The 230,686-nt window shown below is 45.5% G+C and carries 180 protein-coding genes, 4 tRNA genes, 1 rRNA gene, 1 other RNA gene and 1 riboswitch; of the genes, 127 read left to right on the top strand and 59 right to left on the bottom strand.

Annotated elements, in window-relative coordinates; genetic code table 11:
- Positions 1 to 67: 67 nt before the first annotated feature.
- Both TBC1_RS12830 and TBC1_RS12825 read right to left on the bottom strand, forming a co-directional pair.
- A complete protein-coding gene (locus TBC1_RS12830; RefSeq protein ID WP_062043586.1) occupies positions 68 to 547 on the bottom strand; it encodes a hypothetical protein in 480 nt (159 codons plus the stop codon).
- A 389-nt stretch (positions 548 to 936) separates the two neighbouring features.
- Positions 937 to 3,873, bottom strand: coding sequence for a PAS domain-containing hybrid sensor histidine kinase/response regulator (locus TBC1_RS12825; protein ID WP_062043583.1), 2,937 nt, complete (start codon positions 3,871 to 3,873; stop codon positions 937 to 939).
- A gap of 487 nt (positions 3,874 to 4,360) precedes the next feature.
- Positions 4,361 to 4,490, top strand: a riboswitch (FMN riboswitch).
- Positions 4,491 to 4,614: 124 nt separating this feature from the next.
- Here TBC1_RS12825 and TBC1_RS12820 point away from each other — a divergent pair.
- Entirely contained in the window at positions 4,615 to 7,185 is a 2,571-nt protein-coding gene (locus TBC1_RS12820) for a TonB-dependent receptor (RefSeq protein ID WP_062043580.1), read from the top strand.
- Between the two features lie 37 nt (positions 7,186 to 7,222).
- Positions 7,223 to 8,638 carry a hypothetical protein gene (locus TBC1_RS12815; protein WP_062043577.1) on the top strand — a complete coding sequence of 472 codons (1,416 nt, stop codon included), beginning with the start codon at positions 7,223 to 7,225 and terminating at the stop codon, positions 8,636 to 8,638.
- Between the two features lie 2 nt (positions 8,639 to 8,640).
- Here the strand turns inward: TBC1_RS12815 and TBC1_RS12810 are convergent, their stop codons facing one another.
- Positions 8,641 to 9,027 (bottom strand): DUF302 domain-containing protein, encoded by a 387-nt coding sequence (locus TBC1_RS12810; RefSeq protein WP_062043573.1) that lies wholly within the window; start codon positions 9,025 to 9,027, stop codon positions 8,641 to 8,643.
- Positions 9,028 to 9,187: 160 nt separating this feature from the next.
- On the opposite strand from TBC1_RS12810, the gene TBC1_RS12805 reads away from it, so the two are divergent.
- From TBC1_RS12805 to TBC1_RS12790, 4 genes are read left to right on the top strand one after another with little or no spacing between them, the layout of a single operon-like run.
- A complete protein-coding gene (locus TBC1_RS12805) occupies positions 9,188 to 10,552 on the top strand; it encodes an MFS transporter (RefSeq protein WP_062043569.1) in 1,365 nt (454 codons plus the stop codon).
- 39 nt (positions 10,553 to 10,591) lie between these two features.
- On the top strand, positions 10,592 to 11,260 hold the full coding sequence (locus TBC1_RS12800; protein ID WP_082189627.1) for an NAD(P)H-binding protein: 669 nt from the start codon (positions 10,592 to 10,594) through the stop codon (positions 11,258 to 11,260).
- Between the two features lie 19 nt (positions 11,261 to 11,279).
- Positions 11,280 to 11,597 (top strand): rhodanese-like domain-containing protein, encoded by a 318-nt coding sequence (locus TBC1_RS12795; RefSeq protein WP_062043566.1) that lies wholly within the window; start codon positions 11,280 to 11,282, stop codon positions 11,595 to 11,597.
- Entirely contained in the window at positions 11,594 to 12,085 is a 492-nt protein-coding gene (locus tag TBC1_RS12790) for a DUF2062 domain-containing protein (RefSeq protein ID WP_062043563.1), read from the top strand. The genes TBC1_RS12795 and TBC1_RS12790 overlap by 4 nt, the downstream gene beginning before the upstream one ends.
- Positions 12,086 to 12,151: 66 nt before the next feature.
- On the opposite strand, the gene TBC1_RS12785 is transcribed toward TBC1_RS12790, so the two are convergent.
- Positions 12,152 to 13,396: a DEAD/DEAH box helicase gene (locus TBC1_RS12785; RefSeq protein WP_062043560.1), complete on the bottom strand. Its 1,245-nt coding sequence runs from the start codon at positions 13,394 to 13,396 to the stop codon at positions 12,152 to 12,154.
- A gap of 240 nt (positions 13,397 to 13,636) precedes the next feature.
- Here TBC1_RS12785 and TBC1_RS12780 point away from each other — a divergent pair, with 240 nt between their 5' ends.
- Positions 13,637 to 14,044, top strand: coding sequence for a hypothetical protein (locus TBC1_RS12780; protein WP_062043557.1), 408 nt, complete (start codon positions 13,637 to 13,639; stop codon positions 14,042 to 14,044).
- A 263-nt stretch (positions 14,045 to 14,307) separates the two neighbouring features.
- Here TBC1_RS12780 and TBC1_RS12770 read toward each other — a convergent pair whose 3' ends face one another.
- Positions 14,308 to 14,526: a hypothetical protein gene (locus TBC1_RS12770; RefSeq protein ID WP_062043550.1), complete on the bottom strand. Its 219-nt coding sequence runs from the start codon at positions 14,524 to 14,526 to the stop codon at positions 14,308 to 14,310.
- A gap of 312 nt (positions 14,527 to 14,838) precedes the next feature.
- Between TBC1_RS12770 and TBC1_RS12765 the strand changes: the two genes are divergently transcribed.
- Together TBC1_RS12765 and kdsA are read left to right on the top strand one after the other, a co-directional pair.
- Positions 14,839 to 16,113 (top strand): replication-associated recombination protein A, encoded by a 1,275-nt coding sequence (locus tag TBC1_RS12765; RefSeq protein ID WP_062043547.1) that lies wholly within the window; start codon positions 14,839 to 14,841, stop codon positions 16,111 to 16,113.
- Between the two features lie 13 nt (positions 16,114 to 16,126).
- A complete protein-coding gene (gene kdsA / locus TBC1_RS12760) occupies positions 16,127 to 16,960 on the top strand; it encodes a 3-deoxy-8-phosphooctulonate synthase (protein WP_062043545.1) in 834 nt (277 codons plus the stop codon).
- A 7-nt stretch (positions 16,961 to 16,967) separates the two neighbouring features.
- Here the strand turns inward: kdsA and TBC1_RS12755 are convergent, their stop codons facing one another.
- Both TBC1_RS12755 and TBC1_RS12750 read right to left on the bottom strand, forming a co-directional pair.
- Positions 16,968 to 17,567, bottom strand: a complete 600-nt coding sequence (locus TBC1_RS12755; RefSeq protein WP_062043542.1) for a YIP1 family protein — start codon at positions 17,565 to 17,567, stop codon at positions 16,968 to 16,970.
- A 17-nt stretch (positions 17,568 to 17,584) separates the two neighbouring features.
- Complete coding sequence (locus TBC1_RS12750; RefSeq protein ID WP_082189626.1) at positions 17,585 to 18,763, bottom strand: DUF4831 family protein; 1,179 nt, start codon at positions 18,761 to 18,763, stop codon at positions 17,585 to 17,587.
- Positions 18,764 to 19,003: 240 nt separating this feature from the next.
- Here TBC1_RS12750 and TBC1_RS12740 point away from each other — a divergent pair, with 240 nt between their 5' ends.
- Positions 19,004 to 19,354: a DUF2061 domain-containing protein gene (locus TBC1_RS12740; RefSeq protein WP_062043533.1), complete on the top strand. Its 351-nt coding sequence runs from the start codon at positions 19,004 to 19,006 to the stop codon at positions 19,352 to 19,354.
- A gap of 150 nt (positions 19,355 to 19,504) precedes the next feature.
- Here TBC1_RS12740 and TBC1_RS12735 read toward each other — a convergent pair whose 3' ends face one another.
- The 11 genes from TBC1_RS12735 to TBC1_RS12685 all read right to left on the bottom strand — a co-directional run bounded on the left by TBC1_RS12735 (position 19,505) and on the right by TBC1_RS12685 (position 32,040).
- Entirely contained in the window at positions 19,505 to 21,694 is a 2,190-nt protein-coding gene (locus tag TBC1_RS12735) for a glutamine synthetase III family protein (RefSeq protein WP_062043530.1), read from the bottom strand.
- A gap of 103 nt (positions 21,695 to 21,797) precedes the next feature.
- The gene (locus tag TBC1_RS12730) at positions 21,798 to 23,339 is read right to left on the bottom strand and encodes an IS1182 family transposase (RefSeq protein WP_062040331.1); all 1,542 of its coding nucleotides are present in this window, start codon (positions 23,337 to 23,339) and stop codon (positions 21,798 to 21,800) included.
- A 135-nt stretch (positions 23,340 to 23,474) separates the two neighbouring features.
- A complete protein-coding gene (locus tag TBC1_RS12725; protein WP_062043527.1) occupies positions 23,475 to 24,959 on the bottom strand; it encodes a sodium:solute symporter in 1,485 nt (494 codons plus the stop codon).
- Positions 24,960 to 24,961: 2 nt separating this feature from the next.
- Positions 24,962 to 25,528 (bottom strand): D-glycero-alpha-D-manno-heptose-1,7-bisphosphate 7-phosphatase, encoded by a 567-nt coding sequence (locus TBC1_RS12720; protein WP_062043524.1) that lies wholly within the window; start codon positions 25,526 to 25,528, stop codon positions 24,962 to 24,964.
- Entirely contained in the window at positions 25,512 to 26,222 is a 711-nt protein-coding gene (locus TBC1_RS12715) for a nucleotidyltransferase family protein (protein ID WP_172668898.1), read from the bottom strand. The genes TBC1_RS12720 and TBC1_RS12715 overlap by 17 nt, the downstream gene beginning before the upstream one ends.
- Before the next feature lie 5 nt (positions 26,223 to 26,227).
- Positions 26,228 to 26,809, bottom strand: coding sequence for a D-sedoheptulose-7-phosphate isomerase (locus TBC1_RS12710; protein WP_062043518.1), 582 nt, complete (start codon positions 26,807 to 26,809; stop codon positions 26,228 to 26,230).
- A 58-nt stretch (positions 26,810 to 26,867) separates the two neighbouring features.
- Positions 26,868 to 27,890, bottom strand: coding sequence for a GHMP family kinase ATP-binding protein (locus tag TBC1_RS12705; RefSeq protein WP_062043515.1), 1,023 nt, complete (start codon positions 27,888 to 27,890; stop codon positions 26,868 to 26,870).
- A 9-nt stretch (positions 27,891 to 27,899) separates the two neighbouring features.
- Positions 27,900 to 29,249 carry a DNRLRE domain-containing protein gene (locus TBC1_RS12700; RefSeq protein ID WP_082189624.1) on the bottom strand — a complete coding sequence of 450 codons (1,350 nt, stop codon included), beginning with the start codon at positions 29,247 to 29,249 and terminating at the stop codon, positions 27,900 to 27,902.
- Between the two features lie 97 nt (positions 29,250 to 29,346).
- Positions 29,347 to 30,489: a glycosyltransferase gene (locus TBC1_RS12695; RefSeq protein ID WP_062043510.1), complete on the bottom strand. Its 1,143-nt coding sequence runs from the start codon at positions 30,487 to 30,489 to the stop codon at positions 29,347 to 29,349.
- 24 nt (positions 30,490 to 30,513) lie between these two features.
- Positions 30,514 to 31,449 (bottom strand): glycosyltransferase family 2 protein, encoded by a 936-nt coding sequence (locus TBC1_RS12690; protein ID WP_062043507.1) that lies wholly within the window; start codon positions 31,447 to 31,449, stop codon positions 30,514 to 30,516.
- Positions 31,450 to 31,464: 15 nt separating this feature from the next.
- Positions 31,465 to 32,040, bottom strand: a complete 576-nt coding sequence (locus TBC1_RS12685; RefSeq protein WP_062043505.1) for a DUF4199 domain-containing protein — start codon at positions 32,038 to 32,040, stop codon at positions 31,465 to 31,467.
- 104 nt (positions 32,041 to 32,144) lie between these two features.
- Between TBC1_RS12685 and ffs the strand changes: the two genes are divergently transcribed.
- From ffs to TBC1_RS12630, 11 genes are all read left to right on the top strand, one after another.
- An RNA gene (gene ffs / locus TBC1_RS12680) (signal recognition particle sRNA small type) lies at positions 32,145 to 32,244 on the top strand.
- 50 nt (positions 32,245 to 32,294) lie between these two features.
- Positions 32,295 to 32,906, top strand: coding sequence for an L-threonylcarbamoyladenylate synthase (locus TBC1_RS12675; protein ID WP_062043502.1), 612 nt, complete (start codon positions 32,295 to 32,297; stop codon positions 32,904 to 32,906).
- Entirely contained in the window at positions 32,903 to 33,247 is a 345-nt protein-coding gene (locus tag TBC1_RS12670; RefSeq protein WP_062043499.1) for a cupin domain-containing protein, read from the top strand. The genes TBC1_RS12675 and TBC1_RS12670 overlap by 4 nt, the downstream gene beginning before the upstream one ends.
- A gap of 103 nt (positions 33,248 to 33,350) precedes the next feature.
- Positions 33,351 to 33,423, top strand: a tRNA-Lys gene (locus tag TBC1_RS12665).
- A gap of 117 nt (positions 33,424 to 33,540) precedes the next feature.
- On the top strand, positions 33,541 to 34,266 hold the full coding sequence (locus tag TBC1_RS12660; protein WP_062043495.1) for a hemerythrin domain-containing protein: 726 nt from the start codon (positions 33,541 to 33,543) through the stop codon (positions 34,264 to 34,266).
- A gap of 10 nt (positions 34,267 to 34,276) precedes the next feature.
- Complete coding sequence (locus TBC1_RS12655; RefSeq protein ID WP_062043492.1) at positions 34,277 to 34,855, top strand: response regulator transcription factor; 579 nt, start codon at positions 34,277 to 34,279, stop codon at positions 34,853 to 34,855.
- Positions 34,856 to 34,941: 86 nt separating this feature from the next.
- Complete coding sequence (locus tag TBC1_RS12650) at positions 34,942 to 36,270, top strand: UDP-glucose dehydrogenase family protein (protein WP_062043489.1); 1,329 nt, start codon at positions 34,942 to 34,944, stop codon at positions 36,268 to 36,270.
- 42 nt (positions 36,271 to 36,312) lie between these two features.
- Complete coding sequence (locus TBC1_RS12645; protein WP_062043486.1) at positions 36,313 to 37,251, top strand: UDP-glucuronic acid decarboxylase family protein; 939 nt, start codon at positions 36,313 to 36,315, stop codon at positions 37,249 to 37,251.
- A gap of 7 nt (positions 37,252 to 37,258) precedes the next feature.
- The gene (gene rfbD / locus TBC1_RS12640) at positions 37,259 to 38,116 is read left to right on the top strand and encodes a dTDP-4-dehydrorhamnose reductase (protein ID WP_062043483.1); all 858 of its coding nucleotides are present in this window, start codon (positions 37,259 to 37,261) and stop codon (positions 38,114 to 38,116) included.
- Positions 38,103 to 38,489, top strand: coding sequence for a GxxExxY protein (locus tag TBC1_RS12635; RefSeq protein WP_062043480.1), 387 nt, complete (start codon positions 38,103 to 38,105; stop codon positions 38,487 to 38,489). Before rfbD ends, TBC1_RS12635 begins: the two co-directional genes overlap by 14 nt.
- A gap of 51 nt (positions 38,490 to 38,540) precedes the next feature.
- Positions 38,541 to 40,286: a phospho-sugar mutase gene (locus TBC1_RS12630; RefSeq protein WP_062043477.1), complete on the top strand. Its 1,746-nt coding sequence runs from the start codon at positions 38,541 to 38,543 to the stop codon at positions 40,284 to 40,286.
- 73 nt (positions 40,287 to 40,359) lie between these two features.
- Here TBC1_RS12630 and TBC1_RS12625 read toward each other — a convergent pair whose 3' ends face one another.
- Both TBC1_RS12625 and arcC read right to left on the bottom strand, forming a co-directional pair.
- Entirely contained in the window at positions 40,360 to 41,361 is a 1,002-nt protein-coding gene (locus tag TBC1_RS12625) for an ornithine carbamoyltransferase (protein ID WP_062043474.1), read from the bottom strand.
- Between the two features lie 32 nt (positions 41,362 to 41,393).
- The gene (gene arcC / locus TBC1_RS12620) at positions 41,394 to 42,338 is read right to left on the bottom strand and encodes a carbamate kinase (RefSeq protein ID WP_062043471.1); all 945 of its coding nucleotides are present in this window, start codon (positions 42,336 to 42,338) and stop codon (positions 41,394 to 41,396) included.
- A 215-nt stretch (positions 42,339 to 42,553) separates the two neighbouring features.
- Between arcC and TBC1_RS12615 the strand changes: the two genes are divergently transcribed.
- Entirely contained in the window at positions 42,554 to 43,447 is an 894-nt protein-coding gene (locus TBC1_RS12615) for a DMT family transporter (protein ID WP_062043468.1), read from the top strand.
- Here TBC1_RS12615 and TBC1_RS12610 read toward each other — a convergent pair.
- Positions 43,444 to 43,851 carry a response regulator gene (locus tag TBC1_RS12610; protein WP_062045553.1) on the bottom strand — a complete coding sequence of 136 codons (408 nt, stop codon included), beginning with the start codon at positions 43,849 to 43,851 and terminating at the stop codon, positions 43,444 to 43,446. The genes TBC1_RS12615 and TBC1_RS12610 overlap by 4 nt on opposite strands.
- Before the next feature lie 270 nt (positions 43,852 to 44,121).
- Between TBC1_RS12610 and mtaB the strand changes: the two genes are divergently transcribed.
- From mtaB to TBC1_RS12590, 4 genes are all read left to right on the top strand, one after another.
- Positions 44,122 to 45,414 carry a tRNA (N(6)-L-threonylcarbamoyladenosine(37)-C(2))-methylthiotransferase MtaB gene (mtaB, locus tag TBC1_RS12605; RefSeq protein WP_062045551.1) on the top strand — a complete coding sequence of 431 codons (1,293 nt, stop codon included), beginning with the start codon at positions 44,122 to 44,124 and terminating at the stop codon, positions 45,412 to 45,414.
- Between the two features lie 2 nt (positions 45,415 to 45,416).
- Complete coding sequence (locus TBC1_RS12600; protein ID WP_062043464.1) at positions 45,417 to 46,223, top strand: inositol monophosphatase family protein; 807 nt, start codon at positions 45,417 to 45,419, stop codon at positions 46,221 to 46,223.
- A gap of 85 nt (positions 46,224 to 46,308) precedes the next feature.
- The gene (locus TBC1_RS12595) at positions 46,309 to 47,673 is read left to right on the top strand and encodes an NfeD family protein (RefSeq protein ID WP_082189694.1); all 1,365 of its coding nucleotides are present in this window, start codon (positions 46,309 to 46,311) and stop codon (positions 47,671 to 47,673) included.
- A gap of 42 nt (positions 47,674 to 47,715) precedes the next feature.
- On the top strand, positions 47,716 to 48,228 hold the full coding sequence (locus TBC1_RS12590; protein WP_062043461.1) for an O-acetyl-ADP-ribose deacetylase: 513 nt from the start codon (positions 47,716 to 47,718) through the stop codon (positions 48,226 to 48,228).
- A gap of 265 nt (positions 48,229 to 48,493) precedes the next feature.
- Here TBC1_RS12590 and TBC1_RS12585 read toward each other — a convergent pair whose 3' ends face one another.
- From TBC1_RS12585 to TBC1_RS12575, 3 genes are all read right to left on the bottom strand, one after another.
- A complete protein-coding gene (locus TBC1_RS12585; RefSeq protein ID WP_137305708.1) occupies positions 48,494 to 49,987 on the bottom strand; it encodes a DUF4153 domain-containing protein in 1,494 nt (497 codons plus the stop codon).
- 153 nt (positions 49,988 to 50,140) lie between these two features.
- The gene (locus TBC1_RS12580) at positions 50,141 to 51,592 is read right to left on the bottom strand and encodes an ArnT family glycosyltransferase (RefSeq protein ID WP_062043456.1); all 1,452 of its coding nucleotides are present in this window, start codon (positions 51,590 to 51,592) and stop codon (positions 50,141 to 50,143) included.
- 192 nt (positions 51,593 to 51,784) lie between these two features.
- Positions 51,785 to 51,857 (bottom strand) — tRNA-Gly (locus TBC1_RS12575).
- A 354-nt stretch (positions 51,858 to 52,211) separates the two neighbouring features.
- Between TBC1_RS12575 and TBC1_RS12570 the strand changes: the two genes are divergently transcribed.
- Positions 52,212 to 53,720, top strand: a complete 1,509-nt coding sequence (locus TBC1_RS12570) for an MFS transporter (RefSeq protein WP_062045547.1) — start codon at positions 52,212 to 52,214, stop codon at positions 53,718 to 53,720.
- Between the two features lie 5 nt (positions 53,721 to 53,725).
- Entirely contained in the window at positions 53,726 to 55,264 is a 1,539-nt protein-coding gene (gene malQ / locus TBC1_RS12565; RefSeq protein WP_201781688.1) for a 4-alpha-glucanotransferase, read from the top strand.
- 68 nt (positions 55,265 to 55,332) lie between these two features.
- Here the strand turns inward: malQ and TBC1_RS12560 are convergent, their stop codons facing one another.
- From TBC1_RS12560 to TBC1_RS12550, 3 genes are read right to left on the bottom strand one after another with little or no spacing between them, the layout of a single operon-like run.
- A complete protein-coding gene (locus tag TBC1_RS12560; RefSeq protein WP_062043453.1) occupies positions 55,333 to 55,971 on the bottom strand; it encodes a uridine kinase family protein in 639 nt (212 codons plus the stop codon).
- A 22-nt stretch (positions 55,972 to 55,993) separates the two neighbouring features.
- Positions 55,994 to 56,632: a nucleoside/nucleotide kinase family protein gene (locus TBC1_RS12555; protein WP_062043450.1), complete on the bottom strand. Its 639-nt coding sequence runs from the start codon at positions 56,630 to 56,632 to the stop codon at positions 55,994 to 55,996.
- Between the two features lie 35 nt (positions 56,633 to 56,667).
- On the bottom strand, positions 56,668 to 59,823 hold the full coding sequence (locus TBC1_RS12550; RefSeq protein ID WP_082189693.1) for an HAD-IA family hydrolase: 3,156 nt from the start codon (positions 59,821 to 59,823) through the stop codon (positions 56,668 to 56,670).
- 428 nt (positions 59,824 to 60,251) lie between these two features.
- Here TBC1_RS12550 and TBC1_RS12545 point away from each other — a divergent pair, with 428 nt between their 5' ends.
- Positions 60,252 to 61,010: a GDSL-type esterase/lipase family protein gene (locus TBC1_RS12545; RefSeq protein WP_062043444.1), complete on the top strand. Its 759-nt coding sequence runs from the start codon at positions 60,252 to 60,254 to the stop codon at positions 61,008 to 61,010.
- A gap of 217 nt (positions 61,011 to 61,227) precedes the next feature.
- On the opposite strand, the gene TBC1_RS12540 is transcribed toward TBC1_RS12545, so the two are convergent.
- Positions 61,228 to 62,166: a fasciclin domain-containing protein gene (locus TBC1_RS12540; RefSeq protein ID WP_062043441.1), complete on the bottom strand. Its 939-nt coding sequence runs from the start codon at positions 62,164 to 62,166 to the stop codon at positions 61,228 to 61,230.
- Between the two features lie 356 nt (positions 62,167 to 62,522).
- Between TBC1_RS12540 and TBC1_RS12535 the strand changes: the two genes are divergently transcribed.
- Positions 62,523 to 64,772 carry a CotH kinase family protein gene (locus tag TBC1_RS12535; RefSeq protein WP_082189623.1) on the top strand — a complete coding sequence of 750 codons (2,250 nt, stop codon included), beginning with the start codon at positions 62,523 to 62,525 and terminating at the stop codon, positions 64,770 to 64,772.
- A gap of 100 nt (positions 64,773 to 64,872) precedes the next feature.
- Here the strand turns inward: TBC1_RS12535 and TBC1_RS12530 are convergent, their stop codons facing one another.
- Positions 64,873 to 65,967 carry a 6-phosphofructokinase gene (locus TBC1_RS12530; protein ID WP_172668897.1) on the bottom strand — a complete coding sequence of 365 codons (1,095 nt, stop codon included), beginning with the start codon at positions 65,965 to 65,967 and terminating at the stop codon, positions 64,873 to 64,875.
- A 175-nt stretch (positions 65,968 to 66,142) separates the two neighbouring features.
- Here TBC1_RS12530 and TBC1_RS12525 point away from each other — a divergent pair, with 175 nt between their 5' ends.
- From TBC1_RS12525 to TBC1_RS12500, 6 genes are all read left to right on the top strand, one after another.
- Positions 66,143 to 66,613, top strand: coding sequence for a methylglyoxal synthase (locus tag TBC1_RS12525; RefSeq protein WP_062043431.1), 471 nt, complete (start codon positions 66,143 to 66,145; stop codon positions 66,611 to 66,613).
- Positions 66,613 to 67,272, top strand: a complete 660-nt coding sequence (locus tag TBC1_RS12520; protein ID WP_062043428.1) for an HAD family hydrolase — start codon at positions 66,613 to 66,615, stop codon at positions 67,270 to 67,272. The genes TBC1_RS12525 and TBC1_RS12520 overlap by 1 nt, the downstream gene beginning before the upstream one ends.
- Before the next feature lie 23 nt (positions 67,273 to 67,295).
- Positions 67,296 to 68,621, top strand: coding sequence for a M16 family metallopeptidase (locus TBC1_RS12515; protein WP_062043425.1), 1,326 nt, complete (start codon positions 67,296 to 67,298; stop codon positions 68,619 to 68,621).
- A 19-nt stretch (positions 68,622 to 68,640) separates the two neighbouring features.
- Entirely contained in the window at positions 68,641 to 70,746 is a 2,106-nt protein-coding gene (locus tag TBC1_RS12510) for an insulinase family protein (RefSeq protein WP_062043422.1), read from the top strand.
- 385 nt (positions 70,747 to 71,131) lie between these two features.
- Positions 71,132 to 72,505, top strand: coding sequence for an alpha-amylase family glycosyl hydrolase (locus TBC1_RS12505; protein ID WP_082189692.1), 1,374 nt, complete (start codon positions 71,132 to 71,134; stop codon positions 72,503 to 72,505).
- A gap of 64 nt (positions 72,506 to 72,569) precedes the next feature.
- The gene (locus TBC1_RS12500; RefSeq protein WP_082189622.1) at positions 72,570 to 75,032 is read left to right on the top strand and encodes a glycoside hydrolase family 31 protein; all 2,463 of its coding nucleotides are present in this window, start codon (positions 72,570 to 72,572) and stop codon (positions 75,030 to 75,032) included.
- Positions 75,033 to 75,119: 87 nt separating this feature from the next.
- On the opposite strand, the gene TBC1_RS12495 is transcribed toward TBC1_RS12500, so the two are convergent.
- Positions 75,120 to 77,453: a PAS domain-containing hybrid sensor histidine kinase/response regulator gene (locus tag TBC1_RS12495; RefSeq protein WP_062043416.1), complete on the bottom strand. Its 2,334-nt coding sequence runs from the start codon at positions 77,451 to 77,453 to the stop codon at positions 75,120 to 75,122.
- A gap of 321 nt (positions 77,454 to 77,774) precedes the next feature.
- Here TBC1_RS12495 and TBC1_RS12490 point away from each other — a divergent pair, with 321 nt between their 5' ends.
- The 6 genes from TBC1_RS12490 to TBC1_RS12465 all read left to right on the top strand — a co-directional run bounded on the left by TBC1_RS12490 (position 77,775) and on the right by TBC1_RS12465 (position 84,252).
- Positions 77,775 to 79,868 (top strand): S9 family peptidase, encoded by a 2,094-nt coding sequence (locus TBC1_RS12490; RefSeq protein WP_062043412.1) that lies wholly within the window; start codon positions 77,775 to 77,777, stop codon positions 79,866 to 79,868.
- A gap of 243 nt (positions 79,869 to 80,111) precedes the next feature.
- Entirely contained in the window at positions 80,112 to 80,945 is an 834-nt protein-coding gene (locus TBC1_RS12485; protein ID WP_062043410.1) for a 2-oxo acid dehydrogenase subunit E2, read from the top strand.
- Between the two features lie 105 nt (positions 80,946 to 81,050).
- Positions 81,051 to 81,935, top strand: a complete 885-nt coding sequence (locus TBC1_RS12480; RefSeq protein ID WP_062043407.1) for an alpha/beta fold hydrolase — start codon at positions 81,051 to 81,053, stop codon at positions 81,933 to 81,935.
- Positions 81,936 to 82,265: 330 nt separating this feature from the next.
- Positions 82,266 to 83,129, top strand: coding sequence for an MBL fold metallo-hydrolase (locus TBC1_RS12475; protein WP_062043404.1), 864 nt, complete (start codon positions 82,266 to 82,268; stop codon positions 83,127 to 83,129).
- A gap of 421 nt (positions 83,130 to 83,550) precedes the next feature.
- Positions 83,551 to 83,763 carry a LapA family protein gene (locus tag TBC1_RS12470; protein WP_062043401.1) on the top strand — a complete coding sequence of 71 codons (213 nt, stop codon included), beginning with the start codon at positions 83,551 to 83,553 and terminating at the stop codon, positions 83,761 to 83,763.
- 99 nt (positions 83,764 to 83,862) lie between these two features.
- Entirely contained in the window at positions 83,863 to 84,252 is a 390-nt protein-coding gene (locus TBC1_RS12465; protein ID WP_062043398.1) for a DUF6146 family protein, read from the top strand.
- 5 nt (positions 84,253 to 84,257) lie between these two features.
- Here the strand turns inward: TBC1_RS12465 and miaA are convergent, their stop codons facing one another.
- The 3 genes from miaA to TBC1_RS12450 form a co-directional block, all read right to left on the bottom strand.
- A complete protein-coding gene (miaA, locus tag TBC1_RS12460) occupies positions 84,258 to 85,181 on the bottom strand; it encodes a tRNA (adenosine(37)-N6)-dimethylallyltransferase MiaA (protein ID WP_062043396.1) in 924 nt (307 codons plus the stop codon).
- A complete protein-coding gene (locus TBC1_RS12455) occupies positions 85,181 to 85,774 on the bottom strand; it encodes an IS1096 element passenger TnpR family protein (protein ID WP_082189620.1) in 594 nt (197 codons plus the stop codon). The genes miaA and TBC1_RS12455 overlap by 1 nt, the downstream gene beginning before the upstream one ends.
- Before the next feature lie 71 nt (positions 85,775 to 85,845).
- Positions 85,846 to 87,270: a CCA tRNA nucleotidyltransferase gene (locus tag TBC1_RS12450; protein WP_062043391.1), complete on the bottom strand. Its 1,425-nt coding sequence runs from the start codon at positions 87,268 to 87,270 to the stop codon at positions 85,846 to 85,848.
- A gap of 394 nt (positions 87,271 to 87,664) precedes the next feature.
- Between TBC1_RS12450 and TBC1_RS12445 the strand changes: the two genes are divergently transcribed.
- The 5 genes from TBC1_RS12445 (at position 87,665) to TBC1_RS12425 (ending at position 96,614) form a co-directional block, all read left to right on the top strand.
- Entirely contained in the window at positions 87,665 to 88,864 is a 1,200-nt protein-coding gene (locus TBC1_RS12445) for an isocitrate/isopropylmalate dehydrogenase family protein (RefSeq protein ID WP_062043388.1), read from the top strand.
- 83 nt (positions 88,865 to 88,947) lie between these two features.
- Complete coding sequence (locus TBC1_RS12440; protein WP_062043386.1) at positions 88,948 to 89,520, top strand: HDIG domain-containing metalloprotein; 573 nt, start codon at positions 88,948 to 88,950, stop codon at positions 89,518 to 89,520.
- 15 nt (positions 89,521 to 89,535) lie between these two features.
- Positions 89,536 to 91,341, top strand: a complete 1,806-nt coding sequence (locus tag TBC1_RS12435; protein WP_062043383.1) for an aconitase/3-isopropylmalate dehydratase large subunit family protein — start codon at positions 89,536 to 89,538, stop codon at positions 91,339 to 91,341.
- A gap of 316 nt (positions 91,342 to 91,657) precedes the next feature.
- On the top strand, positions 91,658 to 92,317 hold the full coding sequence (locus TBC1_RS12430; protein ID WP_062043380.1) for an HAD hydrolase-like protein: 660 nt from the start codon (positions 91,658 to 91,660) through the stop codon (positions 92,315 to 92,317).
- Positions 92,318 to 92,480: 163 nt separating this feature from the next.
- Entirely contained in the window at positions 92,481 to 96,614 is a 4,134-nt protein-coding gene (locus TBC1_RS12425) for a C10 family peptidase (RefSeq protein WP_062043377.1), read from the top strand.
- A gap of 405 nt (positions 96,615 to 97,019) precedes the next feature.
- Here TBC1_RS12425 and argS read toward each other — a convergent pair whose 3' ends face one another.
- Positions 97,020 to 98,798 (bottom strand): arginine--tRNA ligase, encoded by a 1,779-nt coding sequence (gene argS, locus TBC1_RS12415; RefSeq protein WP_062043371.1) that lies wholly within the window; start codon positions 98,796 to 98,798, stop codon positions 97,020 to 97,022.
- A 317-nt stretch (positions 98,799 to 99,115) separates the two neighbouring features.
- On the opposite strand from argS, the gene TBC1_RS12410 reads away from it, so the two are divergent.
- The 14 genes from TBC1_RS12410 (at position 99,116) to TBC1_RS12340 (ending at position 114,803) form a co-directional block, all read left to right on the top strand.
- Positions 99,116 to 100,459, top strand: a complete 1,344-nt coding sequence (locus tag TBC1_RS12410; protein ID WP_062043368.1) for a cyclic 2,3-diphosphoglycerate synthase — start codon at positions 99,116 to 99,118, stop codon at positions 100,457 to 100,459.
- 111 nt (positions 100,460 to 100,570) lie between these two features.
- Positions 100,571 to 101,479 (top strand): aspartate carbamoyltransferase, encoded by a 909-nt coding sequence (pyrB, locus tag TBC1_RS12405; RefSeq protein WP_062043365.1) that lies wholly within the window; start codon positions 100,571 to 100,573, stop codon positions 101,477 to 101,479.
- A 25-nt stretch (positions 101,480 to 101,504) separates the two neighbouring features.
- Positions 101,505 to 101,972 (top strand): aspartate carbamoyltransferase regulatory subunit, encoded by a 468-nt coding sequence (gene pyrI, locus TBC1_RS12400; RefSeq protein ID WP_062043362.1) that lies wholly within the window; start codon positions 101,505 to 101,507, stop codon positions 101,970 to 101,972.
- Between the two features lie 71 nt (positions 101,973 to 102,043).
- Entirely contained in the window at positions 102,044 to 103,294 is a 1,251-nt protein-coding gene (locus tag TBC1_RS12395) for a C1 family peptidase (protein WP_137305706.1), read from the top strand.
- Positions 103,295 to 103,346: 52 nt separating this feature from the next.
- Positions 103,347 to 103,991, top strand: coding sequence for an AlbA family DNA-binding domain-containing protein (locus TBC1_RS12390; RefSeq protein ID WP_062043359.1), 645 nt, complete (start codon positions 103,347 to 103,349; stop codon positions 103,989 to 103,991).
- A 283-nt stretch (positions 103,992 to 104,274) separates the two neighbouring features.
- The gene (gene rmuC, locus TBC1_RS12385; protein ID WP_449405312.1) at positions 104,275 to 105,687 is read left to right on the top strand and encodes a DNA recombination protein RmuC; all 1,413 of its coding nucleotides are present in this window, start codon (positions 104,275 to 104,277) and stop codon (positions 105,685 to 105,687) included.
- A gap of 450 nt (positions 105,688 to 106,137) precedes the next feature.
- Positions 106,138 to 106,569, top strand: a complete 432-nt coding sequence (locus TBC1_RS12380; RefSeq protein ID WP_062043356.1) for a Fur family transcriptional regulator — start codon at positions 106,138 to 106,140, stop codon at positions 106,567 to 106,569.
- A gap of 20 nt (positions 106,570 to 106,589) precedes the next feature.
- Positions 106,590 to 107,066: a Dps family protein gene (locus TBC1_RS12375; protein ID WP_062043353.1), complete on the top strand. Its 477-nt coding sequence runs from the start codon at positions 106,590 to 106,592 to the stop codon at positions 107,064 to 107,066.
- Between the two features lie 36 nt (positions 107,067 to 107,102).
- Positions 107,103 to 107,750: a peroxiredoxin gene (locus tag TBC1_RS12370; RefSeq protein ID WP_062043351.1), complete on the top strand. Its 648-nt coding sequence runs from the start codon at positions 107,103 to 107,105 to the stop codon at positions 107,748 to 107,750.
- A gap of 284 nt (positions 107,751 to 108,034) precedes the next feature.
- Positions 108,035 to 110,278, top strand: a complete 2,244-nt coding sequence (katG, locus tag TBC1_RS12365; RefSeq protein ID WP_316931814.1) for a catalase/peroxidase HPI — start codon at positions 108,035 to 108,037, stop codon at positions 110,276 to 110,278.
- Positions 110,279 to 110,470: 192 nt separating this feature from the next.
- Positions 110,471 to 111,313, top strand: coding sequence for a deoxyribonuclease IV (gene nfo / locus TBC1_RS12360; protein WP_062043349.1), 843 nt, complete (start codon positions 110,471 to 110,473; stop codon positions 111,311 to 111,313).
- A gap of 183 nt (positions 111,314 to 111,496) precedes the next feature.
- Positions 111,497 to 113,047: a T9SS type A sorting domain-containing protein gene (locus TBC1_RS12355; RefSeq protein WP_062043346.1), complete on the top strand. Its 1,551-nt coding sequence runs from the start codon at positions 111,497 to 111,499 to the stop codon at positions 113,045 to 113,047.
- A 27-nt stretch (positions 113,048 to 113,074) separates the two neighbouring features.
- Positions 113,075 to 113,956: a T9SS type A sorting domain-containing protein gene (locus TBC1_RS12350; protein ID WP_062043343.1), complete on the top strand. Its 882-nt coding sequence runs from the start codon at positions 113,075 to 113,077 to the stop codon at positions 113,954 to 113,956.
- A 442-nt stretch (positions 113,957 to 114,398) separates the two neighbouring features.
- Positions 114,399 to 114,803 carry a response regulator gene (locus TBC1_RS12340; RefSeq protein ID WP_062043336.1) on the top strand — a complete coding sequence of 135 codons (405 nt, stop codon included), beginning with the start codon at positions 114,399 to 114,401 and terminating at the stop codon, positions 114,801 to 114,803.
- Positions 114,804 to 114,873: 70 nt separating this feature from the next.
- Here TBC1_RS12340 and TBC1_RS12335 read toward each other — a convergent pair whose 3' ends face one another.
- Positions 114,874 to 116,049, bottom strand: coding sequence for a PAS domain-containing sensor histidine kinase (locus TBC1_RS12335; protein ID WP_062043333.1), 1,176 nt, complete (start codon positions 116,047 to 116,049; stop codon positions 114,874 to 114,876).
- A 242-nt stretch (positions 116,050 to 116,291) separates the two neighbouring features.
- Between TBC1_RS12335 and TBC1_RS12330 the strand changes: the two genes are divergently transcribed.
- Positions 116,292 to 117,128, top strand: a complete 837-nt coding sequence (locus TBC1_RS12330) for a mechanosensitive ion channel family protein (RefSeq protein ID WP_062043330.1) — start codon at positions 116,292 to 116,294, stop codon at positions 117,126 to 117,128.
- 28 nt (positions 117,129 to 117,156) lie between these two features.
- Positions 117,157 to 117,591, top strand: coding sequence for a YrhA family protein (locus tag TBC1_RS12325; protein WP_137305704.1), 435 nt, complete (start codon positions 117,157 to 117,159; stop codon positions 117,589 to 117,591).
- 298 nt (positions 117,592 to 117,889) lie between these two features.
- Here TBC1_RS12325 and TBC1_RS12320 read toward each other — a convergent pair whose 3' ends face one another.
- Positions 117,890 to 119,389, bottom strand: a complete 1,500-nt coding sequence (locus tag TBC1_RS12320) for a succinate CoA transferase (RefSeq protein WP_062043324.1) — start codon at positions 119,387 to 119,389, stop codon at positions 117,890 to 117,892.
- A gap of 198 nt (positions 119,390 to 119,587) precedes the next feature.
- Here TBC1_RS12320 and TBC1_RS12315 point away from each other — a divergent pair, with 198 nt between their 5' ends.
- Positions 119,588 to 120,604 (top strand): YhdH/YhfP family quinone oxidoreductase, encoded by a 1,017-nt coding sequence (locus tag TBC1_RS12315; protein ID WP_062045531.1) that lies wholly within the window; start codon positions 119,588 to 119,590, stop codon positions 120,602 to 120,604.
- 287 nt (positions 120,605 to 120,891) lie between these two features.
- Positions 120,892 to 121,350 carry a hypothetical protein gene (locus tag TBC1_RS12310; protein ID WP_062043321.1) on the top strand — a complete coding sequence of 153 codons (459 nt, stop codon included), beginning with the start codon at positions 120,892 to 120,894 and terminating at the stop codon, positions 121,348 to 121,350.
- Here the strand turns inward: TBC1_RS12310 and TBC1_RS12305 are convergent.
- The gene (locus TBC1_RS12305) at positions 121,347 to 122,348 is read right to left on the bottom strand and encodes a bile acid:sodium symporter family protein (protein WP_062043318.1); all 1,002 of its coding nucleotides are present in this window, start codon (positions 122,346 to 122,348) and stop codon (positions 121,347 to 121,349) included. The genes TBC1_RS12310 and TBC1_RS12305 overlap by 4 nt on opposite strands.
- 183 nt (positions 122,349 to 122,531) lie before the next feature.
- On the opposite strand from TBC1_RS12305, the gene trmD reads away from it, so the two are divergent.
- The gene (gene trmD / locus TBC1_RS12300; RefSeq protein WP_062043315.1) at positions 122,532 to 123,221 is read left to right on the top strand and encodes a tRNA (guanosine(37)-N1)-methyltransferase TrmD; all 690 of its coding nucleotides are present in this window, start codon (positions 122,532 to 122,534) and stop codon (positions 123,219 to 123,221) included.
- On the opposite strand, the gene TBC1_RS12295 is transcribed toward trmD, so the two are convergent.
- Positions 123,215 to 124,687: a carbon starvation CstA family protein gene (locus TBC1_RS12295; protein WP_062043313.1), complete on the bottom strand. Its 1,473-nt coding sequence runs from the start codon at positions 124,685 to 124,687 to the stop codon at positions 123,215 to 123,217. The two genes, trmD and TBC1_RS12295, sit on opposite strands and share 7 nt — an antisense overlap.
- Before the next feature lie 637 nt (positions 124,688 to 125,324).
- Between TBC1_RS12295 and rplS the strand changes: the two genes are divergently transcribed.
- Together rplS and TBC1_RS12285 are read left to right on the top strand one after the other, a co-directional pair.
- On the top strand, positions 125,325 to 125,681 hold the full coding sequence (gene rplS / locus TBC1_RS12290; protein WP_062043310.1) for a 50S ribosomal protein L19: 357 nt from the start codon (positions 125,325 to 125,327) through the stop codon (positions 125,679 to 125,681).
- A 138-nt stretch (positions 125,682 to 125,819) separates the two neighbouring features.
- Positions 125,820 to 127,799, top strand: a complete 1,980-nt coding sequence (locus TBC1_RS12285) for a BamA/TamA family outer membrane protein (RefSeq protein WP_062043307.1) — start codon at positions 125,820 to 125,822, stop codon at positions 127,797 to 127,799.
- Between the two features lie 63 nt (positions 127,800 to 127,862).
- On the opposite strand, the gene TBC1_RS12280 is transcribed toward TBC1_RS12285, so the two are convergent.
- On the bottom strand, positions 127,863 to 128,318 hold the full coding sequence (locus TBC1_RS12280) for a hypothetical protein (RefSeq protein WP_062043304.1): 456 nt from the start codon (positions 128,316 to 128,318) through the stop codon (positions 127,863 to 127,865).
- A 509-nt stretch (positions 128,319 to 128,827) separates the two neighbouring features.
- Here TBC1_RS12280 and TBC1_RS12275 point away from each other — a divergent pair.
- The 5 genes from TBC1_RS12275 (at position 128,828) to TBC1_RS12255 (ending at position 133,382) form a co-directional block, all read left to right on the top strand.
- On the top strand, positions 128,828 to 129,343 hold the full coding sequence (locus TBC1_RS12275; RefSeq protein ID WP_062043301.1) for a DUF5063 domain-containing protein: 516 nt from the start codon (positions 128,828 to 128,830) through the stop codon (positions 129,341 to 129,343).
- 117 nt (positions 129,344 to 129,460) lie between these two features.
- Positions 129,461 to 131,977 carry a ferrous iron transport protein B gene (gene feoB / locus TBC1_RS12270; protein ID WP_062043298.1) on the top strand — a complete coding sequence of 839 codons (2,517 nt, stop codon included), beginning with the start codon at positions 129,461 to 129,463 and terminating at the stop codon, positions 131,975 to 131,977.
- Positions 131,978 to 131,981: 4 nt separating this feature from the next.
- Positions 131,982 to 132,680, top strand: a complete 699-nt coding sequence (locus tag TBC1_RS12265; protein WP_062043295.1) for a M50 family metallopeptidase — start codon at positions 131,982 to 131,984, stop codon at positions 132,678 to 132,680.
- 31 nt (positions 132,681 to 132,711) lie between these two features.
- Positions 132,712 to 132,930, top strand: a complete 219-nt coding sequence (locus TBC1_RS12260; RefSeq protein ID WP_062043292.1) for a FeoB-associated Cys-rich membrane protein — start codon at positions 132,712 to 132,714, stop codon at positions 132,928 to 132,930.
- A 77-nt stretch (positions 132,931 to 133,007) separates the two neighbouring features.
- A complete protein-coding gene (locus TBC1_RS12255) occupies positions 133,008 to 133,382 on the top strand; it encodes an Hpt domain-containing protein (protein WP_062043289.1) in 375 nt (124 codons plus the stop codon).
- 18 nt (positions 133,383 to 133,400) lie between these two features.
- Here the strand turns inward: TBC1_RS12255 and TBC1_RS12250 are convergent, their stop codons facing one another.
- The 4 genes from TBC1_RS12250 to TBC1_RS12235 all read right to left on the bottom strand — a co-directional run bounded on the left by TBC1_RS12250 (position 133,401) and on the right by TBC1_RS12235 (position 137,547).
- Positions 133,401 to 134,447 (bottom strand): tetratricopeptide repeat protein, encoded by a 1,047-nt coding sequence (locus TBC1_RS12250; RefSeq protein WP_172668896.1) that lies wholly within the window; start codon positions 134,445 to 134,447, stop codon positions 133,401 to 133,403.
- 99 nt (positions 134,448 to 134,546) lie between these two features.
- Complete coding sequence (gene recA, locus TBC1_RS12245) at positions 134,547 to 135,563, bottom strand: recombinase RecA (protein WP_062043283.1); 1,017 nt, start codon at positions 135,561 to 135,563, stop codon at positions 134,547 to 134,549.
- 240 nt (positions 135,564 to 135,803) lie between these two features.
- Positions 135,804 to 136,259, bottom strand: coding sequence for a thioredoxin-dependent thiol peroxidase (gene bcp, locus TBC1_RS12240; RefSeq protein ID WP_062043279.1), 456 nt, complete (start codon positions 136,257 to 136,259; stop codon positions 135,804 to 135,806).
- 238 nt (positions 136,260 to 136,497) lie between these two features.
- On the bottom strand, positions 136,498 to 137,547 hold the full coding sequence (locus TBC1_RS12235) for an AAA family ATPase (protein ID WP_201781687.1): 1,050 nt from the start codon (positions 137,545 to 137,547) through the stop codon (positions 136,498 to 136,500).
- Positions 137,548 to 137,707: 160 nt separating this feature from the next.
- Between TBC1_RS12235 and TBC1_RS12230 the strand changes: the two genes are divergently transcribed.
- Positions 137,708 to 137,902 carry a hypothetical protein gene (locus TBC1_RS12230; RefSeq protein WP_062043271.1) on the top strand — a complete coding sequence of 65 codons (195 nt, stop codon included), beginning with the start codon at positions 137,708 to 137,710 and terminating at the stop codon, positions 137,900 to 137,902.
- On the opposite strand, the gene TBC1_RS18020 is transcribed toward TBC1_RS12230, so the two are convergent.
- Positions 137,897 to 138,127 (bottom strand): hypothetical protein, encoded by a 231-nt coding sequence (locus TBC1_RS18020; protein ID WP_172668895.1) that lies wholly within the window; start codon positions 138,125 to 138,127, stop codon positions 137,897 to 137,899. The genes TBC1_RS12230 and TBC1_RS18020 overlap by 6 nt on opposite strands.
- A gap of 48 nt (positions 138,128 to 138,175) precedes the next feature.
- Between TBC1_RS18020 and TBC1_RS12225 the strand changes: the two genes are divergently transcribed.
- The 35 genes from TBC1_RS12225 to TBC1_RS12045 all read left to right on the top strand — a co-directional run bounded on the left by TBC1_RS12225 (position 138,176) and on the right by TBC1_RS12045 (position 182,584).
- Entirely contained in the window at positions 138,176 to 140,674 is a 2,499-nt protein-coding gene (locus TBC1_RS12225; RefSeq protein WP_062043267.1) for a T9SS type A sorting domain-containing protein, read from the top strand.
- Between the two features lie 114 nt (positions 140,675 to 140,788).
- On the top strand, positions 140,789 to 141,574 hold the full coding sequence (locus TBC1_RS12220) for a LytR/AlgR family response regulator transcription factor (RefSeq protein WP_062043264.1): 786 nt from the start codon (positions 140,789 to 140,791) through the stop codon (positions 141,572 to 141,574).
- An 83-nt stretch (positions 141,575 to 141,657) separates the two neighbouring features.
- The gene (locus TBC1_RS12215; RefSeq protein WP_137305702.1) at positions 141,658 to 142,071 is read left to right on the top strand and encodes a T9SS type A sorting domain-containing protein; all 414 of its coding nucleotides are present in this window, start codon (positions 141,658 to 141,660) and stop codon (positions 142,069 to 142,071) included.
- Positions 142,072 to 142,231: 160 nt separating this feature from the next.
- On the top strand, positions 142,232 to 143,410 hold the full coding sequence (locus tag TBC1_RS12210) for an IS4 family transposase (protein ID WP_062036967.1): 1,179 nt from the start codon (positions 142,232 to 142,234) through the stop codon (positions 143,408 to 143,410).
- Between the two features lie 234 nt (positions 143,411 to 143,644).
- Entirely contained in the window at positions 143,645 to 146,335 is a 2,691-nt protein-coding gene (locus tag TBC1_RS12205) for a T9SS type A sorting domain-containing protein (RefSeq protein ID WP_062043258.1), read from the top strand.
- 71 nt (positions 146,336 to 146,406) lie between these two features.
- On the top strand, positions 146,407 to 148,107 hold the full coding sequence (locus TBC1_RS12200) for a T9SS type A sorting domain-containing protein (protein ID WP_082189618.1): 1,701 nt from the start codon (positions 146,407 to 146,409) through the stop codon (positions 148,105 to 148,107).
- 114 nt (positions 148,108 to 148,221) lie between these two features.
- Entirely contained in the window at positions 148,222 to 149,007 is a 786-nt protein-coding gene (locus TBC1_RS12195; RefSeq protein WP_062043253.1) for a LytR/AlgR family response regulator transcription factor, read from the top strand.
- Complete coding sequence (locus tag TBC1_RS12190) at positions 149,007 to 151,061, top strand: sensor histidine kinase (protein WP_062043250.1); 2,055 nt, start codon at positions 149,007 to 149,009, stop codon at positions 151,059 to 151,061. Before TBC1_RS12195 ends, TBC1_RS12190 begins: the two co-directional genes overlap by 1 nt.
- 41 nt (positions 151,062 to 151,102) lie before the next feature.
- Entirely contained in the window at positions 151,103 to 153,730 is a 2,628-nt protein-coding gene (locus TBC1_RS12185; RefSeq protein WP_137305700.1) for a T9SS type A sorting domain-containing protein, read from the top strand.
- Positions 153,731 to 153,920: 190 nt separating this feature from the next.
- A complete protein-coding gene (locus tag TBC1_RS12180; protein WP_062043244.1) occupies positions 153,921 to 154,673 on the top strand; it encodes a LytR/AlgR family response regulator transcription factor in 753 nt (250 codons plus the stop codon).
- A gap of 7 nt (positions 154,674 to 154,680) precedes the next feature.
- A complete protein-coding gene (locus TBC1_RS12175) occupies positions 154,681 to 156,786 on the top strand; it encodes a histidine kinase (protein ID WP_172668894.1) in 2,106 nt (701 codons plus the stop codon).
- 75 nt (positions 156,787 to 156,861) lie between these two features.
- Positions 156,862 to 158,229: an ATP-binding protein gene (locus tag TBC1_RS12170; RefSeq protein WP_062043240.1), complete on the top strand. Its 1,368-nt coding sequence runs from the start codon at positions 156,862 to 156,864 to the stop codon at positions 158,227 to 158,229.
- Between the two features lie 485 nt (positions 158,230 to 158,714).
- Complete coding sequence (locus tag TBC1_RS12165) at positions 158,715 to 159,590, top strand: pirin family protein (RefSeq protein ID WP_062045529.1); 876 nt, start codon at positions 158,715 to 158,717, stop codon at positions 159,588 to 159,590.
- Between the two features lie 325 nt (positions 159,591 to 159,915).
- A complete protein-coding gene (rsgA, locus tag TBC1_RS12155; RefSeq protein ID WP_062043234.1) occupies positions 159,916 to 160,986 on the top strand; it encodes a ribosome small subunit-dependent GTPase A in 1,071 nt (356 codons plus the stop codon).
- A gap of 125 nt (positions 160,987 to 161,111) precedes the next feature.
- On the top strand, positions 161,112 to 161,534 hold the full coding sequence (locus tag TBC1_RS12150) for a hypothetical protein (RefSeq protein ID WP_062043231.1): 423 nt from the start codon (positions 161,112 to 161,114) through the stop codon (positions 161,532 to 161,534).
- Positions 161,535 to 161,832: 298 nt separating this feature from the next.
- Positions 161,833 to 162,387: a hypothetical protein gene (locus TBC1_RS12145; RefSeq protein ID WP_062043229.1), complete on the top strand. Its 555-nt coding sequence runs from the start codon at positions 161,833 to 161,835 to the stop codon at positions 162,385 to 162,387.
- A gap of 390 nt (positions 162,388 to 162,777) precedes the next feature.
- On the top strand, positions 162,778 to 163,320 hold the full coding sequence (locus TBC1_RS12140) for a TIR domain-containing protein (RefSeq protein WP_062043226.1): 543 nt from the start codon (positions 162,778 to 162,780) through the stop codon (positions 163,318 to 163,320).
- 5 nt (positions 163,321 to 163,325) lie between these two features.
- Positions 163,326 to 163,889 (top strand): toll/interleukin-1 receptor domain-containing protein, encoded by a 564-nt coding sequence (locus TBC1_RS12135; protein ID WP_062043223.1) that lies wholly within the window; start codon positions 163,326 to 163,328, stop codon positions 163,887 to 163,889.
- A gap of 9 nt (positions 163,890 to 163,898) precedes the next feature.
- Positions 163,899 to 164,690 (top strand): TIR domain-containing protein, encoded by a 792-nt coding sequence (locus TBC1_RS12130; RefSeq protein ID WP_062043220.1) that lies wholly within the window; start codon positions 163,899 to 163,901, stop codon positions 164,688 to 164,690.
- The gene (locus TBC1_RS12125; RefSeq protein ID WP_062043217.1) at positions 164,687 to 165,847 is read left to right on the top strand and encodes a TIR domain-containing protein; all 1,161 of its coding nucleotides are present in this window, start codon (positions 164,687 to 164,689) and stop codon (positions 165,845 to 165,847) included. Before TBC1_RS12130 ends, TBC1_RS12125 begins: the two co-directional genes overlap by 4 nt.
- A gap of 2 nt (positions 165,848 to 165,849) precedes the next feature.
- Positions 165,850 to 166,806, top strand: a complete 957-nt coding sequence (locus tag TBC1_RS12120) for a hypothetical protein (RefSeq protein WP_062043214.1) — start codon at positions 165,850 to 165,852, stop codon at positions 166,804 to 166,806.
- Between the two features lie 296 nt (positions 166,807 to 167,102).
- Positions 167,103 to 168,104, top strand: a complete 1,002-nt coding sequence (locus TBC1_RS12115) for a nucleotide kinase domain-containing protein (RefSeq protein WP_062043212.1) — start codon at positions 167,103 to 167,105, stop codon at positions 168,102 to 168,104.
- Entirely contained in the window at positions 168,065 to 169,096 is a 1,032-nt protein-coding gene (locus TBC1_RS12110) for a thymidylate synthase (RefSeq protein WP_062043209.1), read from the top strand. The genes TBC1_RS12115 and TBC1_RS12110 overlap by 40 nt, the downstream gene beginning before the upstream one ends.
- The gene (locus tag TBC1_RS12105) at positions 169,089 to 169,367 is read left to right on the top strand and encodes a nucleotide modification associated domain-containing protein (RefSeq protein ID WP_062043207.1); all 279 of its coding nucleotides are present in this window, start codon (positions 169,089 to 169,091) and stop codon (positions 169,365 to 169,367) included. Before TBC1_RS12110 ends, TBC1_RS12105 begins: the two co-directional genes overlap by 8 nt.
- Complete coding sequence (locus TBC1_RS12100) at positions 169,360 to 169,842, top strand: TIR domain-containing protein (RefSeq protein WP_062043204.1); 483 nt, start codon at positions 169,360 to 169,362, stop codon at positions 169,840 to 169,842. Before TBC1_RS12105 ends, TBC1_RS12100 begins: the two co-directional genes overlap by 8 nt.
- 4 nt (positions 169,843 to 169,846) lie before the next feature.
- Positions 169,847 to 170,470, top strand: a complete 624-nt coding sequence (locus TBC1_RS12095; protein ID WP_262490428.1) for an Nmad2 family putative nucleotide modification protein — start codon at positions 169,847 to 169,849, stop codon at positions 170,468 to 170,470.
- Entirely contained in the window at positions 170,460 to 171,092 is a 633-nt protein-coding gene (locus TBC1_RS12090; RefSeq protein ID WP_137305698.1) for a hypothetical protein, read from the top strand. Before TBC1_RS12095 ends, TBC1_RS12090 begins: the two co-directional genes overlap by 11 nt.
- Positions 171,093 to 171,395: 303 nt before the next feature.
- Positions 171,396 to 171,929, top strand: a complete 534-nt coding sequence (locus TBC1_RS12085) for a hypothetical protein (RefSeq protein ID WP_137305696.1) — start codon at positions 171,396 to 171,398, stop codon at positions 171,927 to 171,929.
- Between the two features lie 415 nt (positions 171,930 to 172,344).
- Positions 172,345 to 173,151 (top strand): hypothetical protein, encoded by an 807-nt coding sequence (locus TBC1_RS12075; protein WP_062043191.1) that lies wholly within the window; start codon positions 172,345 to 172,347, stop codon positions 173,149 to 173,151.
- A gap of 1,821 nt (positions 173,152 to 174,972) precedes the next feature.
- The gene (locus TBC1_RS12070) at positions 174,973 to 175,737 is read left to right on the top strand and encodes an outer membrane lipoprotein-sorting protein (RefSeq protein ID WP_062043188.1); all 765 of its coding nucleotides are present in this window, start codon (positions 174,973 to 174,975) and stop codon (positions 175,735 to 175,737) included.
- 18 nt (positions 175,738 to 175,755) lie between these two features.
- A complete protein-coding gene (locus TBC1_RS12065) occupies positions 175,756 to 177,177 on the top strand; it encodes an ABC transporter permease (protein WP_062043185.1) in 1,422 nt (473 codons plus the stop codon).
- A gap of 10 nt (positions 177,178 to 177,187) precedes the next feature.
- On the top strand, positions 177,188 to 178,615 hold the full coding sequence (locus TBC1_RS12060; protein ID WP_062043181.1) for an ABC transporter permease: 1,428 nt from the start codon (positions 177,188 to 177,190) through the stop codon (positions 178,613 to 178,615).
- Between the two features lie 23 nt (positions 178,616 to 178,638).
- Positions 178,639 to 179,325, top strand: a complete 687-nt coding sequence (locus TBC1_RS12055) for an ABC transporter ATP-binding protein (protein WP_062043176.1) — start codon at positions 178,639 to 178,641, stop codon at positions 179,323 to 179,325.
- Between the two features lies 1 nt (position 179,326).
- Positions 179,327 to 180,502 carry a hypothetical protein gene (locus TBC1_RS12050; RefSeq protein WP_062043173.1) on the top strand — a complete coding sequence of 392 codons (1,176 nt, stop codon included), beginning with the start codon at positions 179,327 to 179,329 and terminating at the stop codon, positions 180,500 to 180,502.
- Positions 180,503 to 181,321: 819 nt separating this feature from the next.
- Positions 181,322 to 182,584 (top strand): MFS transporter, encoded by a 1,263-nt coding sequence (locus TBC1_RS12045; protein WP_062043168.1) that lies wholly within the window; start codon positions 181,322 to 181,324, stop codon positions 182,582 to 182,584.
- Between the two features lie 2,038 nt (positions 182,585 to 184,622).
- Here TBC1_RS12045 and nth read toward each other — a convergent pair.
- The 4 genes from nth to TBC1_RS18175 all read right to left on the bottom strand — a co-directional run bounded on the left by nth (position 184,623) and on the right by TBC1_RS18175 (position 188,021).
- Positions 184,623 to 185,303: an endonuclease III gene (gene nth / locus TBC1_RS12035; protein ID WP_062043162.1), complete on the bottom strand. Its 681-nt coding sequence runs from the start codon at positions 185,301 to 185,303 to the stop codon at positions 184,623 to 184,625.
- A gap of 582 nt (positions 185,304 to 185,885) precedes the next feature.
- Positions 185,886 to 186,947 (bottom strand): VOC family protein, encoded by a 1,062-nt coding sequence (locus tag TBC1_RS12025; RefSeq protein WP_062043156.1) that lies wholly within the window; start codon positions 186,945 to 186,947, stop codon positions 185,886 to 185,888.
- A gap of 21 nt (positions 186,948 to 186,968) precedes the next feature.
- Positions 186,969 to 187,763 (bottom strand): SDR family NAD(P)-dependent oxidoreductase, encoded by a 795-nt coding sequence (locus TBC1_RS12020; RefSeq protein ID WP_062043153.1) that lies wholly within the window; start codon positions 187,761 to 187,763, stop codon positions 186,969 to 186,971.
- 51 nt (positions 187,764 to 187,814) lie between these two features.
- Entirely contained in the window at positions 187,815 to 188,021 is a 207-nt protein-coding gene (locus TBC1_RS18175) for a hypothetical protein (protein WP_137305691.1), read from the bottom strand.
- A gap of 112 nt (positions 188,022 to 188,133) precedes the next feature.
- Here TBC1_RS18175 and TBC1_RS12010 point away from each other — a divergent pair, with 112 nt between their 5' ends.
- Positions 188,134 to 190,821 (top strand): T9SS type A sorting domain-containing protein, encoded by a 2,688-nt coding sequence (locus TBC1_RS12010; RefSeq protein ID WP_137305689.1) that lies wholly within the window; start codon positions 188,134 to 188,136, stop codon positions 190,819 to 190,821.
- 146 nt (positions 190,822 to 190,967) lie between these two features.
- Positions 190,968 to 191,702, top strand: coding sequence for a hypothetical protein (locus TBC1_RS12005; protein ID WP_062043145.1), 735 nt, complete (start codon positions 190,968 to 190,970; stop codon positions 191,700 to 191,702).
- 73 nt (positions 191,703 to 191,775) lie between these two features.
- Here the strand turns inward: TBC1_RS12005 and TBC1_RS12000 are convergent, their stop codons facing one another.
- Together TBC1_RS12000 and TBC1_RS11995 are read right to left on the bottom strand one after the other, a co-directional pair.
- Positions 191,776 to 193,017: a TIGR03862 family flavoprotein gene (locus tag TBC1_RS12000; protein ID WP_062043142.1), complete on the bottom strand. Its 1,242-nt coding sequence runs from the start codon at positions 193,015 to 193,017 to the stop codon at positions 191,776 to 191,778.
- Positions 193,018 to 193,027: 10 nt separating this feature from the next.
- Entirely contained in the window at positions 193,028 to 195,682 is a 2,655-nt protein-coding gene (locus tag TBC1_RS11995; RefSeq protein WP_062043139.1) for a DUF5686 and carboxypeptidase regulatory-like domain-containing protein, read from the bottom strand.
- A 1,251-nt stretch (positions 195,683 to 196,933) separates the two neighbouring features.
- Here TBC1_RS11995 and TBC1_RS11990 point away from each other — a divergent pair.
- The 4 genes from TBC1_RS11990 to TBC1_RS11975 all read left to right on the top strand — a co-directional run bounded on the left by TBC1_RS11990 (position 196,934) and on the right by TBC1_RS11975 (position 203,212).
- Entirely contained in the window at positions 196,934 to 198,319 is a 1,386-nt protein-coding gene (locus tag TBC1_RS11990; protein ID WP_062041913.1) for an IS5 family transposase, read from the top strand.
- Between the two features lie 114 nt (positions 198,320 to 198,433).
- On the top strand, positions 198,434 to 201,001 hold the full coding sequence (locus TBC1_RS11985; RefSeq protein ID WP_062043137.1) for a T9SS type A sorting domain-containing protein: 2,568 nt from the start codon (positions 198,434 to 198,436) through the stop codon (positions 200,999 to 201,001).
- 310 nt (positions 201,002 to 201,311) lie between these two features.
- A complete protein-coding gene (locus TBC1_RS11980) occupies positions 201,312 to 202,022 on the top strand; it encodes a hypothetical protein (RefSeq protein ID WP_062043134.1) in 711 nt (236 codons plus the stop codon).
- Positions 202,007 to 203,212 carry a serine hydrolase domain-containing protein gene (locus tag TBC1_RS11975; RefSeq protein ID WP_062043131.1) on the top strand — a complete coding sequence of 402 codons (1,206 nt, stop codon included), beginning with the start codon at positions 202,007 to 202,009 and terminating at the stop codon, positions 203,210 to 203,212. The genes TBC1_RS11980 and TBC1_RS11975 overlap by 16 nt, the downstream gene beginning before the upstream one ends.
- Before the next feature lie 465 nt (positions 203,213 to 203,677).
- Here TBC1_RS11975 and TBC1_RS11965 read toward each other — a convergent pair whose 3' ends face one another.
- The gene (locus TBC1_RS11965; RefSeq protein WP_062043124.1) at positions 203,678 to 204,265 is read right to left on the bottom strand and encodes an RNA polymerase sigma factor; all 588 of its coding nucleotides are present in this window, start codon (positions 204,263 to 204,265) and stop codon (positions 203,678 to 203,680) included.
- 197 nt (positions 204,266 to 204,462) lie between these two features.
- Between TBC1_RS11965 and uvrA the strand changes: the two genes are divergently transcribed.
- Both uvrA and TBC1_RS11955 read left to right on the top strand, forming a co-directional pair.
- Positions 204,463 to 207,300, top strand: coding sequence for an excinuclease ABC subunit UvrA (gene uvrA, locus TBC1_RS11960; RefSeq protein WP_062043121.1), 2,838 nt, complete (start codon positions 204,463 to 204,465; stop codon positions 207,298 to 207,300).
- Positions 207,301 to 207,514: 214 nt separating this feature from the next.
- Entirely contained in the window at positions 207,515 to 209,215 is a 1,701-nt protein-coding gene (locus TBC1_RS11955; RefSeq protein WP_062043117.1) for a response regulator, read from the top strand.
- 24 nt (positions 209,216 to 209,239) lie between these two features.
- Here TBC1_RS11955 and TBC1_RS11950 read toward each other — a convergent pair whose 3' ends face one another.
- A complete protein-coding gene (locus tag TBC1_RS11950) occupies positions 209,240 to 210,397 on the bottom strand; it encodes a T9SS type A sorting domain-containing protein (RefSeq protein WP_062043114.1) in 1,158 nt (385 codons plus the stop codon).
- Positions 210,398 to 210,672: 275 nt separating this feature from the next.
- On the opposite strand from TBC1_RS11950, the gene TBC1_RS11945 reads away from it, so the two are divergent.
- Positions 210,673 to 211,170, top strand: a complete 498-nt coding sequence (locus TBC1_RS11945; RefSeq protein ID WP_062043111.1) for a GreA/GreB family elongation factor — start codon at positions 210,673 to 210,675, stop codon at positions 211,168 to 211,170.
- Positions 211,171 to 211,571: 401 nt separating this feature from the next.
- Positions 211,572 to 211,648 (top strand) — tRNA-Met (locus TBC1_RS11940).
- 331 nt (positions 211,649 to 211,979) lie between these two features.
- On the opposite strand, the gene TBC1_RS11935 is transcribed toward TBC1_RS11940, so the two are convergent.
- The 4 genes from TBC1_RS11935 to TBC1_RS11920 all read right to left on the bottom strand — a co-directional run bounded on the left by TBC1_RS11935 (position 211,980) and on the right by TBC1_RS11920 (position 216,301).
- On the bottom strand, positions 211,980 to 212,573 hold the full coding sequence (locus TBC1_RS11935) for an outer membrane protein assembly factor BamD (RefSeq protein ID WP_137305687.1): 594 nt from the start codon (positions 212,571 to 212,573) through the stop codon (positions 211,980 to 211,982).
- Positions 212,574 to 212,826: 253 nt separating this feature from the next.
- Positions 212,827 to 213,966: a saccharopine dehydrogenase family protein gene (locus tag TBC1_RS11930; RefSeq protein WP_062043105.1), complete on the bottom strand. Its 1,140-nt coding sequence runs from the start codon at positions 213,964 to 213,966 to the stop codon at positions 212,827 to 212,829.
- Positions 213,963 to 214,898 carry a DMT family transporter gene (locus TBC1_RS11925; protein WP_062043102.1) on the bottom strand — a complete coding sequence of 312 codons (936 nt, stop codon included), beginning with the start codon at positions 214,896 to 214,898 and terminating at the stop codon, positions 213,963 to 213,965. The genes TBC1_RS11930 and TBC1_RS11925 overlap by 4 nt, the downstream gene beginning before the upstream one ends.
- A gap of 143 nt (positions 214,899 to 215,041) precedes the next feature.
- Positions 215,042 to 216,301, bottom strand: a complete 1,260-nt coding sequence (locus TBC1_RS11920; protein WP_062043099.1) for a T9SS type A sorting domain-containing protein — start codon at positions 216,299 to 216,301, stop codon at positions 215,042 to 215,044.
- Positions 216,302 to 216,479: 178 nt separating this feature from the next.
- Between TBC1_RS11920 and TBC1_RS11915 the strand changes: the two genes are divergently transcribed.
- From TBC1_RS11915 to TBC1_RS11900, 4 genes are read left to right on the top strand one after another with little or no spacing between them, the layout of a single operon-like run.
- A complete protein-coding gene (locus TBC1_RS11915) occupies positions 216,480 to 217,040 on the top strand; it encodes an RNA polymerase sigma factor (RefSeq protein ID WP_062043096.1) in 561 nt (186 codons plus the stop codon).
- Between the two features lie 19 nt (positions 217,041 to 217,059).
- Positions 217,060 to 217,656, top strand: coding sequence for a hypothetical protein (locus TBC1_RS11910; protein WP_062043093.1), 597 nt, complete (start codon positions 217,060 to 217,062; stop codon positions 217,654 to 217,656).
- Complete coding sequence (locus tag TBC1_RS11905; protein WP_062043090.1) at positions 217,637 to 218,692, top strand: hypothetical protein; 1,056 nt, start codon at positions 217,637 to 217,639, stop codon at positions 218,690 to 218,692. The genes TBC1_RS11910 and TBC1_RS11905 overlap by 20 nt, the downstream gene beginning before the upstream one ends.
- Before the next feature lie 42 nt (positions 218,693 to 218,734).
- The gene (locus TBC1_RS11900; RefSeq protein ID WP_062043086.1) at positions 218,735 to 219,448 is read left to right on the top strand and encodes a head GIN domain-containing protein; all 714 of its coding nucleotides are present in this window, start codon (positions 218,735 to 218,737) and stop codon (positions 219,446 to 219,448) included.
- Between the two features lie 72 nt (positions 219,449 to 219,520).
- Here the strand turns inward: TBC1_RS11900 and ligA are convergent, their stop codons facing one another.
- The 3 genes from ligA to TBC1_RS11885 form a co-directional block, all read right to left on the bottom strand.
- Complete coding sequence (gene ligA / locus TBC1_RS11895; protein WP_062043083.1) at positions 219,521 to 221,566, bottom strand: NAD-dependent DNA ligase LigA; 2,046 nt, start codon at positions 221,564 to 221,566, stop codon at positions 219,521 to 219,523.
- 52 nt (positions 221,567 to 221,618) lie between these two features.
- A complete protein-coding gene (locus tag TBC1_RS11890; protein ID WP_172668893.1) occupies positions 221,619 to 222,233 on the bottom strand; it encodes an HD domain-containing protein in 615 nt (204 codons plus the stop codon).
- A 108-nt stretch (positions 222,234 to 222,341) separates the two neighbouring features.
- The gene (locus TBC1_RS11885; RefSeq protein ID WP_062043076.1) at positions 222,342 to 223,184 is read right to left on the bottom strand and encodes a universal stress protein; all 843 of its coding nucleotides are present in this window, start codon (positions 223,182 to 223,184) and stop codon (positions 222,342 to 222,344) included.
- 431 nt (positions 223,185 to 223,615) lie between these two features.
- Here TBC1_RS11885 and TBC1_RS11880 point away from each other — a divergent pair, with 431 nt between their 5' ends.
- The 4 genes from TBC1_RS11880 (at position 223,616) to TBC1_RS11860 (ending at position 230,665) form a co-directional block, all read left to right on the top strand.
- Positions 223,616 to 225,424, top strand: coding sequence for a sensor histidine kinase (locus TBC1_RS11880; RefSeq protein WP_062043072.1), 1,809 nt, complete (start codon positions 223,616 to 223,618; stop codon positions 225,422 to 225,424).
- Positions 225,425 to 225,590: 166 nt separating this feature from the next.
- The gene (locus tag TBC1_RS11875; protein ID WP_062043067.1) at positions 225,591 to 228,419 is read left to right on the top strand and encodes an alpha-amylase family glycosyl hydrolase; all 2,829 of its coding nucleotides are present in this window, start codon (positions 225,591 to 225,593) and stop codon (positions 228,417 to 228,419) included.
- 498 nt (positions 228,420 to 228,917) lie between these two features.
- Positions 228,918 to 230,441: ribosomal RNA gene (locus TBC1_RS11865) — 16S ribosomal RNA — on the top strand.
- A gap of 150 nt (positions 230,442 to 230,591) precedes the next feature.
- Positions 230,592 to 230,665: transfer RNA gene (locus TBC1_RS11860), tRNA-Ile, on the top strand.
- The last annotated feature ends 21 nt before the right edge of the window (positions 230,666 to 230,686 follow it).

Here is a 230,686-nt window from a genome sequence, read left to right as displayed (position 1 = left end):
TGTATCCTATCGGATTAACTTAACTGACAGCCGCATAATACACACTTCCAAAACCGATACATGCCTTTTAAGGATTACCAAGCAGCGTTGTAAGCCTTCCGGCATGTTTCTGATTGTATGTCTGCACATGGGCAATGTATGGAGCAAAAAGCAGGATACTGAGCAGCAATCCCGTAGCCAGTGCCTTAAACTGCCTGTGAATGACAAGTACATATAATGCCCAGAACATACTCAGGGTCATTATTATATGTCCGGCATGAGCAAATAAATACGTCCCTGTCCAGGGCAAAACAAACATGGATAGAGTCCCAAGATAATACACGGGCAACGTGGTCAGGACAAGCCAACAAAACTGCCGGCGGATAAAGAACACCAGGAAAAACAATATGAATAAATAGCTAACAGGACTGCAAGAACTAAAAACAATCCAATCAGCAAAGCCCATTTTAAGTTCACCCAGAAAGAATCGGGTACTGAACAGGCTTATCAAAAACAATAATGCTACCAGAACAATGCCGGCAGCCTTTTCATTTTTCGAAAGACTCATTTGATAATAAATTTAAAATCAGACAGATAATTTATTTGACGATAGCAGGTAGATATCCCGTTTTCTATGGTATATGATCAGACAACTGAAGGATCAGTAACTAAATCAGAATCAACGCTATCCAAAAATGACAACGACAGAAGAAACAGGTATAAATACCCTCCCGGAGCAATTCTCCGGACAGACCAATCCGAAATTTGATACAGGATCAGTCCTTAGAACAGGATAAATTTTAAGATAGCTTTCAAAAAAAGACTTTTTTCAATCTGACTGCAAATATATAAAAAGAAATAAAATAAGGTAAGCTAATTATGATCATTGCATTCTATTCATTGAAACAAATAAAATTCATGCTGCTTCACCTGCTGTAAAATGCTTTGCACAGATCTTCATGAGATAAATCTGGAGATGGTTTCAATCAGATCATCCTTGCGTATAGGTTTGGCCAGATACTCGTCACAACCGGCTTCTTCGCTCCGCTCCCGCTCTCCTGCCATTGCAAAAGCCGTCTGGGCAATCACGGGCAGACCTGGTCTGTGTTTCTTGATTTCACGCGTGGCTTCATACCCGTTCAGCACCGGCAACTCAATATCCATCAGCACCAGGTTGATGGATGAATCGGCTTTGCACATCTCGACTGCCCGCCGGCCATTGGCGGCACGAATTACCCTGGCATTCATTTTTTCAAGCAACGAGCTGATGTAAAAATAATTGGTATCTACATCCTCAACAACAAGAATGCACTTATCACTCAAATCCGGCCGGTGAGGTCCGGAGGTTTTCATTGCCTGAGATTTCGTATTTGCCTGAATCTTTTTCAAGGGCAATGTAAACCAAAACGTTGAACCTTCGTCAGGAAAGGAATCCAGCCATATCTTTCCACCCAGCATTTCAACCAGATTCTTCGAAATAGTCAATCCAAGTCCTGTACCGCTGATGTTGCGGGAAACAGTTTCTTTTACCTGTCCGAAGCGTTCAAACACAAGTTTCTGATACTCTTCGGGGATCCCGATACCGGAATCGCGGACATAAAAAAGCAGTTTACCGCTTTCAATCCGGTAACCTGTTTCAATAAAACCTTCATCGGTAAACTTAATTGCATTACCGATAAGATTCGAGAGCACCTGCTTTATTCGGATGGCATCAGTATGCACCTTAAATGAAGTATCCGGAATTCCCTTCTGAATATAAAACATGACATGTGTTTTACCCTGCCGGTCAAGTTCCTGCCTGAAGGTAAGTTCAATTTCATCCATCAAGGCATTGACATCGCAATCAGAAAACACCAGTTGCATCTGTCCGGCTTCTATTTTAGAAATATCAATGATATCATTGACCAGATGAAGCAGACTGTCGCCACTTTTGATGATGGCATCCAGGAACCGGTCTTTTTCATCGCGCCCGAGTTCAGCATCCTGAAGCATTTCTGCAAATCCGACAATGGCATTCATGGGGGTGCGCAGGTCGTGCGACATATTAGAAAGAAAAAGGCTCTTGAGGCGATCCGACTCTTCAGCTTTAAGTTTTGCTTCACGAAGGGCTTCTTCGGCCTGCATCCTGAACGATGCAAGTGCAAAAAGGTTAATGAAACGCTGCACAACAGCTATTGATTCATGACTGTATGCTGTGTCACTGTTTGCAAGAATAATCATTGCGTCCGAGTGCTTGTCAATCACAGCCGGGACGCTGAGCAACCTTGATATGTCAATCGATTGACGGGCAATACATGGGAGCGCTCCCTTATAGTTCATATCGTTCCTGATCTCTGGCTCTGTAATATCCATAAACTGCCCGAAAATGCTTTCTTTAAGCCTTTCAGGCGTAACCAGTAAACCTTCCGAAGAATCATCCCCGCCAGCATGACAGTATATCCTGAACTTTCCACTTTTATCATGAGTTAAAAGATAAGACAATTTGCTTCCGGTAAATCTGGCCAGGTGAGATTGGATCATCCGGGCAAGCTGAGGGAGCCTGGTATGACCCCGCAACAAATCAAGACCAGCGGAAGCAATTACCTGATTAATAGCCAGTTCTCTTTGAAGTTTTTCTTCAGAGGTCTTCAGGTTGGTAATATCCATAATCAGCCCTTCGATGCGGACAGGGATACCGTTTCTGTCGTATATCGCCCGCCCGCTTTCCTGCACCCATTTCACCCGGCCATTACGGGTAACAACATGATAATCTATTCTATAAAAATTATGATGTTTCAAGGCGTTCTGTATCTCAGCCCACACCCTCTCCCTGTCATTGGGAAGGATAAGGCTGTTGAACTCTATCTGTCCTTTCCCGGTAAGTTCATCAGCTCTGTAGCCCAGCAGCCGTTTACAGCCGGGACTGACATATTCCATAGTCCAGCGCCGGTCGTTCAGGCAGCGAAATGCCATGCCAGGAATGTTTTTAAGCAGATTCTCAGTGATAACGCGATATTCATTCAGCGCAGATTCATTTTTTATTCTTTCAGTGATATCAATGGAATATTGAATAACCAACCAGGGATTTCCTTTATCATCCGGCATCGGATAGCCAAAGACTTCATGAATCACTTTTTCCCCGTTCAGTTTTTCGTAGGTATGCTCTACTCTTACCGGGGAGCCAGCTGACCTGACGGCAGCATGGATACAATCTGAAGCATCTCCGGCACAAAATGACGGTTTATGACGCATATTGCATCCTGAACTTTTCACTGAAAGCTCAAAGTCTCTGGCGGCAGAATTGCTGATAACTATCTTCCCTGAAGATATATCAATCAGATAAAAGGGATGTGTAAGCGCTTCAATTATGTTAAACAGAACTCCGCTGTCTATTTTCTTTTGGCCGACGGCCATACTTACTTCATGATCACTGACCTCTGTCTCATTTAAACTATTTCCTGAAGGAGCCCTGTTTTCAGGTTGATCGGTTTGCTGCAGCCTGATTTTAAAAGTATAATAACCTGAATACAAATCCTCCGATGTTGAAATAAGCACTTCTGCATAAGTATTGTTATCAGGTAGTTTAATGATCATAGAAATTTCACGCCCCCCGATATCATTCAGTTTTTCCTTGAGAGCCGGTAAGTCTGAAGCCGGAACCTTCAGTAAAGTATCGAAGACAGGCCGGCCAATAAGTTGAATTTCTGATTTCGATATTATTTCAGAGACTTTTTTACTATGAAAAAGTATATTAAAGTACTGGTCGGTAATTACAATTGCTTCAGGATAACCACTGATAAGCGCTGTGACAAATTCACGTGAAAATCCATGATCTGCTTCATCTGGCTTTACTGATAAAGAAGGCCTGCCTTCCCGTTCTGACGCCGAAGTTATTCCTTTACCAGTTTTTTTCATCAGCTTTAACAATCAAATATTTATATTATATCCGGTTGATCCTGACATAGGATCAGCGCAAATAACTCAAGTAATTACAACAACAACACCGGATTATTGTTTCAGTATATTTCATCATAAAGATAATGAAAATATAGTTAATTTAGTAAAATATCTTACTATTTATCAGCCACTTAATATGTGTAACCAAGATATAATGTATATATCGGGAACAAATTTGTAAATATATTCCGATTCCGGTCAATTCTTCTAAAGCTATTAATTTTGACAATGCTTAAATAATTTGATCCTTTACACCTAATTTAATAACTGTATATCAATAAATTAACAGCATATCCCAAGGTTTAACCCCCATGTCATGGTCACTTATAAATGGCAAGGATAATTTATAGCATAATCAGGGTCACCAGATTATGTTGGGCTTTTACCGTTGAAGCATATTTGATTTTTTGCTTGCATCCGAAAAAAATATCTTTACTTTTGCCGCACAATTCTTCAGGGCAGGGTGAAATTCCCGATCGGCGGTAGAGTCCGCGACTCAAACAGCAAATATGCTGAATGACTGAACCGGTTAAATTCCGGTACCGACAGTAAAGTCTGGATGGAAGAAGAATCTGAGATTGCTGCCGGAGGCATAGATATGCCTGCCGGTAGTATAAAGGTATTCTGCCCTGTAGTATTTGTTATTCGGGTATTGTTATCCGGATTGCGAAAAGAAAACAGGTCAAACAACAGAATACCATGAAACAACTCATCACCTCTCTTATCACGCTTCTCATCAGCTTTTCACAACTGACATCAACCGCCCAGATTGCATTAAAAGGCAGGGTCACCGACTATACCAGCGGGACAGGAATAGAACAGGTCTCAATTCAGACTGGTCGGCAAAACAAAGGCACAGTGACTGATCAAAACGGTTATTTCAGTCTTCTGATCGAAAAAGGCAATCAGATTTTAACATTTACTCACCTTTCTTACCGGCCTTTCAGCATTGGGGTTATGGTCGGGGATAGAAATGAGTTTTTGAATATCCAACTGACTCCCGATATGATCGGACTTGACGAGGTCAGCATAATTTCATCGCATGCCCGGGAACGCAACACGCCCGTTGCCATCAGCACCATAAAAACAGCTTTGATACAACGGGAAATCGGCGGGCAGGAATACCCTGAAATCATGAAAATGACACCGGGTGTATATGCCACCAAACTTGGTGGCGGAAATGGCGATGCACGTATCAGTATCAGGGGTTTTCAGCAGGAGAATCTCGGATTGCTGTTAAACGGCGTACCCGTCAGTAGCGTTGAAAACGGACTGGTTTACTGGTCGAACTGGGCAGGACTGGGCGATGCGACACAAAGCATCCAGGTTCAGCGCGGTCTTGGAGCCTCACGGGTTGCATTAAACTCGGTGGGTGGCACCATTAACATCATCACAAAAACCACAGAAGCATCAAAAGGCGGATCGGTAAGCCATGCCATTTCCGATTTTGGCAACAGAAAAACTATTCTGAGTTTTTCGACCGGAAAAACAGAAAAAGGTTATGCACTTACATTTCTCGGATCCCGCACAACCGGGCCCGGATATGTTGATGCTACCCATGTTGATGCCTGGGCCTGGTTTCTCTCCATCAGCAAGCAAATAAATCCGGAGCATCTGCTGGTTTTTACGGGAATGGGTGCTCCCGAAAGGCATGGACAACGGACTTACGGACTTACCAAACAACAGTACGATCAATTCGGTAATCGCTATAATCCAAACTGGGGAATCTTAAACGGAAAAATTGAAAGCCTGTCCGAAAACTTTTATCATAAACCTCAGCTCGCGCTGAATCATTATTGGAATATCAATGAGAAGAGCCTGCTGGCAAGTTCTGCATATCTTTCATTCGGCGATGGAGGCGGAAAGTTTTCTGAATCTTTTATGAGCGAAGGGGCATCTGGCTTCCGTAAAAACAATCAGATTGACTGGGAAGCCGTTTACCGTCAAAATACCACGCACAGCGATTCGGTTCAGCTGGCAGGAGGTGAATATGTTAAGGGGTTTTCAAAAATTATCCTTACCAATTACAGGGCCAGTCATGTATGGTACGGGCTCCTTTCAACCCTCAACCATGAGGTGAACGGGAATTTTAAAATCATTACCGGTATTCATTCGCGATATTTCAAATCAAACCTCAGGGAAGAGATCAGCAATCTGCTGGGAGGAAATTTCTGGGTTGATCAGTACGCATGGTCTTTGGCCGGGATCGGTGGCAGGAATCAGATCAAAGGTGTAGGCGACATCATCAATGTTGATAACGATGCCCGGGTGGATGTTGTAAGTTACTTCGGGCAGGCAGAATACCGGATCGGCAAAGTGAACGCGTTTGCAGCCGGTACTGTTTCAAATACCTGGTTCAGACGTGCTGACCGGATCAATTACATCGGCAACACTGAAAGCGAACTGGTTTCAAAAGCAGGATATGACCTGAAAGCCGGATTGGATTACAGCATTGACAATCACCACAATTTCTACCTGAACGCAGGCTATTATTCCAAGGCGCCATATTTCAAATTTGTTTTTGCCAACTTCAGCAATGCAGTAGTACAGGACCTTGGCAATGAAGTCATCGAAGCTTTTGAAGCCGGCTATAATTTCGGCAGGGGCAACGTCAACCTGAAATTCAATGCCTATTACACCCTATGGAAAGATAAATCATTGCTGAGCCGCGAAAATATTCAACTTGAAAACAACACCCAGACAAGGGCGCTGATCAGGGGTCTTGACGCCTTGCACAAAGGATTGGAATTTGAAGGAACAGCCAAACTATCGCGCAACCTTATGCTTGGTTCGTTTCTGTCGCTCGGAGACTGGCGCTGGAAAAACGACGTTCAGGCTGAATTATACAATGACAATCAGGTGCTTATCGATTACACAGAGGTTTATGCAAAAGATCTGAAAGTTGGCGACGCGCCGCAATTTCAGGCTGGTATTTATGGAGAGCTGATACTGCTTCCTGATCTAACGCTTAACTTTAACTGGCTCTATCACGGACGATTATATGCGGAATTTGATCCGGCTGGCCGTAACAACCCGGATGACCGGAGGCAGCCCTACCGTATACCCGATTACAGCATTACCGACCTGTTTGTAAACTATGGTTTTAAAATTGCAGGCCTGAAAACCATTGCTTCGGTAAGTTGTTATAATCTGCTGGATAAGGAGGCCATCATGCGAGGTGAAGATGGAATCACCCATGATATTGATTCATTCAGGGGATTCTGGTCTCAGGGCAGAACGTTTAACTTATCGATGAAAATTTCGTTTTAAAACTTTATCTTAGCCTGGTTAACCGCCTGAAGAAATAATGGAAAGACAAGTTCTGAGCACCGGCCTGAAAGCGCTGACCTTAAACCTCGACCAGTCGACTTATGGGGTATTTGCTGAAATCGGAGGCGGCCAGGAAGTTTCAAGGGCATTTTTTCAGGCCGGCGGCGCAAGCGGAACCATAGCGAAAACCATCTCCGCCTACGATAAGCAATACAGCGATGTATTATACAGCAATCAGCAGGTCAGCAAACGCTATGTTTCATGCCAGCGGCTGGAGGAAATGCTCAGGTGCGAGTATGATCAACTGGTCGGAGTGCTGCAGGGAAAAAGAGAAAAGCCTACACGATTTTTTGCCTTTGCGGATACTGTTTCAACGATCAATTACCGGAAAGACAATATCAGCCATGGCTGGATAGGTTGCCGTTTCCAACTGAAGCAGGAGGACGAACCCAATGAAGTGATCATTCATGTGGAGTTGCATGAAAGAGATAACCTGCTGCAGCAGAACACGCTGGGCATAGTTGGCGTAAACCTGATCTACGCCTGTTACTTTCACCATGACAGGCCGAATAGTTTTCTGCAATCGCTTATGGACAACCTTTCCCCTGACCGCCTTGACATTACCATGATAAGGATGAACGGCCCCCAGTTGGCATATGTCGACAACCGCCTGCTTGCCGTTCAATTGGTAAAGAATGGTATGACCAGCGCCATTATGTTCGACAGGTACGGGATGGTGCAGGAACCGGCAGATATGCTCTATAAAAAAAATGTCCTTGCTTTCAGAGGAAGTTTCCGGCCCATCACTTATGCAGGTATTGATATCCTGAAATCAAGTTACGCTATCTTTAAACGCGATGAAGATTACGACAAGAAGACAACCCTCTCCTTCTGCGAAATTACATTGCACAACCTGCTATCGCAGGAAGTTGATAATATAGATGAAAGAGATTTCCTCGACCGCGTCGACCTGCTCAATGGCATGGGACAAAATGTTATGGTCTCCGGATTCAGGGAATTCTATAAACTTGTCGCATATTTCTCCGGATTCAGGATCAATAAACTAAGAATAGTCATAGGTGTTGATACACTGGAAAAAGTTTTTGACAAAACCTATTATACCAATCTGAAAGGGGGAATGCTTGAGGCCTTTGGTAAACTTTTTCCAGATAACATGAAGATGTACGTTTATCCGGCCATTGACGAAGAAAGCGGGAAAATCAGACATTCCGGAGATATAAACCTCCCTGAGGATTCAGCCTACCTATACAGGCATCTGATTTCTGCCCGAAAAATCCTTGACATTGAAGATATCAACGAAAAACATCTTTCCATATTTTCCCCTATGGTACTTGAAAGAATCCAGAACAAAGATTCCTCCTGGGAGAAACTCGTCCCCGTTTATGTGGCAGAGTCCATTAAAAGTAAAAAGCTCTTTGGTTACACCGATTGAACCTACATGGCCTTGATTACTTTTTCCATAATTTCGGTGACTTCACACGAAAAATCAGACAGCTCTTTATTACCAACCTTTTCCATGCTGATTTTAGGGTTTATGGCCGCAACTTCAGTGTTGCCATCTTCCCTTTCATAAACAATTACATTGCATGGCAGCAACAGGCCAATCCTGTTCTCGGCTGATAAAGCGCGGTGGGCATAGGCCGGATTACATGCCCCAAGAATGCGGTATTTCCTGAATTCAACTCCGATCTTTTCTTTAAGGGTTTCCTGAACATTCACCTGCGTGATGATCCCGAAACCATATTCCTTCAGCTTAGCTGTGACCTTCTCAACCGCTTCCTCAACGGAACAATCCATTATTGTCGAAAAATAATAACTCATAGCTTTTAATCTTTATTTACAACCTCAGAATTAAACCATTCATGCAAAGATTTGTTCTGTAATGCTGCTAATTACATTGCTCACGTCATTCGACCCTCTTATCTTGACAACTTGCAGGGTTTGAAAATCAATTTAGAATACATTTGCAAAAAAACTGCTGATGAGCGCCCGCCGTTCCATATTGTTTGTTACAACCCTGGCTTCATTTCTGACGCCATTCATGGGCTCCGCCATTAACATCGCGTTGCCTGCAATGGGGAAAGACCTGGGGATGGACACTATCGGACTTGGCTGGGTTACCACATCCTACCTGCTTTCAGCAGCTGTCTTTCTTCTCCCCTTTGGCCGGCTTTCTGACAAATTTGGCAGAAAAAAAATATTTATGCTTGGAATTGTTTTTTTCGCAATTACCGCTTTTGCATCGGCCCTGGCCGGCTCTGAGTTATTGCTGATAATTTCGCGTTTTTTTAACGGCGCCGGGGGCGCAATGATTTATGCCACAGCCATTGCCATTCTCACTTCCTCCTTTCCCAGGGAGGAAAGAGGTAAAGTACTGGGCATCAATGTTGCTTCGGTATACTTAGGACTAAGCCTTGGTCCTACGCTTGGCGGACTGATGACCTCCCTGCTGGGATGGAGAAGCATTTTTGCACTGATCGGATTGCTGGCGACCATCGTAATTCCGATCGCAGCAACAAAACTTGAGAATGACCGTAAATTATCTGTATCGGGCACATTTGATCTTTCAGGAAGCATGATCTATGGACTCAGCCTGGCCCTTATCATCTATGGTTTCCCAAAAATGCCCGGATTGCAGGGTCTTATATTTCTTTTATGCGGCATCGCTGGATTATGGCTTTTTGCAGTAATCGAAAAGAAAGCACCCGATCCGCTGCTGCAGATAAGCTCATTCAGTGGTAATCAGGTTTTTATTTTCTCCAACCTCGCCGCTTTTATCAATTACAGTGCGACTTTCGCTCTTGTATTCCTGCTAAGCTTTTACCTGCAGCAAATCAAAGGGCTTTCACCAGAAAAAACAGGATTGATTCTTATGGCCCAACCGGTGATGATGACGCTGCTTTCACCTGTGGCAGGCAAACTCAGCGACCGCCTGGAACCATATGTGCTTGCCTCTTCAGGCATGGGGCTTACAGTAATCGGACTGGGCGCATTTTCATTTCTCAATCCCGGCAGCAGCATCACCTTTATCATTTTGCTTCAGGTAATACTTGGGCTGGGTTTTGCCCTTTTTTCTTCACCCAACACCAATGCTGTAATGAGTTCGGTAAATCCTTCACATTATGGTATTGCTTCTGCTACGCTGGGCACCATGCGCCTGACCGGTCAAACCATGAGCATGGGCATCAGCCTGATGATGTTCGCACTGATCATGGGGAATAAAGGCGCAGGCCTTGAAAACACTGCAGGACTTATGACCAGTATCAGATACGCTTTTGTTGTATTTGCATTGCTCTGTATTCCAGGCACTTTCTTTTCCATGAAAAGGGGTAAGATCAGGAAATAAAGCATATATGAACAGATTAATCATTAACATCCCTTGATAATGTCAGAGGACAATTTGAAAACAGCCCTGGTATTTGGCGCCACCGGACTTATCGGAGGCTTTGTTGCCGAGCTGCTTGAGCAGGATGACAGATATAAGGAGGTCATTCTCTTTACCAGGAAGCCGATATCAACCAAAGCCGGAAAAACCAGGCAGATTACTTTTAACCCGGCCGACATTCAGGCAATCACCCATCATGTAAAAGGTGATCATCTTTTCTGTTGCATAGGTACTACCATCAAAAAAGCCGGATCCAAAGAGATTTTTTTTGAAACAGATCACAACCTGGTTATTGAAATTGCAAAAGCGGCCGCTTCAAACTATGTTCAATCCTTTGGTCTGGTTTCGTCCATCGGAGCCAGTCCAAAATCCGGAAACTTCTATCTGAGGACCAAAGGCCAGGTTGAAGAGTCTCTCAAAAGATTAACTTTCCCTAATCTGAATATCCTCAGGCCCTCTATGTTGCTGGGCATCAGGCATGAATACCGCATGATGGAAGAATGGGGTAAAACAGTGGCAAAACTGATCAGTCCGCTGTTATCCGGCAGGTTAAAAAAGTATCGTCCGGTTCACGCTGCAACAGTTGCAGAGGCCATGATTATATCAGCATTTTCCGGAAACGGAATTCATATTCTTGAATCAGATCAGATTGAAAATATCAGAAAATGAACGCAATGCATAGAAAATCATGAAATTCATTACACCAAAAGAGCTCAAAGTCCTGATCGACAGTAAGACGGACTTTATGCTGATCGACACACGTGAGCCTGAAAAATATGAAACCTGTCATATATCAGGCGCTGTTTCGATGCCTCAGCTACAGTTGCCTTCCATGCTGAATAAAATTGACCCGAAAAAGAAAATCATCATTTACTGTATCTATGGAATGAAAAGCGAACAGGTGTATATTTATCTGAAGGACAAGCTAAAAATAAAAGACCTCAGCATCCTGGAGGGCGGGATATATCAATATGCCATGGAAATCGATCCGGATATGCCAGTATGAAAGCATTTATTAAAAACCTGCTTTCGGAAAGTTATATTAAACCTGTAAAAGCATTTCTGTTGCAGGGGCTGAGTCCGCTGATGATGGCCCGGACAATTGCTGCCGGTTGCTGTATAGGCATCATTCCTGTGCCTGGCAGCTCTACCCTGCTGTGTACCGCTGTTGCGATTCTCTTCAAAATGAATCTCGCCCTGATCCAGGTTATCAATTATGCGGTTTTTCCTTTGCAGATATTACTTGCAATTCCATTTTACAAAGCAGCTGCCCGGATGATAAATTCCGAAATGCTTCAGGATTTTCCTGAAACCCTGATTGCCGCATTCAATGCTGACTGGTGGGGAGCCATCAACAACAGCTTTCAGGTTATTTTTACAGCTTTCCTGATCTGGCTTTTGCTATCAGTGCCTTTTTTCTGGCTGGTCAATAAAATAGCTTCTGTCTTGTTACTCAAACTAAAAGCAGATACTGACAATGCCAGGGATCTTTGACCATTCAAAGCATTGCGGCAAATGCGCCATTCGAATAAATTCAAATAATTAACATTCTCCGGGGATTTATCTGGCGCCCTTCTTTCCCCTGTTTTTGCCGTTACCTTGCCTGCGTCCGGGCCGGGACTGACCGGGTTTCGGATTGTATTCAGGACCTGGCCCCAGCTCAGGCGGCGGCATTTGTTTCCTGATCACCGTATCAATCAGTTTTTCTATACGGGAAAACTGGTACTGTTCATCTTCACTGATAAAGGTGATGGCGATCCCCGTCTGTTCAGCCCTGGCCGTTCGGCCAACCCTGTGAACATAATCTTCTGCATCGTGAGGCACATCATAATTGATGACCACACTGATATTTTCAACATCTATACCGCGTGAAAGCACATCCGTGGCTACCAGCATCTGAAGTTGCCTGTTTCTGAATTTCAGAAGAACTTTTTCACGTTCAGATTGCTCCAGATCCGAATGAATATCTGATACTTCAAAACCTTCTGCTTTCAGTTCCTTTGCAATAGACTTTACTTTTGATTTGGTTGAAGAAAACACCAGAATACTCGGAAGATCCCGGCCCCGTATTAATGAGGCAAGCAGCGGTGTTTTCTGCTTCTCGTAAACCAGATAGGCCACCTGAAGGATTCCCTGCGCCGGTTTAGAAATGGCAATGTTCACTTCTTCTGGATGCTTCAGAATCAGTTTGCTCAATTCCCGGATTCTTGGTGGCATGGTTGCAGAGAAGAGCAGTGTACTCCGGTTTTCGGGAAGGTAACTGATGATTCGCATGATATCATCAAAAAATCCCATATCAAGCATACGGTCGGCTTCATCGAGGATCAGGTGCTGAAGATTACTGACCGGAACAATATCCATATTCAGAAAAGAGATCAACTTTCCTGGTGTAGCAACCACTATATCAACCCCCTGGGTTAGTGCACGCTTTTGCTGCTCCCATTCTATTCCATCCGTTCCACCATAAATAGCCAGGGAGCTGATATTCATAAAATAACTGAATCCCTCGAGTTGCTGCGCAATCTGCAGCGCCAGCTCCCGCGTTGGAGCAATAATCATTGTATTGATTCCTTTTACAGGATTAGTAATAACCCTGTGAAGCACCGGCAAGAGATATGCTGCTGTTTTGCCGGTCCCCGTTTGAGCACAACCGATTACATCCCTGCCCTGCATAATAAGAGGAATTATTTTTTCCTGGATTGGAGTTGGCGTCTCAAACCCAATGGAATCAAGGCCATCTTGAATAGATTGATCAAAACCAAAATGCCGGAATGATAATTCGGAAATTTCAGGAAGTTCTTCCATATCTGTTTTTAAAGAGAGATTTAAATTATAAATTAACATTGTCAAAGGTAAGCAAAAGCAATGCGTGAATATTGGTTATTTTATTCATTCGGAGAAGGAGCGGAACAGCTATTCACATCGCAATATAAAATTAGTTATGCCCAATTATTAAATAATTTATGAAATATTTTTATGGAAAAACTAATGCTAAAGCATCTTCATTATGAAAAACATTATTTTATAACTTAAAATTATTTTAGAATGAAAGCATTAGTTTTTGTATTTCTAATTATTTTCTATTCAGGCATGAATGGAATAGCCCAAAACAGAATTCAGGGGTGGAATACTGAAAAAATAACATCAATCCAGGTTGAACTCACTTCACCTGATAGTGAAACTGAAATTTATATCTTTAATACCAAACAAGATATTGATACAATAATCTCATTTTTAAAAAATATAGATTTTAGAGAGTTAAATGGTAACAGTATAGATGCTGAGGTGCAGAAAAATAACTGGAAATGTAAAATTGTTTTTCAAGGTCAAAGAGATCAGGTCTATCTTTATAAGAAATCTGGTTGTGTTGGTAAAACATCTTTTTTGATAGATGATAATGTTATTGAAAATTTTCGAATCATGGTTGAAGAGCTATTATCTAAAGCACAGTAAAAAAAAGATAAAAGGACATAACAGCACCTATGCCCAATAGCCTAAGGAAAAGCAAATTGAAACAGCAGAACCCCGCAGGAAATTTGTAACGGGCGACAATAAAGAAGTCCGCAAGACGTCTGCCAGGCACAGCTGCAGACCGATGTAATTATCTAAATACCCGGCAATTAATTCCGGATGAATGTCAAAATTATTAAAATCCGGCTTGCTTAAAAACAGCAAAGGAGGCTTTGGGCCTCCTTTGCTGTTAAAATTCATTAAGATTATTCAACAACAACCTCTTCAACAACGGTAGTGTCAGCAGCAAGAGCAGCGTTGATTGAATCCTGAATGCGAGCTGCTTCAGCTTCTACGAGAGCGATTGAATCAGCGATACGGATTGAATCGAGGCGAGCCTGCTCAGCCAACTGTTCTGCACTGGGACCGCAAGCAACTAAAGTTGCAAGACCGGCAACTACTAAAATCTGTGATAAAGTTTTCATGTTCTGTTTTGGGTTTTAAAACGTGACAAAGATAGATAAATACCGTATTAAAAAGCAAGTTTTTTACAAAAAAATTTAATTTATTTTTAATGAATATTAACCGTTGTATATCAGCACTTTATATTGTTAGGGCATTAACAATCGTTAAAATAATATTAAAATGGGCTTAAAACCGGCCAAAATTCTATGCCATTTTTCGCAAAAACTGAAATATTCCTTCAAGGCGAGGTCAATTTGAAGGAACTCATGCCAATTTTTCGCTGACAATTCACAAAGCCCTATCTTTGTGTGCGACAATCTAAATTTTCCCTGATGACTAATCTTCCTCCACTGGCCGAGCAGCTTCGTCCTGTTGATTTTGATGATTTTGTTGGTCAGCAGCATTTGATAGGCAGTGAGGGCATTCTCAGAAAAGCGGTAGAATCGGGGACTCTTCCATCCATAATTTTCTGGGGACCTCCCGGTGTGGGCAAAACTACACTGGCCCATATCATTTCGAGAAAACTGAAGAAGCCCTTTTTCACACTGAGTGCCATCAACTCAGGCGTTAAAGACATCAGGGAAGTAATTGAGAATGCCAGAAGTTCAGGTCAAAATGCGCTATTGTTTATTGATGAGATTCACCGCTTCAGCAAATCGCAGCAGGACTCACTATTGGGTGCTGTTGAAAAAGGTATCGTTACACTGATTGGCGCCACCACTGAAAATCCTTCATTTGAAGTAATCTCTCCGCTTCTTTCGAGATGCCAGATTTATATTCTTAAACCGTTGGATGAAAGCGACCTTCGAATTATTACAACTAAAGCGTTGGCTAAAATTAGAGTCCTGACAGGTCTTGATATCAGAATCAGGGAAGATGAAGCCCTGCTCAGGATATCGGGAGGAGATGCACGTAAATTGCTGAATGCCCTCGAAATAATTGCAGGGGTTCAAAACCCGCAGGATGACATCATTGAAATAGACAACAAAACCACCCTGCAGATCATACAGCAAAATCTTGCTATGTATGACAAAAAAGGTGAAATGCACTACGATATCATTTCTGCATTTATCAAATCGATGCGCGGAAGCGACCCGAATGCAGCGGTCTACTGGCTGGCAAGAATGATAGAATCGGGAGAAGACCCGAAATTCATTGCACGGCGGATGTTGATTCTGGCCTCAGAAGATATCGGAAATGCAAATCCGAATGCCCTCCTGCTTGCCAATGCCTGTTTTGATGCTGTGCATAAAACCGGATATCCCGAGTGCAGGATCATCCTCTCGCAATGTGCTGTTTATCTGGCGTGTTCCCCCAAAAGCAATGCCACCTATATGGCAATTGAGGAGGCACTGTCTGTTGTCAGAAGTAAAGGAGATTTGCCGGTTCCCCTGCCAATAAGAAATGCCCCCACCGGTTTAATGAAAAACCTGGGCTATGGAAACGATTATCGCTACGCCCACAGCTATGAAGGTAACTTCGCAGAAATGGAATTCCTTCCTTCAAAGATATCCGGAACCAGATTCTATGACCCGGGCAAAAATCCCAGAGAGGAAGAAATCAGAAAATACCTGAAGAATCTCTGGAAAAACAAATACCAGTATTAAACAAAATTAAACCATGACTATAAAAACAACTCCCGACATACCTGGCATCAGGCAATATAATAACGGCAACTTTTTTCTGATTGCCGGTCCTTGCGTGGTTGAAAACCATGATATGCCACTTGAAATCGCTTTGGTAATCAAGGAAATTACTGATAGACTTGAAATACCGTTTATTTTTAAAGCTTCCTACAGAAAAGCCAACCGGTCGAGGCAGGATTCCTTCAGCGGGATCGGCGATATTGCAGCCCTTGAAAGCATTGCCAGGGTGAAAAGTCAGTTGGATTTGCCGGTAATCACAGATATTCATTCAGCGCAGGAAGCAGAAGTTGCATCCCGTTATGTTGATATCCTGCAAATCCCGGCATTTTTATGCCGGCAGACTGACCTGCTGGAAGCGGCTGCAAAAACCGGCAAGTGGGTAAACATTAAAAAGGGACAGTTCCTGGCACCGGAATCAATGAAATTTGCTGTAGAAAAGGTCACCGGAACCGGGAACAATAATGTAATGATTACTGATCGGGGAAGCATGTTCGGATACCAGGACCTGGTAATTGACATGCGTGGAATTCCGGCAATGCAGGAATTCGGACACCCTGTTATACTGGATATCACCCATTCACTTCAACAGCCGAACCAGCCGGGTGGTATTAGCGGAGGCAAGCCGGCAATGATATCCACAATTGCCAGAGCAGGCATAGCGGCAGGCGTGGATGGCATTTTTCTTGAAACACATCCGGACCCGTCCAATGCCAAATCCGATGGTGCAAACATGCTGAATATCAACTTACTGGAAAAACTATTAAGCGATCTGGTTATGATACGCCAGGCATATCTTCGCACCCAATAAAAGTAAATTAAACTCCGTCAAAGCCTGTGAATATCAATGATGACAGATACCCGAACATTCTGGTAAAAATAAATAGCAATCCCAGGGTAACAATCATATAAATCATTGAAAATGAAAGCCTCCTGGTTTTAGGAGTTGAAAGCATTTCCTGACAACCGGTCCAGAAGAGGTATATCGCATAAACTCCGGGCAAAAGGGCAATTAACAAAACCTGGTGCAGGTTTGCAATTATAAAAACAATCAGAACAGGAGTGTAAGAAAAAGCAAACAGTTTGACTGCTTTAATCAGACTCTTTTCAGATTTGAACCTGAAAACAATCCCCCTGATGAAAAGTGAACCAACTATGATTACCAGAAACTGGACTGCAACATAGATTAAGGCCTGTACCAACGGAAATGAGAATCTGTAGGCATCAATATCTAGTACATTTCTTACATAGAAAAAACTCCCTATAAACTGGGCAAAGCCGCCTGCAAGGATTAAACGCCAGACATAAGTTGTAAATACATCACTGAGCGCCCTCTTTTCAAGGCTTATCACCTTCCATTCGTAAACAGGAAAAAGCAGCAGGTTCTTTAACCTCTCAAAAAATGCACTCCGGTTCATCTGCCAGATCAATGGTATTACTCAGAGGAGATAAGTTCGATGCCCCCTGACAACGGGTTCAGTTTAACATTGGAAAATATCCCTGCAGGAAGGAATGTGACCACACCCAACTGACTGATCATTGCTTCTTTCTGCTCTAAAACCCGGTTACCGGACTTCAGGCTGATCCGGGCTTTCTCCGGTATCCTGTAATACAGCCCCCGTTTCCCTTTAGAAGGCACTTCCCTTTGAGTGATAAATTCTCTTATTGAAGATATCTGATTCATCGATTCAATCAACAGGCTAACTGACTCAGCACCGGGAGTATTACGCGCAGTAATTCCTTCTGATCCTGAAAAACCGCAAATGGTTTCAAGCATTCCTTCCGGGTTATTACCAGGGGTGACATAAAAAACATGCTTTGTGACAGAAGTGTGGCTCACTCCCCTGAACAGCGCCAGATATTCCTGCTTTGTCTTTTCAAGTTGCGAAATCATGAATTCCAAAGCATCCTTTGAATAATTCACCTCCTGATATCCTGTAATCAGGTTGAATTTGTTATCGTCGATTTTTCTGATCAGTTCAGCAGTTTCCTTTGCCAGCTGTTCGGTCGATCTTTCGGAGATACTCCGTTTTATAAAGATATCCTCAAAAGTACTTGTATCCACACTGATCCGGCGGATAATGGTATCAACCTTCTCAAGTATTTTAGGCTGAAGCAGGTCGATAAACGGAGAAACGGCACCTGATGCCAGTGGTTTACCGTCCGCAGTCTGTTTTCTCCGGCCAGGCACTTTTGATGCATCAGCATATCCGCTGATAAAACCCTGCTCATTCATCGCAAAAAGAAGAGATCTTCCCGACTTTGCCTTCTCATCCAACTCTATAAAATAATATTGCCCGGGGTCTGTTTCAGCAAGCACCTCCAGACTTACTTCAGCGATGGAATATTCAACAGAATTCTTTGAAATAAAAGAAGAAAGGCCTAAATACTTAACAGCGAAATCAGCATAAGGTCCCTTAAACGTTTCTGTTTTCGAAACTGCAAGTTGCACTTTGATAACATTTCTTGGGAGGGCATAGATAATTCCATTTTGCTCAACAGGAGGCATTCCTTTGCCAAAAGGAACCACGTGAACCTGTCCTGATGTCGCCCCTGGCAGGAGAGCCAGAAAGATAACGGGAATAATCAATGAAGATAAACCTCTATTTTTCATGCTTTCAGAATATTTTGCTCAAAATTAGTCTATTTTCACAAATCAGAATGTATTTATTACCCCTGATTGCGAACTTCCGGCTTGTATTTCAAGGATCAGATATTTCCTTTACCGGATATTTCCTTTACCGGAATATAACTAAAAACTTGACTGAGCCCTTGAACATCAAAAACAGCCAACCGGTTTATTTCAATCGTGAAAGAGGTAATTTTGTAAATTTGGCACAAAATTTTTGCACTTATGAGCGCAGTTACCGGCCGGAAACGAAATAAAACACAAAATATTGAAGATGAAACACTATTCCGCGACAGCCCGCAACGGAGTTTTATCAAGGCATTGACTTACCGTTTGCTCGCTTCCGGGGTAATGTTTTTTGTTTTCTTTATTATTTTCCGCAGCACAACCAAACGTACGCTGAATGAAAGCCTTGGCGACGCTTCCCTGATCAGTATTATCGATTTTACGGTAAAACTGACTATTTATTATTTTCATGAAAGGATATGGTCAGGAATTAACTGGGGCAAATACTGGAGACGAAATTACTGGGCCAGGAGAGCCTGGAAACGGGCCTACCGCAAGGCTCACAAATAATCAGCAGATTCTTCCGGGATTGTCACCAATGCACATCTGACAATCAAATGCTCCTGCACGTTCTGTATTCCGATAATAAAAAAACCAACCCTGCACTCAAGGATGCAGGGTATGGCTATTATCAGACTTATTGAGATAAATGGGTTAACCTTATCGGATAAAGAGCAACTCACGATATTTGGGTAATGGCCAGATTTCATTATCCACCATCAGCTCAAGCTTATCGGCATGGTATCTGATTTCATCAAAGAACACCAGCACCTTTTCTTTATATGCAACAGCTTGCTTCTCAATATCAGTAATACGGTTAACCAGCCTCCGGGCCTCAGTCATTTTAATAACACGGTCGCGGATTATGGAAATATGCTCGCTGATTTCCCTTATTGTATCCAACTGATTCTTTGAGAGGGCAACATAAGTTTTGTTATCCAGCACCTCCTTAAGACCCTTAACATTATCAATCAATTGATTCTGATAACGTATTGAAATCGGAATAATATGATTTATAGCCAGGTCTCCCATTACACGTGATTCGATCTGGATTTTTCTCACATAATTCTCCAGCTTGATTTCATATCGGGCCCTTATTTCGCGCTCCGTCAGAACATTGTGTTCTTCAAATATCCGGATTGCCTCTTTCCGGAGCAGAGATTTCATGGCATGAGGGGTATCAGGAATGTTTGACAGGCCACGTTTGGCAGCCTCCTTAATCCACTCTTCACTGTAGCTGTTACCTTCAAACCTTATCCTTCTCGATTCTGCAATGTAACGGCTGATGACCTGAAGAATTGCTTCCTCCTTCCTGACTTTTTCAGCAATCAATTTATCAACATCATTTCTGAATTTCTTCAGCTGGTCTGCAACAATAAGGTTCAGCACAATCATTGGTTTTGCACAGCTTGACGATGAACCAACGGCCCTGAATTCAAATTTATTACCGGTAAACGCGAAAGGAGAAGTACGGTTGCGATCGGTATTATCCATCAATATCTCTGGGATGCGAGGGATATTGATGTTATTTCCATTGCTTTCACCGGTTTTTGAAAGCGCCTTTTTACCGAGTTTTTCAATCAGGTCAAGTGTCTCGGTAAGTTGTGTACCAATAAAGGCAGAAATAATGGCAGGAGGTGCTTCATGAGCTCCCAGCCTGAGGTCGTTCCCTGCCGAGGCAATATAAGCACGAAGGATATCGGCATTGGTATCAAGTGCTTTCAGGATATTAACAAGGAAAGTTAAAAATCTCAGGTTAGATTTCGGCGTTTTTCCCGGAGAAAGCAGGTTTTCACCAAGGTCAGTGCTCATTGACCAATTGTTGTGTTTTCCAGATCCGTTCACTCCGGCATAAGGTTTTTCGTGCAACAAAACAGTATAACCATGCCGCTTACTGACTTTCTCCAGCAAATGCATAAGCAATTGGTTATGGTCAACCGCTACATTTACCTCTTCGTAAACCGGTGCACATTCAAACTGATTAGGAGCCACCTCGTTGTGCCGGGTTCTGACAGGAATACCCAACCTGTGAGCTTCATATTCGAACTCCCGCATGAAATCAATTACCTTTTCAGGAATAATTCCAAAATAATGATCAGACAGTTGCTGATCCTTTGCACTTGAATGGCCGAAAAGTGTCCTTCCTGTCAGAACCAGGTCAGGCCTGGCATTGTATAGAGCAGTGTCTACTAGGAAATATTCCTGCTCCCAGCCTAATGTCGCATAAACCCTGTTAATGTTTTTATCGAAATAGTTACACACTGCAACAGCTTCCTTATCTAATGCCAGAGAGGCTTTCAACAGCGGAGTTTTATAATCAAGCGCTTCTCCGGTATAGGAAACAAAAATAGTTGGGATACAGAGCGTACGGTCGAGAATGAATGCAGGCGAGGTCGGGTCCCATGCAGTGTAACCTCTTGCTTCAAAGGTATTGCGAATACCACCGCTGGGAAAGCTCGAAGCGTCAGGTTCCTGCTGAATCAACTCATTGGCATTGAACATTTCTATAGCTTTTCCGTCGCCGGAAGGCTGAATAAAGGCGTCGTGCTTTTCTGCAGTTGCTCCGGTAAGCGGATGAAACCAATGTGTAAAGTGTGTCGCCTTTTTGCTCAGTGCCCATGCTTTCATGGCGGATGCGACCTGGTCGGCAACACCACGATCAATTCTTTCTCCGGTTTCAGCAGCGCGCATCACAGAGTGGTAGGCTTCACGCGACATGTAATCACGCATTACCGCCTTACTGAAGGCCAATTCTCCGAAATAATCGGATACTTTATCAGGAAATATATCCATCTGCCTGCGAGACCTTGTCATGGCAAGTTCAAGGGCTTTAAATCTGATGTTGCTCATATGTCAGAATTAGAATAAATATGTCTCAAACAATTCAATTTAAAAAAAGTTCAGTCCGTCTAAAAACCTCCTTTAATTCTCATTTTACTTCAATTTTACACTGCTAAATTAACAAATACTTAGGTTCTAAACAACTTGATTTTTCAAGCGAAACTTGAAGCTGATTTTTTTGCATGCGCCAAAAATGCTCTAATAAAGCCCAAAAGACGACAATATACATCAAAAAATCAACAAGAAAACACCTAAGTGCTTCTTTTCCAATGATATTCAAAATTCTGCGCAAATTGTAGGCCGTGAATACCAATCCTACATCGGCCGAGGCACGTTTGATGCTTTTTTTGGTCATGATGTAATTGAAGCCCCATTGCCTTTTTATTGTGCCATAGGGATGTTCCACAATGGCCTGTCGTCGGCGGTAATAGTTCTGGTTATGTTGGATGCGAATCTTGTTGGCTTCTATGTATTCAACATATTTATTGCGCTGGACGATCTTTCCGTTCTTGATGGATGTAGTGCATAACTCCCTCACCGGACATGTTTTACAGTCAGGTGTTTTGTATTGTTTAAAAGGTGCTGCTTTGCTTTGATACCAGGTGCCATTGGTGTGTAATTCCGATCCCTGTGGACAAACATAATAGTCTCCTGCTGCTTCATAACGAAAATGCTCCACATTGTAGGCTTCATCGGGTGCATTGGCGGCCACAGCAGGAATAGCTACCAACACCTCAACGCCTAGCTCTGCTGCTTTCTCAAATTCACTGCCTGTGTGGTAACCTTTGTCGTAAAGGGCTGTAAATGTATTGTTTCCAACAATGACTTTTGCCCGGCGCAACATATCGCCCATGGCTTTTGAATCATTCTCATTGGTTACTTTGTAATCAATCGGAATGTTGTGCTGATCGTCCACTGTGGTTTGCACATTGTAGGCTACTTCGGTGATGTTGTTGCGGGTAATCATCTGACGGCTCTCAGGGTCTGAGGTTGAAACCTGAACTTCACCGCTTTCTACCAGCTGCTTCTGGATGTTTTCGTAGGATTGCTTGCGTTGCTGCTGTGTTTCAATTTGTTGCTTTAGTTCTTGCTCTTTTTCTTTATCGCCATCATTTTCAGCTAATTGCTTCTCATATTCTCCCAGTTTATTCTCGATATAATCTAAATGGCGCTGGATTTTCTTTTCGTTGAAATTGTTTTTCTTGGAGTTCTGTGCCCTGAGTTTGGTGCTGTCGCCGGCCAGCAGTTTGCCGCCAATCAGGTTGAAGTGCTTTGCCAGGGCAACTGTTGCTCTGAACACTTTTTTAATGGCGTTGGGGTTATCTCTGCGGAAGTTACTGATGGTGTTGTGGTCGGGGTTCAGGCCTTTGAGCAGCCACATCACTTCGATGTTGCGTCTGGTTTCCTTCTCCAGCTCACGTGACGAGCGGATCCTGTTCATATAGCCATACAGAAAGAGCTTGAGCAAGTCCTTGGGGTGATAGGCCGGGCGACCGTTCTCCATGTGATCAACCTTGAATCCAAGTGACTTAATATCAAGGCTTTCCACAAACAGTTCGATCATCCGCACCTCATTGTCGGAACTGATGGCAGCTTCCATACTCATTGGAAAGATATGCAGCTGTTCCCTGTCCTGTCCTTGTTGGTACTTCATTTAAGTTGTGTTGTTTACGCATTAAATGTACAACTTATTATTGGATTATTACGACATTCATTATTGAAAATTTATGCTGTTTTTTTCGGGAGATGATACGGGGTTTTTAGACAGTCTGAGTTCTTGCACCATTCCCTAGTTTATGTTCAATTCAGAGTTCCCGGATTGGCTATTGTGGTTTTCTGAAATAAACAATAAACCGAGGAATGTTATCAATCCGTTAAATATCAATAACTCAAAACCGAATTTATAACCATTGAACCAATGCATAGAATTTACGCTGAGCAAGTAGCTCAAAACCGGTGAAAACAATGCAATTACCGGCACATAGCGGTCAACAACCCTACGTTTTGTAAAAAGACCGAAAGCATATAATCCGAGTAAGGGCCCATATGTATAACCGGCAATCGTAAATAACTTGGTGATTACAGACTGATCGCTGATTGAGCGAAACAGGACGACCAAACCTGTCAGGAAAACCGCAAAACATAAATGAACGGTCATTCTTATATTGACTTTTCCCCTGTCAGACAGTTTTTGATTTTTCCCAAGTCCTAGAATATCGATGCTAAATGATGTTGTCAATGCGGTAAGTGACCCGTCGGCACTTGAATATGCCGCTGCAACCAATCCGATCAGAAAAACCACACCGGCAAAGGCTCCGTGATGCTTTAATGCAATCAGAGGGAACAGGTCATCAGAGCGCTGAGGCAGAGTTATTCCCATTTTTTGAACATACAGGTATAGCAATGCACCAAGGAAAAGAAAAAGCAGATTGACCGGAACTAGGGACCAACTCATCAGATAAATATTCTTCTTTGCATCCTTAAGATTACGGCAAGTGAGGTTTTTCTGCATCATGTCCTGGTCAAGACCTGTCATAACCACTGCAATAAATGCACCGCTGAAAAACTGTTTAAGGTAGAAACGTTTGTCATTAATTTCAGAGAAAAACATCCGGGAAAAATCACTTTTATGGACCTGATTGATCAGCGCACCAAGGCTCATCTCCATATCCCTTGAAATTATCGTAACCGAGACAATAACTGCTGCAAGCATAAAGGTTGTTTGCAGCGTATCTGTCCAGACAACTGTTTTGATTCCTCCTCTGAATGTATATAGCAAAATCAGCCCCATAAACAATGCTACATTCACAGCAAATGGAATTCCCCAATTATCAAATACAAAAATCTGAAGTACGTTAACCACAAGAAAAACCCGGAACGACGAGCCGATGCTGCGCGAAAGAATGAAAAATGAAGCACCGGTTTTATAGGTATATGGCCCGAATCTTTGTTCAAGATAAGTATAGATAGAAGTGAGTTTACGTCCATAATAAACGGGGAGTAAAACCTGGGCAATAAATGCATATCCAAGTAAATAACCCAATACCAGAACCATATATGAAAATCCTGAAGCACCCACTTCCCCTGGTATTGAAATGAAGGTGACCCCACTGAGAGACGCGCCAATCATCCCATAAGCAACAATATACCAGGGAGAATTCCGGTTACCTGTAAAATACGTATCGTTAGTGGAACGACGGCCGGTAATTCCGGCGATTAGAAAAAGCAATGCTGAATAGGAAATAAAAACCGTAAGAATAATTACAGGATTCACTATCAGCTCTTTAACTTAATATTAGAATCTATCGTGTTTGCAAAGGTAAGCAAATCAGGATAAACGAAATCAACAAGTTCCGGGTGCTGTTTTGCTAAAATGCAATCCCCGATCAATACTGTTTTCATTCCGAGCCGGTTTCCAAAAATCATATCGCTTACAGAATCTCCGGCCATAACACTCTTTTTAAACAAGATATCCTTAAACTGTTTTCTGGCCAATAAACCCATACCAACAGAAGGTTTACGAAGGAAAGAGCCTTGGGAATCAAGAGCCGGTGCATAAAAAATTCCGTCAACCCGGCCACCATTCAAGGTTATCTCATTCATCATCTTATTATGTATCAGGTCAAGCTGGCCTGTGGTCATCAGCCCCTTCCCTATTCCCTGTTGATTGGTTACAACAATAATATGTTTAAACACTGATGAAAAGGTACGGAAAGCTTCCAGTACGCCCTCAATAAATATAAACTGCTCAGGGGCTTTAACGTAATCACCCGGCAGTCGTTTATTGATGACACCGTCACGATCGAGAAACAAGGTCCAGGATTTGTCAATTTTCAAATGCATGAAATTCAGTTTGAGCCCGGTGATAATCGGCCGGAATTCCGATATCCAGAAAATAATCACTAAAAATATGGCCGTAAGTGTTGCCTGAATCCAGTTTGCTTTCAAACAAATCCCTTTCCAGGGAGAATTTTCCGGGCAAAGCCTGCGCTTTGAAAAAACGGGAAGAAATCACATATATTCCTCCGTTGATATACCCTGGCTTTGGCATTTCCGATTTCTCGGTAAACTTCAGAATTCGGTTATTCCGGTCGAATTCAACCGAGCCGTATCGGGATGCATCTTCCACCCACCGGAGGGCCATGGTGACATCGGCCAGTTGCTCAATATGCTTTTGAAACAACAAATCCAGGTTAATCCGGAAAAACGTATCTCCGTTTATAACCATAAAATGAGGTGTCTGAACCTTTTGAAATGCCAGCTGCACAGCGCCTCCTGTCCCCAAAGGTTCATCTTCGACCGAATAAAGCAACTCCAGATCTTTATACTTGTTTTTAAAATAGGATTCAATCTTTTCACTCATATAACCGGTTGAAAGAATTACCCGCCTGAAGCCGGCTGCATTGATATGATTGAGCAGATATTGAAGAAAGGGTTTCCCGTTGACGGGCGCCATGGGTTTGGGGGTATCAGGAACCGCTTGATTCAGACGGGTACCCAGTCCGCCGGCAAGAATAACGATATCGGGATATGCCATGAACATCAGTGGCGCGGAAATAATGCAGATTCAACAAGTTCGCAGATAATATGCCCGATGGTAATGTGAGCTTCCTGTATCCGGGGGGTATCAGCCGAAGGTACATTGATAAGGACATCACATTTATCCTTCATTTTTCCACCGCTTTGCCCCGTCATTCCTATTACGGTCATTCCCACATCACCGGCAGCCTGAATGGCCCTGAGGATATTTTCAGAATTTCCTGAAGTGGAAAGGGCCACCAATACATCGCCTTTTTTTGCTTTTGCCCTCACGATACGGGCATAAACTTCATCAAAAGAGTAGTCGTTTCCAACAGCTGTCAGATAGCTGGTATTCACATGCAGGGCTTCCGAATTCAGGGGAGGCCGGTCATAATAAAAGCGGCCTGAAAATTCGGCAGCCAAATGCTGGGCGTCAGCGGCGCTGCCTCCATTTCCGCAGAAAAGAACACTTCTGCTCATACGAAAGGCTTCTATAATAGTGCGAGTGGCTGCTTCAATTGATTTAAGCAAGTTGTCATCCTGCAAAATCGACTCCTTTACATCGATGGAAGAACGGAAAACCTCACGAATTCTGGTCTGCATAGTATTATTTTTTGCAAATATAGGTAAAAGCAGAAACGGGTATGCTTTGAGTTGCTGATCAGATGGTCCATGTGGTAAGGCCTGCGCCGGTGAATTCATAGCGCTTGGCTTCCACGCCAAACTTTTTGAGGGCACTGATTACTTTAGATCTGGTTTCACCCGGGCAGTAAAAGATCATAAAACCTCCACCACCTGCACCGCTGATCTTCCCTCCTGTTGCCCCGTTCTCACGGGCGGTTTCATAGAGCTGATCAATAAAAGGATTGGAAATTTCATCTGCCATCTGCTTTTTAAATTTCCATCCAAAATCCAGGATTTCACCGATTTTGTCAAGATCGCCGCGCAGCAATGCTTCTTTCATCATCACCGACTGCAGTTTCAACTGATGCATTGCATCTATGGAACTTTGGTTATTGTTGACAACGTTTCTCGATTGCGCTTCAATAATTTTGGATGACAGGCGGCTGGTTTGTGTGTAGAACAATACCAGGTTATGGGCCAGTTCATTAAGATACACATCTTTGATGCGAAGAGGGTTGACAATGACCTTATCATTGGCCGAGAATTCCATAAAATTCACTCCGCCAAAGGTTGCGGCATATTGATCCTGTTTACCACCGGCCATTAGCAAATCAACTCTTTCTATATCGTATGCAAGTTTAGCCAGATCATACTCTCCTAAGGGTAATTTCAGCCATTCAGCAAATGCACCGATGATCGCCACAACAAGAGTGGATGAAGTTCCTAATCCTGATCCCGGAGGAGCATCAACGTATGTGGATAAGGAAAAAGAAAGAGGTTTTCCAATAAAATTCTTTATGATCGAGTTGTAAATTCCTCTGTGTAAATCCAAAGTTCCGGAAATCGAGAGACGTTTCCTGGCATCAAACTCATAAGTTTCAGCCTTATCGATCGAATTCAGAATTATCTTCCCATCAGAACGAGGAATTATTGTTGCATACGCATACATACTTATGGTAGCATTTAATATAGCTCCACCATAAATGTCTGAATATGGGGCAACATCTGTACCTCCTCCGGCAAGCCCAAGCCTGAGCGGCGCTTTGCTTCTGATAATCATGAAAATTTGTTAAAGAACAATAACTCGCTTTGTAAAACAACCATCTTCTGTAACTAACCTTAAAATATATAGCCCAGAAGTTCTGTTCTGCAAAGGTAAAGTATATTTGAAGCCAACAGTTGAAAGGGAATATACATCTTCTAGTATACCAAGGTCATTGTATAATTCAACTCTATGAATTTTTCTTGAACCAGATTGCACAAAAATAACATCTGTAGCAGGGTTTGGATAAACCAGGATATCAGTATTCAATTCAATATTCTCAAAGCCTAATGAAGGACTCAAATTGATCGTGTCGCAAATTAAACTCAAGCCGCATTCATTTATTAAAGAAAGACATACAATATGCTTACCACCCTCTGAAAAAAGAAATTCCGGGTTTTCGAGAAAGGAAAAATATCCATTACCAAAATCCCAATAAAAATCATCAACACCAACGCTTTGATTGAAAAATTTAACATGAAGACTATCCTGCACCAAATAAGTAAAAGAAGGTAGAATAGCCTGACACACAATAACTGAATCGCAAATTAATACCGTATCGCAACTGTTAGCTACCTCGAGGCAGACATAATATGTCCCTTCATCAGCAAATGTATACTCAGGATTTTGCAAATATGATCCGTAACCGTTACCAAAATTCCAATTCCAGGAATTTACCGAATGATCATTATATTGAAAACTACAATGAAGGTCTTCTACCTCAAAATGAAATCTGTCGATCGGCTTTATACAGGTGTCGTAACTAATAACCAAGCATGGCCTTATATTTTCATCAGGATGATCACCCGAAGCTAGAATCAGGCTCCTGTATAAGTTCTCAGCAAGAAGGCTAAGTCTTAATCCGTAACTATTCTGTGCATCCTCATACATATCATCTATTAAATCAGTTACATTAATTCCTATAAGATTTTGATTTTCATATAAAGTAGGACTAGTTATAACTGATGAAACAGTTGTAACTTCTGGCTGGTTAAACCAATCAATTGAATTTTCATCCCAGGGCTGAATGATTCTTTCGATTACGCAGGAATTATCTCCATAATGTCCAACATGGGTCGCAGAATAATCATAGTAAAGGTCTAATCTGGCACTAAAATTAGTAATTGAATCCGGCAATGATGGTAAGCTAAAATCAATGAAGCTCCTGCCTATACCAAATTCACCGTAATATGACCAGGCTGAAGCAATTAAGCTCTGATGATTTGAGTATCCATAAACATATAATGAATTCACATATGCATCCTTATTGTCTTCAATACCTGGCCTGATCCTGATTTCCACCTGTGCGTATATCATTTCTTGAGATAAAATAATCAGAGAGATGAGAAGCATCCTGGTAAAATATTTTGTTTTCATAATAAATAAATATTAAAATACTAAAAAAATATATTGAGTAGCAACAATAAAACCCGTAAATATGATGCTATCTTTTTTCAAAAGTAAGAAATAAATATTACAAGTTAAAAAGCGATCTAATATTGTTTAAAAAATAATTCCATGAATATTTATTTTTTTCAATTCTTATATTTCGCAAAAATAAATCACCAAGATCATTTTTGTAGAATCTGACTATTGCATCCGCAACCTCTTCCGGTAAAGGATTTACAACAAAACCAACTTTGCCATTAGGCACAAACTCCTCGAGCCCACCCACATTTGTGATGACCATAGGTTTATCAAAATGATAGGCAATCTGGGTAACTCCGCTTTGTGTTGCACTCTTATATGGTTGGACAACGAGGTCACATACAGAAAAATATTTAAAAACCTCACTATCAGGGATAAAATCATTTGAAAGTATAATACTATTCTCCACATCATACTCCTGAATTAAATCCAAATATGTCTGTGGTTCGCTGTAAAACTCGCCAGCTACAAGCAACTTAATTCTCAAATTTGCAATTTCCGGATTCGACATTGCTTTGATAAGAATGTCCAAGCCCTTATAATCCCTTATAAATCCAAAAAACAGAATATAATGGTACGAAGGATCTAAATTCAAAAGCTTAACGGCCTCTTCTGTGGAAACTGATTTCCCGAAATTATCATAAATAGGGTGAGGAGTGAATATTCTGGGTTTATAAGTATCAAAAAGTGAAATATCGTTCAGTACTTTCCTTGACATGGCAACAAAACCATCTATACTTCCAGTGAAATATTTTGCAAGCAATCTATCCCCTGGTCTTTTTTCATGAGGGATAATGTTGTCAATGATTGTTACAACTTTCGTAATTCCGTTTTTTCTGACAATTCTGGCTATTGTACCTAAGCATGGTGCCATAAAAGGAATCCAAAACTTAATGACAACGAGATTTGGTTTAAGGTGTTTTAATTCTCTTCCAACCCGGATCCAATTAATCGGATTAATTGAATTAACGGCAACTTTAATATTCAGATTCCCCTTATAAGACTCCGAACTGAGTTGAGTTTTCCCGGGAAACAGAAAAGACGGATATTGCAATGAAAAAGTATAGAGTATAACATCCCAACCCTCTGCGAGAAACTCTTCACCCAAGCGTTCATTAAAATTTGAAAGCCCTCCTCTCAACGGATAAGCCGAACCAATAATCACTACTTTTTTTCGGGCTTGCTCCATCGGGGTATAATCAATTTAAAAGAATTAAAATTCTTCTTCCACCAGGTAATGATTTCTGTCACTTGAGCTGCGGCTAATGAGTTCTCCAAGGAAGCCCGCAACAAAAAGTTGCGTACCCAGCACCATGGCAAGCAGACCCAAATAGAATAGCGGCCGTTCTGTCATTTTATATCCGGCAAGAAACAGTTTGGCATAAGCCAGATATCCTGCAATAATAAAACCGGTAAAAAACAACAGACTTCCCAAAGCGCCGAACAGATGCATAGGCTTTTTACCAAAACGGGAAACAAACATTATGGAAATCAGGTCAAGAAAGCCATTAATAAAACGTTCCCAGCCGAATTTCGTCACACCATATTTACGCTTCTGATGCGATACAACCTTTTCTCCGATTCTCCGGAACCCGGCCCACTTTGCAATTACAGGAATATAACGGTGCATTTCACCGTAAACCTCAATTGACTTGACGACCTCCTTCCGGTAGGCTTTCAGACCGCAATTCATATCATGAAGCTTTACGCCAGACATCCTGCGCGCAGCAGCATTGTATATCTTCGAAGGAATATTCTTGGTAATTTTCGAATCGTACCGCTTTTTCTTCCATCCGGATACCAGATCAAAGCCTTCTGCGGTGATCATCCTGTACAACCCGGGAATTTCATCAGGACTGTCCTGCAAGTCAGCATCCATGGTAATGACCACATTACCCACGGCGACTTCAAAACCTTTATTAAGGGCAGCTGACTTTCCGTAATTCCGCCTGAAACGAATACCGCGAATCCTTTCATTGGAGGCCTTCAACTGCTTAACCACATTCCATGAATTATCATTGCTGCCATCATCAACCAATATAATTTCATAGGAATAATTATTCTCCAACATCACCCGCTCTATCCAGGCAATCAATTCCGGAAGTGACTCCTCTTCGTTATAAAGCGGTACTAAAACTGACAAATCCATCTTGTCTGAAGTTTATTAAGATTCGCGAAACGCACCTTCAAAACTATTATCCTCTTTCTTGATAAAAATGGAGGTGATCAAGGAAAATACAGTTCCATAAAGTACCATGGAAAGCAGTGAAGTGATGCTCAGAAAAACCGGAGACATCATTTTTTCGGTAAAGGGCATAGCCAAATCAATCTCTTCATCTGACATTCCCCGATTTATCATTTCCTGTTCCGAAGCCTCCAATAATTTATCCAGCGCTCCGGGATCAAAATAAGTGAAAAAAACATAGCTGTATATAGCCATTACTATTCCTACAACTAAGCTGATCAGCACACCAATGGACAGACACCGTCCGTATGACAGAAATCCGCTGTTGATTTTGTCCCGGTAAGCAATGGTCGCTATTACAATGCCTATAATCAGGATGACAAAAGACAGGTAATTGACCCACCCGGTTCGGCTTACATCAACACTGTAAAGCAGCAGCGAAAACAAAACAAAAGCTGCGGCGGTATATAGTCCATAGCGCAAGGCATGGTTCACCAGTGAAATTTTCGCTTTGGCAATGGGCTCATCGGCCTGGTTTTCAACAAAGTTTTCCATGATTAATGGTATTAGTGTTTCCTGCAAATGTAGTAAATCTGTGTTGCAGGGAAAAATAGAGCATCATTTTTATATAAAAACGATAAAATTCGTATCTTTGCAGCGGGTAAGTCTTATACGACCAGCTCCCATTGAACTCCCCCAGGTCAGGAATGAAGCAAGGGTAAATGGTTGTAGCGGTGCGATGTAAGTAGCTTACCCTTTTTTTATGCCCTTTTGGTTAAAAAGCGTATTTTTGTATAAAAGCTCGTGCCATGTTGCTTAAAATATACCCTGAAAACCCCAGCCCGCGTCAGATCAGAACAGTGGCTGAATGCCTTATGGACGGAGGGATTATCATTTATCCCACTGATACCGTCTACGGGCTTGGTTGCGACATTTTCAAATCCAGGGCGGTGGAGCGCATTGCACAAATCAAAGGAATCAGAGCCGATAAAGCCAACTTTTCTTTTATCTGTAATGACCTGAGCCAACTGGCCGACTACAGTCGCCCGATCAGCAACGAGATTTTCAAAATGATGCGTAAAAATCTCCCCGGCCCTTTCACGTTTATCCTTAATGCAAGCAATAATGTGCCAAAACTGATCCAAAGCAAAAAGAAAACAGTAGGTATCCGTATCCCAGACAATAATATTCCACTGGAAATCGTGAAAGAACTCGGACACCCCATAATGTCAACTTCTATTCATGATGATGATGAAATCATAGAATATACCACCGATCCTGAATTAATCTATGAGAAGTACAATCAGATGGTTGACATAGTGATCGATGGTGGTTATGGCGACAATGAAGCCTCCACGGTCATTGACTGTACCGGTGAGGAACCGCTGATAGTGCGAGAAGGCAAAGGAATACTGAAATGAAAAATTTATCCCCGGCAAATATTTTCCATCACGGCAATGCCGTTCCGGATGACAAAGAGTTGTTTGAAATCCTTGCCAGCGGTGATGTCGTGATTGAACGCATTGTTTCGAGGGGTCAGATTACACCCGAAGCGGAATGGTATAACCAGGAAAAAGATGAGTGGGTTATACTGCTCACCGGCGAAGCCCGTATCCTGTTTGAGAACAGTGGTGAAATCGCATTAAAACCCGGCGATTACCTGCTGATTCCCGCCCACGAAAGGCACAGGGTAACATACACCAGCAAGTCTCCTGAATGCATCTGGCTGGCCATACATGGCCAAATTCACGATAAAATCTAAAAATTATTTTACACAATTTCAGGCCATTACAATTGCCACTGAAAAAACCGGAAAAAATTATTTGCATCTAAAGATAAAAGCAGTACTTTTGCAGTCCCTTAACGATTCCGTAGCTCAGCAGGTAGAGCACATCCCTTTTAAGGATGGGGTCCTGGGTTCGAGCCCCAGCGGGATCACAAAACAGCCCGGCTTTCGCCGGGTTTTTTGTTTTAGGCTCTTCTTACCTCGTTACCAGCTGCACTTTCTGATTTATCTTTGCAGAACCCGCTTTTTTCAAAAACCATTTTCCGGACATGAAAACCATCGGTACTAATACCAACCTGGCAGAAGCTATTCTACAAAACCACAACCTGCTGAGGGTTATCGGAAGATTTGATATTCAACCCGGTTTTGGGGATGTCACCGTTGGTGAGATCTGCCACAAGAAAGACATTGACCCGGTATTCATGGTTGTAATCCTCAATTCATTTCTTGATGAAAGCTATTTCCCGGCGCATGATCTTACCAGGTTTTCATTGAAGCAACTGGTCAGATACCTTCAGAAAACCCATGACTATTACCTGAACCATCAGATCCCATATATTCAGGAGTTAATCGACCGGTTGTGCTCCGGCCAGCAACCCGAAAACGCCGGACTCAAAGTGGTAAACAAGTTTTTTGCCGCCTACTGCAGGGAATTGAACGACCACATCATGCGTGAGGAGAAGGTCACCTTCCCCTATGTACTTGGTATCGAAAACCGCTTCAACCATCCTGAAGAATCCGAAACAGGGATTCCTGACTATACCATTCACCATTATGAAACCGAGCATGACAATGTTGAAGAGAAACTGAATGACCTCAAAAACATCATGATAAAATACCTTCCGCAGCCTTTCGACTTTGACCTGGTCAACCGGATTATAGCGGAACTATACTGGCTGGAGAAAGACCTGAATGAACATGCCCGTATCGAGGACAAGATCATGATTCCAAAAGTAAGGATGATGGAAGCGGCATTAAAACTGCACCGCCACTAACTCAGGCACCATGAAACGAAAAGGGATTCTGATCCTATCGCAATCGCACATAATCAGGCTTGGTCTGAGACAATGCCTTACCGATCTTAATCTGCCCGTAAAGATATTCCTTGCTGCCGATCTGACAACCGCAACCGACCTCTCTGAGAACAATGATATTCAGTTGATTATTGCAGGAGAAGAATTCAGCGACGATGCTGGTTTTCATCAGCTGGTAACATCAGGTAAACCTGAGGGGATTTTCCTTTTTTCGGAGAACCACCTGCCGGGGAATGAGCAGAATCTTTCACTTTTCATGACTCCTGTTGAACTTGCAGCAAAGATTAAGATGATGCTGCAAACCGGAAAAGAAAACGAAAACATGTCATCTCCGGAAAAAGAGCTCAGCAAACGCGAAAAAGAAGTAGTAAGGCTGCTGGCTCTCGGCGCAAGCAACAAGGATATCGCTGAAAAACTGAACCTGAGCCTGCATACTGCGCTGACGCACAGGAAGAACATCATCAGAAAACTGGGAATCAAAACTGCTGCGGGACTCACTGTATTTGCCATCCTGAACGGCATGATTACACTGGAGGAAGCAAATCTGTGATTTTTAAGCATGCGGCTTTTGCAGCCTGACTTCTATTTGGTACATTTGCTACTTTCAAATAAACAAGCTGGAAAATTCTTTACTCTATGAAAATCACTATAGTTGGAACAGGTTATGTCGGTCTTGTTACCGGAACCTGCTTCTCTGAAGTAGGCATCAATGTTGTGTGTGTAGACATTGATCAGAAAAAAATCGACAATCTGAAAAAAGGCATCTCCCCGATTTACGAACCCGGGCTCGATGAAATGATTGCCAGGAATACCGAGAAAGGCAGGTTACATTTCTCAACCGACCTGCCCAGTTGTGTGAATGATTCTGACGTAATCTTTATCGCTGTGGGAACCCCGCCGGATGAAGATGGCAGTGCAGATCTGAAATATGTGCTGGATGTTGCCAGGACCATTGGCCAGCATATGAATCAACATATCACAGTGGTAACGAAAAGTACCGTACCCGTTGGCACTGCAGCAAAAGTACGGGCAGCAGTTCAGGAAGAGCTTGACAGGCGTGAACTTGGCATCTTTTTCGATGTCGCTTCCAATCCCGAATTTCTCAAAGAAGGCGACGCCATCAATGATTTTATGAAACCCGACCGGATTGTTGTAGGGGTTGAATCTGAAAAAGCGCAGGAAATCATGGCCCGGCTGTATAAACCGTTTACACTTAACGGGCACCCGGTTATTTTTATGGATGTCCCTTCTGCCGAAATGACAAAATATGCGGCAAATGCCATGCTTGCAACCAAGATCAGCTTTATGAATGACATCGCTAACCTTTGCGAAATCATGGGTGCCGATGTAAATATGGTCCGCAAAGGTATTGGTAGTGATACAAGGATCGGCAACAAATTTATATACCCTGGCATTGGCTATGGAGGTTCCTGCTTTCCAAAAGACGTAAAAGCACTGATAAAGACCGCTGACACGGTTGGATACTCCATGCGGATACTGAAAGCGGTGGAAGCCGTGAACGATGATCAGAAGTCATTGTTATTCAACAAATTCATGAGCTTTTTCACAGGTGATGTCAGGGGTAAAACCGTTGCAATCTGGGGTCTGTCATTCAAGCCACAAACTGACGATATGCGTGAAGCCCCCTCGCTGGTAATAATCGACCACCTGCTGAAACAAGGGTGCAGGGTAAAAGCATACGATCCGGTGGCTATGCATGAGTCTAAAAGAAGGATCGGTGAAGTAATCGAATACTGCAAAGACCCTTATGAAGCAACAATAGACTCGGATGCTTTGTTCCTGCTGACAGAATGGACCGAATTCAGATACCCGAACTGGGTAGTGATCAGGAAATTGATGAAAAACCCGGTGATCTTTGACGGACGCAATATTTATGATGCGGTTGAATTGAAGTCACTCGACTTTTCATACTTCTGCGTTGGAGTTAATACAGAAAAGCCGTAATTCCGCTTTAAAGATTCTTAGTCAGGCAAAAAAATCCATCAGATGAGAAAGAAAATCCTGGTAACAGGCGGCGCCGGATTCCTGGGGTCACATTTGTGCGAAAGGTTGCTGAACGAAGGCAACGAAGTAGTTTGTCTCGACAACTATTTTACCGGACAAAAGTCAAATGTTGTCCATTTGCTTAACAATCCATATTTCGAGTTGATAAGGCATGATGTTACCATGCCCTTTTACATTGAAGTGGATGAAATATACAATCTGGCCTGTCCTGCTTCACCCATTCATTACCAGTTCAACCCCATCAAAACAGTCAAAACCTCCGTGATGGGCGCCATCAATATGCTGGGGCTGGCTAAGCGCATTAAGGCCAAAATTCTGCAGGCCTCAACCAGCGAAGTTTATGGGGATCCGCAGATACATCCTCAAACCGAAAGTTACTGGGGACATGTTAATCCCATCGGTGAGCGTGCCTGTTACGACGAAGGAAAAAGGGCCGCAGAGACCCTTTTCGTGAACTATCACAAGCAAAACAATGTCAGGATTAAAATCATGCGGATTTTCAACACTTACGGTCCCCGCATGCACCCCAACGACGGCAGGGTAGTTTCCAATTTCATAGTTCAGGCGCTTAAAGGAGAAGAAATAACCCTTTACGGAGATGGACAACAGTCCCGAAGTTTCTGCTACTATTCAGATCTTATTGACGGCATGATCCGGCTGATGAACACCGGCGATGAATTTACCGGGCCGGTGAATGTCGGGAATCCTAATGAATTTACCATACGGGAGCTGGCAGAGAAAGTAATACATCTCACCGGGTCAAAATCAAAAATTATCACCCGGCCTCTGCCCAGCGACGATCCGCTCCAGCGACAGCCCGACATCACCCTTGCCCGCCAAAAACTGAACTGGGAGCCAAAAATTCAGCTTGACGAAGGGTTAAAGCATACGATAGAATATTTCAAAACCATTATCAAATAAGAATTAAATGAAGATACTGGTTACCGGGAGCAAAGGACAGTTGGGCAATGAGTTGCAGTTGATGGCTGCGAACCTGCCTGAACACGAGTTTATATTTACCGATTACCAGGAGTTAGACATAACCAGCCACGATCAGGTTAATCGCTTTGTTCAGGAGACCCGTCCCGACCGGATCATCAATTGTGCGGCATACACTTCCGTTGACAAAGCAGAAGCGGAGCCTGAGGCTGCGTACCGGCTAAATGCCGACGGGCCGGGTTACCTGGCCGCGGCTGCTGCAAGCCATGGCGCAAGAATGATACATATTTCATCCGATTATGTTTTCAATGGCCGGAATTATAAACCTTACCTGGAGACGGATGCGGTTGAACCTGCAGGCGTATACGCTAAAAGCAAGGCCCTGGGTGAAAACAATGTAATGAAGGCTGCACCCGGTTCCATCATTATAAGAACGTCATGGCTTTATTCAGCTCATGGTCAGAATTTTGTAAAAACCATTCTCCGGGTTGGCAAGGAAAAGGGATTGCTGAAAGTTGTCGCTGACCAGATCGGATCACCTACCTGGGCGCACGATCTGGCAAATGCCATACTTAACCTAATCGACAAAAATGCAGATGGCGGCATTTACCATTTCTCCAATGAAGGGGTCTGCAGTTGGTATGATTTTGCCAGGACCATAATAGAACTCTCCGGAATTCAATGCAAAGTTGTCCCGACCGATACCGCCGGATACCCCCTGCCTGCTCCCCGTCCCTATTATAGTGTGCTTGACAAAAGCAAATATGCCGCAATCACGCACTGCGCTGTCCCCTGGTGGTACGAAAGCCTTAAAAAATGCCTAGCTTTGCTGAATGAACAGGGCTGAACTCAACAAACTGCATACCCGGATATTTGAAGCAGCATCAGAAGTCTACTCCGAACTCGGTCAGGGGCTTGATGTTCAGATTTATCATACCTGTTTCCTTCATGAACTCAGATTGAAAGGCCTGTTGTTCAAACGGGATGTTGCGTTTCCCGTTTACTACAAGGACATCAAAACAAGTAAAGAAATAATTGTTGATATACTTGTTGAAAATCAAGCGATTGTAGAAATCCAGTCGGAACGGGAGATTTCACTGCTGCAACTGCATTCATTGCAATCGAAGCTGAAAATTTCAGGTAAAAGAATGGGAATAATTATTACCTTTAACGCTCCGGGAGTCATTGAGGGTTACCGGAAAGTATTGAACAATTTATAGAGAAATCAGGTTAGAGCAAACTGATTAAAGCACTGAAAAATCTGACATATTATGACAATAAAGGAAGTAGACCCGAAGATTATCGAAAAAGCAAAAGTCTGGCTTAAAGAAAATTACGACCCCGATACCAGAAAAGCGGTAAAGGAGATGATGGACAATGATCCGGCCGAGCTTGTTGAATGTTTTTACCGTGATCTTGAGTTTGGTACCGGCGGTTTACGCGGTATCATGGGCGTAGGAACCAACCGCATGAACAAATACACGGTTGGTGCTGCAACCCAGGGCCTGGCCAATTACCTGAAAACGGCATTGATACATGAAAGTGAAATCAGGGCAGCCATAGCGTATGACTCGCGTAACAACAGCGGACTTTTTGCCGGAATTTCAGCGGAAGTGTTGGCAGCCAATGGTATAAAAGTATTTCTTTTTGATTCACTCCGGCCCACGCCCGAGCTTTCATTTGCCGTCCGTTATCTTAAGTGCCATACAGGCATTGTTGTTACGGCCTCGCACAACCCTAAAGAATATAACGGTTATAAAGTCTACTGGAGTGATGGCGGACAACTGGTACCTCCTCATGATAAGAATGTGATTGCCGAAGTGCAAAAGATTGAGTCAGTCGGGGATATAAAATTTTCAGGCCATCCTGAAAATATTGTTAGCATTGGCGAAGACATTGACAAGGAATACATCAGCACGCTTGTTTCCTTATCAATTTCACCCGACGTAATCAAACGGCAAAGCGATATGAAAATCGTTTACACGCCGATACATGGAACAGGTTATAAGCTTGTTCCGGAAGCATTGAAAGCATTTGGTTTTACAAACATTCAAACGGTAAAGGAACAGCTTACGCCTGACGGAAATTTTCCAACAGTTGTATCCCCGAATCCTGAAGAAAAAGCCGCACTCGAGCTTGCATTGAAACTGGCTAAAAAAGTAAATGCTGACCTGATTCTTGCCACGGATCCTGACGGTGACCGCGTCGGTGTCGGAGTAAAAGATAACAATGACAACTACATACTTCTGAATGGAAATCAATCCGCATCTCTGCTGATTTATTACCTGATCCGCCAGTGGAAGATCAAAGGAAAACTTACCGGAAAAGAGTTTATCGCGAAGACCATCGTAACATCCGAACTGCTAAAAGACATTGCAATCAGCCACGGAGTTGAATCGTACGATGTACTTACCGGTTTCAAATACATCGCTGAAATCATCCGCAGGTTTGAAGGTCAGAAAAAGTTTATCGGAGGCGGAGAGGAAAGTTACGGTTACCTTGTCGGTGATTTTGTTCGTGATAAAGATGCGGTTGCCGCCTGTGCCCTGCTTGCAGAAACAGCTGCATGGGCGAGGAATATGGGTATGTCGATGTATGAAATGCTTATCAATATATATCAGGAGTACGGATTCTACCTCGAAGATCTGATTTCAATCACTAAAAAAGGTAAATCAGGGGCGGAAGAGATTCAGGCAATGATGGATGGATACCGGAATTCGCCACCCCGTGAAATCAACGGCATTCCCGTAGAGATAATCAAAGATTACAAACTTCAGAAAGAGTTCAACCGTATTACCGGAGATGAAAAACCCATTGATCTCCCCAAATCAGATGTTCTTCAGTTTTTCCTGAAGGGAGGCAGCAAAATTACGGTGCGTCCTTCAGGTACTGAGCCAAAAATCAAGTTTTACTTTGGAGTAAAGGGTCTATTACCTGAAAAATCACAATTTGACAAGGTAAATGCCGGCATGCGGGCACAGCTTGAAGAAATGATTGCAGCCATGAAACTCAAATGAAGACATTGGATTTATAAAAAAACTAAAGGCGACCTTTGAGATCGCCTTTAATTTTATCCACAGGGATCAGCTTTTAGCAACCCAGGGTTGCCACCATTACTGCTTTAATGGTATGTAACCTGTTTTCAGCTTCATCAAAAACCACCGACATTGGTGATTCGAACACATCTTCACTTACTTCCATTGCTTCCAGTCCATACTTCTGGAATACATCCTCACCGATAACAGTTTCGCGATTGTGGAATGCAGGCAGACAGTGCAGGAACTTCACCGTGGGATTGCCCGTCTTCTTCACAACATCCATATTCACCTGATAGGGGCTCAACAGTTTGATTCGCTCTGCCCACACTTCAGCAGGTTCACCCATAGATACCCATACATCGGTGTAAAGGAAGTCCACACCTTTTACCCCTTCTTCAACCGATTCGGTGAGCGTGATTTTTGCTCCGGTTTCTTTGGCTATTTCGCGGCAGGTGGCCACCAGTTTCTCGTCTGGCCAGCAGGCTTTGGGCGCTGCAGCCCTGAAATCCATACCCATTTTGGCAGCACCTACCATCAGGGAGTTGCCCATATTATTCCTGGCATCGCCAAGATAGCAAAAAGCAACCTGATGTAATGGTTTATCGGAATGCTCCATCATGGTAAGGAAATCGGCCAGGATCTGGGTAGGATGAAACTCGTTGGTCAATCCGTTCCAAACCGGAACACCGGCATATTTACCCAGTTCCTCAACAATGTGCTGTCCGTAACCGCGATACTCTATTCCGTCATACATGCGTCCAAGTACGCGGGCAGTATCTTTCATAGACTCTTTCTTACCCATTTGTGAACCTGAAGGTCCGAGATAAGTAACGTGCGCTCCCTGGTCAAGGGCGGCAACTTCAAACGCACAACGGGTGCGGGTTGAATCTTTTTCGAAAAGAAGCACAATGTTCTTTCCTTTCAGCTGCTGCTGTTCGGTTCCGGCATATTTTGCCTTTTTAAGATCAACCGAAAGCTGAAGTAAATACTTGATTTCCTGAGGAGTAAAATCCAAAAGTTTCAGGAAGTTTCTGTTTCTGAGATTAAATGCCATAATATGATTGTTTTAATGGTTTCAGAAAATAATTATACGATTACGACTCTGGTTCCACCATTATCGATACCAAGCTTATCGGTGCTTGTAATGATGGCATCCTTGCCACTGCCCTCCACAAAGGCTATTGCGGCCCTGATCTTGGGCGCCATACTACCTTCTGCAAACTGACCCTCTTCAAGATAACGTTTGGCCTCGGCAATCGTCATGCGGTCAAGCGCTTTCTCCTGCGGCGTATTATAATTAATGCAGACCTTGGGTACATCAGTCAGAATAAAAAACTTATCAGCCCTGATCTGGACTGCAAGCAGGGATGAAGCCAGGTCCTTGTCAATAACAGCATCTATCCCCTGCAGCTTGTTTTCTTCAACATAAAATGCAGGAATTCCGCCTCCACCAACAGCAATAACAATCTGGCCGGCGCGTGCAAGCGATTCGATTGACTTTTGATTGCTGATTACCAAGGGTTTAGGGCTGGCTACAACTTTACGATAGCCCCTGCCACGCGGATCTTCTGCAAACTTAGCGCCGGTTTCATCAGTAATCCTTTCAGACTCTTCTTTTGTATAATAAGGCCCAACAGGTTTGGTAGGATTTTTAAATGCAGGGTCGTCTTTATCAACCAACACCTGGGTGATAATAGAAATAATGTCCCTGTCAAGATCATTGGCCATCATTACATTTCGTAACTGCTGTTCGATAATATAACCAATGAATCCCTGGGAATAAGCCACAGCAATATCCAGCGGCATATCCGGCAAACCATACAATTTATGTCCGGCGGTATTGGCAAGCAGGATGTTCCCCACCTGGGGACCGTTACCATGTGTAATCACTAAATTATAATTTGACCGGATAAGCGTTAGCAGACGCTCTGCTGTTTCGTAAACATTTGTTTCCTGATCATCAATTGTTCCTTTCTGGTCACTCCTGAGCAACGCATTGCCTCCCAGGGCCACTACAGCTAATTTCTTCATAAAAGTCTGGTTGGTTAATTTTGGAGCAAAAGTAAATACTTTTTAATGATTGGCAAGCCCCTGACTTTTATCTAAAGTTAACTAAATTAAATCGTTAAATCTAGATATCTTCCAAAAACGATTATGATAACCTACTTCCCATGCTGAGGATAATTTCAATAAAACAGAAATACTGGCAACCTGCTGCGCGTCAAACCAATCCGTAACTTTGCAAAATGAAAACCGGCAATAAATCCATGATGTTCGCACTGATGGCAGTCCTTTTCTGGTCTACCATCGGTTCAGCTTTCAAGCTGACACTGAATTACCTGAACTTTGTCCAGGTATTGCTTTTTGCCAGCTTTATCGCCGTGATTTTCCTTGCGCTGACGCTGACTATAAGCGGGAAAATGAGAGATATTTTCAACCTCAGCAAAAAGAATATCGGAATGTCGGCAATCATGGGATTTCTAAATCCTTTTGCCTATTACCTCGTACTTCTGAAAGCCTACTCCATTCTTCAGGCCCAGGAGGCAGTAGTATTAAACTATATCTGGCCAATGATTTTAGTGTTACTGTCCATTCCATTCCTACGTCAGAAGATTTCGCTAATCAGTTTCTTTGCATTGTTGATAAGCTTTGCCGGAATATTTGTAATTGCTATCGAAGGGAGGATCATGACACTTCGTTTTTCTCATCCGGCCGGGGTGGCACTTGCTTTGGTCAGCGCATTTTTCTGGGCATCTTATTGGCTGCTCAATCTGAAGGATAAGCGGGAAGAGACCGAAAAACTTTTCATGAACTTCGCGTTTGGATTTCTTTATATTCTTGTTTACGCCATTTCAACCAACAACCTCGTTCTGCCTGGTATAAAAGGTGTTATCGGTGTTGTTTATATCGGTTTGTTTGAAATGGGGATCACCTTTGTACTATGGCTTAAAGCCCTGAAATACGCCGAAAACACAGCAAGGGTAAGCAACCTTGTATACCTCTCCCCCTTTCTTTCACTGATTTTTGTTTCAGTATTTGTCGGTGAAAAGATTCTTATCTCCACAATAGCAGGCCTTATCCTGATTATAGGAGGAATATTGATTCAGCACTTCAGTGGAAAAACCGCGAAAGTTATTTAGAGATACCTGCTGATTGTTCTCAGCAATTCAGATGGCCTGATGGGTTTCGAAAGGTAGTCGTCGCAGCCGGCGGCTTTGCTTTTTTCCTTCTCTCCCTTCATTGCATAAGCAGTTTGAGCAATAACGGGCAATTCCGGCCTTATCTTTTTTAATTCAACGGTAACCATGTATCCGTCCATCCCATCAAGCTGGACATCCATCAGGACTATATCTATTATTGCATCTCCTGAAACCAGTTTCAATGCCTCTTCGCCTGATTTTGCCCAAAGAATTTCAGCGCCGGACTTCCGGAGTGTAGCAGCCAGAAACTGATAATTCGATTCAACATCCTCAACTATCAATATCGTCTTATCCTTCCAAAGCCCCTGCGTCGCCGCGATGTTATCAACAATTACTTTTTCCATTACCGGAAATCTCAAATAAAAAATAACGGACAGCAATTCGGTTTCTGTATTCAGATTTGAGGAATCACAAAAGAAATACAGAAATAATCTATATCCATTCGCAAAGTTACAAAATTTATCCGGAATTATTATATATAAAAATGATGGATTAAACATGTCCTCAGATCAGGGATGACAAAACAGAATTCTCACTTTACATTGCGAAATACAATCTGATCTGATGCCGCTGAAACAGATAGTCACACTGTTCAAATGCCTATCTTTGCAGCAATGAAGAATAATAAAATTGCATTTCAGACTTTTGGCTGCAAGCTTAATTTTGCTGAAACTTCGGCCATTGCTGGAAAATTTACAGCATCAGGTTACGAAATCGTGAATTTCAGCGAGGAGGCCGATTATTACGTGATTCATTCCTGCACGGTTACTTCACATGCTGAAAAGAAGACCAGGGCCGCTATCAGGCAGGCTGCAAGAAGAAATCCCGAAGCCTCGGTTGCAGTGATTGGCTGCTATGCCCAGCTCAGGCCGGAAGAAATTCATAAAATCAATGGGGTGGATATCATTTTGGGTAACAGCGACAAATACCGGCTCCCCGAATATATTACCGATCTGAGGAAGTATAAAGAAGAAAAAAATCAGGCTCCTTCCATGCCAACTGACTTTGAACCTGGCTTTTCCATTGGAGACCGCACCCGTTCATTTTTCAAGGTTCAGGATGGCTGCGACTATTTTTGCACCTATTGCGCCATTCCGTTCGCCCGTGGCCGGAGTCGAAGCGCAACCATTGCATCCACGCTTCAGGTAGCTCAGCAGATCGCTTCCTCCGAAGTAAAGGAGATTGTGCTTACCGGGGTCAATATCGGTGATTTCGGCAGACGGAACGGCGAAAATTTCACTGAGCTTCTGAAAGCACTCGGACAACTTGAGGGCATAGAAAGAATCAGAATCTCGTCCGTGGAACCGGAATTACTGAAAGATGAAATCATCACGCTGGTCGCCCAAAACCGACGGTTTATGCCCCACTTCCACATACCGCTGCAATCGGGCACTGACCGTATTCTTGAGCTGATGAAACGGAAATACAAGCGTGAAGTATTTGCAGACAGGGTTAATACTATTATAATGATGATGCCTGATGCCTGTATCGCGGCAGATGTCATCACCGGATTTCCGGGTGAAACGGACGAGGACTTCAGGCAAACCGTGGATTTTATTGAAAGCCTGCCGGTATCGTATCTGCATGTATTCACTTACTCAAAACGACCGGGCACCAAAGCCGCATTACTGGCAGAACAGGTTCCTGACGCCATCAAACAGGAGCGCAGCCGGCTGCTTCATCAACTTTCAGAAAGAAAAAAGGAACTGTTTTACAACGAAAACAGGGGCAGCCATCAGTTGGTCCTGTGGGAATCAAGTATGCATAAGGGATTTATGAACGGTTTTACCGGAAATTACATCCATTGCAAGAAACCATTTGATAAGAATTCAGTTAATCAGATTGAAAGTGTCATCCTGCTCGAACCGGACAAGGATGGCATGTACATGGTAAAACCCAATCATTAATAATGGAAACACCAGATTATCAAATACTTTGCAATGGAGTTTGCAATATTGCCCGGGAAGCCGGGAATTACATTTTGCAACAGCTTAACAATATAACTCATACTGAAATCGAGCAGAAAGGACATCACAATTATGTGACTTATGTAGATAAATCGGCAGAAGAGCTGATTGTAAACCGCCTTAAAGACCTGCTGCCCGGTTCGGGATTTATTACCGAAGAAAACACCGCCGGCCATGATCAGCAGTTGTTCAGATGGGTGATTGATCCGCTCGACGGAACCACCAATTTTATTCATAAAGTCCCCGTCTTCTGCGTCAGCATCGCGCTGATGGAAGGCGATACAGTAGTGGTGGGAGTGGTTTATGAAATCAACCTGGAGGAGTGTTTTTATGCCTGGAAAGGTGGCAAAGCCATGCTCAACGGCAAAGAAATCAGTGTTTCTCCGGTAAAAGACTTCGACAACAGCCTGCTGGCCACAGGATTCCCTTATTATGATTACGGCCGGCTTGATGATTATGTAACGGTCTTCAAGCACTTCATGAAACATACAGCCGGTTTGCGCCGGTTAGGCTCAGCAGCTGCGGATCTGGCTTATGTTGCCTGCGGCAGGTTCGAAGGCTTCTATGAATACGGACTTAATTCGTGGGATGTAGCTGCAGGCAGTTTTATTGTAGAGATGGCCGGGGGCGTGGTTACCGATTTCACCGGTGGCAGCAACCACCTCTTCGGCAGGGAACTGATTGCCGGCAATCCACATGCGCATCCTGAAATGAAAAAGGTAATCGGGAAATATTTCGGTCACATCTGAATTGAAAATCATTTGCTGAAAAAACACCTGATATTCACCAATTTGCTATTATCTTCGCATTAAATAACAACGCCTCACTGAAATGATAAAGAAATCTTTGAATATAATCATGCTGGCATTATTCCTGCTGAATCTGACAGGATTGAGCGCCCAGAACCTGAATGATAACAGCAATCCATCCGGATTGATTTATAAATTCGACATCAAGCAGGAGATTGCCCCGCCGGTGTGGCATAATACAAAAAAAGCATTTCGAGAGGCAAAAGAGCTGAATGCCGATATCATCCTGATACACATGAACACCTACGGGGGGATGGTTGAAACGGCAGACAGCATCAGAACCGCCATTCTTCAGTCGAAAATCCCGGTCTGGGTCTTTATCGACAACAATGCCGCATCGGCTGGGGCCCTGATTTCGATCGCCTGCGACAGCATTTACATGCGCTCAGGCGCCAACATAGGTGCTGCCACCGTTGTAGACCAGACCGGCAAACCTATGCCGGACAAGTATCAGTCATACATGCGTTCAACCATGCGTTCAACTGCCGAGGCGACCGGACGCGACCCAGACATCGCCCAGGGTATGGTTGATCCAAGGGTATACATCGAAGGCGTTACAGATACCGGCCAGGTCATTACCTTTACAACCACTGAAGCCATCCGCTATAAATTCTGTAACGCCCAGGCCGAAAGCATTGAGGAAATTCTGAAAATAACCGGCAAACAGGATTTTAAAGTGGTGGAACAACAATTGTCCGCTACCGACAAAATCATAGGCTTCCTTACAAAACCCATGATCAGCGGGCTACTGATTATGATCATCATCGGAGGAATCTATTTTGAGCTGCAAACACCGGGCATCGGATTCCCGCTGGCAGCTGCAGCCACGGCAGCAATGCTTTACTTCGCACCGCTATATATCGAAGGGCTGGCCGCCCACTGGGAGATCCTTGTTTTCATTATCGGACTGATACTTTTGATGGTAGAGTTGTTTGCCATACCCGGTTTCGGCGTTGCCGGAATTTCGGGTATTATCCTTATGGTAACCGGCCTCACCCTGAGTATGATCGACAACATCGGTTTTGACTTTACCGGAGTGAGGCTGAACGGAGTTATCCAGGCATTTTTCATCGTGATCATCGCGTCATTCTTCTCCCTGATCGGGTCCTTCTTTCTTACCCGGAAGCTTTTCGGCGGGCACACCATGTTCGGCGATCTGGCACTGCTCTCTACCCAGCAGACCACCGAAGGTTACGTTTCGGCAGATGCGCATTATATGGAAATGAAAGGCAAAACAGGCACCGCCTTTACCATGCTCAGACCGGCCGGTAAAATAGACATTGAAGGACAGATATTCGATGCCGTGGCCGAAGCAGGTTTCATTGAGAAAGGCGAAGCGATCCGCGTCGTGAAATACGAAAATGCACAGCTGATCGTGCGAAAAGCCTGATAACGAATTATCGGAATTTTTAAACAATCAAAACAACCTGAAATGGAGAATGAAGCCATCAGCCTGATAACAGGCGATATTACCGCGTTGCAGGTTGACGCCATTGTAAATGCAGCCAACACCAGTCTGCTGGGCGGTGGCGGGGTGGATGGTGCCATTCACCGGGCTGCGGGACCAAAACTGCTCGATGCCTGCCGCGCCATCGGGGGCTGCCCTACCGGAGAAGCCAGGATTACGCCGGGATTTAACCTGCCCGCACGCTGCGTTATCCACACCGTAGGACCTGTGTGGCGGGGTGGTAACCACAACGAAGAAGCCCTGCTGTACGCCTGTTACACTCAAAGCCTGAAACTGGGTTTAGAAAATCAATGCTTCACCATTGCTTTCCCGAATATCAGTACTGGTATTTACGGCTTTCCCAGACAGCGCGCCGCCGAAATTGCCATCGGTGCCGTTCAGGATTTCATCAGTACCAATCCTGCCCGGATAAAAGTAATTTTCGTCTGCTTTGACAATGAAAACTTCAGGATATACCGGCAGTTACTGGGTAATTGATAAAGTCAGGTTAATTAAGGTATTGCTGATATTTAATCTGCAGCGGAAGCATTGACTATGCACTTATAACATGCTGGTTCGGTAAAAATCTGTCGAAGTAACTCAACGCTTTTACGACATGCACCCCCTGCATCCTGCAACTTAATTATTTTTCGGTCCAAATATTACAGCAATATGCCGTTCCGGGAAGAATAAAGGTTTTCGGTATTTTTCATCCGGATCCGGGTTTGCAGACTCCTGAAAAGACCTATGGAAAAAAATAAGGTCATTGCAACCTGCGATAGGTAATGGCATCCGAAACCGTCAGTGATTGCCATTGCAGCTTCGGATAACCCTGCAGGAAATTCCGGGAGCGCTGACCGATGTGCCCGGAATAATAGTCCATAGAAGTATAGTAATGATGATCAGGAAAATTGATGCGGTTTACCGAATCAATCTGACTGAGGGTTTCCGCATCGAGTCTGAGCACCGGCAACGTACTGCTGTCTAGGTGCATCATGAAATCCGTATGGAAAAATGCCTTTCCGGCATGTTTCACATTGTGCCGGGCAATCACCATATCCCAATTGAACAATCCGGTAAAGATAATTACCGCGTAGGCCATCAGGCTGTTTTGCACCAGCAGATACTGCAGCGTTTTTTTATATCTGAGCTTCAACAATACCGTAATAATGCCGAAGACGACGAGAATCAGGAACGCAAACACCCAGATCCGCTTAAAGGCCAGGTTGAAATAATGAATGTACCAGAAATTCCTGACAGCTACCGAAATTGCAAGTATTATATTCTGATACAGCCAGATACGGGAAAGCACGAGCAACAACCGGTTTTTGGAATAGAAGTTCAGGTTGCCCCTGAATAACCATACTACAATGACAATGGAGATCAGTATGGATACGATCAGCAGCCAGGTGCCTTCGTGTACAAATTGCTTCAGGTAACCTCCGTCCCATTCAAAAAACAACCAGACATGCCGGATATCAAGCACGTTCATCAGCGCCAGCGCCAGGTTGAGCAATATCAGAAGGATAATGCCTGAGCGGTATTCATTTTTCAATGCATTGAAACCGCCGGAAAATGGTTTGCGCCTGCGGATAAGCCGGTCGGTTTCTTCTTCCCTGAAAATCCTGAAAATATTATTGAAGGTTCCAAAGAAGTAGAACAGGTATAAAGCAAATCCCACTATCGTTAACCAGAAAAAACCAGGTGAAATCCAGCGAAAGATTTTTTGCATCAGGTCACTGAATCCCTGAAGAAAGTTACCGGTAAACTTGTTGAAAAACGGGCTTGCAGCGGAGTAAATCAGCATAAACAGCGCAAAGACAATCAGGGGTAACAGCCACATGGCCCCTTTCCTGAATACCCGGCCTGTGCCGGATTTACCACCGGGTTCAGCAGTGATGGCCCTGAGCCATTCCCGGGGCCCTGTCAGCATTGCCGAAGGCAGTGCAATCATCGCATTTAGCGGCACCACCATCGCGGGATATGCAGCCACTGCACAAAGCACCATCAATGAAAGAATATTGCCTGCCAGCGCCACCCCATCTCCGTAAACCGCCACCATGATGCTGCTGATGCCTGCGCCGGCCAGGAAAATTAAATGAAACCGGTTACCCGGACTCAGACGCCTGGTCCGGATCAGCAGGCTTATCAGCAATGCATTGAATATCAAAATATTTACCCCGGCTTGCTGCCTGTGAAACAGATAGGCAAATATAAGTGCGAATGCCAGTGGAAACAGTAGAAATGACTTTTTCATCCGGAAACGGAATTGAGTGGCACAGTATGTAAAACAGTCATAGCATCCGGTTACGGAAATGGCTGCAACATATTTACTTTTCCTCAATAACGATGAACAGGTCAGAATATTATTCAGGCATTGCCTGAAGCATAAAAATACTGAACTCTCAATTTAAATATCAGGGCGGATCAACGTTAAGCGGATATCCGGATCCTGCAACAAGGTGTCGGCACCGGAGGGGGTGAGCTCAGGCATTAACCCGCTTAAAGATGAGCCGTTATTGATCAGAAAGACAATATGCCTTCGGTCCTCAATCATTTCGCGGATACGCTGCTGCGGAATCGCTTCAGGGGAGCAGCCCTCCAGCAGGATTAACTGATCACGGCCTTTTCCCGACTGCAGTCCGAGATAAAAAGTATTCTCCCATCCGGCAAAGTCAACCACCAGCAAATCGTCAGGCGAAAGCGCAGGGATTAAATTTCGTGAAAACTGAACGATCCGCTGGTCTTTCAGTCTTGGCAGGGGCTTTACGCCTCCTATGGTGTACAGCATCGACAGGGCAATGGTTATCAGGCCGAACAGAAACATTTTTCTGATTTTGCTGCGGTTCAGCACTGAGAACCAGGGGGCTGCAAACGGTATGGAAAGCAACACGGGGGTCATGGAAAACCGTTGATGAAGCAACAGTTTCCCGCTTACCGAATTGTAGATCATTACCAGCAGAAAAATGGCAAAAGGTAACATCCAACGGGCTTCGTGGCGGTTGAAATTCTCCCTGCCCGGCATCCTGATCATTTGACGCGCCACGATCCAGGCAAGCGGCGGGCCAAATGCAATCAGCCAGGAGAAGGGGAAAAACCAGATTCTGCGTAACATCGCTTCAAAATCAACCTGTTTGTTGGTGCCCATTACATCAAGCGTCCACCGGCTGTTGGCTGAAATGCTGTACATGGCATCGCCGGTTGCAAGGTAATTCTGTATCATCCAGGTTAACGGGAAAACCGAAGCGGCCAATCCAAAAACCAGCGCCTGCTTCCGGCGTCCATGAATCAGTATCAGCAAGCCGAAGAGGGCAATCAGCAGCCAGGCTTCATACCTGAAGCCGGATGCCAGGGTCAGAAAGAAGCCGGCCAATACAAAATCCTTCCACTTCAGGTTCCGGAGCGCCAGCGACAATTGGTTCATTGTCAGCGCGATAAAAAACAGCGCGGGCGTTTCGGCCATCACCAGGAAACTGTAACGGAAAACCACCGGGCTGATGGCAAAAAAGAAGGTGACCGCCACCGCCCCGTTGTGGCTGAATTCCCGCCGGGTAAAATAATAAAGGGGAAAAAGCGTCAGAGCGGACAACAAAATATTGACCAGAACGGGCGCCGCATCCCGGCTCTGGAACAACATTATAACCAGGCCGTTAAGGTAATAATGAAAGGGAGCCCACACACCCGTAACAATCCAATGGGGATCTGCGGCCCAGGCTTCGGAGGTAAGGATGCGGCTGACCGCATCGGCATCAACCTGCTGTGAAAACGGATACAAGGCCAGTTTAACCGCCAGCGCAATGGCTGCAACCAGCCATACAGAGTATCCCGGGAAATCAGTTGATGTTTTCGCTTTCTCTTGCACCAGCGTGAATGCTAAAAATAATTCCGTTTCAGCAGCAAATATAAGCCGTTCTTTAAGTACGACAGAGTATAAACATGAAATTTCAGCAATTGAACGGACTGCCTGCAGTTTATTTTTTCGCAGTGCAACCTGGCATAAGCTTCTGCTTTCTATATTATAAAAAAAAACGAAGCCATCTGACCTCGTTTTTTGAGCGGAAAACGGGATTCGAACCCGCGACCCTCAGCTTGGGAAGCTGATGCTCTACCGACTGAGCTACTTCCGCATTGTTATTATTTATACCCTCAGCTTGAGATCTCGTCATTGGTGACGAGACTACCGACTGAGCTACTTCCGCATTGTTATTATTATACCCTCAGCTTGAGATCTCGTCATTGGTGACGAGACTACCGACTGAGCTACTTCCGCATTGTTATTATTTATACCCTCAGCTTGAGATCTCGTCATAGGTGACGAGACTACCGACTAAGCTACTTCCGCGATTGGAATTTCATTGCAAAAATAATAAAACTTGATGTTTATAAAGACAGCGGCTATGAAAAAATTATCGGGCAGGCCATTTCAGTTTGTACAGCAAGTTTTTTCCGTATTTTTAACGCTAAATTTTAAAACCGTCTTTATGAGTAAAAAGCCGCACCTCAGTTTCTGGCAGATATGGAATATGAGTTTTGGATTTCTGGGGATACAATTCGGATTTGCCCTGCAGAATGCCAATGTAAGCCGGATTTTTGAAACCCTGGGCGCCAAGGTGGATGAAATACCCATCCTCTGGATTGCCGCCCCGGTTACCGGACTCATTATGCAACCCATTATCGGCCATCTGAGCGATAATACATGGAACCGCTGGGGCAGAAGACGGCCGTTCTTTATGGTTGGAGCCATACTGGCATCCATTGCGTTGATCATTATGCCCAACTCCCCCACCCTCTGGGTTGCCGCCGGCATGCTCTGGATTATGGATGCTTCCATCAACATTTCCATGGAGCCTTTCAGGGCCTTTGTTGGTGACATGCTCCCCTCGGAACAGCGTACCAAAGGCTTTGCCATGCAGAGTTTCTTTATCGGTACCGGGGCTGTTGTGGCTTCTGCCCTGCCCTACATCCTGACTAACTGGTTCGGCATTGCCAATACTGCGCCCGAAGGCAAAATACCACCTTCCGTGCAATACTCCTTCTACCTGGGAGCATTTGCCTTTTTTGCCGCCGTTCTATGGACCGTTTTGCGGACAAAGGAATACTCTCCCGAAGAACTGAAAGCGCACGCTGAAGCAGAAGGATTGGTCACCGGAGAAACCCCCGGAGAGGAAATCTCAGAACCGGGTAAGGTCAGCCGCGTATTCCTCAACCGGAGCATCCTCTGGATAAGTGTAGGGCTGGTTCTTTCGTACATTATATACCACTTCGGCTTCCACCCCGAACTTTATATTTTTTCAGCCGGCCTTGGCGTTTATGGCCTGATGATGCTGATCTCGGGATTGATCATCCGCAGCGGAAACCTTAAAAACGGCATTGCCGTGGTGATGCACGACCTCTACCGCATGCCGAAAACAATGGCTCAACTCGCGGTAGTCCAGTTTTTTTCGTGGTTCGCGCTTTTCGCGATGTGGATATACACCACCGCCGCCGTAACCAAGCATATCTATGGCACTACCGATCCCACATCCGAACTTTTCAACAAGGGCGCCGACTGGGTAGGCATCTGCTTCGCCGTATATAACGGATTTGCCGCCGCCGTGGCTTTCCTCCTTCCGGTCATCGCCAAACGCACTTCACGGAAGTTCACACACATGTTGGCACTGGTCGCCGGCGGACTGGGGCTGATCTCAATCTATTTTATCAAAGATCCGAATCTGCTGCTGGTTTCCATGGTGGGCGTCGGATTTGCCTGGGCAAGCATCTTATCCATGCCTTACGCCATCCTTGCGGGCGCACTTCCGGCCAACAAAATGGGAACGTATATGGGCATTTTCAACTTCTTTATCGTTATCCCGCAAATACTGGCGGCCAGTATACTGGGCTTCTTTACCCGGGACCTGTTCGGCGGTGAAGCCGTTTACGCCATTGTACTCGGCGGTATTTCCATGTTTATTGCAGCGGCAACCGTAATGTTTGTTAAAGACGAACACTGAAGACCATGATGACCAACCAACGATCAGGCGGCATATTGCTGCATCCCACCTCGCTCCCGAATGAATATGGCATCGGTACCTTTGGTGAAGAAGCTTATCATTTTGTTGACTTCCTGGAAAGAGCGCATCAGAACCTCTGGCAGGTGTTGCCCCTTGGCCCGACAGGTCCGGGCGACTCCCCCTATCAGAGCTATTCCGCCTATGCATTGAACCCGGTATTGATTGACCTTCAACATTTTGTCAATAAGGGGTTAATCGGCCAAAATGATCTTTCAGCAGCCAAACGAAGAAACAACGGCAGGGTTGATTATGCGTTTGTGAACAGCTCACGCGAGCAGATTTTCACTAAAGCCTACCGGGCGTTTTGCGAGGCGGCGCCGGATGCCGACAGAAATGCTTTCAACGACTTTAAAGAGAAGCACAGTCACTGGCTTGACGACTATGCCCTGTTTATGGCCATCAAAGAAAGCCTGGGGGGAATTCCCTGGTATGAATGGCCCGATGACCTGAGACTCAGAAAGCAGCCGGCACTCGACAAAACCAGACAGGAACTGGAAGAGCGGGCAGGATACCACAGATTTCTGCAGTTTGTTGCCAACTGCCAATGGATGAAGCTCAAATCTTACGCCAACGAAAAAAACATTCAGATTATCGGCGATATTCCGCTTTACGTTTCATTCGACAGCAGTGATGCCTGGGCTAACCCGGAGGTATTTTTGCTGGACGGGGACCTGAATCCGGAAATGGTGGCCGGCGTCCCCCCCGATTTTTTCAGTGAAACCGGTCAGTTGTGGGGCAATGTTCTCTTTAAATGGGATTATCTGAAAGCAACCGGTTTCGACTGGTGGATCAAACGGGTAGCCCATAACCTGGAACTGGCAGATATCATTCGTATCGATCACTTCAGGGGGCTTGTGGCATTCTGGGCCATCCCCTTCGGCGCCGAAACGGCCATCGACGGGCAATGGATCGGAGCTCCGGCGGTTGAGCTATTCGAGGCCCTTGACAAAAAACTGGGAAAACTCCCCATCATTGCCGAAGACCTGGGAGTAATCACGCCCGATGTTGACGAGGTACGGTTACAATTTAACCTTCCGGGGATGAAAATCCTGCAGTTTGCTTTCGATAAAAGCAAGGCCAACCCATACCTGCCGCATTTCTATCCGCAAAACAGCGTGGTATATACCGGTACGCATGACAATGATACGGTGGTTGGCTGGTACGAAAGCCTTGACGCGGAAGACAAACTAAAACTGCATCAATACCTTGGAAGTATTGGTACCGGTATCCACTGGCAGATGATCAGGCTGGCATGGGCTTCGGTATCGGATATTGCGGTGGTTCCGCTTCAGGATGTGCTGGGATTGGGAACAAACGGAAGAATGAATGTACCGGGCACCCTGTCAGGTAACTGGCAATGGCGGTTCCTTGACGGACAACTGCTCAGAGAACATGAGATTACCCTCCGGAATCTGAGCACGCTGTATAACCGCACAAACAGGGTAACTGATGAAGAAATCCCCGTTCCTGACAACCATCAGTAAATTCCATCAATAAGCAGCCTGCCATTCCTGTTCCTTTTAAAAAATGGCAGGCTGTTTTTTTTGCTTTTTTAGCGGGCCGGAACGACCTGATATTCCTTATTGATAAAAATATCTGCTTTTTCGCGTAACGATTGTACAACCTGGTGCTCACGTTCCAGCACCTGCATACGGTATTCGTTCTGAGGCTCCTTTCCCCTTACTACCTGGGCTTTTTTAGTCTCATGATAGGTCAGTTCGATAAAAATCCGGAGATCAACGCCCTCTGTATGAATGGCATACAATCCGTCAACGATGATCATTTCGATACCCTTAAAATCGGTGGTAAGATGATCTACCTGCTCGGTAACGAGATCGATGCAAGGCATGGTTGAAACCCTGTCATTTTTGAAATCATCGATATTCCTGTATATGGTATCCCAGTCGTACTCCCCAAGTCCTACAGCCGTTTCGATGCCGTGCTTTTTACGCCATTCTGTACGCTCAAGGGGATGGATGCGGTAATAGTTATCAATGTGAATGGGTTTGCAAAAGATACCCTCTTTCCTGAGCATTTTGGCAATCACATGTGATAATTCTGTTTTTCCTGATCCCGATTCTCCTGAAACAGCAATGATATACTTATTTTTCCGGTTTTCCAGAATCCGCGGAAGAATAACTTTGGCGGCATTCTCATGCTTTTCTCCGATCAGTAATACATCTCCTAACATAGCAGTGATTTTTTTATGTTTCTTAATAGTGAAAAATTTCGCTGGCCGTATCAAAATCCAGGTAAAAATCGGCCAGGGGTTTAAGTGACTGAACTACCTGATGTTCCCGCTCCAGTATCTGCATTCTGAATTCATCCAGTTCTTCCTTTCCTGAGGCAATCTGTTCCTCAATGGTATCGCGGTAGGTTTGTTCAATAAAGACCTTAAGATTGGCTTCTTCAATTTTCACGGAATACAATCCTTCGATAATCAAAACCTCAATTCCGGCAAAATTGGTGGTTAACTGATCAATCTGTCCGGTAAACAGATCGACGCACGGAAGGGTGGTCAGTTTGCCTTCCTTGAAACCTGCCAGCGTCCGGTTAACCACATCCCAGTCATATTCATCATACCCGACACTCTCCAAACCGTGCCGTTTCCGCCATTCAGTGCGTTCAAGCGGCGGTATTTTGTAATAGTTATCCATGTGAAGTAGTTTCACCCTGATCCCTTCTTTTTTCAACAATTTTCCCAGCATATGGGCTACCTCACACTTTCCGGTTTCCACTTCACCCGAAATGGTAATGATATACTTGTCGGTTTTTTCAGCCATCACTTTTTCAAGGATCGTTCTGGCAGCAAATTCATGCTTTTTGTTCAACTGTAAAATGTCATTCAGCATCTTGATTATTTTTTAATTCAGTTAGTTACGCCCCCTTACTTCAAATCAACTTTAAGAACCTGACCGCCGGTAAGGGAATACACGGATCCATTTATCTCGATTTCAACTTCACCAGATTTGACTTTGTTTGCAACAACCTCTACCGACACTGTATTCATTTTAATTTTCAGCGAGTTACCCTGAAATACAAAACCAAAAGCAATAGATTTCCAGGCTTCCGGCAGGTTTGGATTTATTCTGATCCGGTCTCCCCTCAGGTTCAGACCAGCATAGGCATGCATGGCAATCAGAATGGTACCCGCCATAACACCCAAATGAATACCTTCGGCGGTTGTTCCTCCCTGAATATCGTTAAAGTCGCTGCTGAGCGCATCCTGATACAGCTCCCAGCTAAGCTTGCGGTCGCCACTCATATTGGCCAGCAGGGCATGGACCACCCGGCTCAGGGTCGAGCCATGAGAAGTGCGGGCGAGGTAATAATCAAGATTTTCCTTCAGGTAATCCGGCCTGACATTATATCCCAATTCCTCAAGGATCAGCCTGACTTCCGATTCGTCAAGATTGTAAAAAGCCATCAGGGTATCTGCCTGTTTGGCAACCTTAAATTCATCGGCCGACTTCCCTTCCGCTTTCAATATGCGGTCAAGCCGGTAGATATTACCGTATTTCTGACGGTAATGGTTCCAGTCAAGTTCTTTAAGTCCGAAGTAGCCGTCGTATTGCGAAATAATGCCTTCGGGAGAAATAATAATATTCAGGTTCCGCGAAATCCGTTTCCATTCCGCAAGCTCTTGATCGTCCAGACCGAGTCTGGTTTTTACGGCATCAGCCTGATCTCCGGCAAGCGCGAGGATTTCAAAGGCTTTATCAACGGCCCATACCACCATAATATTGGTGTAGGCATTGTCGCTCAGTCCTCCTTCGGTTGAACCGTGGTATTGCTCATGAAACTCGTCGGGTCCCATCACTCCGGCTATGGAATACCGGCCGGTGACAGGATTCAGCTGTGCCTTATCCATCCAGAACCGGCAGATATCCAGAAACATTTCTGCTCCGTAATTTTTAAGAAACTCCAGATCTCCGGTAGTATGATAGTATTCCCATACATTATAGGCGATAGCCAGTGAAACATGGCGTTGCAGCGAACTGTAATCATCACCCCATTCACCCGACAGCGGATTCAGATGAACCACCTGCGTTTCTTCCCTGCCGTCGCTTCCGCTCTGCCAGGGAAACATGGCCCCTTTATAGCCGTGCTGAACAGCATATTCACGCGCTTTCGGCAAACGATTGTAACGATACATCAATGTGGCCCTGGCTGTTTCAGGCAAATGCATATTGTAGAAGGGCAGAATGAACAACTCATCCCAGAAAATATGTCCGCGATAAGCCTCCCCGTGCAGCCCCCTTGCCGTAAAACTTGCATCAATACGCGCATTGTGAGGGGAGGCTGACACCATCAGATGATACAGGTGAAGCCGTATCAGTTTCTGATCCATACGGCTGCCTTCTATTACAACATCTATCTTCTCCCATAATTCCTGCCAGGCCTTGCTGCTTTTGGCCATAACATGCGAAAAACCGGGATTCACTGCAATGGCAGTCTTAGCTTCAGCCAACGGGTCATTTACATCGTCATGTCTGGAAGTGAAAATGGCTACATATTTGTCGAGCATCACAGGTATTCCCTGATCAACGCTGACCTCATATTCAAGAAATGCGCTGCTCCTGCCTGTAAATTGCCTGCCTGTAACGCTTAACGGCTTCCTGTTAACAAAAACGGTATGATTTGCTGCTTCCGCCACCTTTATGGCTGATTGCACGGTTTCGACGCATACCCAAAGCATATTTCCATCGATACCTTCGGTAACAGGTTTCAGATGTTGCTGGTTCAGTTGTTTGTAACGCTCAACGTTGTTATTGATAATATCGCCGTCAATTCCTGTCCTGATGGTAATCTTACCGCCATAATTCAAAGGAGTTACCTGATACTGCATGGATGCGATGTGAGGATCAGCCATGCTGGCAATGCGCTTTGAAACTATTTCAGAAACCTTTCCATCTGCATCCTTTACCACAATTCGTCTGCTGAAAACACCCGTCCTGAAATCGAGATGCTTGTTAAAATCAAGGAATTCCGCGCTGTTGAAATCAAACCACTCCCCATCATTGATCCGGAATGTAACCGGCAACCAGTTGGGAACATTCACAAAATCTTCATTCTCGATCATCCGGTCGCCAACCTTTGATGAAAGCCGGTTATAGAGACCTGCGATGTAAGTACCCGGATTATTCACCTGATTCGAAGTAGTTTCTTCCATGGCCCCCCTGGTGCCGAAGTAGCCGTTGCCCACCGCAAGCAGGGCTTCGCGTGTGCGCTCTTTACCCGGCTCATAGGCATGGTAGGATACCGACCATTTGTCATCCTCAAGTCCGTGGAGAAACCAGTCATTTATACTGTCAATGGTGACCGCTTCCAGGTCTTCAACCACAACATCCGCCCCGTTACGTCTTAACTCAACAGCATTTTCCTCACGTGCAACACCGATTACCAGGCCAAAATCGCCTTTCTGACCTGCCTGCACACCCGAAACGGCATCTTCGACAATTACCGTCCGGCCATAGGAGACGCCCAGATTATCCGCGGCAGTTGTAAAAATATCCGGTTCAGGCTTGCCTTTCAGCTTCAACTCAGCCGAAACCACACCGTCAACACGGGTTTCAAAGAGATGCAACAACCCGGCTGCTTCAAGTACCGGAGCGCAATTCTTACTTGATGAGGCCACGCCCACCCTGATTCCCGATGATTTCAATTCATTAATAAGCCTGACGGTACTTTCATACACGCCAACGCCGTCGCGTTTCAGAATTTCATTGAATGCATAATCCTTGCGATTACCCAGCCCGCAAATGGTTTCCATCTCATGGGTATCTGCAGGGTCCCCGAAAGGAATGTCTATACCCCTGGAGGCCAGAAAATCCTGAACTCCCTTATATCGTGGCTTACCATCAACAAAAGGCAGATAATCGCCTGCATGGGTAAATTCCCTGAATGGTTCGCCCTTTTTCGCTTCTCTTTCCTTCAGATAATCGTCAAACATTTTTTTCCATGCCGAACTGTGCACAAGCGCTGTTTTGGTTATCACTCCATCCAGGTCAAAAATTACGGCATCAAAAAGTCTCTCTCTCATAGTTTGCTGATTATGTGTACGTTTTATATTTCCAAAACCATTGCAAAGATAAGGATTATCAGTACTGCTATTGATCTGCATTATTTATTATAATGCAGCGTTTTCCTCCTTTCTGCAACAGCCTTCAGATCAATCACAATTTCGCAATTTATCTCCCAGGAAGTCACTATCCGAAAAATGCAGAAAATCATTGCAAAAATCCATAAGATTTGCTATATTTGAGAGAACATCATAAACTCATTTTTCTGAAGACGCTGCATTAAACTGTCCATTTACCCCGGAGCAATATCAAAGCGGTTAATGATTTCTACAATGATCACTTTTACAGAAGTCTGAACTAATTAACCTCTTTACTCATCCTTCACTCACTATCTGAATCTGTAACGTTTTAATTTATAGATAAAAGTTGATCTTAAAATTCCGGCAGCATGAGCACCAAATCCAATATCCGGATAATCAAGTTCCTTCTTTGGGTTTCACTTGCTATGAATGCCCTTATGTTACTGGTGCTTGCAAATCATGTGGAAAAGAAAGGCGGGATAAGCTATCTCAGGAAAAAATTCACCCACCAATCATACAGCGAAAACTCATATGAAGGCTTTTATTACAAAATGAAGACCGGTACATTCAGGGAAATGCCTGCCGATTCAAATGCAATTATCATCCTGGGCAACTGCATTGCTGATTACTGCGATTGGGCCGAAATGCTTTCAAATCCGTTGGTTAAAAACCGGGGTATTGGCGGAGATGATATTATCGGAATTTACAACCGGGTGAATCAGATAACAGAGGCCAGACCCTCAAAAATTATTTTTATGCTTGATCCTAAGGATCTTACCTTTAGAAGGTCTGTTGACACTATTTCATTCTATTATGAACAAATTATCAGATCCATCCGGCATAAATGTCCTGACGCAGGAATTCTCTGCGTAAGTATGATCCCTGTAAACAATGCCTGGATCAGCAACGATTTTATTGCCGGAATAAATGAACGAATCAGGGTTATTGCCCGGGAAAATAATGCTGATTTCATTGATGTTAATCACATACTCTGTACACGGACGAACAGGCTTGACAGCCTATATTCATTTGATGGAGAGCACCTTAATGGCAAAGGATATAAGCTGTTATCCGGAGTCATCAGGCAGTTTATTGACGGCCGGGAAATTACACTCCCGGTAGATTGATCTCTCATTTCAACAGTACGTTAAATTTAAGAATCACGCAAGGAGGCAAAGACGTAACGAATTGATTATAAATGATTTGCTATCCTTAAACAAGTATTTATAATCCGCTGTTAGTCAGTTCATTAATAATTTTTAAAGGACTACTGTCATATAACTTTCAACTAAAAAGCCCGCCGGAATTCCGGCAGGCTTTTACCATAATCCCAAAAACCTAAAATTATGGAACTAACACTGCATCAATCACGTGAATCACACCATTAGCGCCCTGCACATCAGTAGCAATCACATTTACAGATCCATTTATGTTAACACCCATATTGCTGACAGTAATATTAAGATTGCTTCCGTCCTTGAGTGTGGGCACAGTTCCGCTTGAAACCTGGTTAGAGCGTACATTACCGGGAACTACGTGATAGAGAAGAATGGGCGAAAGTTGCTCGGCTGTGAGTGCATCGATTCCGGAGACACCGAGAGCAGAAAACAAGGCATTAAAAGCAGCATTGGTGGGCGCGAATACCGTGAAGGGTCCGGTGCCGCTCAGGGCCTCAACAAGTCCCGCTTTGACAACAGCCTGCACCAAAATGCTGAAATTTGGATTATTAATTGCATGATTAACAACGTTTGCCGGTAGAATCACCTTATCAATGGCGTGAATCACACCGTTGGAGGCCATCACATCGGCGATGATCACCTTGCTGCCGTCAATCTTTACATCACTGCCTTTCTCCACATAAATCTGAACTCCGGCCTGAGCGGGATCGGTTGCATTCAGTGTTGAAACATATCCGGTTGAGATATCCGAAGATTTAATATTACCGGCAACTACGTGATTGAGAAGAATCGGTGTAAGGGTCGCTGCATCCAGATCGGCAATACCGCTTACACCCAACTGGGCAAATAAAGCGTTGAAAGCATCATTGGTAGGAGCAAACACCGTAAAGGGACCATCGCCTTGCAACGCGCTGACAAGGTTGGCTTTGGAGACCGCTTCAACCAGGATGGAAAAGCGGGCATCCGATACAGCCACCTCAACAATATCTTTCGGCATTTCTGCCGGAGGTGCAGGAGTATCCTCATCTTTCGAGCAGGAAGCAAATAATGTGGTGGCCGCTATGGCCAAAAGAGCAAAACGGAATTTCAAAAAGTTTGTTTTCATGGTATCAGGTTTTGTTTAATGTTTCATTTTATTTGTTAGACATTAAATAAACCCGACTCCTCAGAAAATGTTTAATGTTTTAGCTTATTTATTAAACATTTTATTTTAATCTGATTTCTATCGTGCTGTTTTTCTTGCTTTTAACTAAATTATTATCGCATGAAAAACTATAATTTTTAACTAAATCTTAACAAATTACTCTTACAGGCTAATTTAATGAGTAAACACCGGATGCAAAATTGTTCCCATTCCGGCATAAAAGCGGGTAGGGTAATTCTGCCAAATCACCCCATGCAAATATTATTAATCTACCTTTGCATAAAATCAAGGATCACTTCCCTGTAAATCGCTTTAAAATGAAACGATTGTCCGCCATTCTCATTCTGATCACTTCCTGTACCTTCCTTCACGCACAACCATTGTTTCCTGCCGATGGCGAAGTCTATATCAAATCAACGGTTCCGCGCATCGACGTGCTGATTCATCCCGACACCCTGAGCTGGATTTATGCCAATGTGGAGTCGGATCATGAATTCAGGGCGGTATTTGTCTTTGACAACGGAAATGTACACGACACCATCCGCGACATTGGTTTCAGGCTCAGGGGCAACACCTCCAGGTATTCACAAAAAAAATCCTTTAAAGTTTCCTTCAATACATTTATATCCGGCAGAAAATATCATGGGGTTGAAAAACTTAACCTGAATGGTGAGCACAATGACCCTTCGGTGAGCAGGGCGGGTATTTACTGGGATATCCTCAGGCAGTGTTCGCTGGCAGGCCCGCGTTATAACCATGTACGGGTTTACATCAACGGCAACTACCACGGGCTTTATATAAATGTTGAGCATATCGATGAAGAATTTGCAAAAACATGGTTTGGCAATAATGACGGTAACCTATACAAATGCCTTTATCCGGCCGACCTAACCTACCGCGGGGCAAATCCCGACCTGTACAAGTTCGAATCCGGAGGTCGCAGGGCTTATGAGCTTAAAATCAATGAAGAGGCGGATGATTACAGTGATCTGGCCCATTTTATCGATGTACTGAACGACACGCCCCTCCAGCAGCTTCCGTGTGCACTCGAAAAAGTCTTTAACGTGCAGGATTACCTGAAAGTAGCGGCTGTAGATATAATTACCGGTAATTGGGACGGATATATCTACAATAAAAACAATTTTTACCTCTATCACAACACGGCCACCGGGTTGTTTGAATATATCCCCTATGATGTGGACAATACTTTTGGTATTGACTGGTTCGGGATTGAATGGGCTTCAAGGAATATTTACAGCTGGGCGCACCCTTCCGAACCTCGTCCTCTTTTTACGCGCCTGATGCAGGTGCCGGATTACAAAGCACAGTTCACTTATTACCTGAAACAGGCCATTCAGCAGGTTACTTCCCGGCAGGACTTCCTCGACAATCTTTTTGTTATCCGCGACCGGTTGCAGCCTTTTGTGGCAAACGACCCCTACTATCCGCTGGACTACGGTTACACTATTGCATCGTTTAATCAATCATTTGAAGCAGGAACCGGTGCGCATGTGCCGGTGGGGCTGCTGCCATACCTGCAGACAAGAAACACTTCAGCGCTTGTACAGGCGCAGAACCTGAACGCCCCGCCCATGATCAGATATATCCGGCACAATGCCCCCCTCCCCTTTCAGGAAATCAGGATCCTTGCCTTTGCGGAAGACGAAAACCTGAATTCCGTGACGCTTGAGTACCGGATAAACGGTGGCGGCTGGCAGCAAAAGACCATGACCGGAAACAGATTGAACAACAAAACCACATCAGACGGCGGAACTTTCATCGCTACACTCAGCGGGATGGACGCCAATACACTGCTGGAATTCAGAATAAAAGCGACCGACAACAACCAGGTAACCGTTGCAAAGCCCTGCGATGCCGTACAGTACACCATTCCGTCACCCAACCCGATCATGCTCTATATCAATGAGTTTATGGCCAGCAACAGCTCGACCATCGCCGATGAATACGGTGAGTACGATGACTGGATTGAGATTTATAACGCAGGCGGTCAGGCGGTGTGGCTGGGCGACAAATACCTGAGCGATAACCTGAACAATCCCGTAAAATGGGCATTCCCCGATACCACCATCGGTGCCGGCGGATACCTGCTTGTATGGGCCGATGGTCAGCCCACCCAGGGAAGTATGCACACCCCTTATAAACTTGACAAGGACAATGAAGAGATCGGCATTTTCGATAATGAAGCATCGGGATTTGCACTTATCGATGGCATTACATATATAAACCAGTCAACCAACATTTCCATGGGCAGGGTTACCGATGGTGCAGTGGAATGGAAGCTATTTGACAATCCGACGCCAGGAAGCACAAACAGTATGGTGGGCATCCCGGAAATCCCTGCATACCGGCTGAATATTTATCCGAATCCCAGCAATACCGGCTTTATTTACCTGGAGGAGTTCGAGACTATTTCCATTTTTGACCTTTCCGGCAGGGAGATACTGCCGGCTGTGACTAGTCAGAAAATAGATATAGGCAGCCTGAAACCGGGCATCTATCTTGTAAGGAACACCACCGGCGGGGTTGCTAAACTTATGGTGAATTAATCCGGGTGCTACGGAACACCAAAAAATGTAAATGCCTGAACGGCTGCAAAAGGTCATTCAGGCATTTATTTTAATTTTCAGGGATTCTTCTCCCCCTAAATCAATCGCCGAAGCAAATTCCTATGCCACGGGCGGTTTTCATCAGCGCGGTATCAGGATCCACAAGATTGGGCTTCTGAATTGCTTCTTTCAAAGTAACGGAAGTGATGTAGGGATGACGGTATGAAACCATACGTCCGAATTCACCGGCAAGCACAAGCTCAAAAGCTTTTACGCCATACTGGGTTGCCAGCACCCGGTCATAGGCAATGGGAACGCCTCCCCTTTGCAGATGGCCCAGCACCGTAGTACGTATACTGTGTTCACAACCGGCCTCTTTCAGTTCCTCTTCGAACCGGAAACCTACTCCTCCCAGTTTTACGTTGGCATACCCAACCTCCTGGCTTTTCTCGGCGATAAGATCACCCTTGATATTGCGCGCGCCTTCAGCAATCACGATATTTACAAAACCGCGGCCTTTGTCGAATCGTTTCTCAATACGTTCCATAACTTTCTCAATATCGTATGGGAACTCAGGCAGCAGGCAGATTTCAGCGCCCCCGGCCACCGCAGCATTCAACGCAATCCAGCCGGCATTGCGGCCCATTACTTCAAGAATCTGAACCCTGTTGTGACTGGCAGCAGTGGTCACCAGTTTATCAACTGCCTCGGTGGCAATCTGAATTGCTGTCTGAAATCCAAAGGTTGCATCCGTTGCGGAAAGGTCATTGTCGATGGTCTTGGGCACCCCGATTATATTCAGTCCTTTCTCAAACAAAGCCTGCGAAATCCGCTGCGATCCGTCCCCGCCGATATTGATCACCGCGTCAATACCGAGATACTGGATCTTTCTGATCATTTCATCGGAGCGGTCAACGGCGATATAAGAACCGTCTTTTTGCTTAACGGGCCAGGCAAAAGGGCCTCCTTTGTTGGTAGTTTGTATGATGGTGCCACCCTGGTAGTGTATCCCGGAAACAGCTTTCTCGTCCAGTACAACAATTTCGGTGGGCTCACGCAAGATGCCATTAAAAGCTTCAATACTGCCCACCACTTCCCAGTCTTTTTCGCGGGCGGCTCGCTTTACGATGGCGCGGATTACCGCATTTAGTCCCGGACAGTCGCCGCCACCGGTAAGTACCATAACTCTGTTCATGTAGTTTCTTCTTTAAAATGAATAACTTAGGTCTTTAGGGTCTCACTTCTAAAAAACGCTGCAAAGATACAAAAATAAATAAGCTGTGAAGTCCCTGATTCACACAACACAAACCGTATAAAAAAAGCAGACATCATTACTCTTTTTGTTAATTTCGCCGCTCATTCCTTTAAAGATGGAAAAGAAAAAGAGAATTGCCCTGGTAGCACACGATAACCGCAAACAGGATCTTATAGAATGGGTAGAATACAATGCTGTTACGCTTCTTGAACATAAAATTATCTGCACCGGAACTACCGGAAAGCTTATTGAGCAACAGCTAAAGCCGGCCCTCGACAGTGAAAAATTCAGCAGTTTTGAAGTAACCAAGCTGAAATCAGGCCCCCTGGGAGGAGATCAGCAACTTGGCGCAATGATCGTCGATGGTGAGATTGACCTGATGATCTTCTTCTGGGATCCGATGCAGCCTCAGCCGCATGATGTAGATGTGAAAGCATTGCTAAGGATCACTGTGTTATACAATATCCCGACCGCCTGTAACCGTTCAACCGCGGATTTCATCATTTCATCGCACCTTTTCAATGAGGAATACAGGCAAAAGGTAAAAGATTACAGTACATATATCAACCGAGAAGTAAAAATGTAATGACTGGGAATATAGCTGTAATCTTTGATATGGACGGGGTACTGGTTGACAATTTCCGGTATCACCTGATGGCCTGGGAGAAATTTTGTTCACGCCATGGAAAAAGTATTTCTGCTGACGATTTCCTTGAATATGTTTTTGGCGGATCAAATGCAGATCACCTGGCCTTTATTTTTAAAAAAGAATTACCTGCTTCAAAAATTGCCGAATATTCAGCCGAAAAGGAACTTATCTACAGATATCTGTACCACGATAATGTAGTGCTTATCCCGGGATTAAAGGAATTGCTGTTTGACCTTAAAACAGCCGGAATCCCGATGGCCATCGCCACATCAGCAGAAAGGGCCAATGTTGACTTTATTCTGGCTGAAACCGGAATACGGGAGTACTTCACGGCCATAGCCGACGCATCCATGGTCAGGCGGGGCAAACCCGATCCGGAGGTTTTTCTGAAAGCGGCTGCTATGCTAAAAACTGATCCTGCTGATTGCCTGGTTTTTGAAGACACATTAAAAGGCATTGATGCCGCCCTGAAGGCAAAAATGAAAGTCATAGGCGTTGCAACCACCCATCACAGGGTTGAGCTCACTGAAGCACACAGCGTCCTCAGCGATTTTTCAGAAATTAACATTAATAAAATCCGGGAATTATTCAGTTAACCACTATAAATTACAACAATCAGATGAACACATTCAAAAAGGCCTTTCTGTTGGTTATCAGCCTATTGGCTTTTACACTGACAAACGCCCAAAACCGCATCGACTTCACGGAGTATGATCTGGATAACGGTTTGCATGTTATCCTGCACAAGGACAATTCCACTCCCATTGTTGCAGTTACCATTTCCTATCATGTGGGCTCAAAAAATGAAAATCCTGAGCGAACCGGCTTTGCCCATTTTTTCGAACACCTGATGTTTGAAGGAAGCGAGAACATTGGCAGGAGTGAATTCGACAAAATTGCCATGAATGCAGGGGCAAGCCTGAATGCCAATACCAGCTTCGACAGGACTTTTTATTATCTGCTGCTCCCCTCAAATCAACTCGAGCTTGGTCTATGGATGGAATCAGAGCGGCTGCTTCACCTGCGCATCGACAGCATTGGCGTCGAAACCCAGCGCAGCGTTGTGAAGGAAGAACGCAAACAGTCGTACGACAACCGTCCATACGGCACCCTGATGGAAAAAACTTTCAGTGCTGCTTTCAAAGAGCACCCCTACCGCTGGATGCCCATCGGATCGGCCGAATCCATCAACATCGCCACCCTGGAAGAATTTATGGAATTCCATTCTATATTCTATGTTCCCAATAATGCCACGCTCTCCATTGCCGGAGATATTGATGTGGAATCAACTAAAAAGCTTGTTCAGAAATATTTCGGCGACATCCCCCGGGGAACAAAGGAAATTTACCGTCCTGACATCGTAGAACCAGTAAAAACGGCCGAAGTACGTGATACCGTTTACGACAATATCCAGCTGCCTGCTGTTGTTCAGGCTTATCACATTCCCGCCAAAGGCACTCCGGACTACTATGCACTCAGCATGCTGACTACGCTGCTGAGCGACGGCGAAAGCTCCCGAATGACCAAATCGATTGTTGACAAGCAACAGAAAGCCATGTTTGTCGGGGCCTTTCCCTTTGCCCTGGAAGATCCCGGCCTGTTCCTGGTATTTGGTATCGTAAACTCAGGCGTGGCTCCTGATGACTTTGAAAATGCCATCAATGAAGAGATTGCCAAAGCTCAGCAGGAAGAGCTCAGCGACCGGGAATTTGAAAAATTACGCAACAAGGTTGAAAACGATTTTATCAGCCGCAATTCAACTATGGCAGGAATCGCTGAAAGCCTTTCAGACTATCACATGTATTTCGGTGACGCCAACCTGATCAATACAGAGATTGACCGCTATATGGCCGTGACCAAAGCCGATATCAAAAGGGTGGCCAACCAGTACCTTACAAAGGAAAACAGGGTTGTACTGTATTATTTACCAAAACAAACCCTGTAATCAATAAGGAGGAAAGACAATGAAAAAACTGATCATAATTATTATTGCAACAGCATTTGCAGTACTTCCCCAGTTCCTCAATGCACAGGTAAAAACGGGGAAATCCGGCGGAAAAACAGAAAAACTTGACAGAAGTGTCCGTCCGCAGCCGGCCCCGGCTCCGGTGATCAATATCGGAAAATATGAAAGTTTTGAGCTGGAGAACGGCCTGAAGGTCTTTGTTGTTGAAAACCATAAAATTCCCAGGGTTTCTTATTCCCTGATCCTGGACTACAATCCCGTACCCGAAGGCAATATGGCAGGAATGGCCGATTTCGCCGGCCAGATGCTGCGTACCGGCACAACCAACCTGACAAAGGATGAACTGGATGAAGCCATTGACTTTATCGGTGCCGACCTGAGCACTTCTTCAACAGGAATTTATGCTTCCGCGCTCAAAAAGCACAACGGTCAATTGCTGACGCTGATGGCGGATGTCCTGATGAATCCTTCCTTTAAAGAAGAGGAACTTGCCAAACTGAAGACCCAGGCCATTTCGGGACTGAAAGCGCAGGAAAATGATCCGGAAGCAATCAGCGACAGGATCAGCAAGCAATTGGTTTACGGTGCAGCCCACCCTTACGGGGAATCTATGACTGAAAAATCAGTTGAAAACATCAGTGTAGACCACTGCCGGGCTTTTTACCAGGCGTTTTTCAGGCCGAATATCGGGTATATGGCCATTGTCGGTGACATCACCAAGGCCGAGGCAATGGAACTTATGCAGAAATATTTAGGCAATTGGGAAAAAGCGGATGTAATCCAGTATACGCCTGAAACACCGGCATTGCCAGCATCCAATACAGTCGCCATTGTTGACCGCCCCGATGCAGTTCAGACAGCGCTCAGAATCGGCTATCCGGTGGATCTGAAACCCGGATCGGAGGATGCCATCAAAGCACGGGTGATGAATACCATACTCGGAGGCGGCACATTCAGGCTGTTCAATAACCTTCGCGAGGACAAAGCGTATACCTATGGAGCTTATTCACAGCTCAATACGGATAAACTTACCGGCCGCTTCAATGTCAACACGGAAATCAGGAATTCTGTCACCGACAGCGCCATCAATGAAGTGTTCTATGAAATGCGCCGCATCCGCGAAGAATTGGTGCCGGAAGATGAACTGAACCTGGTAAAAAACTTCCTGAACGGTAATTTTGCCCTTTCACTCGAGCGCCCCCAGACCGTCGCGAATTTTGCAATCAGTACAGCCCGTTACGGACTTGACGCTGATTATTACGCCAATTATATGAAAAACCTTGCCGCTGTCAGTGCAGAAGATGTCAAAGCGGTGGCCGGCAAATATATTAAGCCCGAAAACGCATATATACTGGCGGTTGGCAAGGCTGCTGAAATTGCCCCGAGGCTCGGACAATTCACAGGAGGCAAAGCGATTAAGTATTACGATTTCAACGGCAAGGAATACGATCCTAACACCAGGGTAAAACCAGCTCCCGAAGGTATGACCGCCGAAAACGTGCTGAAATCATACATCAATGCAATTGGCGGCGAAAAAGCCCTGAATAAAATCAAGGACATGACCATGATGGCAAGCACCACCATGCAGGGCATGACCATCGGATTTGATTTTTACCGAAAGTCTCCCAATAAGTATATGATGAAGGTTGGAGCCGGTGAAATGGTTTTCCAGAAAATGGTATTTGACGGTACTACCGCTAAACTTATTTCTCCGATGGGAGGAGAAAATAAAGTGCTCGAAGGCAATGAACTTGAAGATATGAAAGTGGAAGCCGAAATGAATCAGGAATTGCATTATGCAAGACTTGGGGTCAACTTAACCCTTGAAGGTATCGAAGAAATTGACGGTGTGGAATGTTATCGCCTTATACTGACCTATCCATCCGGCAAACAATCAACCCAGTTTTTCGATGCCAAATCAGGACTAAAAGTTAAAGAACTGAGTGAACAGGGCACTGCCACGTTTGGCGATTACCGTGAAGTAAACGGCGTCAGGTTCCCCTTTGCCATCAGTCAGCAAATGGGTCCGCAAACAATCGACCTTAAAGTGCTCAGCATCAAAGTCAATTCAAAACTGAAAGACGACCTTTTCAGCACAAATTAAAATTTTCTTACACTCAGATCAGGCCACGTTCAACCAGCGTGGCCTGATTTTTTTTGAATCAAATAAAAATTCATCCACACCGGGATCCGGAATCGGCAAGGCCATTCTATGATCAGTATCTGACAGACCTGCTGAATCCCATCCCTTCCTCAAAATGTACCGGGGCTTAATTGGTCTTGCAGGCAGCCGGAGTCATCAATCCTGATTTTAGAAATAATACCCTGTTCTCTCCCATCCTGTTTACCTGATATTATCGAATAGTATTAATCAGGCTGAATTACAGGGGTAATTCATTTATAAGTCAAGGCATCATCGATCCCGGAAATTACCAGAATGTTTATCTTTGTGTATGAAAGCCAATATTCCGAAACTTAAAAACACATCAATGAAAATCAGAAATTCAGTCCTTTTCACTTTACTGGTTTTAACCCAGATAAGCATCCTGTCATCCTGCAAACAGGCAAAAGATTCCGGGGCAGCCGGCCAGGATCCGGGGCAGGTGAAACATCCGGAATGGAGTAAAAACCTGAGTATTTATGAAGTGAACATCAGACAGTTCTCTCCGGAAGGCACCTTTGCTGCCGTTGAATCCCAGTTGCCGCGGCTTAAGGAACTTGGAACAGATATCCTCTGGCTTATGCCCATCCACCCTATCGGAGAGTTAAACCGCAAAGGAACCCTGGGCAGCTATTACTCCATCAAAGATTATTACGGGATTAATCCTGAATTCGGCACGCCTGAAGACTTTAAGCGACTGGTAAAGAAAGCCCACGAAGCGGGGATGTATGTGATTCTGGATTGGGTTGCCAATCATTCATCCTGGGACAATCCGCTGGTAACTGAAAATCCAGATTATTATAAAAAGGACTCGGTTGGCAATATGATTTCTCCTTACGATTGGACCGATGTTGTAGCTTTCAATTACGAATTCAACGAAACCAACGACTACATGCTAGAAGCCATGAAATACTGGGTAAAGGAGTTTGATATTGACGGATACCGTTGTGATGTTGCAGAGCTTGTTCCTGCAACATTCTGGGACAATGTCAGGAAGGAACTTGACAAAATCAAACCGGTGTTTATGCTGGCCGAAGGTGAAAAACCCTGGCTGCACACTGCTTTCGACATGTCGTACGGATGGGAATTTCATAACATCAAAAACAAAATTGCCAAAGGTGAAGCCAATGCAAACGACATAGAAACCTATCTGAAGAAGAACGACACCCTTTATCCCGAAGGAGCCTACCGTATGTATTTCATTACGAACCATGACGAAAACTCATGGAACGGAACCGAGTCTGAAAGACTGGGTGACGGGGTTGAGGCTTTTTATGTGCTTACCGCCACCGTTCCAGGGATGCCGCTGGTATATACCGGGCAGGAGGCCGGTCTCAACAAGCGGCTGGAATTTTTCGAGAAAGATCCTGTTGAATGGGGCAATTACAGCATGACCGGATTTTACAAAACCATCCTGAACCTGAAAAAGACAAACCCTGCCCTGTACAATGGCCCCTGGGGCGGAAACTGGCTCAGGATCAACACGGATGCAGATGAGAAAGTATTTGCGTTTATCCGCGAGAAGGAAAACCATAAAGTTTTCGTACTGTTGAACCTTAGTCCCGAACCTGTCTCATTCACCCTGAGTGGTAAAGCCTATAAAGGAAAATATACCGAACTGTTTTCCGGTGAAGAAACCAGATTCAGAAAAGGTGATTCAGCAGAACTTCCGGCATGGGGCTATAAGCTTTACTACAGATAACAGTTATACCGGTAAATTTCATCCTGAAACAGCAGAATGCCTGTTTTGGAAAAACATATGATTTATGAAGAAAACAATACTCACACTGGCGTTATCTACATTGCTTATGAGTCAGGCATTTACACAGGGTTCACTCAGCAGGAGTCTTGGCAATCTCACCACCTTCAGCAGGGAAGGGCAAAGGCTGTTGTTGAATACAGATTACGGCAGGGCCGAACTTACCGTTTATGAATCCGGCATTGTGCGGGTCAGAATTGTGAAGGACGATTTCAGGAATGACTTTTCATACGCGGTAGTGGCCGATCCCGGTGAAGCCGGTTATACACTGGAGGAAACACAGGACCGGCTTGTAGTGCGCACGGATGCGCTGCGGCTCGACATCAGCCGCAATCCCGTACGCTTCAGTTTTTACAACCCTGACGGCCGCCTGCTTAACACCGACGATCCGGCCTTCGGAACAGCCTGGATAGGCACTGAAGTCACCACCTACAAACAATTGCTTGATGGGGAACGCTTCATCGGCCTGGGCGAAAAAACCGGCAACCTCGACCGCCGCGGATCGGCTTACGACAACTGGAATACCGACAATCCCAGGTATGGTCCCAACGATGATCCCCTTTATGTTACTATACCTTTTTACATCGGTATGCACGACAGCCTGGTTTACGGGATATTTATGGACAACAGCCACCGCAGCCGCTTTAACTTCGGAGCCAGCAACGACCGTTTCAGTTCTTTCAGCGCCGATGACGGTGAAATGGACTACTACTTCATGCACGCCCCTTCAGTAGCAGGCATCCTGGAACAATATACCCACCTCACCGGCCGGATGACCATGCCGCCACTGTGGGCATTGGGATACCAGCAATGCCGCTGGAGTTACTTCCCTGATACGGAAGTATTGAACACCGCTCAGAACTTCCGCGACCGCAGGATTCCGCTCGATGTGATCTACCTCGACATTCATCACATGGACGCATACAAGATCTTCACCTGGCATCCCGACCGTTTCAGCAATCCGGCAAAGCTTCTTTCAGATCTGAAAGCAATGGGCATCCATACCACATTGATCGTGGATCCCGGCATTAAGGTTGAAAAAGGCTATGAAGCTTATGAAGACGGACTTCAAAAGGATATATTTGCCAAATATCCAGACGGAGCCGTTTACACTGCTCAGGTATGGCCCGGATGGTGCCACTTTCCCGATTTCACCAAGCCTGCGGCCCGCGAATGGTGGGGCGAAAAGTTCAGGGGGCTGGTGAACGACGGCGTCACAGGTTTCTGGAACGATATGAATGAAATTGCTTCCTGGGGCAACGGTTACACCCCACACCTGGTAGAGTTCGACTGGGAAGGCAGGAAGACTTCTTACCGCGAAGCCAAAAATGTATACGGTCTGCTGATGTCGAAAAGCACTTACGAAGGCACCCGAAAGCTGATGAACGACCACCGGCCGCTGATCCTTACCCGTGCCGGTTACTCCGGATTGCAGCGCTACACCGCCCTGTGGACAGGCGACAACCAGGCAACCGACGAGCATATGATGTTGGGATGCCGGCTGGTAAACAGCATCGGTCTCAGTGGGGTAGCTTTTACCGGGGTTGATGTGGGCGGCTTCAGTAAAGATGCCTCCCCCGCCCTTTTTGCCCGCTGGATTGGCATCGGGGCATTCAGTCCCTTCTTCAGAAGCCATACCCATTACGACACCCGCCAGGCAGAACCCTGGGCGTACGGAGAAATGGTTGAAAACATCTCGCGCAATTACATCACACTGCGATACAAGTTGCTGCCATATATATACAGCTGCTTCCGCGAATCATCACTCAACGGTATGCCGGTTGCCCGCAGTCTGGCGATTGATTATACCTTCGATGATAAGATCTACCAGTATGCCTATCAGAATCAATATCTTTTCGGATCATCCATTCTTGTGGCTCCGGTTGAAAGCACCCGAGATCTCGTAAAAGTTTACCTGCCGGCCGGTGAATGGTATGATCTGCACAGCGGGATAAAACTGAACGGGAACAACGAAGTGATCGCAGAATCCCCGTTGCATAAGTTGCCCGTTTATGTGAAAGCAGGCTCCGTAATCCCCATGCAGAAACCGGTGCAAAGCACAGCAGAAAGCCCCGGGGGAACCCTTTTCCTGCATATCTTTTATGGCCACAATAATTCATCTTTTATTTATTACGAAGACGACGGCACTTCATATAATTACGAGCAGGGCAACTTTTACAGTCGCAGGATGTCTTTTGATCCTGATCGCCATGAAGTAGTCCTTGAAAAGGCCACTGGTTCAAAAGCAAGTCAAATCAGGGAAGTCAAACTGATTCTGCATGGCTTTCCGGATGGCACCCGGTTCTGGCTTGACGGGGAAAAACTTACGGCTGCAAAAGGCCTCACCGACCTCTTCAACGCATTAGAGCCGGGCGACCCTCACTATCTGGAGAACTTGCATAAACCCCTTAAAACCCTGAATGCCGGATTTGCCTTGAAGGACGCAAAAATGGTCATCAAATGGGAATAAATTTGACCTGAAAAGCAATAACCTGCCTGGCTGTGATCCGGGCAGGTTATTACTCTGAAGTTTTAATTCCGCAATTGGTAAACAGCATCAACCGATTTTCCGGCTTTCCAGTTTCAAAGCACCCCATTTCTCAAGGGCTGCCTGCAACTCAAAAATTTTAATTGGCTTTGACATATAATCAACCATACCGGCTTCAAGGCATTTTTCCCTGTCGCCCAGCATGGCATTGGCAGTAATGGCGATAATATGGGGCTGCTTTTCCGGAGGATAAATTTCCCTGATCCTGATTGTTGCCTCAATGCCGTTCATTTCAGGCATCTGAAGATCCATCAGGATAATGTCATATTCTTTCTCATTCATAATTTTGAGCACTTCAGCCCCGTTGAGCACGGCATCTACCTTATAACCCATAAGGTTGAGCAAAGAAATGGCAAGTTTCTGATTTACCAGATTATCCTCAGCAACCAGTATACGCAAAGGAAGTCGCTGACTCAGGTTAACATCTATCTGGTTGGTTTGAGGTTCTGCCATTTTTCTTCTTTTTTCAATATCGGTCATGATATGCAATACCTCATCAAACAGGCCTTTGATTCTGACAGGTTTAAGAAGTCTGGCATCAAAGAGGCCGGCTGAATGCTGTTCGTGATCGCCTGACGAAGATAATAAAATCAGGGGAAGTTTTTCATACCTGCCCATTCTTCTTATTTTTCTTGCCAGTTGAATACCATCCATCCCGGGCATCTGGTAATCAAGAACAGCAATATGGAAAGCGCTTTCGTTTTCAAGCATTGACAGCGCCGCCTGACCCGATTCAGCGATTACAGGCTTCATTCCCCAGCTTTCAAAATGTAATTTAAGGATCTGGCAATTCGTCTGATTGTCATCGACAATCAACACCCTGCGATCCTTCAACTGCACAACATTCCCTTTTACCCTCAGCCTGGGCTTGGCCACCAGTGAAGTCTTCGCTTTAATGGTAAAAAAGAATTCCGAGCCTTTACCGGGTTCACTTTGTGCCCAGATTTCGCCACCCATAAGGCTTACCAGGCGTTTCGAAATAGCCAGGCCCAGCCCGGTGCCTCCGTATTTACGGGTCGTTGAACTGTCAGCCTGAACAAATGCCTCGAACAGGTGCGCTATTTTATCAGGATCAATACCGATCCCGGTATCCTTGACCTGAAATTTCAGCTCAACTTCATCCGCTGATTGACCCAGCAGCTGAACAGAAATAAAAATCTCTCCGCTACTGGTGAATTTAATGGCATTGCTCACCAGGTTCAGCAATATCTGCCGCAACCTGAGTACATCTCCCTTTAATACAGTGGGAACATCATGTTCTATAAAATAAAGCAGGTCCAGTTGCTTTTCAATGGCTTTATATGCCAGCAGGTCGAGGGTATCCTCAATACAAACCTGCAATTCAAACGCTTCACTTTCAAGCTCCATTCTGCCTGAATCAATTTTGGTCAGATCGAGAATATCGTTGATAATTGAAATCAGATTCTCTCCGGAAGCCTGTATGTTCTCTGCGTAATCCCGCTGAACTGCTGTCAATCCGGTATTCAGCAACAAATTCGTCATCCCGATCACCCCATTCAACGGAGTTCTGATCTCGTGACTCATCATCGCAAGGAAATCAGACTTTATACGATTCGCCGACTCAGCCTCCTGCTTAGCCTGTGTAAGCTCCGCAAGGGCAAGCGTATAATCAGTTATATCATGAATCACAGCCATGGAGGCTTTAGATCCTCCATAGCGAATTGATTTGATATCAAACTCGCAGATCAGCTTTTTACCTTCAGCCGTAATCAGCTCGGCAATAAAGTTCCACCTTCCGGCCCGCTTATCCTTATTCACGAGTTCGTACTCTTCAACACGTTCACGGTCATTTTCCGAAAACAAAGAAAAATAATCCCTTCTGTAAAGTTCCTCTCTGGGATAACCCAGCATTTTCACCGAAACTTCATTGATATACAATATCTTACGATCCCTGAATATACAAATGATATCTCTTGTATTGTCAATAATGGCCAGAAACTTTTCCTCATTTTCGATAAGGCTGTTAATCTGTGCCATACGCGCAGTCATATCGTAAATTCTCAGGCAATAACCAAGGTGCGTGTGTGTATCGTCAAACACATCGTAAACAAAGGCATCCGCATACATCAGGCTTCCATCACTTCGGCGCACCCTGAATTCACTGCGGTCGGTGCAGTTATCAAACAGGCAGTTAAGTTTGTGCTCATCTTCATCAGGGATAAACTCTCTGAAAACTCTACCCATCAGATAATCAGGTTGATAACCCAAAAGATGAATCACCGGCCCCTCCAGTGAATTGATGATTCCATTATGATCAATACAAATCAGTAATGTATTGCCATTTGCCTGCCGTGGCTGTTTAATTAATTTTCTGATTCCCATACTTCAGGTTCCGACCTTGCTGGTTCAATTTATTTCATCCGGTAATCTGCCTGATACAGTTTTATCTTTCAATGCAAAGCTATAGAGATTTCTGTTCTGAATTTACGCAGACGTTAAATACACATCAAACTCCCCGCCAGTATTTTATACAATTCATTATCATAGATTTATAAACAATGTCTATAAACCTACATCCCATTTCAGGACATATTTTCCATCTTCGGGACAATTTTTTACTATCGGGATGGGAATATTCACCGGCATTGACCGATTGAATGAGGATTTTCCTACTTTAGCATTTCAAACGAATAAATCCAGAAGATGAAAAATTTACGATTGTTCATGTCTGCATTTTTAATGGCGGGCATGACTTTTACAGGCCTTGCACAGGAAAGATTTACAGCCGAAACCATGTGGAAACTGGGCCGCGTGGGTGATGTTCAGCTTGCCCCACAGGGCGGAAGCATTATTTACGGTGTTACCTGGTATAATGCGGAAACCAATAAAGGAAACCGGGATATCTATAAGCTGGATCCCAATGCGGAATCACCGCGCCGGTTAACCGAATTCACCGGCAGTGAATTCAATGCCATATGGAGACCTGATGGAAAAAAGATCGGGTTTCTTTCGGCCGAGTCAGGTTCTGTCCAATTATGGGAAATGGGACCTCACGGGGAGAACAAAGAGCAGATCTCCAATATAGAAGGGGGCATCAATGGCTTTTTGTACTCACCTGATATGCAATATATAGCATATACAAAGGATGTAAAAATCGAGCAGGATGTTCACGACAGGTATCCCGACCTCCCCCTCGCCGATGCATTGATTTACGACGACCTGATGTACCGGCACTGGGACAGCTGGCACGACTATGCATACAGTCATATTTTTATTGCGCCTTACAATAATGGCAAACCCGGAGAAGGGAAAGACATTATGCCGGGCGAGCCCTGGGACAGCCCGATGACTCCTTTCGGAGGAATGGAGCAGATTGTATGGTCGCCCGACAGCAAAGCACTGGCATACACCTGCAAAAAACTCAAAGGCAGGGAATATGCGGTCAGTACAAACAGTGATATTTATCTGTACAACCTTACTTCAGGCACCACGGAAAACCTGAGCGAAAGCAATCCCGGATACGACCAGGATCCGGTGTTTTCACCGGATGGTTCCAGGTTGGTCTGGCGCAGTATGGAGACTCCCGGCTTTGAAGCCGACAAAGACCGCATTATGATGGTTGAATTTAACCCGAAAGCACTTGAGAAACTAAAAAAAGACCTGAAGCCCAAAGCAGGACAGGCAGTAAGCATCAAAAGCCGCGTTTATACGGACCTTTCCGAAGGGTTTGACCAAAGTTCATCCCAGTTCAGTTTCAGTGCCGACGGAAAATACCTCTACTTCATCAGCGGGATTCATGCCACCTATCAGGTTTACAAAATGGAACTCGCTTCAAAAAAGATTACCCGGCTAACCAGCGGAGATCACGACATACAATCTTATGCCATAGATGGCAACGACCTGATTATTACAAAAATGCGTCATGACCTTCCCACTGAGGTCTTCAGGGTCAGGCCCGACGGCAGTGAGGAGCAACTGACCTTCACCAACCGTCACATCCTGAAAAATGTAAAGCTCGGAAAATCGGAGAAACGCTGGATCACTACTACCGACGGCAAGAAAATGCTTGTTTGGGTTATCCTTCCGCCTGATTTTGACCCGGCAAAACAGTACCCTGCCTTGCTCTACTGCCAGGGCGGCCCTCAAAGTGCTGTAAGCCAGTTTTTTTCATACCGCTGGAACTTCCAGATGATGGCTGCCAACGATTATGTGGTGGTAGCGCCTAACCGCAGGGGCCTGCCTACTTTCGGGCAGGAGTGGAACGATCAGATCAGCGGTGATTACGGCGGGCAAAACATGAAGGACTACCTAACGGCCATTGATTCAGTTGCGGCAGAGCCATGGGTGGACGAAAACAGGCTTGGCGCAGTAGGTGCAAGTTACGGCGGCTTCTCCGTGTATTGGCTTGCAGGCAACCACAACAAACGCTTTAAAACCTTTATCTCTCATTGCGGAATCTTCAATTTTGAAAGCATGTACCTTGAAACCGAGGAGATGTTCTTTGTCAATTTTGATTACAAGGGCGCTTTCTATGACAATCCCCGCCCGAAGAGCTATGACTTCTCACCGCACAACTTTGTGGGCAACTGGGACACACCCATGCTGGTAGTGCATGGCGGATATGACTTCCGGATTCCTTATACACAGGGCATGCAGGCATTCAATGCCAATCAGCTGAAGGGCATCCCAAGCCGCTTTCTGTTCTTCCCCAATGAGACGCACTTTGTACTTAAACCGCAAAATTCAATCCTCTGGCAAAGGGAATTCTTCAATTGGCTCGACACCTATCTGAAGTAACGGCCATTGACATTAATAGTTAATCTTCAAACTGCGCATGGCCGGAACCCTGACAGGAACCCGGCCATGTTCAGTTAATCCAGAAATTTTCCTAGGAACTATTGAACTTTCAGGATAAATCAGCAACTTCAATTCACCCCCGGTGATTATATAAAAGCCGGGGCCAATCCGTTGAAAAAACCAGACTTAAGGCGGTTTTCCGCTTTTATCTTATTAAATTTTGGTTCCATTAATTTAACCCGTATGAAGCCCGGTCATACATATCACAGATTTCCGTTATCGCGCATTGCCACTTTCGATGTAATGTCGGCAGGCAAAAAAAAACACCATATCAGCGCCCTGCTTGAGTTTGATGTGAGCGAAGGCCGGAAAAAACTCAGGGAAGTAAAAAGAGCGGGTAAAACAGTTTCTTTTAATGCGTGGATACTCAAATCGATCGGAAACACCCTTGCAAAACACGGCAAAGCGGCTTCATTTCGGGCTGGCAGGCGCAGGATCATCAGTTTTGATGACATCAATATCTCAATGCTTGTAGAAAAAATGATTGACGGTGAGAAAGTTCCCATTCCGTTACTGATTCAGAAAGTAAACGGGAAATCAATACCTGAAATAACCCGGGAGATTGAAAATGCCAGAAATCAGAAAATTTCCGGAAATGACATGTTGCTTCACCGCAGGCAAACCATGGCCGAAACAATCTATTACTGTTTACCCGGATTTATGCGGCGTTTTATATGGCAGTATATCCTGAACCATCCCAAAACCGCGTTCAGCAAAATGGGCAGTGTTTCAGTGACCTCCCTTGGAATGATAAGAAAAATCAACGGATGGTTTATTCCGATTTCGGTTCATCCGGTAACCTTTGGCATTGGTTCGGTAATTCAGAAAGCAGTAGTTGTGAATAATGAGGTGGTTATCCGCGACATTCTTAATGTTACTGTTCTGCTTGATCACGATGTCATTGACGGTGGCCCGATGGTCAGATTCATTAATGACCTGTCAAAATCGATTGAGCAGGCCGATGCATTCTGCAATATTGAAGAGAATGCCGCATTGGCTGCGGATCCCACTGCCTGAACAATTTATTCAAAGCAGAATTTACCAACGCTTTATAACAAGGATTTACCAGTTGTTAAACTTTAATTTGACAATCTTTGTTATATATTTCAATCTGTCATGTTTATGCGTAACAAAACCATCAAATCTCTTTTACTATTTTCACTTTTCATATTCCTGGGTTTTACCGCCTGCATGCAGACCCGTCAGACAGCGGGTTCACACAATTTTCCATTTCAGGAGGAGCGCTTTAAAGAGCTGAAATTTGACGACCGGAACCTGGGATATATGCACCTGCACCGGAACGACTCCTTCCCCACCCTTTTTTTTCTGCACGGATCGCCCAGCGACATGACTGTGTACAATACTTATTATCAGGACACAAGTCTTGCAGGATGGGCTAATATCATCGCAGCTGACAGACCCGGCTATGGATTATCGGATGCCGGAAAATCAGAAGTGTCGGTGCGAAGGCAGGCCAGGGCGATGTGGAAAATTCTCGAAAAAGAAGGTTTTCCATCTCCGCTTTACATTATCGGATCTTCTTACGGCGGAACCGTTGCGGCCAAGATGGCCATGCAAAAGCCCGGAAAGGTCGACGGGGTGGTTCTCGTATCCGCTTCGCTGGCTCCTGGTCTGGAAACCACTTACGACATCAGTTATCTGATCAGGCACAGGTTTTTCCGCAGGATACTTCCGCCCAAAATCATGGTTGCGAATGATGAAAAACTTTCACATTACGAATCGCTTGCCGAAATGTTGCCCCTCTGGCCTGAAATAAAGGCTCCCGTGATCATGTTCCAGGGCACAAGAGACAGACTGATCCTTCCGGAAAATGTGAAATTTGCCAGGGAAAGACTGATCAACTCACCTTACGTAGAATATCATATGCTTGAAAATGAACGTCATTTTCTGCAGATTAAGTACAAAGATCTTATTTTAGAACGACTCCGGTTGCTGGCTGGCAAAAAGCAGCGGTCAAAAGGCAATATGGCTGAGTACAATGAATAACCATCTACTCATAACCCGCTTGCGTCTGGCATACCGATATACACCATACTATTGCGCTTGCAGGGCATGCACGTATTAAAACAAGTGCATAGCCCTGATTTTTTCCGATGGTTATCATTTTCCTTCAATAATCACAGATTCCCCATATTTGAATCCGGTTATCCCTTTGACAATAAAAAGGCCGGCGTCATCAGCCTGTTGTATTTCATACATTCGGAGCTATATCGGAATTAATCAGAATGAACCTAACACGAAAACATTCCCGGTTTCTTTTGGTTATATTCATAAGTTCAACTGATCAGCAAATCCTGAAAGTTTATCCAAGCTGTTATGAAAAACATTGTATTTGCATTATTGCTGTCGCTCCTGACGGGAGCCGTTTTTGCACAATCCGAAACTGTAAAAACAGAAATTACTACAACTGAACTGGCTCCGGGAATTCACCGCTTATTTGTCGACAACCGCGTTTCGGTAGTTGTACAGACAGGGAATGACGGAGTGCTGGTGATCGACGCAGCTTACGAAAGAACCGGAAATGACCTGTTGGCTGCCATCAACTCCATTTCAGATAAGGAAATCAGATTTCTGATCAATACGCATATGCACGGCGACCATACGGGCGGAAACGCCGTTGTTGGCAAGGGAGCCCATGTAATTGCGCATCCAGGGGTGAAAAAATTTCTTTCGGGCGGGGACAAAGCAATGCCGGATAAAACTGCTCACGGATTGCCCGACATCACCACCACGGGAATCATGACCCTCGACTTCAACGGGGAAACCATAGAAATCACCCATTTACCGGGTGGGCATACCGACAACGACCTGGTGGTTTACTTTCCCGCTTCCCGGGTGGTGGTGACCGGCGACCTGCTCTTTGCCGGATATTTCCCTTACGTGGATGTCGGCAACGGTGGCAATCCGCTGACCTATCTCAAAAATGTTGAGTGGATCCTCAACACCTATCCGGACGATGTCACCTTTTCCGGAGGGCATGGACCGGTCTTCAGCAAGAAAGATTACAAAACATGGTTGTCGGCACTCAATGAAACCATCGATATACTCCTAAAAGCCAAGGCACGGGGTATGGATGCAGAACAGATGAAAACAGCCAGACTCCTGAGCGAATGGGCTTCTTTCGGTTCTTTCTTCATTACCGAAGACCGCTGGATTGATACCCTCTTTCCTTTTCTTTAAATCCGGAAGCACTTGCTGCTTTTACAGGACGACGGCCTGTAACAAATTGAAACCATCATCTTTACAGAAAAGTCAATGGCAATAAAATAAATCCGGATTACCTTAAATTCATCAGCAGGAAGCCTGGCTGGACTTCCTGTTGATGAATCCGGGATAAATACATTATCTTTGATACTGACATCGGAGAATAAAAGGCTGTTTCCGAGCTGTACCGGAAATCTGATTACCTATGGAAATAACAAGTCTGGTCCGGTCAAAACACAGAAAATTTTTGAATAAACAAGCATCATTCAATCTAGTAAACGCTTTATGGCGCAAACCAGATGAAGGCCCCGGAACTTATCAGACAAACAGGATTGCCCGATAATCCTGACTCAGATTGAAAGAACTAATTGTTTCCCGGTTCAAAAAAGCATTGCCAATGAAAAACATCACCACCAAACAGATTATCAACATCAGCCTGATCATCATCCTGCTGATCTTCACCTTTCAGAATCTGGCAAATGTCAAAGTAAAACTGCTGTTTTTCGGCTTTGAATTACCGCTGGTTATTCTGATCGCAATTGTGTTCTTCGTGGGCTATTTCACGGCCCGGGTTTTTTATCGCAAAAAGGATAAGACGCCGGAAGCGTAAACTCCGCGATTTCACTCAAAATCATTTGATTCTGGCACAACTTTTGGTGTTTTACTCCTGGCATTCAGTTTATTGCCAGAACATTAAAATTGAAGCACTATGAAAAAGTCAGTGTTTCTCTTTCTGCTCGTATTGGCAGCTTGGGCATGTTCGCAGCAGAAAGAAATTACGGGCCGGCAGCCGGAATCCGGCAAGGTCGCCATCGACAGTTCCGGGTATGATATTATCATAATAGATCCGGATTTTGAGCGATGGTATAATATACGGTTCTCTCCTTCACTTGACCGGAGCAACGATTATTACCGGGCATTGAATAACATCGGTATAAACAACTGGAATGATTATTTCATGCGTGGCCGGTACAACCGGATTATCGGTTCCTATATAAACTGGAACCCCACCATTGATTACGGCATTGAAATTAACCGTAAGTTATACTGGTATTTCAAGTATTACGAAGAAACATTCAGGCTCCGGTTATTGCGTTAACTCTTTTACCCTGAGTAATCCGGGAGGTGCCGGGTTATATTCCTGATTACTTCTTCAGCATCGGGCCGGCACCATACCACCTCTTTATCTTTACGGAACCACGTTAGCTGACGGCGGGCATACCGTCGGGTATTGGTTTTAATTTTCTCAACGGCCTCTTCAAGGGAACAGAGGCCATCGAAATATTGAAAAAGCTCTTTGTAACCAACCGTATTCAGGGCATTTAATGTCCTTTCCGGATAAAAATGCCGGGCCTCCTCCAGAAGCCCGGATGTCATCATTGCATCCACCCGGGCATTGATCCGGTTATGCAACTCATGACGGGGAAGATCCAGGCAGATTTTAACGGTACTGAAAGGACGATCGGCAAGGTCGCGCTTCCTGAATGATGAGAATGGTTTCCCTGTTGTAAGGCTGACCTCCAGCGCCCTCAGGATTCTGTTGGGATTGGCAAGGTCAACCTGCCCATAATAAGCCGGATCAGACTGACGCAGCAGCGCCCTGAGCGAAGCCAATCCTTCCCTTTCCAGTTTGTCGCGCAGATCCGCCCTGATCCGGGGATCACTGTCAGGTAACTCATCAAAGCCATCGCATACAGCCTGAATGTATAAACCTGAGCCACCGGTAAGCACTGCAAACCTGTTCTCCCTGAACAGCCGCTGCAACAATTCCAGCGCTTCTTTTTCATAACGCGAAACATCATAGGCATCTTTTACGGAAAGATGGCCTACAAAATGATGCTTAACCGCCGATAGTTGTTCCGCTGACGGTGCGGCTGTACCTATTTTCAGCCCGCGATAGAATTGGCGGGAATCCGCCGAAATAATCTCACAGCCAAAATAACGTGCGACTGCAATGGCCACATCCGTTTTACCAACTGCTGTGGGGCCGGCAATTACAATCAGACAGGAAGGCGGGAAAACGGACATCAGTTAAAATCGATATCCTGGCCAAAAGTAGGTTCCGGAAGATCTTCATCCTCATTGTCAAGGATATCGTCGAATTCACTCAGAAGCGCAATCTCATCTTCGCCATCGGCTTCAAGCGGTGGAATGGGAGCTACCACAGAAATAAATTTACCTGTACTTTTTACACATACAGGATATTCCGATGATTTGTCCGCATCAAGAATCCGCATAAGTTCTATGTAAAAGGTTTTCGGATTCAGGAAGTCATATTCATATAACAACCGCTGGTGCGGATCATCTATAATATCCTTAATACGTACCTTATCCATTTCGGCAATAGGGATACGTCCGGGCTTAGGCCCCCTGCGTTCGTCTTCATATTCTTCCTCATGCTGAGAGATAGCATCATCATGCATATTTATCAGGGTGATCTCTTTCTTTTTCCTCCAGTTGCGGTCACAAACAAAGAACGATGCCAGTTCGTTACCGCTGAGTTCCACCGATTGCTTGATAATCTGATGAAAGTCAGCAAAAGACTGTGACGCAAGTATATCGAAGTCCCTGAGGAAATCTTCCTGATCTTCGTGAAGCATTCTGAACCTATAGGCGTGCATTATTTCAGAATTTAATGTGTGTGTTGTTTACCGAGGTTAAAATTAATTGATTGAAACAAAAAATCCAAATTTCAGGCGTTATCTTTTGCAGGAAATAAACCAAGTCGTTTGCCCTCCTCCAGCATAAAAGCATAAGCTTTTTCGTGATCATTTTCAAGGGCGCCATCGAGTATTGCTTCCCTTATGGCATTTTTTATCAGGCCAACCTCCTTGCCGGGGCTTAAATTGAAAGCTTTCATGATCATCTCCCCTGAAACCGGAGGTTGCCAGTTGCGCAGGCGGTCCTTTTCTTCAATTTCCCGCAACTTTTCCCTGACTATTGAAAAGTTTCTGAGGTAACGTTGAACCTTTTCCCTGTTTTTAGACGTGATGTCGGCTTCGCAGAGGGTCATCAGATCATCAATATCGTCACCGGCTTCAAAAAGCAGTCTTCTCACAGCCGAGTCGGTAACTTCCTCCTCTGTCAGTCCGATGGGTCTCAGATGCAGCGCAACCAGCTTCTGCACATATTTCATCTTTTCATTCAATGGAAGCCTGAGTTGTCTGAATATCTGGGGAACCATCCGTGCCCCCCTGGCATCGTGACCATGAAATGTCCATCCAAACTCCGGCACAAAACGGCGCGTGGGCGGTTTGCCGATATCGTGAAGCAAAGCGGCCCACCGGAGCCAAAGGTTATCGGTGTTGGGTGCTATGCGGTCGAGCACTTCCAGTGTATGATAAAAATTATCCTTATGGCCCTTACCATCAACGGTTTCAGCGCCTTTCAATGCAACAAACTGCGGAAAAATCAGGGTCAGCAGGCCGCTTTCATCCAGTAAACGAAATCCTTCTGACGGCTTTGCAGTCATGATGATTTTGTTCAGTTCTTCGCTTATGCGCTCACCCGAAATAATGGAAATACGCTCCCTGTTTTCTGATATGGCCTTAAATGTTTCAGGGTGGATGGTAAATTTCAGTTGGGCGGCAAAACGAATGGCCCGCATCATGCGCAGCGGATCATCTGAAAAAGTAATGCCCGGGCCGAGCGGTGTGCGTATAATCCCTGCCTCCAGGTCGGCCACACCGTTAAACGGATCAATCAACTCCCCGTAATTCTCAGGGTTCAGGCTGATCGCCAGGGCATTTATGGTAAAATCGCGCCTTCGCTGATCGTCTTCGAGTGTTCCGGGCAACACATCCGGTTTTCGTGAATCAGGATGATACGATTCCCTGCGGGCTCCCACAAACTCGAGTTGCATCTCATCAAGATGAAACATGGCTGTTCCGAAATTCCGGAAAACACTTACCGGATGATGCCCCCTGAAAGCATGGGCCACTTTGCCGGCCAGCGCTATGCCATCGCCTACCGTAACAAAATCGATGTCTTTTGAAGCTCTTTTAAGAAATATATCCCTGACATACCCGCCGATAATGTAAGCGGACACACCCATTTCAGCGGCAGCACCGGCAACAGCTTTAAAAACAGGATGCTCTAAATGAGACGACAGGTTCATTTACGGAATTTATCTGGCTTCAGTCCGCAAATTTACGAAAGTATCCCAAATTATAAGGTCAGGCAGAGCTTTAGCTCCACCTGTAAAGATGCAATTCACAATAATCAGGGAACTTCATCTTCAGGTCAGCCTATCTCTGAAAATATCAGTTTGCCATATTGAATCTTGAATATAATTGTAAAAGTAACAGACAATAAGTTATAATCCGGGTTAATCCTGAATTAATCAGGCCTTGAAAACAGGTCTTAATAAAGCATCAGACAAATACAGATTGCTGCATATTTAAACAAAAATTCAGGTTAAAATAATTTTTTCGTATTACTTGCCAGTTAAGTTTTGTTCCATATTTTTGACACGTTGATCGGAACCAAATCACAACTAAAAATCATAAGAAATGGCAAAAAGAACTATTGTAACCTTGCCCGGTGATGGCATTGGAAAAGTTGTACTTGAAGAAACCATCAGGGTGCTGGAAGCCGCGGGATTTGACGCTGACTATGTTCATGGTGACATAGGCTGGGAATTCTGGTGCAAAGAAGGCAATCCCCTGCCCGACCGTACCATTGAGCTTCTGAAAAAGCACAAAATTGCCCTCTTCGGAGCCATTACATCAAAGCCTAAGGACAAGGCTGCAGCAGAGCTCGCTCCTGAGCTTCAGGGTAAAGGTTTTACTTATTACAGTCCGATCGTCAGCATGCGCCAGAAGTTCGACCTTGATATCTGCATGCGCCCCTGCCAGACGCTGCCGGGTAACCCGCTCAACTTTATCCGCCGCGGCAAGGATGGCAATCCGGAAGAACCGGTGGTGGATGTGATGATTTTCCGTCAGAATACCGAAGGTCTTTACGGCGGAGTAGAATGGACCAATCCGGGCGACCAGGTATATGACGCATTGATGACCCATCCGAAATTCAAAGATAATTTCGCCTGGTGCCCCCGTCCCGAGTTGGCAGTATCCACCCGCATCTTCACAAAAAAATATACTTCACGTATTGTGAAAGCGGCCTTTGAATATGCCAAAAAACGTGGTTTCGATAAAATTACTGTGTGCGAAAAGCCAAACGTAATCCGCGAAACCTCTGGCATGATGCTTAAGATAGCTCAGGAAATGAGCAAGGCCGAATACCCGGGCATCAGGGTAGAAGATGTGAATATCGATGCCATGATGATGTGGCTGACCAAAAATCCCGAGAATTATAATGTAATTGTGGCCGGTAATATGTTCGGCGATATTGTATCCGATGCCTTTGCCGGTCTGATCGGGGGTCTCGGGTTCGCTACCAGCGCCCAGTTCAATCCTGAAAACGGAATCGGCGTATTTGAGCCAACCCATGGTTCCGCGCCTAAATATGCTGATTATGAAACCAGCATTGTTAACCCGGTTGCCATGATACTTTCGGCCGTGATGATGCTTGAGCACCTGAACGAAGATGAAACTGCCGGCCGCATCCGTAAGGCTGTGATGGAAGTTGTTGCTGAAGGGAAAGTGAGGGCATACGATATGCTCAAGCTCCGCGGAACGCCGGATGTTGTAAATCAGGGAGCTGCTTCAACCCGTCAGATGGCTGACGCTATTATTGCAAAACTGAAGTAAACGACGACTGAAATTAATTCACTGATGCTCCCCTTTGTTTTATAAAGGCAAAGGGGAGTTTATACATAAAAAAAGAAACAGCTATGACCCCTGAGATCAACCCTGAATTCATCAAACAGGCGCAAGAGCTTTGGCCCGAACTGGAATGGATCAAAGATGCCGCGCTGCGTGAAACCACCACCAACACCTGGGCGCTGGCGCTTCAGAAGAGCGTGCTCACCCCGGCCGACCTGAACAGCATTCCGTTCACCCTGCTTGCCGGCCCCGACCTTAAGGTTACCTTTATGGATCACAAGCGTGCAGTGGTTCATATTGCAAAAGACTGCGGTAACCAGATGAACCTTTTCTTCAGAAATGACCTGCCGGTAGATATGGATGTGCTGATCGCAGGCGCCATCCTGGCTGACGTTGGAAAACTGCTTGAGTACGAAATGAAAGACGGAAAATCGGTTCAGGGCAGTTATGGAAAATACCTCCGCCATCCCTTTTCAGGCGTTTCACTTGCCGAGATGTGCGGCGTGCCGGCAGAAGTTTGTCATATCATCGCCACCCATGCCGGCGAAGGAAACATGGTAAAACGTTCCGTGGAAGCCTATGTGGTTCATCATGCCGATTTTATGACCTTCGAACCCTTCCGTGAACGATTAAAAATCTGATAAACAATAAACATCATGACAATTATTGAAAAAATTCTGGCCAGTCATTCGGATCAGGAAACCGTAAAACCGGGAGATATCATTGACGTGTTTATCGATACCCGGGCCGCACGTGACTTCGGCGGCGCCAATGTGGTAAAAAACCTGCTTGACAACGGTCTTTCGGTTGCAGATCCCAAACATACCGTTTTTACTTTCGATTGCAACCCCGGAGGTTCCGATCAGAAATATGCGGCCAATCAGCAGTTCTGCCGAATGTATGCCAGGCAGCACGACATCCCTGTTTATGATGTAGATGCAGGCATCGGAACCCATCTCGCCATTGACAAGGGATTTGTCTTTCCGGGATCAACCTTTGTTTCCACCGACTCCCATGCAAATATTATGGGAGCAATCGGTGCTTTCGGACAAGGAATGGGTGATCAGGACATTGCCGCTGCCTGGGCCAAAGGGGCTGTATGGTTTAAGGTTCCTGAATCGGTGAAACTCAACCTGAATGGGAAGCTCCCTGCCAATGTCACTGCAAAGGATATTGTGCTAAACCTTCTTTCCATCTTCGGGGCAAACAAGCTCCTGGGATACAGTGTGGAAGTCTATGGGGATGCCGTTGAAGCGCTGACCCTCGATGAAAGGATTACTATTTCGTCAATGGCCACGGAGATGGGCGCCATCATCATTCTGTTTACACCCAACGAAAAAGTACTTGACGCGTTGCAGGCATTGACCGGCAAGCGCTATACCCCGGTTGTGGCCGACGGTGATGCTGTTTATACCAAAACTTTTGATATCGACATCAGCAGGTTTGTACCCATGGTGGCCAATCCCGGCCATCCCCACGACAATGCCCCGCTGGAATCGGTAATGAAGAAGAAAATCGATTCCGCTTTTATCGGAAGCTGTACCAACGGACGTATTGAGGACCTCAGGATTACCGCGGAAATCCTGAAAGGCCGTAAAGTTGCACCCGGGGTTGTCCTTAAAATTGTCCCTTCAACCGACGAGATCTGGCAACAGGCACTGAATGAGGGGTTGATTAAAATTTTTAAGGATGCCGGAGCGCTGGTTTCGAACGCCGGTTGTGCAGGCTGCGCAGCCGGGCAGGTAGGGCAGAACGGACCGGATGAGGTGACCATCAGCACGGGAAACCGGAATTTCGCAGGAAAACAGGGCAAAGGATATGTATACCTTGCATCCCCGGCAACGGTGGCTGCATCTGCAGTGGCAGGATACATTACCGACCCGATGAATATCCCGGAGCAGCCGGCCGTATTCACCAAAACCGAGGGCGCCACACAAACGACCGTTAAAGAAAGAAAAGTCCCTGCAGAGGTAAAAACCACTGTTGAAGGCCGTGTCTGGGTTATCCGTAAAGACGATATCGACACAGATATGATCTTCCACAACCGCTACCTGGCCATTACCGATATAAATGAAATGGGTCAGTACACTTTCGACAATCTGAAAGGATATGAGGATTTTGCCAAAAAGGCCCGGCCCGGGGATATCGTGGTTACTACCAAAAATTTCGGAGCGGGGAGTTCACGCCAGCAGGCAGTTGACTGTTTTAAGGCGCTGGGTGTTCAGTGTATCATTGCTGAATCATACGGAGCCATCTATGAAAGAAACGCCATCAATGCCGCCCTTCCGATTCTTACCTATGCAGAAGGGATGCTCGAAGAAACCTCAATGGAAACAGGTGATGTAATCCGTGTTAACTTCACCACCGGCGATCTCTCCAATTTGAGTAAAGGCAAGTCCACCCGCATCAACAAATTTTATGATGCACAGTTGCAGATTTACAAAAACGGCGGCCTGCTTTAGCCAGGGGTTATTAAAACGTCATTGGCCGGTTCCTTGCGGACCGGCCTTATTTTTTTTAGAAAAAGGTGTGGCTTTCGCAGCCAAATATTTAATTTCACCGGCAGAAATCATATGGATTCGTCACCCGGCGGTTTACATGGTCATGACCCGTTTCCAGTCCGGTACTGATTTTAGCCTGAATCAAATAATCTGTTAATCATTCGGGTTGATAAAATGACTAAAATCAAATGGATGGTTATAAGAACATTTCCTGCTTTTTATGTATGACCATCATTCAATAATAATTTTTTCACCACTCAACTGACCAGATAATACTATGTTCACCCACCTGTTTTTCGACCTTGACGGTACTTTGATCGACTCGAAACCCGGCATTTTCAAATCGGTTATACACACACTCAGGGAAATGGGGATTCCCGCTCCCTCTAGCGAAGAGGAGTTGAATCCATTCATCGGTCCGCCCTTGCGGCAGTCTTTCAAAACTTTATTTGGCTTCAGCGACCATAAAGCAGAAGAAGCCACAGCGATTTACCGTGAATTTTACGGGCGCGAAGGAATGAATTTATTTACAGTATACCCGGGCATCCCCGGTGCGCTGGAAACGCTTGTATCTATGGGACTAAGCGTCAGCCTGGTGACCTCAAAAGCCGGGATATATGCATCAAAGATTGTGGAAAAAGCAGGCTTGAGCAGATTCCTTGAAATGGTTTCGGGCTGCGAAATCAACGGCAATCGCAGTGATAAGGCAGAGCTGATTGATTACACCCTGCAGAAACATGGCATTTTACCAGGCAAAGAAATTGTAATGATCGGCGACCGGTATCATGATATCAGAGGTGCAAAACTGACAGGCATCTCCTCCGCCGGGGTTTTATATGGATACGGCTCGCGGGAAGAGATTGAGGCCGAAAAGCCGGACCTGATCATCCCATCTCCCGCTGAACTTGTGGATTTGCTGACAGGCAGTGCAGGATAGTGTTAATAAATGTTTCATGATTTTCCTGCCCGTAAAAGCATATCTTATTGATTAAATCTTATATTTGTCCGTCCAATCTTTGGAATCCTTTATGCATTAGCATGAATTGACTGCTGAAATTTCATTTCAATCAATTTATCATTCACTAAATTTTCATTCAAAAATGAAGAGAATCTTTACCCTTGCGCTGGCATTGTTGACACTGGCAGTTTCTGCCAACCCGGTTGACAAAAAAACAGCTGAGCAGGTAGCAGTGAACTATTATGTTCATTATGCTCCGGCTTCAATTACTGATTATTCGGTAAGCGGAACCATTGAAAATGCCACTGACGGCATCACCACCATCTACACCTTCACATTCACTTCAGGAGGTTTTGTGATGGTAGCAGCCGACGATGCATCTATTCCCGTTCTGGGCTATTCGCATAGCGGAACCCTTGATGCAGAAGTCTACAACCCGGCTGCACAGGCATGGATTGAGAATTACAGCCGTGAAATTGCATCCCTTGCAACTTCACGTATGGACAATTCTGCCACCCGCCCCGTTTGGGACAATATCCTGAATAAAAGCATGGAGCGTGAAATTATGGATGTAACTCCGCTGGTTACCACCACCTGGGATCAGGGATGCTATTATAACGCGCTTTGTCCTGTTGAGCCGGGCGCCGGATTCGGCTCCTGCGGCAGGGCATGGACAGGCTGCGTTGCCACTACCATGTCGGTGTTGATGAAATACCACAATTTCCCGACCTCGGGTATTGGATATCACAGTTATATGCATCCTACCTATGGCGTACAGTCAGCTGACTTTGCTGCTGCCACCTACAATTATGCTGCGATGCCAAACAATGTAACTACGGCCAACGCTGCAGTTGCAACCCTTATGTATCATGCGGGGGTATCGGTAAATATGCAGTATGGTGCCGATGGATCTGGAGCCTTCAGCGAAGACGTTCCTTTCGCATTGGTCAACTATTTTAATTTCGCACCCACTGCCGAGCTAAAAAGCAAAACTGATTATCCGCTGATGGCTGACTGGTATACCCTGCTCCGCACAGAACTTGATGCTGCCCGTCCTGTTTATTATGCAGGATCAAGCACCGCCAGCGGCGGCCACGCGTGGATCTGCGATGGCTATCGCATGAGCGATAACAAATTCCATTTCAACTGGGGATGGTCAGGATCTTACAATGGTTATTTTGCCATCGGATCACTGAATCCCGGAGGCAATAACTTCAATGACGACAACAGGGCTATTATTGGTGTAATGCCGGGCGACAATCCCGTAGGCTGGATTATCCAGAACAGCGGTTTCGTGAGTCCGTCACGTGGAATTAATTATATTCACGCTGTAGATGAGAACGTTGCTTGGGCAGCTGCTTATGACGGATCGGGAACAGGATCGACCATCAATGAATTTACCAGAACCACCGACGGTGGTTCAACCTGGACAACGGGTCAGATACTCGGAGGTACCACTTACGGCATCGGAAACATTTGCGGAATAAGCGAAAACATTGCATATGTTGCGCTTTACAATGGTGTTGGCAACCAGAACAATACCTGCGGCATTTACAAAACCAGCAACGGAGGCACAACCTGGACCCAGTTACCGGGTGCACTGCAGGGATCAACATCCTTTGCCAACAATGTATATTTCTGGAATGAACAGGAAGGGATGTGCCACGGCGACGTAAAAGACGGTTACTTCGAAATCTATACCACCGTTAACGGAGGTTCGACCTGGCAAAGGGTGCCTGCAGCCAATATCACCAACGGCACTCCGCTCTCAGGTGAAGGCGGATGGACATCATGTATTGAAGTTACCGGCAATACTGTGATGTTCGGTACCAACAAGGGAAGAGTTTTCATCTCTGACGACAAAGGACTTACCTGGAGGGTTTCAAATGCAAATATTACTGCGGTAGCCAATGGTGGTATCAATGTGATTGCTTTCAAAGACCCCATGAATGGCATTGTGGCTCAGACTACCGCCCCTGTTCAGGTTCGCCGCACCAGTGATGGCGGTGATACCTGGGAAAACATCACCCCGGCCGGCGCTTTCCTTACCAATGACATTAACTTTGTTCCTGGCACAGAAAATACCTATGTTTCAACCGGAGCAGCTACCGGAGCAACAGGTATTTCCTATAGTCATGATGGCGGATCTACCTGGACCCTTTTCGGCGGAACCGGAAGCAAGCAATTCCTTGCAGCTGACTTCTTCAGCAGCACCGTTGGTTATGCAGGCGGTTTCAACGAAAACCAATACAATGGTGGCATGTACCGTATGATCGGCGATCTTGCCGCCGGAGCCACCGGCCCCCAGATAGCCGTAAGCCCGATGGAAATCAATGCAACCCTGCAACCGGACGCCCAGGCAACCGAAACAATGACCATTACCAACAACGGTGATGAGGACCTCACCTGGAGCATTGCCATTGATCCCGGTACAGCAAGCTGGCTGAGCGTTGCTGAAACCTCAGGTACCACCGCCGCCGGCACAAGCACCGAAGTTATTGTTACCATGGATGCAACCGGGCTTGCTGCTGACACCTACAATGCAACCCTGGTAATCACCAACAACAGTACAACCGCTACGGTAAATGTACCGGTTCATATGATTGTATCTTCCGGAATGCCCCTCGATCCTCCTACCGATCTGCAGGCTGCCGTAAGCGGAAACGATGTTCATCTTACCTGGAATGCTCCGGGTGGCGGAACAGGTACCATCGAAGAACTGATTTATGACAATGATCTTCCAACTGGCGGATACAGTTATAATGGATACACCATGTCGACACATATGACTCCGCAGGGACCATGTCAGGTCTTATCACTTAAATATTTCACCACAATTGGTGGCGTACTCGAACCCACCATCTTCAATGCTGAAGTTTATGGATGGGATGGCACACAGCCTTCTACTACATTGCTTCATAGTGTTGAAAATATAAACGCGGTGAATGAATCATGGGTTGAGGTTGACATCAGTGCTGCAAACCTGATGGTAACCGGAGATTTTGTTGTAGGATTCGGATCAGTTGTAGACTCAACCTATCTGGGTTATGATGAAGGTCTCAACAATGGTCGCTCATGGGATTATGACAATGCAGGAACATGGGCTTCCTGGAATGAGGCATATCTGATCCGTGCCGTTGTTCAGTATACTGATGGAAAAATCCGCGAGCTCAGTGCAACGCCTGCTACATTCAACCCTGCGCTGAAAGGTGCTCTTGAATTGTCAGCGCGTACCAATGGCTACACCATCAATAATCAGTTGCCTATTCCCGCCCGCAACCATGCTTCACGCGAACTGCTGGGTTACAATGTTTACCGCGACGGCGCAATGATCAACACTGCCACCGTTACTGAACTTTTCTATGACGACAATGACCTGGAGCCGGGCACTTATGAATATCATGTCAGGGCACTTTACGCCGAAGGTGAATCGGAAAACTCAAATGCTGCAGTTGCGGTTATTGAAGGCGGAAGCACCACCGGTATAATTCTGGATTTTGAAGATCTGGAAGATTTCTCTCTCACTTTCGGTGAATGGACCGCAGTTGACGGAGACGGAGGCAACACCTACGGATTTGAAGGCATCACCTTCCCCCACACGGGAGAACCCATGTCATACATTGCATTTAATCCTGCTCAAACTACGCCCGCAGTAACAGATATGGAGCCACACGGCGGACTGCGTTTCGGCGCCTGCTTTGCTTCTGTTCCCCCCGCAGTGAATGACGACTGGATGATCTCGCCGAAAATTATGCTTGGCGAAGATCCTGCCCTGGCCTTCTGGGTTAAATCCTATACGGATCAGTATGGACTTGAGACCTATAATATCAAGGTTTCAACCACCGATATGAACCCGGGCAGCTTCACCACCATTGCAGGTCCCATTGATGCACCGGCTGATGCATGGACGTTTGTTAGTTATGACCTCGCCGATTACATAGGCCAGGAAGTTTATGTTGCCATCCAGTGCGTTTCGAACGACCGCTTCGTATTTATGATTGATGATGTGGAAATCACTTATACTACCAACATCAGTAAACCTGAAGCAGCATCATTCACAGTATATCCGAATCCTTCGAACGGACTGCTTAATATTACAGGCGACAGCAGGATCGAAAACATCAGGCTGGTGAATTTTGCCGGTCAGGTGGTTTATGAGTCTGCAGTAAATGCAAACGAATTCCGCTTCGAAACAACAGGTATCGCTCAAGGTCTTTACCTGCTGAACATCACTACTGAGAGGGGCATCGTTACCCGTAAAGTAAGTATCAGGTAAACAGAGTTTTATCAAATACATAAAACTGCACCGGACTTCCGGTGCAGTTTTTTTTTATTCAGAATAGGGGTAAAAGTGTTTTCAGTTGTCTTATAAATGAGTAAATTCCTGTTACTGACACATTTATTGTTGGTTAAGGATAACCCATCCCTCCTCAATCCCTGATTAAATGGCTGTTTTCGTCCCTGAAACAGCCATTTTTACTTACTGAATATCCGTTTGGTTTATTTATAAATGTCCGGCAAATAAATTTGGATAATCCGTATCTGGTTTTACTCCGGAATGGTTTTACGGTTGAATCCATTTCCACGGTAAGAACGCTCACAAAAAAATCCCCCACCAGAAACGATGAGGGATATTAACGCTGAAAGCCTTATGAGTTTTCAAATTGCCTGTAAGCAGTATTTACATTCTGTCGGGGACGTCAATGCCCAGCAGTTTCATCCCGTTACGGATCACTCCTGCGGTCATCTGCGAAAGCGCCAGCCTGAGCTGCCGGCTGCCGGGATCTTCCTCCTTCAGGATGGTAAATTCATGATAAAACTGATTATACTCCTTTGCCACCTCAAACATATAATTGGCCACCACCGAAGGGCTGAGTTCTGTGCCTGCCTGTTGAACCGCCATGGGGAACTGGCTCAGGAGTATGATCAGATCCGCCTCTTTCTGGTTAATGTTGGCATGACCATCAAAAATAACCGGTGCAGCTGCCTTGCGAAGCACAGACCTGATCCTGGCATGGGTATACTGAATAAATGGGCCGGTATTCCCATTGAAGTCAATACTTTCCCTGGGATTGAAAGTTATATTTTTCCGGGGATCCACTTTTAGGATAAAATATTTAAGTGCTCCCAGGCCTACCATACGGTAGAGCGATTCGGCCTCATCGCTTTCAAAATCTTCTATTTTCCCGAGTTCCTCGGTCATAGCCCGCGCAGTGGCAATCATTTCATCCATGAGGTCATCGGCGTCCACAACCGTACCCTCGCGCGATTTCATTTTGCCTTCAGGCAGTTCAACCATGCCATACGACAAATGGTAGATACCATCAGCCCAGGGACGGCCAAGTTTTTTCAAAATAAGTTTCAGCACTTCAAAATGATAATTCTGCTCATTCCCAACCACATAAATCAGCCTATCAGCATTATAATCATCCGCCCTGAGCTGGGCAGTTCCCAGGTCCTGGGTCATATATACCGAAGTACCGTCGCTGCGCAACAGCAGTTTTTCATCAAGCCCCTCTTCATTCAGGTTAATCCATACTGATCCGTCATCTTTCCTGAACAGCACACCTTTCTCCAGCCCTTCATCCACAATCTTTTTACCCAGCAGATAAGTCTGTGATTCATAGTAAATCCTGTCAAAATCAATGCCCAGTCTTTTATAGGTCACATCAAATCCATTGTACACCCAGCCGTTCATCCGGTTCCATAAAGCCATGGTCTCCTCGTCGCGGGCTTCCCATTTTATAAGCATTTCCCTGGCCTGACGCATCAGTTGCGAATTACCTGCTGCCTCCTCTTCGGTAAGCCCGCCGGCCATCAGTTCCAACAGTTCGAGTTTGTATTGCCTGTCAAAAAGCACATAGTAGTCGCCCACCAGTTTATCACCCTTTTTTCCCGATGATTCAGGGGTTTCTCCATTACCGAATAACTTCCAGGCAAGCATTGATTTACAGATATGGATGCCACGATCGTTTACAAGGTTCACTTTATAAACGGTCTGTCCGTTAGCTTTAAGCAATTCCGACACTGAGAAACCAAGCAGGTTATTCCGGATATGTCCGAGGTGAAGCGGCTTATTGGTATTGGGAGATGAGAATTCAACAACTACCGGCTTACCGGAAGCGGGGGGCTGAATTCCAAAAGTTCCGTTATCATAATTATTCTGCAGAAAATCGAGCCAGTAACCAGCGCTGACCCGGATATTGAGATAACCTTTGACCACTCCGAAACTAACTGCCTCAGGCATTGTACGGAGTATTTCGTCACCCAGCATAGCAGCTGTAGCTTCCGGAGATTTCCGGGAAACTCTGAGTAGTGGAAATACCACCAGTGAAAAATCGCCCTGATGGCGGAATGCCGGAGTTGTGCGCTGAACGGCGAGTTGTGAAGGATCAATTTCCACGTTAAACAGGGTAGAAACGGCAGTCAGTGCTTTCGCAGTCAAAATTTTCTCAATCATAAAACCGGAGTAAAAAAGTGCAGCAAAATTAAGTTTTTTTTCAACAACCCCTTTTCAGGATCCAAAGCTCTGTTTATCATTTATTTAAACATGAATTGTCAAATTTCCGAAAGTAAAATATCAGGATTATCAGGATAAAAATATTGTTGCAACTTCTTTGCATTGAATCTTAAACAATTATATTTGCAGCGGTTTTTTTGCGGCAGATTGCCGGTAAAGGTTCTTAAAGCAGGCGCCAGTCTGCCCGGGCCCGTAAAAGAGCTGAAATACGCTACAGAGCTGAATTTCACTCAATCACAATACAAAAACCAATACCCATGAAGAAAAATGTAATCATCATCGGAGCTGCCGGAAGGGACTTCCACAACTTCAACACTTACTTCCGCGGAAACGCGAACTACAACGTTGTAGCATTTACCGCTGCCCAGATTCCCGATATTGACGGCCGCAAGTATCCCAAAGAACTTGCCGGCGAAGATCTTTACCCGGCCGGTATTCCCATTCACGCTGAAGAAGACCTCCCCAGGCTGATCAAAGAGCTGAAAGTGGACGACTGTGTCTTCTCATACAGTGACGTTCCTTACCCCAGAGTTATGAATCTTAGCGCCGTTGTGAATGCAGCAGGCGCTAATTTTTTACTGCTCGGCCCCAGGGATACCATGGTATCAAGCACCAAACCCGTAATTGCAGTGGGCGCTACCCGCACAGGCTGCGGAAAAAGCCAGACCAGCCGCCGCATCATCGAAATCCTGATGGAAAAAGGACTTAAGGTGGTGGCCGTGCGTCATCCAATGCCTTACGGCGACCTGAATGCACAGAAGGTTCAGCGTTTTGCCACCGTGGAAGACCTAAAAAAACATAAATGCACCATCGAGGAGATGGAAGAGTACGAACCGCATGTAGTCCGTGGCAACGTGATTTATGCCGGCGTTGATTATGAAGCCATTCTTCGCGAAGCTGAGAAAGATCCCAATGGTTGCGATGTTATTCTTTGGGATGGCGGAAACAATGACTTTCCGTTTTACAAGCCCGACCTGATGATCGGTGTTGCCGACCCGCTCAGGCCAGGCGCTGAAGTAAGTTATTACCCGGGCGAAGTGGTAGCCCGTATGTCGGATGTTATCGTAATCAATAAAATTGACTCAGCCAGCCTCGAAAACATCAACGCTGTTCGTGCCAACCTTGCAAAAGTTAATCCCGGCGCCATTATTGTTGACGGTGCATCACCCCTTACCGTAGACAAGCCCGAGCTTATCCGCGGCAAGAAGGTCCTGGTTGTTGAAGATGGCCCTACCCTTACCCACGGTGAAATGAAGATCGGAGCCGGTGTGGTTGCCGCCCTGAAACACGGAGCAGGCGAACTGGTTGACCCCCGCCCCTATACTGTTGGCAAGCTGAGTGAAACCTTCCGCATCTATCCTAATATCGGAACCCTTCTTCCGGCAATGGGTTATGGTGATGAACAGGTTCGCGACCTTGAGAAAACCATCGAAAATACTCCCTGCGACACAGTTGTGATTGCCACCCCGATCGATCTGAGCAGAATTGTTAAGATCAACAAGCCTAAAGTCAAAGTCGGCTATGATCTCCAGGAGATCGGCACCCCCAATCTGACCGGCATCCTTGATGAGTTTGTCAAAAAACACAATCTGGTGAAATAATTCTCAGCCCCGTTAATCGGGGCTTTTTTTTTACCGTTTATCAACAAAACACCTGAAGCAAAACAGTCTTAATTATTTTTGTAAACCGAAAACCAAAACCCGATCAGATACATGAAAAACCGGAGTCTCGTATCCATCACAGATTACACCAAAGAAGAATACATAAAGATTCTTAACCTGGCTGAAGAATTTGAAAAAAATCCGACCCAGCGCATCCTTGAGGATTTCGTTGTGGCTACGCTGTTTTTCGAACCTTCCACCAGAACCCGCCTGAGTTTCGAAAGCGCGGCATCCCGTCTCGGAGCCAAAGTAATCGGATTCTCTGATGCATCCAATTCAAGTGTTTCGAAAGGTGAATCACTTAAGGACACCATACTCACTGTCAGCAACTACAGCGACATCATCGTGATGCGGCATCCGCGAGAAGGAAGCGCCCGTTTTGCCAGCGAAGTAGCCACCGTTCCCATTATCAATGCCGGAGACGGCGGCAATCAGCATCCTACCCAGTGTCTGCTTGACCTTTATTCGATCAGAAAAACCCAGGGTAAACTCGACGGACTGAATGTTGCCTTTGTCGGAGACCTGAAATATGGCCGTACCGTGCATTCCAATGTTATGGCACTGTGTAATTTCAACACCACTTTCCATCTGGTATCGCCGCTCGAACTCAAGCTGCCCAGCTATGTGAAGATGCACATCAAGAGCAACAACCTGAATTACCACCAGTACACCGATCTGTCAGAAGTAATGCCTGTCGCCGATATCATTTATATGACCAGGATTCAGAAAGAAAGGTTTTCAGACCCGATTGAGTATGAAAAAGTGAAAAACGCATATATTCTGACGGCCAATATGCTTTCCGGCTGCAAGGAAAATATGCGCGTTCTTCATCCGCTGCCAAGAGTCAACGAAATTACCGAAGATGTGGATGTAACCAAACAGGCCTACTATTTTCAGCAGGCGCTTAACGGGGTATACGTCCGTCAGGCATTGCTGGCCTCCATCCTGGGTGTTAAATAGGTGTATCAAAAGAAAAATCAGAAAAATGGAAAACGAAAATATCAGAAAAGAGCTGGTTGTTTCAGCCATAGAAAACGGGTCGGTCATCGATCACATCCCCGCTAAAAGTGTTTTCAGGGTCGTAAAAATGCTGAACCTTGAAGATACCGATACACAGGTTACAGTGGGGTTTAATCTTGAAAGCCACAAATACGGCAAAAAGGGGATTATCAAGGTCAGCAACAAATACTTCGAAAATGAGGAAGTAAACAAGATTGCCCTGGTAGCGCCAACAGCCACGCTGATTGTTATCAAAGATTACAAAGTGACCGAGAAGCGCAATGTTAAAATTCCTGACGAAATCACGAAAATCGTAAAATGCGTTAACCCGAATTGCATCACCAACCACCAGCAGGTTGCCACCCGTTTCACGGTAATCGACAAAGAAGACCTGAAACTTCAATGTCATTACTGCGAAAAAATCACCGGTAAGAATAACATCGACATTTTATAATTTTCACGTAATAATGAACCCGCTGCTCCGACACCAGGGGCAGCGGATTTCGTTTCCAAAACCAAGAAATTATGAATAAAGCATTGTTTATCAGCAGCATGGTCATTTCATCTCTGGTCATAAGTTCGGTGGCTCAAACGCCCCAGAAAGGGATTTTCAGAATCTATGAACCCGGGTATTTCCAGAACACCATCCTGAAGGGTGTTGAAAACTATGAAAGCAAGAAAGAAGCGACAAAACCAAAACCAACCTTCAGGCTTGACCCGGCGGGGCTTCATATTCCTGCTGACAAATCGCTTTATACCACAGCCTGGCATATTGAGCCGGTTTCGCAGGGAAATACCAATACCTGCTGGAGTTTTTCAGCCATTTCGATGCTGGAGTCAGAAATCTACCGCCTTACACGTCAGGAGATCAAACTATCAGAGATGTTCATCGCTTACCATGAGTATCTGGAAAGGGCAAGGCTTTTTGTTGAGACCCGTGGTGAAATTTATATCGGCGAAGGTTCTGAAATGAATGCGGTAATCAAGATAATGAACAAGGAAGGCATACTTCCGTGGTCGGCTTATTCCGGACTGAAACCGGGTCAGGAATTTCACTCTCATGATAAAATGTTTGAAGAGATCATGGCTTATCTTAACGGAGTAAAAGCCGCGAATGCCTGGGATAAAGAAACAGTAGTTTCGACCGTAAAAAGCATACTGGATCACTACATCGGCACACCGCCCGAAACGGTCACGATAAACGGTAAAGCATATTCACCCCGGCAATACCTGAAAGAAGTGGTGCGTATTAATCCTTCCGAGTACGTTGATGTTCTGTCCATCATGCAACAACCTTACTGGAAGCAGGTTGTATTTGAAGTGCCCGACAACTGGTGGCATGATAAGAGCTATTACAATGTGCCGCTTGACGATTTCATGAAAGTGCTGAAAAAAGCCCTTAAACAAGGCTATACGGTTTCACTGGCAGGAGATGTTTCAGAAGCGGGATTCATGGCCCGGGAAGCCAATGCAGCCATGGTTCCTGAATTTGACATCCCCTCTGCTGCCATTGATGAAAATGCCCGGCAGTTCCGTTTCAGCAACGGCACCACCACCGATGACCACGGAATGCATGTTACCGGCTTTTACGAAAAAGACGGGGTTACCTGGTTTCTTCTGAAGGATTCGGGGGCCGGATCTAGAACCGGCGGGCCGGAAAACAACCGTAATTTCGGATACTACTTCTTTCATGAAGACTATGTAAAACTCAAAATGATGACCTTCCTGGTTCACCGGGATGCCATAAAGGACTTGCTTCCGAAGTTCAGCAGGTAACTGACTTTCAGTATCTTTTTTATATTTCAGGTTTTCAATCAGCGCATCAACCTTGCCCTCTCATATCAGGAAACTCATCAGTGAAGGGGAGCATCAGCAACTCGACTTCAAATTCGGGATTACCGACTCGAAGAAGATTGCGCGCTCCCTGGCGGCCTTCGCCAATACCGACGGTGGCCGGCTTTTGCTGGGGGTTAAGGACAATGGCGCCATTGCCGGCGTGAGGTCGGATGAGGAATTTTATATGGTGGAGGCCGGCGCCAGCCTGTATTGCCGCCCTGAGGTCCACTTCGAGATGAAAGAGTGGGAAGAAAACGGAAAAACCGTGCTTGAAATCATTATTCCCAAAAGCGGCAATGCCCCTCATTCGGCGCCTGACAAAGACGGAGAATACCGGGTTTATGTGCGGGTGGGCGACCAGAACTTTCCGGCAAACGGCGTCCTTAAAAAAGTGTGGAAAAAGCAGAAAGATCCAAAAGGGGTGTATATCGAGTACGGGGTCATCGAACGGACCCTGCTTGCGTACCTCGAAGTGCACCAAAAGATCACCCTTTCGGCTTTCCGCCGCATTTCAGGATATTCCCTGCCCCGTTGCGAACATATCCTCGCGGATTTTATCATATTGAATATCATTAAAATGAATTATTCAGAGTCAGGGGTATTCTACACCCTGAATCCCGATTTCAGGCTTGAATAACCTTGCCGGGCAAACTGTCGTCTGAAAAAAATAACCGCTATCTTTATCCATCAGAAAATTCTTCATCCGTATGAATATCTTATTGATAGTACTCATTATCCTTGCGGCAGCAAATCTGCTGGCAACCATCCTGCTCAGGCAGAATAAATCCGGTATTGCTGAACTGCCCTTTAAAATGGATGCATTAAACACAGGTTTAAGCCGGCTTGAAGGGAACCTGAAAGATGATTTCAGAACCAACCGTGAGGAAAGCGCAGCTTCGGCCCGCGACAACCGAAGCGAGATGAGCAGTTCGCTCAACAGCTTCAAATCTGAAATGACTGAAAACCTGCGGCTCATCACCGAACAGAACCAGAAGGCGCTGGAAATGATCGTACGTACCCTGGATGAAAAGATCGGCAGCCTGATAACAAAAATCGACGACAACAACAAAGCCAACCGCGAAACGCTCGTCAGCAGTCTGAAAGACTTTACCCTGGAGCAACGGGGAAAATTCGACGAATTGAAAGGCGAACAGAAGGAGCTGACCACAAAAACTTTGGAGCAGCTGGAAAAAATCACCGCAAAAGTTGAAGAAAAGCTTAACGTGATCAGTCAGCAGTCGCAGGTGGAAACACGGCAGATGCGCGAAGCGGTAGAGAAGGTGATTAAGGAATTTCAGGCATCATTTGACAAGAACGTTGAGTCATTCAACAACCTGCAGCGCGAGAAATTCGGGCAACTGGAGGAGAAGCAGCAGCGGCTGGTTGAAGGAACCGAAAAGAAACTGGAAGAAATGCGCCTGACCGTTGATGAAAAATTACAGAAGACCCTGAGTGAGCGCCTCGGGCAATCATTTGAACTGGTGGGTAAACAGCTGGAGAGTGTGCAGAAAGGTCTGGGTGAAATGCAAACGCTTGCCCAGGATGTCGGCGGCCTGAAGCGCGTACTAAGCAATGTTAAAATGCGCGGCGGATTCGGCGAAGTGCAACTGGCCATGCTGCTTGAACAGGTACTGGCGCCGGAACAATACGAAGCCAATGTCAGGACAAAAAAAAGCAGCAGCGATGTGGTGGAGTTCGCCATCAAACTGCCGGGCAAAGACGATATTACCGGGCAGGTATGGCTGCCGGTTGACGCCAAGTTCCCGCGCGAAGCCTATGAACAACTGCAGAATGCCTATGACATCGGCGATGTTTTACAGGTGGAAGCCGCTCAGAAAATGCTGGAAGCTACCATTAAAAAAATGGCAAAAGACATCAGCGAGAAGTATATCGACCCGCCTGCAACCACCGATTTCGCAATTATGTTTTTGCCTTTCGAAGGCATCTATGCCGAAGTAGTAAGAAAAGCGAGCCTGCTCGAAGAACTTCAGCGAACCTATAAAGTGATTGTAACCGGGCCTACAACATTGGCAGCCATCCTCAACAGCCTGCAGATGGGCTTCAGGACCCTGGCCATTCAGAAACGCAGTTCCGAGGTCTGGAAGATCCTTGGCGCCGTGAAGAAAGAGTTTGAAAATTTTGGCGGCATGCTCGAAAAAGCCCAGAAAAATATTCAGACAGCCAGCAATCAGATTGATGAGGTTATGGGCAAGCGGACCCGTGCCATTCAACGAAAACTGAAAGGTGTGGAAGTACTGGGCGAAGCTGAAGCACAACTGCTTCTGCCGGATATGCCTGATACCGATAACGGTGATGAGGATACCGAAAACTAGCATTGTTACAATCAGCACTGGTATTGCTCACGATTGTTCTCTTCGGGCTGCCTCAACCATATAAATTTATCCTGTCAAATCCCGGTGCGGCGCATGAATACCCATGCTGCCTGCTATCCGGATTGAATTAATCCGGCGCTCAGCATCCTTATCATCAGCCAAACACAGGTTAAGCCGGTTGGCCGCAAATCAAGGGGGGCTGATCGTTGCCCGGCTTTTCGACAATCTTTACTGTCGTCAAATACTGGCATAGGATCACCACCAACCGGCAATCCGGCTGTTAATCATCAGCTTAAAATCAGTTGTATACCTTACAGCGAAATCAGCCACATCAGAAGTGGATTAACATCATAAAAAATAAAATTTTTCCTTATACTGATTGAACATTTTTCCTTCCAGATTGTATTTATTACAAACAAGTTTTAATTTCAAGATAAAACTGAATCGGAAATGAAAATCATACCGGAAATCATTCAAAAACTTAATGAAGCGGGGCTAAAGATCACGCCGCAGCGGGTTGCCGTGATGCAAACCCTGATGCGACTGAAGAGTCATCCGACAGCGGAAGAGTTGTTTGCAGAGGTTTCCAAAACCATTCCCGGTCTCTCGCCGACAACCATTTACAATACCCTTGACACTTTTGTGGATAAGGGACTGGTAAAGCGGGTGAAGACCGATATGGATGTAATGCGGTACGACGCCATTACCGAACATCACCATCATCTGTACTGTGCTGTTTCAGACCGAATGGAAGACTATTTTGATCCCGAGCTGGATCAGATGCTGAGTGATTATTTCACCAGAAAAAAAATAACCGGTTTCAACGTTACGGACATCCGGCTGCAGTTGATGGGAGACTTTGAAAATAAAGAGAAACAATAATCATAAAAAAACAACGAATTATGAAAAAACTGAACAAGATCGGCCTTGACGAGGCCAAATCAGCTAAACTGATCGAAAAACTCAATGATCTCCTGGCTAATTACCAGGTACTTTATCAGAATGCCCGTGGATTTCACTGGAACATCAAAGGGGAGAAATTCTTTGAGCTGCATGCCAAATTTGAGGAGTTGTACAACGACCTTCAGATTAAAATCGATGAAATTGCCGAGCGTATCCTAACCCTGGGCGGCACCCCCATCCATTCATTTTCAGGATACCTGAAAGTGGCTGAGATCAAGCCCGTTGAAAATGAAACCAATGGCCCGAAATGCGTGGGACATATTCTGGATGCTTTTAAAACCCTGCTTGAGAAGGAACGCGATATTCTTGAAATGTCAGGAGATCTGAACGACGAAGGAACCAATGCCATGGCAAGCGATTACATCCGTGAGAAGGAGAAACTGGTTTGGATGTATTCAGCTTTTATGGCAAAATAATTAACCTAATTATTCATTTAACCAACATTAATCAACATGAGTGAAGTAAAAAGTTTTCCGCTGATCGGTGACAAAATTCCCGATCTTACAGTACAAACCACCCATGGGGTGAAAAATCTCATCAATGATTACAAAGGCAAATGGCTGGTGCTGTTCAGCCATCCGGCCGACTTTACCCCTGTATGCACCACTGAGTTTGTGGCATTTGCAAAGCGTTACGAGCAATTTAAGGCACTCAATGCCGAATTGCTTGGCCTTTCGATCGACCAGATTTTCTCACACATCAAGTGGGATGAATGGATTGAAGAAAAGCTCCACGTTCAGATCCCCTTCCCCATCATTGCCGACTCGACCGGCAACGTTGCCATGGCCATGGGAATGATTCATCCCGGAAAGGCATCGGATACAGTACGTGCCGTATTCATGATCGACCCCAATTCGGTTATCCGCATTATCCTGTTCTATCCCCAGGAAATCGGCCGCAATATGGATGAAATCCTGCGTGCCCTGAAAGCGCTGCAGACCGCTGATGCCAACAAGGTTGCCATTCCTGCCGGCTGGCCGAATAACGAACTGATCGGCGACCGCGTGATCATCCCACCTGCAAAGGACGTTGAAACAGCCAAAAAACGTCTGAAGGAATATGAATGCTACGACTGGTGGTTCTGCCACAAGAGTCTGTAATGAACTTACCCGGGGAAGGTTTTATCCTGTCTAAAAAGGTTAATTGAATTGAACTTTCAGGCCTTCCCCGGGTTATTTACACAAACCTTGAATGGTTTCTCAATCAGCCGCGGAATACAGGTACTCCACGGCTTTTTTTTCACAGCCTCTCATTGACCCGCATATCTGATTTCCGGACTAAGCCCTTATGCAATTTTAAACTCCTGAAATCCGGTACGCTCATAGTGCTGGCCGATTTACTGACTAACTGAACCCCAAGGGCTGTTACCCCGAAGCGTAAATCAATGAATTTCATTAAAAACAAAATCAACAATATGGAAGACAACCCTAAAAATGAAAGCAAATGCCCGGTGACCGGTGCCACGAAGAAGCACAGTGTAGGAGCGGCAGGAACAAAAAACCGCGACTGGTGGCCTAACCAGCTTAAGTTAAATATTCTGCACCAGCATTCAGAGCGGTCAAATCCTATGGGAAAGGATTTTAACTATGCCGAAGAATTCAAAAAGCTTGATTACTTTGCGCTGAAGGAAGATCTCCGCAAGCTGATGACTGAATCACAGGACTGGTGGCCGGCCGATTTCGGTCATTACGGTCCGTTTTTTATCCGCATGGCCTGGCACAGCGCCGGGACCTACCGTGTCGGCGACGGCCGCGGAGGCGGTGGTCGCGGACAGCAACGCTTTGCTCCTTTGAACAGCTGGCCCGACAATGTGAACCTTGACAAAGCGCGCAGGCTGCTTTGGCCCATCAAGCAGAAATACGGCCGGAAGATCTCATGGGCCGATCTGATGATCCTCACCGGTAACGTTGCCCTCGAATCCATGGGATTCAAAACCTTTGGGTTTGCCGGCGGGCGTGAAGATGTATGGGAACCGGATGAAGATATTTACTGGGGTTCAGAAGAGAAGTGGCTCGAAGATAAAGAGCGTTACTCGGGTGAGCGTGATCTGGATAACCCGCTGGCAGCCGTTCAGATGGGACTGATATACGTGAATCCGGAAGGCCCCGGAGGCAATCCCGACCCCCTGGCTGCAGCCAAGGATATCCGTGAGACTTTTGCCCGTATGGCCATGAATGACGAGGAAACCGTGGCCCTGATTGCCGGAGGTCACACCTTTGGTAAGACCCATGGTGCAGGCGATGCCGGACTGATAGGCCCCGAGCCTGAAGCCGCCGGTCTTGAGGAACAGGGATTGGGCTGGAAGAGTAAATTCGGTAAAGGCAAAGCCGGAGACACCATCACCAGCGGAATTGAGGTTACCTGGACAAGCACGCCTACCCGCTGGAGCAACAATTTTTTCTGGAATCTTTTCGGATACGACTGGGAACTGACAAAGAGCCCGGCCGGCGCTCATCAGTGGATACCAAAGCACGGTGCCGGAGCCAATTCGGTGCCCGATGCCCATGACCCGGAAAAGCGCCACGCCCCCTCAATGCTCACCACCGACCTTTCGCTCCGCTTTGACCCCGCCTATGAAAAAATCTCCAGGCGTTTCTACGAAAATCCGGATGAATTTGCCGATGCATTCGCCCGTGCATGGTTCAAACTGACCCACCGCGATATGGGGCCCCGCTCCCGTTACCTGGGCCCTGAAGTCCCCGCCGAAGAACTAATCTGGCAGGATCCGGTCCCCGCTGTTAACCACCCGCTGATTGACGAAAAGGATGCTGAAAACCTGAAATCAATAGTTCTGACCTCGGGTTTAACCGTTGCTGAACTGGTTTCCACCGCCTGGGCTTCCGCCTCTACCTTCCGCGGCTCCGATAAAAGGGGTGGTGCCAATGGCGCCAGGATCAGGCTTGCTCCACAGAAAGACTGGGCGGTAAACAATCCGGCGCAGCTTTCAAAAACGCTGGAGAAGCTGACGCAGATCCGGCAGGAATTCAACAAGGCACAGAAAGACGGGAAAAAAGTCTCCATGGCCGACCTGATCGTGCTGGCAGGCTGCGCCGCAGTGGAAAAAGCTGCCCGGGATGCCGGTACAGAGATTAAGGTGCCATTCATACCGGGCCGCACAGATGCCACCCAGGAACAAACCGACACGGAATCATTCAGTGTGCTTGAACCGGTTGCCGACGGCTTCCGTAACTACCTGAAGCAGAAGTTCAGCATTCCTGCAGAAGAACTGCTGATCGACAAAGCACAGCTCCTTACCCTCACAGCCCCGGAAATGACCGTGCTTATCGGCGGCATGAGGGTACTGGGCGCTAATTATGATAATTCCGACAAAGGTGTATTTACCAAAAACCCCGGTGTGCTCACCAACGACTTCTTTGTGAACCTGCTGGATATGAATACTGCCTGGAAACCTGCATCAGACGACCATGAAACCTACGAAGGCATTGACCGTTCAAGCGGTGCTGCAAAATGGACAGCCTCCCGCGTTGACCTGATCTTTGGCGCCAATTCCGAGCTCAGGTCGCTTGCCGAAGTCTACGGAAGCGCCGATGCACAGGGAAAATTCGTCAGTGATTTTGTGGCCGCCTGGGGCAAAGTGATGAACCTCGACCGTTTTGAACTCGCGTAAGCCGGACTCAAAACGCAAATTGTAATGATGGCAGGAGGTTCATTCGGACCTCCTGTCCTTTTAATAAATTCAGAAAGCCCTCCAGTCCATTACCTTGTTGCTGAATTCAGATTGTGAAACGGGCCTTTTTATCATCTGCCTGTTTGATGGACAACCGGCTCATAATATTTTTGCATAAAAACAACCAGGGACATGAAATATATCGGAGCGCATGTGAGTGCCGCAGGAGGCGTGGAGAACGCACCATTGAACGCGGCAGCCATCGGAGCAAAAGCTTTTGCACTATTCACAAAAAATCAGCGGCAATGGGTTGCTCCTCCCCTGACGGCTGAGAGCATCGAAAAATTCAAAACCAATCTTGCAACACATGGTTATGAACCGTGGCAGGTGCTTCCACACGACAGCTATCTGATAAACCTGGGTCATCCCGGAAAGGCGGAACTGGAGAAATCGCGCGCCGCTTTTCTTGACGAGATGCAGCGCTGCGAACAGCTTGGGCTCGACCGCCTTAATTTTCATCCCGGAAGCCACCTCAATCAGGTGCCCCCCGAAGAAAGCCTTAAAATCATTGCAGAATCCATCAACATCGCCCTTGACAAAACGCGGGGCGTTATTGCCGTGATTGAAAATACCGCAGGTCAGGGCAGCAACCTGGGTCACCTTTTTGAACAGATCCGGCTTATCATAGATCTGGTTGAAGACAAATCCAGGGTCGGCGTGTGCCTGGATACCTGTCACACCTTCACCGCCGGCTATGACCTGATCACCCCTGAGGGGTATTCAGAAACATTCAGACAATTCGATGAGATCATCGGATTCGGTTACCTGCGCGGCCTGCACCTGAACGACAGCATGAAACCGCTGGGCAGCCATGTTGACAGGCACGACAACATTGGTAAAGGTTTTCTCGGAACTGAAGTCTTCCGGAGAATAATGAACGACCCCCGTTTTGATGAAATCCCTATCATCCTCGAAACACCCGATGAAGAAAAATGGGCGGAGGAAATCAGCCTGCTTTACAATATGATAAAATAAAATTATATAGCAGGTTCAAGATATCTGAAGCGCCGGAATATTTTAATATCAGGAAGGATTAGTATAAATAATATTTATATTTGTTACAGGAATTTTATCCAGGGCCTCATGCGCCATCTGCCTGCTTTATCCGTAAGAACAATTAACCGGTATTCATAATTTTATCTTATAAATCATCTTCTCATGCTCAGACACATTCCGCTATTCGTTTCATTTATGGTGATTTTCGCTAACGGTATTTCCGATAGTATTCATGCGCAAACGAAAACAAACAGCCTCGTTTATTACCTGGAAAATGACGGAATACAGGTCAATGCCGCTGACCGTCACGCTGGTGGAGGCTACCTGCTCTCCGGGGGAGGTTATATGAGTGGATTTATCGCGAAAACAGATGAGAACGGGAATCCTGAATTGGTAAAAGGGGTTGCCGATCACGTTATTTCAGATATTATTCACGAGGCAGATTCAGGTTTCACCACAGTTGGCTACAGGCAAACAGGCAACAATATTCTGAATCTGATGCGGTGGAACGCTCAGGCAGATACCCTCTGGACCATGAACCTTGAGCTTAACAGGGTATGGTACCCAAGACTAAGAAGGTTGGCCAATCAGGACTACCTGATCTCAGCGACAACTATGACAGAAGCCTCGGAACTGGCTCCTCTCCTGCTCAGGGTTAGCCCCCAGGGGGCCCTCCTATGGTCAAAAATTTATGAACCAACTTCAAACGAGCCGGCATACGCTTATTCGGCTGCGGAGCTACCCGACGGCAACCTGCTGATTACCGGATACATAGCCTCACCCGGCAATTACAGGGTACTGCTGACTCAGACAGATGCACAGGGTAATCCACTTTTATCTAGGACATTTGCTTTTCAGAATACATACCACAATGCCTGTTATGATGTTGTACAGGGTGAAGAAGGGATTACCCTGCTCTGTGAAACAGATAATGACATTGCACTTATGCGGATCGGATTTGACCTCAATCCGTTATGGGGTAAATCATTCCATTCTTACTTTTATTTATATTTCAACGAATCTAAGGGAAACCTGATCAGAAATACTGACGGTAGTTTACTGCTCTCCGGTTCCAGCGACTGGGGAAATTTTATTAAGACCGATAGTCAGGGGACTCCGGAATATATACTGGATGCCTTTATGTATATGGCTGATGCAGTACCGGCAGATGATGGCGGTACCATGTTGTTCGGAAACGGACCACTTATTGGGGTAAAGAGTTTTCCCGGTTACTATCCGCAAATCGGGGTTTATCGCTGCGACAGCCTCGGCGAAGGCAGCAGTTGCGTGGGGAAAAGCACGCCCTTCTTTGAAGAAGCAGAAATAGACTCCGAAGACATCCAGTTTATAGCCACTCCCGCAGGTATCCTTCAGCAAAATCCGGCAGCAATTTATGAACTGGAATTCCTTTCCGAAGCTGCCTGTGTATCGTTTATCGGCAATGTGCAGAACAATATAACAGAATCCGGGCAGATTCTTGCCTGCCCCAATCCTGCCAACACCTGGTTCTCTGTTGATCTGAGTCAGGAAATGCACAAAAAGTTTTCACGACTCGAGATATTTTCTTCCGGTGGACAAATTGTCTATAAAACCTATGATCCGTCAATCGCCGCCGGTGCCATCCCATGTAACCATCTGCCAGCAGGGATTTATCTGATCAGGGTAATTGCAGGCAACAAAAGCTACTCCGGAAAAATCAGTATCCAACATTAATCTCCTGAATTCCAAATATCCAAAAGTATGCAGGTAAAAAGATTACTTATCACGGTCCTGGCAGCAATCCTGACATTACCGGTATTATGCCAGCAGTTTACCGACCAGCACAATCAATGGAATGTAGCCAACTCAAATGGATGGACAGTAATATCCACCGAAATATACCGCTACTGGGGCGACACCCTTATTCAGGGAAATAATTACCGGAAAATGGTCTATCAGCCGGATTCATCTGTTTCAACAGATTGGTATTATATCGCCGCTGTCAGGGAAGAAAACGGCTATGTTTACGGAGTTTTCAACAGATCTGAGGAGGAGTGCCTGCTTTACAATTTCAACCTTCTGCCGGGCGAATCCGCCTATATTCAAAGTATCTGGTGTACCGGTCCCACCCAGGTTACCTGTATCGATACTGCTTCTGTAGAAATCAACGGAACATCCAGAAGAGTTATTTTCTTAAACGACACCTTTGAGGAGCGCTGGACTGAAGGCATTGGCAGCCATTTCGGACCATTGTACGCCAGCCTTTACATGTGTGTTACGGATATATATCATCATTTGCTGTGCTATTATAATGACAATCAACTGCTTTATATGGACCCCGGAGCCATTTCGTGTTACGAAACCAATGTCGGTGTGCAACAGGAAACGTTGATTCAACGGTTAAAGCTGTGGCCCAATCCGGCTGCATTGCATTTACAGGTTGAATTACCGCGTATGGTTTCCGGTTACGGCGGAGTTTATAAAGTAGTAAATGCAGCCGGGCAGGTCATCCTCAGCGGAACAACCGGAAATACTCCATTTCTTCATTTAAGCCTGACCTCCTTACCCGACGGAATTTACCTGTTTCGCTGGGAGTCGCAAAACGGCGGCATTGCATCAAAGTTTATAATCTCCCGGCTTTGAGACACCATCTGCTGAAGCAGGTTTTGCATTGATCATATGCTGCGCCGGGAATCGGTATAAGTGAAAGCAATGAAAATCCAACGCGTTCACCTGTCTTATAAGCATTTCTGTTCCTTTTTACCCGTTAATGGCGGACTGCGCACCGGATCTGATCAGATAAAATCCTAAAAAACAGTTGATAATAAATTCCCGCTTGAATTTGACATCAGGTGTTTTTTTTCGTACATTCGAAACTTGAAATATCCGGGAAAAAGCACCATTGGGTGATTTTTCGAAAAAATTGCCGGAATCATTCACTTTCAGGGGTTACTTTTGATTTTTTAAACGATACAGCATAACCGGAACGACAATTATTCCGGATATAAAAGCGTTTTCTTAAAGTGGGGATAACCTGATCAAAACGATGACTGCTTATTGACAGCGCAAATTCAAGTTTGAAGCAATGGAAGAAAAGACGGAAGACATGACCCGGCAAGCCTTGCCTGAAGCCAGAATACTGGTTGCCGAAGATGAGGATTCAAACTACCGGTACGTTGAAAAACTGCTGAAAAAAGCCGGTTTCGACCTGTTGCGCGCCAACAATGGATTTGAAGCAGTTGAGTATGCAAAGATTTATGAGGACATTGACCTGATCCTGATGGATATAAAAATGCCTGTCATGAATGGTGTGGAAGCAACCCGCGAAATCAAGCTGATAAAACCATCAATTCCTATTATCGCCACCACTGCTTTCGCCATCCCCGGCGACCGTGAGGTTTTTCTGAAAGCCGGGTGCGACGACTACATTCCCAAGCCTATCAAACCTGCCATACTGATCGACCTGATCCGGAATTACCTGAAATTCTGACTGGTTAAGTATATCAGATATCCGGTTTTATTCAGCCTTTATGTAGCCGGAAAAAAACCGGACAGGGCACTCAATGCTGCGAAAGACTTACAGGAATCTCAATCCAGAAGGTAGTTCCGGTTTCGTGGTCACTTTCGAAATACACCTTCCCTTTCAGATAATTCGTGGTAAGTATCTTGATGGAATAGGTACCTATGCCCCGATTGGCCCCTTTTGTTGAAAATGAACGCTGAAAAATCTGCAGTTTAACCTCCTCCGGTATTTCGCCCGGATTATTTACCCAGAAACGGATGTATTTGTCAATCAGTTTAGCCCCGGTTTTGATCACAGAACCTGCCGGAGAGGCTTCGAGGGCATTTTTCATCAGGTTGATCAGCACACGTTTGATCAGCTGAGGATCGCTTTCAAACCAGGCAGAATGAGAAAAGGGATCAATAAATATCCTTTTATCCAAAGCAATCTGGTGATATGACAGGTAGGTTGCCACATCATTCAGTAGCTGTACAGGTGAACATCTTGTGATATTCAGCTCAAGGTCACCACTTTCGGCCGACATCAGGGCACGCTGCGACATCAATTCTTCCACAAGCTCATTACCTGCTTTCTTCGCCCATATTATCGCGGACTTATACTCTTCCTCATCCTGAGGATTTTCAAGGGCCATCAGCAATCCGTTCAACCCTGCCGCGGTATTGAGGATATCATGAAAAAACATACGCTCCAGCATCAGCCTTCGCTTTTTATCGCTGATATCTTTAATGCCCAGCATAATATATTGCTCATTGTTGTAGCGGAAAGGACTGGCTTTCACCTCAAGGTCGAGCGAATGCTGCTGACCATCCTCCCCGCTAATGGTTGTAATCCTGCATTCACGGGTAACAACTGTACCGGATTGCTGGCAATCCATAATGGCATTTACTGCCCCGCACATCCTGCATGCCTTTGAAGTTCCGCAACCACTGGCTGCAGCGGCAAGATTGATGCAATGAAAAATCTCTCCGGCCCGCAGCCCGATTACATCATGCTCGTCGTTTACACTGATCATATTTACCAGCGCATGATTCGCATAAACCACCTGCCTGTTGCCGTCGAGAATTAAAGCCACATCGGGCATGGCCTCTGTGATCATGCTCAACTGAACATCCGCTGCCAGGGCACGATGGCTTTGCTGAATAGCCTTGTCGTCTGACCTGCCGGCCGGTGCATAAAAAGTATCAGGATTCAACGGAATATCTTCTTCACTCATTTCTCAATTATTTGTCATAAAAAATTAAGGGCAACGGCTGATAAAATTACTTCAGATTATCACGGAATTGTCCGCAAGGAATTACTTCATTCTACAAAGAGATCACCTCAAATTCCCGGTTTGCCGGACAAAAGTAAATATTTGTACTCAATTTCAGGGAAGATGATTAATTTAGGTGTTTCAGACTGGATTCGGGTACATCAGGCATCCGATCCAAATAGTAAAACTATAACATTTTCCTTATGGAACTGAAAGAATTTTTAAACCTTGATATTGTCAATATCGGGAAGTATTCTGTCAATGCCTTCGACCTGATTATCAGCAGCCTGATTGTTATCGTCACCATCATCCTGCTGCAGTTGATCAGGAAATTTTTCAACAGCAGGGTAAAGGCCGGCAAAATTGACAAGGGAAGTGCATTCTCCATATACAGTATCATTAAATACCTGATCTGGATCATTGCTATACTTGCTATCCTGGAATCGCTGGGTGTAAACCTGAACCTTATGCTGGCCGGTTCAGCCGCACTATTGGTAGGTCTGGGGTTTGGTATACAGCAGATATTCAATGATCTGGTATCCGGCATTATTCTTCTTTTCGAAGGCAATCTGAAAGTTGGCGATGTAATTCAACTCGAAAACAATATTGTCGGCAAGGTCAAGGTGATCGGACTTAGGACCTCGAAAATCAAAACGCGCGACGACATCATCATGATCGTTCCAAACTCGAAATTTATCAACGACCGAGTAATCAACTGGAGTCATGAACAGGGTTCTACAAGGTTCCTGGTTGAGGTCGGCGTTGCATATGGATCCGATACGCAGCTGGTAACCCGTTTATTGCTGGACTGCGCCAAAGAGATCCCTGAAATTGACCTGGCTCCGGAGCCCTTTGTCAGATTCAACGATTTCGGGGATTCCGCGTTGATTTTTCAATTGCTCTTCTGGACAAAAGAAGCTTTCCGGAGTGAAAATATCCGGAGCAAAATCAGGTATGCGATTGACCGAAAATTCAGGGAAAACAACATCACCATCCCATTCCCGCAGAGGGACGTGCATATGATTTCCGAAAAAAAATAAAAACGAGCGCTTTTTACATAATATGAATATGAGAGCCAAAAATACCAGAGAAACGATCACCAGGGCATCGGCCCTTCCCTTTGCTGAAACATACAAGCCCTGCGATACAGACCAGCTTGAAAAATTTATTGACCGATTGATTACCTCCGGACATGGATGGAGTGATGAAATCACAGATTTCCTCACGATCTCCAACGGATTCTTCTACAATGGAATTTACGTTTATTCACTTGGTTCGGACGAAACCCCCGATTTCATGGATATGATTACTGCCAACCTGCAATGGGATATCGCAGACAGGCTGCCGGGATGCGTTATGTTCGGACGTTCAGATGAAGAAGTTTATGTTTACAATCAGCCGGAAAACAAATTTCAGATCCTTGATCTTACAGGCTGGGATGAATACTATGCTTTCGATACCATGAATGAACTGCTGGAATTTGTTATTTCGGAAAGGATCTGATCAGGGCAGATTCATGGATTCACACTGATTAAGCAAGGGATTTTTACCTTCAAAAATCGGACACCAGCTGATTTTTGATGCTGTAAACCTTTCAGGGAATATCCGGTATCGGTCGGTTATCGGTCAGATGATAAAGCGCCGGAAAAAATGAACTATTCTTACTGGTCTTAATCAGCAGGGCAGGATTGTGCGAAAAGCTGCAATCCCTTTACTGGTAGAATGTAAAAAGAAGATCCGGCAAAGTCCTGTTCGTTGCCGGATCCTGGAGATTCAGTCAGCCGTTGAACCCGTCAGCAGCTTACCTCCTGAAGCAATCGCCCCAGTTGATGTTCCGCATATCACCCGACCGCTCAAACTCCATATGCATGCCAAATGCAGCCGAAAGCGTACAAGGGGTATGGGTATCCCCGGCAAGGTTGGCATAATCGCGCAGGGCTTCCCGGTAATCCGGATGTACACAGTTTTCGATAATGGCTTCCATCTTGGCTTTGGGCGATTTCGAACGGAGATCGGCAATCCCTTGTTCGGTAATGATTACCTGAACCGAGTGTTCGCTGTGATCCGTGTGGGAAACCATCGGTACAAATGCGCTGATCTTTCCGCCTTTGGCAACGGATGGACAACTGAAAATGGAGATATAGGCATTGCGGGTAAAATCGCCTGAACCGCCGATGCCATTCATCATTTTGCGGCCCATGACATTGGTGCTGTTCACATTGCCAAACAAATCCACCTCCAGGGCCGTATTCATCGACACTATCCCCAGCCTGCGGGCCACCTCCGGGCTGTTCGAAATCTCCTGAGGCCTGAGCACTATGCGTTCATGAAAGAAATCAAGGTTATCATAGACATGAGAAAGCATTTCCTGCGATACCGTAAGAGAGCAGCCGGAGGCAAACTTAATCCTCCCTGTTTCCATAAGCTGGATTACACTGTCCTGAATCACTTCGGTGTACATTTCAAAATCAGGAATTCCTTTGTGCTCGCCCAAAGCGGCGAGAACGGCATTGGCGATATTTCCCACTCCCGACTGCAAGGGAAGAAATGATGAAGGAATACGGCCCTTCCTGAGTTCATTCGAAAGGAAATCGGCCACATTCATACCAATACGGTTGGTAACTTCATCGCTGCCGGCAAAGCCACCAACTTCATCCGCATGGTTGGTTAGCACCACCCCCGCGATCTTCCCGGGATCAACCTTTATCACTTCCGCTCCGGCCCTGTCGGAAGCCCGGTATATGGGAATTTCCCTGCGGTGAGGCGGATCCGCAACTACCAGAAGATCGTGCATGCCGCGCAGGCGTTTGGGATGATATGAGTTCAGCTCAATCAGGAGACGATCGGCATACTGACAAATGGTTGGTGATATTCCCACCCCGGTTGTCAGCACAATCTCGCCCTGCTCAGTAACATCACAGGCTTCAATAATCCCCCAGTTCATCTTACCCAGAAAACCATAACGGATCGTCTGGCCAACCGTGGACAAATGGGAATCAAAATAATCGGCTTTCCCGGCATTGATCAGATTCCTGAGGTCAGCGTTCGACTGATAAGGTGTACGGAATTTTACCGCTTCTGCCCTGGCAAGTGACCCATCCAGAGAGTCACCGGTGGATGCACCGGTAATTACCCCGATTTTGAAAGGTTTCCCCTGCGCATGGGCTGCCTTTGCCTTCTCACCTATGGCCACGGGAATGGATTTAACTGAACCGGCCGGCGTAAATCCACTGAAGCCCACTACATCATCATGACTGATCAAATCCGCGGCTTCCTCAGCCGTCATAAATCTTAATGCCATTGTTATTAATTTTTATCAGTAAAAAAGTTGTTAAAAAAAACACCCGTTTAAAAATTCAGCTGAACGGATGCAGTTTCCGGAATAGTCTCCATCTTTGCAGGACAAATCCGGTACAAAATTATCAATTTAAACAGATCCGGTAATGAAAATTCGATACATGTATTCATGTATTTATCTGAATATGAAACATTTGATCAAATGACAGCACCGCATATTTCCCGGGACACATATTTCATGGCTTTGGTAACGGAACAAAATGAGGACGGCAGTTACAGTTCCTCCGTTAAGATTAAAAACATCTCTGAACTGCCAGGGCATGATCTGCTGATCAGGGTAATCTATTCGGGCCTGAACTACAAGGATGCGCTGTCGGCAACGGGTCACAAAGGCATTACGCGTCGCTACCCGCATACCCCGGGCATTGATGCTGCCGGCATTGTTGTTGAACCGGGCAACAGTGAATTTACAGCCGGACAGGAAGTGATTGTAATGGGATATGATCTCGGCATGAATACCGACGGCGGGTTTGCGGAATACATCAGGGTTCCTGCTTCGTGGGTGGTAAGAAAACCGGACAATCTGAGCCTGAAAGAATGCATGATCATCGGAACTTCAGGGTTTACAGCCGCCAGCGCTGTTTATGAATTTATAAATCACGGGATAGTTCCCGGTGACGGAAAAGTTCTGGTGACCGGAGCCAGCGGTGCGGTCGGGTCTATGGCGGTTGCCATGCTGGCTATAGCAGGTTATGAAGTGGTGGCTTCGTCCGGTAAACCGGAGTTTGCCAGTATGCTGAAGGAAGCAGGAGCAACGGAAATCATCGGAAGAGAAGCCATCAACGATAACTCAGGCAAAGGACTGCTTCCTCCACGCTGGGTTGCCGCACTGGATACTGTAGGGGGAAATACCCTGTCCACCGTGCTGCTCTCTACCGCCGAAAGGGGCATTGTAGCCAACTGTGGCATGATCGCATCCGCAAGGCTGGATGTTCCCATATTCCCGTTCATTCTCAGGGCCGTGCGCCTGATCGGAATTGCATCGGCAGAGACCCCTATGAAGAGAAGACTCGAAATCTGGAACCTGATCAGTCAGAAACTGAAACCTGACAATCCTGGTAAACTCAGCAGATCCATAAGTCTAGAGGAAATCCCGGAAGAACTTAATCTTATGCTGAAAGGCAGGCAATCAGGCAAGATCGTAGTGAAGATCGGCTAAAACAGTGTATATATTTTTTACACAACCAGATTAATAAGCCATCAATCTGACATCCTGTCAGATCACGGATGTGTAAAGGTTTTTAATAGCCAAGCTGTTTTTATACATTTGTTAATGAATTATTTAAATAATTTTTCTTCGTATAAGAATCAAAAAGGACAGACTTCAATAATTTTATATAATTTCAGCCGGAACAGCAAGGCAATAACATTTTTTTACACTATTTTTTGCATATTAGTAAATATATATTACATTTATACTACTTTTGCGCTTCTAAAATCTTACTCATGTCAACTCAAACTGCCCAGGATTCACATTTCGAATACATCAGCAGATTCAAACTGCTGATCAGCAAAGCGCATTCAGAAGCTCAATGCAGTTTCACAGACTATACACTCTTTTTCTTTTCTTTTTTAAGGGAAGCGGAACTTCACCCTGTTGAAAATATCATCATATCCTCACCCGCATTGCCCGAAGAATTCAGCATGAAACTGCACACCTGGTTCAATGATTATATATTACCTCAGCTCAGGCATCTTGGAGTAAACCGTATTGCCATCGTTACCGGATCTCCGAAAGGCAAAAACCAGGAGCGCCCTGTCTATTACGGGATTAATCCTGAAACAGGTTTATTCTCTTCCATGCCCGAAGCCAAAGCCTGGATTACAGGGCTGTTCAATAAATCAGAGAAATCCGGATGCCTGTCCGATACCCGGTTTTTCACCGCATGCAAGATTACCGGTTAACCATGCTTACTTTTTCCGGCTGCAAACCGCTGCGACATCATACCGGTTAATGCCAGCTGCATGGCATGATACATCAGCACCGGCAACAGCAGCAAGCCAGCGGAAGCCACATTGCTGAAAAGCACCTTCGCCATAACGCTGCCATGCATCAGCGATTTAGTGGATCCACAGAATAAGGCGGCTATCAGATCTTCGCGCGGCAGACCTGCCCGCCGCACAAATATGGTGATCAGCAGGTTGACCAGTGCAAAGAGCCCCAGCAGGGCAAGCATCAGTAATAAAATAACCGGCAGGCCTATTCCACTGAACACCCCGCTGCTGAAAGAAGCGCTGAATGAAGAATAGACAATGGCAAGAATGACACTCTGATCAAAATAGCGGGTAAAATCCTTTTTTCTTATAGCGAGATCACCCAGCCATGGATGAAGGGCAACTCCGGCAGCCAGAGGGAACAGAATCTGATAAGCCAGGCGGGTAAATACCGGAAGAATTTCCAACCCTGTGCCGCCTGACCCCTGAATAAACAGGCCCATCCACAAAGGGGTAATCAAAATTCCCGCTATACTCGAAAATGTCGCATTGAAAACAGCCCCCGGAATATTTCCGCCGGCCAGCGAAACCATAACCACCGCCGAAGATACCGTTGATGGCAGGGCTGCCAGAAAAAACACCCCCAGCCAGATCTCCCCGTATTCGCCATCTGCGAAAAACTTTCTGAAAATCAAAATAAGCAGGGGGAAGATGATAAAAGTAACCGATTGTATCACCAGATGCAGTTTCCAGTGAGCCGCACATTTTACCAGCTGGCCGAGGCTTAATCTCAGTCCGTAAAGAAAAAAGATAACTGAAATTCCATACCCGGCCAGTTGTTTGATGGAAAACATACCGGTTTTCAAACCCGGCCCCGGGAATAGCCAGCCAAACAGAATCATCAGCAGCAACGCCGGCGTGAACCAGTCAATGCCGGCCTTGGGAAATTTCACAGAAACCAACCTCATCGGACAAAATTCTTATTCATCGTTCACCAAACCCTAACCAATGCAAACCTACAGGATAATTTCCGAATCACAAAAGTACCGCATAATTTGCTTTAAGGCTGGTTCTGCAATACTCTGCCGGGATAACCCTCCGGACTTCTTTATTATGATACCATGATAAAGTTTAATTTTGCAAAAAAAACAATGCGCATCGACATCCTCACCATATTCCCCGAAATGTTTCAGGGCCCGTTCACTGAATCCATTATCAAGCGGGCTGTTTCAAAGGGGCTGGCTGAAATACACCTGCACAACATCCGCGATTACGCCACCAACAAGCACCGCAATGTTGACGACTATGTTTACGGAGGCAGTGCCGGTATGGTCATGATGGTGCAACCCATCGCGGATTGCATTGACAAACTGAAATCAGAAAGGGATTATGATGAGGTAATCTTTCTGACACCCGATGGAGAGATGCTGAACCAACACCTGGCCAACCGGCTGAGTCTTAAAGGAAACCTGATTTTTCTCTGCGGGCATTACAAGGGCATTGACGAACGGATCAGGGAGCACTACATCACCCTTGAGGTTTCGATCGGTGACTATGTGTTATCGGGTGGAGAACTGGCGGCGGCAGTATTGGCCGACAGCATCATCAGACTGATACCAGGGGTATTGAGCGATGAAACCTCTGCCCTTTCCGACTCATTCCAGGATGGCCTGCTCAGCCCTCCCGTATATACCCGTCCGGCCGACTACAAAGGCTGGAAAGTGCCGGAGGTTCTGCTCTCTGGCAATGAAAAAGAGATTGTTCACTGGAATTATTTAAAGTCACTGGAACGCACCAGGCAAAGAAGGCCCGGTCTGCTCGGGGAATCAGAAGATCATTGATCTTTACGGATGCCCGGCCTGACTATTTCCACCGCCGCCGTCATGCCCGGCACTGAATTTCTGCGAATATACATCAGAAACCAGGCCAGTACCAGGAAGGTAAACAAAAATCCTGTAACGAGCCCTGTATTCAGCGGCAACTGCAGGCCTTCAGGAGCTACAAGAATATAGACAGAAATTACCGCTGTCATAAAAACAGCAGGGATCAGTGTAACTATAAAGGCTTTTTTCTCATTCACAAGGTAAATGGTTATTGCCCATAATACAATGGTTGCCAGTGTCTGATTCGACCAGGCCATGTACCGCCAGATAATGGCAAAGTCAATCTGAGTAATGACAAAGCCTGCAGCAAACAGGGGAATGGTAACCATCAGTCTGTTTTTGACAGGCCCCTGGGCATATTTCAGGAAATCGGCGATGATCAGTCTGGCGCTTCTGAAAGCAGTATCGCCGCTGGTGATGGGCGCAGCCACCACCCCGAGCAGGGCCAGGATACCGCCGGCTTTGCCAAGAAGGGAGTTTGAAATTTCATTCACCACCCAGGCGGCATTGCCTTGATGCGCCGCCATCACGGAATTGAGTTGCTCCGGCCCTCCGAAAAAGGCCATCCCGGCTGCCGCCCATATGAGTGCTACGACACCTTCGGCCACCATGGCGCCATAGAATACCCTGCGGCCGAGTTTCTCATTGGTAATGCACCTGGCCATCAGCGGTGACTGGGTTGAGTGGAAACCGGAAATAGCTCCGCAGGCAATGGTGATAAAAAGCATAGGAAAAACGGGAAACTTCCCCGGCTCGTTGTGCATATTGACAAAGCCAAACGGAATCGCTTCGGGTATTTTAAATCCACCGGCCAGCAGACCGGCGAAAATACCCACAGCCATAAACAGCAGCGACAACCCGAATACCGGATAAATCCTTCCGATAATTTTATCCACAGGCAGCATGGTTGCCAGCACATAATAAAAAAATATCAGGCCGGTCCAGAAAGGAAGTCCGACGGATGCCATGCCATTGAGTATTCCAGCCGGCCCCACCACAAAAACAGCGCCTACCAGCAGCATCAGCAATACCGTGAATATCCGCATAAACTGCCTGAAACCGTTACCCAGATACAAGCCTACAATTTCAGGTATGCTTTTACCGCCATGCCTGACAGATAGCATACCGGAGAAATAGTCATGCACTGCGCCAGCAAAAATGCAGCCAAACACAATCCAGAAAAAAGCAACCGGGCCCCACATGGCACCGGCAACCGCCCCAAAAATCGGCCCCAGACCGGCAATATTCAGAAACTGTATCAGAAAAATCCTCCCCCATTTCATCGGCACATAATCCACGCCATCCTGCATAATTATTGCAGGAGTGGTACGCCCGGCATCAACCCCGAAAATTCTTTCAACCAACCATCCGTAGAGAAAATATCCCGCGATCAATGCGGCAATTGACAATAGAAAGCTAATCATGACTCACCTGAATTTATATCTACCTTAAGGCGATGTAAAAGTATAACCTTTTAAAAAATATCGAAATAATCCGGATACTTTTTTTTGACGCTACAGTGCTTATGGTTGAGTCCCCTGGCCTGGCTTCTTCCGGCTTTTCGGCTAAAGCCGTTAGGTTCGGGCATCTGCTTTTACTCCGGGCTGAAGCCCGGAGTAAAGCAAACAGAAATCTCTTACCATTCATCAGAAATCTGATATCCAAATCCGGACTTCGGGTCAACCAGCGTAAGCATAGGTTATCTTTAGCCTGCAATTTCCGAAGATGCTTAATTCCGGTTTATTACCCCCGGCTTGAGCCGGGGGTAATCAGGCGCTGACAAACACGGGGGCTTTAGCCCAAAAGGCGGCGAAAGTTTATTCGCAGCCCGGCATAAGTAAATACCGGCAAGTCCGGAAATTCCCTGGTTTGGTTTCTCCCGGCTTTTCGGCTGAAGCCGGGAAGTCCGGGGAGGCTGCTTTTTCCCTTTTCAAACAAATTAATAACGAATTACCCAACAGCGAGTCGTGAATAAATTTTAATTGGGCTTGCATATTAAAAATAAATTGCCGTATATTTGCACTCATTTTTGGAAAACGCAACAATTAAATACCTAAGATAATGAGCAAGAACGCATTAGTGAAGTTTGTCGAGGATACCTTCGTTCAGATTAAGGAATTCCCTGGTTTTAAAGCCGGCGATACCGTGACCGTTCACTATAAAATCAAAGAAGGTGATAAGGAAAGGATTCAGCAGTTTCAGGGCGTGGTACTGCAGCGCTCAGGCAGCGGAACCTCGGAAACATTCACCGTTCGCAAGGTTTCAGGCAATACCGGAGTTGAAAGGATTTTCCCCGTTGCATCTCCTTTTATCGAGAAGATCGAGGTAAACAAACGCGGCGTAGTGCGCAGGGCGCGCATCTTCTACCTCCGCGAACTCAAAGGTAAGAAAGCCAGAATCAAAGAAAAAAGGGTTTAGCATTGTTTTCATAAGTGTTGGATTAAGTCTGTCCCCCGCGGCAGACTTTTTTTTTGCATCTGAGCCAGGGGCAATACCGGTAAACCATTCTGTTTTTAAAAGATACAGGTTATCTTTACAGAAGTTTGTCAGGAATAAATGAATCAAACCCGCCGCATATCACCATTTCATCTGCCAAAGGCAACGGAACCGGTTCACAACCGTATGCTTTTGTATCTGGGCCGGGCACTTATCCTGTTGTTCACCGGCTTATTTCTTCCTTCAATGGCACAGGTGCAACCCGACACCCTGAAACCCGGTCAGAAAAACAACTCAGTGAACCGGAAAGGAAGTGCCGGCATTACCGACAGCGCCGCATACCATAGCCGGGCCAGGCAGATTTCCCGTTCCAGGGACTTTTACGGCCGGCTCGATAAGCGATCCGATACCAGTTATTTTCTGAAGAATCTTTATCCGCTGCTTTTCAGAAAACCACCCTCAGGACCTTCGGAAGCCATCATTAACCTGCCGTCCAACCTTCCGTTCGCCGGCGAAAAGGGTAAAATTATCCGCCATATCAGTATCCGGAAATATCCGGCTTTCGGACCTTCCTTATTCGACAGCCTTCAGGACAAACAAACCCGCGTGCAGCAGATACTGAACAAGACTCATTTTTATACCCGCGATGCAGTGATCAGGCGCTACCTGATGGTTGAAGAAGGAGACGCGCTCGACCCGGTGAGGCTTGCCGACAATGAGAGGGTCGTCCGCGATGCCGCCGTTTTCCAGGATGCGCGCTTCCTGGTTTACGCTACACCCGGCAACGACAGTGTGGACATTGTGTTGCTGGTAAAGGATGTTTTCCCTTTCGGCTTTGACCTGAAGGTGAATGAACCTGAACGAAGCCGGCTGCGCTTTTACAACAGGAACTTCCTGGGGCTGGGACACCAGCCGGAGCAATGGCTGGATATCGACCTGAAGGGTAGTCCGGCAGTCATCCTGAGTCAGGGCGCATACAGGGTGAGAAATATACGGAGTTCCTTCACCGATGCATACGCCTACTGGCAAAGCACAGCCAGGCGCAAAGGCATTGGGATTGAACTTTCCAGGCCATTCATCACGCCCGAAACCAGATTCGGCGGCGGACTGAAAACGGAAAAATTCAATACGCCCTACCCGTTAAATAACGAAGAATACATAAAATCAGCAGGATATTCCCTGATTGATGTCTGGAGCGGATATGCATCCATCATCGAAAGGCCGGCGGGCGCCAAAGCAGAACGATTGCAGGCAGCCGTAACCGGAAGGTATTACGACCTCAGATACTCCGGCCTCCCGCCCATGGTTGACTCAGGCACTGTCAGGCTGCATTCCGTTCAGCGCCTGAGCGGTGAAATATGCCTGATCAGGAGCGGTTTTTACCTGAACAACATGATTTACGGCTTTGGCAGAACCGAAGATATCCCGACAGGATATCATGCCGGACTGATCCTGGGATATGAAAACTCCGTCCTCGCGAAGGCGCCATATGCCGCGCTCAGATTTTCATCCGGAACAAAACTCAATGGAGCTGGATACCTGTTCTCATCGTTTTACCTCGGCGGATATCGGGATAAAGACAACTTCAGTGATGGCCTGGCGAATATTTCAATCAATTATATTTCAGGATTGGTAAAAGCCGGCACATACCGGTTCCGGCATTTTGTAACTGCCGATATTCTTTCGGGAATCAGCCGTACTTCTCCCCTGACCCTGAGCCTGAACAGAAACGATATTACGGACACTTACAGGAAATATGAACTTACCGGGCTTCACCGAGCCACCTTCAGATACGAAATTGTCGCGTTCACTCCCTGGTATCTGCTGGGATTCAGGTTTGCCGGATATGCATCCGGAGAGCTGGGCATGATTGCCCCGGATATGAAACACCTCTTGAAACAAGCCGTATATCCAGCCATAGGAGCAGGGATCAGGATACGGAATGAAAACCTGGTATTTTCCACCTTCCAGATAAGCCTGGTTTGGCATCCGCGCCCCATAAACGGATCCCGGGGCTGGATTTTCGAGCTTGAAGAACCTGATCAGGCCGGATTCAACCGCTTTGGCATCAGCCCGCCTGATTTTATGGAATTTCGCTGAGAACCGCAGGCATGCCTTACAATCAAAAGATTTATCCGAAGGTCACTCTCCGGTGCCGGCTTGTCAGAAAACATCCAGTATCTCAAACTTCCGCCCGTTAAACTCAACCTGATCCCCCGCTTTTTTGCCCTGTACCGCTTTGGCAAACGGAACCGCCGGGGAAATTGCAAAATATTCACTGCCGTCGTCAAGCCTGATCTTTCCGATGCCGATCGAAATAAACACCTTCTGCATTCCGGTAATTACTACAGCCCCGAATCCGGCACAGTCGCATACCCGGGAAAGATCAATCTTGTCGAGCAACACGATCTCCTCCCTTATTTTGATCAGTTGCTGGGCCAGCATATCGCGCCTCGACGACAACTGTTCCCTGTAGGAATCATACCTGTCCTTCGGCTGCCCGTATTCATTGGCACTCTGCTGGGCTTCAAGCACGGCAGTCATCAGGTTGGCTTCCGCCTCAATCTTAATCCTTTTGCAGACCGAGGCGATGTTTCGTTTCAGGGAAAGTTTGTCCATTACTTATTTTTAATAATAAAATGTAATTATTTATAAAACAATCCTTTGCAGAAAAACCTTAACACCCCGCATTTCCGGCGATAACCGTTCATCCGGACATTCTCCCGGTAACTCTGAAATAAACCTGCTGCAGATTATGGCTCTATCAGGCTGATAATACAATTGAAGGAGCAACAGAAACATCAATTTCCCGGCAGGATGTTGCCCGTTATGTAAATATATATAAAATTTGGTTCAAAATCCAATCTTAAGCATAACTTTTGTCAGAGGAAAAGTACGAAATTCAACGCTGCACCCAAAAAGAAAATCTTTACCTGAGCCCCGGGAAAGAATTCCGGGACGTATTCATTGCCCGGGAGGACGCCTGAGGCTGCAGAAAAGGGAGCGAATACAGGGTACCAACTAATCTGAACCTTCCTGACCAGCGCTGCATTTCTTGCAATCGCAACGGATATGAACCCGGACCTTTCGCCGGAATAAGTTAATTTTGCACCTTCAAATTATACTTTATGAATGAACATCCCAACAATCCGGTTTACAGCAAACAGGTGATAGAAATGCTCACCGTTGCCAATGAGTATTGCCTGTTTATGGAAAAATGCGATGACTATCCGAAAGAGGATATCCTCAGCTACTGCCGGCATATTCTTCCGTTGATATACCTCAAAGGCTCGCTGGTGAAACCCCTGATCCCGGCCGAACCGGATGATGCCGAACGCTTCGTAACCGAAGAAAGCTGGGAAAGCCTGTTCAACACGCTGCGCAACAAGTTTTATCCCGACGACCATTTCTGGATGTGCCAGGATCCGCGGGATGAAAACACAGAGATCGAAAAGAACAGCCTGGCAGAACACCTGGCCGATATTTATCAGGATATGAAAGACTTCGTGATGTTGTATCAGAAAAACCGCCATTCCGCCCGCGAGAATGCCATTGCCGGAATTGCATCCTACTTTATGGATCATTACGGGCCGGCCATAACAAAATCACTCTACGCCCTGCACCTGCTCGAAACCCGGGCTTAAACCCGGTTTTATAACGAACATTTGCTCATTACAGATTTTTATTTCTCTCTTACGCCCCCATTAACAAAAAAATCCGATATTTTTGCGGTAATTTATAATGTTTCTAAATAAGAAGTCTTGACACTTGCAGATCTCTCACCGGGCGAAAAGGGCGTAATCACCAAAGTTAAGGGTCACGGTGCATTCCGTAAACGTATCCTGGAGATGGGTTTTATTTCCGGAAAGCAGGTCGGGGTAATCCAGCGTGCACCCCTGATGGACCCCGTAGAGTACAATGTGATGGGTTACAATGTGACCCTGCGCAACAGCGAAGCCCGGCTGATTGAAATTCTTACCGAACAGGAAGCTTTCGAAGGTCATAAGCTTCCGTCGAATGGTTCGATGGAAGGCGATCTGATCAACACCGCCAGAAAACAAGGCAAAATTATCAATGTCGCCCTGGTCGGAAATCCGAATTCCGGTAAAACCACCCTGTTTAATTACGCTTCCGGATCGCGGGAGCGGGTCGGTAATTACTCAGGGGTAACCGTGGATGCCAAAGAAGCCAGATTCCGCAAGGGCGATTACACCTTTATTGTTACTGACCTGCCCGGCACTTATTCCATCAGTGCCTACAGTCCTGAAGAACTATATGTGAGAGACCACATCACCGAGTCTTTCCCCGATGTCGTGGTCAACATCATCGACAGCTCCAACCTCGAGCGCAACCTCTACCTCACCACCCAGCTGATTGATATGGACATCCGGATGGTGGGCGTGCTGAATATGTACGATGAGCTGGAGAAGGGAGGCAACAAACTGGATTACAACCAGCTTGGCAGATTACTCGGCATCCCGTTTGTACCTACGGTCGGATCAAAGGGCAAAGGCATTGATGAGCTTTTCCAGAAGATTATTGATGTGTACGAAGACCGCGACAAAACACGCAGGCATATCCACATCAATTACGGAACTGTGATTGAGCCGGGCATCTCACACATACAATCGAAGCTCCGCCAACCGGGAAATTTCCATCTGCTCGACAAGGTATCCTCTCGTTTTATTGCCATCAAGCTGATCGAGAAAGACAGGGCCACCGAAGTGCTCACTGAACAGCTCGGGAATTTCGGAGAGATCATTGAAGCTGTTGACCAGCAGATCACCCGTATCGAAAATGAGCTCAAACAGGATACCGAAAGTCTGATTGCAGATGCCAAATACGGGTTTATTGCCGGGGCGCTGCGCGAAACGTTTTCGGCAAATCCCGTTGTGCAGCGGAAGAAGAGCGAGGTGGTCGACACCATCATCACGCACAAGGTGTGGGGGATTCCCATCTTTATCTTTCTTATGTACCTGACATTTTACGGTACTTTCAAGCTGGGGCAGTATCCCATGGAATGGATTGAAAGCCTGGTGGAGGTGACTTCCTCATGGCTCGAATCCGGGCTTCCCGACGGGATGCTGAAAGACCTTTTTATTCAGGGGATTGTGGGTGGCGTTGGCGGCGTGATTATCTTTCTGCCCAATATACTGCTGCTCTATCTCTTTATTTCGCTGATGGAGGATACCGGTTATATGGCCAGGGCCGTTTTCATCATGGATAAGATCATGCACCGCATCGGCCTGCACGGCAAGTCGTTTATCCCCCTGCTGATGGGATTTGGCTGTAATGTTCCGGCCATCCTCTCCACCCGCATCATCGAGAGCCGCCGCGACCGCCTGATTACCATGCTGATCAATCCTTTTATGTCATGCAGCGCGCGCCTGCCCGTTTACATCCTGTTTATCAGCGCCTTCTTTGTAAGTCACCAGGGAGCCATTCTGTTCTCCATGTATACCATCGGGGTATTGCTGGCGATCGGTTCTGCCCTGCTGTTCAAGAAAGCCATTTTCAAGCAGCCCGACATGCCCTTTGTAATGGAGCTGCCGCCCTACCGCACCCCTACCCTGCGCACCATCCTGAAGCACATGTGGAGCCGTGCCGAGCAATATCTGCGTAAGATCGGCGGGGTAATTCTGGTGGCATCCATCATCATTTGGGCATTGGGGTATTTCCCCCGCGAAACAGCCGAGGACTACAGATACGATAACCGGATATCCACCATCCGCGATCAGTATTCAAAGCAGATTCTTCAGACTCAGCATCCTGAGGAAGTAATTGCCCGGCTGAAGGCGGAAGAAGAAACGGAGGTAAATCAGGTACTGAATGAAAAGGAGAGTCACCGTCAGCTGAACTCTTACATCGGCCGCCTCGGGCACTTCATCGAACCCGTGATGCGCCCGCTGGGATTCGACTGGAAAATGAGCGTTGCCCTGCTTACCGGCGTTGCCGCCAAAGAGATTACCGTCGGCACACTCGGCGTACTTTACCAGGCCGGCGATGATACGGATGAACATTCCGCCTCACTCATCACCAAGATACAGCAACAGACCTATCACGATGGTCCGCGTAAGGGTGAAAAGGTTTTTACACCGCTGGTGGCTTTCAGTTTTATGCTGTTTATCCTGATCTATTTCCCCTGCGTTGCCGTGGTGGCCGCGATCAAAAAAGAATCCGGCAACTGGCGCTGGGCGCTGTTTATCGTTGTTTACACCACCACCCTGGCTTACCTTGCCTCACTGGCGGTTTTCCAGATCGGCAGTCTGCTGCTTTAATTCAATGAAAGCGTTTATATTGCAACTCAATGAAGCGCAGGTGTTTTATGCCACCCTGCTCCTGGCGGTCATCCTGATCCGGGTCCCGCTGATCGGGGTGTATTTCAGGACCGTCAACACCCTGTTCCACGAGAACGGCCATGCTCTGGCGGCCATGCTGCTCAGCGGAGAGGTGAACCGCATCGAATTAAAGAATGACACATCCGGTACCGCACTCACAAAAACACCCTCTGCAATCAGGGCCATGCTGGTTGCCTTTTCGGGATACCCTTTTGCCACCCTCTGCGCAGCCCTCTTTTTCTGGCTATCAGGCAGCGGATACGAAAAAGCCGGCTTGCTGATCCTGATTTCACTGGCATTGATCAACCTTATCCTCTTTGTCAGAAATACCTACGGGATAATATGGCTGCTCACCTTTTCAGGGATAATCCTGCTGGTAAACTGGCTGAACCTGCCATTGCTCACAAAAGTATTCTTCCTGTGCATCAGCCAGATTGTGTTTGCCGAAGCAATCATCTCCACCCTGATAGTCTTTTATCTGGGCGTCACCAGGCCAAAGAAAGCCGGAGATGTTACCATCCTTGCCCGGCTCAGTCATATCCCCGCTGCCATCTGGGCAATCCTGATTACAGGCATAGGGGCAGGCATCTCCTGGTTCGTGATTCTGCGCTTTTTCCCGGCACCGGCTCAACTTTTTTACTGATTTCATGTTGAATATAAACAGACATTGATCTATGGAACAATATCAGGAAATCATCGTACTCATCATCGTTGGCGTTGCGGCTTCCATTGCCGGCTATAAGCTGTACCGCAAATTCACCAACCCGCTCAGCGGATGTTCCGGTTGCGCCAGCGATTGCTCAGGTTGCCAGCTGCAGGACCTGAAAAAGGAAATCGAAGAAAAGAAACGCCTGAAAGAGGCCAGAGAACAGCAATTTCAGGTAACGGAATAGATTATTGTTTGTATTGATTCTTCTGCTAAATTTGCATCAGAAATCTTTTGAGGGTTTCTTTATTCTGAAACGACGATATGGTAAACAAACAAGTCTTCCTCGAAACCTATCATTATTTTGATAAATCGGTGATCATCGAGATCATTGATATTTTTCTGGATGAATATCAGGGAAAACTGGAAAAACTTTACAACGATGTAAAGGCAAGGGATTTTACCGGGCTCCGTTTCACCGCCCATAACCTGAAGGGGGTGGTTGCCAATTTCTCGGCCCCGTCGTTGCTTGAAATGGTTAAAAACTTCGAGAAATCAGCCGCCGAACTGATTGAGACAAACGGTGCCGGCTTCGACGAAGCCACCGTAGTACAGGTGATTGACAACATCAGGGCTTCGTTGCTCGAAATGGCCGGCGATCTTACTCAGATCAGGGCTGAGCTGGTACAGCAAGCTTAAGCCGGTTTTCAATTTTTTTTATTGCTTCAGGGCATCCAGCCTGTTCAGTCCTTCAATGGCTTTATCGTCGTTTACCTTCATCCGGAGCACCCTTTCATAATCCTTGCGGGCACCGGCCAGGTCGCCCATCAGTTCATAGGCAAAACCACGGTTATAATAAGCATCGGTATATTCACCATCGATTTCAATCGCCCGGCTGAACGCGCTCACCGCCTCGGCATACTCTTCTTTGTAAACCAGGTGAACGTAACCCTTGTTATAGTAAGCCAGCTTGTAATTTCCGTCTATGATCAGGATTTCTTCATAAACGCTGAGCGCTTTGTCGGGCTCCCCGTTCTCCTGATAATACATCCCCAGCACATAAAGGGGATCTGGAACGCCGGGCCTCACCCTGGCAGCGTTTCTGAGGTAATCCACCGCCAGTTTGTTTTTGCGCTCTGCCATTAATATGCCCAGCTGTTTCAGGGCATCATAATAATTCTGATTCTTATCTACGGCCATCTGGTAGCTGTCAATGGCTTTCAGGGTATCCCCCATCTCTTCGTTGGCCAGGCCGCTGATAAAAAATGCTTCGGCATTATCCGGGTCTTTGCGCAGACCTTCGCGCAAAGCATTGAAAGTCTGCTTGTAATCACTCATGGTAAGGTAAAGACGGGCCATCTTAACGTCGTAGACGCCGGCGCCCGGGGCCAGTTCCTTTGCTTTCTTCAGGGCATCCAGCGCGCGCTGCATCTTGCCGGAATACATATACACATCCGACAAGGCCGCGTAAACCTCCGGATTGTTTCCGTCAATCGAAAGCGCCCTGTTGATATCCGCCAGGGCCTCGTTTTCCTGTCCTTTGCCAGCAAAATACCGCGCCCTCTCCATATAGGGCTTTGTATCCGAAGGCGAAGCGTTTACCAACTGATTGAGGCGGGTAAGGTCATCGGCAATGGTATCGGCAACCTGCTGCTCCGCAACGGCAGCAACCTTTCCGGACCTTTTACATGATGAACCAAAAAAGAAAAGACACGCGGCAAACGCGGCAATAACAAGGATTGACCTGTAAGAAAAAGCTGGCATAACAGTCATTAAGTTACAATACGCGGCAAAGTTAAACAAAACAGCCCTTCCCTGAAAAGAAAGAGCTGGCTTGAATGCGGTTATCTTATAAGGGCAATGCTAGCTTGCCGGATTCTTCAGCGCATCACGCACCTTCCCTTCCAGTTCTTCGGCAAGTTCGGGATTGTCGAGCAGGAGTTTCTTCACGGCATCGCGGCCCTGGCCAAGCTTGGTATCGCCGTAGCTGAACCATGAACCGCTTTTTTTGATGATGTTGTAATCTACGCCCAGGTCGACGATTTCACCTGTCTTTGAAATACCCTCTCCGAAAATAATGTCAAATTCTGCCTGACGGAAAGGCGGCGCCACCTTGTTTTTGACGACCTTTACCCTTACGCGGTTTCCTACGGCAGCATCATTTTCCTTGATCTGGGAAACCCTGCGGATATCCAGCCTGATGGAAGCGTAGAATTTCAGCGCATTACCGCCCGTGGTGGTTTCGGGATTACCGAACATAATTCCGATTTTTTCGCGCAACTGGTTGATAAAGATGCAGCAGCAACCTGTTTTGCTGATGGTAGAGGTCAGCTTGCGCAGCGCCTGCGACATCAGCCTGGCCTGCAGTCCCACCTTTGAATCGCCCATCTCGCCCTCGATCTCGCTGCGGGGGGTAAGGGCCGCCACGGAGTCAATCACAATGATGTCGATGGCGCCAGAACGGATCAGGTTCTCGGCAATCTCAAGGGCCTGCTCACCATTATCGGGCTGCGAAACCAGCAGGTCGTCAATATTTACGCCCAGCTTCTGTGCATAATACCTGTCGAAAGCGTGCTCGGCGTCGATAAACGCGGCAATGCCTCCCTGCTTCTGTGATTCGGCCACCGCATGCAGGGCAAGGGTGGTTTTACCGGACGACTCCGGTCCGTAAATCTCCACCACCCGGCCTTTGGGAAGTCCGTTCACTCCCAGGGCAGTGTCAAGCGCGATGGAGCCGGTCGAAATGCTCGGCATCTCTTCAACCGGGGCATCCCCCAGTTTCATTATGGTTCCTTTACCGTATGACTTTTCAATCTTATCAAGGGTCAGCTGAAGCGCCTTTAACTTTTCCAGATTGTTTTCTTTCTGATCTTTACTCATGGTATCAATGATTTATAAATATTAGCTGAAGATTCTTATGATCTTCAAAGATAAGGAATCGGAACAAACAGGTGAATGCCCGGCAAAAAAAATATAGACGGGGAATACAGTTATTTGTTATTTATATCAGCGTTCAGATTATAGGGCCTTCAGGAAAATTCGCCATAAAAGCAAAGTTCCGATGGAATACAGATCTATTGTTTAAGAACGCCGGTTTGATCAACAAACAGCCTTGGTTTTTCAGTCCTTCAGCACCTGAGCCGCGTGGTTTTTGGTATCCACCTTTTCGATCACTTCCTCAATCATGCCTTTTTCATCAATGATAAATGTGGTGCGGATCACGCCGTCGTATTCGCGGCCCATAAACTTCTTGCGGCCCCATACGCCGTAATCCTGAAGGATCTTCTTTTCGGTGTCGGAAATCAGCGGGAAAGGCAATTCGTATTTATCGATAAACTTCTGGTGCGATTTTTCGCTGTCGGGGCTTACACCCACCACTTTGTAACCGCGGGCCAGCAATGCCTCATAGTTATCGCGCAGGCTGCACGCTTCGGCCGTACAGCCGGGGGTGTCGTCCTTGGGATAAAAATACAATACCACTTTACTGCCACGGAAGCTTTCAAGACTTACCACATTCCCTGACTGATCCTTTCCACTGAAGGCCGGCGCCTGATCGCCGGGTTTAAATTTGCTCATAATATTCTGTTTAAAGATTTTTCTGACTGTTTAAACATTCCGGACAGGTGAAGGTTTAGCCAAACCTGTAATTTTTCCCGGAAATGATCAGGGAATAAATTTCATTGCATCACATAGGTATTCTTTAAAACCGACATCGCGGGAAGACTTGGCGAAAGAGAAGATCTCACGGGAGATCATTGTCCTCAGGGAGTTAGAAGGGCATGCGAGCGGACTCCGATACTGTCCGTTATAATGCTTACTTCCCCTGCATCCAGCGCCTGAACAACACATCATAAACGCTGTAAAACATCTGTCCTTCTTTGTTATAATCCGAATAAATCATTTCCTTTTGCTGTAAGGCTTGCAATGACCTCAATACAGTTGCCGGGCTTCCCAGGTCATACTTCGAAATAAAATCTTTTGAAGTGGGATAAAAAACCTTACCTTCATGAGCAATGGCTTTGAGCAGTGCCCATTGCTGCTTCGTAAGCAGATCCCGGTATTTGAAGAAAACAATCTCCTGTTCAAGGAGCAGGCGGGCGGCCTGTTGTTTCCATAGTTCATCATCCACATTTTTACCGGCAGATGCAAACACCCGGTTACAAAGCAATTGAACATAATAGGTATGAAGGTCGGCCCACTCCATCATGGCGCGAATGGTTTCATCTTCAATCTTATGGCCTCTGTGCTGAAAGTGATGACGAATAAAAGCAACATATTCATCAGCGTCAATCTTATCAATTTTCAGAAAACCGGTACTTTGGTAAAAAGGCCGCGAAGGATCGGCGAAAAGTTGCATCATCAGATGCTGCTGGCTACCGGAAAAGATAAACCGGACATTGCTGAGAGACTGGATAATGCTTCTCAGAAAAGCATCCGTATTTTTTTCGGGATAATTCATGATTTGCTGAAATTCATCAATGGCAATGATGACTTTCTCCGGATAAGCCTCAAGGCATCCAAGCACGGACCGGATGTGCCGTTCAGCCTCACCAGGCCTTACATCCACGGTGAGCTGAGGAAATCCGGTCAACGGGTCAAAAACAATGACCGGTCTCAGTGATTTTATGAAATCAAGAATCAGTTTACCAGGTTTCGACTGCTCCGGAATGGTGGAAAAAACAGCTGTGGCCAGCGCGTTTAATAATTCCTTCATGCTTTCTGTAGGAAGAATATCCAGGTAGATCCCCGTGTGACCAGCAGGGAGTTGGGCCAGCAAATGCCGGATCAATCCGGTTTTGCCTATCCTGCGAATGGCAACCAGGGTGGTTGATTGTCCGTTGACCAGGTTTCTTTTAAGGGTCATGGTTTCTTCTGTGCGGTCACAGAAGTATTCACTCCCTTGATACCCGGTCGTAATAAAAGGATTTGAGATGGGTGCCAATTTATCTTAAACAATTTATATATTACAAAATGTAAATTACAATTTGCAAATATAACTGAATTCAGCGAAAATATCAAGTGTAATGACCTTAAAAGTGACCATCATGAATATGGTAAAGGAGTTCAGCATCCCATTCAATGACTTTTTCCTGCATAACGAAATGCTTATAAGTCAAAAATCCGGTTCAAAAAAGAAGATAATAGAGGAAAACATTGATCTGAAGGATAACAAGGGGAATGCCAAGGGGACGCTGGTGCGGTTCGTACTGCCCCTATAAATTCCAAATTCCATATTCCAGGCACCAGGCACCAAACAAATCCCAGGCACCATCCGCCAGCTGGAGGACTAAACAAATTCCAAAAACCAAAAACCTAAAACCAAAAACCAGTAACCAGTGACCAGTGACGAATGAATGCCGACAGCCAACCGCCAACCGCTCCCCTTCCTCAATCAGTTCCCTGCATTCATAAATCCAATCCCTGCATTCATGAATCTTTTCCATTTCGACCTATTGGCCAGTGTAAATTCATTTTGTTCAAAGAAAAAAATCATGAAAAAATTTTTACTGCTTATTTCAGGATTTATTTCACTGAGTGTCATCCAGGCCCAGATCATCAACATCCCGGCGGATTACCCGACGATTCAAATGGGAATTAATGCAGCCAATGAGGGAGACACTGTGTTGGTTCAGCCAGGTGTTTATAATGAGTATCTTGATTTCAACGGCAAGGAGATCACCGTGACATCTCTGTTCCTGACCACCCTGGACACCTCTTATATATCGCAAACCGTGATTACAGGCAACAGCAGCGAGGACAAAGTTATTGTTTTTGAAAACGATGAAACGCCCCAGGCACAATTGATCGGATTCAGAATAACGAACGGAATGGCAAACGCCGGCTACGCAATCTATTGTGATTATGCCAGCCCGACCTTAAAATACCTTAAGATCGATGGCACGCTGAATCCCTCAAATTACTTTCAGGGAATTTATTGCAATCATTCAGAATCATTGATAGATGATATTCAAATTGTTTCAGTTAAATGTGTTTGGGCTGTAGACCTGAGAGAATCGAACATGGTCATTAGCAATTTTATAATTTCTAATAATTCACATTTAGATGATGGTTATGGAATTTTTTGCCGATATACAAGTTTGATACTTGAAGACGGTTTGATAACACACAATCCGGGAGGCATCTCTTGTGAATATTCCGATGTCCGGTTTCACGGCATAACAATCACTAACAACAATGGCGCAGGAATAATATGCTATGATTCAAATATAGAATTCGACAGTGTGAACCGCTGCAATATTTATGGCAACATTGATTTTTATGATCCATGCGAAAGACAGATTAATTCAAATTCTCATATCGACCTAATACTCGATACCTTCAGTGTAATCCATCCGACCGGGTATTATCTGTACCCTGTTGAAAATTTCACTTATGATATTTTGCACGGATTGCAGGAACAGCTCGAGGCTGATGTATATATTTCTCCCCAGGGCGATGATAAAAACAGCGGATTGACACCGGGCGAACCTTTCAGAACCATCCGGCATGCTTCCAGGGTGCTTATTTCCGACAGCCTGCATCCGCGCACGATCCACCTGCTGGATGGCACATACAGCAAAGCTACGAACGACGAGATATTTCCAGTTGCCCTGTTTGATCATATAAGCCTTAAAGGTTCTTCCCCTGTAGATGTCATCCTTAATGGAGAAGATTCTTCTGTTTACAAGCATATTATCTCTTTAACCGCGGGAAAGAATAATTCTGTTTCAGGGATCACCGTGACTAATGGACATGGGATATATTGTTCAAAATCAGTCTTTGAGATGGAGAATATTACCGTGACAAATAATTCTCAAACGCTTTTTTTAGGGGGGGCGGGGGTACTTATTGAAAATTCAACGGGGATTTTAAAAAAGATTCTATTTGAAAACAACCGTTCCTGGCTGGGAGGCGCCATCTGTGCAGATTATTCGGACTTGATCATGGACAATCTGATCATAACAGGAAACTATGCAGAAGGTGGAGGTATGGGGGGGGGTATCTATCTTCATGATAGCAAAGCTAAAATAGAAAATTCAACAATTTCCTTAAATATTGCAGATAGAGAGGGAGGGGGAGTTTACCTAGATAATTCCGATGCCAGTTTTTTCGCAACATCCATTGACCATAACAGGTCATCAGATACTGTATATCATTCTTATACCGTGGGGGGCGGTGTAAGTTGTTACGACTCAAACCCGGTGTTTCAAAGCTGCCTATTTACCGGGAATTCGGCTATTACAGGCACGGTATTGTACATCGCAGCGGGTTCACATCCACAGTTCATCAATTGCACCCTCACCGAAAATGAACAAAGCGGCCCGGGTTTTTTTGAGAAATACCTGGTTTGGGGTGATAATTCTCCCGGAAACATAATCACCTTCTACAATTCCATTATTTATGCCAACGACAGCTGTGATAATTCCATGCTCGGTGGTGTTGTTGCCACATATTCCGACATTCAGACGAATGGACATGTGTGGCCTGGAGAAGGAAACATCAACGAGGATCCGCTATTTCTCAATTCAGGCGATCATCCGTACCAGCTTTCCACTGGCTCCCCCTGCATCGATGCCGGCACTCCGGATACTACCGATCTGGCCCTGCCAATGTGGGACCTGATGGGCAATTACCGCCTCTGGGATGGCGACATGGATGGCGACACCATCGTCGACATGGGAGCGTACGAATTCGGATCGGTAGGAGTTGGCACTGAATTCAACCTTCAACCATCAACCTTCAACATTTCCTGCTATCCCAATCCCTTTTCCGAAATAGTACATTTTGAATATGAAATTGTAAATCCCTCTCCGGTCAGCATCCGGGTTTTCAACGTCGTAGGGGAATTGGTGGCTGTTTTGTCAGATGGCATCCTGGCGGAAGGGCAGCACCAGATTATCTGGAATACGGCGAATCTGCCGGCAGGATTGTATTTCTGCAGGGTGCAGTCGGGGCAGAAAATGGAAGCGTTCAAGATAGTCAAACAATGATATAAAACAGATCCTCCAGTCGTTCGCTACGCTCGCTCCTTCAGGAAGACGTCGTCATCCTGAAGCCGATGAAGGAGGCCGAATGATCTGCCGGAATTTGGAATTTTCCCCATTATGCTTAACTTTAGAAAAAATATTTCCGTTAAAGTACTACGGACCCTCATCATCGACGACGAGCAGCCTGTCAGGGAAACCCTGAGGAATTTGCTGCTGAGGACCTGTCCACAGGTAAATGTTGTCGGTGAGGCCGACAGCGTAGCATCGGGTATTAAAGCCATACGCGAAAAAGCACCGGAATTGCTCCTGCTCGGCATCAGAATGGCTGATGGGACCGGTTTCGACTTGCTGGAGCATTATGATAATATTCCATTCAGGGTGATTTTTGTTACCGCATACGAGGAGTATGCGATCCGTGCTTTCAGTTTCAGTGCCATAGATTACCTGCTTAAGCCCGTAAACCCGGAAAAGCTCGTCAATGCAGTGAAAAGAGCCGAGGTAATATCCCGGCAGGCTTTCAACATGCAACTCGAAGCGTTGAGAGATAACCTCGAAAATATTGGGAATCAAAATAAAAAAATCATCCTGAAAAACCAGGAAAGCATATTTCTCCTGAACACCAGTGACATTGTACATTGCATGTCGGAAGGAAGTTATACAGCCTTTGAAACCTCAGACAATCAAAATATCCTGGTATCGAAAAACCTGAAAGAATATGATACGCTGCTTTCCGGGTCAGGCTTCCTGAGGGTGCACAGGTCGCATCTGATCAATCTGAAACATATTAAGCGGTTCGACAAACATGATGGAGGTAACGTGGTAATGAGCAATGGGGCCCAGATACCGGTATCGGCAAGCGGCCGTGAAAGATTGCTTGATTTGTTTGAAGAAATCAGTGGTTGATGAAAAGGTTAACGAAACATCTTTTGGTCCTTTTTCTGTTTGGGGAGCTATACTTCCCCCTGTTTTCACAGGTTAACTTTCCATTGAATCTGCAGCTTGCCGATAGTCTCGGTTTTTATGGTATTGGCTATGATACGAGCTATTTTGAAAGCACTCATGCTTTTCACACACAATCATATATTACCGCTATCCATTGGATGGATTCAATTATTGAACAGTCGCATCAAACCCCGGGAATTCCGGATTATCAGGAAGCCTTTAAAAATTTTAATGTGTTTCCGGTTCCGGCCAAAAATCAGCTAACCCTTTACTGTCAGCTAAATAAAGGAGGAACAGCCCGGGTCTGCATTTTTAATATGATTGGTCAGCTTGTTAAAACAGTCAACCTGGGATATCAGCAGCCCGGAGAACATCATTTTGAACTGAACATTGCTGATTATAAACTAGGAGTGTTCAAAACATCAAACGACATTTCAAAAAGTTCTTTGGCATCATGAAAATCAAAGGTTTTTAACAAAACAAGGGATTGTAATTAACAGTGATGTCTTTGTTTGTCTGAAAATAGCTGGTTATCAACAAAATATGTTTGCCACTGTTGGCAAAAACTCTCTATAATCAAGACAATCAACTTGTTAAGGACTTATATTTGTTCCTGCAATGGGAACAGATTGTAAGCAGGGTATAAAAGTCCAAGACTTACTCAAGCTTATACCTGATGACTTGTTGGCTGATTTGAGTTCAGAAACCAACGTTGATTATCAGGTAAAAAAGCTTTATGGCAGGAATGTCTTTAGCCTTTTACTGTTTGGACTGATAGAAAGCGATCGTCTTGGTCTCAGGTCGCTAGAGGATTTTTATAACTCCACCCATTACAAGGTGCTGTTTAATATTCCAAATAAAAACACAACCAAATATAACTCTCTATCTGCTCGTCTTGCAACTATGAATGTTGACTTTTTTCGAAAGGCCTATGAAGCTATATACGAGCAATGTTCTCAACTCTACGATGAAAACGATCTGGCTTTGAATTACAAATTATCCAGAGTTGATTCAACAATGGTTTGTCAGACAGCTGCTAAACTGGAAAATGGGATCCATGTTGGCTGTAAGAAAGATGGTAAAAAGCAGATTAAATATACTGTTTGTCTGACCGATATGTTTCCTAGTAGTGTTGAGGTTTTTAATCAGCAATGCCATATCAGCGAAAACCTCACCATTCCTAAGGCGATATTCAGGGTGATTGACAAGAACAAAGACAATGTCTTTGTTTTTGATCGGGGAGTATCTGACCGACAAACTTTCTGTAAGTTGGACCAGGAAGAATACACTTTTGTTACAAGACTGAAATCAGATGCAAGATTTATTGCTCTGGAAGATTTTGAGATAAGTCAAGACCAAAAAGTAAGAAATCTTACAATCCTTAAAGATCAACGTGTTTACTTATATAAGAGTGGAACATCAGTAGTTGAGCATTCTTTTAGACTTGTACAGGCAATAAATGATAAGGGATATCCTTACTTCTTTCTTACCAATATGTTCTCTATCCCAGCCAAAGACATAATAACAATTTATAAATCAAGGTGGGATATTGAGGTCTTTTTCAGATTCATTAAGCAGGAATTGAACTTTTCCCACTTCATCAGTGTGAATGAAAACGGAATTAAGATCCTCTTGTACATGACCCTTATTCTCTCCATGCTGATTCTGATCTATAAAAAGATTAATGGATTGGGGTATAAAACAGCTAAAAGAAGGTTCATGATCGAAATGTGGGATATCATCGCCATAATTATGATCAAACATAGTGGAGGTGATCCAAGTCTCGTCTTCAGGTGAAAAGCTATACCTTTGATTTTCAATACGTCAATGAACTCGTGATTCTTTTGTTCTTTTTATTTGTGGTTTTGAACACTCCTAATTATAAACCGGGAATTTATTATTGCTGCCTGCAAATCGGAAATGAGGTGGTGACAAAGAAAATAATCAAAGTCAAATAGCAAAGCGCTGAGGGCATAGGGCTAAGAGAAGAAATGTCATTAGCCTTTTGTTATCAGCATAAATAAAAACATCATGAAAAAACAAATTTTACTCATAGCAGCAGTAGCTGTGAGTTACGTTATGGCAGCAGCCCAGGGCTGCCTGCCCGAAGGTATCATCTTCAATGCTCAAGCACAGATTGACAACTTCCAAACCAACTATCCCGGGTGTACCGAGATTGAAGGGTATGTGACAATTCAGGGAAATGATATCACCAACCTTGATGGGTTGAGTTTATTGACTTCCATCGGGGAAAACCTTTATATTTCTTATAACGCTTCGCTTGCCAACCTTACCGGGCTGGAAGGTTTGACCTTCATTGGGGGTTATTTAGTAATTGGGAATTATGGTAGTGGTAATCCTTTACTGACCAGCCTGACGGGATTGGAGAACCTGGCTTCTATCGGGAAAGGCTTTTATATCAGAGGAAACGATGCCCTGACCAACCTGACAGGATTGGAGAATCTGGCTTCCATCGGGGAAAACCTTGAGATTTCTTATAACGCTTCGCTTGCCAACCTTACCGGGCTGGAAGGTTTGACTTTCATCGGGGAAAACCTTGAGATTTCTTATAACGCTTCGCTTGCCAACCTTACAGGGCTGGAAGGTTTGACTTTCATCGGGGGTTATATAGTAATTGGGAGTTATGGTGGTGGCCATCCTTCACTGACCAGCCTGACGGGACTGGAGAACCTGGCTTCCATCGGGAAAAGCTTTTATATCAGAGGAAACGATACCCTGACCAACCTGACAGGATTGGAGAATCTGGCTTCTATCGGGGAAGACCTTGAGATTTCGCTTAACGCTTCCCTGACCGACCTGACTGGGCCGGAGAACCTGGCTTCCATTGGGGGATTTCTTAAAATTAATTTTAACGATGCCCTGACCAGCCTGACGGGACTGGAGAACCTGGCTTCCATCGGGGGAGACCTTATGATTATGGGAAACGTTACCCTGTCCAGCCTGACGGAACTGGAAAATATTGATACCAGCTCAATTACAGGCATTTATATATATGATAACTTATCTTTATCCACCTGCGAAGCAACGTGGTTGTGTGCCTACCTGGCCAGTCCGAACGGTAGTGTGAATATATACAGTAATGCACCCGGTTGCAATAACCCTTCTGAAGTGGCTGACGGCTGTGGAATAGTATTACCTTGCTTACCCTTTGGGAATTATTACTTTTTATCTCAGGATGACATCAACAATTTCCAAACCAACTATCCCGGTTGTACCGAGATTGAAGGGTATGTTACAATTCAGGGAGATGATATCACCAACCTTGATGGATTGAATGTATTGACTTCCATCGGGGGTATTTTAGAAATTGGAAAAGATTATGGTGGAAATGGAAACCCTGTCCTGACCGACCTGACGGGATTGGAGAACCTGACTTCCATCGGGAGATTCCTAAGTATTGAAGATAACGATGCCCTGACCAACCTGACAGGATTGGAGAACCTGGTTTCTATCGGGGAAGGCTTTAAGATTTATTCTAACAATTTTCTAACCAGTCTGACTGGATTGGAGAGTCTGACTTCCATCGGAGGAGATCTTAATATATATAATAACGCTGATTTGGCCAGCCTGACGGGAGTGGAGAGTCTGACTTCCATCGGGGGAGATCTTAATATATATAACAACGCTGATTTGGCCAGCCTGACGGGATTAGAGAATCTAACTACCATCGGGGAATACCCGAGTAAAAATGGCAAGGCTTCTCTTGCTAGTCTGACGCTCTTTGATAATGTGGCTTCCATCGGGGGAAACTGTAGTATTTATGATAACTATGCCCTGTCCAACCTGACAGGATTAGAGGGACTGACTTCCATCGGGGGAAACTTTAGTATTTGTGATAACTATGCCCTGACCAACCTGACGGGGCTGGAAAACCTGGCTTCCATCGAGGGTGATCTTGATATCTATTATAATAATGCCCTGACTAGCCTCACGGGGTTGGAGGGACTGAATTCCATCGGGGGTGATCTTGATATTTATTATAACGCTGCCTTAACCAGCCTGACAGGGGTAGAAGGACTGGCGTCAATCGGGGGAAGCCTAACAATTTCGAGCGAATGCCTGACCTGCCTTACTGGGTTGGACAATCTGACTTCCATAGGGGAAGATTTGCGTATACTAGGACCTATAATGAATGGATCATCCTCCCTGACCAGCCTTACGGGATTGGAGAACCTGGCCTCCATTGGGGGAACGCTTGAGATTTCAAACCATTATTTCCTGACCAATCTGACCGGACTTGAGAACATTGCTGCCGAATCTATCATCAATCTGAGAATATTTAATAATAGTGATCTTTCTTCCTGCGCAGTGCAAAGCATCTGCGATTACCTGGCGGCGCCCAACGGAACCATTGAAATCGCATACAACGCCCCCGGCTGCAACAGTCAGCAGGAAGTGCAGGAGGCCTGTTGGATTCTCCACATCGAAAATAGACCAACGGGGGAAGAACAACTTAACGTTTATCCCAACCCGGCATATAACAGGATGATTTTAAACCTGAATACGACCTTTTCAGGATCATTCAGGGTTTGCCTTTACAACCTCACCGGAATCTGTCTCAAAAGCTGGCAGTTTGAAACCCAGTCATCCGGAACAAAAGAATTTGTTATGGATATAAGCGAAATTCCCGCAGGCATTTACTTCTTCCGCCTGCAAATCGGGAATGAGGTGGTGACCAGGAAAATAATTAAAGTTAAATAGCCTAGGATTAAGAAAAGAAGTGCCCCAGGCATTTTTGCTTTTTGCCCTCAGCATAGCCAAATAAAAACATCATGAAAAAAATTATTTTACTCATCGCAGCTCTAACAATGAGTTACGCTATGGCAGCAGCCCAGGGCTGCCTGCCCGAAGGCATTACCTTCACCACTCAGGAACAGATTGATAATTTCCAGACCAATTACCCGGAGTGCACGGAGATTGAGGGAGATGTAATAATTGATGATAATTGGACCGGAAACATAAATAATCTTAACGGATTAATTGTTCTGACATCGATTGACAGTAATTTGTTTATTGGGTATAACCCTGCTCTGACGGGATTGGCAGGATTGGATAACCTGATTTCCATCGGGAGTGATCTTATTATCTATGACAATGATGCCCTGGCCAGTCTGACGGGACTGGATAACCTGACTTCCATCGGGGGATTCCTTTGGATTGAAAATAACAATGCCCTGACCAGCCTGACGGGACTGGAGAACCTGACTTCCATCTGGGGACATCTTTGGATTTGTCAAAACAATGCCCTGAGCAGCCTGACTGGACTGGAGAACCTGACTTCCATTGGAGGTGATCTTTATATCTATGGTGATAATGACGCCCTGGCCAGTCTGACGGGACTGGATAACCTGACTTCCATCGGGGGTGACCTAAGTATTTATGGTAACGTTGCCCTGACCAGCCTGACGGGGCTGGAGAACCTGACTTCAGTTGGAGGTGGACTTTATATCGATCTTAATGACGCCCTGGCCAGTCTGACGGGACTGGATAACCTGACCTCCATCTGGAGTGATCTCAGGATTTCTTATAACAGCTCACTGACAAGCCTGACAGGATTAGATAATCTGACTTCCATTGAAGGGGATCTTCATATCTATGATAATTACGTACTGGCTAGTCTGACGGGACTGGATAACCTGACTTCCATCGGGGGATACCTTGAGATTGTAGGTAACAATGCCCTTGCCAGCCTGACGGGGCTGGAAAATGTAACAGACATTTATGGACATCTAAAAATTGAAGTCAATACTGCACTGACTGATCTGACCGGGCTGAATAACCTGACAACCATCTGGTGGGGCGACCTTCTTATTAGTGGGAATGATTCACTTACTACCCTGTCGGGACTTGAAAACCTGGCTTCTATCGGCGGAAGTATAATTATAGGATATGAAGGAGGATTTTTTACCTCTGGTAATCCTTCCCTGACCAGCCTCACTGGGCTGGAGAACCTAACTTCCATCGGGGGCACTTTTAAGATTTCTTACAACAATACCCTGACCAGCCTGACCGGATTGGATAATATTGCCGCCGGATCAATCACAAACCTTCAAATAATGTATAATTCTTCCTTATCCACCTGCGAAGTCCAAAGCATCTGCGATTACCTGGCGGCGCCCAATGGAACGGTCACCATTTACAACAACGCCCCGGGCTGTAATAACGAGGCAGAAATAATAGAAGCATGTGAAACCGTAGGCATTGAAGAAGCAGTTGCCGGCTCAGATTTTTCCATTTACCCCAATCCGTTTACCAGCCAGCTAAGCATTGAATTCACCCTCCCCAAAACCTCCATTGTTTCCATCCAGATTTTCAACGCCATGGGCGCCAAAATAGCCGAACTGCACCACGGCCAGTTGCCTGCCGGGCAGCAGCAGTTTACCTGGCATGCCGGACATTTGCCCAAAGGAATGTATTTCTGCAGGGTGCAGTCTGGGCAGGAAATGGAAGCGTTCAAGATAGTCAAACAATGATAGCAAACAGATCCTTCAGTCGTTCGCTACGCTCGCTCCTTCAGGAAGAAGTCGTCATCCTGAAGCCGACAAAAGAGGCCGAATGATCTGCCGGAATTTGGAATTTCCCCTCTTATGCTTACCTTTAGAAAAAATATCACCGAAAAAATGCTTCGCACCCTCATCATCGATGACGAGCCACCCGTAAGAGATACTCTACGTGGTTTATTGCAGAAAACCTGTCCCCGGGTGAATGTTGTTGGCGAGGCAAGCAGCGTGAAAACCGGCATTCTGGCCATCAGGGAAAAAGCACCTGACCTGGTTTTGCTCGATATTAAAATGGACGACGGCACCGGCTTTGATCTGCTCAATCATTATGAAAACATCAACTTCAAAATCATTTTTGTTACAGCCTACGAGGAATTTGCCATCCAGGCTTTCGGCTTCAGTGCGATCGACTACCTCCTTAAACCTGTTAACCCTGAAAAGCTTGCAGAAGCTGTAAACAGAGCCGAACTGCTTCATCAGAATGAATTCAATATCCAATTGGGGGCGCTTAGGGAGAACCTTCAAAATAAGGGAAAACAAAACAAAAAAATCATCCTCAAAAACCTGGAAAGTATTTTTATCATCAACATGGATGATATTATACACTGCGAATCGGACGGAAGTTATACAGCCTTTGAAACCTCAGACAATCAAAATATCCTGGTATCGAAAAACCTGAAAGAATATGATACGCTGCTTTCCGGTTCAGGCTTCCTGAGGGTGCACAGGTCGCATCTGATCAATCTGAAACATATTAAACGATTTGACAGACATGATGGAGGTAACGTGGTGATGAGCAATGGGGCCCAAATACCGGTATCGGCAAGCGGCCGTGAAAGATTGCTTGATTTGTTTGAAGAAATCAGTGCTTGATGAAAAGGTTAAAGAAGCATCTTTTTGTCCTTATTCTGTTTGGGGGGCTATACTTCCCCCTGTTTTCACAGGTTAATTTTCCATTGAATCTGCAGCTTGCCGATAGCCTTGAGCGCCTGCTTCCTGCTGCCACAGGTAAAGAAAAAGTGGATATCCTTAATGGAATTTCCTACGCGCTGATCCGGCATTATTCCTCCAGATCCGATAGTTTATCTTCCATTTCAGTGCAACTGGCAAAAGAAACCGGATATAAGGAAGGTCTGGCCAAAGCTCTTTTCTGCAAAGGCACCAATGATTACATCAATGGAAACTTCATTGATGCCATGACAATTCTGTACGAAGCCCTGTACCTTTATAAAGAAATCGGGGATACCAATATGATTATCGAAACCTATTATCAAATTGGCGCTGTATCTTATTTTTCCTTTACCGATATAAATGAAGGATTGCATTGTGTTCAGATTTGCCTTGATTATGCCAAAGTATCCGGCCTTAAACATTGGGAATCACAGATGTATTCATCGATGCAATATCTTTATAGCACAGCAGGCAATCATGACAGTTCTTACAAATACCTGAAACAATACACAGCATTTGCAAAAGAGATGTCTGTACCCCGGTTGGAAGAAACGATGGTTATCGCCGCTTATGGCAGGAATTTCTTTCACATGGGCCATTACCGGAAAGCCTTGGATCAATATTTAATTTCCTGGCCCCGGATCAATCCCGGTGATATCGAAGAAAGAGCATACCTTGCACAGCTATCTTATTCAATTGGTGATGCTTACAATGCCTTGAATATTACTGACAGCGCATCTTATTATTTTGATCTTGGTATGTCACTGGCAAGAAAAAATAAACATTACTGGGGCTCAATGATGAATTCCATGGGGCTGGCACGTCAGTACCTCACTTCCGGCGATTTGGAAAAATCAGTGATGTATTGTGATTCTGTCATTTATTTCGGATCACAAATTGACACCTTAAAATCATTTTATGGAATCAGAGAATATTCCAAACTATTGGGTATGAGTGGTGAACTCTATATACCCATAAATAAGGAATTCAAAAGATTTCTGGCCTGGAGGGCCATGTCAGGAGCTTATCAGATCCTGATACAAATCAGAGAAGGACAAAATCGCTATCAGGAGGCATATTATATCAGTAAAGATTTCAACAAAATAAAGGATAATATTGCAAATTTTCAGAAACGGACAGAGATTCTCGACCTGCAATATCAATACCAGGCGAAGCAAAAAGATGATCAGATTTTGTTGCTTTCACAGGAAAATAAAATTCAGGGGTATAAGATCAGCAGAAGTAAATGGAACTTTTTTACGGTAATTGCCGTATCCATACTGCTCCTTTTTATTCTTATCCTGATAGTTCGTCAGAACAGGATCAAATCGGGAAGAAAAGTGGCTGAATTTCAGCAACGGCTGCTTCTTTCACAGATGAATCCTCATTTCATCTTTAATTCTCTTACAAGTATTCAAAATTTTATTGTCAAACATGACGAAATAAAAGCAAGTGTTTATTTATCCCGGTTTTCAGGACTTGTCAGAAGTATCCTGAAAAATTCACATGAAGAGCGCATTACGCTGGAAGAAGAAATCAATACCATCGAAAATTATCTGGAACTGCAGAAGATAAGATTTCCTGATAAGGTTGACTATTCCATTGATGTTGATCCCCTGATCGAGCCTGAATCCCTGAATATTCCGCCCATGCTGGCCCAGCCATTTATTGAGAACGCCATCGAGCACGGCATTAAAAACCTTGAAACAAAAGGCAAGGTTACTGTACGGTTTCACCTTGACCACACCCTGATGATTCTTGAGATTGAGGACAATGGCGTGGGCCGGAAAAAAGCAGGGGAATTGCTGCTGAAGCGTGACAAAGACCACAAATCGCTGGCCACGGTGATCACCCGCGAGCGGATCGCGGCACTGAACCACAGGTCTAAAAAGAAGATCGCCCTGGAAATCATCGACCTGAAGGATGACGAAGGCAATGCGCGGGGAACGCTGGTGCGGTTCGTACTGCCGCTATAAATTCCAGAAGCAAGGATCCAATGACTAATGACGAGTGACCAGTGACTGCCCATCTGTCCAACTGGAAAAGCGTTCGTTCCCCAAAAACCGGCGTTCCGTCCCTGATACCCCGCATTCAGAACTTTGGCGGATATTATCATGCAACGGTGATTAACTTTATGCATTGTATTAACCCTTCCCCCAGCATCCTCATTGGTATCATTGAGGAAGGTGGTGGGGGATCAAATATCATTGCCATGAAAAAAATTGTCTTTCTTTCCACCTGCTTACTGAGCACAATATTATTAATGGCGCAAATTGATTTTGTCAGCCTTACCATAGTTGGTGGCGAACTGGCTGCTTTGGGCGCCCGTTCTGTTTTCGCTGCCGACCTCGACGGGGATGGCGATATGGATATAATTTCTGCTTCTATGGAGGATAATAAGGTTGCCTGGTACGAGCAGGATGAACAGGGGAATTTTACTGTTCATTCTGTTTCAACTGAGGTTGAAGAAGCGCAATGTGTTCATGCTGCTGATCTGGACGGGGATGGCGATGCGGATATAATAGCATCCGGTAAAAACGGCCTTTGGTGTTTTGAAAATGAGGGAAATGGGATCTTCACGCCGATGAATATATTCCTATTTGCCTTTTATAGTGGCATAATTACGACAGCAGATATGGACGGTGATTGCGACCTTGATGTCGTTGTTGCATTCAGCGAAGGTGATGCCAATAATAGCATTGAATGGTACGAGAATTCTGACGAATGGGCTTGGCCCGTTCATGTTGTTGACAGCATATATTATCCTGATTGGATTTCCGTCGATGCCGGGGACATGGACGGAGATGGGGATATTGATATCATTGCTTTAGAGTCTTCAGGTTGGTGGGGGTCTGGTGAAATGTCACTTTTTGAGAATACCGGTGATGATATCTTTAGTAAACATGTTATTAGTAATGGTGGGATAGCTGTTTTTCTGGAGGATATCGATGGGGATGATGACCTTGATATTGTATCTGAAGATCTGAACCATCCTGCCTGGCATGAAAATATTGGAAATAATGAATTCATCACTCACCAGATTTCTTCTGAATTATTTGGCTATGGCGTCATTGCAGTCGATATGGATGACGATGGGGATATTGATATCCTTGCAGACACAGGTCCGGTTAATGATTATCCGCATGATTTATGCTGGTTTGAAAACGATGGATCAAATAATTTCCCTTCTTGCAATATCATCGAAAATGACATAGCCCTGTCTTCAGTTTTTGCTTCCGATATCGATATGGACGGCGATATGGATATCGTTGTTGCAGAGAATGATAATGTCTCGTTGTTTAATAATAATGGTGAACAGGATTTTGAAGAACTTGAATTGACAAAAACCGCTTTCCAGGCAACCAACGCTGTTTACAGTGACATGGACGGGGACGGGGACATGGACGTAGTGTCAAGGTATGCAAATACCATTGCCTGGTATGAAAATGATGGAAACCAGCAATTTACGACACATATTGTGGAAGAATCGGTTTATATTAATAACCATACGCTTTATGCAGAAGATATCGATGGAGATAACGATGTTGATATTATATATGGTTTTGATGATGCGATTTTCTGTTCTAAAAATAATGGGGCAGGTAGCTTTTTAAATTATAAAATTTGTCAGTACTTCAATTCGGTTGAGAGCTTTTTTATAGATGATCTCGACCAGGATGAAGATTTGGATATTTTAGTCTCCTACCAGGACTCCTTTAAATGGTATGAAAATAATGGAACCGGATACTTTTCAGAACATAATATTTCAAATTTCGATCCAGACATCAAAATCCGGGGAATCTGCTCTGCTGACCTTGAAAACGACGGGGATATGGATATTCTCGTAGCTAAAAGTGGTGATCTTTACGCCATCTACTGTAATTATAATGACGGGACCCAGAATTTCAGTGAGTTTCCTGTTTTTCCAGGGGTATACGGGGATGCAGGAGCAATAACTGCCAAAGATTTCGACCTGGACGGGGATATGGATTTTATTTATTCGTCAAATACGACTCAAATACTGTGCAGCCAGATCAGTAATTATAACTTTTTAGCTCAGACTCTTTCGGTGACGGGTGATTTTAGTTCATTTTTTGCACAGGATTTAGATATGGATGGCGATGATGATATTTTGATCACAGATTTTGGGACGGGATATCCTTCATTTACTCCCAGCAGGTTATTTTACATGGAAAACCTGGGTGGGAATATGTTTAATGAATTTACAATAACTGAAGATCTCAAGGGTGCCATGTCAGTTTATGCCGGTGATATTAACGGTGACGACGATATAGATCTCCTGACGGCATCCTATGATGACAGCAGGATTGCCTGGCATGAAAATCTGATCATTGGACTGCAAACTCCCGAGTTCCGGGTTCCGGGTTCCGGGTTCCGGGTTGAGGTGTTCCCAAATCCCACTTATGCAATCGTGTATATCGAATACGAAATAGAAAATCCTTCCCCTGTTCATATCAATGTTTTCAATGCTGCTGGAGAAAAAGTAGCCGGTTTACAGGATGGATATCCTGCCAAAGGGAAACATATGATTTCCTGGGATGCCGGGAGCCTGCCTTCGGGGCTCTATTTCTGCCATGTTATATATTGGAATGAAATCGTTGCTAAGAAAATAATAAAATTCTAATTGCCGGCGATTATTAACCGCAGTGATAACAGAGGTTACACAGAGGTAACAGAGTATTTGGTGTTGATAATCAAATCTCTGAGTCAATTTATATTTGATGCTTTTTGCTTGGAAATTGCCTGGAATTTGGTGCTTGGAATTTGGAATTTCCCCACTTATGTTTATCTTTAGGAAAAATATCGCCCCTAAAATGCTCCGTACGATCATCATCGACGATGAGCCCCCGGTGAGGGAATCGCTGCGGGAGATGCTGAAAGAGCATTGCTGCAACGTGAAGGTTATTGCTGAAGCCGGAAGTGTGATAAGCGGCGTGGAGGCTATCCTGAAGCACCACCCCGACCTGATTCTGCTAGACATCAGGATGGCCGACGGCACTGGTTTCGACCTGCTGGAACAGATCGAACCGCAAGAATGCAAGGTCATCTTTGTGACAGCCTACAACGAATATGCCATCAAGGCCTTCAAGTTCAGCGCCCTGGATTACCTGCTCAAGCCTGTCGACTCCGATGAACTGAAAGTTGCTGTGGAAAAAGCGGAACACCAGGTGGTAAAGGAACTTAAAACCCAGCTGGATACCCTGGTCAAAAACCTGGACACGGAAGATCAGTCTAAAAAGAAGATCATCCTGAAAACTGCAGATAACATATACCTGCTGAGGGTCAATGACATCAGCTGCTGTGAATCCGATGGGAAGTACACCATGATTTACCTTGCGGATGGTAAAAAGGTGATGGTCTCCACGACATTGAAATTTTACCAGGACCTGCTGACTGAATACGGATTTTTTCGTGTGCACAAATCCTACCTGATCAACCTGGAGCATATACAGCGCTTCGAGAAAGCAGAAGGTGGTTACCTTATCCTGGGCAATGAGCTTAAGATTCCCGTAGCATCGAGGAAAAGGGAAGAATTACTTGACCTTTTCGACCACATCAGCGAATAAGATGACCATGAAAAAACTATCGATCCGCCGGCTTTCATTACATCTCATCCGCCCCCTTTCTTCCTTTCTCCTTTTCTCCCTGTCTCCCCTTCTCCCTTTCTCTTCGATCGCCCAGGCCTTTAACGACATCGAATGGTATGATGTGGACAGCCTGTTGTCGGTGCTGCCCGGAAAGGAAGGCGAAGAAAGGGTGCAGACCCTTAATTTCCTGGCGGCCTCCCTGTCATTCGAGGATAAAACAGAATCAGAATATTATGCGTTGAAAGCCCTGGGCCTTGCTGAGGAACTTAACGACCTGGAAGGTGTCGCAAGTGCCTGCCGGAACCTGGGAAGGAAGGAGTTTTACGACGGCAACTACCCTCAAGCCCTGAACCATTATCAGGAATCCCTGAAGATTTTTGAACAAAAGGGGAATCGCCGGCAGATAGCACAATTGCTGGAAGATATAGCTACCACACATTTTTTCGCCGGAAATTATGATGAAACCTTCGAAATCATTAATAAGGCAATTCATGTTTACCGGGAGAAAAAAGAGGATGGCAATACAGTGGGAAGCGTCAGGGATACGATGACCATATTTTCCAGGCTGGGTTTGCCTTACCGAAATATTGGCAGATCGGATATCTCATTGAGGATTTACCTTAATTACCTGGATGTCGGAAAAGTAAATAAATTTGAGATCACCGATATGATGGTGCACCATGGTCTTGTGGCCATGTGCTATTATGAGGTTGGAAAGCCCGACAGCGCATTACATTTTTTCAGGATGTCGAACAATTACCCTGACGCCAATATGAGCATCCGGGCCATGAAACATACGAATTATCTCCGCATGGCTCTCATCTATAATACTCTGGGCGAAACCGACACCGTCATCCGGCTTCTGACGCAATCTTATGCATGGTTCTCTGAGAGAGGATATTTAAGACAATCCCAACTTGCTGCACGACAGCTTGGTGAAGTATATCTGGCACTGAATCGTGCCACTGATGCCGAGAATCATTTTCTACATTCAGAGTCATTATTGAAAGAAATGATCGACAGAAAGTCATATTACAGGTATGATTCCCTGAAATATATTGTGTCATGGGGCAGCGATCTGTATCTTCCATTTCCAAAAAAGCAGGTGAAAGAAGTGATTAACAAAGAGGCCATTGACTTATATGACCAGATGTACCGGTTCTATCTGGGAAAAAACCAGCTTCGAAAGGCTATGAACTATTTGGTTGCCTGTTCGGATGCCAAAGATACTTTGCGGATGCTGGCCAGGAACAGGGAATCGATCGAGATACAGACCAAGTATGAAACGGAAAGAAAAGATACTGAAATCCTCACTCTTTACCAGCAAAATGAACTGAAAGAGATGCAGTTAAGACAAAACCGGTGGTTTTTGCTCGGGCTGGGGGGAATAATAATATTGATCATTTTGCTGGCAGTCATTCTCATCCGGCAAAGCCGGCTGCGCGCCACCCATGAAAAACTGATCATCCAGCAAAAATTGCTGCGATCGCAGATGAACCCGCATTTCCTGTTCAACTCCCTGGCCAGCATACAGAATTTCATGATAAAGGAAAAAGACGGGCTGGCAGCAAATTACCTGTCGAAGTTCTCAAAACTGGTGCGCAATATCCTCGACAGCAGCGTGGAAGAAGTTGTTCCACTAAATGAGGAAATGACAACGATAGAAAATTACCTTGACCTTCAAAAGATCCGCTTCCCCGACAAATTCGACTATGTCATTGACATTGATCCTGATATTGATCCTGAATCGGTCATGGTCCCGCCTATGCTTGCCCAGCCATTCATCGAGAACGCTATCGAACATGGGATAAAGCACAAGGTAGAAAAAGGGAAGATAGATATAAGGATTGCGCGATTGAGCGATTGCACGATATTCGAGGTGGAGGATGATGGAGTTGGAAGGGAGAAGGCCCAGGAGATCATTGAGAAACAAGACAAAGGACATAAGTCCCTGGCAACGAAGCTGACGCAGGAGCGAATTGCGGTATTGAACAGGAAATCAAAAAAGAAAATCACCCTGGAAATCATCGACCTGAAAGATGACGAGGGCAACGCCAAGGGGACGCTGGTTCGGTTCGAAATACCATGCTGAAAACAAATTCAAGATCTGACTTATTATGCTTGAAAAACATTATTTTTGTTATGCATAATAATAATAATTGTACTCATGTTTCTGAACAGACAAAAAGAAATTGAGCGGATTCAGCAATCTTTGCAACGGAAAAAACCGCAGTTTATCGTAATCTACGGGAGGCGCAGATGTGGTAAATCAACTTTACTCCAACAGATATTACCCCATGAAACGATCTACTTTTCGGCTGATCTGAGAGAAGCACCTTTGCAAATTTCAGCTTTTGCCAGGCAGGTTGAAAAGATAGCCCCGGGTTTCTCCAAACCGGTTTACCCCGATTGGGAAACTCTTTTTCTCAGCCTGAACAATACGCTAAAAGAAAGAACGATTGTTTGTATCGATGAATTCCCCTATTTGGTAAAAAACAGCCCCGAATTGCCGTCTGTACTGCAAAAAATCATTGACAACCGGGATCACGGCAACTTTCACCTGATACTTTGCGGTTCTTCCCAGCAAATGATGTACAGCATGGTGCTTGAGAAAACTTCTCCGCTTTATGGCCGTTGCGATGAAATTATTAAGTTAAAACCTATGGCTATCAGATATCTGCAGGAATACCTTTCAGTTTCCTCAGTGGATGCAGTCCGGGAATTTGGAGTTTGGGGCGGAGTTCCCCGATATTGGGAGGTTAGAAAACAGCATGAAAATTTAGCCCAGGCAGTTAAAAATAGTATCCTGGATCAGAATGGTTTGCTTAGCGAAGAGCCGGAGAGGCTTTTTTCGGATGAATTGCGTACCGCTGTTCAAGCCTACTCAATACTCAGCCTGATCGGCGCCGGTGTTCATCGTCCTTCTGAAATCGCAGCCAGGTTGGGTAAACCCGCCACTCAATTATCACGAGTGCTTGGATTTCTTGTTAATCAGGGATATATAAAGCGTGAAACACCTTACGGAGAACCTCCAAAGTCGTCAAAAAAAAGCCTTTATAAAATGGATGATCCGTTTATGAATTTCTATTTCACTTTCCTGGTCCCAAACAAAAGCAGGCTTGAATTTAATATGGTTGAACAGGTTTGGGAAGAAATAGAAAATAAGTATGACCGGTATATCTCGTCAATCTGGGAGGATTTATGCGGAAAAGCAATTCCTTTCATCGAAATTGAAGGTAAAAGGTTCAACCCTGCCTCCCGGTGGTGGGGTGGCGGCTTAAACAAAAAAAAAATGGAAATTGACCTCATTGCCTCATCAACTGACCAGACAGCCTTATTAATCGGAGAAGTAAAGTGGTCGGATAAAAATCAAACAATTGAAGTTTTAGAATCGTTGAAATGGAAGGAAAGCAATATCCCATTCGCAAAACCTGAAAAAATCATCAAAGTTTTATTTCAGAAAACACCCGCATCACATCCGGATATTACAGTATTGACGCCGGATGACATCGTAAGTCTGGCAGATTTACCCTGATTTGAATTGGCATAACTTATTTTTAGCTTGTAAAAAATCATTTTATGATCAGGGCTGTCGTGGTTGCCGGGAGTCTACTTACCACTGACGCTGTCGCGTGAATGATCGACGGTTCCCGGGTGACTGTAGCTTCAGGAAAGCGGAATTTGCTGCTGCTTTTTGGTGAAATCACGTAAGGGCATATCTTTGGTGGGTTTCGGGACCGGCTTAAGCGCAGGTCCGGCATGCAGGCAGCATCAGGATAAATCAAGGCTTCAGTAATGGAGAATGAAACCGGCGTGTTTTTGTGTTTCTGCGCTTCAGTGGCAGATTATTTAAGGTAAGTCGTAAAGTGTGTCCCGGCTAATCCTATAACGAAACCTCCGGTTTAAATCCGGTTAAGCATTTGACCAGGCATAATCCGGGATAAATCAACAAAAAAACAGTAAGTTTGGGTTGGTGTTTGCCAGTGATGCAGGGTAATGTTTTATAAAAACAGCATGCAGATGTCAACCATAGAAATGATTATCCCGGAAAGGGCCGCCGGCATCGGAAACTTTCAGGTAGGCCGGTTGCTGCCTTTTCGTCAGAAACGCGCGGTAGGCCCTTTTGTTTTCCTCGACCACATGGGGCCGGCCACGCTGGCAGCAAACGAAAACCTGGACGTTCTGCCGCACCCCCATATCGGACTTTCCACCCTCACCTACCTGTTTGAAGGCGCCATTATACACCGCGACAGCATCGGCAGCGTGGCGGAGATACAACCCGGGGCCGTTAACTGGATGACAGCCGGCAAAGGCGTGGTACATTCCGAAAGAACGCCGGAGTATCTGCGGAACACGGAGAAAAAACTGCACGGGTTGCAGTTCTGGGTGGGACTGCCAAAGGAATATGAAGAGACGGAGCCCTCGTTTATCCATATCGAAGCGGATAAAATCCCGGCCTGGACGGAAGATCATCTTCAGTTCAGGCTGATCGCCGGCGAGGCCTTCGGAAGAAAATCACCGGTTCCGGTCTTCAGCAGGCTTTACTTTGCCGAAATAAAATGTAACACCGCCCGGCTGGCAGACCTCAGCGGCGCGCTGTATGGCGAAAGCGCCCTGTTTATCCTTGAAGGCGCCGTCCGCATCGAAGGCATCACCTACGGCCCGGACCAGATCCTTGTGACAAAGGAGAGCCAACGGTGCAGCTTTGAAATGGAAGCAGGCAGCACGGTTTATGTTTTCGGGGGCGATCCTTTCGCCGAAGAACGTTACATCGACTGGAACTTTGTATCCTCCGACAAAAACCGCCTGCTGGCGGCCAGGGAAGACTGGATCCATCAGCGCTTCCCCATGCCGCCCGGCGAAACGGAGACCGTCCCCTACCCCGGCCCGGGATAAAAGCACAAAGTATAAAACACCCTACCCCTCAGCATCCTTGGCTTTGTTTGCTGAGCGAGTTGTGGCCGGGCGGCGGTAGTCAAGCGGCGGTGGTCGGGCAAGGGTGGTCGGGCGAGGGTGGTCGAGCGGCGGTGGTCGAGCGAGGGTGGTCGAGCGAGGGTGGTCGAGCGGAGCCGAGACCAGCCGAGACCAGCCGAGACCAACCGAGACCAGCCGAGACCAACCGAGACCAACCGAGACCAACCGAAGCACAACCTAAACCCCAACCTTTGCCTTAGCCCTAGCCTAAACACTTATAGAGATCAACGCATAAAACAGCATTCAAATGGAACTGAAAGACCTCGGTTACAACGAAAAGACAGAAAAATCAAGAGTTCAGCAGAACCTGACCGATTATGAGGCGGGCAGGGTGATTGCCGAACACAGGGAGCGGTACATCGTGCGCACCGCGCAAGGGGAAACGGAGGCCGAAATCACCGGAAACCTCCGGTATTCGGCAAAAAGCCGCGAAGACTTCCCCGCGGTGGGCGACTGGGTCGCGCTCATCATGTACGACAACAACACAGCGCTGATCCATCAGATCATCCCGCGTACCTCCGCCATCACCCGTAAGGCGGCCGGCCATACCGGCGAAGTGCAGATCATCGCCGCCAACGTGGATACCGCCCTGCTGATTCAGGCCGTGGACAGGGACTTCAACATCAACCGCCTGGAACGCTACCTTACCCTCTGCTATGCCGCGCGGGTCAGCCCGGTGATTATACTGACCAAGACCGATCTGATCACGGAAGAAAGGATCAGCGCCATCACCGACGCCATCCGGCAACGCATTCCGGACGTCCCCGTGATTGCCGTCAGCAGCATCACCGGAAACGGTTACGATGCGCTCAACAGCATAATGGAGAAGGGGAAGACCTATTGCATGCTGGGCTCTTCGGGAGCCGGCAAGTCCACCCTGCTGAACTTCCTCTCGGGCAGGGAGGTCATGCACACCGGAGATATCAGCCAGAGCACCGGCAAAGGCAGGCACACCACCAGCCACCGGGAACTGCTGGTGCTTGATAACGGCAGCATACTGATCGACAACCCGGGCATGCGGGAAGTGGGGATTGCCGATACCGCCTCCGGGCTGGAAACCACCTTCGATACCCTGCTCAGCCTGGCGCAGCACTGCAGGTTTAAAAACTGCACCCATACGAACGAGGATGGCTGTGCCGTGCTGGAAGCGGTGGAAAACGGCACGCTCGACGAAAGCCTGCTCGGAAATTATCTTAAACTGGAAAGGGAAAAGGCCTGGTTTGAAACTTCGCAGGCCGAAAAGAAACGGAAAGAAAAAATTTTCGGAAAAATCCTGAAGGATTACCAGAAGAAGGATATTAAGGGGAAAAAGATTTGAGTGCGGCCAACCTGACCATGCCCTTTCCGGTTGCCTGCATAGTGATTGTGCATTACTACGCCGGACAGGGCCCCTGAAAACCAACGGAATAAAGATACGCTGCACGGGCAAACAAAAAACAGGCTGTGGAACAAAAGGATTATTTACTCCGGGAAATTGAAAAGCTGGGCATTGTTATCCGGGCCATTCAGCAGAAAATCTTTGGCGGCAGCGGACCGCCCGCAATCACCCTGGAGCGGCAGGAAGCCGAAGCCCGGGAAATGCTGCTTAACGAAATAAACTTCGACCTTGACCGGTTTTTACAGATGGACCTGACGGAGTCGGAAAAGTATGTGAACGGCTTCAAGGGCTTCAGCATTGAAAATATTGAGGCTCTTGCAGCTTTTATCGCGAAGATTGGGTTCAGCAAGCAGTCAGAACCATCGCGTACCTATCTTGAAAAAGCGCTTCAGCTTTTTGAAATCTGCAATATAAAAAGCAAGACTTTTTCTTTTGAAAGGGAAAACCATATAAGCGCCCTGAGCAGTGCCCTGGCAAAACCGGATTAACGGGGTATATAGCTAATGCAACAAGTACGACTGATCCGATTACAACTTCTACCGGGCTGATTATTCCTGATAACCACAAAGTGCGAAAGTAATACAACTTTTTCCCTGCATTATTGCTGATATGTAAATTTCTTTTGTAATTTTCGGGATGGTTTGCTGCCTGGAATATCGATGAAGATTGAGGAGATAGTAGCGGGAGCAGTTGATTGTAAGTGCTTGTAAGTGATTAGATGGAAAATTTGTTGAGTATATTTACGGGTTGTATCCCATACATTGATTAATTTAAACCATAACTAACATGAGAAAAAAGTTCGTATTAATTCTTCCTTTAATGTTTTTTGCTTTTACCTCTTTATGTCAGAATTTAAATCCTGCACCTGAAGATAAAGCTGTTGTTTATTTTGTAAGAACAAGTTCAACCGGATTCGCCATAAATTTTAGTTATTTCGATAGTACAAAACTTATTGGAGTATTTAATGGTCCAAAGTATATAAGATATGAATGTGAACCTGGTCAACATTTATTTTGGGCAAGATCTGAAAATCGGGATTTTGTAGAAGCAGAATTAGAAGCCGGGAAGATCTATTTTATAGAAGCGATTGTAAAAATGGGAGCAATAAAAGCTGCGGTAGAGTTGCGGCCAGTGAATACAGATGATTCAAAGAAGATGGAAAAGATCTTTAAACTTTTAAATAAAAAGCCTTCAGAATCATTTACAGAAGAAGAACTTAGGAATGAAACAATAAGACTTGAAAGTGCAATAGAAAGGGGTTTAGAAAAGTATAGAGAGGAGAAGGGTTCAGGAGTAATTATTCCAAAATTATCAAAATCGATGTACTATAAAGGGAATTAAATATACAGGGCACCATCGGGTAGACGGCCGGTAAGCGCTAAAGCCCACCGGTGCGTCCTTCGGCAGAAACTCAGGAACCTCCGCTCCCACCGGCCACCCGCAACCAGGCAGTTCCGTTATGCCCGCTTGCTAGATTTAAAAGCATTTCGGTTGCAATAACCTTAAATTGAGAATGAAATGCAAAAATTTTTCCTGCATTATTGCTGATATGTAGTTTTCTTTTGTAATTTTCGGGTGTAATTTGCTCCCTGGAATATAGATAGAGATATAGTAGATGGTATCGGGAGCAAGTGCTTGTGAATAATTAGATGGATAATTTGGTGAGGATATTTTTGAGTTACAAACAAGTCTACCAGACGACACTGTAACCAATGAACGACATTCTATAAAATGGCAATTGAAAAGAAAATCCGAAACTGCTTTGTAAGCTACCATCACGAGCGAGACCAAAAATACATCTCGAAACTGAGAAAGGTAATTACTCAAATGAAAGTAGCTGACTATTCACTGAAAGATGATTTAGGGCATTTAACGGACGAAACTATTTATAAAAAGGTAAGGGAGAAAATGAGACGCAGTTCTGTTACTGTCGTTTTAATTGGCGAAAGAACAGGTCACCGCAAATGGATTGACTGGGAAATATGGGCATCGTTAAGGGGCTACACGCATCCGTATGACCCTTATAAATCATTCAAACCAAACGGTCTGCTTGGTATTTTTTTACCAGTAGAATCACATTCCATTCCAAACAGGTTACAAGACAATATTGACTCAGGCTTTGCGGTAAGTATAAAGTGGGAAAATTTGGAAAGAGATTTTGAAAGCAAAGTGAACTATACTTACTGGAACAGAACCAATGTTCCCCGTAAAATTGATAACAGCCGAGAACGAATGGAAGAAGATTACTGGGATTTTCTAGGTTTTAGAATTTAAATGTTATGGCAGGCATAAATAGATTTTATTATCCAACAAAATATCAATCAAGGACTCAAGTAGTTTCCCTCGGTATAAAGTGTGTATTCATCTCATATCAGAAGAAAGACAGAGATGCAGCTATTAAAGTTGCTGAATACTTACAAGGAGCAGGCATAGATGTTTACATAGACGTTTATGATACGGAATTGAAACTTCAACATCAAAATGACAATCCAAAGGAGGTAACAAATGCCATTTGCAACGGAATTAACAATAGTAGTCATATGCTAGTTTTGGTTTCTCCTGATACTTTGTATTCTACATGGGTTCCATTTGAAATTGGATATGGGTATGATAAAACAGACTTAGGGGTTCTCTGCTTAAAAGGAATTCCAAAGGGAAAACTCCCCGAATATGTAAGAACTGCAACAATTGTAAGAGACATTTACGACTTGAATGAGCTTGTCGAACGATTGAGTGGTAAAAAGAAAGAAATATTATTGGAAACAAAAATGATGAGTGACTATGGTAGCTCCTTGAATCCATTGTCTGGAGTGATGGACAGTTTGATAAGTGACAAATACTAATTTATCAATATGGCAAATAAAGAATACTTAGTAACAAGACTCTCCTTTAGAGAAGATGGGCGACTAATTCGTGACGTAACAGTATATGAATACGATGGCCAAAGCCTTGATAATGGAACAACCCAGAACAGACAGTGGATGGTGAATAAGGTAACGGCTGGTTACCAAATCTCAATTATGACACCAAATCCAGACGTTCAAGATGAATGGAAGAAACACAACCCTTTTTCTTATAATGGTGGTTACTTTAGTTGGGAGTTCAAACTGCCATTAAATGAAACTAAGCGGAAAACTTTTGTTAGCTATTACCATCGAGATAATCAAGGTGATAGAGCAAGATTTGCTAATCTATTTGGAGATTTAATAGTCAGTAAATCCGTTGAAGATGGAGATATTGATTCAGACAACAGTGATGAATACATTAAGCAGTTAATTCAGAAAGAATATTTGTCTGATACAACTGTGTTGGTAGTTTTAATTGGCCCTAAAACCAAATGTAGAATGCATGTGGATTGGGAAATTTCCGGAGCATTGAATTTGAAAGTAGGCGAAAGCAATGCAGGTTTATTGGGCATCCTTCTTCCATCACATCCTGATTATGGTACTGGACAGGCTACCTATGATTTAATGCCTGCACGGTTAGCTGACAACGTAAAATCAGGTTATGCTATAATCAGAGATTGGACCGACGATAGGGTGAAAGTGCAAGAGTACATTGAAGAAGCTTTTGAAAGACGTATTTCGATGGCTGATAAAAGAACTAATTCTCGTTTACAAATGGATAAAGACACTTGCGAATGAAAAACAGACTAAAATACCCACTATCGCTTTTTGTGGTCTGGCATCCTGCTTTTGCTGTGGGGAAACAAATTGCAAATGATTTGTACAGTACATTTTGTAGAAATATTGAAGAGCCACTATCAAGAGGCTTGGGGGTTCAAGTTTATTATCGAAGTGCTTCGCTAATTCCAATTGATAAGAACATAGCAAATAGAAATGCAATTATTCTGCTCGTTGATGAAAATTTCATGACAGATGGAGGCTTTCAAGAATACACGAAGCAACTGGTTGGGCTAATGGACGACAATACCAGAATTTATCCAATTGCATTATGTAAACAAGCCACTGGTATTGGATGTGGACTTGACTCCATTCAATTTATTAGGCATCATGATGGGTTTATCAATATTCAAGACGAATACAAAAAAGAAATCAAAAAAATCAAATCTGAACTTCTACATGATTGTGCTCGATTACTGATGAATTTCCAACCAGTTTGGATGGATAAAAAAGGCAGTAAAATACCTTCTCCAGTAAAACTATTTTTAAGTCACGCTAAAAAGGATGGAGAAAAAACAGCTAAGAAATTTAAAGTATTTGTTGAATCAGAAACAAAACTTGATATATTCTTTGATACAGTGGATATTGCTGATGGATATGAGTTTGAAAAGCAAATAGGGGCCAATATTGAAAATGCTGCACTTGTGGTTTTTCATACTGATGAATATTCTTCCAGAGAATGGTGTAGAATTGAAGTTTTAGTTGCAAAGCGATATAAATGCTCTATTGTGGTAGTCCACGATATTAAAGATGGAGAGAAAAGAGCATTCCCTTATATGGGTAATACACCTACTATAACTTTAAAGCAAGAAGAAAATTCAAGCTTTAATGAGATTTTGACTTTAACACTATATCAAGTAGTAAACAATCTCTATCAACGAGAACTTTTAAAATCATTTGAAGAAAAATTTAAAGATGATAAGGCCGAGTTTGTAACAATCACATCACCACCTGAACTTTTCAACTACATTGACTTATATAAAAAGAAACGTACAGTAAACAAGAAACTGATAGTGCTTTATCCAGAACCGCCCCTAGGTGCAGAAGAACTAAGGATATTGAATGATATAGATAAGGATATAAAGTTCATCACACCTATTTATTTACCAACTTTATAAAGATGGAAACAGAAAAAAACATTTCTGGTATTTCTGAAAATCTTGCGGAATCAATCGCAGAGCAAAAGGAACTGGAAATAATATCTAGAAAAAAAGGAATTCTTAATGGAATACGAATTGCTGTTTCGGTTTCAGATAACGAAGACCTAGAACACTTAGGGCTTTCGATTCAGCATTTAAAGGATACTATGATTGAATTGGCTCGCTATATAATGGCAAATGGTGGAACACTTTTGTATGGCGGCCATTTAAAAAATGAAGGATTTACTAAGATATTTGCAGAATTATCTTATCAATATAAATTTTTAAATGATAAATCATTTCGGTTCATAAACTACTTCCCTTTTCCGAACAGTAATTCCCTGACATTGGAAATAAAAGCGGATTTTGTTAAGCAGCAGGTTGAGCCTGTTATAATAGAGACACCCAAGCATTTAGGGGATATTGATAAGAATCGGAAATATGACCCTTTTAATAATATTGAAGACCGATACATTTTCTCGGAATGCTTCTCAGACATGAGAAGAATAATGGCCGATAAAAGTTATGCAAGATTGTTACTCGGTGGGAAACAAAGTAATTTCTTAGGCTATGTGCCAGGTATTATTGAAGAAGCATACTATTCACTAAAGGCTAATAAACCGATCTATATTATCGGTGGCTTTGGTGGTGCTGCCAAAACGCTGTCAAGGGTTATTCTTGGTGAAGTTCCAAAAGAATTTACGAATGAATTTCAATATAGCAATTCCTTTATTCAAGGATTTAAGAATGTATATTCCGACACGGCAAGTGTCCCCATAGACTACCAAAACCTTTTAGAGTTCTTCAGACAATGCAATCTTGATAAATTGTCTGAAATGAATGGCTTAAGTGTTGATGAAAATCTAGTTCTGTTTGAAAGTCAGAATATACATGAAATAGTTTTTTTAATAATGAAAGGTCTAAAGGAAATAAATTAGAAGCCCAGCTTGTAACAGCGGTTTGACGTAATGGTGGGTGCAGTGCTTCGTATGACAGTTTTGTGGTAGGTTCAAGGCAGTTCTTCGATTGAACTTATGTGCTAAAATTCCGCCATTAAGCCAAGCCGCAAAACGTAACAGGCAAAGCTGAAAAAGAAGATGAATGGAGGAAATGTATGCTAAAATAGAAATAGTGTTAACGCACATTGCATACATTAACAAATCGCTCAAGCTGACACTGAAATCTTAAATTAACAAAAGAGTACAATTTTTCCTAGTTAACAATTTGATTATAGATGATTAAACCTAAAGAAGAAATATTCCAGTACTACTTTTATTTTATCCAGGAAAGAATGAATATTTTCTGGAACAAGTATAATAATATACGGCCATTGACAAGTGACGAAATATTGAGTGTTCATAAGTTTACGAATGTATATCGTGCTATGGACAGAGTGAGTCAATACTTAATTCGAAACGTCATATATACCGTTAATTCTTTTTCTGATGAAGATATTTTATTGAGAATAATTGTATTTAAGATATTTAACAAACCTGACACATGGGAATATTTAGAGGATAGAGTTGGTGTTATTACAATTAATAACTTTGATTTAAATCGTATTAATAAAGCATTATTTGAGTTAAAGCAAGTCCAACCAATATTCAATAATGCTTATATGATGACAGGAACCCATTCACTATATAATCATCTAAATTATAAGCATGAGAAATGGTTAGAGATGGTTAAGAATGAACTAATTAGCAAATCTATTTTTAAAAAAATAATCAACTCAAATTCATTATCAGAAGTTTATGAGCTTCTTCGTAACTGTTCTTTTATTGGTGATTTCCTGGCTTACCAATATTCAATTGACATGAATTATTCTTCTGTTATAGACTTTAGTGAAAATTCTTTTGTTAAAGCAGGCATTGGGTCAATCCGTGGAATAAAAAAATGTTTTGAGCCATTATCTAAAAAATACAGTTTTGAAGATGTAATAAAATACACACAAGATAATTTTGATAAATACCAAAATAAATTTGGCTATACTGATTTTAATCTTCTTTTTGAGAGAGTGCCGACATTAATTGATTTACAAAATTGCTTTTGCGAAACGGATAAATACTTAAGAGCCAAAATCCCAGAACTTCAAGTTGATAATAAACGAATTAAACAAAAATATCAAGGAAGCACAAAGCCACTTGAACTCTTCTTCCCTCCCAAGTGGAATATTAACTCTAACATATTGTCATCATGTATACAGCCGAGTACACAGGAATCAACTCTTTTATAGTGGGTGCTTCGACTCTGCTTTTAAACGATGGAGTCAAAAGAAAAACAAGAGATAAGGTTTGTATTGAACTACCTGAACCATTCATGTTTAAAATTACTAATCCAACAGCAAGGTTAGTAACCATATCTGAAAGAAAATGGAACCCAATTTTACCTTTTGCTGAATCATTGTGGTTAGCAATTGGAAGAAATGATTTAGAATTTATGGGCCATTATTTGAAAAGCATGAAAAATTTCCCCGATGATGGTGAATTTTTACGTGGTGGTTATGGTCCAAGGTTTAGAAAATTCAATGGAATAAATGATGATTACAAAATTGGCAATCCTTATAATATTGATATTGCAAAACTAACTAAATCAGAAGTTGACCAATTTAGTTTCATTTGTAAAAGTTTTGAGAAAGATAAGTTTACAAGACAGGCAATTATCAATATTGGAGACCCGCCCAAAGATTGTTTTGACAAAGAAGGTAATTTAAAAATAACAAAGGATTTTCCTTGTACAAGACTTCTGCATTTTCAGAAACAGCCAAAAGCAAACAAACTTAATTTAACTGTTTACATGAGGTCAAATGACCTTTTATGGGGAGCAAGTGCAGTTAATATTTTCAATTTCACTTTCATGCTTGAATACTTCTCGCAAATATTAGGCTTAGAAATTGGAGAATATTATCACATAGCAAATAATTTCCATTATTATGAAGAATTTGAAGATATGGTTCAATCCATTTCTCAAGTTAAAAATGTAACAGACTCTCAATTTGAGTACTCAAAGTCATTTTACAATTTATCAGAGTTTGACGAGAAAATAAATCTGCTTAAAAGTGAAGAGGATAAACTAAGACAAGGCAATTATGCGGATTTAATTGATTTTGAAGATGACTTTTTTAATGATTGGTATAAAACATTTTATGCTTTCAACACACATAAAGAAGTAACTTTTTCAAATCCAATATTGAATCAATTATTTTTAAAATATATGCCTTATGAATGAAGAAAGTATTAAAAAAATCACAGATGATGTAACAGCAATTTTATTAAAGAAAAATGCTGAGTACGGCGGTGCAAGTTTTGACCTAGGACTGAATGGTAACATGGTTCATCTTTGGGATAAAGTAAAACGTTATAAAAGTCTAATTGGCTGTGACAAAAAAGAACCAAACTTTGAAAGTTTAGAAGATACTCTAAAAGATATTATTGGTTATGCAATAATAGGTTTACACATTTTAGATGATGAAACAATAAAAGACAAAATATATGGATAAGTCACATAATATCTTTATAAGCCATTATGGAAAAGATGACAAACATGTACAAGCCCTAAAAGCGAGGCTAAATGGTAAGGGTTATAATATTCGAAATTTTTCCGTTGATAGCACTAACCATAAAGATGGTAGAATACCATCAAAACCTGTAATTGAACGTCTGCTTCGAATGAGGATTAACTGGTCAAGTACATTTATTTGCTTAGTAGGCCCCAAAACTCACACAAGAGCATGGGTTAATTACGAGATTCAAAAAGCAGTAGAACAAGGTAAAAGGATAATTGGAGTTTATACACATGGCAGTAAAGAAACAGCTGAATTACCAAAGAATTTGGAAAAAGTGGCATCAAATCTTATTGGTTGGAATTCAATCGATAAGATAGGAGAAATCATTTCCGGTAAAAACTATCCAATCGAAAATGCAGACGGTAATGTCGTAACAGACTCATTTGATAGGCCAATAATAAGATGTTAGCATAATGAAAATCTATTCTTACATGATTGACCATGATTTTGGGTTGGCTCCAAATCCATTTGGACAATATTGTACGATTGCTGTTTGTAAACCCAATATCAGAAAAAGTAAAAATCTTAAGATTGGTGATTGGATTATTGGAACCGGTTCAAAATCACTTGAAAAATCTTCAGGCATTAAGTCCGTTTCAAAACTTATCTATGCAATGAAGGTAACTGAAATTATTAAATTAAATGAGTATTTTATAGACCCAAGATTTGAATACAAAAAACCAAATATGAATGGAACCTTGATGACTTTATTTGGTGATAATTTCTATTTCCTTGATGAATCAGATAACTGGGCACAACTTGATTGTGCGCATAGAAATAAAGACGGGATTTATAATGAAGAACATGTAAGAAAAGATATTGGGGGTGAGAATGCTTTGATTTCAGATTTGTTCTATTATTTTGGTCAAAATGCACCTCAGATACCTGATTACTTAAAAAGTGTATGCCATACTACGCAAGGCGTTAAGATTGTGAGACCTGAAGAATTAGCAAACCAATTTATTGAATGGTTGCAATCCAATTTTCAAACAGGCTTGCAAGGACTGCCAATTAGCTGGACTAAATATGAAAAATAAAAACGATATGGATTTGTTTAAACTTTATTTTGACGAAAATTTCAATCTTATTGTGCAAATCTCAATATGGCTTGTTGTTTTTGTGATTGTCATATTACTAGTTTATTTTCTAGTAATAAAAAAAATATACAGGTATAACCTAGTGAAACTTGATATTAAGCTGGGCAATGTTGGGTCTGCAGAATTCAGACCTAATAAAACAGATTTACAAATAGCCCACAAAATCTGGACTGAACTAATAACGAGAAAAGCTGCAATACCAATTGATAAAGAAAATGACATAATTGAAGAAATATATGATTCATGGTATGCACTTTTTCAAAAAGTTCGAGAATTCATTAGCGAAATTCCAGCAGAGTTGATTCGTAAAAATAAAAGTACAAAAGAGATTGTCAGAATAGCAACTCAAACGCTAAATGAAGGATTACGTCCTCACCTTACAATGTGGCAAGCTCGTTTTAGAACATGGAGTAGTTCAAAAAAAGATAAAATGATGGATATGACCCCACAAGAGTTTCAGAAAGACTATCCTCAATATAAAGACCTAATTGATGATTTAATGAAAGTAAACGCGCAGTTAATGCAATACGCACAGGAATTGAAAAAAATAATAGACAAATAAGCCCTCGCTATTGTAGGCACATTTGTAATTCGCACAAGCCGCCCATGCTAAGCCAGAAAACACAAAAGAGCCTACAATGACTATTCCGGTCCAATCGGCGCCACCCATTCCGGAGCATTCGGCGCCGGTATTCCGGTCCATTCAGCGCCACCCCAAAAGTGGCAAAAATTGGGATTAGAAACAGGTGAATAAGAAATAATATCACCTGACATTCCGGCAGAAACGGCGCCACTTGTTCCAGAGTTTCCAGCGCCGTTATTCCAGTCCGATCAGCGCCACCCTGTAAACCCAACCGCGCACACCATGATAAAACAACATCAATCTGCCACCCCAAAACGCCACCCCCACCCCATGAAAAAACTCACCCTTATCCTTACCCTGTTGACAGCAATTTCAACTGGCTCCTTCGGGCAGCATACCACCGATACCATTTTGATGAAGAAAGTTCCGGGCGGCTATCAGTTTTTCCAGGGGGAGAACAGGTTGACCATCAGCGAGCTTATTGTAACGATCAAACCTAATGAGCAGGCTTACCAACAGATTAAATCGGCGCAGGCAAACTACACCATGGGCCAGGTGCTGGGTTACGCGGGAGGTTTTATCATTGGTTATCAGCTTGGAAGGGCGTTGTGGAGCAGCGAAGTTAACTGGAGGATGGCTGGTCTGGGGGCAGGTCTGATAGTTTTAGCCATTCCGGTCGGCCAGGGGTTCAACACCAAAGCCAGGCAGGCAATTGATACGTACAACAGGGGGCTGCCGGCAAGTGCCCGCCGGAACAAAAGTGAAATAAATTTATCGGCAACCGGAAACGGCATCGGATTGGTTCTGAAATTTTAACCGCTGCAGCCCGGGATTTAAAGAACAGTGCGGAACAGATTTAACACTTAACAGATCACCATTGCCCGGATAAAATGAAGAAAGGATTTGCCACCAAGACACGAAGACACTAAGTATCACTAAATGAGAAAAATAAATTTGTGCAACCTGGTGCCTTTGTGCCGCTTCGGCAGGCTCAGTGCATCGCTTGGTGACGAAATATTTAAAAATAAGTTGTATGCTGTTACAATCTTCTGAAACCAACACCTGTAAAGCATTCCGGTCAAATTATAATAATTTCCCCGAACAACAATGATTGATAGATTTGCTAACCGGATAAAAATAAAGGAAAGCAGGCAATTTACCACTCCATCAACAACAAGCACATTTCAGTTTAATTCAAACCAGATCTTACACCCCAAAACTCCAACCCTCTATGAAAAACCTCCTTACCGTTTTGTTTTCCGCTCTGATCCTGGCTTCCTGCCACAAAGATCCGCCTGCACCGCCTGATCCCGGGGATAAATTCTGCGGGATAGCTTCCATCAGCAATGAATCCGGTAAGATGATGCACAGCTATGCGTATGGCCCGGATCAGCAACTCATCAAAGTCATTACCTACGACACCGCCAACGGGAATATTGAATTTTACGCGGAATACAGTTACGGCGCCCTGCAGATATTCAGAAACTACTTCGAAGGCGACGGCTCCCCGGCTTACACCGCCATCTACCACCTGAACGCTCAGGGCCTGCCCGGCATGAAGACCGCCGTGCTCCCCTTCCGGAACGACACCACCTGGTTTGAGTATGATTACGACGGTTACCTGACAAGGTCAATCCGCAAGCTGTGGGACAGCAGCTACGACACCCTTTATTACAGCTACAGCGACGGAAAGCGGACGAGGGTCCTGAAGCCGAACATCTTCCCGGCCGTGGACACCATTAAGTACGAATATTATGATTTTGAACTTCAGCCGAATGCCTACGCGCTGATGAACAGCGAATATGAAAGCGCCTCAGATCCCGCCGAAAATGAACTGTTGCTGGGGAAGAACACCCGTCAGGCGGTAAAAAGCAAGATTGTCAGGTACATGAACGACCCCAATCATATCGTGTATTATCAATACTTCTACGATTTCGACGCCGACAGCAACCTCACGAAGATCAGGGGATCCATCGGATACCTGAACTCCTATACCCTGCATTCGTATGAGTTGAATGTGAAGGTGGAGTGTAAATAAGCGGGCGTTCTTCAACTGCTTGTTTTTCAGACTATAAAGGATCGTTCCAAAACATCAGGTCGTTTTGGGTAAAACATCATGTCGTTTTTGAAAAACATCAGGTCGTTTTGGGGAAAACATCAAGTCGTTTTTGAGAAAACATCAAGTCGTTTTTGAGAAAACATCAGGACGTTTTTGGAAAACGTAAGCACGTTTTCAGTAAAACGTAAGCATGACTTTAGTAAAACGTAAGCACGTTTTCAGTAAAACGTAAGCACGTTTTCAGTAAAACGTAAGCACGTTTCCGGTAGATAATTTTTACAGGAGTGTCAGCGGCTTAAAAGGGACGAGGGATGCCCAATAGGGACGAGGGACGGACGGTTTGATTAAAAGTACAACTCACCCGAATGGGACAGGGAGACAAGGAGACCGGGAGACAAGGGGAAGAATAAAAGTGTCGGGACGAGGGACGGGTGTGATGTGATGATTTGAGAATTTGAGAATGAAAGAATGTGAGAATATGAAAATGTGACAATGTTGCCGATCTGGTGGTTTCTATTGTGCTCTATTCCCGGCAAAGTAGCCGGGACATGTTGTGCCTATTGTGGTTAATTACCTCCGTGGAAACTCCGTGGAACGTGTCGGGAAGACGCAAGCGAGCCGGGTTAGCTATTCCACTCATTACATTCGTGCATTCGTGGCAAACTTCGTGGCATGCTTCCGGAGGAGAAGCACTATTCAAAATCAAGAAGACCTGACAAGCCGGAAGAAGATTTGTCAGGCCAGGTCGTTGTTTGTTGCAGCCAGGCCCTGTGGGGAAGTCAGGAGTTGCGGGGACGCTATATAATCTTTGCGTCGTAGCGTCTTTGCGCGGGGTATGTTATGCAGGCTTAATTCTGCTGAAGTCCGTGGCACGCGTCTTGAGACGCGCGCTAACTGGGTTTGATCTATTGTGCCCTATTGTGGCTAATGTGGTTTAATTTCCTCTGTGAAAAATCCTTGGAACGCATCGGGAAGACGCAAGCGAGCCGGGTTAGCTATTCCACTCATTGCATTCGTGCATTCGTGGCAAACTTCGTGGCATGCTTCCGGAGGAGAAGCACTATTCAAAATCAAGAAGACCTGACAAGTCGGAAGAAGATTTGTCAGGCCAGGTCGTTGTTTGTTGCAGCCAGGCCCTGTGGGGAAGTCAGGAGTTGCGGGGACGCTATATAATCTTTGCGTCGTAGCGTCTTTGCGCGGGGTATGTTATGCAGGCTTAATTCTGCTGAAGTCCGTGGCACGCGTCTTGAGACGCGCGCTAACTGGGTTTGATCTATTGTGATCTATTCCCGGCAAAGTAGCCGGGACAAGTTGTGCCTATTGTGGTTTTTAATTCTCTTTGCAAGGTTCATGGTGCGCGACGGGAAGGAAAGCACTATTTAAAACAAGAAGACCTAACAAGATGAAAGAAAACTTGTCAGGTCAGGTCGTTGATTGTTGTGGCCTGGCCCTGCGGGGAAGCCAGGAATTGCGGGAAACCCAACAAAACCCTTGCGGCTTTGCGTCATTGCGTGGGGAAAGTAATCTAGGCTGGTCACGGTTGGTCTCGGCTACGCTCGACCACCGGTACAGATTCACCTTTGAAAGGCCCGCGGCACGCGCCAGTGCCTGCCGGCTCCGCTTCTGGCCTGGGGCACCGGAATCTTCAGGCGACGGATGAAAAAAAAAATCACTGTAAAACATTGAAATACAAGCAACAGGCAGAAGCACCCGGCAATAAACCGTCGAATTTCACTTAGTAACCGAAAAAAATTGTATATTTCAATCTTCAGGAATGACAAGTAATCAGTTTTATCGTTTATGAAAACCAGATTTGCCTTTTTGCATATTTTCCTCCTGCCATTGTTGGGTTCAACGGCACTTTTGGCGCAGTCACTCACGGCCACCGAGATTGTTAAAAAAGCTGATGAAAAGTTCAACGGGGAGAAAAGCAGTTACAATGTTATGACCATGACCATCATCCGGCCCGGATGGCAACGGACCATCGGATTCAAGAGCTGGGCGCTGGGCAGGGATTTCTCCCTCACACTGATCACAGACCCGCCCAAAGAAGCAGGCCAGACATTCCTCAAAAGAGGCGCTGAGATGTGGAGCTGGAATCCTGTAATCAGCAGGCTGATAAAACTGCCGCCTTCCATGATGTCGCAGGGCTGGATGGGATCGGATTACACAAACGACGATATCCTGAGGGAATCCTCACTGGTAAATGACTATATCCACGAAATTGCCGGAGAAGAGCGCATCGGGGAGCGCCTGTGTTACAAAATCAGGATGACAGCAAGGGAAAATGCCTCCATTGTCTGGGGCAGGCAGGTAAGATGGATTGATAAAAATGATTTTCTGGTATTAAAGGCGGAATTGTACGATGAAGACGGCTACCTGGTGAGAACTGAAACCGGTTCGGATATTAAAGTAATGGGCGGAAGAACCATAACCTCAAAAATCGAACTGGTGCCTGAGGAAGAGCCGGAAAATAAAACCCTGATTGAGATCAGGGAAATTAAATACAATATTCCGATCGCTGAAAGTTATTTTTCTCAGCAGAACATGAAAATTGTGCGTTGAAAACTGAAATTTTAAGGCATGAAGGAGGAGTTTAAAATAGCCTGGCGAAATCTCTGGAGAAACAGACGCCGCACCGTCATTACTTCAGCTTCTGTTTTTTTCGCGGTTTTTTTCGCGGTAATCATGAGATCGTATCAACTAGGTACTTACGATCAGATGATCAACAATCTGATTGAATCGTTTACCGGCTACCTGCAGGTCCAACACAATAAATATCAGGACAATCCACTGATTGACAACTCATTTGACTATGATGAATCCACCGTTGAAGCAATTTCCAGGCTGGATAAAGTTGTTTCGGTAACCCCGCACCTCGAATCTTTTACTTTGGCATCCAATGGCATACAAACCAAGGGGGTGGCTGTGATGGCGATTGACCCGGTAAAAGAAAAAAGCTTTTCTGATCCTGAAAGCAAACTGGTAAAATACAGAATCACAGAGGAGGCAATAAAGGGTTTAACGGATACAGGTTCAGTTTCTGATGATCTAACGGATAAACTGAAAATGATTCCAGGCCGGTCCTATTCATCGGCCGACAGACTTAAGCGCGAACTGGAACTTACGGAAGAAGAAGCTGACCTTTACTTACCGGAGATTCTCAGATTTACGGAAGTGGCAAATGGATATCTTACCGGGGATGACGCAGGGATTCTTGTTTCTGACCGGCTTGCCGGTTATCTGAAAGTATCGGTCGGAGATTCGGTTATTCTTATGGGGCAGGGGTATCATGGTGTTACGGCAACCGGGATATTCCCGGTAAGGGGCATCATTAAAATTCCGTCTCCCGAAATTGACAACAAGTTGATTGTTATGACCATACCGGCTGCACAGGCATTGTTTGATGCGGAAGGTAAAATAACCTCATTGGTGGTTAATCTTACCGATAAATCAAGCCGTACAGTAAAAACAGTCAAAGCCCGGATTAATGCCCTGCTGCCGGACAAAAACACAACAGCCAGGACCTGGTATGAGCTTAACCCGGTCCTGTATCAGCAAATCCAGGGTGACAATCAGAGCGGCATTGCAATGCTGGGGCTTCTTTACTTTATCATTTTCTTCGGCATATTCGGAACAGTGCTGATGATGGTTTCCGAAAGGAAAAGGGAATTCGGCGTTCTGGTGGCCATCGGAATGCAAAAAAGGAAGCTTAAAAGAATTGTTGCAATAGAAATGATGCTGCTTGGCGCTGTGGGCCTGGCAGGCGGATTGCTTGCCGGCACACCGCTGATATTGTACTATTACCATTATCCGTTTGTACTGAAAGGAGAACTGGCCAATATGATGGAGGAATGGGGCTGGGAAGCAGTAATGCCGGCTGCATGGTTTGGCCCATATTTTTACTGGCAGGCCGCCATCGTCGCTTTGATGGTCGCGCTGGCGACACTTTATCCGTTGCGGAAAATTGAAAAAATGAAAGAAACAGAAGCCCTGAAAGGTTAAAATCTGAATTATGATGATTTGGTCGATCGCCTGGAAGAATTTGTGGCGTAACAGGAAACGAAGCCTGGTGGTGATAGTGGCCGTAACCATCGGCATTATATCCGGGGTGCTTCTTGTGGGGATCATGGAGGGCTGGATCAATCAGCGCCTGCATGATGCCATATATAATGAAGTATCTCATGTTCAGATTCACAACAAAGAATACCTTAAAAATGAGGAGATCGATCTCACCATAAAGAATTATGATCAACTTACAAATGGTATAGATTCTTTGAAAGAACTAGCCGGCCGGGTAAACAGGACAAGGATTTTCGCAATGGCAAATACGCCCTGGGCAAACACGGGGGTGATCATCTATGGTGTAGATCCTGAGAAAGAAAGACAGGTTACGGAAATTTATAAAAAGATCGTGCCCGGAGGCGGAAGATATCCTGATAAGCAAAGCCCGGCCGACATACTTATCAGTGATAAAACCGCCGGATTGCTGAAACTGAAACAATATATAATTACGGACGGCGTCATCGCGAAGCTCAAGGAAGAAAGAATCCGGGCAGATATTCTTGCAAAACTCGAAAAGCATAAAGATAAACGGTTCAGGTCGCCCGGCGACTTCAGGGAAATGCTGAAGCAGGAATTCAATAAAAGGGAATTAGACAAAGCTGGCCGGCTTATCACTGAATACGCGCTGGATTACAGGCTCAGGAACAAAATCCAGGTCACCTTTTCCGACTTAAGGGGAACCCCTGTCCAGGGAATATTCAGGGTGTGCGGTATATACAAGACCACCAACACGGGATTTGACCAGACTGCTGTTTTTGTGAATGCAAGGGAGCTGGCAAAACTTTACGGAGGAGGTGAAATCCTCAACCATGAGATTTCCATTTTACTCAAAAATATTGATGATGCCGGGGTAGTCAGGGACAAACTAAGCCGGATTGCAGACGGCAATGCTGTGATGACATGGAAAGAACTGGCTCCCGATGCTGCATTGATGCATGATTTCATGATTATTTACTATTTCATTTTTATCGGGATTATTATGCTTGCCCTTGCCTTTGGCATCATCAACACCATGCTGATGTCAATTCTTGAACGGACAAAGGAACTGGGCATGCTGATGGCCATCGGGATGAACCGTCGCAGGATATTTCAGATGATTATGCTGGAAACTGTTTTTCTGACACTGGTCGGAGCAGTTGCCGGCATGTTTTCCGGGTGGATTATTACGGAAATCCTCGGAAAAACCGGGATCCATTTTTCAGGCTGGGGCGAAGGATTTGAAGCTATGGGGTTTGCGGCAAAAGTATATCCGGTCGTGCCATTCGGCTTTTTCGTATTTGTTACGGCGATGGTAGTAGCCACCGCAATCATTTCTTCTCTCTGGCCTGCACGAAAGGCACTCAGATTAAATCCGCTTGAAGCACTCAGAACAGATTAACCCAAAATATAAACCGGGAGGCTATGAAAATCCTCGAACTGAAAAATGTAAATAAGATATACAATTCCACAGAGGTTAAGGTCCACGCAGTGAATAATGTAAGTCTGGACTTTGAGGAAGCTGAATTTGCGGCAATCGTGGGCCCTTCAGGTTCGGGCAAAACCACCCTGCTGAACCTGATTGGCGGACTTGACATGCCCACTTCGGGTGAAATTATTATAGACGGCACCAACCTTGCGGAACTTAAACCTTCGCAACTGATCGACTTCAGATTGAATAACATCGGATTTGTATTTCAATCCTATAACCTGGTGCCGGTACTCACGGCGAGGGAAAATGTAGAGTTTATCATGACGCTACAGAAATGGCCTAAGCAAAAAAAGGATGAGCGGACCCTTGAGTTGTTAACGGCCGTAGGCCTGGGCGACAGGATCAACAGCCGGCCTGCAAAACTTTCGGGTGGGCAGCAACAGCGCGTAGCGGTGGCCAGAGCGCTTGCATCAAGACCGAAATTTGTGCTGGCCGATGAGCCCACGGCAAATCTTGATTCAAGGGCGGCGACAAATCTTCTTGAAATCATGAAAAAACTCAACCAGGAAGAAAGAATAACCTTTATTTTTTCAACACATGACCCCCGCGTGGTTAAGATGGCTCACCGCATCATCACGCTTGAAGACGGGAAAGTCGTGTCGGATGATAATCGTGAATAAAATGTCTGACTCGGTACATATCATATTTATCAGGGCTGTTTTTGTTTTTCATGCAATATTTCTTTTCCTGTCTTCAGGAAATTGTCAGGAAAAAGAGAAGGTGATCACCCTGGCCGGTTATCTTTCCACTATACAAAGCGCTGCCTTTGATTCCCTTTCCGGCCCTTTCCTTAACGAAAACATTATTCATAACCGGCTGAACTTTAAAGGCTATCTGAACGATAAAATAACTTTCGCCGCTGAGTTCCGGAACCGGCTTTTTACAGGAGACATGGTCAGGTACGGCAAACTTTACGCAGACATGATCGGTTACGACGACGGAGTGGCAGATTTATCATGGAACATCATTGAGGAGCAGTCTTTTCTTCTAAATACAACCATCGACAGATTGTGGCTTGATCTTCATCACAACAAATTTCAGCTTACCATAGGCAGACAGCGGATTAACTGGGGTCAAACATTTGTCTGGAATCCAAACGACATTTTCAATGCCTATTCATTTTTTGATTTTGATTATGCCGAAAGGCCAGGAAGCGATGCCCTCAGGTTGCAGTTTTTCCCCTCCTCCTCTTCGGTTGCAGAGTTTGCAATAAAGGCCGGTGAAGAGAATAAGGTGACTGCGGCTGCCCTTTACCGGTTCAATGCATTGAAATACGATTTTCAGATACTCTCCGGATTTATGAACAGTGAAGAATTTGTCGCCGGAGCAGGCTGGTCCGGTTCAGTCAGGAATATGTCATTCCGGGGTGAGGGCACCTGGTTTGTTCCGATAGAGGATGCTGCAGGTGACGGGAGCACGCTGCTGGTTACCGCTGGCCTGGACAGATTGTTTAAGGACAATTCAATGGCACAGATTCAATTCATGTATTGTAACAATCCATTAGATATCAGCAATATAAGCAATTTATACGCCCGGAATTTCTCATCAAAGGACCTCGCCTTTTCTGAGTTTACCGCATTTGGTCAGTTCACCTGGGTAGTTATGCCATTGTTTAACCTTTCCATGGCTGCGATGTGGTTTCCCGACCTGAATGGCTATTATGCCGGACCAGCGGTTGATTATTCACTTGCGCAGGATATCGGTTTCTCTTTTATCTGGCAGCATTTCGATGCCAATCTGAACGGTGAGCGGTCCAAAATCAACCAGGTATTCCTGAGGTTGAAATACAATTTTTAAACCACTGCTGTCCGGTTAAATTATAAGATTACTTTGGTGAGCCCCCGGTCACAGGCAATCGGTTCTTCGCTAACGCCCGGAATGACATTGACTTACATGGGTTTTAAGGGCAGGAATTGAAGGTCTCGTTACGATGGCTACAGGCAGTTGTACTTTGGCATGGGTCTTTCCGATCGCAATCGCTCACCGCAGGCCGTTAGGGTCAGGGACGAGGGACGCTAAAAAGGGACGAGGGACGCTTAAAAGGGACGAGGGACGCTTAAAAGGGACGAGGGACGCTTAAAAGGGACGAGGGACGCTTAAAAGGGACGAGGGACGGACGGTTTGGTTAAAGGTACAACTCACCTGAATGGGACAAGGAGACAAGGAGACGGGGAGACAAGGGGAAGGAAAAAGTGTCGGGACGAGGAACAAGTGTAATGTGATGATTTGAGAATGAAAGAATGTGATAATGTTGTCGATCTGTTAAGTTATTTTGTGATCTATTCCCGGCAAAGTAGCCGGGACAAGTTGTGCCTATTGTGGTTCAATTATCTCCGAGAGAAATCATTGGCACGCATCGGGAAGACGGATGCGAACCGGGTTGCTAATCCACTCGTTGCATTCGTGTCCCGATAACCATCGGGATCGTGGCTATCTCCGTGGAGCGCGTCCGGAGACTGGCACTTACTTCAGAAGGTTGAGATTGAGCTTGAGGAAAAAAATAAGGATGATCAGCAAAAGGAAGGTCGGATAAATTATTGCTTCACTGTATATGGCAGAAAGAACGGTTAAAAGATCTGAAAAAGAATTGCTAAATTGCACCCATATCCGGCGTCAATGGCACCTGCATTTGAAAAGGACCGGCAGTATTATAAATTCTGCGCTTACGGGTTTTTCAAAAACCTGCGGTTTTTCGAACCTTTTCTGTTGCTATTTTTTCTCGAAAAAGGGCTGAACTTTCTCGAAATCGGCACTCTATATGCCATTCAGGAGATTACCATCAATATTTTTGAAATACCTACCGGAGTGCTTGCCGACAGTTTGGGACGACGACGAAGCATGATCTCGGCTTTTGCTTTTTACATCCTTTCATTTATAATTTTCTTTTTTTCATCATCTTACTGGATGTTTGTTGTGGCCATCCTTTTTTACGCTTATGGCGATGCATTCCGCACCGGCACCCACAAAGCCATGATCTTTGAATATCTTAAAATCAAGGGATGGAAGGATCAGAAAGTACATTATTACGGGCATACGCGCTCATGGTCACAAATGGGATCGGCAGTTTCTGCAATGATGGCAGCGCTCATAGTCTTTCACTCCGGAAGTTACCGTACGGTCTTCCTCTTCTCGGTTTTCCCCTATATTATTGATCTGGTGCTGATGACAACCTATCCAAAGATGCTGGATGGTCAAAGGAAACTGTTACATAAAGGTGACCTGCTCCGGAATTTCAGCAGCACCATCCGGGACTTTATTTATTCATTCCGGAACACCGGGATACTGAAGGCCATCCTAACGCAGGCGGTTTACACGGGCTATTACAAGGCCGTGAAAGATTATATACAGCCGGTACTTAAAACATTCGCCCTCAGCATACCCTTGTTTCTTTACCTGGAAACTAAACAACGCGCTGCGTTGATGGTAGGACTCGTTTATTCGGTAATTTATTTGCTGACTTCTTACTTTTCTCGAAACTCCGGCCGCTTTGCCGGGCGTTTCACCAATTTATCGCGTCCGCTGAATGTCACTATGCTGATTGGTTTACTGATGGGGCTGGTGAGCGGCTTCCTGTTCCATTATACATTTTATCTGGTTGCAGTAATATTTTATACAGGAATATACCTGATTGAAAACCTGCGTAAACCCATAGGGATATCTGTTGTAGCCGAACGTTTGGAAAAAGATGTACTGGCCACGGCACTTTCGGCAGAATCTCAGGCAGAAACACTTTTTGCAGCCTTGATTGCCCCGGTGTTGGGTTTCACCGCCGACCGCCTGGGTGTTGGTGTTGCGCTGATGGTAGTTTCCGCCGGTCTGATCCTGTTGATGCCGCTTTACAGCGCGTCTGTAAAAGGCTACAGGCAAAGAGAGGCTTAAAGGCTTAATGTATTGATGCAGGAACTTTTCTCAACTGCACTATCAATCTAGAGACCGGAGCCTGAACGGGTTCACAACTTGAGTACATATTACACATTGCTAAAGGGATAACCATATTTTTCACTATTGCTTATTACCTGATACTTCGCCAGGTAACTACAAGTAAGCAAGCAGCGCAAATCAAGGGTTCCGGAAGATGGCTGAACACAGTTCCCGTCAAAGGAAATAATTGGTTCATTGGTGCTGTTTCTTTTCTGATGAGACTGCCTGCTTTCTTAACGCCAATTTTGGAAGGCCGGTCCTATCTCAATTAATATTCAATAGTTTTGTTAAACAGCTCCCCCGGACAATATCACCATTAGAAATGGTAACAAGCCAACCGTAATGAAATTCGATTTTAATTTTTCTTAATAATCCCAGTAACGCAATGCAGTGCGAAAAATTTTCAGCTTTCGCAAAAGCGACCTTCTAAAGTTGACCTTCCAAAACTAACATTCAAAGAATTGGATAAACAGCTAAGAAATGAAACAATGGTCAAGTCTAGGCAGCTGTGTTGCGGAAGCGAGGCCCCGCGGCCTGAGCGGATAAAAAGATAGAAGCCAGCTGTTTGTGCTGACATCACTTAGCATTGATTGGACCATCAGTAGAAAGAAGACCTGACAAGTTGAAGCGTATCTGCATGGAAAATCACTCATTCCCAACGGATTACCTTTTCTTTAGTTCCTGTACTTTTGGCTTGATGCTTCGACTTGGTTCGGCTTCGCTCACCACTAGTCGCTCAGCACAAGTCCAAAAGTACCAAAAGAACAAGGCTTCCCAAAAATGGCTGAAAACAGGCGAGCGTTTTGGCTGGAAGAAACGAAGGTTGTTACATTTTCCCTCTGCTTCAGACTGATGTACAAAAATCACCTGTACATCGCCAGCCATCATCGCAGGCGTTTCTTCTCTATTTTTTCGCTGCCTGTTTTCTATACGCCATTTTTGGAAGGCCGGTCCTATCTCAATTAATATTCAATAGTTTTGTTAAACAGCTCCCCCGGACAATATCACCATTAGAAATGGTAACAAGCCAACCGTAATGAAATTCGATTTTTATTTTTCTTAGTAATCCCAGTAACGCAAGGCAGTGTGAAAAATTTTCAGCTTTCGCAAAAGCGACCTTCTAAAGTTGACCTTCCAAAACTAACATTCAAGGAATTGGATAAACAGCTAAGAAATGAAGCAATGGTCAAGTTTAGGCAGTCGCGTTGCGAAAGCGAGGCCCCGCGGCCTGAGCGGATAAAAAGTTGAAAGTCAACAGTATGTGCTGACATACCTCCCCAATATTTGGGTTATCAGGCTGAAAAAGAAGACCTGACAAGTCGGAAGAAGACTTGTTAGGTCAGGTCGTTAAATTTTGTGGTCAGGCCCTGTGGAGAAGCGGGAATTTAGGGAGATACAACATTATCGTTGCGACATTGCGACGTTTCGTGGGGAAAGTTATCTAGGCTGGTCACGGTTGGTCTCGGCTCCGCTCGACCACCGCCGCTCGACCACCGGGACAGATTCACCTTTGAAAGGCTCTTGGCAAGCGTTGAGAGACGCGCGCTAACTGATAAAAAAGAAGGCCTGACAAGTTGGAAGAAACTGGTTATGTCAGGCTCAAATCGGAATGGAAGCACTTAACTAGTAATGAAACTCAATTTCTTTTTCTTTGTAATCCCAGTAAAGTAAGGCAGTGCGAAAAATTTTCAGCTTTCGCAAAAGCGACCTTCTAAAGTTGACCTTCCAAAACTAACATTCAAAGAATTGGATAAACAGCTAAGAAATGAAGCAATGGTCAAGTTTAGGCAGTCGCGTTGCGAAAGCGAGGCCCCGCGGCCTGAGCGGATAAAAAGTTGAAAGTCAACAGTATGTGCTGACATACCTCCCCAATATTTGGGTTATCAGGCTGAAAAAGAAGACCTGACAAGTCGGAAGAAGACTTGTTAGGTCAGGTCGTTGTTTGTTGCAGCCAGGCCCTGTGGGGAGGTCAGGAGTCACGGGAGATACAATAAAATCATTGCGTCATTGCGTCTTTGCGCGGGGCATCCTGCGCTTTAGTCTGATAATACCTGCACCATTCCCTTAATCCGCATTCACTGCATTTGGGTTTGCGGGCGATGCACACATAGCGGCCGTGGAGGATCAGCCAGTGGTGGGCAATGGCCAGCTTTGACTCAGGAATATATTTCACCAGCTGCCTTTCCGTTTCAAGAGGGTTCTTGGCCCTGTAAGTCAGTCCTATACGTGCCGAAACCCGGTGCACATGCGTATCCACAGCCATGGCAGGCATGTTGAAAGCCACGGAAGCAATCACATTGGCGGTCTTTCGGCCCACGCCCGGCAGCCGCTGCAATGTTTCCACATCGTCAGGCACCACTCCGCCAAAGTCATTTACCAGCATCCGGGCCATGCCCGACAAGTGCTTAGCCTTGTTGTTGGGATATGAACACGAACGGATCAGCTCAAAAATATCCTCCACTTCAGCGGCAGCCAGCGCTTCCGCATCCGGGTAACGCCTGAAAAACGGGGGCGTGATCATATTCACCCGCTTGTCGGTACACTGGGCCGAGAGGATTACGGCTACGATCAGTTCGTATGGATTGTCATAATGCAACTCCGTTTCGGCTACCGGCATATTTTGTTCAAACCAGCCGATCACGGCCTTGAAGCGTTCGGGTTTACTGAGTCGGGACATCTTTCCGGGATTATGTTTGTAATTGTCCGCTAAGTTCTGGAATCAGGCAAAGGAAGTAAAAAATATGGAGCGGAACGGCAAAAGATTGATGAAGCCTGCCAGATGTGATGATGTGATGATGTGATGATTTGAGAATGAGAGAATTTGAGAATGTGAAAGTGTGTTCATGTGTTCATGTGTTCATGTGTTCATGTGTTCATGTGTTCATGCGTTCAGGTTACAATGAAATGAGCCAATGTGGAAATATGAAAATGCGATAATTTTGTCGTTCTGGTGGTTTCTATTGTGCTCTATTGTGGCTATTGTGGTTATTTTCTCCTTGCAGGGTTTATGGCACGCGTCTGAAGACGCAAGCCGGGAAAAAGAAGACCTGGCAAGTCGGAAGAAGACTTGTCAGGTCGGTTCGTTGATTGTAGAGGCCGGGCCCTGCGGAGAAGTCTAGAGTTACGGGTTCGCAAAATAATCCTTGCGTCTTTGCGTCTTTGCGTGGGTTGGTTATGCAAGTTTAATTCTGTTGATGCCCGGGACACGCGTCGGAGACGCACGCTTACTTCATATGGATAATATGTTCACGGGCCGGCATTACTTCACCCGCATCAGGCTGAAGAGGCTGAACATCCAGCGTGGCAGGGGGCCGGGTTTGCGTTTGGTAAGGTCGAGGGACCAGCCCAGGCGCTTGACCAGGGGGATCTTGTGGGTTTCCACAAATTCAATCAAAGTGCCTTCGGGCGCCTGAATATAGCTGAAGCTGCCGGCGGCCTCCCCCATATCAAAAGTATCCATATCGCGGGCGCTGTCGACGGTAAACGGGAAACCCCTCTCCTTTACCTCTTCGCGCAGTTCGTCCATGCCGTTGATGTCGTAGCAGAGGTGGATAAATCCGGGATCGCCCCAGAGCCTGCCCTCGTAAATGGAACGGGGTTGCCGGTCGAGTACCTGCAACAACTCAATGCACGAGGGGCCGAACATCGGACTGAAAGCCCCGTCGGGCGTATGCGAATGGCGGAGCAATACCCGGCGAAACCGTCCCTCGCTCCCCGCAAGCCCCTGCAGGTCGTCAAACTGTCCGCTCACATCGTAAGCCACCCGATCGTAGCCCAGGATTTGCTGATAAACCGGCAGACTGGCTTCCATATCCTGCACACCGATCACCGCGCCGTACACGCCCCCGGTGACTGATTTCTGCTTCTTAAATACATAAGGCTCGCTGCAAACCTCCCAGGTATTATTATAAACATCTTTCAGGTAGAAATGCTGCTTCCCTTCCGGATCGGTGGTGATGCCGCTTAGCAGATTGAGGTTCAACGTCCTGAAGTAATTATAGGCCTTCTGTACATCGGCGGTTTTCAGCTTGCCGGCAAAGATGCCCAGGTCGCCCAATTTCAGCTCAAACGCGGGGTATTCGGGCTTTTTCCCGGTGTGCTGCCAGATTTCAAATCCGCCGCCCCCTTCGAGGTTCAGGGCAAGAATGGCATGTCGTTCGCGGGGCTCGCCCTCGGTATGGGGCAGCATCAGCTCTGCCATGGCCGCCTCTTCAAACATCTTGATATCCATCCCGAAATACCGGCGGTACCAGGCGAATGCCTCCTGAATGTCAGTGACGCCCACCCCCAGTTGCTGAATTCCGTTGATTTGTGTTCCCATGCTTTTATATGCTTTAACTGATTACACCGGCCTGATCCTGGTAGACAGCCTGTAATACAATGCAGGCAGAAACCTGCGTATATGAAGCATCATCAGCTCTTTGCCGCCGACATGCACCTCTTTTTTCTCCCTTCGGAGCCCGTTCAGTATTTGCCTGGCGGCCTTTTCAGCGGAAATGCCGTTGGCCTGTCCGGGGTCCATTTTACCGTATTCTTTACCTTCTTTATCCAGCGCAAACCTGGATATATTGGTCTGTATCCTTCCGGGGATCAGTATGCTAACGCGGATGTTGTGTTTGCTATTCTCAGCCCTGAGGCTCTCGAAATAGCCGTGCAGCGCGTGTTTGGATGCGGAATATGCCGAGCGGTAAGGGAAGCCGAATTTGCCCACCAGGCTGGAAGTCACGGCCAGCTGTCCACCTCCGCAGGCGATCATGTGCGGCAGTAAGGCCTTGGCCAGCGCCACCACCCCGAAAAAGTTGACCTCCATAATGCGGCGGTCGTTGGCGTCGGGAGTTTCCACCACCAGCGAGCGCTGACTGATGCCTGCAAACTGGTAGAGGCCGTGGATGCGCCCGGCCAGCCCGGTAACCTCCGCTGCCGCGACAGCGATGGCAGCAGTATCTGACATATCAAGCACCCTGGTGATCACCGTGGCCCCTCTCCTGCCGGCTTCCCCGGCTACTTCCTGCAATCCCTGAGGGTCGCGGTCGGTAAGGATCAGTTTCGGCTGATATCCGGCAAGCAGCAGGGCCAGCGCCCGCCCCATGCCTGAAGCGGCACCGGTAATCCAGAAACATTGCTGATAAAATTCCATCCCGGAAAAATAAAATGCGAATATACAAACTTCACACGCGCAAGCCCTGAATCAAAGACTTTTCTTTGAGGAATCACAGCGGGAAAGTAACTGGTAACCCGGGACAAATTTCCCGTTACCTTTATTACCACCAAAAGCTTTATCAGAAAACAGCAGGTCATTACCTCCGGAGTTATTTATTCCGGGATCCGGCTGCCTATAAAAACTTAATTCAGTCGGTAAAGCTGATAATGTTTTTTGGTATCTTCGCTTTCTCATGATCAGATCAGTCAGGCCGGCAAAAGATTACCTTACCATGACTGCCGGATTCCCTGACACTGCCTGTTCCGTTTTCAACGCTTTATTCGTATTCATTACATCCTGTTTCCAGATGAAAAAGTGTACAATGATTTTCCTGCTGACGGTTATCCTGGGGATAAGCGTCCGGGGTCAGTGGAGCGACAATCCCGCCATCAACAATGCCATTGCTTTGCTTACGGGCGAGCAGGCCATTCCGAAGATCGCCACCTGCCCCAACGGGGACACCTACATCGGTTTCTTCAGCAACGAAACCGGCAATTACAACGTAAAGCTCCAGCGGCTCGACAGCCAGGGCAATGCCCTGTGGGCAGACAACGGGATCCTGATCAGCAACCAGCCCTCCATGACCTGGCTTACCGACTGGGATATGGCCGCCGACATCAACAACCACTGCATCCTTACCTGGCAGGATATCCGCAACGGCAACAACAACACTTACGCCTACCGTATTTCTCCGGAAGGAAACTTTGTATGGGGCGCCGACGGCATCGCGCTCTCGAACAATTCAGCCTTCAACGCGGCACCCAAGGTGGTGACCACCCCGGCGGGCAACGCGGTATTTGCCTGGACTTCCGACAATGTAATTATCATGCAGAAGATCAGTCCGGCGGGGGCCAAACAGTGGGGCGACAACGGAATCACCCTGAGTTCGGCCAACACCCTGAACTGGCCCCAGATGCTGCCGGTGGGCACCGACGACATCATCCTGAAATATTTTGAAGACAGCGGCCCGCCCAATGCCCCGACACGTCATGTTTTTGCACAGCGATACAGCAGCGGCGGCAGCCCTGTTTGGGCAGCTCCGGCGGTGATTTCCAATGCCGGAGGCATTTCGGCCTGGACGCAGATATTCCCGTTTATCAACGACGGCAGCGACGGCTTTTACATCGCCTGGCACGACGACCGGGACAACAATATGATGGCATCGGTGTGGGTGAACCATGTAGATGCGTCCGGTGTGGTACAATTTCCGGCAAACGGGGTGGAAGCCACCACCGCGGCCACGTTCAACCACTTTTACCCCTATCTGGCCTGTCCTCCGGGATCGCAGGATGTTTATGTCTTCTGGAACGAGATGAACGGGTTGCAGAGCATGCGCGGCATATTCGGGCAGAAGTTTACGGCCACCGGCACCCGTCAGTGGGGCAACAACGGCATGACGTTTATCCCGCTTTCAGCCACCACCTTCACCCCGCTGGAGGTGCGCAGCACCCCCACCGATATGATCGTGCTTTACGAAGAAGGCCTCTCAGCCACCACGGGCATGCTGAAAGCCATGCGGATAGGCACGAATGGAAGTTATGTTTGGCCCGGCGAACATGTTACCATCAGTTCCGTGGCATCGTCGAAAGTCCATACGGTGATCAATGAGTTCCAGGACAACCAGTGGATCATCAGCTGGGAAGACGACCGCAACGGCCCTTCCGATATCTATGCGCAAAACCTGTTGCCCGACGGCACCCTGGGCTTCTGGGACCCTCAGTTCGGGAACATCCAGGGTCAGGTAACCCTGAACGGAGGAACAGGAAACGTAACGCAGGTAGTGATCACAGCCGGCAACGAATCCACCCTGCCCGACCCCACAGGATTTTACTTCCTTGAAGTCCCCACGGGCACCTATACCGTTACGGCCACCCTTGCGGGATATTATCCCGGCTCGGTCGGCAACGTGGTGGTATTGCAGGATCAGACCACAACCGGCGTTGATTTTGTGCTCGATCCGGTACCGACCACAGGATATATCCACGGCATCGTTGAACTCGACGGCGGCAGCGGGGAGATCACCGAAGTGACGGTTTCAACCGGAGGTTTCAGCACCAATCCCGACGCCACGGGATTTTACAGTCTTGAGGCCCCGGTGGGCGTTTGGGATGTGGAGGCCAGCCTTGGCGGCTACACCAGCCAGATCAGGGCCGGGATCGTTGTCAATCCCGGGATCATCACTCCGGATGTGGACTTTTTGCTGACCCCGGCGCCAACCACCGGTTATGTGCAGGGATATGTCACCATCGAAGGTGACTTCTATGATGTTACGGAAGCAACGGTAAGTTCCGGAAATCAAACCACCCACCCTTCCGCAAACGGCTTCTGGTTTCTGGAACTGCCGGTCGGCAGCCATAACATCACCGCCTCCCATACCTGGACAGCAAGCGTTACTGCTGAAGATGTAGAGATCCAGCCCGGCATGTCCACCACCGGCATTGATTTCCTGTTACAGCCCTTCAGAACCGATATTATCGTAAAAGCCCTGGATCAGCACGGAAATCCGGTATTCCCTTGCAGCATCCAGCTTACAGGGCCCGGCCCGTCGTATCATACAGCCATGCTCACGGAAGATTCGGTGACCATCGTAAATGCCGTTTACGGAAATTATCACGGCACCTCCATCCACGTGCCCGGCGGTACCATTGAAGCCGATACCCTGATTGACCAGGATAACCATTTAATGATCTTCCGCTATTTTATCACTGCGACCGACCACCACAGCGCGGAATTTTCATTCAGCGTGTCACCCAACCCGGTAACGGGCAACAGCCGGATTTTACTGAAATCCCCGGAACCCGGAGCATACACTTTACGCTTGTTCACCTCAAACGGCGAAGTGCTTTCATCCGTAAACACCGGGCTTACGAATTCCGGAACCCACGAATGGCCGTTCACTTTCATCTCCGGAAACAGGCGGATTGAACCGGGCATTTACTACCTTGAGTTAAATGACGGAAATAGCTCTGCTACGGTAAAAGTGCTGATTCCGTAGCTGGATGTTCAACAATTTTGCCGGAATCCGGTTTATGTTTTAACCGGTACCGTAAAATTTTTATTCGGTTATTGCCGGAAGCAAATTCTGTGCATCAAACTGAGCCGGTATTATTCATCGACAGAACCCATCAAAAATCCTGAAAAGTGAAAAAACTCAACTTCAAACTTCAATTAATCCTGCTTCCATTATTTGCCATGCTCGCCATCACAGCCTGCAACCGCGGAACAAAAACCAATGCGGAAGAAAATCTTCCGGCCGGCACCCATGCTGTTTCGGTGATTGATGTGATACAGACGACCAATTACACTTACCTGGAGGTTCTTGAAAACGATGGAAAATATTGGATTGCGGTAACTTCCCGCGAAGCAAAACCCGGCGATGTGATCTATTTCACCGACTTTCTTGAAATGAAAGATTTCGAAAGCAAGGAGCTTGGCCGGACCTTTCCGCTGGTCTATTTTGTGCAGGATCCCAGCGACAGCCCTGTATCGAAACAGCAGCCGGCCAGCATGGGCAAGCCTGTCAACGAACGGGTGCAAGGCATCGAGATTGAACATGTGGAAGGCAGCCTGACCATTGCCGGAATTTTTGCAGACAAAGCCAATCTGAAAGGTGACATGGTGAAAATCAGAGGACTGGTCGTAAAGGTCAACAACAACATCATGGGAAAAAACTGGGTTCATCTGCAGGATGGAACCGGAGATGAAGGGAACTATGACCTGACCATCACCACCACGGAAGCTCTGGAGGTGGGCAGTATTGCCACTTTCGAGGGCAAAATCGAGGTTGACAAGGACTTTGGCGCCGGTTACAGCTACGATGTGATTATGGAAGATGCCAAAGTGTCTGACATCAAACCCGGCACTCCCCGGTCCTGATAAAAGCCTGCCTTTGTACCCCGGCAACAGGGCTCATCTTTATTTTCGGGATTTTTTTGAGTGGACAGAAATGTCAGGTCATCTGACACCCGCATCTGCTGATAATTTCATTTGCCGCGGAAAATCCGCCTGAAAAGCAGCCCTGCAGCAGGAAACCGCCGGTCGGCGCGTCCCAGTCGGTCATCTCGCCGGCAACAAAAATCCGCGGGAACTTTTTCAGGGAAAAATCCGGATTCAGCGATTCCAGTCCAAGCCCACCTGTGCTCGAAATGGCTTCATCAAGTCCGCGCAGAGAATGCACAGGCAAAAGAAGGTTTTTAAGAGCATCCGCAAATAACGCAGGTTCGAGAAATTCTTCCTGTGAGGTATATGCCTTGATCAGGGCCAGTGAAACGGCGTCAAGTTTCAGGCAACGGGCGTAAGCACGGCTTCCCGGCCTGGTATTTCCCAATCGTTTCAACAGGGAATCCCTGTCACTTGTCGGTTTCAGGTCGAGCCGGAGTGCAGCGCTCTGTCCGGACGCTATAAGCTTCCTGATCTCCGGCACCAGCGGATAAACAGCAAAACCTTCCAGTCCGTACCCGGTAATCAGCGCCTCTCCCTTGCTTTTCACATCCTGAACCTGCATCATTATGTTCTTAAGGGGTTTCCCTTCATGAAACTGCCTGAGTTGCGCCGGCCATTCAATATTCACCCCGCAGTTTGAGGGTTGAAAAGGCAATGTGGTTATCCCGCGCCTGTTCATTATTTCCGTCCATTTGCCATCCGAGCCGGTTCCCGGCCAGGAAGCGCCTCCCAGGGCCAAAACGGCGAAATCAGCCTGAATTTCTATCTGCTTGTTTCCGTTCAGAAAAGCAAACCGCATCTGCCCGTCGAAATCCGTGAGTTTATGGCTGGTATGGATATGAACGCCTCTTTGTTGCATGGAGTTGACAATGGCTTTGAGCACCTGAGCCGGGCTGATCCCTTTTTTGGGAAACACTTTGCCGCTGCTGCCGGTATAAGTGGGAATGCCCAGCTGGCCGAGCCATTCCCTGAGCTGCTGCGGGCCAAAGAGGTTCAGGGCGGTATCCATAAACCCGCGGGGCGAATACTTTTCTGCAAGCTTAACGCCTTCAACGTGGCTGGTGATGTTCAATCCTCCCTTGCCGGCCAGCAGGAACTTCTGACCCACCATTTTTTCCTTCTCAAAAAGGTGTACCTCAAAGTGACCTGCCAGCCGCCATGCTGCCATCAGCCCCGCAGGGCCGCCGCCCACCACTATCGCCACGCCGCCCGAAGCCGGTTTGTTTTCCTGATGATTCAAAAGATTCAAATCTTTACGTTTACATTCCTACCGTAATCTCCCGGGTCGAAAACACGGGAATGGCCAGCCGGAAACCCCACTGCCATTTTCCTTCATCGTTTAAGGCCGTATAGACGCCAAAGTTATACAAACTATTGCCCAGTCCGAAACCGCCCTCAATATGGTAACCCTGATGCTGCACGCCAAGAAATCCCAGGCTGAACTGTTCCTGCCACAACCGGTTGCGCAGCAGTGGCAGGCGCGTAAACAGCAGATAACGGGAGGAATAGTTTGCAAAAGCCCTCAACCAGGCTTCATTGGTGCTGTATTCGTAATAATTGATCAGTTGAAAGGTGTTGAAGAGGTCCTTTCCTCCCACTGTCAGTGGCTGGGCGCTGAAATGGGTAAAATCGCCGGAATAGAGACGATCTGCAGTTACAAACTTTCCGGATTCCGCTTCTATCTTCAGCCGTTCGCCCGGACCGGTGGCAACCTCCTGCCTTAGCCCGGCGTGAAGCACTGTAAAATCAGTTGTAAACGAACCGGAAGGAATGGCTTTCCTGATGCCCGCGAAGAACTCCGGCGCACGGTTCAGGCCACGGCGCGGAACTTTTACCCCGTCTTTGATATAGTAAAAAGGCATGGGTTTATAAGTCAGTTCCATTTCAAAAATCAAATCCCGGTGGCGCTCCATCCGGTATAGCGGGCTCGCCGGAATGTTGGGGCTGAAAGACCTGGAATCCTTATAGAAAAACGAAAAATCGCTTTGGTTTTGCAGTGGAGCGGATTCCGCCAAAGTAAGGGCAGCACTCAGGCTTGCCCCGAAAAAGGGCTGCAGGGAGTGGGCAACCCGGATGAAATCATGTTGATACAGCCGCGACAGGTTTTGCCGGAACAGCAGGGTTGATAACGCGTTCTCAATCGCCATGGCGCCCCCTTCCCGGTTGAAATCAGGGTGTAAAGAACCTCCGCTGATCCTGAATTTGTTTTTCAGGTTTCCCTGGCCTTCCAACCCCACCGAAGTGGTCCACATAAAGTCACGGGATGCAAACCCGAAGGCGGGGGCAAAATCAACCATCGCCTTGTATTTTCCGGTTTTAAACCGGTTGTATGTGAAGCGGGTTCCGTATGTCAGTCCGTCAACCGTGCTGAAGCTCACCCCAAAGGGGTACAACAGCCCGTTCGACGAAATCCGGTTCACGGAATCAATCTCTGATATTCCACCGGTGAGCAGCACGGACAGCAACCGCTGTTTTGCCGGCTTTGGCTGAATTGTGCTGTCAGCGTCCTTTTTCCCACGGGCCAGGAGGGTATCATTCCTGATAACGCTCAGCACTTCGCTGCGGGCCAGCGGAATCGGCCTGATACTGCTCCAGAAGGCGGTATCGGATACCCTGGCATTGGAATCAATACTTAATTTGTAGCGCTCCACATATTGATGATTGTTCCTCAGTGAGTCCCTGGCCTTCAATTCCTCCTGTTTCTGTCTGATCCTTGCCAGCCGGTAAGCTTCAGAATTGGTCGGCTCCGGGCTGGCCGTAAGTTTCTCCGCTTTCTTCTGCAGCCGGTCCCTGCGCATCTGGCTTGCAGACGGGGATGCGGGCAACTGCATGGATACAGGGGGCGCTTCAGCAGCCGGGATATGTGAGGCATTTACCAAAAGTTCGCGGTACCTTACGGATGTGTTGTATAAAAAGCCACCTGCATTGCCCAGCAGGTCCATATCCAGCTTCATGCGGTTGCTTACCGGAAGCCACACCGAGGGCTTCACCTCCCCGTAAGTCTGCGAAAGCCGGATATCCACGCCAAGTTGCTCCTCCACCTGCACGTCAATGCTGTGGATGCACCACAGGTCCTCAATGATATAAACATGCCCCCGCAAAAATTTCGGCCCTTTGCCTTTAGGGATTATCCTGATTTTACTTACCAGCACCTTTCCGTTTACCCGGGTCCCCTCAAGGGCAAAACGGTAATGGTTGAAGGCGCCGGGCGCAAAGGGCGACCAGGCGTTGCCGAAAGCGTCGGGTTTATAAAGATTTCCCGATATATAACCAACGGCCGCCGAGGATTTACTCTCGTCGTCGCGGGGAAAGTTGCTGTGTATCGATTTTACCCGCTGATTTACCTTTGAAGGCGCGGTAAACTCTATTTCATTGACCGATTCTTCCATATACACGTCACCTTCCTTGATCCCGCTCTCTTTCAGGTCTTCCCTGGCCATCCATTTCACCATTCGTGATATGGACCTGATTTCCAGACTGCCTCGGATATACACATCGGCCTTGTAGTATTTTACCATCCCGGCATACTGCGGCGCCATGCGGATTACCTGACGCATAATGCCGTAGGCGGGGTCCTCCCCGCTGCTGCTCACTACCACGCCTGAAAGGTTATAAACCATGGGTTTTAATCGAATATGCAATGGGCTCGCTGTTTTCCCGATGCTGATCTGCCGGGTTTCGGCCTGATAACCCATACTCTGAAACACACAGGTATAATCTCCTGCATCAAGTTTCAGCTCAAAAGCCCCGTCCTGATTGGCCACCGTGCCATACATCAGTTCTTTTACAAACACCGTGGCCCAGGGCACAGGTTTACCCGCTTCATCCGTGATAATCCCGGATAGCACCTGGGCATGTGAGGCAAATGAAGAAAAAAGGGTGACTGAAAGAATAAGAAAAACCCTGAACCACATCTATAAATCAGTTAGGAATAAAATTAAATTTTATACTAAATAAAACGCGTATTACGATGTAAAGATAACCCGGCAATAATAGGAAAACAAATACATTGCAAGCTTTTAACCATATTTAACAGGGTACCGCGACATCCGGCAAGCCGGCAATGATTGCGGGAGTTCCATATTTTCTGAAAACACCTGCGTTTCTGACCAGGAAAAAAAATCAGCAGACATCCTCTTTTCGGGATCAAAACACAAGAGGAATTACCGTTGTCTGTTCCAAAAAATTCTGATGAAATTGGCAGGTTCCCGGCTGATTCCGCTTATACCGTGAATCAGAATCCAGTCGATGGCATAACAAATCAGAATCGTTGAACTGATCAATTATTGGTGCATTTCTGCGTTTCCCGCGTTCCGGCGGTGGAAAAAAGCAGATTATTTAATTGACAAGCCCTGATTTTTTAAAGCGCATCAATCGTGTCCGGTAAATTATCTGTAGCTTCCTCACCTAATCCGGAATAACGGGGTTTTCAGGGTGCAGATGGAGAGTGCAGGCGAATGGTGGAGCAGCCGCTTCGCTCCCTCTCAAGGTGACTAAAACGCAATTTTCTTTATTTCCGGCAGTTTCTGAAGGTGCACAATTCCGGTTTATTACCCCCGGCTTGAGTTGGAGGTAATAAGGAGCTGACCAACGCAGGGGCTTTAGCCCAAAAGGCGGCAAAAGTTTATTCGCATCCTGGCATTAGTAAAATCCGGCAAGCCCGGAAATTCCCCTGGTCACACTTCCCCCGGCCTTTCGGCTAAAGCCGGTTGGTTCGGAGATCTGCATTTTCCCCGGGCTGAAGCCTGGAGTAAAGCAAACAAAATTATCTTACAATTCATCGGAATTCCGACGTCTGAATCAGGACTTCAGGTCAATCAACGCAGGAAAAAGCAGATTGAATTAATCACTATCGGGACTTAGCTTCTTTTACTTTTTAGTACAGATCAAATAGCGAATACCCCGGGAGAGAATATGTTGAAAATAAATTTTTTCCGGACAACCATTCCGGAGAAAATCTTCGTATTTTTATCCATCCGTGAAAATATTGAATGAACCTGCACCACGGGGTACGGGTTTATATTAATTTTAACGTAGCTCAATGTAGTTGCTGCCAACGCTATCAGATATCCGCCTCTGCAAAAACATATTTAATTAGTCGCTCCTTAAATAAGTTATAAACAATTGAATGTCAATAAATAAGCATCATTTTTTAGCGACTATTTATGCAGGATTTTGTATCTTTAATGCATAAAAACCTGCAAATTATGCTTGGAAAATCACCCACAAAGAGCCAGAGGGAATTATTTCGTCCGATGCTTGACGATTTTATCAATTTGGATCATGAGCTTGTTCGTTTAGCCAATAAAATTGATTGGGGATATTTTGAGAAAGAATTCTCGGTCTATTATTCTGATCAGGGAGCACCCAGTGTTCCTATCAGGTTAATGGTTGGCTGCTTGCTCTTAAAACACATTTATAATCTTGGAGATGACCGTATTCCTGAGGTTTGGGTTCGTGATGTTTACTTTCAATATTTCTGCGGGGGAGTCTTTTTCGAACATAAATTTCCTTTTGACCCGAGCGATTTCACTCACTTTCGCAATCGTGTGGGAGAAGAAGGAATAGGCAAAATATTTGCATACAGTGTAAAACTGCACGGGCAATCTGTTCACAAGCAATCGAAGTTTTCCTTGTCAGATACAACCGTTCAGGAAAACAATACTACGTTTCCAACAGATGCCAAATTATGCAAGAAAGTTATAGACCAATGCAACAAAATAGCTGAGAAAGAAGATATTGATCAACGGCAACGATACACCAGGGAGAGTAAGCAACTGCTACGCGACACTTACAATGGCAAGCATCCCCGACGAGCCAAAAAGGCAAAAAAGTCAAAAAGACGTCTAAAGACCATTGCCAATACGTTGTTGAGGGAGCTGGGTCGAAAAATGAGCGAGGAACAGCAAGGGAAGTACGCAAAAGAACTGAAACTCTATCATCGTGCTGTCAACCAGCAGAAAAACGACACCGACAAGGTTTACAGCCTTCACAAGCCCTTTACCCGTTGCATAGCCAAAGGCAAACCACATAAGCAATATGAGTTTGGCAACAAAGTAGGGTTGATTACCACTGGCAAAAAAGGGAAGAGGATTATTTTAGCCATCAGTGCATTTTTGGGTAACCCCTTCGATGGCCACACGATTGAGCCTTTGATTAATCAAATGATTAGCAATGACATAAAGCTACCTCAGGAAGTGGTTTATGACCGGGGAGGAAGAGGAAGGTCAGAGATTGAAGGTGTAAAGATCCTGACACCCCATAAACCCAAGGCCAGCGATACAATTGCTCAGAAACATAAGAAACGTAAAAAGTTCAGATCACGGGCAGCTATCGAGCCAATTATCGGACATCTGAAAACAGATTTTCGAATGGGACAGAACTACCTTTTAGGAGAGAAAGGCATACAAATCAATGCTTTGATGGCTGCAACCGCATGGAATCTGAAGAAAATGATGGAAAAACTCAAACTAGAGTTTTTTCGTTTCATTTTTCAAACGCTGGTTGAGCCTCTTTTTTTATTTTTTCCCGCTCGGAAAAATAGTTTTTAAGGAGCGACTAATTAATAAAAGTATAACCGGCCATTCTCCGGGATCGCTTGCCTTATCACCACAGGAAACCGTGAAAACCCGGGTGGCCGTTTAATAAGCATTAACACTGAAAATATGAAACCTTATTTTTCTTTACTGATTTTACCAGGGATATTTCTTACCTTCATGTTGATTGCCACTGACAGTTTTGCTGACGGAACATCCGTATCGGACTCTCCTGTATCTATAAAACCGGATACCGAAGAAATCTGTGCCGGAACATCAGTCACATTCACGGCTATAACACCGGTTCTCCAAAACCCCGTTTATCAATGGACAAAAAACGGTTTCCCGGCTGGCAGCAATGCCCCCGATTTCACGTATGTTCCTGTCAATGGCGATATACTTCAGGTTAATGTTACCGCAACCGGATTCTCGGCCGTATCCGACCCATTGGTACTGACCGTATATCCGACTTACGCCGCCGTGTATATTTCAACTCCGGAAACACAGGTGACTGAAGGGACAGTGGTCTCTTACCTCGCTGAAACCTACAATGCAGGTTCAGCCCCGCTGATGGAGTGGCTTGTAAACGATATCAGGGTCGCTGTCAATATATATGATTTCACGTATACGCCTCAAAACGGCGATATCGTGCAGGCCAGGCTTACCGTGGGCAGTGATGTACCCTGCATCAGCACGAATCCGGTTACTTCGAATCAACTGGTAATGTCGGTTTGCAATTCAGCGCCGGTAGCTTTTGACATCTGGGGCAGTGGTGAATACTGCGGCGCCGTTGGTTTTGAGTTCGGCATCGAATCCTCCGAGCCCGGGGTCATCTATTATCTCTATAAAAAATTTGGCGATGATTTGTTCCGGTTAAATGGCATGGAACAAACGGGAACCGGCGGGCCGCTGAGTTTTTTCGAAGAAGCGGGGGAATACCTGATCCTCGGCAAAAATGCCTGCGATTCCATGTGGATGAACGGAAGCGCCCTGGTGCTCCCGTTCAACACCAAAACCTATATCTCAGCCGCCGGCAATAACCTGTGCAATGGCACACAGGTAACCTTCACAGCCACTCCGGAACGAAACGACAACGCGGATTATGAGTTTTTATGGATGATCAATAACAGTCAGGCCTTCCCGGGAGGCACATCTTTCAGCTATACTCCAGAAAATGGAGATCAGGTGTCCGCCATCATGATTTCACCCTGCTTCGATTATGAAATGAACAATACCGTGGTGATGATGGTAAGGGACTGCAGTGCTGCACCCGTGACCTGGACCGGCAATGTGGACAACAACTGGGACCGGCATGAAAACTGGGACAGCGGGGTACCGGGCATTTCATCCGTGGTGGTAATTCCGGGAAATATCGAAAACTACCCCACCCTGACCGCACCGGCATCCTGCGAAAGCATCATTATTGAGAGTGGGGGTTCGTTTATAGGATCGGAATTCCTGACGGTGAAATCTGCTATGGTAAAGCGCGATCTGAACAACCAGCAGTTTCATTTCCTGTCGTCACCCATGGGCTACCCGGAACCGGCTTTCGGCGGGGTTTTCACGGATAATCAAAACGGCATCTGGGCAAGAAAATATGATGAATACAGCGGCGACTGGCAAAATCTCCCGGCAAGCGCCCTGCTGATTCCGGGCACGGCTTATTCCATGCAACTGACGCAAAACCAGACTGCCGGATTCATCGGGATCCTGAACAGTGCGGCTGTCACCACCCGGCTTTTATACAACAATCCCGGGAATGACCCCGACCGCGCCGGGTGGAACCTTGTCGGCAACCCCTTCCCAAGCGCCATCGACTGGGATATGGTATCGGTAAACGCCGCGGAGCAGTCGATCTATGCCTGGAACGGAACCCAGTATATTACATGGAACGGTACGATCGGCGCCCTTACAAACGGAATCATCTCCGCCCAGGGCGGCGTTTTTATCAAAGCATCAGAACCGGGTTATATTTTCAACAGGGACGTCACCATCCCCCTGCCGGCAAGGGTCCACAGCAATCGCCCTTTCCTGAAGGAATCCGTGGCAAATACCCTTGAACTTGAAGTGGATGGAAATGGTTTCCGGGATGTTACTTTTATCCGCTTTAACGAAAATGCCACCAAAGGTTTCGATGCCAATGCCGATGCACATAAACTATGGGGCATCGAAGAAGCCCCGCAGCTCTTCTCCTGGTCGGGCACTTACCCGTTAAGCATCAACGAGTTACCCCTGGTTTTCAACGAAACCATTGACCTCGGTTTCAGCTGTGCCGCCAGCGGGGCGTATACCATCACCGCCAACGGATTGTCAGGCTTCGACGCCTCTGTCCGCTTGCTGCTCGAGGATAAAAAAAACAGCGCTATCACAGACCTTTCAATAAATCCCGGATATATTTTTGATTATCAGGCCGGAGAAATTCCTGACCGCTTCCGCCTGCACATTATCGGAGCTTCCGCGATTCCTGAACAAAACAGCATATTTGTCTGGTACCAAAACAATCTCCTGTCCGTATCCAATCCTTCCGGGATTACCGGCGAATTGCACTTATTTGACCTCGCGGGCCGTGTGGTGCTTTCATCCCCCCTGGATAAAGGTGACCTGACGGTACTGCCCATTAGCCTGAAGCCCGGAGTGTACCTGGCCGGCATCTCGGCAGTAAACTTTAAACTGACCAGAAAAATAATTGTCAGGTAACTTGCTGACAACAAGGCGCTTCAGACAATCATACCTGCTATTAACAGTAACTGCTGACATCTTAAGGATGTCCTGCCGGATAATTGGTTCACGTCAGAATTTTTTAGTGCACCCATGCTCCTGCCGGATTCCGTATGCCGGAACCATCACTTCTGTGGTATAGCTTCCTTAATGCTGTCCGGTTTCAATTCAAGGATGAAAATCCTGAATCAGCGGCGACGCCTCCGATCATTTGACATGAACGATACAGTTGTTATCTTTGCTGAACAATTTGCCGGCATCCAGGCGCCAGGCAACCCATACGCTGTTGATGAGAAATAAAATACTGATACTTGCTGCATGCCTGATTCCATTGATTACGGCAGCCCAATCATGGAAATCAAAACCATTCTCCATCAGCCTGCTAAATAATGCAACCCTTTACCCGCCCAAATCGCTTACTGCAATATTCAATCAGCCGATACATCCCGGGTTTTCAGCAAGTTATGAATTCGGATGGCGCGAAACGATCAAAAATCCGATGTTCAGAAATGTCAACACCCATGCGCTTGGCGGGCGTCAGGTCTATACCGGGAAGTGGTTCCAGAACATCGGCCTTTCCTATTATTATCACCGGTATGTCAACCATGCCGTGCTGATCACCACGCAGGCCGGTTACAGGAGATATCTGGGTAAATTTTCAGCCGAAGTCTCCTTACATGCGGGATACATGCATGCCTTTCTGCTTACTGAGCAGTTTTTAAAGCTGTCAGACGGCAGCTGGAAAAGTCAGAAACTGCCTTCAAAGGCTCAGATTGTGGGTGGAGCAGGCATTGGCATCGGGTATGACGCAGGATACCATTACAATACACGGCGGATATTTATCAACTACGACTTCAGGCTGCAGATGCCATTTATCAGTAACTATGTCCCGCTTTTACCCAACGGCATCCTATCGGCGGGAATACAGTTTACCCTTTTCAAAAACCCCGGCAGCCACAGCAAGCCTGCCCCAAAACAACTTGAATGTCCAAAGTCCTGACCGTCATTATACTTGCCCTGACAAGCCTTTTGCTGACAGGCTGCAGCAGCGATGAAATAAAAAAGCCTGTCGTCCTGAATTGTCCGGTTGAGGAAAATCCGTTATTTCAGTCAAATACGAAAAGCATTGCCTATAGGAAAATCCTTGATGATTATGTCAGGCGCGGACTTCCAGGCATCTCGCTGCTGGTGAAGGACAGTACGGGTTTTTTTGTCGGTTCCACCGGCATGGCTGATATTGCCGGCAATATCCCCATGCAGCCCTGTCATATTGCAAAAATTGCCAGTATAACCAAGATGATGTTAGGAACGGCCGTGCTGCGGCTTCAGGAAAAGGGCATCCTCTCGCTCAATGATCCTGTGAGTAAATACATTCCGGAAAAAACACTCAAAAAAATCGGCAATGGGAATGCGCCAATTACCATCCGGAACCTGATGAATCATACGACGGGATTTTATGATGTAATTGATGACGAGGGATTTTACCTTCAGATACTGAATGATCCTGCCCGTAAATGGACTGCCGCGGAATTGCTGGAGTACGTTTACAACAAAGATGCCATGTTCTCCTTCAGACCGGCAGACACCGTCGGCTATTCAAACACAAATTACCTGCTGCTCAGCATGGTAGTTGAATCGGCCACCGGGGTTCCGCATGCGGTTGTCCTTCGCGATGAAGTTATCGACAGGCTGCAGATGAACGACACCCGTTACTACTGGCATGATCCCCTTCCGGAAACGGGTATTGCCCAGGGATATTATGACCTTTACAACAACGGCCGGATCGAAAACATCTCCCACTGGAATACCGGCAGCGGCAATGGCTTTACAGGCGTGTATTCAACGGTTTGGGACATGTACCTGTTTGCCGATGCCTTGTTTGAAAGCAAAACCTTACTTTCCCAGCCTTCACTGGATGAAATGCTGACCTTCCATCCCGATGTAGAAGCGCGCAAACAGATTGGCGTTGCCTGCTTTAAGGACTTTATTGATACAGGCAATCCTGAAAGGGATTATGCCTGGGGCCATCGCGGAAGGGAGCTCGGTTACAGCGCCGATCTTTACTACTTTCCGGAATATCAGACCACCATGGCGCTCATCGTGAATTACGGCACCGATGGGAACAGTCCTTTAAGACCGGTATTCCTTGAGATGCGCGATAAGATCGCGAGGACAATCACACAAAACTGAAAAACCTTCAAAAAAAGGCTGCAGTGCGTTAAGCAAGGCAGCCTTTTGAGCTTTTTCCAGGTTCAGGCTAATTCAGCAGAAAAAGGCTGTAATTACCCGAGATCCTTTCCGGAATTACGGCTAGCGCTTTAGAGTAATTTAAAAGGTTCCGGATAACCGACTCGCTCGGCGATGCATTGACCGGGCTTGTCCTGATGCTTCTAAGGTTATGCCCTGCCGGCTGCATAAAAGGAACCTGAAAAGAATGATGAAGAGTAAAGTTTTTGGCCATAGGCGATGATTGTTCGGTTTTTTATGGTTTCAATAAAGTAACGGACAGGCGAACCGATTATTATCTGAAATGATTTTTTTTCATCCAAATAAGTAATGCGTTGCTGAAATCACGGTAAAATCAGCGGAATGATTCCCAAATAAAAAACAGGAGGCAATTACGCCTCCTGTCTCAAACATGAAAACAAGAAAAAATTATGCAGACAACGAAATTTCTTTCTTTTCAATCATTTTCCTGAGGTTTATCAGGGCATAGCGCATGCGGCCCAGGGCCGTATTGATGCTTACATTGGTCTGTTCGGCAATTTCCTTGAAACTCATATCAGCATAATGGCGCATCATCAGCACATCGCGTTGCTCGGCAGGTAAAAAATCAATCAACGCCCTAACATCCTGGTGAATCTGCTCTGTAATCATCCTGTCCTCCACTGAATCATCATAGATTCTGAGGTTATCAATAATGCTGAATTCCTCACTCTGGCTGTCAACAACGGGGATTCTCCTCGATTTCCTGAAATGGTCAATTACCAGGTTATGCGCGATGCGCATCACCCATTGGATAAATTTACCCTCTTCTTTATAAGTACCGGATTTCAGTGTGTGAATTACCTTGATGAAGGTATCCTGAAAAATATCATCAGCATGTTGTTTATCCTTCACAACCATGATGATGTAAGAAAAAACCTTGTTTTTGTGACGGTAAATCAACTGTTCAAGGCAAGATTCATTACCGGACAAATACCTGTTAATCAGCTCCTGATCGCTAATTGACTGGGCATACATAACGCCTCCTTCTGTTAGTAAGTGAAAGCGTAGATGTTTATCCGATAAGTGCCTCCTATGGTTAAATGAATAATCTGAACAGTCAGGGAATAAGAAAATCACCCCTTTGAGCCACAAATATACGGCAAATGAATTCACAAAATCAAGTGTCTGCCTAAATTTTCTCTAATTTTGTTGCCTGAAGTGCTTACGGAAACATGAATTCTGACTATACGGCGGGCAAAACCCCGGAAACCCATATCCTTATCAAAGGAGCTAAAGTACACAATCTCAAGAATATATCTCTTGCCATTCCCCGCAATCGCTTTGTGGTGATTACCGGGTTGTCAGGTTCAGGAAAATCGTCTCTCGCCTTCGACACTTTGTATGCTGAGGGGCAGCGCCGGTATGTGGAGAGCCTCAGCGCTTACGCGAGGCAGTTTCTGGGCCGGATGAGCAAACCGGAAGTGGAATATATCAAAGGCATTGCTCCTGCCATTGCCATAGAACAAAAGGTGAATACAAGGAATCCAAGGTCGACCGTTGGCACTTCCACCGAAATATACGAATATATAAAACTGTTGTATGCCCGCATCGGGAAGACCTACTCCCCTGTCTCCGGAAAACTTGTAAAACGGGATACAGTTACTGATGTTTGTGATTATCTGATCGCGTTGCCCGTCAATGCCAGGGTCACAGTTATGTGCCGCCTGCTGCTCAAGCACAACCGTTCGCTTCAGACTCAGCTCTCCATCCTGCTGCAGCAGGGATTCAGCAGAATTAAATACAACGGCACCTTTGAGCGGATAGAAGAAGTAATCAAACAGGGCGCCGATGAAAATAAAAACTACTTCCTGGTGGTTGACCGGGTAACCATCAGGCCCGACGATGAAGACCTGATGCAACGCCTGGCCGACTCGGTGCAGACTGCCTTTTATGAAGGTGACGGTGAATGTGTCTGCGAAATCGAGAACGATGACACCATCAGACAGGAGGTATTCTCGAACCGCTTCGAAGCCGACGGCATCAGTTTTGAAGAACCTACCTCCAACCTGTTCAGCTTTAACAACCCTTATGGTGCCTGCAAATCCTGCGAGGGTTTCGGGAGTATCATCGGCATTGACGAAGACCTGGTAATACCAAACAAAAGCCTTTCGGTATACGAGGATGCCATCGCCTGCTGGCGGGGGGAAAAACTGAGCGAATGGAAAGATGAGCTGGTAAACAACGCTTACAGATTCAACTTTCCGGTACACAAGCCCTGGTACGACCTCACCGAAGAACAGCGTCAACTGGTCTGGAGCGGCAATAAATACTTCGGGGGAATCAACGCCTTCTTTAAATTTGTTGAAGAGCAAACCTATAAAATACAGTATCGGGTAATTCAGTCCCGTTACCGCGGCAAAACGGTATGCCCCGAATGTAAAGGAACCCGGCTCAGGAGCGACGCCAACTATGTGAAAGTCGGCGGAAAAAGCATCAGCGAAATTGTACTGATGCCGGTTTCGGAAGCGTTACAGTTTTTCACCTCACTTGAACTGAGTGACTTCGAAAGGACTGTGGTCAAGCGGCTGCTTCAGGAAATTACCAACAGGCTGCGGTTCCTTTGCGATGTGGGCCTGAGTTACCTGACCCTGAACCGGCTTTCATCCACATTGTCCGGCGGAGAATCGCAGCGGATAAATCTTGCCACCTCGCTCGGCAGCAGTCTGGTAGGTTCCATGTATATCCTGGATGAACCCTCGATCGGTCTTCATCCCCGCGACACCCACCGCCTGATCAAAGTGCTGCAGCAGCTCAGGAAACTGGGCAATTCGGTCATTGTGGTGGAACACGATGAAGAGATCATGCATGCCGCCGATCATCTGATTGACATTGGCCCCATGGCGGGGGAAAATGGCGGGCAGATCATGTTTGAGGGGAGATATGAGCAGCTGGTAAACGAACAGGAAAGCCTTACCGCCCTGTATCTGACCCACCGCATGGGCATCCCGGTGCCGAAAATCCGCCGGAAATGGAGGGATTACATCGCCCTGTCGGGGGTGAGGGAAAACAACCTCAGGGGAATAGAGGTGAAATTTCCGCTTAATATCCTGGTAGCCGTTACCGGTGTGAGCGGATCCGGAAAAACTTCACTGGTAAAGCGGGTACTCTACCCTTCGCTGAAAAAGATGTACGGGGGCTATGGCGAGCGGACGGGACGTTTCGATAAAATCAGCGGTGACTTCATTAAGATCAGCGAAGTGGAAATGGTGGACCAGAACCCGATAGGAAGGTCTTCCCGCTCAAATCCTGCCACATACGTCAAGGCATACGACGATATCAGAAGCCTGTTTGCCGATCTGCCGCTGGCCAGGACCAGGGCTTACAAACCCGGGTTTTTCTCCTTTAACATAGAAGGCGGGCGCTGCGAAGAATGCGAAGGCGAAGGGGTGGTTCAGATCGGGATGCAGTTTATGGCCGATATTCACCTTACCTGCGAAAGCTGCAAGGGAAAACGGTTCAAGGAAGAGGTGCTTGAAGTAACCTACCAGGGCCTGAACATCGCCGATATCCTTGACCTGACCATCGATCAGGCCATAGATTTTTTCGGGAAACACGCCCAGAGTAACAGCGTCGAAAGCCGGATTGTATCGAAACTCAAGCCTTTGGCGGAAACCGGGCTCGGCTACCTGCGCATGGGACAATCTTCCGACACCCTCAGCGGCGGTGAAGCACAACGCATCAAGCTTGCCAGTTTCCTGGTGAAAGGAGCCTCCGACAAGCCAACCCTGTTTATTTTCGACGAGCCCACCACCGGCCTTCACTTCCACGACATCAGCAAGTTGCTGGCATCATTCAATGCACTGATCGCCAAAGGGCACAGCATCATCGTCATTGAGCACAACCTCGAGGTGATCAAATGCGCCGATTGGGTCATCGACCTGGGGCCCGAAGGAGGAAATGAGGGCGGAAACATCCTGTTTGAAGGCATTCCCGAAGATCTTGCCAGACAGGAGAACTCTTATACCGGTCAGTTCCTGCGAGAAAAACTCAACCCTTCCGGGGAAAACTGATCTGATTGAATGACCTGCCGCGGGTTCAGGGTGAAATATTACACCTGCATCCTGTTACATTTCACAAATTTGTTCATAAACTGTTAAACACAACTTTTTTTTTGAAAAGGAAGTGTTAACTTTGATTTCTGAAAAGAATTGTTACTATTTTAGTGCATTGCAGCCCAAAAGCATGGCTTTCGGGTTCATGAATGTCATATAATCATACATCTACATGGAAAATAATCCCTTGAAGGACGAATCCGGAATGTCGCTTCAGTTGTTGCGTGACGAGAACAAAAAACTCCTGGAAGCCCTGAAACATCTCGAATACCTGAAAAAACAGGAACAGGAGCTGATCAAAGCGAAAGAAGATGCCGAACGCGAAAACAGGATGAAATCGGACTTTCTTGCCATGATGAGTCACGAGATACGCACCCCGATGAACGGGGTTATCGGGATGACCAGCCTGCTGCTCGACACCAACCTGACCGTTGAACAGAAGAATTTTGTGGAAACCCTCAGGGTGAGCGCCGACAACCTGATGACCATCATCAATGACATTCTTGACTTCTCCAAAATCGAATCAGGGAAAATGACGCTCGAAGAAGCGCCGTTTGAACTGAGAAACTGCATTGAAGACGCCCTTGACCTGTTCGCCCAGAAAGCCATCGAACGCGGAATCGACCTGCTCTATCTGATTCAGCCCGATGTTTCGCCTTTCCTGGTTGGTGACATCACCCGGCTCAGGCAGATACTGATCAACCTGATCAACAACGCCATCAAATTTACCGAAGAGGGCGAAGTATTTATTTCAATAGAAAAAGTAAAGGAAGAAGAAGGTTATCAGGAACTGCAGTTCTCGGTAAGAGACAGCGGCATTGGTATCCCCAAAGAAAAATTAGGGATACTGTTCGATGCATTTACCCAGGCTGACTCAACCACCACCCGGCGTTACGGGGGCACCGGCCTCGGGCTGGCCATCGCCAAACACCTGGTTGAACTTATGGACGGACGCATCTGGGTGGAAAGCGAAGTGGGCAAAGGCTCAACGTTCTTCTTTACCATCAGGCTCAGAACTTCCGGCATCGGCAAAACCAAACTGTATGTCCGCGGACAAATTCCCGAACTGAAAAACAGCCGCGTGCTGATCGTGGATGACAACGAAACCAACCGTCATATTTTCACCCTGCAGTTCGAATCGTGGGGAATGGTTCCGTATACCGCAAAATCAGGTCACGAAGCCCTGGCCATCATCGAAGAGGACGAAGAGCCCTTCGACCTCGCGGTAATTGACATGCAGATGCCGTCTATGGACGGACTTGAGCTTGGACGGGCTATTAAGGCATTACCCTTTAAAGGCGATGTGCCCATGATCATGCTTACCTCGCTGGGCAAAATCAATAAACTGCCCACCGACGTCTTTGATGCCCAGTTGTCGAAACCGATCAAGCTGGCCGAGCTTTTCGAGGAGGTATTGCGCGTGATTGCCGAAGCACGCAACCGCCGGAGCAACCTGGCCGACCACAACATCGACAAAAACCTGGCCGCCAAGCTGCCCATGCGCATCCTGCTGGCCGAAGACAATATTACCAACCAGGATCTCGTCATTACCCTGCTGAGCAAAATGGGTTATAAAATCGATGCGGTGGAAAACGGTCGTAAGGTGCTCGAAATGATGGAGCGCAAGAAATATGACATTATCCTGATGGATATCCAGATGCCCGTGATGAACGGTATGGAGGCCACCAAAGTGATCTGCGAAAAGTATATGGAGCATGAAAGGCCGAAAATCATCGCCATCACGGCCAACGCCATGCCCGGCGACAAAGAGCGCTACCTGAACGCCGGCATGGTGGATTACCTGCCCAAACCCATTAAATTCAAGGACGTACAATCGGTCCTGATCAAATGGGGAAAGAAAAAAGTAAATTAGCGGAAGGCCCGGGAAACCGGGCTTTTATTTTTTACAAAACTTTTTTACAGCATACTGACCATCCCCCTGAATACGAAGCAGATAAATTCCGGAACGTAAGGAAGCCGTGCTGATTGTGTTCGTTTCTTCCTGAAACAGGCGGTGCAATACCCTCCGGCCACGAAGATCATATACATCGCAGGTATATGCTGCTGAATGATTACCGGCCTCAATCACGATAAAATCATCATCCGGATTCTCAATAATGCTGAAAACCTCCGGCAAAGAAGGCTCATCCACTCCAATAGATTCACACTTGTGCACCACCTCATAATAATCGGCACAACCCGGCCCGTTATTTTCAATCTGGTTCAGCCCACCAACCCCGTATGCAAGCCGGTCGCACACACTTTGTACATGGCATTTTGTCAAGAGCGGATTATTAAAGATTCTCAGGTAACTGATACTGGTTCCGGGAATATTCGCAATACCGTCAAGATTCTCCAACGCAGCATTATCATGAATAAAAACACCGCCTCCAAATTCATTCAATCCGGTCAACGCATCAATATTTACAAGTGATTCGTTAATCCCAATCTTAAGAATGCCAATGCATTTTTTAAGATTTTCCAATCCTGTGAAATCAGCAAGGAGATAATTGTTTTCGCAATAAAACCCATTGCGATTAATGTAAGTTAGATTTGAAAGCCCAAGGAAGTTTAGCAAAGAATGATTTCCTGTCACCCATACCCCTCCCTCTATGGTGGTAATTTTTTCAAGACCCGCAAGCAAGGTCAACGAATCATTCATTTCGATTAACAATTGACCAGTCCCCAGGCTTTCAACATTCCCCAATCCTTCAATATTTCTCAGGAATGGGTTATTTTGAAGGGTTATTCCTCCCCCGACATAGGTCAGCCCCTGCAAGCCATTAAGACTTCTCAGGTTGGTCCACCAGAACGGATCACCGATATACAGAGATCCGCCAATGCTTTTTACTCCGCTCAGCCCCCCGAGACTGTAAATATCTTCCCCGAATATATGCACATTGCCTTCAATGTGCGTGCACCATGAATAATTTGCCTGAAACCATTCAATTTCATATTGATGGGCAAAGGAAATGCCTTCAGGGAAGCAGCCGGACTGGGATTTTGCAGCAACCCACGAAAACAGAAACAAAATTGCATAAATCAATGTTTTCATACTATTGTTATTTACAGTTATTTATACATTTTATGTAACTATTTATCAAAGATATAAAATATTTTACAAGGATTTCCAAACATACGATACAAAATATTCCGGAATATTTTTCTCCGGACAGAATCAATGCAGTTAAAATACCAAACAAAGAAAGTTTTGTGTGATTAGCAGGCGGGCATTGGCCGGGGTTGATTAAATTTGCATTAAATCTTCAGCAACAGGTATTGATTATTACCTTCCGGCCTGATTAAAATAGCAATCCTGATTTTCGCCATATGAGCAGAGCATTTGTCAATGAAGACGATCAGCGCGAGGCGCCGTTTGTCCCTCCGCGTGCCGACCTGCCTGACGGGGTGCCCAATTATGTCACCCCCTTTGGGATGGAAGCCCTGCTTCAGGAAAAGGAGTCACTGCTGACGGAACTGAAGCAGTTGGTGGCCGGCGATGACCATGACAAGCAGAATGCCATAGCGGTTGTAAACACCCGGCTGCAGATGCTGGAGAACAGGATTGGTTCCGCCCAGGTCATTGAGCCGGAGGAGGGGAAGCCGGAGACCATACGTTTCGGCTCTTATGTTACATTACAGATAGGAAACACAAAGCAATCCCAGCAGTTTCAGATAGTCGGCGTGGATGAAGCCAATCTGAAAAAAGGAAAAATTGCATTTACCTCTCCCCTTGCCCGCCTGCTGATGAACAGAAAGGCCGGGGAAACCATCACCCTGAACCTTGAGCATGGCAGCAGGGTATTCAGCATTATGGATATCCGGTAAGGGAACTCAGGAGTTATGGTTGGGTTATTCGTTAAACGATGTGCCGGTTTTATGCCATCGCGATGGCTATCAGGACATAAAAAACCAAATATTTGTAAGAAAAAATAATCTGTACGAGTTAAAGGTTTATCCTTCAAAATGTGACTCTTTGTATCTTTGAAAAATAAACAGTTACACATTGATTACCGAGGTATCAGGGAGTAACACAGAGCAGAATATAACCATCTTTGAACCTCTGTGAAATTATTTCATAGTTAACGTTGCAAATTACCTGATGCATCTTTAACGCCGGCGCATCAGATAACGAATTACCCAAGGTTCTTAAGTCAATTTTTTCCGGAAAATTGACCTGCCCCTTGTAATTATTAAATTTATCCCTATTTTTGCACTCCCAAAACGACGGCGGGGTAGCTCAGATGGTTAGAGCGCAGGATTCATAACCCTGAGGTCACGAGTTCAATTCTCGTCCCCGCTACCAGTAGGAAGGTTGTCAGTTCATGGCAACCTTTTTTATTTCTATATGGTCTTCTGCTATCGTAACAACCTGCAATCAGGGAGGTCAGTACTAATACCGGAACAACAATGCAAAAATATTATACAACCCCTGAGGAGCGCATATTGAAGTTCACTCTGCACTGTCTGTGCCCGATTGGTTCTGGCTATACCAGAAATAAATCAGTTTTCATTCCACAGAAAAAAAGCCCCGGACCCGGAGCTTTTCTGCTGCTTTCTTAAAAACCGGTTAATTGCCGGATATCTTACTGATCTCTTACAGATTCTATTAGTCCATTCGTTTGATGCAATAATAATTAACCGCCGATCGTATAATCAACGCCTTCCCCGTTGATGGTGCCGCTTACACGGCCTCCGCTTCCATCGGCATAGATAAGAATTGAAAGCTGAAGATTTACTGTCTGATCATATCCGTTGGGACCGGTTACCCGCACACCCCCTCCGATCGACATGGTGGAGGCCGTAGCATAGGTATTACCGGGCATCAGGGTGAATGTCCCCGCCAGCGACAGATAGGGCGCCCCGTTCATTGTATAGATTTCACCTCCGCTCTCAAACGTGTAATTTACAACCGACTCAGTCACCCCAAGCAGCAATACCCCGCCTGTTACCTGACCGGTGTTGTCGTCAATTGTCATGTTTCCGGTAACGCTGCCCAGCACATGAATGTATCCGCCCTCAATCCCGTATTGATATGTCTCCACATCAATATTCACGGGATAAGTCGATTTCAGGGCCCTGGCTGCATCATCCCAGGCCATGCCGGCTTTAAAAATTTCCTCAATCATGACCTTGTTATCCGGTCCTGCCGGTTGATCATCCTTGTCTTTGTTGCATCCGCCCAGTAAAATCAGGGCAATCATTCCGCTGATTAAAAGTATTTTTTTCATGGGTTCTGTGCCTGAGATTATCGTGCCGGCCCGCACTATAAGTGTTATTAAAACATCGTTCCTGAATTAATATAAACCGGACCGGAAAGTAATACCCCGGCAAATAAATATCTGATGAAAATGAAAAAATAATCAACAGGAGAGGTTCTTCCCTGAAAATAAAACAGTAAAGGAATGAAAATGACCAGCAACCCCTGTCTGAACAAAAGATTAATGAAACTTTATACTAAGCTTAATATATTTATCCGTTGAATCATCCCATCATCTCGTGACTTTCCCGGTAAACCACCCCTCTCCTTCTGAGTCCTTCGAGCAGGTAATTGACAAAAACCGGATTCCGGCCGAGAAACTCGGGTGCCGACACTCCCTTTTCCTGATAGAGGCCACCGGCAATCAGCCTGGCGGCCATGGTCGCGGCATATCCGGTAGTCCTGGCCATCGAGTGAATCCCGCTTGCTATATCATAACGGTCATAAAGGTTCCAGGTGTACCGCTGCCTGACCCCGTCCTTTACACCTTCAGTGATGACCTGCATCACCGTAAGATCTTCTTCTCCGGGTTCCAGTTTCCATTTCGGGAAGAGCAGCCTGGAAGTAAATTCCAGCGGGCTGATCAGTGTTCCGTTGACATTCAGCGGTTCTTTGCTGAAAAAGCCGGTATCCCGCAGCACGGCCATTTTTTCTATGTGCCCCTTATACCTCAGGGTCTTCTCGATCATATAATCTCCCTTCAACGTAGTGGCCAGGGTGCGCAAACCATCGCTGTTAAAGGCTTCCAGGGTGCCGATACCGGGAAAATCAATCAGCTCGGGATCCGACAGGGCTTCGCGTACCACCAACCTGCCACCGTCGATGTAACGTGCAGGCCGGGTATACTCTTCAATCACATCTATGGGCGAAAATACCGCTTTATACTCATAAGGCCAGGTCCTGACCACGGGCAGGCCGCCGACATAAATAATACCTTTTTCAAGATGGTCGAGCATGGAGGCCCCGTATCCCAGCAGCACATTGCTCATGCCGGGGGCCACGCCCATATCGCAGATAACGGTCACCCCCATGGCTCTGGCTTTCTCATCGAGGCCGAACATATCCTCAGGGAAAAAGGCTATATCCACCACATTCTTCCGGCACTCAATCAGGGTTTCGAGCGTGCGGTAGCCCATATGGCCGGGCACTGCGCTTACAACCAGATCAAATCCGTTGGCCAGCGCAACAAGTTCAGGCAGATCGCCCAGATCCGCCTTAATGGTTTGAATTCCGGGAAATTCCCGGAGTTTAAGCAAAGCTTCCGCGCTGATATCTGCCGAAGTGACTTCAAATTCACCATCCCTGGCAAGATCCATTGCCATCGGACCTCCAACGAGTCCGGCGCCGAGCACCAATATTTTCATAACTGTGGTTTTGGGGTTTTCAGTTTAACACGGTCTTTAGTGATCAGCTGGCTGATTTCGCGCGATTGCGAAACAACAATACCCATCACAACAAGTATGATTCCGCTGATTTTCTGAATATTGAACACCTCTGACAATACAAAGTAAGAAAAAACGGCCGTAAAAACCGGGATAAGATTGGTAAAAATATTGGCTTTAACCATTCCGAGTTTCGCCACAGCCATAATAAAAAAGATGTAAGCAAGGCAGGAGCCGAATACGGCAAGCTGCAATATCGCCAACACCAGGCTTTGGGTTGGTTTTACAAGGATAAAGGATTCGAAATCGAAGAAAAGAAACAGCGGAAGAAAATAGAGGGCGCCCAGCAGGTTCTGCCGGGCAATAATGGTCAGTGCGTTGTATTTGCCGGTGAGCTTTTTTACAAATGCCGAATAAATTACAGCTGAGAAAACCGCCAGAAACAAAAAGGCAATTCCTTTGGGGGCTGCGTTAAGACTGAGGTCGGGATTAAGGATCATGACCAGGATTCCGGCAAAGGAAACCACAATGCCAAGCCAGGAGAAAATACCGGTTTTTTCGCGGGTGAACATAAAAGCTGCGAAAGGGCTGAACAATGGAATGGTGGCTATTATCACAGACGAAACCGTTGATGAAACGTACTTAAGCCCGTAGTTTTCGCCCAGGAAATAAAAGAAAGGTTGTGCAAGCGCCAGCATTAAAAACCATTTGTGATCAGCGCGATCAATCTTTTGCTGTTTGCCCCACAGCTTAACGGTCAGCGCCAGTATGGCCGAAGAGATCACCAGCCGGATGAAAATTATGGTTATGGGCTCGTAATAGCCGAGTGCAATTTTTGACCAGACAAAAGTCATCCCCCAGAAGAGCATGGAGAGCACGGCAAAAATATAGTATTTGAAAATATCTGATTTCAAGAGCGGGGATCAGTTAAATGAGTTTCTTTCCAAAGAAGAAGCAAATTTAAGATAATACCTCAATATGCCCGAAAAATGAATTCCGCAGCCAGGAGTTTACAGGAAAGAAAATAATCCCCTGTTTCAGAGATCAGGAAAGTCAATTATCTTATTATCACCAGCTTCCTGGTTACCACAGCATCCCCTGTATCAAATGATACAAAGTAAATTCCGGAATCCAGATCTGAAACATCCAGATGGCCGTGAAAACTGCCGGTAACGGAAAGCACTTCCTGACCGGATGAATTCTGAAGTCTGATCTGTTTTAGAAGGTTCAGATTTGAAAAACTGTAATTAAGCTGATCGCGGCAAGGGTTTGGGTAAACAACTATCGTTTCAGCCACCGGATCATTTCCGGCTTCCAACACTTCGTCGCTGCGGAGTATTGACGTCGGGGTCAGGATATACCCGGTCATGTTGGAGTCCAGCTTAATTTTTAAGTAGTTAAGGGTACCGAAAGAAATATCATTCCATATATCAGAGCCTGATTCACGATTAAGTATAAGTCCGTTGTCACCAACGCAAAAATAGCTTCCATATCGTTCAGTAATATAATTTATTGCATTGACTGTTCCTGATTCCATAGGAGTCCATGAAATGCCGCCATCTGTCGTTTGAAGAATTGTCCCTTCTTTACCGACCAGTACACCTGTATCTTCATTAATGAAAGTAAAGTGGTTTAGGTTATATAAGGTATCCTTATAGATGGTTGTCCAGGTATTTCCGAAATCAGTCGTTTTCAGAAGCATATTGTTCCCGGGAACGGTTGAACCCGGATAATTAAAATCCCGGCATAGAATAAAGGCAGTTGTATCATTCAGCATTTTTACTGAACCATAAGCAAAGTCAACAGAATCTCCCGGAGTCGATGAATATTCTCCATTTTCAACTTTCCCAAGCAGTCCCCAGGGATAATTATTCAGCGCAAAGCCCCTGGAAATATCTATAAAATCGTAACCATTAAAAAATCCGTCAACATTGGACCCAGGTATACCTTCCCAGGTAAGGAAGTCATCAGAAGTAGTCCTGATAGATGAGGTCATCTGATCAGTAACAAAAGTAACCAGTTGAGATGGCGCAACACATTGAATTTTATAAAGTGTAGCTGTTGGTCCAATGCCTGGAAATGTCCAGTTTAAACCGCCATCAGCACTTTTAGCCCTTTTAAAATAGGTGTAATGTATTGAATAACCCGAATATCGGTAAACCACATAAATACTATTATCGGGTGAAACATCAAAGTCAAGATATCCCTCGTAATAATAATCAGGCCCCAGTTGGACGTATCCGGCCAGTGCATTCCATTGAGAAAAGGCTGAATGAAAAGAAAAGATCATCATAGTAATAACCAGCAATTTTTTCATAATAAAATATTTAAATGTCTGTAATGGAATTTTTCTGAAATAATATCCACAAAGATATAATATAGATCAGGAAATTGCAAACAGGATTCTTAAGTATCAGAATCAGAATAAAAAAAAGTCCGTATAAAGTGTAACAAAATTTTGCATCGTTGGTCTTTATATTACCAACAGATTATTAATGGATCAGGTGGAACAATTGGTAGAAGAGTGTAAATCGGGCAACCGCCAGGCCCAGATGGAGATATACCGGCAGTATTACAAGCCGATGTATAACACCTGCCTGCGGATGGTCAGTGTAAGCGCGGACGCCGAGGACATTATGCAGAATTCTTTTATTGACGCATTCAGGTCCATTAAGAGTTACAGGGGCAAATCTCCGTTTTACTACTGGCTCAGGCGGATCGTGATCAATAATGCCATGGATCATCTGAAAAGCCGTAATCCGGATATGTTACTGACCGATACAATGCCCGAGATTCCGGAGACCGGAGATGATGCTGAAGACGGGTCTGTTGAATTACAGGTAAATGCCGTGAAAAATGCCATGGATCAGTTACATGATGATTACCGGGTTATCCTTTCGCTTTACCTGTTCGAAGGGATGGACCAGGAAGAGATCGGGGATATTCTGAAACTGAACCCCGGCAATGTAAGGACAAGGCTTTCAAGGGCCAGACAAGCGCTGATCAGCCGGCTCAGTGATTACTCCCGAAGAACGCCGGCAGGCAGAAACAAGTAACAAAGCAGAAAGCAAGATCATGAAAACCATACAGGACTTTATCCGCAATCACAGGCAGGACTTCGATGAGGGGGAACCCCGGAGCGGGCATGAAGAACGTTTTCTGGCAAAACTGAAGCTTGAAGATCAGGTAAAAAGTTCGGCGCAATATACCACCATCGGAAAATGGTTTAAAATAGCGGCTTCGGTGCTGATTGTCGCAAGTTTCGGCGCGGCCGTTTACACCATCATGCTCAAGCCTGATCAGGCTGTGCTGGCCGGAAAAAAAGCCACACCGGAAGAGATCCGCGAAATAGAATACTATTATTCAAATGTTTCTGAGGAAAAACTCAAAACCATTAACGAAATGGCCGGGTCGGGACCGGAGGCAGAGAAAGTCAGGTCCATGATCTCTGAACAGGTCAGGGAACTGAACAAATCGACAGAAGAACTGAAAACAGAATACATTGAAGGAAAGAGGGACGAACGTGTGCTGAACGCGATCAGAAACAATTACCGGGTGCTTAACGGCCTGCTCGATCATGTAATCAATCAGATTGATCAGCCCCGGCAAAAAATTGAAGAATCATCACAAAACAATTTAAATATCAGGCATTATGAAACCAGGTTTTGCTAAAACGGCATTGCTCATCATTTCCTTTCTGGCTGCATCGTTATTTGGTCTGGCTCAGCAGGAAACAAGAACTAAAAACATCAGTAAACAGTTTAAGGTCAACAGTGATGTTTTACTGAAGGTTGAATCCAGTTTCGGGAAGGTCAGCTGCACCGTGTGGGACAAGAACGAGATCAGCGTGGATGTTGAAATCCGGGTGGATACACGGAATGAGAAAGACGCCCAGCGCATACTTGACCAGATAAGGCCGGTCATTTCAGGATCTGCTTCACTGGTCGAAATTAAAACAGAAACCGGCAGTATCAGTTCCGGCAACAAATCAGTCTCATTCTCGGTTGATTACACCATCATGATGCCGGAATCGACAAGGCTTGACATCGAAAGCCGGTTCGGCAGCCTTTACACGGATGCAACCACGGCACCTGCGCGGCTTGCGGTTGAATACGGCAACCTCACGCTGAAGAAGTTCACAAATCCTGACTATGAAATTATCCTGAAGTTCAGCACAGGAAAGATTGAGTCACTTGGCAAAGGCAGATTGGATCTGCATTACAGCACCATAAATCTGGGCACGGCAGATTTCATTGATATGGATTCAAAGTTTTCCACCATCAATGTAAAAACAATTACAGGAATCAGGATTGATTCACAATATGACAATTTCAGCATTGAGAAGATTTCAGGCATGGAAGGATCTGCAAAGTTTACCGCGATAAAGGTTGACGCGTTGATCAACCGCCTTGAACTTTCATTACAATATGGCGGACTTGATGTGAACAGCGTACACCCGTCGTTCTCAAACATCAGCCTGGATGCTTCATTCAACAGCATTAACCTGGGAATTGACCCGGCTGCTTCCTATCGTTTGAACGCCGATATGAGTTTCGGAGAATGCCATTATCCAAAGAAATCTGCCATTTCGGTCACCGAAAAATCCATGACTTCAAGTCTTTACAGCGGAACCGTCGGAACTGAGAAAAGTCCCTCAGCCAGGGTAAGTATCAAAGGCAGAAACAGCGATGCAAAACTCTTTCAATAAAAATAATCCTCAAACAACTGTATTCTCTAAAATCACAAAACCATGAAAACCATCACTGCAAAGAAAAATCTGGCCTTTCAGGTCATCATGCTCATTGTTCTTGCGATGACCATTACCTTAACAGTTAAGGCTGAAAAACAGGATCGCAAAGTCGGGAATTTCACAAAAATAGAAGTCAGCGGTGCATTTAATGTAATCCTGACCCAGGGAAGTTCAGCATCCCTGTCGCTGGAAGCCAGTGAAGAGCTGCTGGAAAAAGTCATTTCAGAAGTTAAAGGCGACAAGCTGATACTCAGACTGGAAAACAACACGAGGATTACCGGAAAGGATTCCCCGACGGCATACATTTCGTTTATCAATCTTGAAGAGATAGACCTTAGCGGAGCGGTTAAAATTTCGGGAACCAATACGATGAAATTCCAGGACCTTGAGATAGAATGCTCCGGTGCAACCAAAGTAAATCTTACCCTTTCGGCCAACAGGCTAAAATGTGAAGCAAGCGGCGCTTCCGATATCACGTTGGCAGGAGATGTGTCAGCATTTGAGGCCGACCTGAGCGGTGCTTCAAAAATTGATGCTGAAGAATTAAAAACAGTAAACTGCACGCTGGATTGCAGCGGGGCTTCCACTTCGAAGGTTTATGTGACCGGATCATTAAAAGTTGACGGAAGCGGGGCCTGTAATGTAAGTTATTACGGAAACCCCCGGGAGGTCGATACTGACATGAGCGGAGCCAGTAAGATCCGTAAAGGTTAAAATCAACAATCTGTCAGGGCATTATAGGCTTCCCGGCTCCGGGAGGCCTTTATTTTTTCGCAATAGGCAGTATCAGGAACCGATCAGGCCTTTAAATTCATCCTCGGTGATAATTCTCACCCCCAGGCTTTCGGCCTTTCGCCGCTTTTCGGGACCCATGTTTTCACCCGCAACAATATAATCGGTTTTCGATGATACAGAACTGCTAAGCTTCCCGCCATTTGCTTCAATGACAGATTTGAGGCCATCCCGGGTAAAAGAAGTAAAAACACCACTCACGACAAACGTTTTACCGCTGAGCAAATTAGTTTGCAACACAGCTTCATCCGCCGACTGCAGTTGAAGACCCGCATCTTTCAACCTACCGATCAGTTCATGATTATGCCGATCAGCAAAAAAACTCAACACACTGCCGGCAATCTTTTCCCCGATCTCATCTACGGTAATCAGTTCATCAGGGGTTGCACGGGCTAAGTTTTCAATGGATCGATAGTGTCTGGCAAGTTTTTTGGCTACTGTTTCTCCCACAAACCTGATCCCAAGGGCAAAAAGCACCCTTTCGAAAGGAACGGACTTTGAATTTTCAAGACCATTCAGGATATTCAGAACTGTTTTCTCCCTGAAACTGATCTTTTTCTCTTTACCATCTTCTCCGGTGATTACTTTTTCAAGCCCGAATAATTTATCATAAGTCAAATCATATAAATCTGCGATATTCCGCACAAGGCCGCTGTCGAAGAGCATTTCGATCTTTCCTTCGCCAAGACTTTCGATATTCATGGCCTTTCTGGCGATAAAGTGAACCAGTTTCCCTTTGATCTGTGGCGGACATCCGGTCTCATTGGGGCAGTACCAGGCAGCTTCTCCTTCCTTGCGTTGCAGTGCTGTCCCGCATTCGGGACAATGACTTATAAATCCCGCGGGTTCCGATTCAGGCCGACGGGCATGGATGTCCACCGATGTTATCTTGGGAATAATTTCCCCGCCTTTTTCAATAATCACCAGATCGCCAATCCTGACGTCAAGGGCTGCCATCACGTCGGCATTGTGCAATGTGGCGCGTTTTACGGTAGTACCCGAAAGAAACACAGGCTCAAGGTTTGCCACTGGAGTCACAGCCCCGGTCCTTCCAACCTGGTAATCGATAGACAAAAGCTTCGTGCTGGCTTCCTCTGCCTTGTATTTATAGGCAATGGCCCACCTTGGTGATTTGGAAGTAAATCCCAGTTTCTCCTGCTGGGAAATCGAATTTACTTTAATCACAACACCATCTATATCAAAATCAAGTTGATTCCGGCCATCGCCGATCTCTTCAATAAAGCGGATTACCTCTTCAATGTCCTGACACCTGGCTTTGATATCGCAAACCTTGAATCCCCATTTACGCAACATGTTCAGCCTCTCAAAATGGCCATCTCCCGCGATCTTTTCACCCAGCAGATAATAAACAAAAATATCCAGTGGTCTGCGTGCAACCAGCTGAGAATCCTGGGTTTTCAATGTACCGGCCGTTGCGTTGCGGGGATTGGCAAACGGTTGTTCCCCTTCATCCTCCCGCTGACGGTTCATGCGATCAAAACCGGCCCGGGGCATAAAAATCTCCCCCCTAACTTCAAAAGATTCAGGATAATCGCCCGGTTCAAGCGCCAGCGGAACAGATTGTATGGTCTTTACATTGGCAGTTACATCATCTCCCTGAATCCCGTCACCGCGTGTGATGGCCTGCACTAAAGTCCCGTTTTCATAAATAAGGCTGATCGAAACACCGTCGATCTTCAACTCACAAACATACTCATACGGCCCGGCCAGTAACCGGGATACCCTGTTGTCAAAATCGCGCAACTCGCCTTCCGAATAAGTATTTTCCAATGAAAGCATAGGATATTTATGCTTAACACTGATAAATTCGCGGGTAATTTCACCGCCAACCCTTTGGGTCGGACTGTTGGGGCTAAGAAATTCGGGAAACTCTTTTTCAAGGGTTTCAAGCTCTTTCAGCAACTGATCAAATTCAAAATCGCTGATTACAGGAGCGGCAAGCTGGTAATAACGGTAATTGTGGGCCTGTAATTCTTCACATAACTGCCGGATACGCGCCAGGGCTTTCTGCTTGTCCATAAAAATCGGGTTCTTTGGATTCAGGGAAAGTTAGAAATGAAATCCGTAGAAATTATGAATTGACCTTTACACTATTTTGTTTGCACCCTGAAGTGCACAGTTGCTCAATTTCCTTCAGGTTCTGCCATTTCCGCTCGTTCCTGAGATTGGCTGCAGAGGCTGTAAAATAAGTATGATTCCTCAGAAAGTCCATTTGAATGATATACCATTCACAAAGATCTATCTTATTGCCTGACAATTCCCATTCAAGTCTGAGTTTTTGTCCGATAACAAAAAAATCAGGTCTGCCAAGATAATCGAGGTCCGCATCACATAGGATCTTTTCGGCCAGGCTGGTTGCCAGTTGCGGTAACTTAGTAGCCATAATCATTGATTTCACTTCCCTGATCTCATCTTCATTAAACCCGAATGAAGGCAGATACTCCTGGGCAATGGCTGCCGAATAATCCTCATGATCCCTGAAACTTACCGTGATTCCGGCATCGTGGAGCAAGGCTGCGGCCCTGATAAGTTTTGTATGGTGCTCATCGAGACCTTCCATAGCAGCAAGCCTAATGGCGGCATCATGCACATCGAGTGTATGGTCCGGACTGTGGTAAACAATGGTCGGGGGCAATTCCCGCTTCATTTTTTCGATGATGAAGTCGGTGAGGTTTATCAGGTTCATATCAGATCCGGCGGGTTGAGCATTTGGCAGATTCAGACAAGCTGCGGGCATTGTATTTACAAAAAAAGCTCCGGCCGGGGCTGGAGCTTTTTTTGTAAATACCCCCTGCTAAAGTCCGAGTATTTCGTAATTAAATTTTCTTGGATTAATGCACATAACAGGAATCTGTGAAGAGTTGAAAATAATATCTTCATCATAGCTGCCGAGCAAAAATGTACTGAACCCTTTTTCAGGATTGGTCATGATCATGATAAGGTCAGCATTGATAGATGTGGCATAATCTATTACCTGTTTCGAAAAATTCGAACTCTTTTCGGATGTCTTTTCGGTATAAGATACATTGTTCTTTGCAAAATACCCTGATATCTGTTTCGCTGCATTGTAAACCGAATCATCGGCTTCCCCTACCAGATAAATGTGGATTGTAGCATTGAATTTTTTCGCGATGTAGACCGCCCAACGCGTCTTTTCAAGCGGACCGGCTTCGCTGGTTATTGGCAAAACAATGCTCTTAAACCCGCCTTCAAACTGTCTTTTCTGAACGACAATGGTTGGTGCAGCCGAGGATGTCACGACTTTAAGGGCATAACTACCTGTCAGGTGCTGTAAACCTACTTTGCCATGGGTTCCAAGATAAACAAGCCCGATTCCCATATCCTTGACTACTTCACCGATCTCAGTAAAAATACTTCCCTCGCGCGTCATAGTTTCTACTTCTACCTGATACTTTGATTTCAGCAGAGATGCAATCTCCCTGAGCTTGTCATCAATTGATTCCGGAGCCAGATTCTCATTCTTCAGATAAGCCCTGGTTTCGTTATTAATGACATGCAGTAAAACCACCTTGTGGTTCAAAAGCCTGGCAGCATCCGCAGCCTGGTAAGCAGCATTCAGGCAAACCTCTGAAAAATCAGTCGGAACCAGGATAATGTCATTCATCATTGTATCCATTTTCTTCGTCGTTTGTTTTTATAAATTTGGAAAAATCCTCCGGAACTATTACCTAGTGACAAAAATAAATGATTTTTGTTTAAATCCACTGTTCTCAACAAATTATTATTGATCCGGCAAAGAAACCGGGCCATTCCGTTATCGTCAATGTAAATTTTATTTACAGTTACAGACTTACCGGCAATATCTACATATGGAGGTATGGTAAAAACATGCATTGCAATAAATACCCGGCATATTGCAGTCCAACCCGGCTTTCCCTAATCAGCAATTATCGCGTGCACCCATCATTATTCCTGAATTGGCATAAACTTTAACAAATTTTCATTTTGCCGGTTACAATGCCCGGATTTTGAGATAAAACCTGTACGGAAATTTCAATTTTTACGTTTGAAAACAAATAGTAAAAAAAATTACCACCCGGATTAAAAATGGAACTTAATTTTACAATCATCTCCTGGATACTGCTTGGAACGTTCATCAGCTCCGGAGGAATTGCAATTTATAGTCATCTGAAAGGATATTCTAATCATCAGATCTATTTCACCCTGCTGATGCTTATGATTGCTGAATGGTCTCTGATGTCGACGCTTGAATCAGCCTCAATAACCATCCATGCCAAGGTTTTCTGGTCAAAACTTGAGTACATTGGCGCAATGACGTCACCGGTTTTTTTTCTGCGCTATGCCATAGGAATAGCCGAAATAAGAAACCATTGGCTGACTAAAAAGTATTGGTTATTCTGGCTGATCCCTTTTTTTGTCTTAATTCTCACGGCAATCAATGAATTACATTATCTTACGTGGATCAGGTTCACCTGGAGTGAGGCTGGAAACAATATCCTCACTTACCATCATGGTCCGGTGTTCTACGCTGGCATGGCCTACTCGCTGGCACTTGTCCTGTTTGCTCAGATTCTGATTATCAAAGCACTTCCGGATTTGCCCGCAACATTTAAAAGACAGGCATGGTCCATCATCATCGCCTGCATTTTCCCGTTTACTGCCGCCCTGATTTATGCTACCGGTCACACTCCGCTTGAAGGACTGAATATTACCATTTTAAGCTTCAGTATTTCCGGCATGGTCCTTCTTTTCGGCATTACCAGATACCGAATGTTTGACATTGCCCCGTTTGCAAGAAGGAGGCTGACAGAAATTTTAAATGATGCTATACTATTGGTAGATAGTGATCTGAAAATTATTTACCATAATCCGGCCGCTTCAGAATTGCTGCAATTAGGTTCGAAATATTTTTACAGCGACCTCAGAAAGGTTGGATGGCTGCATGATGCTTGCTTTTCTCATCTTGAGAATGACAGAGAGGATAAAGAAATATTAACCAATACCTCAGACAATGAATGGTATAACATCAAGATAATCAGAATATTGGATGACCGGGGCTCCTTTCAGGCTAACCTGTTGATGATCAGAAATATAAGCGCAAAAAAAAGACTTGAAATACAAACATCCAGGCTTAATGAAGAATTAACCATGTCACACAAAAGGCTTTTGGCAATTAATAGTCAAAAGGATAAGATTATGTCGATCATCGGTCACGATCTCAAAACTCCCTTTCACCAGATTATTAGTCTCTCGCATATATTAAAGGAAGGTATTGATGATTTTTCCAAAGAGGATATTCTGTCCCTGCTGGATGATATGTCACATGCTTCTGAAAATGGAATGAAAACGCTGCAGGATCTGTTAAACTGGGCCAACGGACAGAGGGAAAACGTAGTTGTAAATTTCCGGAATTTGCATTTATATCCCTTAATAGACAGTATCATCCAAAGCCTTCGCTTATCAGCCGCTGCAAAGCAACTCGGGTTTATCACCAACATCGCTGAAGACGCCCGGATTTACGCGGATGAGAAAATGGTCACTGTCGCTTTCCGGAACTTATTGTCGAATGCCATAAAATTCTCCCGGCAGGGTGGGAAAATAACCATTACCTATGTAAAACTGGATGAAGGGGCACAAATACTTTTTACCGACGAAGGCATCGGAATTGAAGAAAAAGATTTAAAAAAACTTTTTGCAGGAGGTATAAATGATTCCCGGCCCGGCACTAACGGAGAAACCGGAAGCGGATTGGGGCTGATGCTTTGCAGGGAAATGATTCATAATAACAATGGAAGCATAGAAGTTAACAGCCAGCCCGGGAAGGGCACTACCTTCACGGTTATTTTGCCTGTGCCTTCAAATAATGTCACTCTGGAAAGCATTATTAGCAATTAGCCGGCAAAAATGCCTGGCTATATCAAGATCAGTGCTGCATTTCAACCGATTGTAAACAGACAATCGGGATCCTGTCACTTTTGTTTTTCCTCTGACAATGAAAATAGTGCTATTTTTGTACTATTAATATTTCAGAACCTTTTCTGAATTAATAAATCTTTCAAAAATGGCGCACTTTAAATCCGGCCTTTGGCTGACCTTATGGATAATTGCCTTCACATTTCCGGCAAACGCACAACTGATCGTTACCACCCCTGCCTTTCCGGCCGATGTCGATGAGGTGGAAGTTATATTCAATGCTTCACTTGGCAATGGGGGACTGGCCGGTTATACCGGCGAGGTATATGCCCATACGGGGGTAATCACTGATTTGAGTTCAAGCCCTTCTGACTGGAAATATGTAAAAACCAACTGGGGGCAGAACACACCTGCCACCCTACTCGAAAGAATCGGTGATGATCTTTACAAACTCACAATCGGCCCTTCCATCAGACAGTATTATAATGTACCGGCCTCGGAAACCATCCTCCAGCTGGCATTTGTTTTCAGAAGCGGTGTTAAGGTAAATAACCAGTGGCTCGAGGGGAAAACAGAAACAGGGGGTGACATATTTGCAGAAGTCTATCCGGACGGGCTTTTTACACGGTTCAACTTTCCGGTCGCAAGTGCACTGCTATCGGAACCCGGGGAGGAAATCATCATTGAATCTGTTTCAAATGAAGCCGATTCCATGTTTTTGTTTATCAATGAATCCCTTACAAAATCAGTTGCCGGAAATAATTTGCTTGATACCATAATATCCCCGGAGTCAGGGAAAAACTATGTTAAAATACTGGCAAAAAATCAGTTCGAAACCGCTGTTGATTCATTCTATTTTTATGTCCGGCAACCTGCGATCATACAGGAACTGCCAGGTGGAATTATTGACGGGATAAATTACATCAACGATTCGACGGTCACATTGTGCCTCTACGCCCCATTCAAAGAGCATGTATTCGTAATCGGAGATTTCAACAATTGGGAATTTGAAGACGAAGGATACCTGTTCCGCACACCTGATGAAAAAAGATACTGGATTACCTTAAACAATCTTGAAGCGGGAAAAGAATATATTTTTCAGTATCTGGTCGACGGGAACATCAGGATCGGAGATCCATATGCAGAAAAAGTATCCGATCCCTGGAATGACAAGTATATCAGCCAGACTTCCTATCCGGGCATTCTGAGTTATCCTGCAACCAAAACAACAGGGGTGGCTACGGTGCTGCAAACATCAAAAACACCATATACGTGGGAGGTGGATAACTTCCAGGCACCTCCGAAATCTGAACTTATAGTTTATGAACTACTGGTCAGGGATTTTGTTGCCAAACACGATTACCAAACACTTATTGACACGCTGGATTACCTGAAAAGACTGGGCATCAACGCAATAGAATTAATGCCGTTCAGCGAGTTTGAAGGCAATTCCAGCTGGGGATACAACCCGAATTTCTATTTTGCCCCCGATAAATACTATGGACCGGAAAATGATCTCAGACGCTTTATAGATGAATGTCACAAACAGGGGATTGCCGTGATTATGGATATGGTGCTTAACCATTCATTCGGGACTTCTCCGATGGTAATGCTCTATTGGGATGCAGCAAATAATCGTCCTGCTGAAAATAATCCCTGGTTCAACCCGGTACCAAAGCATGATTTTAATGTCGGATTCGATTTCAATCATGAGAGCCCTGACACTAAAGAACTGGTTAACAGGGTAGTGAAATTCTGGATCGAGAACTATAAAATAGATGGCTACCGGTTTGATCTTTCAAAAGGGTTTACGCAAAAAAACACCCTGAACAATACTACCGCCTGGGGACTTTATGATGCTTCGCGAATAGCTATCTGGAAAGCAATCGCCGACACCATCTGGTCTGTCAACCCAAATGCTTATGTTATTCTGGAACATTTTGCCGAAAATGCCGAGGAGAAGGTGCTGGCCAATTATGGCATGATGATCTGGGGCAAAATGAGCGATGAATATGCCAACGCCGCCAAAGGCAGTTCCACCAGCAACAATTTCAACTGGGCTTCATACAAAGCCAGGGGATGGGATGAGCCTAATCTGATTTCATATATGGAAAGCCATGACGAAGAAAGAATCATGTACCGTATCCTGAAAGAGGGCAGCGTGGCAAATCCGGCATACAGGACACGCGATACAACCATCGCCCTTCAACGTGTTCAACTGGCCAATGTATTTCATTATATGATTCCCGGGCCAAAAATGCTCTGGCAGTTTGGTGAGTTGGGCTATGATATCAGCATCGATTTCAACGGACGTACAGGAGAAAAGCCTATAAAATGGAATTACACACAGGATTACCGGAGAAGGACGCTTAAAAACATTGTCTCATCATTAATTAAACTGCGACAGAGTCACGAGGTGTTCAGCACCACCGATTTCACCCTTGCGCTCAGCGGATATCAGAAAAAAATACAACTGAATCACCCTGATATGAAGGTGTTGGTAATTGGCAATTTTGATGTTTATCCGGGATCAATGGTTCCCGGTTTCCCGGAAACGGGGAAATGGTACGAGTATTTCACAGGGGATTCCCTATCCGTGACCTCCGTATCCGATGCCATTGAGCTCAGGGCAGGCGAATACAGGCTTTATACCAATGTGCGCCTTACCAAACCGGAAACAGGCCTTGGTATCGGAGAAACCGATGAAACAAATGTGGTTATTGCTGACTTCCCGTACCCTAATCCATTGAATGAAGGACAGTTAATAGTTCCGTTTTACCTGTTCGAAGATACAGATATGGAGATCAGTGTTACTGATCTGTCGGGAAGAATCGTCAGCCAAATATACTCAGGAAGGCTCAGCGCCGGGGAACACCGGTTAAAGTGGAATGCCGCTGCAGATATTAAACCGGGGATATATATAGTAACAGCAAGGACGCCATCGTTTTCAAAATCTTTCAGGGTTGTTTTGCAATAAACAGTCTTCATGCAGGACATATTACTATGGCCGGAGATCTTATCTCCGGCCTTTTTATAGCTATCAAACCCTCAAAATACCGGAATCCGGCATTGAAGTTGCCACAAATGGGATACTGTTAAAAAAAAGTTGAGTTGCTATCTTTTTGTCGGTGTGGTGTTTAGGCTGTGTTGTTGATAACTCCGCATTTTTTTTCCTTGCAACCCCTTGCAGGAAATAAAAAAGGCAGTACTTTTGCCATCCCAATTGAGGCTAAAAGCGGTTAATTCTGCGGGAAGAGCGAGGTTGGAAAGTTTTTTGAAAAAAAATTCTAAAAAGAGTTGCAGGATTAAAAATAGTTTGTAATTTTGCAGCCCCAAACGATAATAAAGTTTGTTGTTTGGCAGAAAGAGAGTTCTTTGAACTAATGGAGCAATACGAAAAATAAGCAGCAAAGCGGTTCACTATGTGAATAGATGAACTGAGAGTAGATCTTGAGAACATTTAAATTTTTCATTTACAATGGAGAGTTTGATCCTGGCTCAGGATGAACGCTAGCGGCAGGCTTAATACATGCAAGTCGAACGGGATTCGGGGTAGCAATACTTTGATGAGAGTGGCGCACGGGTGCGTAACGCGTATGCAACCTACCTTTAACAGGGGAATAGCCCCGAGAAATCGGGATTAATACTCCGTAACATTGCGGTGTGGCATCACACTGCAATTAAAGATTTATCGGTTAAAGATGGGCATGCGTGACATTAGCTAGTTGGTGAGGTAACGGCTCACCAAGGCAACGATGTCTAGGGGTCCTGAGAGGGTTATCCCCCACACTGGTACTGAGACACGGACCAGACTCCTACGGGAGGCAGCAGTAAGGAATATTGGTCAATGGGCGCAAGCCTGAACCAGCCATGCCGCGTGCAGGAAGACGGCCCTATGGGTTGTAAACTGCTTTTGTCAGGGAATAAACCCCCGCTCGTGAGCGGGGCTGAAGGTACCTGAAGAATAAGCATCGGCTAACTCCGTGCCAGCAGCCGCGGTAATACGGAGGATGCAAGCGTTATCCGGATTCATTGGGTTTAAAGGGTGCGCAGGCGGATTGGTAAGTCAGGGGTGAAATCCCACAGCTCAACTGTGGAACTGCCTTTGATACTGTCAGTCTAGAGTATAGTTGAAGTGGGCGGAATGTGTCATGTAGCGGTGAAATGCTTAGATATGACACAGAACACCGATCGCGAAGGCAGCTCGCTAAGCTATAACTGACGCTCATGCACGAAAGCGTGGGGATCAAACAGGATTAGATACCCTGGTAGTCCACGCTGTAAACGATGATTACTCGATGTTGGCGATACACAGTCAGCGTCTGAGCGAAAGCAATAAGTAATCCACCTGGGGAGTACGATCGCAAGATTGAAACTCAAAGGAATTGACGGGGGCCCGCACAAGCGGAGGAGCATGTGGTTTAATTCGATGATACGCGAGGAACCTTACCTGGGCTCGAACGTAAGATGACTGTAGGTGAAAGCTTACATCTCTTCGGAGCATTTTACGAGGTGCTGCATGGTTGTCGTCAGCTCGTGCCGTGAGGTGTCGGGTTAAGTCCCATAACGAGCGCAACCCCTACCTTTAGTTGCCATCAGGTAATGCTGGGGACTCTAAAGGAACTGCCTACGCAAGTAGTGAGGAAGGCGGGGATGACGTCAAATCAGCACGGCCCTTACGTCCAGGGCTACACACGTGCTACAATGGCCGGTACAGAGGGCAGCTACCTGGTGACAGGATGCAAATCTCCAAAGCCGGTCTCAGTTCGGATCGGAGTCTGCAACCCGACTCCGTGAAGTTGGATTCGCTAGTAATCGCGCATCAGCCATGGCGCGGTGAATACGTTCCCGGGCCTTGTACACACCGCCCGTCAAGCCATGGAAGCTGGGGGGACCTAAAGTCGATAACCGTAAGGAGTCGCCTAGGGTAAAACCAGTGACTGGGGCTAAGTCGTAACAAGGTAGCCGTACCGGAAGGTGTGGCTGGAATACCTCCTTTCTAGAGAAGGTTTACTCCTTTCTTTAGCAATAAAGAATGTCTTTGCTGCTTATTCGTATGCTTCATTTATTAAATATACACCTTGAAAGATACGGGTGAGGGCTCTATCCCGAAAAAAAAGCTCAGGAATAGGAAACTACTGAAAAACATAGTCCCGTAGCTCAGTTGGTTAGAGCACTACACTGATAATGTAGGGGTCCGCAGTTCAAATCTGCGCGGGACTACATCAAAATCAAACGTTATCA

It is taken from the genome of Lentimicrobium saccharophilum, assembly GCF_001192835.1.
In the GTDB taxonomy this organism is placed as follows: Bacteria; Bacteroidota; Bacteroidia; order Bacteroidales; family Lentimicrobiaceae; genus Lentimicrobium; species Lentimicrobium saccharophilum.
The sequence above is the reverse complement of the archived record's forward strand: the minus strand, read 5'-3'. Positions and strand labels throughout refer to the sequence as shown.

What these genes read in the sequence shown, in the direction of transcription:
- TBC1_RS12830 (WP_062043586.1), bottom strand. Translation starts at nt 547, where the DNA reads ATGAGTCTTTCGAAAAATGAAAAGGCTGCCGGCATTGTTCTGGTAGCA.
- TBC1_RS12825 (WP_062043583.1), bottom strand. Translation starts at nt 3,873, where the DNA reads ATGAAAAAAACTGGTAAAGGAATAACTTCGGCGTCAGAACGGGAAGGC.
- TBC1_RS12820 (WP_062043580.1), top strand. Translation starts at nt 4,615, where the DNA reads ATGAAACAACTCATCACCTCTCTTATCACGCTTCTCATCAGCTTTTCA.
- TBC1_RS12815 (WP_062043577.1), top strand. Translation starts at nt 7,223, where the DNA reads ATGGAAAGACAAGTTCTGAGCACCGGCCTGAAAGCGCTGACCTTAAAC.
- TBC1_RS12810 (WP_062043573.1), bottom strand. Translation starts at nt 9,027, where the DNA reads ATGAGTTATTATTTTTCGACAATAATGGATTGTTCCGTTGAGGAAGCG.
- TBC1_RS12805 (WP_062043569.1), top strand. Translation starts at nt 9,188, where the DNA reads ATGAGCGCCCGCCGTTCCATATTGTTTGTTACAACCCTGGCTTCATTT.
- TBC1_RS12800 (WP_082189627.1), top strand. Translation starts at nt 10,592, where the DNA reads ATGTCAGAGGACAATTTGAAAACAGCCCTGGTATTTGGCGCCACCGGA.
- TBC1_RS12795 (WP_062043566.1), top strand. Translation starts at nt 11,280, where the DNA reads ATGAAATTCATTACACCAAAAGAGCTCAAAGTCCTGATCGACAGTAAG.
- TBC1_RS12790 (WP_062043563.1), top strand. Translation starts at nt 11,594, where the DNA reads ATGAAAGCATTTATTAAAAACCTGCTTTCGGAAAGTTATATTAAACCT.
- TBC1_RS12785 (WP_062043560.1), bottom strand. Translation starts at nt 13,396, where the DNA reads ATGGAAGAACTTCCTGAAATTTCCGAATTATCATTCCGGCATTTTGGT.
- TBC1_RS12780 (WP_062043557.1), top strand. Translation starts at nt 13,637, where the DNA reads ATGAAAGCATTAGTTTTTGTATTTCTAATTATTTTCTATTCAGGCATG.
- TBC1_RS12770 (WP_062043550.1), bottom strand. Translation starts at nt 14,526, where the DNA reads ATGAAAACTTTATCACAGATTTTAGTAGTTGCCGGTCTTGCAACTTTA.
- TBC1_RS12765 (WP_062043547.1), top strand. Translation starts at nt 14,839, where the DNA reads ATGACTAATCTTCCTCCACTGGCCGAGCAGCTTCGTCCTGTTGATTTT.
- kdsA (WP_062043545.1), top strand. Translation starts at nt 16,127, where the DNA reads ATGACTATAAAAACAACTCCCGACATACCTGGCATCAGGCAATATAAT.
- TBC1_RS12755 (WP_062043542.1), bottom strand. Translation starts at nt 17,567, where the DNA reads ATGAACCGGAGTGCATTTTTTGAGAGGTTAAAGAACCTGCTGCTTTTT.
- TBC1_RS12750 (WP_082189626.1), bottom strand. Translation starts at nt 18,763, where the DNA reads ATGAAAAATAGAGGTTTATCTTCATTGATTATTCCCGTTATCTTTCTG.
- TBC1_RS12740 (WP_062043533.1), top strand. Translation starts at nt 19,004, where the DNA reads ATGAGCGCAGTTACCGGCCGGAAACGAAATAAAACACAAAATATTGAA.
- TBC1_RS12735 (WP_062043530.1), bottom strand. Translation starts at nt 21,694, where the DNA reads ATGAGCAACATCAGATTTAAAGCCCTTGAACTTGCCATGACAAGGTCT.
- TBC1_RS12730 (WP_062040331.1), bottom strand. Translation starts at nt 23,339, where the DNA reads ATGAAGTACCAACAAGGACAGGACAGGGAACAGCTGCATATCTTTCCA.
- TBC1_RS12720 (WP_062043524.1), bottom strand. Translation starts at nt 25,528, where the DNA reads ATGCATTTGAAAATTGACAAATCCTGGACCTTGTTTCTCGATCGTGAC.
- TBC1_RS12715 (WP_172668898.1), bottom strand. Translation starts at nt 26,222, where the DNA reads ATGGCATATCCCGATATCGTTATTCTTGCCGGCGGACTGGGTACCCGT.
- TBC1_RS12710 (WP_062043518.1), bottom strand. Translation starts at nt 26,809, where the DNA reads ATGCAGACCAGAATTCGTGAGGTTTTCCGTTCTTCCATCGATGTAAAG.
- TBC1_RS12705 (WP_062043515.1), bottom strand. Translation starts at nt 27,890, where the DNA reads ATGATTATCAGAAGCAAAGCGCCGCTCAGGCTTGGGCTTGCCGGAGGA.
- TBC1_RS12700 (WP_082189624.1), bottom strand. Translation starts at nt 29,249, where the DNA reads ATGAAAACAAAATATTTTACCAGGATGCTTCTCATCTCTCTGATTATT.
- TBC1_RS12695 (WP_062043510.1), bottom strand. Translation starts at nt 30,489, where the DNA reads ATGGAGCAAGCCCGAAAAAAAGTAGTGATTATTGGTTCGGCTTATCCG.
- TBC1_RS12690 (WP_062043507.1), bottom strand. Translation starts at nt 31,449, where the DNA reads ATGGATTTGTCAGTTTTAGTACCGCTTTATAACGAAGAGGAGTCACTT.
- TBC1_RS12685 (WP_062043505.1), bottom strand. Translation starts at nt 32,040, where the DNA reads ATGGAAAACTTTGTTGAAAACCAGGCCGATGAGCCCATTGCCAAAGCG.
- TBC1_RS12675 (WP_062043502.1), top strand. Translation starts at nt 32,295, where the DNA reads ATGTTGCTTAAAATATACCCTGAAAACCCCAGCCCGCGTCAGATCAGA.
- TBC1_RS12670 (WP_062043499.1), top strand. Translation starts at nt 32,903, where the DNA reads ATGAAAAATTTATCCCCGGCAAATATTTTCCATCACGGCAATGCCGTT.
- TBC1_RS12660 (WP_062043495.1), top strand. Translation starts at nt 33,541, where the DNA reads ATGAAAACCATCGGTACTAATACCAACCTGGCAGAAGCTATTCTACAA.
- TBC1_RS12655 (WP_062043492.1), top strand. Translation starts at nt 34,277, where the DNA reads ATGAAACGAAAAGGGATTCTGATCCTATCGCAATCGCACATAATCAGG.
- TBC1_RS12650 (WP_062043489.1), top strand. Translation starts at nt 34,942, where the DNA reads ATGAAAATCACTATAGTTGGAACAGGTTATGTCGGTCTTGTTACCGGA.
- TBC1_RS12645 (WP_062043486.1), top strand. Translation starts at nt 36,313, where the DNA reads ATGAGAAAGAAAATCCTGGTAACAGGCGGCGCCGGATTCCTGGGGTCA.
- rfbD (WP_062043483.1), top strand. Translation starts at nt 37,259, where the DNA reads ATGAAGATACTGGTTACCGGGAGCAAAGGACAGTTGGGCAATGAGTTG.
- TBC1_RS12635 (WP_062043480.1), top strand. Translation starts at nt 38,103, where the DNA reads ATGAACAGGGCTGAACTCAACAAACTGCATACCCGGATATTTGAAGCA.
- TBC1_RS12630 (WP_062043477.1), top strand. Translation starts at nt 38,541, where the DNA reads ATGACAATAAAGGAAGTAGACCCGAAGATTATCGAAAAAGCAAAAGTC.
- TBC1_RS12625 (WP_062043474.1), bottom strand. Translation starts at nt 41,361, where the DNA reads ATGGCATTTAATCTCAGAAACAGAAACTTCCTGAAACTTTTGGATTTT.
- arcC (WP_062043471.1), bottom strand. Translation starts at nt 42,338, where the DNA reads ATGAAGAAATTAGCTGTAGTGGCCCTGGGAGGCAATGCGTTGCTCAGG.
- TBC1_RS12615 (WP_062043468.1), top strand. Translation starts at nt 42,554, where the DNA reads ATGAAAACCGGCAATAAATCCATGATGTTCGCACTGATGGCAGTCCTT.
- TBC1_RS12610 (WP_062045553.1), bottom strand. Translation starts at nt 43,851, where the DNA reads ATGGAAAAAGTAATTGTTGATAACATCGCGGCGACGCAGGGGCTTTGG.
- mtaB (WP_062045551.1), top strand. Translation starts at nt 44,122, where the DNA reads ATGAAGAATAATAAAATTGCATTTCAGACTTTTGGCTGCAAGCTTAAT.
- TBC1_RS12600 (WP_062043464.1), top strand. Translation starts at nt 45,417, where the DNA reads ATGGAAACACCAGATTATCAAATACTTTGCAATGGAGTTTGCAATATT.
- TBC1_RS12590 (WP_062043461.1), top strand. Translation starts at nt 47,716, where the DNA reads ATGGAGAATGAAGCCATCAGCCTGATAACAGGCGATATTACCGCGTTG.
- TBC1_RS12585 (WP_137305708.1), bottom strand. Translation starts at nt 49,987, where the DNA reads ATGAAAAAGTCATTTCTACTGTTTCCACTGGCATTCGCACTTATATTT.
- TBC1_RS12570 (WP_062045547.1), top strand. Translation starts at nt 52,212, where the DNA reads ATGAGTAAAAAGCCGCACCTCAGTTTCTGGCAGATATGGAATATGAGT.
- malQ (WP_201781688.1), top strand. Translation starts at nt 53,726, where the DNA reads ATGATGACCAACCAACGATCAGGCGGCATATTGCTGCATCCCACCTCG.
- TBC1_RS12560 (WP_062043453.1), bottom strand. Translation starts at nt 55,971, where the DNA reads ATGTTAGGAGATGTATTACTGATCGGAGAAAAGCATGAGAATGCCGCC.
- TBC1_RS12555 (WP_062043450.1), bottom strand. Translation starts at nt 56,632, where the DNA reads ATGCTGAATGACATTTTACAGTTGAACAAAAAGCATGAATTTGCTGCC.
- TBC1_RS12550 (WP_082189693.1), bottom strand. Translation starts at nt 59,823, where the DNA reads ATGAGAGAGAGACTTTTTGATGCCGTAATTTTTGACCTGGATGGAGTG.
- TBC1_RS12545 (WP_062043444.1), top strand. Translation starts at nt 60,252, where the DNA reads ATGAGCACCAAATCCAATATCCGGATAATCAAGTTCCTTCTTTGGGTT.
- TBC1_RS12540 (WP_062043441.1), bottom strand. Translation starts at nt 62,166, where the DNA reads ATGAAAACAAACTTTTTGAAATTCCGTTTTGCTCTTTTGGCCATAGCG.
- TBC1_RS12535 (WP_082189623.1), top strand. Translation starts at nt 62,523, where the DNA reads ATGAAACGATTGTCCGCCATTCTCATTCTGATCACTTCCTGTACCTTC.
- TBC1_RS12530 (WP_172668897.1), bottom strand. Translation starts at nt 65,967, where the DNA reads ATGAACAGAGTTATGGTACTTACCGGTGGCGGCGACTGTCCGGGACTA.
- TBC1_RS12525 (WP_062043431.1), top strand. Translation starts at nt 66,143, where the DNA reads ATGGAAAAGAAAAAGAGAATTGCCCTGGTAGCACACGATAACCGCAAA.
- TBC1_RS12520 (WP_062043428.1), top strand. Translation starts at nt 66,613, where the DNA reads ATGACTGGGAATATAGCTGTAATCTTTGATATGGACGGGGTACTGGTT.
- TBC1_RS12515 (WP_062043425.1), top strand. Translation starts at nt 67,296, where the DNA reads ATGAACACATTCAAAAAGGCCTTTCTGTTGGTTATCAGCCTATTGGCT.
- TBC1_RS12510 (WP_062043422.1), top strand. Translation starts at nt 68,641, where the DNA reads ATGAAAAAACTGATCATAATTATTATTGCAACAGCATTTGCAGTACTT.
- TBC1_RS12505 (WP_082189692.1), top strand. Translation starts at nt 71,132, where the DNA reads ATGAAAATCAGAAATTCAGTCCTTTTCACTTTACTGGTTTTAACCCAG.
- TBC1_RS12500 (WP_082189622.1), top strand. Translation starts at nt 72,570, where the DNA reads ATGAAGAAAACAATACTCACACTGGCGTTATCTACATTGCTTATGAGT.
- TBC1_RS12495 (WP_062043416.1), bottom strand. Translation starts at nt 77,453, where the DNA reads ATGGGAATCAGAAAATTAATTAAACAGCCACGGCAGGCAAATGGCAAT.
- TBC1_RS12490 (WP_062043412.1), top strand. Translation starts at nt 77,775, where the DNA reads ATGAAAAATTTACGATTGTTCATGTCTGCATTTTTAATGGCGGGCATG.
- TBC1_RS12485 (WP_062043410.1), top strand. Translation starts at nt 80,112, where the DNA reads ATGAAGCCCGGTCATACATATCACAGATTTCCGTTATCGCGCATTGCC.
- TBC1_RS12480 (WP_062043407.1), top strand. Translation starts at nt 81,051, where the DNA reads ATGCGTAACAAAACCATCAAATCTCTTTTACTATTTTCACTTTTCATA.
- TBC1_RS12475 (WP_062043404.1), top strand. Translation starts at nt 82,266, where the DNA reads ATGAAAAACATTGTATTTGCATTATTGCTGTCGCTCCTGACGGGAGCC.
- TBC1_RS12470 (WP_062043401.1), top strand. Translation starts at nt 83,551, where the DNA reads ATGAAAAACATCACCACCAAACAGATTATCAACATCAGCCTGATCATC.
- TBC1_RS12465 (WP_062043398.1), top strand. Translation starts at nt 83,863, where the DNA reads ATGAAAAAGTCAGTGTTTCTCTTTCTGCTCGTATTGGCAGCTTGGGCA.
- miaA (WP_062043396.1), bottom strand. Translation starts at nt 85,181, where the DNA reads ATGTCCGTTTTCCCGCCTTCCTGTCTGATTGTAATTGCCGGCCCCACA.
- TBC1_RS12455 (WP_082189620.1), bottom strand. Translation starts at nt 85,774, where the DNA reads ATGCACGCCTATAGGTTCAGAATGCTTCACGAAGATCAGGAAGATTTC.
- TBC1_RS12450 (WP_062043391.1), bottom strand. Translation starts at nt 87,270, where the DNA reads ATGAACCTGTCGTCTCATTTAGAGCATCCTGTTTTTAAAGCTGTTGCC.
- TBC1_RS12445 (WP_062043388.1), top strand. Translation starts at nt 87,665, where the DNA reads ATGGCAAAAAGAACTATTGTAACCTTGCCCGGTGATGGCATTGGAAAA.
- TBC1_RS12440 (WP_062043386.1), top strand. Translation starts at nt 88,948, where the DNA reads ATGACCCCTGAGATCAACCCTGAATTCATCAAACAGGCGCAAGAGCTT.
- TBC1_RS12435 (WP_062043383.1), top strand. Translation starts at nt 89,536, where the DNA reads ATGACAATTATTGAAAAAATTCTGGCCAGTCATTCGGATCAGGAAACC.
- TBC1_RS12430 (WP_062043380.1), top strand. Translation starts at nt 91,658, where the DNA reads ATGTTCACCCACCTGTTTTTCGACCTTGACGGTACTTTGATCGACTCG.
- TBC1_RS12425 (WP_062043377.1), top strand. Translation starts at nt 92,481, where the DNA reads ATGAAGAGAATCTTTACCCTTGCGCTGGCATTGTTGACACTGGCAGTT.
- argS (WP_062043371.1), bottom strand. Translation starts at nt 98,798, where the DNA reads ATGATTGAGAAAATTTTGACTGCGAAAGCACTGACTGCCGTTTCTACC.
- TBC1_RS12410 (WP_062043368.1), top strand. Translation starts at nt 99,116, where the DNA reads ATGAAGAAAAATGTAATCATCATCGGAGCTGCCGGAAGGGACTTCCAC.
- pyrB (WP_062043365.1), top strand. Translation starts at nt 100,571, where the DNA reads ATGAAAAACCGGAGTCTCGTATCCATCACAGATTACACCAAAGAAGAA.
- pyrI (WP_062043362.1), top strand. Translation starts at nt 101,505, where the DNA reads ATGGAAAACGAAAATATCAGAAAAGAGCTGGTTGTTTCAGCCATAGAA.
- TBC1_RS12395 (WP_137305706.1), top strand. Translation starts at nt 102,044, where the DNA reads ATGAATAAAGCATTGTTTATCAGCAGCATGGTCATTTCATCTCTGGTC.
- rmuC (WP_449405312.1), top strand. Translation starts at nt 104,275, where the DNA reads ATGAGCAGTTCGCTCAACAGCTTCAAATCTGAAATGACTGAAAACCTG.
- TBC1_RS12380 (WP_062043356.1), top strand. Translation starts at nt 106,138, where the DNA reads ATGAAAATCATACCGGAAATCATTCAAAAACTTAATGAAGCGGGGCTA.
- TBC1_RS12375 (WP_062043353.1), top strand. Translation starts at nt 106,590, where the DNA reads ATGAAAAAACTGAACAAGATCGGCCTTGACGAGGCCAAATCAGCTAAA.
- TBC1_RS12370 (WP_062043351.1), top strand. Translation starts at nt 107,103, where the DNA reads ATGAGTGAAGTAAAAAGTTTTCCGCTGATCGGTGACAAAATTCCCGAT.
- katG (WP_316931814.1), top strand. Translation starts at nt 108,035, where the DNA reads ATGAATTTCATTAAAAACAAAATCAACAATATGGAAGACAACCCTAAA.
- nfo (WP_062043349.1), top strand. Translation starts at nt 110,471, where the DNA reads ATGAAATATATCGGAGCGCATGTGAGTGCCGCAGGAGGCGTGGAGAAC.
- TBC1_RS12355 (WP_062043346.1), top strand. Translation starts at nt 111,497, where the DNA reads ATGCTCAGACACATTCCGCTATTCGTTTCATTTATGGTGATTTTCGCT.
- TBC1_RS12350 (WP_062043343.1), top strand. Translation starts at nt 113,075, where the DNA reads ATGCAGGTAAAAAGATTACTTATCACGGTCCTGGCAGCAATCCTGACA.
- TBC1_RS12340 (WP_062043336.1), top strand. Translation starts at nt 114,399, where the DNA reads ATGGAAGAAAAGACGGAAGACATGACCCGGCAAGCCTTGCCTGAAGCC.
- TBC1_RS12335 (WP_062043333.1), bottom strand. Translation starts at nt 116,049, where the DNA reads ATGAGTGAAGAAGATATTCCGTTGAATCCTGATACTTTTTATGCACCG.
- TBC1_RS12330 (WP_062043330.1), top strand. Translation starts at nt 116,292, where the DNA reads ATGGAACTGAAAGAATTTTTAAACCTTGATATTGTCAATATCGGGAAG.
- TBC1_RS12325 (WP_137305704.1), top strand. Translation starts at nt 117,157, where the DNA reads ATGAGAGCCAAAAATACCAGAGAAACGATCACCAGGGCATCGGCCCTT.
- TBC1_RS12320 (WP_062043324.1), bottom strand. Translation starts at nt 119,389, where the DNA reads ATGGCATTAAGATTTATGACGGCTGAGGAAGCCGCGGATTTGATCAGT.
- TBC1_RS12315 (WP_062045531.1), top strand. Translation starts at nt 119,588, where the DNA reads ATGACAGCACCGCATATTTCCCGGGACACATATTTCATGGCTTTGGTA.
- TBC1_RS12310 (WP_062043321.1), top strand. Translation starts at nt 120,892, where the DNA reads ATGTCAACTCAAACTGCCCAGGATTCACATTTCGAATACATCAGCAGA.
- TBC1_RS12305 (WP_062043318.1), bottom strand. Translation starts at nt 122,348, where the DNA reads ATGAGGTTGGTTTCTGTGAAATTTCCCAAGGCCGGCATTGACTGGTTC.
- trmD (WP_062043315.1), top strand. Translation starts at nt 122,532, where the DNA reads ATGCGCATCGACATCCTCACCATATTCCCCGAAATGTTTCAGGGCCCG.
- TBC1_RS12295 (WP_062043313.1), bottom strand. Translation starts at nt 124,687, where the DNA reads ATGATTAGCTTTCTATTGTCAATTGCCGCATTGATCGCGGGATATTTT.
- rplS (WP_062043310.1), top strand. Translation starts at nt 125,325, where the DNA reads ATGAGCAAGAACGCATTAGTGAAGTTTGTCGAGGATACCTTCGTTCAG.
- TBC1_RS12285 (WP_062043307.1), top strand. Translation starts at nt 125,820, where the DNA reads ATGAATCAAACCCGCCGCATATCACCATTTCATCTGCCAAAGGCAACG.
- TBC1_RS12280 (WP_062043304.1), bottom strand. Translation starts at nt 128,318, where the DNA reads ATGGACAAACTTTCCCTGAAACGAAACATCGCCTCGGTCTGCAAAAGG.
- TBC1_RS12275 (WP_062043301.1), top strand. Translation starts at nt 128,828, where the DNA reads ATGAATGAACATCCCAACAATCCGGTTTACAGCAAACAGGTGATAGAA.
- TBC1_RS12265 (WP_062043295.1), top strand. Translation starts at nt 131,982, where the DNA reads ATGAAAGCGTTTATATTGCAACTCAATGAAGCGCAGGTGTTTTATGCC.
- TBC1_RS12260 (WP_062043292.1), top strand. Translation starts at nt 132,712, where the DNA reads ATGGAACAATATCAGGAAATCATCGTACTCATCATCGTTGGCGTTGCG.
- TBC1_RS12255 (WP_062043289.1), top strand. Translation starts at nt 133,008, where the DNA reads ATGGTAAACAAACAAGTCTTCCTCGAAACCTATCATTATTTTGATAAA.
- TBC1_RS12250 (WP_172668896.1), bottom strand. Translation starts at nt 134,447, where the DNA reads ATGCCAGCTTTTTCTTACAGGTCAATCCTTGTTATTGCCGCGTTTGCC.
- recA (WP_062043283.1), bottom strand. Translation starts at nt 135,563, where the DNA reads ATGAGTAAAGATCAGAAAGAAAACAATCTGGAAAAGTTAAAGGCGCTT.
- bcp (WP_062043279.1), bottom strand. Translation starts at nt 136,259, where the DNA reads ATGAGCAAATTTAAACCCGGCGATCAGGCGCCGGCCTTCAGTGGAAAG.
- TBC1_RS12235 (WP_201781687.1), bottom strand. Translation starts at nt 137,547, where the DNA reads ATGACCCTTAAAAGAAACCTGGTCAACGGACAATCAACCACCCTGGTT.
- TBC1_RS12230 (WP_062043271.1), top strand. Translation starts at nt 137,708, where the DNA reads ATGACCTTAAAAGTGACCATCATGAATATGGTAAAGGAGTTCAGCATC.
- TBC1_RS18020 (WP_172668895.1), bottom strand. Translation starts at nt 138,127, where the DNA reads ATGGAAAAGATTCATGAATGCAGGGATTGGATTTATGAATGCAGGGAA.
- TBC1_RS12225 (WP_062043267.1), top strand. Translation starts at nt 138,176, where the DNA reads ATGAAAAAATTTTTACTGCTTATTTCAGGATTTATTTCACTGAGTGTC.
- TBC1_RS12220 (WP_062043264.1), top strand. Translation starts at nt 140,789, where the DNA reads ATGCTTAACTTTAGAAAAAATATTTCCGTTAAAGTACTACGGACCCTC.
- TBC1_RS12210 (WP_062036967.1), top strand. Translation starts at nt 142,232, where the DNA reads ATGGGAACAGATTGTAAGCAGGGTATAAAAGTCCAAGACTTACTCAAG.
- TBC1_RS12205 (WP_062043258.1), top strand. Translation starts at nt 143,645, where the DNA reads ATGAAAAAACAAATTTTACTCATAGCAGCAGTAGCTGTGAGTTACGTT.
- TBC1_RS12200 (WP_082189618.1), top strand. Translation starts at nt 146,407, where the DNA reads ATGAAAAAAATTATTTTACTCATCGCAGCTCTAACAATGAGTTACGCT.
- TBC1_RS12195 (WP_062043253.1), top strand. Translation starts at nt 148,222, where the DNA reads ATGCTTACCTTTAGAAAAAATATCACCGAAAAAATGCTTCGCACCCTC.
- TBC1_RS12190 (WP_062043250.1), top strand. Translation starts at nt 149,007, where the DNA reads ATGAAAAGGTTAAAGAAGCATCTTTTTGTCCTTATTCTGTTTGGGGGG.
- TBC1_RS12180 (WP_062043244.1), top strand. Translation starts at nt 153,921, where the DNA reads ATGCTCCGTACGATCATCATCGACGATGAGCCCCCGGTGAGGGAATCG.
- TBC1_RS12175 (WP_172668894.1), top strand. Translation starts at nt 154,681, where the DNA reads ATGAAAAAACTATCGATCCGCCGGCTTTCATTACATCTCATCCGCCCC.
- TBC1_RS12170 (WP_062043240.1), top strand. Translation starts at nt 156,862, where the DNA reads ATGTTTCTGAACAGACAAAAAGAAATTGAGCGGATTCAGCAATCTTTG.
- TBC1_RS12165 (WP_062045529.1), top strand. Translation starts at nt 158,715, where the DNA reads ATGTCAACCATAGAAATGATTATCCCGGAAAGGGCCGCCGGCATCGGA.
- rsgA (WP_062043234.1), top strand. Translation starts at nt 159,916, where the DNA reads ATGGAACTGAAAGACCTCGGTTACAACGAAAAGACAGAAAAATCAAGA.
- TBC1_RS12145 (WP_062043229.1), top strand. Translation starts at nt 161,833, where the DNA reads ATGAGAAAAAAGTTCGTATTAATTCTTCCTTTAATGTTTTTTGCTTTT.
- TBC1_RS12140 (WP_062043226.1), top strand. Translation starts at nt 162,778, where the DNA reads ATGGCAATTGAAAAGAAAATCCGAAACTGCTTTGTAAGCTACCATCAC.
- TBC1_RS12135 (WP_062043223.1), top strand. Translation starts at nt 163,326, where the DNA reads ATGGCAGGCATAAATAGATTTTATTATCCAACAAAATATCAATCAAGG.
- TBC1_RS12130 (WP_062043220.1), top strand. Translation starts at nt 163,899, where the DNA reads ATGGCAAATAAAGAATACTTAGTAACAAGACTCTCCTTTAGAGAAGAT.
- TBC1_RS12125 (WP_062043217.1), top strand. Translation starts at nt 164,687, where the DNA reads ATGAAAAACAGACTAAAATACCCACTATCGCTTTTTGTGGTCTGGCAT.
- TBC1_RS12120 (WP_062043214.1), top strand. Translation starts at nt 165,850, where the DNA reads ATGGAAACAGAAAAAAACATTTCTGGTATTTCTGAAAATCTTGCGGAA.
- TBC1_RS12115 (WP_062043212.1), top strand. Translation starts at nt 167,103, where the DNA reads ATGATTAAACCTAAAGAAGAAATATTCCAGTACTACTTTTATTTTATC.
- TBC1_RS12110 (WP_062043209.1), top strand. Translation starts at nt 168,065, where the DNA reads ATGTATACAGCCGAGTACACAGGAATCAACTCTTTTATAGTGGGTGCT.
- TBC1_RS12105 (WP_062043207.1), top strand. Translation starts at nt 169,089, where the DNA reads ATGAATGAAGAAAGTATTAAAAAAATCACAGATGATGTAACAGCAATT.
- TBC1_RS12100 (WP_062043204.1), top strand. Translation starts at nt 169,360, where the DNA reads ATGGATAAGTCACATAATATCTTTATAAGCCATTATGGAAAAGATGAC.
- TBC1_RS12095 (WP_262490428.1), top strand. Translation starts at nt 169,847, where the DNA reads ATGAAAATCTATTCTTACATGATTGACCATGATTTTGGGTTGGCTCCA.
- TBC1_RS12090 (WP_137305698.1), top strand. Translation starts at nt 170,460, where the DNA reads ATGAAAAATAAAAACGATATGGATTTGTTTAAACTTTATTTTGACGAA.
- TBC1_RS12085 (WP_137305696.1), top strand. Translation starts at nt 171,396, where the DNA reads ATGATAAAACAACATCAATCTGCCACCCCAAAACGCCACCCCCACCCC.
- TBC1_RS12075 (WP_062043191.1), top strand. Translation starts at nt 172,345, where the DNA reads ATGAAAAACCTCCTTACCGTTTTGTTTTCCGCTCTGATCCTGGCTTCC.
- TBC1_RS12070 (WP_062043188.1), top strand. Translation starts at nt 174,973, where the DNA reads ATGAAAACCAGATTTGCCTTTTTGCATATTTTCCTCCTGCCATTGTTG.
- TBC1_RS12065 (WP_062043185.1), top strand. Translation starts at nt 175,756, where the DNA reads ATGAAGGAGGAGTTTAAAATAGCCTGGCGAAATCTCTGGAGAAACAGA.
- TBC1_RS12060 (WP_062043181.1), top strand. Translation starts at nt 177,188, where the DNA reads ATGATGATTTGGTCGATCGCCTGGAAGAATTTGTGGCGTAACAGGAAA.
- TBC1_RS12055 (WP_062043176.1), top strand. Translation starts at nt 178,639, where the DNA reads ATGAAAATCCTCGAACTGAAAAATGTAAATAAGATATACAATTCCACA.
- TBC1_RS12050 (WP_062043173.1), top strand. Translation starts at nt 179,327, where the DNA reads ATGTCTGACTCGGTACATATCATATTTATCAGGGCTGTTTTTGTTTTT.
- TBC1_RS12045 (WP_062043168.1), top strand. Translation starts at nt 181,322, where the DNA reads ATGGCACCTGCATTTGAAAAGGACCGGCAGTATTATAAATTCTGCGCT.
- nth (WP_062043162.1), bottom strand. Translation starts at nt 185,303, where the DNA reads ATGTCCCGACTCAGTAAACCCGAACGCTTCAAGGCCGTGATCGGCTGG.
- TBC1_RS12025 (WP_062043156.1), bottom strand. Translation starts at nt 186,947, where the DNA reads ATGGGAACACAAATCAACGGAATTCAGCAACTGGGGGTGGGCGTCACT.
- TBC1_RS12020 (WP_062043153.1), bottom strand. Translation starts at nt 187,763, where the DNA reads ATGGAATTTTATCAGCAATGTTTCTGGATTACCGGTGCCGCTTCAGGC.
- TBC1_RS18175 (WP_137305691.1), bottom strand. Translation starts at nt 188,021, where the DNA reads ATGAGAAAGCGAAGATACCAAAAAACATTATCAGCTTTACCGACTGAA.
- TBC1_RS12010 (WP_137305689.1), top strand. Translation starts at nt 188,134, where the DNA reads ATGAAAAAGTGTACAATGATTTTCCTGCTGACGGTTATCCTGGGGATA.
- TBC1_RS11995 (WP_062043139.1), bottom strand. Translation starts at nt 195,682, where the DNA reads ATGTGGTTCAGGGTTTTTCTTATTCTTTCAGTCACCCTTTTTTCTTCA.
- TBC1_RS11990 (WP_062041913.1), top strand. Translation starts at nt 196,934, where the DNA reads ATGCAGGATTTTGTATCTTTAATGCATAAAAACCTGCAAATTATGCTT.
- TBC1_RS11985 (WP_062043137.1), top strand. Translation starts at nt 198,434, where the DNA reads ATGAAACCTTATTTTTCTTTACTGATTTTACCAGGGATATTTCTTACC.
- TBC1_RS11980 (WP_062043134.1), top strand. Translation starts at nt 201,312, where the DNA reads ATGAGAAATAAAATACTGATACTTGCTGCATGCCTGATTCCATTGATT.
- TBC1_RS11975 (WP_062043131.1), top strand. Translation starts at nt 202,007, where the DNA reads ATGTCCAAAGTCCTGACCGTCATTATACTTGCCCTGACAAGCCTTTTG.
- TBC1_RS11965 (WP_062043124.1), bottom strand. Translation starts at nt 204,265, where the DNA reads ATGTATGCCCAGTCAATTAGCGATCAGGAGCTGATTAACAGGTATTTG.
- uvrA (WP_062043121.1), top strand. Translation starts at nt 204,463, where the DNA reads ATGAATTCTGACTATACGGCGGGCAAAACCCCGGAAACCCATATCCTT.
- TBC1_RS11955 (WP_062043117.1), top strand. Translation starts at nt 207,515, where the DNA reads ATGGAAAATAATCCCTTGAAGGACGAATCCGGAATGTCGCTTCAGTTG.
- TBC1_RS11950 (WP_062043114.1), bottom strand. Translation starts at nt 210,397, where the DNA reads ATGAAAACATTGATTTATGCAATTTTGTTTCTGTTTTCGTGGGTTGCT.
- TBC1_RS11945 (WP_062043111.1), top strand. Translation starts at nt 210,673, where the DNA reads ATGAGCAGAGCATTTGTCAATGAAGACGATCAGCGCGAGGCGCCGTTT.
- TBC1_RS11935 (WP_137305687.1), bottom strand. Translation starts at nt 212,573, where the DNA reads ATGAAAAAAATACTTTTAATCAGCGGAATGATTGCCCTGATTTTACTG.
- TBC1_RS11930 (WP_062043105.1), bottom strand. Translation starts at nt 213,966, where the DNA reads ATGAAAATATTGGTGCTCGGCGCCGGACTCGTTGGAGGTCCGATGGCA.
- TBC1_RS11920 (WP_062043099.1), bottom strand. Translation starts at nt 216,301, where the DNA reads ATGAAAAAATTGCTGGTTATTACTATGATGATCTTTTCTTTTCATTCA.
- TBC1_RS11915 (WP_062043096.1), top strand. Translation starts at nt 216,480, where the DNA reads ATGGATCAGGTGGAACAATTGGTAGAAGAGTGTAAATCGGGCAACCGC.
- TBC1_RS11910 (WP_062043093.1), top strand. Translation starts at nt 217,060, where the DNA reads ATGAAAACCATACAGGACTTTATCCGCAATCACAGGCAGGACTTCGAT.
- TBC1_RS11905 (WP_062043090.1), top strand. Translation starts at nt 217,637, where the DNA reads ATGAAACCAGGTTTTGCTAAAACGGCATTGCTCATCATTTCCTTTCTG.
- TBC1_RS11900 (WP_062043086.1), top strand. Translation starts at nt 218,735, where the DNA reads ATGAAAACCATCACTGCAAAGAAAAATCTGGCCTTTCAGGTCATCATG.
- ligA (WP_062043083.1), bottom strand. Translation starts at nt 221,566, where the DNA reads ATGGACAAGCAGAAAGCCCTGGCGCGTATCCGGCAGTTATGTGAAGAA.
- TBC1_RS11890 (WP_172668893.1), bottom strand. Translation starts at nt 222,233, where the DNA reads ATGAACCTGATAAACCTCACCGACTTCATCATCGAAAAAATGAAGCGG.
- TBC1_RS11885 (WP_062043076.1), bottom strand. Translation starts at nt 223,184, where the DNA reads ATGGATACAATGATGAATGACATTATCCTGGTTCCGACTGATTTTTCA.
- TBC1_RS11880 (WP_062043072.1), top strand. Translation starts at nt 223,616, where the DNA reads ATGGAACTTAATTTTACAATCATCTCCTGGATACTGCTTGGAACGTTC.
- TBC1_RS11875 (WP_062043067.1), top strand. Translation starts at nt 225,591, where the DNA reads ATGGCGCACTTTAAATCCGGCCTTTGGCTGACCTTATGGATAATTGCC.